At 63.1% G+C, this 216,831-nt stretch carries 203 protein-coding genes, 1 tRNA gene and 2 riboswitches; of the genes, 86 read left to right on the forward strand and 118 right to left on the reverse strand.

All coding sequences use genetic code 11. The features are described from left to right. Positions 1 to 107: 107 nt before the first annotated feature. On the reverse strand, positions 108 to 503 hold the full coding sequence (locus OKC44_RS11810) for a hypothetical protein (RefSeq protein WP_270812971.1): 396 nt from the start codon (positions 501 to 503) through the stop codon (positions 108 to 110). A 273-nt stretch (positions 504 to 776) separates the two neighbouring features. On the opposite strand from OKC44_RS11810, the gene OKC44_RS11815 reads away from it, so the two are divergent. Beyond that, complete coding sequence (locus OKC44_RS11815) at positions 777 to 2,174, forward strand: PepSY-associated TM helix domain-containing protein (protein ID WP_270812973.1); 1,398 nt, start codon at positions 777 to 779, stop codon at positions 2,172 to 2,174. 79 nt (positions 2,175 to 2,253) lie between these two features. On the opposite strand, the gene OKC44_RS11820 is transcribed toward OKC44_RS11815, so the two are convergent. Beyond that, complete coding sequence (locus OKC44_RS11820; protein WP_270812975.1) at positions 2,254 to 2,469, reverse strand: DUF6500 family protein; 216 nt, start codon at positions 2,467 to 2,469, stop codon at positions 2,254 to 2,256. A gap of 106 nt (positions 2,470 to 2,575) precedes the next feature. Further along, the gene (locus OKC44_RS11825; protein WP_026080210.1) at positions 2,576 to 3,481 is read right to left on the reverse strand and encodes a 1,4-dihydroxy-2-naphthoate polyprenyltransferase; all 906 of its coding nucleotides are present in this window, start codon (positions 3,479 to 3,481) and stop codon (positions 2,576 to 2,578) included. Between the two features lie 207 nt (positions 3,482 to 3,688). On the opposite strand from OKC44_RS11825, the gene OKC44_RS11830 reads away from it, so the two are divergent. From OKC44_RS11830 to OKC44_RS11860, 7 genes are all read left to right on the forward strand, one after another. After that, on the forward strand, positions 3,689 to 5,035 hold the full coding sequence (locus OKC44_RS11830) for an isochorismate synthase (RefSeq protein ID WP_270812980.1): 1,347 nt from the start codon (positions 3,689 to 3,691) through the stop codon (positions 5,033 to 5,035). Positions 5,036 to 5,069: 34 nt separating this feature from the next. Further along, positions 5,070 to 6,800, forward strand: coding sequence for a 2-succinyl-5-enolpyruvyl-6-hydroxy-3-cyclohexene-1-carboxylic-acid synthase (gene menD, locus OKC44_RS11835; protein ID WP_270812983.1), 1,731 nt, complete (start codon positions 5,070 to 5,072; stop codon positions 6,798 to 6,800). After that, positions 6,790 to 7,560, forward strand: coding sequence for a 2-succinyl-6-hydroxy-2,4-cyclohexadiene-1-carboxylate synthase (gene menH, locus OKC44_RS11840; protein ID WP_270812984.1), 771 nt, complete (start codon positions 6,790 to 6,792; stop codon positions 7,558 to 7,560). Before menD ends, menH begins: the two co-directional genes overlap by 11 nt. After that, positions 7,553 to 8,413 carry a 1,4-dihydroxy-2-naphthoyl-CoA synthase gene (gene menB / locus OKC44_RS11845; RefSeq protein ID WP_039215084.1) on the forward strand — a complete coding sequence of 287 codons (861 nt, stop codon included), beginning with the start codon at positions 7,553 to 7,555 and terminating at the stop codon, positions 8,411 to 8,413. The genes menH and menB overlap by 8 nt, the downstream gene beginning before the upstream one ends. Next, the gene (menC, locus tag OKC44_RS11850; RefSeq protein ID WP_270812987.1) at positions 8,413 to 9,342 is read left to right on the forward strand and encodes an o-succinylbenzoate synthase; all 930 of its coding nucleotides are present in this window, start codon (positions 8,413 to 8,415) and stop codon (positions 9,340 to 9,342) included. Before menB ends, menC begins: the two co-directional genes overlap by 1 nt. A gap of 10 nt (positions 9,343 to 9,352) precedes the next feature. Further along, a complete protein-coding gene (locus tag OKC44_RS11855; protein WP_270812988.1) occupies positions 9,353 to 10,759 on the forward strand; it encodes a 2-succinylbenzoate--CoA ligase in 1,407 nt (468 codons plus the stop codon). 301 nt (positions 10,760 to 11,060) lie between these two features. After that, positions 11,061 to 12,296 (forward strand): winged helix-turn-helix domain-containing protein, encoded by a 1,236-nt coding sequence (locus OKC44_RS11860; RefSeq protein WP_270812989.1) that lies wholly within the window; start codon positions 11,061 to 11,063, stop codon positions 12,294 to 12,296. Between the two features lie 2 nt (positions 12,297 to 12,298). On the opposite strand, the gene OKC44_RS11865 is transcribed toward OKC44_RS11860, so the two are convergent. The 6 genes from OKC44_RS11865 to OKC44_RS11890 all read right to left on the reverse strand — a co-directional run bounded on the left by OKC44_RS11865 (position 12,299) and on the right by OKC44_RS11890 (position 18,250). Beyond that, positions 12,299 to 12,838: a fimbrial protein gene (locus OKC44_RS11865; protein ID WP_101149851.1), complete on the reverse strand. Its 540-nt coding sequence runs from the start codon at positions 12,836 to 12,838 to the stop codon at positions 12,299 to 12,301. An 8-nt stretch (positions 12,839 to 12,846) separates the two neighbouring features. Beyond that, positions 12,847 to 13,872, reverse strand: a complete 1,026-nt coding sequence (locus OKC44_RS11870; RefSeq protein ID WP_041216178.1) for a fimbrial protein — start codon at positions 13,870 to 13,872, stop codon at positions 12,847 to 12,849. Positions 13,873 to 13,874: 2 nt separating this feature from the next. Continuing rightward, positions 13,875 to 14,606, reverse strand: a complete 732-nt coding sequence (locus tag OKC44_RS11875; protein WP_041216177.1) for a fimbrial biogenesis chaperone — start codon at positions 14,604 to 14,606, stop codon at positions 13,875 to 13,877. 10 nt (positions 14,607 to 14,616) lie between these two features. Beyond that, entirely contained in the window at positions 14,617 to 17,151 is a 2,535-nt protein-coding gene (locus tag OKC44_RS11880; protein WP_333563249.1) for a fimbria/pilus outer membrane usher protein, read from the reverse strand. Positions 17,152 to 17,218: 67 nt separating this feature from the next. Beyond that, entirely contained in the window at positions 17,219 to 17,608 is a 390-nt protein-coding gene (locus OKC44_RS11885; protein ID WP_045790756.1) for a hypothetical protein, read from the reverse strand. 99 nt (positions 17,609 to 17,707) lie between these two features. Next, the gene (locus tag OKC44_RS11890) at positions 17,708 to 18,250 is read right to left on the reverse strand and encodes a fimbrial protein (RefSeq protein WP_011704492.1); all 543 of its coding nucleotides are present in this window, start codon (positions 18,248 to 18,250) and stop codon (positions 17,708 to 17,710) included. A gap of 908 nt (positions 18,251 to 19,158) precedes the next feature. Further along, positions 19,159 to 19,244: riboswitch (cyclic di-GMP riboswitch) on the forward strand. A 93-nt stretch (positions 19,245 to 19,337) separates the two neighbouring features. Between OKC44_RS11890 and OKC44_RS11895 the strand changes: the two genes are divergently transcribed. The 3 genes from OKC44_RS11895 (at position 19,338) to OKC44_RS11905 (ending at position 24,068) form a co-directional block, all read left to right on the forward strand. Continuing rightward, positions 19,338 to 19,661: a fimbrial protein gene (locus OKC44_RS11895; protein ID WP_065479870.1), complete on the forward strand. Its 324-nt coding sequence runs from the start codon at positions 19,338 to 19,340 to the stop codon at positions 19,659 to 19,661. Between the two features lie 503 nt (positions 19,662 to 20,164). Beyond that, positions 20,165 to 22,912, forward strand: a complete 2,748-nt coding sequence (locus OKC44_RS11900) for a collagenase (RefSeq protein WP_270812999.1) — start codon at positions 20,165 to 20,167, stop codon at positions 22,910 to 22,912. A 166-nt stretch (positions 22,913 to 23,078) separates the two neighbouring features. Continuing rightward, positions 23,079 to 24,068 carry a SanA/YdcF family protein gene (locus OKC44_RS11905; RefSeq protein ID WP_270813001.1) on the forward strand — a complete coding sequence of 330 codons (990 nt, stop codon included), beginning with the start codon at positions 23,079 to 23,081 and terminating at the stop codon, positions 24,066 to 24,068. Positions 24,069 to 24,121: 53 nt separating this feature from the next. On the opposite strand, the gene OKC44_RS11910 is transcribed toward OKC44_RS11905, so the two are convergent. Further along, positions 24,122 to 24,736, reverse strand: coding sequence for a superoxide dismutase (locus tag OKC44_RS11910; protein ID WP_171280019.1), 615 nt, complete (start codon positions 24,734 to 24,736; stop codon positions 24,122 to 24,124). A gap of 21 nt (positions 24,737 to 24,757) precedes the next feature. After that, complete coding sequence (locus OKC44_RS11915; RefSeq protein WP_113994623.1) at positions 24,758 to 25,183, reverse strand: hypothetical protein; 426 nt, start codon at positions 25,181 to 25,183, stop codon at positions 24,758 to 24,760. 290 nt (positions 25,184 to 25,473) lie between these two features. Here OKC44_RS11915 and OKC44_RS11920 point away from each other — a divergent pair, with 290 nt between their 5' ends. Then, complete coding sequence (locus tag OKC44_RS11920) at positions 25,474 to 26,385, forward strand: lipase family alpha/beta hydrolase (RefSeq protein WP_162902041.1); 912 nt, start codon at positions 25,474 to 25,476, stop codon at positions 26,383 to 26,385. Beyond that, positions 26,382 to 27,137 (forward strand): lipase secretion chaperone, encoded by a 756-nt coding sequence (locus OKC44_RS11925; RefSeq protein WP_270813005.1) that lies wholly within the window; start codon positions 26,382 to 26,384, stop codon positions 27,135 to 27,137. The genes OKC44_RS11920 and OKC44_RS11925 overlap by 4 nt, the downstream gene beginning before the upstream one ends. 43 nt (positions 27,138 to 27,180) lie before the next feature. On the opposite strand, the gene OKC44_RS11930 is transcribed toward OKC44_RS11925, so the two are convergent. Genes OKC44_RS11930 through sgrR form a run of 3 tightly spaced genes read right to left on the reverse strand, consistent with a single transcriptional unit; the run spans position 27,181 to position 30,102 of the window. Further along, a complete protein-coding gene (locus OKC44_RS11930) occupies positions 27,181 to 27,894 on the reverse strand; it encodes a hypothetical protein (RefSeq protein ID WP_060390487.1) in 714 nt (237 codons plus the stop codon). A gap of 31 nt (positions 27,895 to 27,925) precedes the next feature. Further along, on the reverse strand, positions 27,926 to 28,321 hold the full coding sequence (locus OKC44_RS11935; protein ID WP_011704482.1) for an acyl-CoA thioesterase: 396 nt from the start codon (positions 28,319 to 28,321) through the stop codon (positions 27,926 to 27,928). A 35-nt stretch (positions 28,322 to 28,356) separates the two neighbouring features. Next, positions 28,357 to 30,102 carry an HTH-type transcriptional regulator SgrR gene (sgrR, locus tag OKC44_RS11940; RefSeq protein WP_270813008.1) on the reverse strand — a complete coding sequence of 582 codons (1,746 nt, stop codon included), beginning with the start codon at positions 30,100 to 30,102 and terminating at the stop codon, positions 28,357 to 28,359. A gap of 100 nt (positions 30,103 to 30,202) precedes the next feature. Between sgrR and OKC44_RS11945 the strand changes: the two genes are divergently transcribed. The 3 genes from OKC44_RS11945 (at position 30,203) to OKC44_RS11955 (ending at position 32,541) form a co-directional block, all read left to right on the forward strand. Continuing rightward, positions 30,203 to 30,379, forward strand: coding sequence for a hypothetical protein (locus OKC44_RS11945; protein ID WP_016349280.1), 177 nt, complete (start codon positions 30,203 to 30,205; stop codon positions 30,377 to 30,379). Positions 30,380 to 30,534: 155 nt separating this feature from the next. Further along, on the forward strand, positions 30,535 to 31,803 hold the full coding sequence (locus tag OKC44_RS11950; protein ID WP_252475373.1) for an O-acetylhomoserine aminocarboxypropyltransferase/cysteine synthase family protein: 1,269 nt from the start codon (positions 30,535 to 30,537) through the stop codon (positions 31,801 to 31,803). A 108-nt stretch (positions 31,804 to 31,911) separates the two neighbouring features. Then, entirely contained in the window at positions 31,912 to 32,541 is a 630-nt protein-coding gene (locus OKC44_RS11955; protein WP_270813011.1) for a glutathione S-transferase family protein, read from the forward strand. 76 nt (positions 32,542 to 32,617) lie between these two features. Here the strand turns inward: OKC44_RS11955 and OKC44_RS11960 are convergent, their stop codons facing one another. After that, complete coding sequence (locus OKC44_RS11960) at positions 32,618 to 33,793, reverse strand: iron-containing alcohol dehydrogenase (protein ID WP_270813013.1); 1,176 nt, start codon at positions 33,791 to 33,793, stop codon at positions 32,618 to 32,620. A gap of 210 nt (positions 33,794 to 34,003) precedes the next feature. Between OKC44_RS11960 and OKC44_RS11965 the strand changes: the two genes are divergently transcribed. Beyond that, entirely contained in the window at positions 34,004 to 34,585 is a 582-nt protein-coding gene (locus tag OKC44_RS11965) for a hypothetical protein (protein ID WP_011704476.1), read from the forward strand. Positions 34,586 to 34,783: 198 nt separating this feature from the next. Here OKC44_RS11965 and OKC44_RS11970 read toward each other — a convergent pair whose 3' ends face one another. Then, positions 34,784 to 35,236, reverse strand: coding sequence for a hypothetical protein (locus OKC44_RS11970; protein WP_270813015.1), 453 nt, complete (start codon positions 35,234 to 35,236; stop codon positions 34,784 to 34,786). Positions 35,237 to 35,701: 465 nt separating this feature from the next. Here OKC44_RS11970 and OKC44_RS11975 point away from each other — a divergent pair, with 465 nt between their 5' ends. Next, positions 35,702 to 37,174 (forward strand): C69 family dipeptidase, encoded by a 1,473-nt coding sequence (locus OKC44_RS11975; protein ID WP_270813017.1) that lies wholly within the window; start codon positions 35,702 to 35,704, stop codon positions 37,172 to 37,174. A 61-nt stretch (positions 37,175 to 37,235) separates the two neighbouring features. Here OKC44_RS11975 and OKC44_RS11980 read toward each other — a convergent pair whose 3' ends face one another. From OKC44_RS11980 to OKC44_RS11990, 3 genes are read right to left on the reverse strand one after another with little or no spacing between them, the layout of a single operon-like run. Further along, positions 37,236 to 37,982, reverse strand: a complete 747-nt coding sequence (locus OKC44_RS11980) for an SDR family oxidoreductase (protein ID WP_270813018.1) — start codon at positions 37,980 to 37,982, stop codon at positions 37,236 to 37,238. Positions 37,983 to 38,038: 56 nt separating this feature from the next. Further along, positions 38,039 to 38,284, reverse strand: coding sequence for a DUF3624 domain-containing protein (locus tag OKC44_RS11985; RefSeq protein ID WP_236766147.1), 246 nt, complete (start codon positions 38,282 to 38,284; stop codon positions 38,039 to 38,041). 13 nt (positions 38,285 to 38,297) lie between these two features. Continuing rightward, a complete protein-coding gene (locus tag OKC44_RS11990; RefSeq protein WP_024946079.1) occupies positions 38,298 to 38,756 on the reverse strand; it encodes a GNAT family N-acetyltransferase in 459 nt (152 codons plus the stop codon). Between the two features lie 186 nt (positions 38,757 to 38,942). On the opposite strand from OKC44_RS11990, the gene OKC44_RS11995 reads away from it, so the two are divergent. Both OKC44_RS11995 and OKC44_RS12000 read left to right on the forward strand, forming a co-directional pair. Further along, entirely contained in the window at positions 38,943 to 40,385 is a 1,443-nt protein-coding gene (locus OKC44_RS11995) for a RimK family protein (RefSeq protein ID WP_045790769.1), read from the forward strand. A 24-nt stretch (positions 40,386 to 40,409) separates the two neighbouring features. Next, on the forward strand, positions 40,410 to 40,943 hold the full coding sequence (locus OKC44_RS12000; protein ID WP_016349269.1) for an MgtC/SapB family protein: 534 nt from the start codon (positions 40,410 to 40,412) through the stop codon (positions 40,941 to 40,943). A 54-nt stretch (positions 40,944 to 40,997) separates the two neighbouring features. Here the strand turns inward: OKC44_RS12000 and OKC44_RS12005 are convergent, their stop codons facing one another. The 3 genes from OKC44_RS12005 to OKC44_RS12015 form a co-directional block, all read right to left on the reverse strand. Then, positions 40,998 to 42,617, reverse strand: coding sequence for an alpha-amylase family protein (locus OKC44_RS12005; protein ID WP_270813021.1), 1,620 nt, complete (start codon positions 42,615 to 42,617; stop codon positions 40,998 to 41,000). A 123-nt stretch (positions 42,618 to 42,740) separates the two neighbouring features. After that, positions 42,741 to 44,708 carry a TonB-dependent copper receptor gene (locus OKC44_RS12010; protein WP_270813023.1) on the reverse strand — a complete coding sequence of 656 codons (1,968 nt, stop codon included), beginning with the start codon at positions 44,706 to 44,708 and terminating at the stop codon, positions 42,741 to 42,743. Between the two features lie 245 nt (positions 44,709 to 44,953). Continuing rightward, complete coding sequence (locus OKC44_RS12015) at positions 44,954 to 45,211, reverse strand: DUF2442 domain-containing protein (RefSeq protein WP_011704466.1); 258 nt, start codon at positions 45,209 to 45,211, stop codon at positions 44,954 to 44,956. 259 nt (positions 45,212 to 45,470) lie between these two features. Between OKC44_RS12015 and OKC44_RS12020 the strand changes: the two genes are divergently transcribed. Continuing rightward, positions 45,471 to 47,435, forward strand: a complete 1,965-nt coding sequence (locus OKC44_RS12020) for an LTA synthase family protein (RefSeq protein WP_270813026.1) — start codon at positions 45,471 to 45,473, stop codon at positions 47,433 to 47,435. A 52-nt stretch (positions 47,436 to 47,487) separates the two neighbouring features. On the opposite strand, the gene OKC44_RS12025 is transcribed toward OKC44_RS12020, so the two are convergent. Beyond that, positions 47,488 to 47,958 (reverse strand): Lrp/AsnC family transcriptional regulator, encoded by a 471-nt coding sequence (locus OKC44_RS12025; RefSeq protein ID WP_011704464.1) that lies wholly within the window; start codon positions 47,956 to 47,958, stop codon positions 47,488 to 47,490. Positions 47,959 to 48,117: 159 nt separating this feature from the next. Here OKC44_RS12025 and OKC44_RS12030 point away from each other — a divergent pair, with 159 nt between their 5' ends. Then, on the forward strand, positions 48,118 to 48,636 hold the full coding sequence (locus OKC44_RS12030; RefSeq protein ID WP_270813028.1) for a cyclin-dependent kinase inhibitor 3 family protein: 519 nt from the start codon (positions 48,118 to 48,120) through the stop codon (positions 48,634 to 48,636). Between the two features lie 8 nt (positions 48,637 to 48,644). On the opposite strand, the gene metA is transcribed toward OKC44_RS12030, so the two are convergent. Further along, positions 48,645 to 49,598 carry a homoserine O-acetyltransferase MetA gene (metA, locus tag OKC44_RS12035; RefSeq protein WP_017408885.1) on the reverse strand — a complete coding sequence of 318 codons (954 nt, stop codon included), beginning with the start codon at positions 49,596 to 49,598 and terminating at the stop codon, positions 48,645 to 48,647. Between the two features lie 144 nt (positions 49,599 to 49,742). Between metA and OKC44_RS12040 the strand changes: the two genes are divergently transcribed. Further along, positions 49,743 to 50,981, forward strand: a complete 1,239-nt coding sequence (locus tag OKC44_RS12040) for an HD-GYP domain-containing protein (RefSeq protein ID WP_016349264.1) — start codon at positions 49,743 to 49,745, stop codon at positions 50,979 to 50,981. A 59-nt stretch (positions 50,982 to 51,040) separates the two neighbouring features. Continuing rightward, positions 51,041 to 52,198, forward strand: coding sequence for a competence/damage-inducible protein A (locus tag OKC44_RS12045; RefSeq protein WP_270813030.1), 1,158 nt, complete (start codon positions 51,041 to 51,043; stop codon positions 52,196 to 52,198). A gap of 35 nt (positions 52,199 to 52,233) precedes the next feature. On the opposite strand, the gene OKC44_RS12050 is transcribed toward OKC44_RS12045, so the two are convergent. Genes OKC44_RS12050 through OKC44_RS12060 form a run of 3 tightly spaced genes read right to left on the reverse strand, consistent with a single transcriptional unit; the run spans position 52,234 to position 55,221 of the window. Next, the gene (locus OKC44_RS12050; protein ID WP_270813032.1) at positions 52,234 to 53,328 is read right to left on the reverse strand and encodes an ABC transporter permease; all 1,095 of its coding nucleotides are present in this window, start codon (positions 53,326 to 53,328) and stop codon (positions 52,234 to 52,236) included. Then, positions 53,325 to 54,254 (reverse strand): ABC transporter ATP-binding protein, encoded by a 930-nt coding sequence (locus tag OKC44_RS12055; RefSeq protein ID WP_039212894.1) that lies wholly within the window; start codon positions 54,252 to 54,254, stop codon positions 53,325 to 53,327. Before OKC44_RS12055 ends, OKC44_RS12050 begins: the two co-directional genes overlap by 4 nt. Then, the gene (locus OKC44_RS12060) at positions 54,247 to 55,221 is read right to left on the reverse strand and encodes an HlyD family secretion protein (protein WP_106553485.1); all 975 of its coding nucleotides are present in this window, start codon (positions 55,219 to 55,221) and stop codon (positions 54,247 to 54,249) included. The genes OKC44_RS12055 and OKC44_RS12060 overlap by 8 nt, the downstream gene beginning before the upstream one ends. A gap of 285 nt (positions 55,222 to 55,506) precedes the next feature. Here OKC44_RS12060 and OKC44_RS12065 point away from each other — a divergent pair, with 285 nt between their 5' ends. From OKC44_RS12065 to OKC44_RS12075, 3 genes are all read left to right on the forward strand, one after another. Then, entirely contained in the window at positions 55,507 to 57,177 is a 1,671-nt protein-coding gene (locus tag OKC44_RS12065; protein WP_318841439.1) for a DUF342 domain-containing protein, read from the forward strand. 104 nt (positions 57,178 to 57,281) lie between these two features. Then, positions 57,282 to 58,091 (forward strand): sugar-phosphatase, encoded by an 810-nt coding sequence (gene yidA, locus OKC44_RS12070; protein ID WP_270813039.1) that lies wholly within the window; start codon positions 57,282 to 57,284, stop codon positions 58,089 to 58,091. A 361-nt stretch (positions 58,092 to 58,452) separates the two neighbouring features. Then, the gene (locus tag OKC44_RS12075; protein WP_130633164.1) at positions 58,453 to 59,223 is read left to right on the forward strand and encodes a gamma-glutamyl-gamma-aminobutyrate hydrolase family protein; all 771 of its coding nucleotides are present in this window, start codon (positions 58,453 to 58,455) and stop codon (positions 59,221 to 59,223) included. Positions 59,224 to 59,230: 7 nt separating this feature from the next. Here the strand turns inward: OKC44_RS12075 and OKC44_RS12080 are convergent, their stop codons facing one another. After that, positions 59,231 to 59,626 carry a hypothetical protein gene (locus OKC44_RS12080; protein WP_161785140.1) on the reverse strand — a complete coding sequence of 132 codons (396 nt, stop codon included), beginning with the start codon at positions 59,624 to 59,626 and terminating at the stop codon, positions 59,231 to 59,233. Positions 59,627 to 59,759: 133 nt separating this feature from the next. On the opposite strand from OKC44_RS12080, the gene OKC44_RS12085 reads away from it, so the two are divergent. Both OKC44_RS12085 and OKC44_RS12090 read left to right on the forward strand, forming a co-directional pair. Then, complete coding sequence (locus OKC44_RS12085) at positions 59,760 to 61,286, forward strand: mechanosensitive ion channel family protein (RefSeq protein ID WP_039212899.1); 1,527 nt, start codon at positions 59,760 to 59,762, stop codon at positions 61,284 to 61,286. Between the two features lie 41 nt (positions 61,287 to 61,327). After that, positions 61,328 to 61,729: an STY0301 family protein gene (locus OKC44_RS12090; protein WP_270813042.1), complete on the forward strand. Its 402-nt coding sequence runs from the start codon at positions 61,328 to 61,330 to the stop codon at positions 61,727 to 61,729. A gap of 97 nt (positions 61,730 to 61,826) precedes the next feature. Here the strand turns inward: OKC44_RS12090 and OKC44_RS12095 are convergent, their stop codons facing one another. The 6 genes from OKC44_RS12095 to lptM all read right to left on the reverse strand — a co-directional run bounded on the left by OKC44_RS12095 (position 61,827) and on the right by lptM (position 66,652). After that, complete coding sequence (locus OKC44_RS12095) at positions 61,827 to 62,537, reverse strand: HAD-IA family hydrolase (RefSeq protein ID WP_270813044.1); 711 nt, start codon at positions 62,535 to 62,537, stop codon at positions 61,827 to 61,829. 40 nt (positions 62,538 to 62,577) lie between these two features. Further along, a complete protein-coding gene (gene xerC, locus OKC44_RS12100) occupies positions 62,578 to 63,555 on the reverse strand; it encodes a tyrosine recombinase XerC (protein ID WP_270813045.1) in 978 nt (325 codons plus the stop codon). Then, the gene (locus tag OKC44_RS12105; RefSeq protein WP_016349251.1) at positions 63,548 to 64,228 is read right to left on the reverse strand and encodes a DUF484 family protein; all 681 of its coding nucleotides are present in this window, start codon (positions 64,226 to 64,228) and stop codon (positions 63,548 to 63,550) included. The genes xerC and OKC44_RS12105 overlap by 8 nt, the downstream gene beginning before the upstream one ends. 80 nt (positions 64,229 to 64,308) lie before the next feature. Continuing rightward, the gene (gene dapF, locus OKC44_RS12110; protein WP_011704447.1) at positions 64,309 to 65,139 is read right to left on the reverse strand and encodes a diaminopimelate epimerase; all 831 of its coding nucleotides are present in this window, start codon (positions 65,137 to 65,139) and stop codon (positions 64,309 to 64,311) included. Between the two features lie 65 nt (positions 65,140 to 65,204). Next, a complete protein-coding gene (gene lysA / locus OKC44_RS12115) occupies positions 65,205 to 66,455 on the reverse strand; it encodes a diaminopimelate decarboxylase (RefSeq protein WP_223951698.1) in 1,251 nt (416 codons plus the stop codon). A 20-nt stretch (positions 66,456 to 66,475) separates the two neighbouring features. Next, on the reverse strand, positions 66,476 to 66,652 hold the full coding sequence (gene lptM, locus OKC44_RS12120; protein ID WP_017408874.1) for an LPS translocon maturation chaperone LptM: 177 nt from the start codon (positions 66,650 to 66,652) through the stop codon (positions 66,476 to 66,478). Positions 66,653 to 66,725: 73 nt separating this feature from the next. On the opposite strand from lptM, the gene cyaY reads away from it, so the two are divergent. Both cyaY and OKC44_RS12130 read left to right on the forward strand, forming a co-directional pair. Continuing rightward, complete coding sequence (cyaY, locus tag OKC44_RS12125) at positions 66,726 to 67,040, forward strand: iron donor protein CyaY (RefSeq protein WP_011704445.1); 315 nt, start codon at positions 66,726 to 66,728, stop codon at positions 67,038 to 67,040. Between the two features lie 14 nt (positions 67,041 to 67,054). Beyond that, complete coding sequence (locus OKC44_RS12130; protein ID WP_270813047.1) at positions 67,055 to 67,708, forward strand: alpha/beta hydrolase; 654 nt, start codon at positions 67,055 to 67,057, stop codon at positions 67,706 to 67,708. Positions 67,709 to 67,831: 123 nt separating this feature from the next. Here OKC44_RS12130 and OKC44_RS12135 read toward each other — a convergent pair whose 3' ends face one another. Further along, a complete protein-coding gene (locus OKC44_RS12135; RefSeq protein ID WP_011704443.1) occupies positions 67,832 to 70,366 on the reverse strand; it encodes a class I adenylate cyclase in 2,535 nt (844 codons plus the stop codon). A gap of 323 nt (positions 70,367 to 70,689) precedes the next feature. On the opposite strand from OKC44_RS12135, the gene hemC reads away from it, so the two are divergent. Genes hemC through OKC44_RS12155 form a run of 4 tightly spaced genes read left to right on the forward strand, consistent with a single transcriptional unit; the run spans position 70,690 to position 74,594 of the window. After that, positions 70,690 to 71,619 (forward strand): hydroxymethylbilane synthase, encoded by a 930-nt coding sequence (hemC, locus tag OKC44_RS12140; RefSeq protein ID WP_016349245.1) that lies wholly within the window; start codon positions 70,690 to 70,692, stop codon positions 71,617 to 71,619. Continuing rightward, positions 71,616 to 72,350: a uroporphyrinogen-III synthase gene (locus OKC44_RS12145; protein ID WP_270813049.1), complete on the forward strand. Its 735-nt coding sequence runs from the start codon at positions 71,616 to 71,618 to the stop codon at positions 72,348 to 72,350. Before hemC ends, OKC44_RS12145 begins: the two co-directional genes overlap by 4 nt. Continuing rightward, entirely contained in the window at positions 72,347 to 73,420 is a 1,074-nt protein-coding gene (locus tag OKC44_RS12150) for a uroporphyrinogen-III C-methyltransferase (RefSeq protein WP_270813051.1), read from the forward strand. Before OKC44_RS12145 ends, OKC44_RS12150 begins: the two co-directional genes overlap by 4 nt. Positions 73,421 to 73,430: 10 nt before the next feature. Continuing rightward, the gene (locus OKC44_RS12155; protein ID WP_270813053.1) at positions 73,431 to 74,594 is read left to right on the forward strand and encodes a heme biosynthesis HemY N-terminal domain-containing protein; all 1,164 of its coding nucleotides are present in this window, start codon (positions 73,431 to 73,433) and stop codon (positions 74,592 to 74,594) included. Between the two features lie 153 nt (positions 74,595 to 74,747). Here OKC44_RS12155 and OKC44_RS12160 read toward each other — a convergent pair whose 3' ends face one another. Then, complete coding sequence (locus tag OKC44_RS12160; RefSeq protein ID WP_270813055.1) at positions 74,748 to 74,999, reverse strand: YkgJ family cysteine cluster protein; 252 nt, start codon at positions 74,997 to 74,999, stop codon at positions 74,748 to 74,750. 157 nt (positions 75,000 to 75,156) lie between these two features. After that, a complete protein-coding gene (gene glpX / locus OKC44_RS12165; RefSeq protein WP_016349240.1) occupies positions 75,157 to 76,167 on the reverse strand; it encodes a class II fructose-bisphosphatase in 1,011 nt (336 codons plus the stop codon). 220 nt (positions 76,168 to 76,387) lie between these two features. Between glpX and OKC44_RS12170 the strand changes: the two genes are divergently transcribed. The 7 genes from OKC44_RS12170 to OKC44_RS12200 all read left to right on the forward strand — a co-directional run bounded on the left by OKC44_RS12170 (position 76,388) and on the right by OKC44_RS12200 (position 83,913). Further along, complete coding sequence (locus tag OKC44_RS12170) at positions 76,388 to 77,452, forward strand: porin (RefSeq protein ID WP_270813056.1); 1,065 nt, start codon at positions 76,388 to 76,390, stop codon at positions 77,450 to 77,452. 117 nt (positions 77,453 to 77,569) lie between these two features. Beyond that, positions 77,570 to 78,481 (forward strand): ABC transporter substrate-binding protein, encoded by a 912-nt coding sequence (locus OKC44_RS12175; RefSeq protein ID WP_270813058.1) that lies wholly within the window; start codon positions 77,570 to 77,572, stop codon positions 78,479 to 78,481. Positions 78,482 to 78,709: 228 nt separating this feature from the next. Next, a complete protein-coding gene (locus OKC44_RS12180; protein ID WP_270813060.1) occupies positions 78,710 to 80,752 on the forward strand; it encodes a TonB-dependent receptor in 2,043 nt (680 codons plus the stop codon). Positions 80,753 to 80,816: 64 nt separating this feature from the next. Continuing rightward, positions 80,817 to 81,437 carry a PepSY-associated TM helix domain-containing protein gene (locus tag OKC44_RS12185; protein ID WP_270813062.1) on the forward strand — a complete coding sequence of 207 codons (621 nt, stop codon included), beginning with the start codon at positions 80,817 to 80,819 and terminating at the stop codon, positions 81,435 to 81,437. Between the two features lie 176 nt (positions 81,438 to 81,613). Then, a complete protein-coding gene (locus OKC44_RS12190; RefSeq protein ID WP_270813064.1) occupies positions 81,614 to 82,651 on the forward strand; it encodes an acyltransferase in 1,038 nt (345 codons plus the stop codon). Positions 82,652 to 82,780: 129 nt separating this feature from the next. Then, positions 82,781 to 83,353: a hypothetical protein gene (locus OKC44_RS12195; RefSeq protein WP_201886897.1), complete on the forward strand. Its 573-nt coding sequence runs from the start codon at positions 82,781 to 82,783 to the stop codon at positions 83,351 to 83,353. 125 nt (positions 83,354 to 83,478) lie between these two features. Then, the gene (locus tag OKC44_RS12200) at positions 83,479 to 83,913 is read left to right on the forward strand and encodes an N-acetyltransferase (protein ID WP_270813067.1); all 435 of its coding nucleotides are present in this window, start codon (positions 83,479 to 83,481) and stop codon (positions 83,911 to 83,913) included. Here OKC44_RS12200 and OKC44_RS12205 read toward each other — a convergent pair. Beyond that, entirely contained in the window at positions 83,910 to 84,275 is a 366-nt protein-coding gene (locus OKC44_RS12205) for a winged helix-turn-helix transcriptional regulator (protein ID WP_241871365.1), read from the reverse strand. The two genes, OKC44_RS12200 and OKC44_RS12205, sit on opposite strands and share 4 nt — an antisense overlap. Before the next feature lie 121 nt (positions 84,276 to 84,396). Between OKC44_RS12205 and OKC44_RS12210 the strand changes: the two genes are divergently transcribed. Beyond that, positions 84,397 to 84,702, forward strand: a complete 306-nt coding sequence (locus OKC44_RS12210) for a monooxygenase (protein ID WP_124252341.1) — start codon at positions 84,397 to 84,399, stop codon at positions 84,700 to 84,702. Here the strand turns inward: OKC44_RS12210 and OKC44_RS12215 are convergent. Together OKC44_RS12215 and OKC44_RS12220 are read right to left on the reverse strand one after the other, a co-directional pair. Beyond that, positions 84,683 to 85,237 carry a GNAT family N-acetyltransferase gene (locus OKC44_RS12215; RefSeq protein ID WP_442865720.1) on the reverse strand — a complete coding sequence of 185 codons (555 nt, stop codon included), beginning with the start codon at positions 85,235 to 85,237 and terminating at the stop codon, positions 84,683 to 84,685. The two genes, OKC44_RS12210 and OKC44_RS12215, sit on opposite strands and share 20 nt — an antisense overlap. Then, positions 85,234 to 85,854 (reverse strand): outer membrane beta-barrel protein, encoded by a 621-nt coding sequence (locus tag OKC44_RS12220; RefSeq protein ID WP_270813073.1) that lies wholly within the window; start codon positions 85,852 to 85,854, stop codon positions 85,234 to 85,236. Before OKC44_RS12220 ends, OKC44_RS12215 begins: the two co-directional genes overlap by 4 nt. 251 nt (positions 85,855 to 86,105) lie before the next feature. Here OKC44_RS12220 and OKC44_RS12225 point away from each other — a divergent pair, with 251 nt between their 5' ends. Then, positions 86,106 to 86,744: an exopolysaccharide biosynthesis protein gene (locus tag OKC44_RS12225; protein ID WP_016349228.1), complete on the forward strand. Its 639-nt coding sequence runs from the start codon at positions 86,106 to 86,108 to the stop codon at positions 86,742 to 86,744. A gap of 63 nt (positions 86,745 to 86,807) precedes the next feature. Here OKC44_RS12225 and OKC44_RS12230 read toward each other — a convergent pair whose 3' ends face one another. Both OKC44_RS12230 and OKC44_RS12235 read right to left on the reverse strand, forming a co-directional pair. Further along, positions 86,808 to 88,082, reverse strand: coding sequence for an amino acid permease (locus tag OKC44_RS12230; protein ID WP_029304453.1), 1,275 nt, complete (start codon positions 88,080 to 88,082; stop codon positions 86,808 to 86,810). 458 nt (positions 88,083 to 88,540) lie between these two features. Beyond that, positions 88,541 to 89,446, reverse strand: a complete 906-nt coding sequence (locus tag OKC44_RS12235) for a GGDEF domain-containing protein (RefSeq protein ID WP_168756163.1) — start codon at positions 89,444 to 89,446, stop codon at positions 88,541 to 88,543. Positions 89,447 to 89,780: 334 nt separating this feature from the next. Between OKC44_RS12235 and OKC44_RS12240 the strand changes: the two genes are divergently transcribed. The 3 genes from OKC44_RS12240 to OKC44_RS12250 all read left to right on the forward strand — a co-directional run bounded on the left by OKC44_RS12240 (position 89,781) and on the right by OKC44_RS12250 (position 91,136). After that, positions 89,781 to 90,098, forward strand: coding sequence for a DUF6968 family protein (locus tag OKC44_RS12240; protein ID WP_011704422.1), 318 nt, complete (start codon positions 89,781 to 89,783; stop codon positions 90,096 to 90,098). A 112-nt stretch (positions 90,099 to 90,210) separates the two neighbouring features. After that, positions 90,211 to 90,624, forward strand: a complete 414-nt coding sequence (locus OKC44_RS12245; RefSeq protein WP_270813078.1) for a GNAT family N-acetyltransferase — start codon at positions 90,211 to 90,213, stop codon at positions 90,622 to 90,624. Continuing rightward, positions 90,621 to 91,136, forward strand: coding sequence for a hypothetical protein (locus tag OKC44_RS12250; protein WP_270813080.1), 516 nt, complete (start codon positions 90,621 to 90,623; stop codon positions 91,134 to 91,136). Before OKC44_RS12245 ends, OKC44_RS12250 begins: the two co-directional genes overlap by 4 nt. Before the next feature lie 33 nt (positions 91,137 to 91,169). Here OKC44_RS12250 and OKC44_RS12255 read toward each other — a convergent pair whose 3' ends face one another. Then, entirely contained in the window at positions 91,170 to 91,751 is a 582-nt protein-coding gene (locus tag OKC44_RS12255) for a penicillin-binding protein activator LpoB (protein ID WP_270813082.1), read from the reverse strand. 348 nt (positions 91,752 to 92,099) lie between these two features. Here OKC44_RS12255 and OKC44_RS12260 point away from each other — a divergent pair, with 348 nt between their 5' ends. Beyond that, the gene (locus OKC44_RS12260; RefSeq protein WP_270813085.1) at positions 92,100 to 92,684 is read left to right on the forward strand and encodes a GNAT family N-acetyltransferase; all 585 of its coding nucleotides are present in this window, start codon (positions 92,100 to 92,102) and stop codon (positions 92,682 to 92,684) included. A gap of 37 nt (positions 92,685 to 92,721) precedes the next feature. Here the strand turns inward: OKC44_RS12260 and OKC44_RS12265 are convergent, their stop codons facing one another. From OKC44_RS12265 to aerA, 9 genes are all read right to left on the reverse strand, one after another. After that, positions 92,722 to 93,339 carry a hypothetical protein gene (locus OKC44_RS12265; RefSeq protein WP_270813087.1) on the reverse strand — a complete coding sequence of 206 codons (618 nt, stop codon included), beginning with the start codon at positions 93,337 to 93,339 and terminating at the stop codon, positions 92,722 to 92,724. Between the two features lie 188 nt (positions 93,340 to 93,527). Beyond that, the gene (locus OKC44_RS12270; protein WP_206819217.1) at positions 93,528 to 94,067 is read right to left on the reverse strand and encodes an REP-associated tyrosine transposase; all 540 of its coding nucleotides are present in this window, start codon (positions 94,065 to 94,067) and stop codon (positions 93,528 to 93,530) included. Positions 94,068 to 94,664: 597 nt separating this feature from the next. After that, positions 94,665 to 95,897, reverse strand: coding sequence for a 2-iminoacetate synthase ThiH (gene thiH / locus OKC44_RS12275; RefSeq protein WP_270813090.1), 1,233 nt, complete (start codon positions 95,895 to 95,897; stop codon positions 94,665 to 94,667). Then, positions 95,894 to 96,661, reverse strand: a complete 768-nt coding sequence (locus OKC44_RS12280; RefSeq protein WP_139710755.1) for a thiazole synthase — start codon at positions 96,659 to 96,661, stop codon at positions 95,894 to 95,896. The genes thiH and OKC44_RS12280 overlap by 4 nt, the downstream gene beginning before the upstream one ends. Positions 96,662 to 96,746: 85 nt before the next feature. Further along, on the reverse strand, positions 96,747 to 96,953 hold the full coding sequence (gene thiS, locus OKC44_RS12285) for a sulfur carrier protein ThiS (RefSeq protein ID WP_162498753.1): 207 nt from the start codon (positions 96,951 to 96,953) through the stop codon (positions 96,747 to 96,749). Then, complete coding sequence (locus OKC44_RS12290) at positions 96,950 to 97,726, reverse strand: HesA/MoeB/ThiF family protein (protein WP_270813092.1); 777 nt, start codon at positions 97,724 to 97,726, stop codon at positions 96,950 to 96,952. Before OKC44_RS12290 ends, thiS begins: the two co-directional genes overlap by 4 nt. Beyond that, positions 97,716 to 99,332 (reverse strand): thiamine phosphate synthase, encoded by a 1,617-nt coding sequence (thiE, locus tag OKC44_RS12295; protein WP_270813094.1) that lies wholly within the window; start codon positions 99,330 to 99,332, stop codon positions 97,716 to 97,718. Before thiE ends, OKC44_RS12290 begins: the two co-directional genes overlap by 11 nt. Then, positions 99,329 to 101,320 (reverse strand): phosphomethylpyrimidine synthase ThiC, encoded by a 1,992-nt coding sequence (thiC, locus tag OKC44_RS12300; RefSeq protein ID WP_270813096.1) that lies wholly within the window; start codon positions 101,318 to 101,320, stop codon positions 99,329 to 99,331. Before thiC ends, thiE begins: the two co-directional genes overlap by 4 nt. Before the next feature lie 277 nt (positions 101,321 to 101,597). Continuing rightward, a riboswitch (TPP riboswitch) is annotated at positions 101,598 to 101,711 on the reverse strand. A gap of 105 nt (positions 101,712 to 101,816) precedes the next feature. Further along, complete coding sequence (gene aerA, locus OKC44_RS12305) at positions 101,817 to 103,298, reverse strand: beta-barrel pore-forming toxin aerolysin (protein ID WP_270813099.1); 1,482 nt, start codon at positions 103,296 to 103,298, stop codon at positions 101,817 to 101,819. 619 nt (positions 103,299 to 103,917) lie between these two features. Between aerA and OKC44_RS12310 the strand changes: the two genes are divergently transcribed. Next, complete coding sequence (locus OKC44_RS12310) at positions 103,918 to 105,447, forward strand: aryl-sulfate sulfotransferase (protein WP_270813101.1); 1,530 nt, start codon at positions 103,918 to 103,920, stop codon at positions 105,445 to 105,447. Between the two features lie 32 nt (positions 105,448 to 105,479). On the opposite strand, the gene OKC44_RS12315 is transcribed toward OKC44_RS12310, so the two are convergent. Together OKC44_RS12315 and OKC44_RS12320 are read right to left on the reverse strand one after the other, a co-directional pair. Further along, entirely contained in the window at positions 105,480 to 105,953 is a 474-nt protein-coding gene (locus OKC44_RS12315) for a hypothetical protein (protein WP_039212930.1), read from the reverse strand. Positions 105,954 to 106,038: 85 nt separating this feature from the next. After that, a complete protein-coding gene (locus OKC44_RS12320) occupies positions 106,039 to 106,455 on the reverse strand; it encodes a hypothetical protein (protein ID WP_010635345.1) in 417 nt (138 codons plus the stop codon). Between the two features lie 90 nt (positions 106,456 to 106,545). Here OKC44_RS12320 and OKC44_RS12325 point away from each other — a divergent pair, with 90 nt between their 5' ends. Then, positions 106,546 to 107,214 carry a response regulator transcription factor gene (locus OKC44_RS12325; protein ID WP_193758768.1) on the forward strand — a complete coding sequence of 223 codons (669 nt, stop codon included), beginning with the start codon at positions 106,546 to 106,548 and terminating at the stop codon, positions 107,212 to 107,214. A gap of 43 nt (positions 107,215 to 107,257) precedes the next feature. After that, positions 107,258 to 108,469, forward strand: a complete 1,212-nt coding sequence (locus OKC44_RS12330; RefSeq protein ID WP_270813104.1) for a sensor histidine kinase — start codon at positions 107,258 to 107,260, stop codon at positions 108,467 to 108,469. A 74-nt stretch (positions 108,470 to 108,543) separates the two neighbouring features. Here OKC44_RS12330 and brnQ read toward each other — a convergent pair whose 3' ends face one another. From brnQ to metH, 3 genes are all read right to left on the reverse strand, one after another. After that, complete coding sequence (gene brnQ, locus OKC44_RS12335; protein WP_011704408.1) at positions 108,544 to 109,878, reverse strand: branched-chain amino acid transport system II carrier protein; 1,335 nt, start codon at positions 109,876 to 109,878, stop codon at positions 108,544 to 108,546. 388 nt (positions 109,879 to 110,266) lie between these two features. After that, positions 110,267 to 111,163, reverse strand: coding sequence for a 30S ribosomal protein S6--L-glutamate ligase (gene rimK / locus OKC44_RS12340; protein WP_016349212.1), 897 nt, complete (start codon positions 111,161 to 111,163; stop codon positions 110,267 to 110,269). A 239-nt stretch (positions 111,164 to 111,402) separates the two neighbouring features. Then, complete coding sequence (gene metH / locus OKC44_RS12345; protein ID WP_270813106.1) at positions 111,403 to 115,086, reverse strand: methionine synthase; 3,684 nt, start codon at positions 115,084 to 115,086, stop codon at positions 111,403 to 111,405. Between the two features lie 203 nt (positions 115,087 to 115,289). On the opposite strand from metH, the gene OKC44_RS12350 reads away from it, so the two are divergent. Both OKC44_RS12350 and OKC44_RS12355 read left to right on the forward strand, forming a co-directional pair. Beyond that, positions 115,290 to 116,567, forward strand: a complete 1,278-nt coding sequence (locus tag OKC44_RS12350; RefSeq protein ID WP_024945658.1) for a cation:proton antiporter — start codon at positions 115,290 to 115,292, stop codon at positions 116,565 to 116,567. A gap of 471 nt (positions 116,568 to 117,038) precedes the next feature. Further along, positions 117,039 to 117,215, forward strand: coding sequence for a hypothetical protein (locus OKC44_RS12355; RefSeq protein ID WP_017408838.1), 177 nt, complete (start codon positions 117,039 to 117,041; stop codon positions 117,213 to 117,215). Between the two features lie 120 nt (positions 117,216 to 117,335). On the opposite strand, the gene OKC44_RS12360 is transcribed toward OKC44_RS12355, so the two are convergent. After that, positions 117,336 to 117,857: a GNAT family N-acetyltransferase gene (locus OKC44_RS12360; protein WP_139707374.1), complete on the reverse strand. Its 522-nt coding sequence runs from the start codon at positions 117,855 to 117,857 to the stop codon at positions 117,336 to 117,338. 117 nt (positions 117,858 to 117,974) lie between these two features. Then, entirely contained in the window at positions 117,975 to 118,796 is an 822-nt protein-coding gene (locus OKC44_RS12365) for an HDOD domain-containing protein (RefSeq protein WP_270813108.1), read from the reverse strand. A gap of 173 nt (positions 118,797 to 118,969) precedes the next feature. Between OKC44_RS12365 and OKC44_RS12370 the strand changes: the two genes are divergently transcribed. Further along, positions 118,970 to 119,233, forward strand: coding sequence for a hypothetical protein (locus tag OKC44_RS12370; protein WP_005308154.1), 264 nt, complete (start codon positions 118,970 to 118,972; stop codon positions 119,231 to 119,233). 107 nt (positions 119,234 to 119,340) lie between these two features. Then, the gene (gene ypfJ, locus OKC44_RS12375; RefSeq protein ID WP_029301797.1) at positions 119,341 to 120,186 is read left to right on the forward strand and encodes a KPN_02809 family neutral zinc metallopeptidase; all 846 of its coding nucleotides are present in this window, start codon (positions 119,341 to 119,343) and stop codon (positions 120,184 to 120,186) included. 60 nt (positions 120,187 to 120,246) lie between these two features. Here the strand turns inward: ypfJ and aphA are convergent, their stop codons facing one another. Next, on the reverse strand, positions 120,247 to 120,957 hold the full coding sequence (gene aphA, locus OKC44_RS12380; RefSeq protein WP_270813109.1) for an acid phosphatase AphA: 711 nt from the start codon (positions 120,955 to 120,957) through the stop codon (positions 120,247 to 120,249). A 215-nt stretch (positions 120,958 to 121,172) separates the two neighbouring features. Between aphA and OKC44_RS12385 the strand changes: the two genes are divergently transcribed. Then, positions 121,173 to 121,592: a nuclear transport factor 2 family protein gene (locus OKC44_RS12385; RefSeq protein WP_219281225.1), complete on the forward strand. Its 420-nt coding sequence runs from the start codon at positions 121,173 to 121,175 to the stop codon at positions 121,590 to 121,592. Here OKC44_RS12385 and OKC44_RS12390 read toward each other — a convergent pair. Continuing rightward, the gene (locus OKC44_RS12390) at positions 121,558 to 122,250 is read right to left on the reverse strand and encodes an AraC family transcriptional regulator (protein ID WP_270813112.1); all 693 of its coding nucleotides are present in this window, start codon (positions 122,248 to 122,250) and stop codon (positions 121,558 to 121,560) included. The genes OKC44_RS12385 and OKC44_RS12390 overlap by 35 nt on opposite strands. 141 nt (positions 122,251 to 122,391) lie before the next feature. Between OKC44_RS12390 and OKC44_RS12395 the strand changes: the two genes are divergently transcribed. The 5 genes from OKC44_RS12395 to OKC44_RS12415 are packed head-to-tail and all read left to right on the forward strand — an operon-like array spanning position 122,392 to position 128,881. Continuing rightward, the gene (locus OKC44_RS12395) at positions 122,392 to 123,612 is read left to right on the forward strand and encodes a PAS domain-containing protein (protein WP_270813114.1); all 1,221 of its coding nucleotides are present in this window, start codon (positions 122,392 to 122,394) and stop codon (positions 123,610 to 123,612) included. 9 nt (positions 123,613 to 123,621) lie between these two features. Next, positions 123,622 to 123,996 (forward strand): sigma-B regulator RsbS, encoded by a 375-nt coding sequence (locus tag OKC44_RS12400; RefSeq protein ID WP_011704395.1) that lies wholly within the window; start codon positions 123,622 to 123,624, stop codon positions 123,994 to 123,996. A 6-nt stretch (positions 123,997 to 124,002) separates the two neighbouring features. Next, positions 124,003 to 125,073, forward strand: coding sequence for an ATP-binding SpoIIE family protein phosphatase (locus OKC44_RS12405; protein WP_270813116.1), 1,071 nt, complete (start codon positions 124,003 to 124,005; stop codon positions 125,071 to 125,073). Then, positions 125,074 to 127,740 (forward strand): response regulator, encoded by a 2,667-nt coding sequence (locus OKC44_RS12410; RefSeq protein ID WP_270813118.1) that lies wholly within the window; start codon positions 125,074 to 125,076, stop codon positions 127,738 to 127,740. Next, entirely contained in the window at positions 127,679 to 128,881 is a 1,203-nt protein-coding gene (locus OKC44_RS12415) for an HD-GYP domain-containing protein (protein ID WP_080602659.1), read from the forward strand. The genes OKC44_RS12410 and OKC44_RS12415 overlap by 62 nt, the downstream gene beginning before the upstream one ends. On the opposite strand, the gene OKC44_RS12420 is transcribed toward OKC44_RS12415, so the two are convergent. Continuing rightward, complete coding sequence (locus tag OKC44_RS12420; protein WP_118882061.1) at positions 128,878 to 129,549, reverse strand: ATP-binding protein; 672 nt, start codon at positions 129,547 to 129,549, stop codon at positions 128,878 to 128,880. The two genes, OKC44_RS12415 and OKC44_RS12420, sit on opposite strands and share 4 nt — an antisense overlap. A gap of 248 nt (positions 129,550 to 129,797) precedes the next feature. On the opposite strand from OKC44_RS12420, the gene OKC44_RS12425 reads away from it, so the two are divergent. The 7 genes from OKC44_RS12425 to OKC44_RS12455 all read left to right on the forward strand — a co-directional run bounded on the left by OKC44_RS12425 (position 129,798) and on the right by OKC44_RS12455 (position 136,875). After that, positions 129,798 to 131,114: an MFS transporter gene (locus OKC44_RS12425; RefSeq protein WP_011704390.1), complete on the forward strand. Its 1,317-nt coding sequence runs from the start codon at positions 129,798 to 129,800 to the stop codon at positions 131,112 to 131,114. Between the two features lie 135 nt (positions 131,115 to 131,249). Next, the gene (locus OKC44_RS12430) at positions 131,250 to 131,966 is read left to right on the forward strand and encodes a MarC family NAAT transporter (RefSeq protein ID WP_016349179.1); all 717 of its coding nucleotides are present in this window, start codon (positions 131,250 to 131,252) and stop codon (positions 131,964 to 131,966) included. A gap of 160 nt (positions 131,967 to 132,126) precedes the next feature. Beyond that, on the forward strand, positions 132,127 to 132,330 hold the full coding sequence (locus OKC44_RS12435) for a hypothetical protein (protein WP_005308127.1): 204 nt from the start codon (positions 132,127 to 132,129) through the stop codon (positions 132,328 to 132,330). Positions 132,331 to 132,594: 264 nt separating this feature from the next. Further along, a complete protein-coding gene (gene murQ / locus OKC44_RS12440; protein ID WP_241416920.1) occupies positions 132,595 to 133,491 on the forward strand; it encodes an N-acetylmuramic acid 6-phosphate etherase in 897 nt (298 codons plus the stop codon). 99 nt (positions 133,492 to 133,590) lie between these two features. Continuing rightward, on the forward strand, positions 133,591 to 135,045 hold the full coding sequence (gene murP, locus OKC44_RS12445; RefSeq protein ID WP_241416922.1) for a PTS N-acetylmuramic acid transporter subunit IIBC: 1,455 nt from the start codon (positions 133,591 to 133,593) through the stop codon (positions 135,043 to 135,045). A gap of 101 nt (positions 135,046 to 135,146) precedes the next feature. Further along, on the forward strand, positions 135,147 to 136,220 hold the full coding sequence (locus tag OKC44_RS12450; protein WP_270813124.1) for a porin: 1,074 nt from the start codon (positions 135,147 to 135,149) through the stop codon (positions 136,218 to 136,220). A 49-nt stretch (positions 136,221 to 136,269) separates the two neighbouring features. After that, the gene (locus tag OKC44_RS12455) at positions 136,270 to 136,875 is read left to right on the forward strand and encodes a DUF2057 domain-containing protein (RefSeq protein ID WP_270813125.1); all 606 of its coding nucleotides are present in this window, start codon (positions 136,270 to 136,272) and stop codon (positions 136,873 to 136,875) included. A gap of 87 nt (positions 136,876 to 136,962) precedes the next feature. On the opposite strand, the gene OKC44_RS12460 is transcribed toward OKC44_RS12455, so the two are convergent. The 27 genes from OKC44_RS12460 to mshI all read right to left on the reverse strand — a co-directional run bounded on the left by OKC44_RS12460 (position 136,963) and on the right by mshI (position 166,669). Further along, positions 136,963 to 137,823 carry an SIS domain-containing protein gene (locus OKC44_RS12460; RefSeq protein ID WP_011704383.1) on the reverse strand — a complete coding sequence of 287 codons (861 nt, stop codon included), beginning with the start codon at positions 137,821 to 137,823 and terminating at the stop codon, positions 136,963 to 136,965. 32 nt (positions 137,824 to 137,855) lie between these two features. Next, entirely contained in the window at positions 137,856 to 139,304 is a 1,449-nt protein-coding gene (gene tldD, locus OKC44_RS12465) for a metalloprotease TldD (RefSeq protein ID WP_270813126.1), read from the reverse strand. Between the two features lie 150 nt (positions 139,305 to 139,454). Beyond that, positions 139,455 to 140,276, reverse strand: coding sequence for a carbon-nitrogen hydrolase family protein (locus tag OKC44_RS12470; protein ID WP_270813127.1), 822 nt, complete (start codon positions 140,274 to 140,276; stop codon positions 139,455 to 139,457). A gap of 28 nt (positions 140,277 to 140,304) precedes the next feature. Further along, entirely contained in the window at positions 140,305 to 140,625 is a 321-nt protein-coding gene (locus OKC44_RS12475) for a Dabb family protein (protein ID WP_043125753.1), read from the reverse strand. A 34-nt stretch (positions 140,626 to 140,659) separates the two neighbouring features. Continuing rightward, a complete protein-coding gene (locus OKC44_RS12480; protein ID WP_270813129.1) occupies positions 140,660 to 144,559 on the reverse strand; it encodes a YhdP family protein in 3,900 nt (1,299 codons plus the stop codon). Further along, complete coding sequence (gene rng / locus OKC44_RS12485; RefSeq protein WP_011704378.1) at positions 144,560 to 146,029, reverse strand: ribonuclease G; 1,470 nt, start codon at positions 146,027 to 146,029, stop codon at positions 144,560 to 144,562. Positions 146,030 to 146,215: 186 nt separating this feature from the next. Continuing rightward, positions 146,216 to 146,803 carry a Maf family protein gene (locus OKC44_RS12490; RefSeq protein WP_011704377.1) on the reverse strand — a complete coding sequence of 196 codons (588 nt, stop codon included), beginning with the start codon at positions 146,801 to 146,803 and terminating at the stop codon, positions 146,216 to 146,218. A gap of 51 nt (positions 146,804 to 146,854) precedes the next feature. Further along, positions 146,855 to 147,340, reverse strand: coding sequence for a rod shape-determining protein MreD (gene mreD, locus OKC44_RS12495; protein ID WP_005308115.1), 486 nt, complete (start codon positions 147,338 to 147,340; stop codon positions 146,855 to 146,857). Continuing rightward, positions 147,340 to 148,245, reverse strand: a complete 906-nt coding sequence (gene mreC / locus OKC44_RS12500) for a rod shape-determining protein MreC (RefSeq protein ID WP_011704376.1) — start codon at positions 148,243 to 148,245, stop codon at positions 147,340 to 147,342. Before mreC ends, mreD begins: the two co-directional genes overlap by 1 nt. Before the next feature lie 42 nt (positions 148,246 to 148,287). Then, positions 148,288 to 149,328, reverse strand: coding sequence for a rod shape-determining protein (locus OKC44_RS12505; RefSeq protein ID WP_005308111.1), 1,041 nt, complete (start codon positions 149,326 to 149,328; stop codon positions 148,288 to 148,290). Between the two features lie 204 nt (positions 149,329 to 149,532). Further along, on the reverse strand, positions 149,533 to 153,177 hold the full coding sequence (locus tag OKC44_RS12510) for a DUF6701 domain-containing protein (RefSeq protein ID WP_270813215.1): 3,645 nt from the start codon (positions 153,175 to 153,177) through the stop codon (positions 149,533 to 149,535). Between the two features lie 2 nt (positions 153,178 to 153,179). Continuing rightward, positions 153,180 to 153,647, reverse strand: a complete 468-nt coding sequence (locus tag OKC44_RS12515; RefSeq protein ID WP_270813131.1) for an MSHA biogenesis protein MshP — start codon at positions 153,645 to 153,647, stop codon at positions 153,180 to 153,182. Beyond that, the gene (locus tag OKC44_RS12520; protein WP_270813132.1) at positions 153,637 to 154,458 is read right to left on the reverse strand and encodes a PilW family protein; all 822 of its coding nucleotides are present in this window, start codon (positions 154,456 to 154,458) and stop codon (positions 153,637 to 153,639) included. Before OKC44_RS12520 ends, OKC44_RS12515 begins: the two co-directional genes overlap by 11 nt. Next, entirely contained in the window at positions 154,458 to 155,018 is a 561-nt protein-coding gene (mshD, locus tag OKC44_RS12525) for an MSHA fimbrial minor subunit MshD (RefSeq protein WP_270813135.1), read from the reverse strand. The genes OKC44_RS12520 and mshD overlap by 1 nt, the downstream gene beginning before the upstream one ends. Continuing rightward, on the reverse strand, positions 155,005 to 155,496 hold the full coding sequence (gene mshC / locus OKC44_RS12530) for an MSHA fimbrial minor subunit MshC (RefSeq protein ID WP_270813216.1): 492 nt from the start codon (positions 155,494 to 155,496) through the stop codon (positions 155,005 to 155,007). Before mshC ends, mshD begins: the two co-directional genes overlap by 14 nt. A gap of 61 nt (positions 155,497 to 155,557) precedes the next feature. Continuing rightward, positions 155,558 to 155,992, reverse strand: coding sequence for a prepilin-type N-terminal cleavage/methylation domain-containing protein (locus OKC44_RS12535; protein WP_106553540.1), 435 nt, complete (start codon positions 155,990 to 155,992; stop codon positions 155,558 to 155,560). A gap of 14 nt (positions 155,993 to 156,006) precedes the next feature. Continuing rightward, entirely contained in the window at positions 156,007 to 156,678 is a 672-nt protein-coding gene (gene mshB / locus OKC44_RS12540) for an MSHA fimbrial major subunit MshB (RefSeq protein ID WP_017408812.1), read from the reverse strand. Positions 156,679 to 156,755: 77 nt separating this feature from the next. Further along, positions 156,756 to 157,217, reverse strand: a complete 462-nt coding sequence (locus tag OKC44_RS12545; RefSeq protein ID WP_270813141.1) for a hypothetical protein — start codon at positions 157,215 to 157,217, stop codon at positions 156,756 to 156,758. A 225-nt stretch (positions 157,218 to 157,442) separates the two neighbouring features. Continuing rightward, positions 157,443 to 158,663 carry an MSHA fimbrial biogenesis protein MshG gene (gene mshG, locus OKC44_RS12550; RefSeq protein ID WP_085734356.1) on the reverse strand — a complete coding sequence of 407 codons (1,221 nt, stop codon included), beginning with the start codon at positions 158,661 to 158,663 and terminating at the stop codon, positions 157,443 to 157,445. Between the two features lie 53 nt (positions 158,664 to 158,716). Beyond that, on the reverse strand, positions 158,717 to 160,426 hold the full coding sequence (gene mshE, locus OKC44_RS12555; protein ID WP_011704368.1) for an MSHA fimbrial ATPase MshE: 1,710 nt from the start codon (positions 160,424 to 160,426) through the stop codon (positions 158,717 to 158,719). A 32-nt stretch (positions 160,427 to 160,458) separates the two neighbouring features. Then, the gene (gene mshN, locus OKC44_RS12560) at positions 160,459 to 161,547 is read right to left on the reverse strand and encodes an MSHA fimbrial biogenesis protein MshN (protein WP_270813144.1); all 1,089 of its coding nucleotides are present in this window, start codon (positions 161,545 to 161,547) and stop codon (positions 160,459 to 160,461) included. After that, complete coding sequence (gene mshM, locus OKC44_RS12565; protein WP_270813146.1) at positions 161,544 to 162,434, reverse strand: MSHA fimbrial biogenesis protein MshM; 891 nt, start codon at positions 162,432 to 162,434, stop codon at positions 161,544 to 161,546. Before mshM ends, mshN begins: the two co-directional genes overlap by 4 nt. A gap of 77 nt (positions 162,435 to 162,511) precedes the next feature. Further along, a complete protein-coding gene (gene mshL / locus OKC44_RS12570) occupies positions 162,512 to 164,176 on the reverse strand; it encodes a pilus (MSHA type) biogenesis protein MshL (RefSeq protein WP_270813150.1) in 1,665 nt (554 codons plus the stop codon). Positions 164,177 to 164,246: 70 nt separating this feature from the next. Continuing rightward, positions 164,247 to 164,573: an MSHA fimbrial biogenesis protein MshK gene (mshK, locus tag OKC44_RS12575; RefSeq protein WP_016349155.1), complete on the reverse strand. Its 327-nt coding sequence runs from the start codon at positions 164,571 to 164,573 to the stop codon at positions 164,247 to 164,249. After that, positions 164,566 to 165,213 carry an MSHA fimbrial biogenesis protein MshJ gene (gene mshJ / locus OKC44_RS12580; RefSeq protein ID WP_011704364.1) on the reverse strand — a complete coding sequence of 216 codons (648 nt, stop codon included), beginning with the start codon at positions 165,211 to 165,213 and terminating at the stop codon, positions 164,566 to 164,568. Before mshJ ends, mshK begins: the two co-directional genes overlap by 8 nt. Further along, positions 165,213 to 165,806 carry an MSHA fimbrial biogenesis protein MshI1 gene (gene mshI1 / locus OKC44_RS12585; protein ID WP_045528781.1) on the reverse strand — a complete coding sequence of 198 codons (594 nt, stop codon included), beginning with the start codon at positions 165,804 to 165,806 and terminating at the stop codon, positions 165,213 to 165,215. The genes mshJ and mshI1 overlap by 1 nt, the downstream gene beginning before the upstream one ends. Then, positions 165,806 to 166,669 carry an MSHA fimbrial biogenesis protein MshI gene (gene mshI / locus OKC44_RS12590; protein ID WP_039212858.1) on the reverse strand — a complete coding sequence of 288 codons (864 nt, stop codon included), beginning with the start codon at positions 166,667 to 166,669 and terminating at the stop codon, positions 165,806 to 165,808. Before mshI ends, mshI1 begins: the two co-directional genes overlap by 1 nt. Positions 166,670 to 166,738: 69 nt before the next feature. On the opposite strand from mshI, the gene OKC44_RS12595 reads away from it, so the two are divergent. Beyond that, entirely contained in the window at positions 166,739 to 167,686 is a 948-nt protein-coding gene (locus OKC44_RS12595; protein WP_442865721.1) for a 1-aminocyclopropane-1-carboxylate deaminase/D-cysteine desulfhydrase, read from the forward strand. A gap of 74 nt (positions 167,687 to 167,760) precedes the next feature. Here OKC44_RS12595 and OKC44_RS12600 read toward each other — a convergent pair whose 3' ends face one another. Then, positions 167,761 to 169,689 (reverse strand): RNase E specificity factor CsrD, encoded by a 1,929-nt coding sequence (locus OKC44_RS12600; RefSeq protein ID WP_039212856.1) that lies wholly within the window; start codon positions 169,687 to 169,689, stop codon positions 167,761 to 167,763. A gap of 546 nt (positions 169,690 to 170,235) precedes the next feature. On the opposite strand from OKC44_RS12600, the gene OKC44_RS12605 reads away from it, so the two are divergent. Both OKC44_RS12605 and OKC44_RS12610 read left to right on the forward strand, forming a co-directional pair. Further along, positions 170,236 to 171,771 carry an EAL domain-containing protein gene (locus tag OKC44_RS12605; RefSeq protein ID WP_270813156.1) on the forward strand — a complete coding sequence of 512 codons (1,536 nt, stop codon included), beginning with the start codon at positions 170,236 to 170,238 and terminating at the stop codon, positions 171,769 to 171,771. A 161-nt stretch (positions 171,772 to 171,932) separates the two neighbouring features. Further along, positions 171,933 to 173,030, forward strand: a complete 1,098-nt coding sequence (locus OKC44_RS12610) for a calcium:proton antiporter (RefSeq protein ID WP_017408799.1) — start codon at positions 171,933 to 171,935, stop codon at positions 173,028 to 173,030. A gap of 72 nt (positions 173,031 to 173,102) precedes the next feature. Here the strand turns inward: OKC44_RS12610 and hutH are convergent, their stop codons facing one another. The 10 genes from hutH to ftsY form a co-directional block, all read right to left on the reverse strand. Further along, the gene (hutH, locus tag OKC44_RS12615; protein WP_168755959.1) at positions 173,103 to 174,635 is read right to left on the reverse strand and encodes a histidine ammonia-lyase; all 1,533 of its coding nucleotides are present in this window, start codon (positions 174,633 to 174,635) and stop codon (positions 173,103 to 173,105) included. Positions 174,636 to 174,639: 4 nt separating this feature from the next. After that, on the reverse strand, positions 174,640 to 176,349 hold the full coding sequence (gene hutU, locus OKC44_RS12620) for a urocanate hydratase (protein WP_223951074.1): 1,710 nt from the start codon (positions 176,347 to 176,349) through the stop codon (positions 174,640 to 174,642). Positions 176,350 to 176,403: 54 nt separating this feature from the next. Continuing rightward, positions 176,404 to 177,348: a formimidoylglutamase gene (gene hutG, locus OKC44_RS12625; protein ID WP_242796606.1), complete on the reverse strand. Its 945-nt coding sequence runs from the start codon at positions 177,346 to 177,348 to the stop codon at positions 176,404 to 176,406. Then, positions 177,341 to 178,576: an imidazolonepropionase gene (gene hutI, locus OKC44_RS12630; RefSeq protein ID WP_270813162.1), complete on the reverse strand. Its 1,236-nt coding sequence runs from the start codon at positions 178,574 to 178,576 to the stop codon at positions 177,341 to 177,343. The genes hutG and hutI overlap by 8 nt, the downstream gene beginning before the upstream one ends. Positions 178,577 to 178,731: 155 nt before the next feature. Further along, positions 178,732 to 179,436 (reverse strand): histidine utilization repressor, encoded by a 705-nt coding sequence (hutC, locus tag OKC44_RS12635; protein WP_270813164.1) that lies wholly within the window; start codon positions 179,434 to 179,436, stop codon positions 178,732 to 178,734. A gap of 11 nt (positions 179,437 to 179,447) precedes the next feature. Beyond that, a complete protein-coding gene (gene can / locus OKC44_RS12640; protein WP_005308055.1) occupies positions 179,448 to 180,107 on the reverse strand; it encodes a carbonate dehydratase in 660 nt (219 codons plus the stop codon). A 200-nt stretch (positions 180,108 to 180,307) separates the two neighbouring features. Then, entirely contained in the window at positions 180,308 to 181,162 is an 855-nt protein-coding gene (rpoH, locus tag OKC44_RS12645) for an RNA polymerase sigma factor RpoH (protein ID WP_016349143.1), read from the reverse strand. A 452-nt stretch (positions 181,163 to 181,614) separates the two neighbouring features. Beyond that, positions 181,615 to 182,568 carry a permease-like cell division protein FtsX gene (ftsX, locus tag OKC44_RS12650; protein WP_011704350.1) on the reverse strand — a complete coding sequence of 318 codons (954 nt, stop codon included), beginning with the start codon at positions 182,566 to 182,568 and terminating at the stop codon, positions 181,615 to 181,617. Further along, the gene (ftsE, locus tag OKC44_RS12655; protein ID WP_011704349.1) at positions 182,568 to 183,236 is read right to left on the reverse strand and encodes a cell division ATP-binding protein FtsE; all 669 of its coding nucleotides are present in this window, start codon (positions 183,234 to 183,236) and stop codon (positions 182,568 to 182,570) included. Before ftsE ends, ftsX begins: the two co-directional genes overlap by 1 nt. A 90-nt stretch (positions 183,237 to 183,326) precedes the next feature. Further along, complete coding sequence (gene ftsY, locus OKC44_RS12660; protein ID WP_270813166.1) at positions 183,327 to 185,267, reverse strand: signal recognition particle-docking protein FtsY; 1,941 nt, start codon at positions 185,265 to 185,267, stop codon at positions 183,327 to 183,329. Positions 185,268 to 185,377: 110 nt separating this feature from the next. Between ftsY and rsmD the strand changes: the two genes are divergently transcribed. Continuing rightward, on the forward strand, positions 185,378 to 186,007 hold the full coding sequence (gene rsmD, locus OKC44_RS12665; RefSeq protein WP_045790849.1) for a 16S rRNA (guanine(966)-N(2))-methyltransferase RsmD: 630 nt from the start codon (positions 185,378 to 185,380) through the stop codon (positions 186,005 to 186,007). A 111-nt stretch (positions 186,008 to 186,118) separates the two neighbouring features. Then, positions 186,119 to 186,430 carry a DUF1145 domain-containing protein gene (locus tag OKC44_RS12670; RefSeq protein WP_016349137.1) on the forward strand — a complete coding sequence of 104 codons (312 nt, stop codon included), beginning with the start codon at positions 186,119 to 186,121 and terminating at the stop codon, positions 186,428 to 186,430. 38 nt (positions 186,431 to 186,468) lie between these two features. Here OKC44_RS12670 and OKC44_RS12675 read toward each other — a convergent pair whose 3' ends face one another. Then, positions 186,469 to 186,834, reverse strand: a complete 366-nt coding sequence (locus tag OKC44_RS12675; protein ID WP_270813170.1) for a YijD family membrane protein — start codon at positions 186,832 to 186,834, stop codon at positions 186,469 to 186,471. Positions 186,835 to 186,854: 20 nt separating this feature from the next. After that, complete coding sequence (gene fabR / locus OKC44_RS12680; protein ID WP_005308043.1) at positions 186,855 to 187,475, reverse strand: HTH-type transcriptional repressor FabR; 621 nt, start codon at positions 187,473 to 187,475, stop codon at positions 186,855 to 186,857. A 149-nt stretch (positions 187,476 to 187,624) separates the two neighbouring features. Here fabR and OKC44_RS12685 point away from each other — a divergent pair, with 149 nt between their 5' ends. Continuing rightward, positions 187,625 to 188,743 carry a fatty acid desaturase gene (locus OKC44_RS12685; RefSeq protein WP_016349135.1) on the forward strand — a complete coding sequence of 373 codons (1,119 nt, stop codon included), beginning with the start codon at positions 187,625 to 187,627 and terminating at the stop codon, positions 188,741 to 188,743. 479 nt (positions 188,744 to 189,222) lie between these two features. On the opposite strand, the gene OKC44_RS12690 is transcribed toward OKC44_RS12685, so the two are convergent. Further along, positions 189,223 to 190,476, reverse strand: coding sequence for a phospholipase D family protein (locus tag OKC44_RS12690; RefSeq protein WP_270813173.1), 1,254 nt, complete (start codon positions 190,474 to 190,476; stop codon positions 189,223 to 189,225). Positions 190,477 to 190,553: 77 nt separating this feature from the next. On the opposite strand from OKC44_RS12690, the gene OKC44_RS12695 reads away from it, so the two are divergent. Next, positions 190,554 to 190,700, forward strand: coding sequence for a hypothetical protein (locus OKC44_RS12695; RefSeq protein WP_168755950.1), 147 nt, complete (start codon positions 190,554 to 190,556; stop codon positions 190,698 to 190,700). A 7-nt stretch (positions 190,701 to 190,707) separates the two neighbouring features. On the opposite strand, the gene OKC44_RS12700 is transcribed toward OKC44_RS12695, so the two are convergent. From OKC44_RS12700 to tatA, 3 genes are all read right to left on the reverse strand, one after another. Then, positions 190,708 to 192,132, reverse strand: coding sequence for a lytic transglycosylase F (locus OKC44_RS12700; RefSeq protein ID WP_045528755.1), 1,425 nt, complete (start codon positions 192,130 to 192,132; stop codon positions 190,708 to 190,710). A gap of 225 nt (positions 192,133 to 192,357) precedes the next feature. After that, complete coding sequence (locus OKC44_RS12705) at positions 192,358 to 192,660, reverse strand: DUF406 family protein (protein ID WP_017408789.1); 303 nt, start codon at positions 192,658 to 192,660, stop codon at positions 192,358 to 192,360. Positions 192,661 to 192,674: 14 nt separating this feature from the next. Then, on the reverse strand, positions 192,675 to 192,836 hold the full coding sequence (gene tatA / locus OKC44_RS12710) for a twin-arginine translocase TatA/TatE family subunit (protein WP_041217014.1): 162 nt from the start codon (positions 192,834 to 192,836) through the stop codon (positions 192,675 to 192,677). 274 nt (positions 192,837 to 193,110) lie between these two features. On the opposite strand from tatA, the gene OKC44_RS12715 reads away from it, so the two are divergent. Next, on the forward strand, positions 193,111 to 194,079 hold the full coding sequence (locus OKC44_RS12715) for a LysR family transcriptional regulator (protein WP_270813179.1): 969 nt from the start codon (positions 193,111 to 193,113) through the stop codon (positions 194,077 to 194,079). A 104-nt stretch (positions 194,080 to 194,183) separates the two neighbouring features. Here OKC44_RS12715 and OKC44_RS12720 read toward each other — a convergent pair whose 3' ends face one another. Together OKC44_RS12720 and OKC44_RS12725 are read right to left on the reverse strand one after the other, a co-directional pair. Continuing rightward, entirely contained in the window at positions 194,184 to 194,783 is a 600-nt protein-coding gene (locus OKC44_RS12720) for a YhgN family NAAT transporter (RefSeq protein WP_010635400.1), read from the reverse strand. A gap of 102 nt (positions 194,784 to 194,885) precedes the next feature. After that, on the reverse strand, positions 194,886 to 195,131 hold the full coding sequence (locus OKC44_RS12725; protein WP_024946227.1) for a YecH family metal-binding protein: 246 nt from the start codon (positions 195,129 to 195,131) through the stop codon (positions 194,886 to 194,888). A 208-nt stretch (positions 195,132 to 195,339) separates the two neighbouring features. Here OKC44_RS12725 and OKC44_RS12730 point away from each other — a divergent pair, with 208 nt between their 5' ends. Further along, entirely contained in the window at positions 195,340 to 196,623 is a 1,284-nt protein-coding gene (locus OKC44_RS12730) for a dicarboxylate/amino acid:cation symporter (RefSeq protein WP_270813180.1), read from the forward strand. 14 nt (positions 196,624 to 196,637) lie between these two features. Here the strand turns inward: OKC44_RS12730 and OKC44_RS12735 are convergent, their stop codons facing one another. Both OKC44_RS12735 and OKC44_RS12740 read right to left on the reverse strand, forming a co-directional pair. Beyond that, positions 196,638 to 196,952 carry a putative signal transducing protein gene (locus OKC44_RS12735; protein ID WP_011704337.1) on the reverse strand — a complete coding sequence of 105 codons (315 nt, stop codon included), beginning with the start codon at positions 196,950 to 196,952 and terminating at the stop codon, positions 196,638 to 196,640. A 56-nt stretch (positions 196,953 to 197,008) separates the two neighbouring features. Further along, on the reverse strand, positions 197,009 to 197,911 hold the full coding sequence (locus OKC44_RS12740; RefSeq protein WP_024946229.1) for a LysR family transcriptional regulator: 903 nt from the start codon (positions 197,909 to 197,911) through the stop codon (positions 197,009 to 197,011). A gap of 96 nt (positions 197,912 to 198,007) precedes the next feature. Between OKC44_RS12740 and OKC44_RS12745 the strand changes: the two genes are divergently transcribed. After that, on the forward strand, positions 198,008 to 199,060 hold the full coding sequence (locus OKC44_RS12745; RefSeq protein ID WP_270813182.1) for an HlyD family secretion protein: 1,053 nt from the start codon (positions 198,008 to 198,010) through the stop codon (positions 199,058 to 199,060). Continuing rightward, complete coding sequence (locus OKC44_RS12750) at positions 199,060 to 200,613, forward strand: DHA2 family efflux MFS transporter permease subunit (protein WP_270813185.1); 1,554 nt, start codon at positions 199,060 to 199,062, stop codon at positions 200,611 to 200,613. The genes OKC44_RS12745 and OKC44_RS12750 overlap by 1 nt, the downstream gene beginning before the upstream one ends. Before the next feature lie 90 nt (positions 200,614 to 200,703). Here the strand turns inward: OKC44_RS12750 and OKC44_RS12755 are convergent, their stop codons facing one another. Beyond that, positions 200,704 to 201,330, reverse strand: coding sequence for a lysoplasmalogenase (locus OKC44_RS12755; RefSeq protein ID WP_011704333.1), 627 nt, complete (start codon positions 201,328 to 201,330; stop codon positions 200,704 to 200,706). A 188-nt stretch (positions 201,331 to 201,518) separates the two neighbouring features. Here OKC44_RS12755 and OKC44_RS12760 point away from each other — a divergent pair, with 188 nt between their 5' ends. Both OKC44_RS12760 and OKC44_RS12765 read left to right on the forward strand, forming a co-directional pair. Further along, entirely contained in the window at positions 201,519 to 201,659 is a 141-nt protein-coding gene (locus OKC44_RS12760; protein WP_162489544.1) for a hypothetical protein, read from the forward strand. Positions 201,660 to 201,668: 9 nt separating this feature from the next. Further along, entirely contained in the window at positions 201,669 to 201,791 is a 123-nt protein-coding gene (locus OKC44_RS12765) for a hypothetical protein (protein WP_260094751.1), read from the forward strand. 59 nt (positions 201,792 to 201,850) lie between these two features. Here the strand turns inward: OKC44_RS12765 and OKC44_RS12770 are convergent, their stop codons facing one another. The 6 genes from OKC44_RS12770 to OKC44_RS12795 form a co-directional block, all read right to left on the reverse strand. Continuing rightward, complete coding sequence (locus tag OKC44_RS12770) at positions 201,851 to 204,403, reverse strand: TRAP transporter permease (protein WP_270813188.1); 2,553 nt, start codon at positions 204,401 to 204,403, stop codon at positions 201,851 to 201,853. A gap of 102 nt (positions 204,404 to 204,505) precedes the next feature. Continuing rightward, positions 204,506 to 205,477, reverse strand: coding sequence for a TAXI family TRAP transporter solute-binding subunit (locus OKC44_RS12775; RefSeq protein ID WP_167297631.1), 972 nt, complete (start codon positions 205,475 to 205,477; stop codon positions 204,506 to 204,508). Positions 205,478 to 205,892: 415 nt separating this feature from the next. After that, positions 205,893 to 208,046 (reverse strand): S9 family peptidase, encoded by a 2,154-nt coding sequence (locus OKC44_RS12780; RefSeq protein ID WP_270813190.1) that lies wholly within the window; start codon positions 208,044 to 208,046, stop codon positions 205,893 to 205,895. Positions 208,047 to 208,270: 224 nt separating this feature from the next. Further along, positions 208,271 to 208,702, reverse strand: coding sequence for a DUF411 domain-containing protein (locus OKC44_RS12785; protein ID WP_011704327.1), 432 nt, complete (start codon positions 208,700 to 208,702; stop codon positions 208,271 to 208,273). A 49-nt stretch (positions 208,703 to 208,751) separates the two neighbouring features. Then, on the reverse strand, positions 208,752 to 209,075 hold the full coding sequence (locus OKC44_RS12790) for a hypothetical protein (protein WP_011704326.1): 324 nt from the start codon (positions 209,073 to 209,075) through the stop codon (positions 208,752 to 208,754). Between the two features lie 87 nt (positions 209,076 to 209,162). Further along, the gene (locus OKC44_RS12795; RefSeq protein ID WP_029304386.1) at positions 209,163 to 209,885 is read right to left on the reverse strand and encodes an SDR family oxidoreductase; all 723 of its coding nucleotides are present in this window, start codon (positions 209,883 to 209,885) and stop codon (positions 209,163 to 209,165) included. Positions 209,886 to 210,028: 143 nt separating this feature from the next. Here OKC44_RS12795 and OKC44_RS12800 point away from each other — a divergent pair, with 143 nt between their 5' ends. From OKC44_RS12800 to OKC44_RS12820, 5 genes are all read left to right on the forward strand, one after another. Beyond that, the gene (locus OKC44_RS12800; RefSeq protein ID WP_016349119.1) at positions 210,029 to 210,871 is read left to right on the forward strand and encodes a LysR family transcriptional regulator; all 843 of its coding nucleotides are present in this window, start codon (positions 210,029 to 210,031) and stop codon (positions 210,869 to 210,871) included. Positions 210,872 to 210,949: 78 nt separating this feature from the next. After that, positions 210,950 to 211,549, forward strand: coding sequence for a glutathione-regulated potassium-efflux system oxidoreductase KefF (gene kefF / locus OKC44_RS12805; protein WP_016349118.1), 600 nt, complete (start codon positions 210,950 to 210,952; stop codon positions 211,547 to 211,549). A gap of 70 nt (positions 211,550 to 211,619) precedes the next feature. Continuing rightward, the gene (locus OKC44_RS12810; protein ID WP_270813194.1) at positions 211,620 to 213,470 is read left to right on the forward strand and encodes a monovalent cation:proton antiporter-2 (CPA2) family protein; all 1,851 of its coding nucleotides are present in this window, start codon (positions 211,620 to 211,622) and stop codon (positions 213,468 to 213,470) included. Further along, positions 213,467 to 213,853, forward strand: a complete 387-nt coding sequence (locus OKC44_RS12815; protein ID WP_016349116.1) for a SirB2 family protein — start codon at positions 213,467 to 213,469, stop codon at positions 213,851 to 213,853. The genes OKC44_RS12810 and OKC44_RS12815 overlap by 4 nt, the downstream gene beginning before the upstream one ends. 303 nt (positions 213,854 to 214,156) lie before the next feature. After that, complete coding sequence (locus OKC44_RS12820; protein ID WP_005308002.1) at positions 214,157 to 215,143, forward strand: helix-turn-helix transcriptional regulator; 987 nt, start codon at positions 214,157 to 214,159, stop codon at positions 215,141 to 215,143. Between the two features lie 1,443 nt (positions 215,144 to 216,586). On the opposite strand, the gene OKC44_RS12825 is transcribed toward OKC44_RS12820, so the two are convergent. Beyond that, positions 216,587 to 216,663 (reverse strand) — tRNA-Asp (locus OKC44_RS12825). Between the last annotated feature and the right edge of the window lie 168 nt (positions 216,664 to 216,831).

A 216,831-nucleotide genomic window follows, 5' to 3' on the forward strand; every position in this document is an offset into this window, starting at 1 on the left:
TGATATGCCGTGAATTTGAAATGGGCGAGCCCGACTGCGTCGACGAGCGGGACAAGTGGTTTATCAAGCTCAATTGAGCTGCGGGTAATGATCAGCCTGCCGTGCCGTCAGACCAGCCCGGCCAGTTGCCGTTCCAGCCACTGCAGCGCCTCGTCGGTCTGCTCGAAGTAGCGGACGCCCTGAAACGGCAAACCGCTGAACACCTGATCCGCCAGATACTGCTTGAAGCTGCCCGCCAGCACCACCGCCAGAAAGGCGCAACCGTTGCTGGCGCACCAGCCGAACTGGTGGCGAAAGCGGGCCAGCACCTCGGGGCCCGCCGCCTCGAACTCGGTCGCCACTTCGACAATGCCCCAGGGCGCGTCGCGCAGGCTGGCGATCTGCTGGCTGAACTGGGCCTCATAGGCCATGGCCCCCGCCAGATTGAAAGGGCCGCTCGGGCGGCAGATCAGCACCTGACCGCGTCGCTGCATCTCGAAATGGCCGTGTGGTTGCAACTTCACGTCTGCCTCCTTCCCTGGATTTTCGTCGCGCAAGCACCCTTTTATGTTGCAACAAGGTAAGGATTTCTCTGCAAAAAGTCCATTCTGCCAGGCGCGAGCCTGGATGGGTTGCATCACCGGTTGACCCACTGGCGGCCTGCTCAGCACGCCCGTGCCCACCGCCTCGACCAGCCCTCATGTTCTGTTGCAGTTAACAAAACGTTGCTGCTATCATCCGCGCCGCCACCAACATTCCACCAACTGAAACGTTAACTCACGGCGCAAGGAACAGAGATGAAAAATCGGGACGCGAACCACTATCAGCGCATCTGGCGCTGGCACTTCTATGCGGGTCTCTTCGTCGCCCCCTTCCTGATCCTGCTCTCGCTGACCGGGATCGTCTATCTGTTCAAGCCCCAGCTCGACAACCTGATGTACCCCGAGCTGATGAAGGTCGCCCCCGTCAGCCAGCCGCTCAGCGCCGATCAGCTGCTGGTCAAAGCGATGGTGGCCATGCCGGACGCCAGTCTGAGCAAGTACCTGCCACCGGTCAGCCCGGAGGCCAGCGCCCAGTTCATCGTCCGCCAGGGCGGTAGCGAGCTGACCCTGTTCCTCGATCCCGCCAGCGGCGCCCTGCTCGGCACCCTGGACAACAAGTGGAATCTGCAGGCGGTGGCGCGCGCCCTGCACGCCGATCTGCTGCTCGGCACCATAGGGGATCGGTTGATCGAGCTGGCCGCCGGCTGGGGAATCGTGCTGCTCATCAGCGGGCTCTATCTGTGGTGGCCACGCAAGGGGCCAGGGGTTGGCGGCATCCTGTGGCCGCGCTGGAGCCAGCGCGGCCGGCTCTGGTGGCGCGACCTGCACGCCGTGGTTGGTTTCTGGGGGGCCGGTTTCCTGCTGCTGCTGCTCTTGAGCGGCATGACCTGGACCGGTTTCTGGGGCGATCAGTTTGCCGCCGTCTGGAACCGCTTCCCTGCCGCCATGTGGAACGAGGTGCCCAAGTCGGCACCCCTGGCCCGCAGCCTCAACCATGCCCATCAACAGACAGTCCCCTGGGCGGTCGAGAACACCCCCATCCCCAGCTCGGCCGAGCCCAAGGCCCACGACCACAGCGCCATGGGTCACGGCGGCGAGCATGACGGCATGGTGATGGCGGAGCACCGCATTCCGCTGCAACAGGTGGTGGAGATCGCCGCTGCGCGCCAGGTCACGCCGGGCTACAGCATCACGCCACCGGCCGGGGCGAGCGGCGTCTACACCATCGCCATCTCTGCCGATGATCCGCGCAACGATGCCACCCTGCACATCGATCAATACAGTGGCAAGGTATTGGCCGACGTGCGCTGGCAAGACTACGGCCCGGTCGCCAAGACGGTGGAAACCGGCGTCATGCTGCACATGGGCAAGCTCTACGGCTGGCCGCACCAGCTGGCCATGCTGCTCATCTGCCTGCTGGTGTTGCTGAGCTCGGTGAGCGGGCTCTGGATCTGGTGGAGCCGCCGCCCCAGTGGTCGCCTCGCCGCCCCGCCCTTGCCGGCCAGCCTGCCCCCCATGCGCGGCGCCATTGCCCTGCTGATCCTGCTCGGTATCTGCTTCCCGCTGGTGGGGGGCTCCATGCTGGTGATCTGGCTGCTGGACAGCCTGCTCTTCGCCCGCCGTCGGGCGCCCCGGCTGGCTCGGGTCGGCTAGCTACCGGCGCCGTGCGCCGCACCAAGCTGCCACTCAAGGAGGGCTCCCACACGGGAGCCCTCCTTGTTTCAGCGCGCCTTTACGCTTGCTCCACCAGCTGGAGGATCTTCGTCGCCTTCTCGAAGTGATCGAGGCGCTGGGTCTGGATCCACCAGGTCGCCGCCTCCATCAGCAACTTGGGGTCATCGTTGCGGTTGGCAAAAAACGCATAGAAGGAGACGCCGACAGCCTCCCCCTTCTGCGCGATTTTCTGATGGCACACCTGAATGATTTTCTGTTTGAGCGAGTCGCGCATGGCGGCGTTCCGGCCTGATGAGTGATTGGGCGGCCAGCATACCTCAACCAACAAAAAGGGCCCCCGTCCGGGAGCCCTTTTGCCTAGCCGATCACATGACACCCAGTCAGGAGAGCGCCAGCCCGATGGAGAGCAGCAGGCTGAACAGGAAGGCGCTGATGGCGGTCTTCTTGAGCGCGCCGGTCAGCACCTCGCCATCGAAACTCTGGCGCAGGGTCTTGGCGGCATCGGTGAGCGGCTTCATGGCCGGCAGGAAGATCCAGGGCCAGAAACTGGCGGGCTGGGTCAGCAGGAAGGCGATGGTGGTCAGCAACGCCGCCCCCAGCAGTACCCAGTGGTAGGCGATGGCCCGGTTGCGACCGAGCCGCACCGCCAGGGTGATCTTGCCGCTGACCGCGTCGGTCTCGATGTCGCGCACGTTGTTGATGTTGAGCACCGCGGTGGCCAGCAGGCCGCAGGCGGTGGCCGGCAGCAGCAGATCCCACTGCAGGGTCTTGGTGAACAGGTAGTAGGAGCCGAGCACCCCCAGCAGGCCGAAGAACAGGAACACCGAGATGTCGCCGAAGCCGCGATAGCCGTAAGGCGTCTTGCCCACCGTGTAGGTGATGGCGGCGACGATGGCGGCGCCGCCGAGCAGCACGAAGGTAAGGATCTGCAGCCACTGATCACCAAAAGCGCAGCCCAGCAGGGCGAGGCCGCTGACCACCGCGGCCAGCGCGGTCAGCGCCATGGCCACGCACATCTGCCGGCGGGTGATGAGGCCGGAGACCACGGCGCGCTGGGGACCGATCCGTTCGCCATTGTCCGCCCCGGATACCGCATCCCCATAATCGTTGGCCAGATTGGAGAGGATCTGCAGCAGAATGGCGGTCAGCAGGGAGAGCGCCATGATGGTACCGTCGAAGGCGCCGCGGCTGGCCGCAAGCCCGGAACCCAGCAAAATGGAGGAGCACGCCAGCGGCAACGTTCGCAAACGCGCCGCCAGCAACCAAATAGATAAGGTATTTGTCATATTGTGATGGCCAAACAATCAGATATTGATCGTGTTAAGGGTTATCGAACCGGATTTCGGTATACTTGGCCCCTCGGGAGGTAGCTCCCCGGGCGATTTACATGGACGAATGGGCAGATAATATATAGGAATAATCGCTCCTTTGGCATAAACCAACGGCATCCTTCTGCAGGATGGACCGTCACTATCGGCTCATAGACGAAATCCATGTTGGCTCAGACCCATATCAAGCAACAACTGGACGCCCTGCGTCACGGCAATGCCAGCGGCTTTGTGCGGCTGCGCGTGGCAATCGAGGTCGGCTCCTTTCTGGGCTGGCTCGCGGCGCAGACCCTCTATCCCCGTATCTATTGGCATGCCAGAGGACACGACCGTCCCGAATACGTGGCGCTGGGCTGCCTGCGCGAGCTGACCGAGCCTCAGGCGATCCGCCAGGTCTGCGAACACACCAGCCAGCCCCATGACGACAGCCCCCGCTACTATGGCGGGCTGGCGTTCGACCCGACCCAGCCCGGCTGGCAGGGCTTCGGCCCCTGCCGCTTCGTGCTGCCCCGCATCGAGCTGGTGCGCCGTGGCGAGTGCGTCACCCTCTGCCTCAACCTCTGGTTGCCGGAGCAGACCGGCAGCGAGGCCTTCGAGGTCGAACTGCAGGCCGCTGCCGCTGCCCTCGACGCCCTTCTGCCGGAGGCGCCTCTGCCACCGCTGACCCGTCATTCATGGCAACGGGAAGACTGCCCGAGCCAGCCACAGTGGCAGACCCTGGTCGAGCAGGTCACCGCCCCCGAGTTCCAGACCCACACCCCCAAGGTGGTGCTGTCGCGCCAGAGCCGGCTCACCCATGACGGTGCAACGCTCACGGCCGACCCGCAGGCCGTCGCTCCCTGGTCGCTGTTGGCCAGCTGGGCACAGCACGGCCAGGACTGCTTTCACTTCGGCTTCCAGTTTTCGCCCGAGCAGAGCTTCATCGCCTGCTCCCCCGAGCGGCTCTATCGCCGTGAACAGCAGCACCTCTTCACCGAGGCGCTGGCGGGCACCATCCGCCGCTCCGGCGACGAAGCAACCGACGCGGCGCTGGCCGCCGAGCTGCTGGCCGACAGCAAGAACCGCCTGGAAAACCGGCTGGTGCATGCCGACATCCTCAGCCGGCTGGCGCCGCTCACCACAGATGCCACCCTGACCGAGCCGCGCATTCTCAAACTGCGGCTGCTGCAGCACCTCAAGTGCGACATCGAAGCCGAGCTCAAGCCCGGCGTCTGCGACTGGCAACTGCTGGAGGCGCTGCACCCCACCCCCGCGGTGGGCGGCGCCCCGCGCGAGGCGGCGCTGGCCTTCATCCGCGAGCGCGAGCCCTATGATCGCGGCTGGTATGCCGGCGCCTGCGGCATGCTGAGCCGGGAGACCTCGGAGTTCTCGGTCGCCATCCGCAGCGCCCGCATCACGGCGCAGGCCGTCACCCTGTTTGCCGGCGCCGGTATCGTCGCAGGTTCCGAGCCTGCCGCCGAGTGGGCCGAACTCGACAACAAGATCGCCAACGTGCTCTCCCTGCTGGGATAGCGTTTTCTCATCGTTTCCTCACTGCGAGAGCCTCATGTCCGCGCGCCAAGAGTTTGCCAGCCACCATGCCACCTTCAACCACGTCTGGTCTTCCCTCTTGCTGGAGGAGCTCTTTCGCCTCGGCGTGCGCGACATCGCGCTGGCCTCCGGCTCGCGCTCGGCGCCGCTCACCATGGCAGCCGCCGCCCACCCCGGCTTTCGCCGCCATCTGCACTTTGACGAGCGCGGCCTCGGCTTCATGGCGCTGGGGCTGGCCAAGGGCAGCGGTCGCCCAGTCGCGGTGATCATGACCTCGGGCACCGCGGTGGCCAACCTCTGGCCGGCGGTGGCCGAGGCGCAGCTCACCGGCGTGCAGCTCATCATCCTCTCTGCCGACAGGCCGCCCGAGCTCATCGACAACGGCGCCAACCAGGCCATCGACCAGCAGGGGATCTTCGGCCGCTACCCCGTCTATCAGCAAAACCTGCCGAGCCCCACCGCCACCATCCCGGCCGCCTTCGTGCTGAGCTCGGTGGATCAGGCGCTGGCCCAGCAGGCGCGCACACCGGGGCCGGTGCACTTCAACTGCATGTACCCGGAGCCGCTCTATCCGGGCGACGCCTATCTGGACTTCTCCGCCTACCTGGCCCCCCTCGGCGACTGGCTCCGTTCGTCCGAGCCCTGGAGCCCCTGGCAACTGGCGCAGGCCCCCTGCCCGTGCCAGCCCGACTGGGGCGAGCTGCAGGGCAAGCGCGGCCTCATCGTCGCCGGCCGCATTCAGGATCCGGTTCAAGCCAAGGCGGTTGCCGCGCTGGCCGAGCGGCTCGGCTGGCCCCTGCTGGCAGACCTGCAGAGCCAGCTGCGCTTCGATGGCCGCAACCTGGTGCACGCCGATCTCGCCCTGCAACACAGTGGCTTCGTGGCCGAGCTGGCCCGGGCCGAGGTGCTGTTGCAATTTGGCGCCCGCCTCATCTCCAAGCGGCTCGGCCAGTTCATCAAGCAGCAGCCCTGGCTGGCATACTGGCTCATCGACCCGCAGCCAGCCCGGCTCGACCCGGACTACCGGCTGCGCCGCCGCCTGCTGTGCGAACCCGGCGCCTTTGCCGCCGCCCATCCGGTGGCGCACCCGCACCTGCCCTGGCACCGGCTGGCGGAGCGCCAGCAGTCCGTCAGCCAGCAGGTGCGCAGCGCCTGCGAGCGTTTCTCCGAGCTGGGGGTGTGCCATCGCCTGAACCAGCTGATCAGGGGTCAGCTGTTTGTCGGCAACAGCATGCCGGCCAGGTTGATGGACATGCTCGGCGAGGCGGGCAAGGGCCCCAGCCGGGTGATGACCAATCGTGGCGCCTCCGGCATCGACGGCCTCATCGCCACCGCCTACGGCTTCGCGCAATCGGTCCAGCCAGGCAGCAATGAGCCCACCACCCTGCTGCTCGGCGATCTCAGCGCCCTGCACGACCTCAACAGCCTGGCACTGCTTGGCAAATCGAGCCGGCCGCTGGTGGTGATCCTGCTCAACAACGACGGCGGCAGCATCTTTCGCATGCTGCCGGTGCCGACCCAGGACGCACTGCTGGAGACCTACTACTGCCTGCCCCACGGCCTGCACTTCGAGCACGCCGCCGCCATGTTCGGCCTCCACTACCGGGCGCCGGCCACCCTCGCCGAATTTGAACGGGATTACGCCGCCGCGCTGGAAAAGGGGGTAACGCTGATTGAAATCAAGGTCCCCAGCAGCGAAGTCGCCGAGGATCTGAAGGCACTGGGAAGCGCGATCCGTGGCAGCTAGTGCCGACCAGCCGACGCTGGTGCTGCTGCACGGCCTGCTCGGCGATGCCAACGACTGGCAACCCGTGCAAACGGCCCTGGCCGGCCTCCCCAGCCTGGCGCTGGATCTGCCGGGCCACGGCAGCAACCAGGCAGTGCGGGTAGCGGGGTTCGAGCAGACCCATCGCTGGCTGTGCGACGAGCTGGCCGCGCGCGGCATCGGCCGCTACCAACTGGTGGGCTATTCGCTGGGTGGGCGGCTCGCCCTCTATCACGCCAGCCAGGCGCCGGTTGGACTGCAGGCCCTGCTGCTGGAGAACTGCCATCCCGGTCTGCCACCGGCAGAGCGGCCCGCCCGCCTCGCCCACGATGAGGGCTGGGCCCGGCGCTTCGAGCAGGAGCCCCTGGCGGCCGTGCTGGCCGACTGGTATCGGCAGGGGGTGTTCGCCGATCTGGGCGAGGATGCCCGCGCCCGTCAGATAGCCCGTCGCCTTGGCAACGACGGCAAGGCCGTGGCCGCCATGCTGCGCGCCACCTCTCTGGGTCAGCAGCCGGATCTCGGCCCCTGGCTGGCGCAAGGTGCGCTGCCGGTCACCTACGTGAGCGGCAAACGGGATCACAAATTCCATCAGCTGGCTTGCCTCATGGCAAGTCAGCATCGCAAAATCAACCACTTGGAGCTGGATGGCGGCCACAATCTGCATGCCCACCAGCCTGAGACTTTTGCCCGGCTCCTCGCGGAGTGGGTCAACCAACAACAAGAAGAGAAGCGTCATGATTGAAGCAATGACTGAAGCGGAACTCTATGCCCCCGTCGAGTGGCGTGATTGCTCCGCCGGTTACGAGGATATCCTCTATCACAAGTCCGACGATGGCATTGCCAAGATCACCATCAACCGCCCCCAGGTACGCAACGCCTTCCGCCCCCGCACCGTCAAAGAGATGCTGCAGGCGCTGGCCGATGCTCGCTACGACGATCAGGTCGGCACCATCATCCTGACCGGCTTTGGCGAGAAGGCCTTCTGCGCCGGCGGTGACCAGAAGATCCGTGGCGACTACGGTGGCTATCGCGATGACGAGGGGACCCATCACCTCAACGTGCTCGACTTCCAGCGCGACATCCGCACCTGCCCGAAACCGGTGGTTGCCATGGTGGCCGGCTATGCGGTCGGTGGCGGCCACGTGCTGCACATGATGTGCGATCTGACCATCGCCGCCGACAACGCCCAGTTCGGCCAGACCGGTCCGAAAGTGGGCTCCTTCGACGGCGGCTGGGGTGCCTCCTACATGGCCCGCATCGTCGGTCAGAAGAAAGCCCGCGAGATCTGGTTCCTCTGCCGCATGTACGATGCCAAGCAAGCCCTCGACATGGGGCTGGTCAACACCGTCGTGCCGCTAGCGGAGCTGGAGCGTGAAACCGTGCGCTGGTGCCGCGAGATGCTGCAGAACAGCCCGATGGCGCTGCGCTGCCTGAAGGCCGCCCTCAACGCCGACTGCGACGGCCAAGCCGGCTTGCAGGAGCTGGCGGGGAATGCCACCATGCTGTTCTACATGACCGAAGAGGGTCAGGAAGGGCGCAACGCGTTCAACGAGAAACGCCGTCCCGACTTCTCCAAATACAAGCGGAATCCCTGATGACACTCGCTCTCTATCGCTACCAACTGCCTTTTACCCAGCCCCTGACCTTTCACGGCAAGGTGGAGGTGGCGCGAGAGGGCCTGTTGGTCCGCGTTGACGACGGCTGGGGGGAAATCGCCCCCCTGCCCGGCTTCTCCCGCGAAAGCCTGGCCGAGGCGCAAGCCGAAGCCATCGCCTGTCTGGAGCGGCTGGCGGCGGGGCAGGAGATCGCCCCGCAGCTCCCTTCGGTACAATTCGGGCTGGACTGCGCCCGCCGCTGCTGGCCTGCCCAGACCACCCCGCTGCCGGAGCCTTATCCACTTATTCAGGGCTCCCCCCAGGAGCTGCTCAAGCACTGGAAGAACTGGCTGCACAAGACCCCCAGCAAGGCCAAGCTGAAAGTGGCCCGCTACCCCATGCGCGACGAGCTGGCGTTGATCCGCCTGCTGTGCGACCGCATCCCTACCCTCAAGCTGGTGCTGGACGCCAACCAGGGCTGGACCCGCGAGGAGGCCTGGGCCTTCTGCGGCCATCTGGATCCAAACCGGATCGAATACCTGGAAGACCCCTGCGCCGACTTTGCCGACATCGCCTTCGTGGCCAATCGCACCGGCATGCCGGTGGCCATCGACGAGCTGCTGGCCCAGGGCAAGCCGTGGGAGCCCATCCCCCAGCTGCGCGCCCTGGTGCTCAAGCCCACCCTGCTCGGCTCCCTGGCCCACTGCGAGGCGCTGGTCGCCCGCGCTCGCGAGCTGCGCCTCAAGGTGATCGTCTCCTCCTGCTTCGAATCCGGCCTCGGCCTGAACCAGCTGTTCCATCTGGCGGGCGAATGGGCGCCGGATCAGGCCCCCGGCCTGGATACCAAACGCTGGCTGGCCGCCGATCTGCTGGATGCGGCCGGCAAACCCGACCTGAGCCTGCTGGAGCCCCTGTTTCACCGTGATTGAAGGGGCCTGCATGCCACCGCTATCTGACCATCATCACCCTCTGCAACCCTGCCCGGTGCGTCACTGGGCGAGGTCCGCCCCGGACCGCATCGCCATTCACGCCGCCGACCCGCTCACCTACCAACAGCTGGATGCCAGACTCAACGGCCTGTGCCGGCAGCTGGCGCTGGCGGGCCTGCAGGCCGGTGATCGCCTCGCCGCCGTGGTGCGCGGCGCCCTGCCCGACCTGTTGCTGGCCTGGGCCTGTGTGCGCAGCGGCATCGTCTTCTGTCCGCTCAACCCTGCCTTTCCCTTGGCGCGGCAAGCGGAGCTGGCGGCCCTGCTCGCCGTCAGGGCCTGCTGGTCGGCAGGCGAGATCCCGGCCGGCAACTGGCAGCCACTGCGGCTCGACTTCACCCATGAGCTGGTGGTGGACGAGGGCGACTGCATGCTGGAGCCTGCCCGGCTCAACAACATGATCCTCACCTCGGGTTCCAGCGGCACGCCCAAGGCCGTGGTACACCGGCTGGCCAATCATCTGGCCTCGGCGCGGGGTTCGGCCGCCGTGATCCTGCTCGATGCCGAGTGTGGCTGGCTGCTCTCCCTGCCGCTGTTTCATGTCGGCGGTTACGCCATCCTGTTCCGGGTCTTTCTGGCGGGTGCTGCCCTGGTGCTGGACGATCGCAGCCGCCCGCTCAGGGAGCGGCTCGAGCAGCAACCCATCACCCATCTCTCCCTGGTGCCGACCCAGCTCTGGCGCCTGCTGGCAGAGGGCTTCGATCCCGCCAGAACCCGGCTGCGCGAGCTGCTGCTCGGCGGCGCCGCCATTCCCCAGCCCCTGGTGAACCGGCTGAGCGCCATGGGGCTGGTACCCAAGGTGAGTTACGGCCTCTCCGAGATGGGCAGCCAGGTCTGCACCGGTCGGCCATCCACCGCTGGCGTGGTGGGCAAGGCGCTGCCGGGACGGGAGGTCTGCATCCAGCAGGGGGAAATCTGCGTGCGCGGCGACACCCTGTTTGCCGGCTATTTCAACGCAGGCGGGCTGGAGCGGCCGCTCGATGAGGCAGGTTGGTTCCACACCCGCGACAAGGGGCATTTCACCGAGGATGGCGAACTGGTGGTGGAGGGGCGGCTCGACAACCTCTTCATCTCCGGGGGCGAAAACATCCAGCCCGAGACCATAGAGCAGCGACTGGTGGATCACCCCGCCGTGGCACAGGCGCTGGTGGTGCCGGTACCGAGCGATGAGTGGGGGCAAAGGCCGGCCGCCTTCATCGACTGGCATGGCGAGCCGGTGCCCCCTGCCGAGCTGGCGGTCTGGATCCGGCAGGCTCTGCCCGGTTTCATGGTGCCGGACCAGTGGCACCCCTGGCCCGATCTGGGTGGTCACCTCAAGCCACAGCGCAGGCAATATCAGAATATTCTTAAGACGCAATAATCACTCCTGCGACAGGACTTGGCATGCAGGAGTCATCCAAATACGCACATTATTCGAAAGAAAATGCTGGCGGAGTCAAAATCCCCCTCACAGGCCCAAGTAAGTGAGAACGATTACATAAATGGCTATTTTTTTGCACGTTTTTTGAACTGAATTAATTACCTGTAGTACCATATCCGCCATCATGCATTGCAATGGAAAGGTAACCGTTTGATAGTTAAAGGTATTGTCAATTTTGCATTATTTGAACAAAGACTGCATGGTGGTAAAATGCTCTCCTTGGCAGTAAGGCGAGTCACACATGAGTAACAAAAATTATAAAATTGCAGAGGAGATATTTTTCTCCGCGGCAATATTCCGACTCTCTAAGGGAGAAAAGGACATCAAGCTCAGCAACAAAGAAGCCGAGCTGCTCGAAATGCTGTGTGATGAGGCAGGCAGTGTCATTCCAAGAAGCAAACTGCAAGATGCCTTGTGGCCAAACCAGGACAATACCGATACCAACCTGAACCGGCAGATCCTCTCATTGAGAAGAAAGCTGGAATCATTCGGCTTGATGGATGCGATCGATACCATTCCACGCGTGGGATATATCTTTTGTGCCCCTATTGAGGCCGCAGGAGAGACCGAAGAAGCTGCACCAAATGAAGAAACTCAAGCGGCGAATCCTTCTCATTCGCCTCAGGCCAGACGGCAATATACTCGCCGCAAATATGACCGCTATTTCAGCCCAAAGCGTATTCTGCTGTTTGCTCTGCTGCTGGTCTCACTGACTTCGCTGGCCATCGTCATCTATAACTATGCGACGGCAAATACGCTGCGTACCATCAATCTCAGCCAGATTTCCCTCTATATGACCAGCGAGACGGAAAAAGCGCTGAATGTGAAAATCGATTCGCTGGCCCCCTTGATACAGCGTATTTCACGCAAGGCGGATGAACAGGTTTCCATTCTGGTCGGTAAAGAAGCTATCAGCTATTTCTCCATCGACAATAACAGCAGGAAATTATCCGAGAATGTGTTTCTGCTGCGCAGCGGTCATCCAGTGGCGGAAGAAGTGCAATGTGTGATCACCACCATGACCCAGCAGGGAGACAATGTTTCCCACAACTATTACAACAATTCAGATACCACAGTCCGTTATCACAGCAATTGCCAGGCGCCGGACAACTGGGTGGAGATGACCAGAAAGAGCAAATTCATTGTCACCATGAACAGGGAAATAGTGGTGGCAACCGTGATCGCCACCGACAATCAGGGCAAAACACTGTTCAATCTGGATTCCGTCGGGGATCTGGAGCGGGATGATGGCGATATTTCGGTCGAGGTGAAAAATACCATCGTCAATTTCATTGATCAGCAGGCACTGACCAGCAATGGCATGGTAGCAACCCTGGTAGCGGCGCTGACACCACCCAAACAAACGGCACAATTTGTTCAGTTGCCGGGCGGCATTTACCTATCCAATTATCTGGGTGGCGTCATCACCTGGCCCAGCCTCGGCAATTCAAAGGTCATCCAGCGCAATGACCTCTGAGTTTATTCATAAGCAACGATGAAGTTGGCAACGGCAGAATAGTCACCGGGCTGGATGTTCTTGGCCGCCAGCGCGTCCGGGTGCCCTTCCACCCGGGCAAAGAATTGCAGCTCATTGTCTGCGCTGCCGCCCAGCAAATAACCGCGGGAGGGTGTGCCCAGATCCAGGGGTGTCTGGGTCACGTCATACAAGCGGATGCCGGCGCCCTTGGCAATACCCGCGGTAAAGGCCAGCCCGCCGCTGAGCTGGGCATCCTTCGAGCCGGTAAAGGTCACCTTGGCCATGCGGAAAATCCCCGGCTTGCAGTTGGTCAGGCGGATGGAGAAAGGCACCTGCTCCCCGGCCCCGTTGGCATAGAGCTGCTTGACATCGACCACCCCCATCTCGACCTCCTGCTCAAGGGATTCGGGAGAGACCACACAGGGCTGGTCGATGATACGACCATGGAGATTGAGCTCTCCACCAAGAAGTTCAAGGTCATCAGCCGCTGCATTGACCCACAGCGGGAAAATCAGCAACCCCAAACAGCCTAAGCGCAACATATCGACTCCTACTGGAATGAGGCAACAATGGTACCGGTTGCATAGAAATCACCGGCAGCGACTTCAGCACCGGCTGGACTTATCGGGGCGGCAATAAACCCCCAGTCACCGATATTTCCCTGCATGGATACTGGATACCAGTCATTCAGATTCAGTGTCGAGCCATCCAGCTGTTTGAATTTGATGCCAAGATTATTGATAACATCACCACCTTTATATCCATCTCGAGTGGTTCTGAGATAACTCTGGCTAAATGATGTGGGTTTACCAGAAATGGCGAGGTTTATTTTCAATGGCTTATCCTTATCAAATTCCCCACCACTGCACACGAAGTTAAGTGGTACTGTTTTTTCAAAATTGTTGCCATCCAACCCTGTGCCAGGTAAATCACCGAATTCGACCTCAATCGTCTGCCCTCCATTGATAGTGCACTTTTCTGGCACATACAGCACGGAGGATTTGATAACGATCCTGGACATGACTTCATTATTGAAACCGACATCTGTTTTACCCAGACGTCCAAACATTTCGACTATTTCATGGTCAGCAATGTGCACACCATTGATAATGGGCTTGCGAACGCGGAATGTTACCTTTCCCTTGCTACCACTGCGAAAGCCAAAGGTTGCAGAACCATTTCGTTTACGGCACGTGAACTGCCCTCTGTTGGACTCCTCATTAAAAGGCGCATTCACATATTCCTTGCGATTCCCTTCAATCCAGATATCAACCTTGAGATCGAGAAACTCATTTAATTTAACGTACCCACCACCGACACTGGGCAGTCCGGCACTCATGACCGCTTTGTAATAAAATGGCTGGTTAATAATATCTTGATCAGGACATATGGCCGTACCATTATATGTTCCGGCCAGATCCCAACCAAACTCCTTCAGAGCCCCAGTCTGGTTGGCAATATCTTCCTTGGTCAGCTCAATGTCATAGGTCTTGGTATCGGCCCTAACTTCACCGTTAATAGCCAGCGCCGGCATGGACAAGAACATGATACCAAGTACACCCGTACGCAATATCATCTTCATTTCTCCTTCACTGCTTTACAGGCATTGCCTGTGCACTGGTATTTGATATCCATATATCCGCCGTAGTCATTGACATAGCTGATCACAAATTCATTGCCCAGTGCTTCCGGGATGGTGACCGTCTGCTCTGACTTGGGGGCAACCATAAAGGCCGAAAAGCCCTTCATCGCGGTTCTCCCTTTGCCCTGCGGATGGCCGAGACCCACGTAGGTGATGTAGTAAGGAGTCGGGTTGTTGACCTTGAGGGCCTTGCCCTGCTTGGTGATCAGCACCTGATCCTGCCAGATGGCTCCGCGCTCGGGCAGGATGGCCTCGGGGCGGTAAAACAGCTTGATCTTGGACTGCACGGCAATCTGCATCACGTTGCTCTTCTCGCTCTTGGGCGGGATCTCGCGCAGATTGAAGTAGTAGATGGACTCGCGATCCTTGGGCAGGCTGTCGATGGCCGGCACGCTGGCGATCCGCACGATGGACTTCTGGTTGGCGTCCACCCGCTGTACCGGTGGCAGCACCGCGAAGGGAGACGCGATCTTCTGACCCTGGGCATCTTCAATCCAGGACTGCGCCAGGTAGGGCAGCTTCTGGTTCTCGTTCTTGATGTTGAGGCTGATGGACTTGGCACCGCCCGGATAGACGACACGAGTACGGTCCAGCACGATGGCAGCGCTGACGTTGAGCGAGGTCATGCCCAGCACGGCCAGACAGGTATAAGAGAGCAGCTTTTTCATCGGTATCCCATTACTTGCAAGTGAGAGTCTTCATCGACAGATCGGTTACTTGTTGCGGCGCCACTATCTTGCACTGGCGGGCGCCGCCCCAGGAGAGTTCAAACGCTTCATTCGGTTTCACCCCGGTCAGATAGACCAGGCCATCTTCATCCACCACCGAGAGTACCCGGCCGGAATCCTTGACGACGGTGGCACCAAACGGCGGCACTGAACCATCGGGCAATTTGACGTTGGCCAGCAGCTTGAACCCTTCGGCCATTTCGAAGGCATTATACCCAATTGCGCCCTCGGTCAGGGTCCCCTGCTTGATGGCGTTCATCGCATCGATATCATCGCTCAGCTGATCCACGTCCACCCGGGTGTCGCTCTTGCGATAGTCGGTCATGTCGCTGATCACCGCGACGCCAAAGCGGTTGGTCACGGCGCGGCCATTGTTGAAGGAGACGCCGGAGGTCTTGTCGGTATCCACCATCATGCGGGTACCGCCACGACGGGTCGCCTGGTGCAGGGCCGCACCGTGCTGGGTCGCCGTCAGACCGCCACGCAGGCTAGCGCCGACCGAGGTGTATTCGCTCTGCACGCTGTAGGCATTGAGGCTGACCGCTCCGATGTCGCTGTTGTGGTTGTAGTAGCCCCGCGCCACGGCGTGGCCGTTGCTCTGCACGCCCGCCCCCAGCTGATAGGTATCGTCAGGCCGGCTGTAATCCTGATAGGTGGCCAGATGGGTGACCTTGCCATTGGAGGACTGCACGCTGTATCCCGCGCTCTTTCTGTCCCCGATCGGCATGCTCAGGGTCAGCATGACGCTCTTGTCATCCTCGTAGTTCTCGGTCTTGGTCTTGTAGGCAGACACATAGACGGAGACATCTTTGAAGCTGCCGATGTTCACGTTCTTGTTGATGGTGAGGCCGTAGCGATCCTCGGCATCGTGCTCCCAATAAGTTCTGTGGGTGTAGTCCAGATAGACTGTCAGCGCCTTGGCCGCATCCTCCGCCCAGAAGGTCTTGTTGGCGGTGATGGTGTAGAGCTCCTTGTCACCCCAGGTGTTGTAGTCATCGCTCGAGGTCGTCTCGTTCTTCTCCAGCCGCTCCTTGTTGCTCAGGAACTGCGACATGGTCATGAAGTTGTGCTGGGAGAAGCGATAACCGGCGAAGGTGATCGAGCTGTTGTATTCATCAAACTGCTTGGCGTAGTTCACCCGCACCGACTGGCCAATCTTGGTCGACAGGCCCGGCAGCTTGGCAATGGACTGGGTCAGGTCGGCCGAGATGGCGCCGAAGGCATAGAGATCGCGACCGATACCCAGCCCCATGGAGTTGTATTCACCCGCAACCAGGCTACCACCGTACAGCGACCAGGAGTTGGCCACCCCCCAGGAGAAATCTCCGGTCACAAAGGCCGGACCGTGCACATCATGAACCGAATCAGTCTGTTCGGAAGGGGCACCGACCGCCAGGTTGTATCGGACGTAGCCGGGGCGAGTCAGATAGGGGACGGTCGCGGTGTCGACCTGGAACGAGTTGACGCTGCCATCCTGCTCCTCTACCCGCACGTCGAGGCGGCCGCGTACCGAGCTGTCCAGCCCCTGAATGCGAAACGGACCGGCCGGCACGTTGGTCTCATAGAGGATGCGGCCGGACTGGGAGATGGTGACCTTGGCGTTGGTCTTGGCGATCCCGCTCACTTCCGGCGCATAGCCCTGCAGGCTCGGCGGCAGCATGCGCTCGTCATTGGCCAGGTTGACGCCGGTATAGCGGAAGCCGTCGATCAGTTGGGAGTTGAGCTGCTGCTCGCCCACCGTCAGCTTGGCGGCCATGTGTGGCAGCGGACGATAGGCATAGATGCGGTTCAGCTCGGAAGTGGTGCGCTCGTTGTCACCCCAGTAGGCATTGGCCTGGTAGTCGCCCCGCAGGCGCCAGGCGCCATAGTTGAACCCCAGGGTACCGTAGCTGCTGATGTTGCGGTTGGAGTAACCATCCCCTTCGTTGACCTGGGCGTTGATGTTGTAATCCAGCATCATCCCCGGGATCCCTTCATCCCACTGTTCGGGCGGAATCCAGTTGGGATCGCTGTACTTCATCCACGCCTGCGGCACGGCGATGCGCAGCAAGCCGTTACCTATGTCGTTCGCGATCACCACGCCGTCCAGCGCCAGCAGGTTGGCACACTGGCCATCGTGCCAGGTATCGATCTTGGCGATGGCCTCGTCGGTCAGCGCCAGCTTGGGGATCACCTCTTGCGGCAGGCAGGCCACCCCACCCTTTCCCTTGCCGGTATCGGTCTCGTAGAAAGGGATCTTCTGCAGGGGCAGCTTGTTCTTGTTGACCTCGATCTCGAGGTAGTAGTCGCCGGGCAGGATGTAACCTTCATCGGCAAACTGGGAGAGGTCGATCTTGGTCCGTTCGTCCAGATCGAGCGCATCAATATTAAACTCCGTTTCTGCCCATGCGTGATTTGCCACCGCCATCAGGCCGGGCACGCATAGCATGAAAACCATTTTTGAATAATGTTTTTTTCTCACAGAGTCTGATGTTGAAACGCTCATATTTTCACTCTAGGAATTGCATAACGGTCTCACGTAATGAGGTATCTACACTAAGCAATTGGCTTGCTTACATATAATTGAGTTCAAACAGCGTCGTACTGTTCGGAAAAAACAGCTGACTGCTGATGAGCCCCAAATTGAATTCCAGATCACTGTTGACGATATCCGAAACAATAAAGCGTTCGCCGGATACCTTGTGATATTGGCCGTTGTTGAGAATGCCCAGCTCATCGCTCATGGCACCGCGCACGGACATGGAAATAAAAGGCAGTGATGCCTCCGTCGCCCCTTCAACCTGACAGCCGCTGATTTTCAGCGTGCCCGGTTGCTGAGCCTGCAGCGGAATGCTGCGCAGCACCTCCAGCGTACAGCCCGATTCGGCCAGTCCATCCGTGAGTTCATTGGCGTGGACTGACCCCGCCATCATCACCAGCTGCAGCACCATGGCTGCCATCATTGAAGTTTTCATGATCAAGGTTCGATGTGAGGAGACAGAATGTGTGAGGTTGTGGTGGTTCGCACCACCACAACCCTGATCACACGTTAAGGCACTCTATTACTCGTAGGAGAGAGTAAAGTTGGTCACTGCAGTGAAAGCGCCGGCTTTCAGCGGGTTGGCGGTCTGATCGGCATAACCTTTCAGCACGGCGCTGAAGGGCAGCTCGTTGTCACCGTTGACCAGGCCGAAGGCGGCAGTCGGAGTACCCAGTACGATCGGGGCACCACCCGGAGCGGTCATCTTGATACCGGCACCCGCGGCGTCACCACCACCGATAACCAGCAGGCTGGAATCTACCGGGTCTTTGGCACCGCTGAAGGTTACCTTGACGGCATCTTCCTTGTCGGAGATTTCACAGTTCAGCAGCTTGATGCTGAACGGCTTGGAGTTGGATTCGCCACCGCTGGCCAGCTCTTTGGTGCTGATCTGACCCATTTCAACTACCTGGTCAACAGACTCAGGAGCAACGGAGCAAGGAGCGTTGATGATTTCACCATTGAAGGTGACTTTGCCTGAACCAGCGCCACCGGCAGCAACAGCGGAGCCGCACAGCAACATGGAACCAACACCCATAGCAACCAGAATCTTGTTAGCTTTCATTCGTTTATACCTACATTAACGTGTGTTGTACTGCATCACTCCAATCATGCTGGAGTCATGATCTTCAGTGATGCCGCGATATACTGCACAGCAACTGCTGGTGCTCAACCTCTCATTAAGCCGGTGAGGGGTCATGCCAATAATCAGCTGTGCCTTTTAAGGTCTATTTAAATAAGCAAAAGCAGCACACCGCATCAGGGGCAGTTCCCGCTACACCTCAACTGCACAACTACATACATCCTTGTCGTCTGTGCAGAAAGCCGTGTTCCGCTTTTGCTTGATGGACAAATTAACGACTCATATGATGCACATCAAATACATTTTGATTTTTATAAATTCAGTTATAAACACTTATAAAACAATTACTTAAAATCAAACCAGAACATTGGCGAACTCCATGAAATAAATAACGCTCATATAGCAAACACCGATTGCATAATTTGAAATCGGATATTTTTAATCACTTAACAGCCATTAACATAAACCCAACAAAAATAATATTTTGGCAGTATTTTAGATGATTCTAAAAATACCCATAAAGCAATAGTTAAAACGGTTCACTCATATAGCCAGGTAATCAGGTAATCAGGTAATCAGGTAATCAGGTAATCAGGTAATCATTTTAACCCATTAGACTTGGGGAAAAGCTGATATATCTGCTGTTGCCACCATCCAGTGTGGCCTTTATTTTAATTCACCGGATGCCAGTCATGTATGTTCACCACAGAATAAAACTTCGTCGAGAAGCAGTAGCCAATAGTGATGAACAAGATTGGATATATACCGCCTAATATGAGCCAGACCATATATTTCCTGTCACGGTCATATATATAATTTTATTTGTGACTGATATCCCACACTTTTTTATGACGATTGATTTCTCAAAGTGGGGTGTTATCATCTAAACATAGAGTAAAGGGCAAACCGGTCGAAAGGTCGGGACGCAAAGCCACCGGTCTAAGGGTTCATAACCTAAGACAGCGGAGCTGCCATCTGAGAAGAGCGATGTCATCAGTTGTATCTGTGTCATTCTCTTTGATTGCGTTGCCCTTTTCGTACAACGACATGTGACGAAAAGGACATAAAAATGAACACTTCCACCGCTTCCGTTCGCAACAGCGCCATCCGTTTCGCTTCTTCTGCCGCCGCAGCCATGCTGCTGGGTGCTGCCTTGCTGCCTGCCACAGCCTCCGCCGCCGACGGCACCATCACCTTCACCGGTACCATCTACGAAGCTCCCTGCGACTTCGCCGACAACAGCGTGACCTGCTATTCCGGCACTCAGCGCCAGACCCTGGATCTGGCCAGCCTGCAGCAAGCCGGCAGCCTCAATACCATCAGCAGCACCATGCAGTACAAGCTGTCTGCTGGCAGCAGCAACATGGCCATCGTCACCGTCAGCTACCTCTGATCGGGTCGTTCCTGCCATCTGCCCGGGGTTGTTCATTACCTCGGGCGGATCTGTTCGCCTTTTGCAGGATGAGCCCCCACAGCCTCCCCTAGGTTGCATCGTTAATCACTGCTCTCCATCCACCAATCCCCCTCCCGTTTTCCTCGGTTGCCATGCCGACTGCCGCCCGGCGCCTTTTCACTGCGATACTCACTGCAACACTCGGCTTTCTACACAGGCAGATCAGCACTTTCCCTGCTTGATCCCCAGCTTGCTACTGTCGCATTCCCGCTTGGCGGGAGAATCTCAAACGAGACGTTGATCACAGTTGCCGGCCTCAGACTGAGATCCCCCCCAGATGGCAGATGAGTCCTTGCTATCAACCAGGCCCCCAATGGGGCTCACTTTGTTTTGATTTAATCTAAATAAATGATTTATATGGCCTGACTGGTGGGTTGATATCCCTTTGGGGCTGACTAGATTGCTCGCGTCAATCACGCAGACAATCAAACAAAGGGATAAAAATGAACAATCTGGGTACCAGGTTGCTGCTGCTGGCAGCACCGGGCCTGTTTGCCACTTCGGCGCTGGCCAACTACTCCCCCTCCGACTGGCAACAGTATCAACTCAAAGGTGAATCCAGCCGTCAGCTGGGGGATCGTCTCACCGAAGTGACCTACGAGCTGAGCGCCCGCAGCGGCAGCGCCCCCTATCAGCAGCTGAGGGTGTATCGCCGCTTCGACTGGAGCGATGCCAACCTGGCCGCGCTGGCAGAACAGCAGTGCGGCGAGCCGCAACTAAAGATCGAGCAGTGCTGGCAGATCCGCTACCTCAGCTGTGAAGAGGTGGTGCCGGCCGGCAAGGCCGTTCCGGCCAGCAGCTATGACTATGGCTACGGCATGAAGCAGGGCCGCTGGGAGCCGCTGGCAGGCACCCCGACCGCGCCGCGTCAAGATCGTCTGCCGCTGGCGGAGCGGGTCATCCTGGGTCACAGCGAGCAGGAGCTGGATCGCTGCGAGCTCAATGCCGAAGGTCGCTGCGCCGAGCAGGCATGGCAGTACCAGCCGCAAAACTGGCAGCAATTGAAGGTGCTGGAAGAGACCCCCAATGAACGGGATGGCCGCCTCGAGCAGATCTTCTTCCGCCTGCAGCCCATCGCGGGCAGCCAGGCCGCCAAGCAGGTGAGCGAGCTGCACGTCTGGCGCCAGTACACCTGGTTGCTGGAACAGGCCAAGACCCAGCAGGAGTGCGATGAACCCCAGACCCGTCAGGAAGGGGACAAGACCATCAGCTACCGGGTGTGCCGCCAGACCCTGCCCGCCGGCAGCGAAGTGCAGGTGGTCTTGAAGGACACCGGCTATCAATACCCGGTGGGGGGCAGCGAATGGCAGACCCTGCCGGAAACAACCGAGTGGCAGGAGAGCCGGGTGCTCAACCGTCCCATCGTGCTGGCCAGCAAGGAAGAGCAACTCGACTGTCGCCGTGCCGACGGCCGCGCCTGTTCCGAGCCGGATCTGCCGGGCACCGAGCTGCTGGACGCCGAAGCGGCCAAGATAGTGCAGGATGCCAGTGGCCAGCCCGCACCAGTCTGGCAGGAGAACTATGGTCACGATGACACCAAGCTGCTGGCCGTGTCGCGCGGCATCCAGAGCCTGCTGGCGGCCAATCAGCCGGCCCATCCGGCCATGAAGCTGCTGCTGGAATATGTTCGTGCCCACAACTACCACAACTACGGCAAGCACAAGGAAGACGGCCCGGCCGCCGCCGAGGCGCTGGCCGAGGCATTGACGGCGCTGGGCGCCCACCCGCTGCTCTTCCCGGAGCAGGCCAGCGACGAGGTAGGTGCCGTCATGGGTGCCTGGAGCATCGCCCTGCACGGTCAGTTCAAGAGCCCGGCAGTGCAGAGCCGCTTTGGCACCCTGCTCGGCGAGTTCAACCAGATGCTGGCCTACAGCACCCGCCATGCCAGCGAGATCAACGGTCAGCACGCCTGGGCAACCGGCCTGTTCGATCTGCTCAACTTCCTCGACTTCGCCAGCGACTACAGCGATCCCTTCGCCAACGACTTCCGCCAGCAGGATGGCGAGCTGCGCAAGCAGCTGCACGCCCTCGGCATGAGTGAATTCGCGTTGTGGAAGGGACGGGATGGCGCCGATCTGTTCCTGCTCAACAATGTGCTGGATGCCTACACCCGCCTCTACCGGGTCGCCCGCTACACCCGTCCGGACGAGCTCGACGGCTACCGCAAGCAGCTGGATGACTCCGTCATCGCACTGGTTCGCCACCACGACCTGATCCCCGGTGGCCAGCAGAGCCAGGATCTGCTGGAAGACATGTCGCTGACCCTCTCCACCTACTACCTGACCTACACGGACCGCACCAGCGAAGCCTGCATCAGCGGTAACTTCGCCGGGCTCTGCACCCCTGTCCGGGTAGAGGACGTGCTGCCGTTCGAGCACACCTGCTCGCCGACCCTGCGCCTGCGGGCCCAGGATCTGACCATGGATCAGGCCGAGGGGATCTGCCGTGAACTGGGTGCCGAAGAGCAGCAGTTCCACCAGCAGATGGAAACCGGCTGGCAGCCGGTGGCGGACGATAATAACGAGGCGCTGGAACTGGTGGTCTTCAACTCCTCCGCCGACTGGAAACGCTATGGCAGTGCCCTGTTCGGCGGCGTCTCCACCGACAACGGCGGCATCTACCTCGAAGGGGATCCGGCTCGCCCCGGCAACCAGGCCCGCTTCTTCGCCTACGAGGCGGAGTGGAAGCGCCCAGCGTTCCAGGTGTGGAACCTGCGCCACGAGTACGTGCACTACCTGGACGGCCGCTTCAACCAGTACGGCAGCTTCGGCCACTACCCGCTCAACCGCACCACCTGGTGGTCGGAAGGGCTGGCGGAGTTCGTCGCCCACGGTCAGTGCTTCGCCCGCGGTCTGGACAACGTCGCCGGCCGCCCGGCAAACGACCGTCCGGCCCTGGCCGACATCCTGCACCTGGATTACGACAAGGGTGGCGAGATGGTCTACTCCTGGTCCTACACGGTGCACCGCTTCCTGAACGAAACCGGCCGCGGCGCCAGCTGGCTGGCCATGGCCCAGGCCCTGCGCAACCCGGATCAGCAGCAGGCCATGAGCGCCTTCGAAGCCGAGCTGGACCAGCTGATTGCCAATGACAGCGAGGCCTACCAGCAGTGGCTCGGCCGCGAGCTGCTGCCCTGGTGGGAAGCCAACAAGGACTCCGACGAGTGCAAGGCCAACGACTCCTCCCACTGAGGACGAGACGGCTATGACAAGGGGCGGCCATGGCCGCCCCTGCTTATGAACGATTTTAATCGGCTCAGGATCAAGCAGTTAGCCGACCTCTCCCTGCGACAACCTCTGCCCGAGTGACGTCTTCGGCGGTCATCAAGCCTGACGTACGGCGGCAACTTGTAATAGAATGACCCTCTGTCACCTCTTACTTCAGACCCGAACCGCACCGCGCATGAAGAAGTTTGCCAAGATCCTGCTCGCCTGCCTCTGCCTGTTGCTGGCCTCCGTCGCCACACTGCTGGGCTACAGCGAGTGGACCGTCTCGGACGCCCGTCACTACACCTACGACGACGTCAATGCGGTGCCCTACAACCGGGTCGCCCTGGTGCTCGGCACCTCCAAGTACCTGATTGGCGGCAGCCCGAACCACTACTTCAAGTACCGGATCAAGGCCGCCGCCGAGCTCTACAACAACGGCAAGGTGGACTACATCCTGGTCTCCGGCGACAACGCCACCGTGCAGTACAACGAGCCGCGCCAGATGCGGCGGGCCCTGATCCAGGCCGGCATCCCCGCCAACGCCATCTACAGCGACTACGCCGGCTTTCGGACCCTGGACTCCATCGTGCGGGCCAAGGAGGTGTTCGGCCAGGCCCACTTCACCGTGGTCTCGCAGGCCTTTCACAACGAGCGAGCCATCTTCATCGCCCGCCATTTCGGCATCGAGGCGGTCGGCTTCAACGCCGTGGATCCCAGCGCCTATCAGGGCATCAAGACCCGGGTGCGCGAGGTGTTCGCCCGCCTGATGGGGCTGCTCGACCTCTACGTGCTGGACAAGGGCCCCAAGTTCCTCGGCGAGCCCATCGTCATCGGCGGCCCGGTCCCCTGCCAGGCGTTGAGCACTATAGGGGCAAGCCAGCCCTGCCTGCCCATTGCACCGCCCCCTCATAAGCCGAAGGCCAAGCCGGCAGCGGCAGTGAGCGCTGCAACCGCCACCAGTGCAGTTGCACCGAGCGAGGCAACACCTGTGGATAACCCGGCTGCAGCCAGTGCAGCAACACCAACCAGCGGTGCCCAGACCACCAGCACCGCCGTGCCGAGCGAGGCAACGCCCGTGGATAATCCGGCTGCCGCCAGCGCAGCGCCGCCAACCAGCAGCGCGCCGCTCCCTCAATAGCAGAGACCCGCCAACAGGCGGGTCTCTTTCATTGGGCTCGGTATTTCCAGCGATCAGGCCAGCGCCGCCACGTAACGCCGTGCCACCTCGTTCCAGTCGATCACCTTGTAAAACGCGGCTATGTAGTCGGGACGCTTGTTCTGGTACTTGAGGTAGTAGGCGTGTTCCCACACATCCAGCCCCAAAATGGGCACCAGCCCATCCTGCAGGGGGCTGTCCTGGTTGGCGCTGCTCACTACCTGCAGCTTGCCGCTCCGATCGACCACCAGCCAGGCCCAGCCGCTGCCAAAACGGCTCAGCGCCGCCTGGGTAAAGGCCTGCTTGAAGGCCTCCAGTCCGCCCAGATCCCGCTCGATCGCTGCAGCCAGCTCGCCGGCCGGCTCGCCACCACCCTGCGGACTCATCACCTGCCAGAACAGGCTGTGGTTGGCGTGACCGCCGCCGTGATTGCGCACGGCGCCCTGTACCTTGGCAGGCAGGCTGTCGAAGCGGGCAAGCAGCTCCTCCACCGGCAGCGCCGCCAGCTCGGGGAGATCGGCCAGGGCGGCATTGAGGTTGTTGATGTAGGTCTGATGGTGACGGCTGTGATGGATCTCCATGGTCAGCGCATCGATGTGGGGTTCCAGCGCGTCATAGGCATAGGCAAGGGCTGGCAGGGTATGGCTCATGGTCACCTCTGTTTATTGTGATTAATGCAGTTGGCGGGCGGACCCGGTCTGGCACAGGCACTGACCGAGGCAGCGGCGGATGCCGTCGTGGTTGCCGTGTTTGCGCAGGAAGGCGAGCAGCTCGGCATGGGTGCTACGGGTGTGGCGCAGGGCCGCATCCCGCAGAGGATCGGGGCTGGCCGGTGACTGGCTGGTGGCAAGCAGGCAGTCGTGGATGTGGCACAGCAGGTCGGCAGCCCGCTCCGGCCGCGCCATGGCGACCAGCAGATCCGCCAGATTGTGGTGGGCCACCACCAGCGCGGCGACCGCCTCGTCCACGTCATGCCAGCCGGCAAACTGCTGGCGGGCCAGCCACAGCGCCTGCTGATAGCAGGAGAGCGCCTTGCCGTGCTCACCGGCATCGAAGTGGCGATTGCCGCTCATGGTCTGCACCTTCCAGTGCACCATGCTGCTGTCGCTCTCCTCCGTCCCCACCCATCCTCTTACCCAGCTCGCCGCCATGATCCTCAACACCGCAAATGATAATAATTATTATTTAACTTATGTGAGCGGCGAACACAAGGGATAGTTGTGCCGGCACCGCCAACAGCCCTGCCCATATGGGTAGGGCTTTTTTGAATCTGTCTGTTTGGTGATCATTTGCACAGATGCAAACGTCCCGCTCCGTCATGCTGGTCGGTACTGGCATGAGGCCGGTGGTTGCCGCTGCGGCAACCTTATTCACAAGGATGGACAAGATGAAAAAATGGCTATTGGTGCTGCTGTGCGCCCTGCCCATGCTGGGCCAGGCGGCAGGTTATACCCAGACCCGCTACCCCATAGTGCTGGTGCACGGTCTGTTCGGCTTCGACAAGCTGCTCGGGGTCGACTACTTCTACGGCATCCCCCAGGCGCTGACCCGGGATGGCGCCAGGGTCTATGTGGCCCAGGTCTCCGCCACCCAGAGCTCGGAACTGCGCGGCGAGCAATTGCTCAAACAGGTGCAGCAGGTGCTCGCCATTACCGGGGCGGAGAAGGTGAACCTCATCGGCCACTCCCACGGCGGCCCCACCATTCGCTACGTCGCCTCGGTCGCCCCCGAGCTGGTTGCCTCCGCCACCAGCGTGGGCGGGGTCAACTACGGCTCGGAGATCGCCGATCTGGTGCGCGCCAACGTGGCACCGGGCTCGGTGGCCGAGAAGCTGGCGGTGGCTGCCGCCTCCGCCCTGTCCGGGGTCATCTCGCTGCTCTCCGGGGGCAGCCAGCTGCCGCAGGATCCCCTCGCCGCCCTCGACGCCCTCACCAGCGCCGGCGCCCAGCGCTTCAACCAGCGCTACCCGGAGGGGCTGCCCAGCCAGTACTGCGGCGAAGGGCCCATGCAGGCCGCCAACGGGGTCTACTACTTCTCCTGGAGCGGGCGCGGCACCATGACCAACATCCTGGATCCGGTGGATCCGGCGCTGGCGCTGACCGGCAGCTTCTTCAGCGAACCCAACGATGGCCTGGTTGGGGTGTGCAGCAGCCACCTCGGCAAGGTGATCGGCACCGACTACCGGATGAACCACCTGGACGAGGTGAACCAGTCGTTTGGCATTCGCCACCTGTTTGAGACCGACCCGGTCAGCCTCTATCGCCAGCACGCCAACCGCCTGCAGAGACTGGGGTTATGAACAAGACGTGGCTGATGGCCGCTCCGCTGGGCGCGGCCCTGCTGCTGGGGGGCTGGCAGCTGTGGCCCGCTCCGAACTCCACCTCGGCCTCTCCCCCGGTGGACGAGGCCGGGTCGAACTCCCCCCTGCCCAGGCAGGCTGCCCCCTCGCCCGATGAGAGCTCGCTGCAGGCCCGCTATGAAGCCTTTCTCGCCGCCGAGGGCAGCCTGACGGTGCCGACCGATCCGGGCCTGGCCAGCCTGCAGGTGCTGTTCGACGAGCGCGAGCAGTTGCGCCAGCAGAGCTTCACCCCGGCCGAGCAGGAGCAGCTGTTTGCCGAAGATCGGCTGATGGAGCAGTGGACCCTGCGCCGCAAGGCGCTGGCGGAGGCTGGTGATGCCGACAAGCCGCTGCTGGCGAGCGAGCTCGAGCTCTGGCTGGCGGAGCAGCCCCAGTGGTTTCGGGAGGCGGAGGCCAACAGCCGCCTGCTCGGCGACCTGCAGAGTCTGGAGCGGCTGCCGGCGGCCGAGCGCGACACCGTGCTGCGTGAGCAGTTGGGGCCGGAAGCGGCGGACCGGCTGCATCAGCTGACAGAAAGCCAGCAGGGGTTCGAGCAGCAGCTGGCCGGCTATCTGGCCGAGATCAAGCCCCTGCCCGCCGAGCGCCGAGCCGAACAGCAGCCGGAGATCCTGGCGCGCTGGTTCGAGCCCGACCAGTGGCGACGGGTGGAAGCCCTCACCCGGCTCAGGCTGGGCGAATCGTCACCGCAATGAAAAGGGGCCCATATCTGGGCCCCTTGCTTTGCTACTGCCGCGCTTACTGCGGCTTGTTGGCGCCCGGCAGCGGCTGCCAGGTGAGGCGGGTCACCTGGGGTCCCTGCACCTCGCACTTGAGGCTCAGATCCTGCCACCCCTTCTCCTGGCGCAGGGAGACTTCCCCCTCGATGCCCTCGGCGCGGGTCTTGAGCTTGGCCTGCTCGAAGGTCACCTTGTCACCCCCGGCCAGCGTCATCAACTTGCCGTTGCAGAGCCAGTGGGCCAGCTCCGCTCCCTTGAGCTTGACGCCCCCCTTGGCCGCCTTCTGTTCGGCGGCGCTCGGTGCAAACAGCTGACCCAGCTCGGCCGCCCGTTTAGTGAGCCAGACTTCCCGCTGCTGCATGCTCATCTTGCTGACGAACTCGGCGGGCTGGCCCTTCTCGTCCAGCCACTGGGTCAGCTTGCCGCCATCGTCAAAGGCGAACTGGGCGGCGGGCTCCTTCACCCCGAACAGCTTGCCGCCCTTGAAGTAGTAGCGGCTCTCCCCTTCCAGCTTGCCCTGCTCGTTCATGATGGGCACGGCGATGATGACGGGAGCGCCATCCACCCAGGCCTTGATGTCGACGCCATCGTGGCTGAACAGACGGGTATCGAGGGCGCTCTCGGCCCCCTTTTCCATCAGGGAGAACTGCTCGGCGAGGGAGGCCGCCACGGAAGGCAGGGAGCAGAGCCCCAGTCCCAAGCCGAGGCTCAGGGCGATCACGGTATTGCGCATAAGTGTCCTGTGATTGGCCGGTGGGCCAAGGTTAGCTTTCTATCAGCCAGGCCCGCAGCCCCTCCCGGTGGCGATCGCTCAGGGGAATGGACTGGCGGGACTGGTAGTCAAAATGGATCAGGGTGGTTTCGGCGGTCACCGCCAGCTCGTCCCCCTGCCAGGCTTCCTGCCAGAGCGTGAAGGAGCTGGAGCCGATGCGGCGGACCCCGGTTTTGATCAATACCTGCTGGCCGTAGAACAGCTCCCGTTTGAACTGCACCGTGTAGCCCGCGATGATCAGATGCCAGTTGTGCACATCCAGCTCGGGGGAGAAGATGCGAAACAGCGGGTCGCGGGCCGATTCAAACCAGACCGCCGGCACCGTGTTGTTGATGTGGCCGAGGGCATCTGTCTCTTGAAAACGGGGTTGGATCTGCATTTCCAGCATGGATATCGACTCCTTGTCGTTGGACCGCGCTCAGGCTAACGCGGCCCGCCTTTGGACTCAAGCTCCCCCGTCGTATCGCCGCCGCCGACGGCCAGCTCCGGGCGCAGCCAGGCGCTGCGAAAATCGAACCAGCCGAGCGCCGTCATCCGTACCCCGTGCACGCCGACCCGGCTCTCCAGCTCCAGCCAGTGGTGAAACAGCGGTACGAACCAGCCCTGCTGCTGCACGCTTGCCAGCAGGGCGCGCGGCCCCGGCTCCTCACCGCTGGCACGCCACTGCGTCAGCCCCTGCCACAGACGCTGCTGACTGCCCCACACCTTGCGCAGCAGCGGGGTGCCCTGTAACCAGGCGTAGGGGGCGAAGGCGTGTTCGTGCTCCAGGTTGAGGGTGCCGAGCCAGAGGTCCACGTCCTCGTCCGCCCCGCTCACCCAGCGGCCGTAATCCAGGGTGCGCACCTCCAGCCGGATCCCCTGCTCTGCCAGCAGGCTGCTCATGGCGTTGGCGCACTCGTTGAACTCCAGGTGCTGGTTGAAGCAGGCCAGCACCAGCTGGCGTGGCAGTTGCTTAGGCGTCGGCAGCGGGGCCGGCTGGGCCTCGCGCCAGTGGGGCAAGAGCCCGAGCGCGCTGGTCCAGCCCCGCTGCAGTTCGGGGGCAACCCGCGCCATCAGGGCGATGGGGTTGAGCAGGCCGGCCAGCCACTGGCGCAGGGCGGGATCCTGCAAGGGTGCGGATCTGTCGTCCTGCAGCAGGAAGTAGCAGCCGGATTCCAGCTCGGACTCGCCGCGCATGGTGCCGAGCTCGGGGCTGTCGCGCCCCAGCTTCAGGTGGCTCTCCAGCCGATCCGCCAGCTCCGGCAGCATCCAGATGTCGATCTCGTCGAGCAGGGCGCGCAGGCCGAAGTAGTCGTCGAATGCCTCGAGGCACAGTTGCAGCGGGTCGTTGGCGGTCACCCGGTAGGGGCCGGTGCCCACCGGTTGCAGGGCAAAGCCCGCCTCCCCCTTGAGCTCACGTGGCAGGATGGCCGCCACCGGCTCGGCCAGCAGCTGGGGCAGCAGCTGGGGCAGCAGAGGATCCGGGCTGTCGAGATGAAGATCCAGGGTGCGCGGCCAGGGGCTCTCCAGCCGCGCCAGATGGGCGAACAGCGGGCGATCGCGCAGGGCCAGCAGGCTCTCCACCACGTCCTCCACCACCAGCTCGCGGCCGTGGTGAAAACGCACCGCCGGCCTCAGGTAGAAGCGCCAGTGGCAGGGGCCCAGACACTCCCAGTGGTGGGCCAGATCCCCCTCGATTTCCCCATTTTCCTCATTTCGCCGGGTGAGGCCGTTGAAGATCTGGCGGCTCAGGTGGATTTCGGAGCGGCGCAGCGGGCCGGTGGGCAGCAGGCGCGGCAGCGGCCGGTAGTAGGGCACCCGCAGGATCTGGCGCCCTTCCCGGGTGGCCTGGCCGAGCTGCTCGATCAGCAGCGGGGTGAGCAGATCGAGGCGATCTTCGGCCAGCCGCACCGCCTGCGCCAGCTGGCCCTGGCTCAGCAGATCCCGCAGCCGGCGCCGGGTCAGGCTCTCCTGGTTGTCGAGCAGGGTGAGCCGGGAGCGCCGCCCCCGCCCGGCCTCCGCAGCCCAGCCGAGCCAGCCCTGATCCTGCATGCGGCGCAGCAGCAGGCGGGCGTTGCGCGGGGTGCAGCAGAGCAGATCCGCCACCTCGGCGAGACTGATCTCCTGCTCGTCACAGCCAAGCTGCTGGGCGAGCCGTTGGAATTGCTGGTAAAGGCGGCTGGTGGGCATAAAAGAGGAAATCCTGTTGCTAAAAGTCATCAGTTTTTACTTCCGCATTTTAGCTCAATACTGCTGGCGAACGTGAGAACCACAGCACAGGAGCACCATCATGAGCCACGCCAACCCCATCAAACCGAACCGGATCCAGCAGATCCTGCGCCGTTACTTCAAGCGGATCCTGCCCAGGCCGCTGACCCTGATCGAGGATCCCATGAGCCAGCTCAACCGCCTGATGCAGTGGGACATGCAGCAGATCGACGATCGGGAGTATCGCCGCCGCCTCTGAGCCTCCTCTCTCGGATCGCACAAGGAGGGGCGCAGTTCGCCAGCGGGCGTAATTGCTTTGCCGGATTGGGTGGTTTACATCGGCGCTGGGCCTGATAGATTGGACGTCTATCCATCTATAACTGCTACCCAGCAACATCCAACAAGGAGTGTGTGATGAAAGATGCGACCCTGGCCCTGCACCACGGCTTTGCCAGCGACCCCACCACCAAGGCCGTTGCCGTGCCCATCTACCAGACGGTGGCCTACGAGTTCGAGAGCGCCCAGCACGGGGCGGATCTGTTCAATCTGGCGGTGCCAGGCAACATCTACACCCGCATCATGAACCCCACCAACGATGTGCTGGAGCAGCGGATGGCCGCGCTGGAAGGGGGCATTGCCGGTCTGGTGGTCTCGGCGGGTTCCGCCGCCATCACCTACGCCATCCAGGCGCTGACCGCCGCCGGGGACAACATCGTCTCCACCCCCCAGCTCTATGGCGGCACTTACACCCTGTTCGCCCACATGCTGCCGAGCTTCGGGGTAGAGGTACGCTTCGCCAAGGATGACAGCGCCGAGGCCATCGCCGCCCTCATCGACGACAAAACCAAGGCGGTCTACTGCGAGAGCATCGGCAACCCGGCCGGCAACATCGTCGATCTGGCGGCCTTCGCCAAGGTGGCCCACGCCCGCGGCGTGCCGCTCATCGTCGACAACACGGTCGCCACCCCGGTGCTGTGCAAACCCATCGAGCACGGCGCCGATATCGTGGTGCACAGCCTGACCAAATATGTCGGCGGCCACGGCAACTCGCTGGGGGGCGTCATCGTCGACTCGGGCAAGTTCCCCTGGGCGGATCACGCCGAGCGCTTCCCCCAGCTGACCAAACCCGAACCTTCATATCACGGGGTGGTCTACACCGAGGCGTTCGGCCCGGCCGCCTTTATCGGGCGGGTGCGCACCGTGCCGCTGCGCAATACCGGCGCCGCGCTGGCGCCGATGAACGCCTTCCTGCTGCTGCAGGGGCTGGAGACCCTGAGCCTGCGCATGGAGCGCCACGTCGACAACGCCCTGCGGGTGGCCCACCACCTCAAGCATCACCCCAAGGTGGCCTGGGTCAGCTACGCCGGTCTGCCGGGTCACCCCCACTACCTGCTGGCGGAGAAATACATGGCCGGTCGCCCCTCGGCCATCCTCTCGTTCGGTCTGAAGGACGGCTACGAGGCGGGGGTGCGTTTCTACGATGCACTCAAGATCTTCAAGCGGCTGGTCAATATCGGCGATGCCAAGTCGCTGGCCTGCCACCCGGCCTCCACCACCCATCGCCAGTTGAGCGAGGAAGAGCAGGCCAAGGCCGGCGTGAAACCTGAGATGATCCGGCTGTCGGTGGGGATCGAAGCCATCGAGGACATACTGGCGGATCTGGATCAGGCGCTGGAGTCCTGAGTCAGTCAACGCAGGAGCGGGCATCAAGCCCGCTCTTTTTTCGCCAGCGGTGAACCCGCCACCGCGCCGCTGCGTATCACCGCCTTCCGTCACTGCGTCGAGGTTTCCATGATAGTCCTGCACCACCTGAATAAATCCCGCTCCCAACGCATCATCTGGCTGCTCGAAGAGCTGGGCCTGCCCTATGAGATCAAAGCCTACCAGCGTGATGCCACCACTTTTCTGGCACCGCCCGAGCTCAAGGCCATCCACCCCCTCGGCAAGTCGCCGGTCATCGAGTTCGACGGCCGGGTGCTGGCGGAATCCGGTGCCATCACAGAGTACCTGATCGCCCGCCACGCCCCGGAACGGCTGGCACCGGCCACCGACAGCCCGGACTATGCCGAATATCTGCAGTGGCTCCACTTCGCCGAGAGCTCCGGCATTCTGCCGCTGCTGCTGGACATGTTCGTGCGCAAGGACGGCAGTCCGATGCGCTTCCTGCCGGACTACGCCAAGGCGGAGTGTGCCAAGGTGCTGGGCTATCTCAACGATGTATTGGCAAGCCGCCGCTACCTGGTGGCCGATCGCCTCACCGGCGCCGACATCCTGAACTCCTTCCTGGTGGATCTGCTGGCACAGAGCGGCCAGCTGGCCCAGTTCCCGCATCTGCAGGCCTACTGGCAGCGCCTCAACACTCACCCGGCCCGCCAGAAGGCGGCAGCCCTGGAGCGCGAACTGGACCGCAGCGCCGGATAAACGGCCGCGCCCGGCGACACCATGCAAAACGCCCCGATGATCGGGGCGTTCTCTTTTCAGCTCGGCGGCCAGATGCTCAGAGCGCGTGAGAGAGGATCCGCGCTACCTTGTCCGGGTCTATGTCCTGCTGCTCCCCGAGGGCGGTCAGGCCGAAGCGCTTTAGGTTGGAGCAGATGCCGGGGATGCAGCTCTCGCTCAGGCCGTAGTCGGAGAGGCGGGTGCCCACCCCCATCTGCTGGAAGAACTGCTCGGTGCGGATGATCGCCTCCTCGATGCGCAGCGCCTTGTCCTCCCGGCTGGAGTGCCATACCCGCTCGGCGAACTGGGCCAGCTTCTCCTGCTTCTGGGCCGATTGCTCCCGCAGCAGGGAGGGCAGCACCACCGCCAGACTCTGGGCATGATCCAGCCCGTGCAAGGCGGTGAGCTGGTGACCGATGGCGTGGGTGGACCAATCCTGCGGCACGCCGCGACCGATGAGGCCGTTGAGCGCCAGGCTGGCCGCCCACATCAGATTGGCGCGCACCTGGTAGTTGGTGGGCTCCGTCAGCGCGCGCGGGCCGTTGTCCACCAGCACCTGCAGCAGGCCTTCCGCCAACCGGTCCTGCACCTCGCCCCCCACCGGGAAGGTGAGGTACTGTTCGATGATGTGGACGAAGGCGTCCACCACCCCGTTGCCCACCTGGCGCGGCGGCAGGCTGTAGGTGGTCGTGGGATCCAGCACCGCAAACACCGGCTGCACCAGCGGGTTCATGAAGGAGAGCTTGGCCTCCCCGCGGCTCACCACGGCAGCCGGGTTGCTCTCCGAGCCGGTGGCCGGCAGGGTCAGCACACAGCCCAGCGGCAGCGCCGCCTTGATGGGGGCCTTGTGCAGCAGGATCTCCCAGGGATCCGCCCCCTCGAAGCAGGCCGCGGCGGCCACGAACTTGCTGCCATCCACCACGGAACCACCGCCGACCGCCAGCAGGAAGTCGATGCGCTCGCGCTTGACCAGGGCCACCGCCTCCATCAGCTGATCGTACTGGGGGTTGGCGCCGATGCCGGGAAACTCCAGCCACTCCCGTCCCGCCAGCGCCTGGGTCAACTGCTCATAGACCCCGTTCTGTTTGATGCTGCCGCCGCCATAGAGCACCAGCAGGCGGCTGCCGGCCGGGATCAGCTCCGGCAGCTTGGCGATCTGGCCTTCACCGAAACAGACGCGGGTAGGATTGGCATATTGGAAGTTGTACACGGCAGAGCCCTCGGTTGAATGCATGCAGGGGAATTGTGCGCCTGCGGCTCCGGCAGGTCAAAAAACGGGAGCCGGCTATCAGATTGCGCAGTGGGGGGCGAGTCGCCGTAAGGAAGTCGTGCGGCGCTGCCCCTGTTTCTTTGCCGCTCTGCTATGGTCTCTCTGGGAACCGGGTGCGCAACCCTCAACGCCCGCTCCCGCCCTCTTCACTCTTTTGCTCATAAGGTCTGACACATGAAACTCAAGCATGCATGGATTGCCGGTTTGCTTTCCCTCTCAACCTGTCTGGCGCAGGCTGCCGAGGTGGCAACCGAAGTCGCCACGGCCCCTGGCAAGGCCAACCTGGTGGAGGCCGTCTCGGCCCAGGCCACGGTCACCGCCATCGACATGGCCAGCCGCAAGGTCAGCCTGAAAAATGCCGCCGGCGAGGCGTTCGACATCGTCGCCGGTGAGCAGGTCACCAACTTGGCCAACCTCAAGGTGGGTGACGTGGTGGCGCTCCGCTACCTGCAGATGCTGGATCTGGAGCTGCTCAAGGGCACCGCCGGGGTGAGAAAACGCATCGTGGAAGTGGCGGCCGGCAAGGCCGAGGCAGGCGAGAAGCCGGGCGCCGGGATCGGCAAAAAGGTCACTCTCTATGGCGACGTCATCGCGGTCGACAAGGGGCAGCAGACCATCACGGTGAAGGGGGTGGATCACACCCTGGTGCTCAAGGTGCACAACCCGGCCCAGTTTGCGCTGATCGCCAAGGGCGACCAGATCAAGGCCGTGCAGACCCAGGCGGTGGGGATCGGCATTCTGCCCGAAAAGAAATAGCGACGGCCTGAGCCGATGCAGCGGCCGGACGCCGTCCGGTCACCAAGGGAGTGGCAGCCGCCCTCCCTTTTTTGCTGCCGTGGTGGCGGCGCAGAGCGGCCCGTGCTGCGCCGCATCGGCAACCCGCTCATGGTGCCCGGACAGGGGCAAGTGATTGCCCCCACCGACCATGGATTGCCGTTCGAGTCATCCCGCCGCTCAGGCGCTCTTGGTCTCTTCCTTGCTGCTGCTCTTCTTGCCGGTGAGGCGGTCCATCGCATCCTGCAACATGGCGTCCCGCTGTTCGCTCAGCGGCTTGCTCTGCTCCGCCCGTTCTTCGGCAGTCAGCTGCTTGTTGTCGGCAATCGTCTTGAGCTTCTCTTCTATCTCGTTGAACTTCTTGCGATCAAAGCCGAGCGCCTTGTCCACCAGCTGCTGCATCACGCCGCCCTTGTCGGAGCCGATATCGAGCGCCGACGGCAGCTTGCTGTTCTTGGCCAGGTGTTCATAGGTCAGCGCCTGCTGGGCCTGGCCAGTGATCCGCTGGGAGGAGAGGTTGACCAGATCTTCCCAGCCGCCACCCTGACCGCTGTCGGCACTGCTGAGGGTGGCGAGGGCGCGGTTGTTGGAGGCGCTCTGGGCAAGCTGCTGGCTGTAGGGTTTGATATCCATGGGGGCTCCAGTCTGCATGCCGATCCGGCATGACGAGGTCGCTGATTCGATGGCATGAGGCGCCAGGCCCCATCATTGGCAATAAAACCAGCAAGTTGCAGGCCAACTTGCCAGATTGGTGCAGATCCAAGCTCGTACGGGCTCGCGAGCCTCCCGGCGGTCATTTCGACGTCAGAATCATGACGCTGCGCTGCCCAATCGGCAGCTTCTGGTGCATATCGCTGCCTTTTTCACGCTTTACCAGACAAAGCAAAGGAACGACTCATAGATCACAAAACAAACAACCAGCGAGGCATACAATTTCGGCGCACAAAACGACCAGCAAGCAGTGTTATGGATGAAATGTTTGCGTCATCGACCATGAGCAGCACGATCCCCCGGCAGCGTATCGGCGGCCGATCGCACTGCGGCAGACCTGCATCCCACCGCCTGGCTTTCACTCACAGTTACGCTTCGGGCAATCCCATGAAAAAACACACCTTGAGTCTTCTCTCCGCCACCCTGCTCACCCTGCTTGGCACCAGTGCCGACGCCTGTACCGGCCTTATCGTCGGCAAGGGCGCCAGTGCCGATGGCAGCGTGATGATCGCCAGAAACGAGGATTTTGGCGTCAACAACTGGAACAAGTACCTGGCCTTCCGGCCCGCCCAGCAAAACGAGGGCAAGGTCTGGAAACTGGGCAACGGGCTGGAAGTGCCGATGCCAAAGGCCTTCTTCGCCTACTCCGCCATCCGCGACTGGGATGCCACAACCAGCGACCCGGCAGGCAAGTATTACGAGGAGCGCGGCATCAACGAGTTCAACGTCGCCATCTCGGCCACCACCAGCGCCGAGGTCAACGACAAGGCCCAGAAAGCCGATCCGCTGATCGAGAAGGGGGTCATCGAGGCCATCATCCCGACCCTGATCCTGCCGCAGGCCAAAACGGCCAAAGAGGGGGTCGCACTGCTCGGCCGCTATGTGGAGCAATATGGCGCCGGGGAAGGCAACAGCCTCTATCTGGCGGATGTGAACGAGGCCTGGCTGATGGAGATCGGCTCCGGCCACCACTGGATCGCGGTGCGGGTGCCGGACGACAGCTACGCTATGGTGGCCAACGGCCTGCGCATCCACGGCGTCAATCTCGACGGTGCCGATGTGCTGCACTCGCCCAAGCTGCTGGAGTTCGTGCAGCAGCACAAACTGCTGGATAACGCCGATCCGAAAGAGTTCAACTTCGCCAAGGCATTCGGGGTCATCGCCGACCCCTACAACGTGGATCGGGAGTGGCTCGGCCAGAAGATGCTGACCGCCAGCCACCCGCAGCCGACCCGGCAGGCGCAATATCCGCTGTTCATGAAGCCGGATGCTCCCATCGCCGTACCGGACGTGGCCAGGCTGCTGAGCGCCACCTATGAGGGTACGCCGCTGGCCGGCAAGGCGGAGCGGCCGATCCGCATCGACAGGCAGCTCGAATCCCACGTCATCCAGCTGCGCAAGGAGATGCCCAAAGAGCTGCAGGGATTGATCTGGCAGAGCTACGGCGTGCTGGCAGAATCCGTGATGGTGCCGCTCTACAACACCCTGGAGTCCTACCCCCTGCCCTATCGCACCGGCAGCGACAGCTACTCCGATGATTCCGCCTACTGGCAATTCCGCAGCCTGACCGCGCTGGCCAGCGCCGATCCGGACAAGTACCTGCCGCTGCTGCGCGGCGTCTGGAGCAAGGAGAGCAGCAAGCTCTACCAGGAGGTGGCCCTGCTCGACAAGAGCCTGAAGCAGGCCTATGCCAGCGACAAGGCTACCGCCATCGGGCTGGCCGCCGACTACTCCTATGGCCAGCTGGAGCAGACCTATCAGATGGCCAAAGAGCTGCGCTACAAGCTGATGACGGATCTCACCAAGCGCACCGAGCAGAAGTACTCGCCCGAGGAGTTCAAGAAGATCATGAGCCTGTAATCGGCTCGCCAACGCAAAGAGGCTCCCTTGGGAGCCTCTTTTATTTCGTCAGCTGCCGCCATCAGCGACGGCTGATATTGAGCGGGCCGAAGGTCTGCGCCACCGGCATGATCTCGATGCTGTTGATGTTGACGTGGGCCGGCTGCTGGCTGATCCAGAGCACGGTATTGGCGATGTCTTCCGGCTGGATCGCCTGCACCCCCTGATAGACGGTGGCCGCCTTGGCATCGTCACCGTGGAAGCGCACGTTGGAGAACTCGGTACCGCCGCACAGGCCCGGCTCCACGTTGGTGACGCGGATGGCGGTGCCCGCCAGATCGGCGCGCAGGTTGAGACTGAACTGCTTCACGAACGCCTTGGTGGCGCCGTAGACGTTGCCGCCCGGGTAGGGGTAGGTGCCGGCGATGGAGCCAATGTTGATGACGTGGCCGCGATTGCGCGCCACCATGCCCGGCAGCAGCAGGCGGGTGAGCAGGGTCAGGCCACTGATGTTGGTGGCGATCATCTGCTCCCAGTCTTCCAGATCCGCCTTGTGGGCCGGCTCCAGCCCCAGCGCCAGCCCGGCGTTGTTGACCAGCAGATCCACCTCGCGCCACTCGGCCGGCAGCCCGTCGATGGCGGCGCGGGTGGCCGCCTTGTCCTGCACGTCGAACACCAGCGGCAGGAACTGCGCACCCAGCTCGTCGGCCAGCGCAGCCAGCCGCTCGGCGCGCCGACCCGTGCCTATCACTTGGTAGCCCGCGTTCACCAGCTGACGGCTGATGGACTCACCAAACCCGGACGAGGCGCCCGTTACCATTGCTATCATCTGAACCTCCATATCTACAGCGCTATTGTTATTTATCTGTTTGAAATCAATCTGATTCATTCATCGCTCAATTCACGTCCGGTCGCCCTGCGCCAGACAAACACCAGCAGGTGGAGCAAAAACAGGCCCGATCCCCCCAGCGCGAACAGCAGACCGGTGAGGGCGTTGACCGAGGTGTCGGCGCCACACCACCACCAGACCAGCCAGCCGATCAGACCGATGACAAAGGTCTGGCCGGCGCAGACCGGGCAGCGCCCCAGCTTGGCCTTGATGGCGGTGGCGAGGCAGTTGTCGCAGCTCATCCCCTCTCCTCTCTCAGGCCTGCTTCAGCGCCAGCACCAGCCGGTGGGCGTGCTGACCGTGGCCATAATAGTCCGGCAGCTTCTGTCTGGGCCGAAAACCCAGCTCGCGATAGAGGGCCTGCGCCTCTTCATTGGCATCGCCGACCTCCAGCCGGATCGCCCCCCAGCCGGCCTCTTTGCCTTCCTGGATCACCTGCTCCAGCAAGCGGCGGGCCCAGCCTTGCCGGCGGATGGTCCAGCGGATGGCGAGGGTCTGGATGATCAGCCGATCCCAGCCCCTGTGCTCCAGCAGGCAGAGGTAACCCATCAGCTGCTCCTGCTGGTCCAGCACCAGCAGGGTACGCCCCTTGGCGTGGGTCAGCAGATAGTGCCAGCGGCTGCGGCCAAAGGCGACTTCGGGGGGAAAACAGTAGCGTTCCAGCTTAACGATGGCGCCCAGATCATCGGTCCGGGCCGCGCGCACGGTCAACACGGGGAGTCCTTGTTCGGTTATTTATCTTCATCACCAAAAATGCGACTTGTATCACAAGTTACCAAGGCGGCATATTAGGCACTGTAACCTCTTGTTTCCCCTCGCGCCATTGTCGTGCTTGTCGGTGCATCGAAGCCCACTGGGGATCCTGCCGTTCAAGGCAGTTTCATCTGTGGAGCCGAAAAAATGAGTACCTACGTCATCGTCGAAGAGCCGGGCGACTGGCCTTGCCATGCCGATTATCTGCTGACCGCCCGCACCTACCTGCAACACGGGGTGCCCACCACCGGCGGCCGCCCCCGCATCATCAACCTCTGCCGCAATCTGGAGCACCTCAGCGCCGGCTACTACTGCTCGCTGCTGGCCCAGGCGCGCGGCCACCACTGCCTGCCGGGTTTGCAGGCCATCAGCCAGCTGCAACCCCAGCAGCCACCGGCCAAGCTGTGGCGAAAATTGCAGGGGTGGCTGGCCCAGCAGAGCGAAGACCGAATCCGGGTGCGCGCCATCTTCGGCCAGTGCGAACAGAGCGAGCTGGCGGGGCTGGCCCGCTACTACTACGGCCTGAGCCAGCTGCCGCTGCAGGAGCTGACCCTCAAGCGCGGCCGCCACGGCTGGTCGGTACGCCAGCAGCAGAGCCTGTCGCCGCTGGCGCTGAGCCCGAGCGAGAAGGCGCTGATGCTGCACCACGCCCAGGCGCTGGTGGGCACCGGTGACGAGGAGCAGGCGGCGCCGCTCTACCAGCTCGCCATCCTGGTCGACCCCAACGACGGTCGCGCCAGCAGCGATGCGCTGGCGCTGGATCGCTTCATCCAGGCGGCGGCCGCGCAGGGGATCCGGGCCGAGATCCTGGCACCGTCGGCCATCGAGCGGCTGCCGGAGTTCGATACCCTCTGGCTGCGCTCCGAGACGGCGGTCGGCCACTACACCTTCGAATTTGCCCGCCGCGCCGAGCAACTCAAGATGCCGGTGATCGACAGCTCCCGCGCCATCCTCGCCTGCAGCAACAAGCTCTACCTCTACGAGCTGATGGTGCGCAGCGGCGTGCCCATGCCACCCACCATGGTGGTGACCCGCCGCGGCCGCCACCACGTGGATGAACTGGTGCAGCGGCTCGGCCTGCCGCTGATGGTAAAGGTGCCCGACGGGGCGCAGGGGCGCGATCTGGCCATGGCCAGCGACGAGCAGCAACTGGCTCGCCTGCTGGATGAGGGGTTGGCCCGCTCCGCCCTGCTGCTGGTGCAGAGCCGGATCCCCGCCGAGTTCGACTGGCGCATCGGCTTTCTCGACGGCTCGCCGCTGTTTGCCTGCCGCCGTTTCCGCCCCGAGCCTGGCAACCGCATCCGCCGCCGCAAGCACCCCCTCGACATGAGCCGCATCGAGGCACTGCCGCTCAACGAGGTGCCGGAACGGGTGCTGCAGACCGCCCGCCGCGCCGTCCATCAGCTCGGCAACGGCCTGTTCGGGGTCGACCTGCGCCAGCAGGGGCGTGACTGCGTGCTGCTGGAAATCATCGACAATCCCTGGATACGTGGCGATATTGAGGACAGAGAGGCAAAGGACCTCTACGAGCGCCTCGCCCGGGCCTTCCGCCAGCGGCTGGAAAACCGGGGGCAGAGCGCGGCCGGATAACAAGTATCGATAGCAGAGGTGGATATGATGACGACTGATTGGTGGGACATTGCGCCCCTTGGCTGGGAGAACATCCTGGTCTGTCTGGTGTGTGGCACCCTGGTGGGGCTGGAGCGGCAGCTGCGCGGCAAGCCGGTCGGCATCCGCACCTCCTCGCTCATCATCCTCGGCACCTACTGCTTTCTCGCCATCGGTGCCGCCGTCAGCCCCCAGAGCGCCGATCAGGCGCGGGTGCTGGGCCAGCTCATCACCGGCATCGGCTTTCTCGGCGCCGGGGTGATGATGACCCGGGATGGCCAGGTACTGGGGGTCACCTCCGCCGCCACCGTCTGGATGCTGGCCGCCCTCGGCGCCCTCATCGGCATGCAGATGCTGCACCAGGCGCTACTGCTCACCGGCGTTACCCTCTCCATCCTGGTGGGGGTGGACTACCTGGAGACCAGCTTCAAGAGCCTGCGCCGCGGGGTGCACAACCGGCTGGAGAGCTGGCGGCACGGCAATGGTCACGCGCAGGCCGCCCCCCATCAGGACGAGCTCGGCAGCGGCATCGAAAAGTAACTTCCCCCACGAAAAAGGGCTCCATCACGGAGCCCTTTTTGTTACCAACCTCGCTTAGCGCACCAGCAGGAAGCGACCGCTCAGCGGCGGCAAGTCCACCGTCACGCTGCTGCCGCCGATGGCCAGGCTCTCGCCGCTTTGCAGATCCACCAGGGCGCTGGCACTGCGCAGCTTGCCGACCGGCACCGCGTAGCTCTGGGGCGTGCTTGAGACGTTGAGCAGGTAGACTACTTGCTCCGCCGCCGTCTGCTTGATGTCGCCATAGACGCTGCCCTCGGCTACCAGCTTGACCCGCTCCCCCTGATAGAGGGCGGGGTGGGCGGCACGCAGGGCCAGCAGCTGACTGAGCCACTGTTTCAGATCGCTCTGCTCGCTGCTCGGCACGAAGCCGGTGGCACCCGGCACCTTGCCATCGCTGCGGGCCACGTGATCGTCACAGAGCCCCTGCGCCGCGCAGTCGCCACTCACCTGCTTGGCAAAGCCCGGCACTTCGTCGCCAAACTCCTCGCCGTAGTAGAGGGTGATGGGGCCGGAGCGGGCCGCCAGGAAGCTGAAAGCCGCCTTGTGGCGCTGCCAGTAGTCCGCTGGATTGAAGTTGCCGCGCTCCAGCAGATCGCCGAAGCGCACCAGATCGTGGTTGCCCAGCATCAGGTTGGGCATGGCGTGATTCGGGTAGTTCTCCACCTTGTTCCAGCTGGCGTCGAGCACGCTGGCCCCCTGCCCGCCCTTGCCGGACTCCTCCACCGCCAGCGCCTGCACCAGGCCGTAGCGCAGCGGGAAGTCGAACGCCGAGGAGAACGCCGGGTTGTCGCTCGGCCCATACGCCTGGGCGCGGATCTCGTCGGCGCCCTTCCACACCTCGCCCACCATGTAGCCGAGGGTGCCCCACTGCTGGCCGGCTGTCTTGCGCGCCGCGCTGGCCCGCTCCACTTCGCTGCGAATGGCGCGCCAGTCGTCGAGGCCGAGCTGATAAGCCTGATCGAGGCGCCAGCCGTCGATGCCGTACTGCTCGACCCAGTAGCGGGCCACCTCCTTGAAGTAGGCGAGGCTCTGGGGCTGGCTGTAATCCACCAGCTGGCCGGGATAACCGGCCCCGCCGCTCTTGAGGGCGGGCAGCCGTCCTTCGGGAGAAGGCTTGCTCACCCCCACCTTGTTGACGTGGCCGAACACCCCGTCGAGGAAGACGTAGAGGCCGCGCTGATGCGCTCCGTCCACCAGCTGCTTGAGCTGGACGTTGCTGCCGAAGTTGGGATCCACGTTGAAGAAGTCGCAGGCGAAGTAGCCGGTGGCATCCAGCTTGTCGTCACCGCCTTGCCCCGCGCAGGAGTCGAACACCGGGGTCAGCCAGATGGCGTTGACGTTGAGGCTCTTGATGTGGTCCAGGCTGTCGATGATCCCCTGCAGATCGCCGTTGTGCTGGGAGGGGCCGTAGCCGACGCCGTAGTTGGCGCTGCCGTCGCCATCGACGAACGACTCCACCATCACCTGATAGGTGCGCAGATTGCAGGCCGGCTGATCATTGCCGTAGCAGGCGCGGCTGGCGGTGGCCGGCGGCGGGTTGGTGACCGGGGGCTGCTGGGGCTCGCTGGAGCCGCTCCCGCCTCCACTGCCGCAAGCCGTCAATAACAGGGCGGCCCCGATGAGGCCGCCATGGCGCAACGTTCCTTGTTTCATTGTTATGTTCCCGCTGTGGTGGTATTGGCGCCCAAAGCGCCACACTGGGGCCATGATAGCGGCCCCGCCCGCACGGGTCTGTGACTGAAAACGTTACCTGGCTCAGTCGGTTGGCGCGCCGACCTAGAGCACACCGGCAGAGGCGAAACGGTAACTGACCGAGAGCCAGTAGGCGCGACCCGGCTCCGGAATCCGCCCCACCTGCTCGTAGCCCAGCCCGGCCTGACTGGCGTGCACCGACTTGGAGAGGTGCTCGTAGTAGAAGGTGTCGAACAGGTTGTCGACCCCAGCCGACAGCTGCCAGCCCGGCTGGAACTGCCAGGCGGCGCTCAGGTTCATGGTGAAGAAGCCCGGCGTCTCCCCCTGATCCTGCCCGGCTACGGTGCCGGAACCCACATCGACCCGATCCTGCGCGGCCACGGCGCGACCCAGCAGGGTCAGGTTCCACGCCTCGGCCGGCTGCCAGCCCAGCGCCAGCTTGCCATCGAGCGGCGGCATCTGGGCCAGCGGTTGGTTGTCGCTTTGGTTTTCGCCATAGACCACCGCCAGACCGCCGTCGAGGCGCCACTGCTCGGCAAACTGCCAGCGCCCTTCCAGCTCGCCACCGCGGGTCTGGGCGTCGATGTTGCGCACCTTGTTCGACTTGTTGTTATAGAGCAGGTAGTCCTGAATGTCGGCGCTAAAGAGGGAGAGGGTCAGATCCAGTTCGCGGCTGCGCAGGGCCAGCCCCGCATCCCACTGGCGGCTGCGTTCCGGGTTGAGGGTGAAGGGCACGCTGTCCTTGCTGCGCTCCCAGTAGTCCGGCGCCCGTTTTGCCTGGCCCCAGGCCAGGTAGCTCGACCAGGCCGGCGACCACTGGTATTCGTAGCGGCCAAAGCCGCTGTCCAGGGTCAGGGTATCGCTGTAGAGGGTCTGATCCCCCGCGCCGTAACGGGTGGTCTCGACCATGTCCTGCCGGTAACCCCCCTTGTAGCTGTGAGCCCCCTGCTGACGGCCCAGCTCGGCGAAGCCGCCCTGCTGCTCGAAGCGCAGGGTGCGCTGGCGCGGCTGGCTGGCGTAATCCACCCCGCTGCGGGCCCTGTGCTGATCCCGGTTGGCATCGAGCCCGGCGGTCAGCAGCCAGTCGGCCGGCAGGGCGATGTCGTTGGCCCAGCGCCCGCCGGTGTTGCGCCGGTCCGGGTTGGAGAGCATCTTCATGCCGCTGTTCGGACGCAGGCTGAAGTTGTCCATGATGTGGTCGATGTCGTTGTCCCACAGGGTCAGCTCGCTGCGCTGCCAGTGGCGGCTGATCTGCTCTTGCCTGAGCTTGAGGCCGAAGGATTCGCGGTCGAACATGGGGCCGTCCATGGTGCGATCCGCATAGGCGGCGCGGGCGTTGCTGCGCTCGGCGGTGAGCTCCAGCCAGGTGTGCTCACTGGGCGTCCAGCCAAGCTGGGCGGTGCCGTTCTCGCGCCGGTAGAAAGAGCGCACCTTGTCGCCGTGGCCGTCGCGATAGTCATCGCTGTCGGAGTGGGTGAACTGGCCGCGCAGATAGCCCTGCGGCGCCCCCACTGTGGCATCCAGCATCTGGTCGTCGCGCCCAAAGCTGCCATAGAGCGCCGATGCCTCGGCCTTGACGCCGGGGGCAGTGAACTCTGGCCTGTCCCGCTCGAACAGCACAGTACCCGCTAGGGTCGCCCCCTGTTCGAGGGATTGCGGTCCCTTCAGCACCCGGATCCGGTCGAAAGATTGAGGAAAAACATAGGCGGTGGGCGGGTCCATCCGGCCGCCGCAGCCACCGGCCAGCATGCCGCCATCCATCTGCACGTTGAGGCGGGACATGCCCATCCCCCGCAGCACGGGATCGCCGCCCAGGCCCCCCTTGCGCACCATGCTCATGCCGGTAACGTTTTTGAGGTAACCGGCACCGTCAGCCGCCGGCATGGGGGAGCCCGGCTTCTTGGGATCCAGGGTCACCTCCAGGGTGCTAGCGGGGCGACTGGCGACCACCACCATGGGCTCCAGTTGCTGGACAGGCTCTTGGCCGGCGGCGCCGTGACAGGCAAAACCGCCCACCAGCAGGGCCAGCGGGGTGCGCATATGACAAGCCATACTCTTTCCTTATCTCTTTGTTTATTTTGTTTTTTTAATTTCCGCCAACAAACCATTCAGTTGCTGGAAGGTTTGCCGTCAGGCTGCAAAAAAGGCCTGCGGCGCGGCGGCAGCAAGCCCTCTTAAGCGAAGCCAAGCTAGGGTTGGCAAAATGTTGCGCAGGTTTTACCCAAATTGGGTGAGGAAGGCAAACGCTCAAACATTCCTGTTACAGGAATCTTGGGATGGCTCACAAAAACAGGGGGTTAGCTGAACGCTTCCCGCTCGTCGATGGGCTTGATCAGGTGATAGACCTCGTGGGCCGACAGGATGCAGCCGGCGGGCCACTCCAGCTGGTGGTGGCGATTGATGAAGACCCGGGCGCAGCGCCGCTCCGAATCCAGCGCCGCAAACAGCGGCTGGGTGCGCCAGGGGGTCAGGTCCAGCGCCCCCGTGGTACCGTCCGAGAGCACCACGAACAGGCTCCATCCTTGCAAATATTCCACATCGATAAAGACCGGCATCCCTTCGGCTCCGATTGAGAAAATTCGGCGCCATTATAGATAAGCCCCCCGCACCGCTTTGCCAGAAAGATCACAGTTTTTCCAGCCGTTTATGCTGTCTTCGATCCCTGCGCGCCCTCACATAAAAATCATAAATCGTGCCAAAACATCCTTTTAAACAGCACCTACACGCAACCTTTCCCCGGGCCCGCTGTCATAACCCTGCAATATAAAAACAATGCGCCCGTGGACGGGTGCAAACAGGCTTGTAGGAACAACAATGACCACTATCAGACGATGGCTGGGACCGTTTTGGCCCATCGCCGTTTTTTCATTGATCGCGCTCGTCTCTCTCTCCATCAGCCGGCTCGCGCTCGGCCTCTGGCAACTGGAGCGGGTTGACGCCGTCGCCGGCTGGCAGGAGATGCTGCTGCAGGGGCTGCGGGTCGACTTCGCCACCCTCTGCTGGCTGTGGGGCGTGCCCGCCGTGTTCACCCTGCTGCTGGCCGGCCCCCATGCCGTGGGCCGTGTCTGGCTGCAGTTCATCCGGGTCTGGCTGACCCTGGGGCTCTGGCTGCTGCTCTTCCTGGAGATCTCCACCCCCTCCTTCGTGACCGAGTACGGGGTGCGGCCCAACCGCCTCTACATCGAATACCTCATCTATCCCAAAGAGGTGTTCGCCATGCTGTGGGCCGGCCGCAAGGGCGAGCTGCTGCTGGCACTGCTGTTCAGCGGCGCCGTGCTGGCGGGCGGCTGGTGGCTGAGCGGCCGCTTGCTGCGCGGCATCAGCTTCCCGCGCTGGTACTGGCGGCCCGCCTTCGCCCTGCTGATCCTCGCCATCGGTTTTCTCGGTGCCCGCTCCAGCCTGGGTCACCGTGCCCTCAACCCGGCCATGGTGGCGTTTGCCAGCGATCCGCTGGTCAATGCGCTCACCGTCAACTCCTCCTACTCCCTGTTCTTCGCCATCAAGCAGATGCGGGCCGAGGAGGATGCCGGCCAGTTCTACGGCGAGCTGCCCCGTCAGCGCATTCTGGATCTGGTTCGCCAGGAGAGCGGCCGCGAATCCCATGAATTCAGCTCCGACACCCTGCCCAGCCAGACCTTCAACGAGGCCAGCTACGGCGGCAAGCCAAAGAACCTGGTGATCCTGTTGCAGGAGAGCCTGGGCGCCCAGTTCGTCGGCTCCCTCGGCGGCCTGCCGCTCACCCCCAACATCGATGCCTTGTCGAAAGAGGGTTGGGCGTTCGAGCAGCTCTACGCCACCGGCACCCGCTCGGTGCGCGGCATCGAGGCGGTGCTGACCGGCTTCACGCCGACCCCGGCCCAGGCCGTGGTCAAGCTCGGCCGCAGCCAGACCAACTTCTTCACCATCGCCGATCTGCTCAAGCAGCGGGGCTACGACACCAGCTTCATCTACGGCGGCGAGAGCCACTTCGACAACATGCGCAGCTTCTTCCTCGGCAACGGCTTCACCACCATCGTCGAGCAGAAGGACTTCAAGAACCCGGTGTTCGAGGGCTCCTGGGGCGCCTCTGACGAAGATCTGATGGCCAAGGCCGACGAGACCTTCCGGGCGCTCAGCAAGCAGGGCAAACCCTTCTTCAGCCTGGTGTTCAGCTCGAGCAACCACGATCCGTTCGAGTTTCCCGACGATCGCATCGCCCTCTATGAGCAGCCCAAGCAGACCCGCAACAACGCCGCCAAGTACGCGGACTACGCCATCGGCGAGTTCTTCAAGAAGGCGAAGCAGTCGGACTACTGGAAGGACACCCTGTTCCTGGTCATCGCCGATCACGACAGCCGGGTCAGCGGCGCCAGCCTGGTGCCCATCCCCCGCTTCCACATTCCGGGAGTCATAGTGGGTGACGGCATAGCGCCGAGACAGGATCCGCGCATCGTCAGCCAGATCGACATGGCGCCGACCCTGCTCTCCCTGATGGGGATCAGCGCCGACTACCCCATGCTCGGCAAGGATCTGACCCGCATGCCCGCCGACTGGCCGGGCCGCGCCATCATGCAGTACGACAAGAACTTCGCCCTGATGCGCGGCAAGGACGTGGTGATCCTGCAGCCGGAGCGAGCGCCGGAAGGCTTCATCTATGAGGATGCGACAGAGACGCTCACCCCGGCGCCGCAGCCGGCCACCATGAAGGATGCGGCCCTCGGCCTGGCGCTGTGGGGCAGCCTCGCCTACCAGCAGGGGCTTTACCGGACGGCGCCGGATACCCGCACCGTGCTGAACTGAGCGCAATAAAACAAAACCCGCCGATTGGCGGGTTTTTTGTAGGAGGCGGGCGTCAGGTGTTGAGGAAGCAGGGCAGCGAACGGCTGAACTTGTGCTCGAACACCAGCGAGGTCTCCAGGTGCACCACCTCTTCGCGGGAGGTGAAGTGATCGAACACGAAGTTGCGCAGGTGCTCGGTGTCGGCGACGCACAGATGCACCAGGAAGTCATCCTTGCCGCCCATGTGGAACAGGCTGATCACCTCGGGCAGGGCCAGGATGGCGTCGCGAAACGCATCGATGATCTGGCGGCTGTGGCGGGCCAACTGCAGCGATACCATGGCCTGGATATGACCGCCGAGGGCCTGGTAATCCACCTCGCAGTGGGCGCCCTTGAGCACCCCGTCCTGCTGCAGCTTGCGTACCCGTTCCAGACAGGTGGACGGTGCCACCCCGACCAGCGCGGCCAGATCCTTGTTGGTCATGCCCGCATCGCGAAACAGATGGGCCAGGATATCCAAATCCAGTTGATCCAGGTTTCTCATCTTTACTCCTTGAACCGCTCAATTTTTTAGACTCTGCCCGTAAACCGGGCCGAACACAACGCAGATTGACATCGGGGCCGCGCCCCCTATGCTTTGGCGCACTCAAAAACCGGGTCAGGCCCGGCTTGCCTCGCCGTTGCTGGCGTCATAAGGATCTTTATGCACCCGTCTCACCCCTTCTGGAGCCAGGAAGTCCCCCGCGTCGATGGCCAGCTGCTGCTGACCCCCTGCCCCGGCACCCAGCAGGTGGCGCTGCCGCTGGCACTGGGCCAGCTCAAGCTGGCCGGGGCGCACGGCGTGCTGACCCTGATGACCGACGCCGAACTGGCCCGGCTTGAACTCGGCACGCTTGGCCAGCAGATCGAGGCCGCCGGCATGCGCTGGTTCCAGCTGCCCATCGAGGACGATCAGGCTCCCGATGCCGCCTTCGAGGCCGCCTGGCGGCAGGCTCTGCCAGCCCTGATCGGACTGCTGCGGGACGGCAAGCACCTGGTCATCCACTGCAAGGGCGGCAGCGGCCGCACCGGGCTGGTGGCGGCGGCCCTGCTGATGAGCCTGGGCCAGCCCCAGCAGGAGGCGATGGCCGCCATCCGGGCCCATCGGCCCAAGGCCTTCACCCTGGCCTGCCACCGCCAATGGCTCGACGGGCTGGCGGCGCGGCTGGCCGAGGGCGACTGAGCCAGTCCCTACCTCGACGGCGAGTTCTGCTGATAGGTAAACACCTTGCCGATATCCTCGACGCGATAGCTGGTGAGCTGATAGACGTAGTAGTTGAGCCAGTTTGAAAACAGCAGGTGGCCGTGGCTGCGCCAGCTGGCGCGCGGGGTCCGGGTCGGGTCGTTGTCCGGGTAGTAGTTGACCGGAATGACGGGCGCAAGCCCGGCCGCCAGATCCCGCTGGTATTCGCCATCCAGGGTCAGCGCATCGTATTCCGGATGACCGGTGACAAACACCTGACGACAATCCTTGGTGGCCGCCAGATAGACGCCGGCCTCTGCCGATTCGGCAAAGATCTGCAGATCGGTGTGGGCGCGGATGAGATCCCCGTCGAACGCCGCATAGCGGGAGTGAGGCGCCACGAACTCGTCGTCGAAGCCGCGCAGCAGCGGTTCGTGCTCGTCGAGCCGGTGATGGCGATAGACCCCGGACAGCTTCTCGCCGTGGGTCTGCTTCTCCATGCCGTACAGGGCTTTCAGCGCCGCCTGCACCGCCCAGCAGAGGAACAGGGTGGAGGTGACATGCTGATGGGACCACTCGATGATCTCGACGATGCGCGGCCAGTAGACCACCTCCTCGAACTCCACCAGCCCGAGCGGCGCCCCGGTGATGATCATGCCGTCGTAGTTGTTGCCGCGTACCTGTTCGAAGTCGTGATAGAAGTTTTCCAGGTGCGCCTGGGGCGTGTTCTTCGACTCCCGATCGTCGATGCGCAGCAGATCCACGTCCACCTGCAACGGCGAGTTGGAGAGCATCCGCATCAGCTGGATCTCGGTTTCAATCTTCTTGGGCATCAGGTTGAGGATCAACACCCGCAGCGGGCGGATGTTCTGGGTGACGGCCCTGGATTCCGTCATCACGAAGATGTTCTCCTGCCCCAGCACTTCGGCGGCGGGTAACTGATCCGGGATCTTGATCGGCATGCTTACTCCCTGTACTGCATCGGTAAATATGTCTGGACATCCAGAAGCCTATAATAAAGCACCCACCCTGTCATCAGATACCTTTTGTATTCACCCCCACCTTTGACTAGCATACGGCTCAGTGTGTCTCTCGCATCCAAGACAATGACAGGTATCAAGATTTCAGTAGACCGGCTGCAAGTCGGCAATTACGTTTCTCTGCCACTTGGCTGGCGCGAACACCCCTTCCTGTTTTCCAGCTTCAAACTCAAGAATGAAGAGGAGATCGAGCTCATTCGCCGGCTCGGTCTCAAGCTCGTCACCATCATCCCCGACAAGAGCGATGCCCCGCCCAAGCCGCTGAACCAGATCCAGGCCCAGCCGGTAGAGGCGCCGGATACCTCCCAGCGTCAGGCCGAAATGCAGTTGGAGAAGGAGCGCCGCATCGAGCAGCTGCAGCAGTATCGCCGCGATCTGCAGCAGTGCGAGAAGCAGTTCCAGCAGTCGCTGGCCCAGGTGCGCAACGTGATGAGCAAGATCCAGTCCCGCCCCCTCAACGCCATCGGCGAGGCGCAGGAGCTGATCAACGCCATGACCGAGCAGCTGCTGTCGGTGGACGAGATGGTGCTGCACCTGGTCTCCGACAGCGAGGACGGCAACAACCTCTACTTCCACTCCCTCAACGTCAGCGTGCTCAGCATGCTGCTGGCCAAGGAGTGCAACATGTCGGCCGACGAGATCCGCCAGGTCGGCATGGGGGCTCTGTTCCACGACATCGGCAAGCTGAAGATCCCGAGCCAGATCCTGCGCAAGACCGAGCCACTCACCAAGCCGGAGCAGAACCTGATGGCCCAGCACCCGCGCTACGGGCTGGATCTGCTCAATCTGGCCAAGGATTTCCCGGCCGAGGCGAAGGGCATAGTGCTGCACCACCACGAATACCTGGACGGCAGCGGGCCGGAGGGGCTCAAGAAGGGGCAGCTCGACCCGCTCACCCAGATTGTGTCGCTGATCAACGAGTACGATAACCTCTGCCACATGCAGGCCAAGGTCCCCTACTCTGCCCTGAGCGGCCTCTACAAGCAGCGCAAGGCCCAGTTCAATCCCGAGTACCTCAGCATGCTGATCCGGCTGATGGGGATCTACCCGCCCGGCAGCGTGGTGCAGCTCTCCAACGGCCAGGTGGGGCTGGTGATGTCGGTCAACGCCTCCCGCCTGCTCTACCCTTCGGTGCTGGTGTACGATCCGCGCATCCCGCGCCAGGAGGCGGCCATCATCGACCTGCAGCAGGCCGAGCTCTCCATCGCCAAGGTGATCCATCCCAAGCGGCTGCCGCCGGCGGTGTTTGAGTACCTCAACCCGCGCACCCGCATCAGCTACTACTTCGAACACACCAAGCCCTGATCGACCCGGCCACTCGGTGGCCGTCCCCCAGTCCAGCCGTCAGCCCCGAGGAGCCCGCCATGCGCATCGAAATCATCAGCACCGGAGACGAAATAGTGACGGGCCTGGTGGTGGACACCAACGCCGCCTGGCTCAGCGCCCTGCTGCTGGAGCAGGGCTGGCAGGTGCGCCGCCGCGTCACCGTGGGGGACAACCTCAAGGACTTGAAGACCGTGCTGGCAGAGAGCGCCAGCCGCGCCGAGGTGGTGCTGGTGTGCGGCGGCCTGGGCCCCACCGCCGACGATCTCACCGCCCAGGCGGCGGCCGAGGCCTTCAGCCAGCCGCTCACCCTGTTTCCCGACTGGCTCGCCACCATCGAAGCGCGCTACGCCAGCCGCGGCAGGCCCATGCCCGCCAGCAACGCCAAGCAGGCCTGGCTGCCGCAGGGGTGCGAGATCCTCGACAATCCGGTCGGCACCGCCTGCGGCTTTGTGGTCACCCACACAGGCCACCAGGGCCCAAGCCGGCTCTTCTTCACCCCGGGCGTGCCGTTCGAATTCAAGCAGATGGTGCACGAGCAGATCATGCCGCGCCTCAAGGCGCTGGCCGGCGAGCAGACCGACACCGAACTGCGCCGTTTTTATACCTTCGGCGTCTCGGAGTCGGCCCTCAGCGACATGCTGGATGCCGCCCCCTGGCCCGCTGGCATCGAGCTCGGCTACCGCTCCTCCATGCCGCTCATCGAGCTGAAGCTTATCGGCCACGGCGCCAGCACGGCGGACATGGACGCCGCCGAGGCGCGGCTGCTTGCGGCCATCGAGCCCTGGCTGGTAGGACGGGGCGATGAGGAGCCGGCGCGGCAGATCCTGGATCTGCTGGGAGATAAACCGCTGACGCTGCTGGAGGGGGAGAGCCGGGGCACCCTGCTGGCCATGTGCCACCCGCATCCGGCCCTGACGGCCAGCTTCAGCCACGCCCTGGCCAGCGAGCTGGCGCAGCTGGCGGCGCCCGCAGCCCCCCTCAGCCTGACCATAGGCCGCGCAGGCCCGGACGGCGTGCCGTTGCTGCTCTGCGTCGACGGGCAACTGCACGGCCAGACCCTCAAGGTCAGCCACCCGGATCCCGACAGCGGCCGCCGGATCCTCGCCTTCGCCGCCCTCGACATGCTGCGCCGCCAGCTGCAGGGGCTGCCGGTGCTCGGTGACTACCGCACCCTGGCCCGCACCGCCAGCCGCTGACAACCAGCAGCCAGGTTCTCACCCCTCGCGGGGCATCAATCCAGACTCTTCTTGAAGCGATGGGCGGCCAGGGTTAACACCAGCAGGGTGAACCCCGCCAGCCATAGCACGTCGGGCAGCAGCTCGGCGAGCTCGCCACCGCGCAGCACTATGCCCCGGATCAGCCGCATGAAGTGGGTGGCCGGCAGCACCTCGGCAATCCACTGGGCCGGCAGCGGCATCCCCTCGTAGGGGAACATGAAGCCCGACAGCAGGATGGAGGGCAGCAGAATGAACACCGTCATCTGCATCGCCTGCAGCTGGGTCTGCGCCAGGGTGGAGATGAGCAGCCCCAGGGTCAGGCTGGCGGCGATAAACAACAGGGTCGCCAGCAGCACCTGGCTCAGGGCCCCGTTGATGGGCACGTCGAAGATGAAGTGGCCGAGCCCGAGGATGATGGCCACCTGGATCAGCCCCACCCCGATATAGGGCAGGATCTTGCCCAGCATCAGCTCCATCGAGCCAACCGGGGTGGTGATGAGCAGCTCCAGATTGCCGCGCTCCCGTTCACGCACGATGGCCGCCGAGGTGAACATGATCATGGTCATGGTGAGGATCACCCCGAGCAGGCCGGGCACTATGTTGACCGCCGAACGGCGCGCCGGGTTGAAGTAGAGCACGGTCTCGAAGGTAGAGGGGGCCGACTTGAGGTCGGGTTTCAGGTCGGAGAGCGGCATGTTGCGAAGGCCGAGCAGGGCCCCGGCGATCATGGTGTCCGAGCCATCCACCAGCCACTGCCCCGCCGTCTCGCCGGCGCTGAGCCGGCGGCTCAGATCGGCGGGCAGCACCAGCACGGCGCGCACCTCGCCCCGGGTCAGCGCCGCCTCGGCCTGCTGCACCCCGACGTATTGCTGCTTGATGTGCACCACCTGGCTCGCCTTCACCGCCTCCACCAGCAGCCGGCCCGGCACGCTCTGGCTCATCTCCACCAGCCCCACCGGGATCTGGCGCACGTCGGTGTTGATGGCGTAACCGAACAGCAGCAGCTGGATCAACGGGATCATCACCACCATGCCAAACGTGAGCCTGTCCCGTGCCAGCTGCCTGAGTTCTTTCTGGGTGATGGCCCAGAGCCGTCGCAGACTGTTCATGCCCTCGGCTCCTGACCGGTACAGCTGACGAACACATCCTCCAGACTGGGTCTGACCAGCGCCAGGCTGGCACCGGCCAACGCCGGGCAGGCCTGCTGCAACCAGGCCACCGGCTCCGCCAGCTCCTTGTCCACCAGCACCCGCAAGCGCTGGCCGAGCTGGGCGGCGGAGCGCACCGGCGCCAGCTGTACCAGCTGCTGTTTGAGCAGCCGCAGATCGGCGGCCAGCACCTCCACCACCCGGGTGCTCATGGCATCCATCAGCGCCTGCGGCGCCCCCTGGGCCCTTACCCGGCCCGCCTCCATGATGGCGAGCTGATGGCAGCGCTCCGCCTCGTCCATGTAGTGGGTGGTCACCAGTATGGTGGTGCCCCCTTCGCTCAGATCGAACAGCTTCTCCCAGAAATCACGCCGGTTCTGCGGATCCACCGCCGAGGTGGGTTCGTCCAGCAGCAGCAACGCCGGCCGGTGGATCACCGCCGCCGCCAGCGCCAGCCGCTGCTTCTGGCCGCCGCTCATGGCGCCGGCCCGCTGCCGGGCCAGCGGCGCCAGCTCATAGGTGGCCAGCAGCTCGTGCAGGCGGGCAGCCAGCGTCGCGCCCCCCATGCCGTGGATCCGGCCCATGAACTCCAGGTTCTCCCAGGCGGTCAGCTCGTCATAGAGGGAGAATTTCTGGGTCATGTAACCGATCCGCCGGCGCAGGGTCTCGGCCTCGCGAGGGATGTGCAGCCCCAGTACCTCCACCTCCCCCGCCGAGGGGGTGAGCAGGCCGGTCAGCATGCGCAGGGTGGTGGATTTGCCGCAGCCGTTGGGGCCGAGAAAGCCGTGGATCTGCCCCTTGGGCACGCAGAGATCCAGCCCGTCCACCGCCAGAAAATCGCCGAAACGGCGGCTCACCCCCAGCGCCCGGATCGCCAGCTCACTCATGGCCCTCTCCCCCCGCGGCGGGTTCGGCCTGTAGCGGCAGGCCGCTAGGCAGCTCCTGCGCCCCCTCCGGCAGATCGATCTCGGCCAGATAGACCAGCCGGGCCCTGTCCTGCTCGTTGAGGGCGTAGTAGGGGGTAAAGGCGGGCTCTTTCGAGATCCAGCGCAGCCGGCCGGTAAAGGGCTCCGCCACCCCGTCCACCTGCACCCGCACCGGCTGGCCGACCCGGTAACCGGCGAGGGAGGGCTCGGGCACATAGACCCGGGCGTAAGGCGCCTCGTCCGCCTGGATGGCGGCCAGCACGGCGCCGACCGCGACGCGCTCGCCGAGGTGATAGGGCAGGCTGTTGAGCCGGCCGCTGCGGGTGGCGACGATGGAGAGGTCCGCCAGCTCCCGCTCGGCCAGCGCCACCTCGGCGGTGGCGGCCAGCAGGGCGGCCTGCGCTTCGTCGATATCTTCGCGCCGCACCCCGCGTGCCAGCTTGTCGAGCTGCTGGCGGGCACCGTCCTGCTCGGCCAGGGCGCTGTCGCGCTGGGCGCGGGCCTTGTCGAGATCCGCCGGGCTCACCAGCTTGCGGCGTACCAGCCGGTCGATCCGCTCAAAGTTGCGCTCGCTCTCCCTGACGTTGGCCTGCGCCTTGTCGAGGCTGGCGCGGGCGGCAGCGATGTCTTCCGGCCGCTCGCCATTGGTCAGCCGGGCGAGGGCGGCCCGCGCCTGAGCCTGTTGGGCCCTGGCACGGGCCAGTACCGCCTGCTGACGCCGGTCATCGAGCCGGACCAGCAGGGTCCCCTCTTCCACCCGGCTGCCCTCCGCCACCGGCAGGGCGCGGATGATCTCGCCGGCGGTGGCGGTCAGCAGCACCCGGTCTCGTTCCAGGGTGCCGAGGGCCGTGGTGGATGCCTGTGGCTGACAGGCGCTAAGCAGGCCCGTCAGGGCCAGGGGCAGCAGACAATGACGCAAGGTCGACACTCCTCTCACGGTGGCGGATCCGCCCGGGGGCACTCCCTTCACCCGCCGGACGGCAGCCGGTAGCGGCTGGCAGACGGGCTCATGGTGCCGTCAGCATACTCCCTGTTACTTTTCATTTCCTCGTCCCAGTTCACCCATTTGTGCTTAGCTCATTGACCAAAAAGGAGAAATGTCTGGATACTGCAGACCAGCACCATGTTGATGATTCGCATTTTTAACAAAATGCCGATTAACTGAAAACAAGCAGCCGTTCCAATTGGGATGCGGACGAAGGAAGGGATCCGGGTGTTAAGCAAAGAGTGGTTACTGTTGTCAGCCGATATGGAATACGCCTGCCTGCGCATCGCGCCCGGGCTGACCAACCCCATCTCGGAGAGCGATATCCAGACGCTGCTGCTGGCCTCCAACTGCCGCCGCTATCAACCGTTGACGGAGGGGATCAAGCAGGCCATCAGCCTGCTCAACACCCTGCTGAGCAACCCGACCGCCCCCCTGCCCGGCAATCCGGTGCCCATCGCCCAGCGCCACGATGCCAGCGTCCTGCTGGTGGTGGAAAAGGACCGGATGAGCGCCACCGCCCAGATCACCGCCGACTGGGGCGGCAAATACCTCACCAGCGAACAGCTGGAGCAGGCGATCCAGAGCAGCGAGATCAGTCAGGGGGTGCAGGCACCGCTCATCGCTGCCGCCGTGCTGGCCGCCAAGGAGGCGACGCCAGGCACCCTGCTCAGGTTGCCGGTGGCGCAGGGCAAGGCCGCCGTCAACGGTCAGGACACCCGTTTCGAACGACTGGTGGAGACCCCGGCTGAGCGCATTCTCAAGCCTCAGGAGCTGGATCACGGCCGGGTCGACATGCGCGACCTCGGCACCATTCTCACCGTCAAGGCCGGCGCCCAGCTGATGCGCCGCCACCCCGCTACCCAGGGGGTGCCGGGTTTCACCGTCACCGGCCAGGAGCTGCCCGCCAAACATGGCAAGGACAGCCCCATGGTGGCCGGCGAGGGCACCTTCCTCTCACCGGATGACCCCGATCTGCTGCTGGCCAGCCGCCCCGGCCTGCCGCGCCAGGAGAAGAACGGCATGAAGGTGGACGACGTGCTGAGCGTCAAGCAGGTGGATATCCGCCACGGCCACGTCATCTTCGAAGGGGCGCTGATCGTGGCGGGCGACGTCACCCCGGGCATGAAGATAAAGACCAGCGGCGACGTGGTGATCGGCGGCTTCGTCGAGGGGGGCTACATCGAATCGAGCGGCACCATCACGGTGCGCAACGGCATCATAGGGCGCAAGAGCGAACAGAGTGACGAGTTCCTCTGTCACCTCAACGCCCAGGGCGAGATCCACGCCAGCTACGCCCAGTACGCCAAGCTGGAGGCCGGCGGCGACATCCACATCCTGACCCAGCTCAGCCACTGCTACAGCCGCAGCGGCCAGGATCTCAAGGTGGGTGACAGCGGCATGCGCAAGGGCCACCTGCTGGGGGGCATCAGCATCGCCAACCGCCTCATCATGGCGCCGATCCTGGGAGCCTCGGCCCACAACCAGACCCGCCTGCAGATCCTCGGCGGCTACTTCACCCACAAGGAGCAGGAGCAGGCGCTGCGCCAGCGCAAGCAGGAGTGCCGGGAGCAGCTGGACAAGCTGCAGGAGCTGCTGCTCAAGCTGCTGCAACTGCCGAGCGACAAGCGCAATCCCCAGACCCTGCAGAAGATCAAGCTGATCCGGACCCAGCGCCTCGAGGAGAGCAAGCTGCTGGATGAACAGCTGGAAGCGGCCCAGGAGGAGCTGCAGAAGCTGATGGCGGAGATGGACATCATCGCCACCCAGCACGCCTTCCCCGGGGTTGAGGTGGAGATGGCCCACCACCACTACCGGGTCGACATCGAGCACGGCCCCATCCACTTCGCCATCCGTGAAGATCAGCTGCAGCTGACCCCCTACGAACCCCACAAGTGACGCAAGAGTGACCCGTCAGTCGTGATCCGGACGGCGAATTTCGCTACACTCGGCCTCCCATTGGCCCCATAGTGCGGGCCAGCCAGACCGCAGGATAGTGAGAGATGTACAAGCTGATCGCATTGGATATGGATGGCACCCTGTTGAACTCCCAGGGCCAGATTTCCCCCCGCACCCACGCGGCCATTGCCGCCGCCCGTGCCAAGGGCGTCACCGTCGTGCTGGCCTCGGGCCGGCCGCTGGAGGGGATGAGCCGCTATCTGGTGGAACTCGGCCTCACCGGTCAGGATGACTACGTCATCTGCTACAACGGTGCCCTGGTGCAGCAGGTGGCCGATCAGCGCATCATCCGCAGCCAGCTGCTCACCGGCAGCGATGCCAGCGCCCTCGCCGCCCTGGCCGACGAACTGGGCGTCAACGTGCACGGTTTCTCGGTGAGCCGGGGGCTCATCAGCCCCAGGGTCAGCCCCTACACCGAGCACGAATCCCGCCTCATCGACATGCCCATCAAGCTGCTGGACTTCGCCACCCTGCCCGCCGACGAGCAGATCCTCAAGGTGATGATGATCGATCCCGAGCCGCTGCTCTCCCCCGCCATCGCCAAGCTGCCGGCCGAGCTCTACCAGCGCTATACCGTGGTGCGCAGCGCCCCCTACTTCCTCGAGTTCATGAACAAGCAGAGCAACAAGGGGACCGGCGTCGCCGCCCTGGCCGAGCACCTGGGGCTGGATGCCTCCCAGGTCATCGCGGTGGGGGATGCGGGCAACGATCACCACATGATCGAGTACGCCGGGCTGGGGGTGGCTATGGGCAATGCCACCGACGATATCAAGGCGCTGGCCCAGCACACCACGGGGCGCAACGATGAAGACGGGGTCGCCCAGGTGATCGAGCGTTTCATCCTGAACGCCTGACGCGACCAGGGGCCTGCGGGCCCCTTCTGCTATCCGGCCGCCAACGCGGCATGTTTAATATATCCACCACAACAACGCCCTTCTCTCTCCCCGCTATCGCTACAGCCCCCTTTTAATGGGACTCAAGCCAGTCGAGCGCAGAAGATATTTAACATCTTGGCATCATTTCGTTTGACATATTGAACGGCCTTGGCAGACTGGGATCAGGATCCAGGCTGTCGTTGCCCAGGCTGACCGACGATTCTGGCTGTGCAACGCACCTCCGATCCCACGACCATGCCTTGAGGCATGCCCTTGCCCCGCTGACGACGGCAAGGGCCTGCCCAAGGCGCAGGACAGCTAAGGACAGCCAAGGTGAATCATGACTCGCAGCCCCCACACCCCGCGTAAACCCGTCGTACTGATGACCACGGGCGCCCAGCCCCGCAATGGCCACGCCTATCAGGTGATGACCCACAAATACATCAAGCCGCTGGTAGAGATCAGCGGTTGCGTGCCGCTGCTGGTGCCCACCTGCTGCGGCACCGAGGATCTGGCGCAATATCTGGATCTGGCGGATGGCGTCTATCTGAGCGGCGCCGGCTCCAACATAGATCCCGCCCTCTACGGCCAGGAGAACCTCACCCCGGAGAAGCAGCAAGACAGGGACAGGGATCTGTTCGATATCCCGCTGGTGCGCGCCGCCCTCGACCGCGGCCTGCCGATCCTCGGGATCTGCCGCGGCATGCAGGAGATCAACGTGGCGCTGGGGGGAGACATCCACCAGAAGGTCTACAGCGAGCCGGGGTATGACGATCATCGGGAAGACGCTGACGATCCGGTGGACGATCAATATGGCGAGAGCCATCAGGTCGAACTGGTGCCGGGCAGCTGGCTGGCGGAGCTGATGGGACAGCCGTCGATCCCGGTCAACTCGCTGCACGGCCAGGGGATCAAGACGCTGGCCAAGGGGCTGGAGCCGCTGGCCCATGCCGAAGACGGGCTGATCGAGGCGATCCACGCCCCCACGCTCTCCCCCTTCCTGCTGGCGGTGCAGTGGCACCCGGAGTGGAAGGCGAGCGAGAACCCTCACTCCATCAAGATCTTCGAGGCCTTTGGCGACGCCTGCCGGGCCCGTCTGAGCGGCGTCTGACAGCCGGCTAGTCGCCGAACCCGCGCGCCTTGAGCTTGGGCAGCGCACCGCGATCCGGGCGCAGGGTTCGGCATACCTCCAGCCCCTTCAGCCCGCGCTGGATGTGATCCGGCGTGTGGCCAAACACCATGCCGTTGCTGCGATAGAGGGCGTTGTCGTCCAGCTCGAACAGCTCGCCGCCGATCAACAGCTGCTCGCGGCCGTTGACCGTCTTGCCGCGCTTGAGCGGCAGCATCATGTCGCTCAGCACCTCGCCGGTGGCGCAGCCCTCGCGCCAGCGCGCCTCGTCAGCGAAGGGGGTGATGGCGATCTCGCGCCAGGAGCCATCGCGAAACTCGACCCGATACTTGTCGGCCAGCTGATCACAGCCCGTCAGCAACCAGGCCCCGGCAATCCAGACCATCTTGTTCAGCGTGCGCACTCGTACCACTCCCTCGTCAGACCGGCGCCCAGCATAAATAAATTGCCCCCGCCCCGCACCCATTTAGCGGGTTGAAACCAACTATGCTGGAAATAACCAATGATAAGGGGCTGCTATGTTTAGCGATAACCTCGTTGCGCTACCTACCCTGCTGTGGATTGGCGAACACCCGTTCTGGACCCTGTTGACCCTGTTCTTGCTCTTCACCCATTTCCTGCGCAGCCCCGGCCGTCGGCGGGAGCTGGTGAGCGAGCTCGGTTTCGTGATGATAAGCCTGGTGGTGATCCTGCTGATCCAGTTCGAAGGGGGCTGGTTTCGTCTGCCGCTGCCCCACCACTGGCTGGTGGAGATCTCCAGCCTGCTGGCCGGGCTGGTGCTGGTGAAGATCTGGGGGATCCTGCTGTTCCAGTTTCTGCTGCCCCTGTGCCAGATCCGCATCCCGCGCATCATCGCCGACATCGTCATCACGGTCGGCTACATCGGCTGGTGCCTGTTCCGCCTCTACGCCTCCGGCATGGCCCTCGGCGAGATCGTCACCACCTCCGCCGTCATCACCGCCGTCATCGCCTTCTCCATGCAGGACACCCTGGGCAACCTGCTGGCCGGCGTATCCATTCAGCTCGACAACTCCATCGCCATCGGTGACTGGCTGCAGGTGGAAACCACCCAGGGCCGGGTGGTGGAGATCAACTGGCGCGCCACCACCATCGAGACCCGCAACTGGGAAACCGTGGTGATCCCCAACAGCCACCTGCTCAAGCAGCGCTTCACCGTGCTCGGACGGCGGCAGAACGCCCCCCTGCAGTGGCGCCGCTGGGTCTGGTTCGACATCACCCTGGATACCCTGCCGACCCAGATCATCGCCCTGGTGGAACAGTCCCTGCGGGAGACCCGCATCCGCCACGTCTCCGCCAGCCCGCAGCCGGACTGCCTGCTGATGAACGTGGAAAACGGCATTGCCCGCTACGCGGTGCGCTACTGGCTCACCGATCTGGCGGTGGACGATCCCACCGACTCGGCGGTGCGCACCCTGATTGATGCCGCCCTGCGCCGCAACGACCGGCGCCTCACCCCCCCCATCTTCAACGTCTTCATGACCACGGATCAGGATCACAAGGATCAGCGCCACAAGCGGCATACCGCCGAGCGCACCGACACCCTGCGCCGCCTGCCGCTGTTCGCCATGCTGCAGGAGGAGGAGCTGCTGCGACTGGCGGATCAGGTCAAGTTCGCTCCCTTCGTCAACGGCGATCGGATGCTGAGCCAGGGGGAGGTCTCCGGCTGGCTGTTCGTGCTGGTGAAGGGGGATGCCCAGATGCTGGTGGAGGTGGAAGGGCGCGAGCTGCCGCTCGGCACCCTCAATGCCGGCGACTTCTTCGGCGAGCTGAGCCTGCTCACCGGCGAGCCTAGCCCGTTCACGGTGCGGGCCCTGGGGACCGTCGAAACCTATCGCATCAATCAGGCCATGTTCCAGGAGCTGGTGGCCCAGCGTGGCTCCCTGCTCGAGCCGCTCTACAAGGTGCTGAGCGCCCGTCAGCAAGAGCAGCAGGAGCTGCTGGCGCGGGAGGCGGAAGCCATGAAGCAGATCACCCCGCCACGGGATCTGCTGGACAAACTGATGGCGCTGTTTGGCGGTCGATGACGTAGCATGGCGGCTCAGGCTTTCTACCAGAGATGCATTTCATGCTGTTGACCGCACTGGCCCTGAGCGCCACCCTGCAATTTGACTGCCCCGCCACCATTGAAACCCGCCAGCAGCTGCTGGGGGCCAGCCCGGGGTGGCAGGCCGTCACCCGCAACGATCAAGGGGAACAACACCAGCCCCTCAGCCACCGGCTGGACAACCTGGCCCTGTTCGACGGCGACCCCGATGAGCGAGCCCAGCTCAAGCCGAACAACGGCGACAGCGACGCGCTGCACTACTGGAGTTTGGATCGCCGCAACCCTCGCCCCTTCTATCTGGTCTGCCACTATCGGGAGACCGCCATCACCCTGCAGCAGGCGCTGCCCGCCGGCATCAGCTACTGCCGGGTCAACCAGCCCGAGCCTTACGATCTACGCGGATTGATCTGCCGCAACGAGTGACCACTCCGGCATGACCCAACGATGGCTGCTGCCTGCGGAGCATGATCGGCCGACAGGGAATGCATGTCGGCCGGAGCTGGTGGGAGTGGAGGCCTGATCAGAGCAGCAGTTCGGCCAGCTCGCCCAGCGTCGTCAGCTCCACGTCCGGCAGCAGTTGCAGCTGTCGCCAGGATTGGCCGCGCTCGTTGAGCCAGGCGGCCTTGAAGCCGTGCAGCCGGGCCCCCAGCACATCTGTCTCAGGATGGTCCCCCACGTGCAGGATCTGGCCGGGCGCCAGCTTGAGAGCCCTCTGCGCCTCTACGAACATGTCCGGCGCCGGCTTCATCCTGCTGCCGAGGCCAGCCTTGCAGACCAGGGTGAAGTAATCCGCGAGACCAGCCCGGGTCAGGTCCAGATTGCCGTTGGTGATGACCACCAGCGGGTAGCGCTCGGCCAGCCGGGCCAGCAGGGCGTGGGTCTGGTCGCTCACCTCGATCTTCGAGCGCTCGGCCAGAAAGCCGGCGAACACCGACGCTGCCTCACGCTCCGCCAACCCTTGTGCCATCCCCCCCGCCATCAGCGCGGCCTGAATGCCGTGCCGGCGCGCCAGACTGACGTCGTGGCGCAGTGCCGGCTGTTCCAGCAGCAGGTTGTGCTTGAGCGCCTGCCAGCGCGGCTTGTCCAGCATGGCGGTGGCCAGGTATTCGCTGCGCAGGTGGCTCAGCATCCACTGCTCGGCCCGCTCGATGGCCGGGCCGTTGTCATAGAGGGTATCGTCGAGGTCAAACGAGATGGCGGCCACCGGCTGCCAGCGGCGATAGAACTGCATGGTATCTCCTCTTGTCGAGGCCGGGCGGGCCCGGCCCTCCTCATTCGTCGTCCGGAGTGGCGGGATCCCGCTTCGCCCTTGGATGGGCGCTGTCATACACCTTGGCCAGATGCTGGAAGTCGAGGTGGGTGTAGATCTGGGTGGTGGAGAGATCAGCGTGCCCCAGCAGCTCCTGCACCGCCCGCAGATCGCCGGAGGACTCCAGCATGTGGGTGGCAAAGCTGTGGCGCAGCTTGTGGGGATGGACGTGGGCGTTGAGCGCCTGCTTGTTGCCCCAGCCATCGAGCCGCTCCTGCACCGAGCGGGCCGACAGCCGCTGCTTGCGCTTGGAGACGAACAGCGCCTCCAGCTCGTCGCCGGCCAGCAGGGGGCGCAGCTTGAGCCATTTTTGCAGCCACTCCACCGCCATCCGCCCCACCGGCAGCACCCGCTCTCGCGAGCCCTTGCCGGTCACCCTGAGCTGGCGCTCGTCGAGCTTCACGTCCGCCAGATTGAGCCCCACCAGCTCGGCGAGTCGCAGGCCGGAGGAGTACATCAGCTCCATGATGGCGCGATCCCGCACCGCCAGCGGATCCTGCTCATCGGTGATGTTGAGCAGCTGGTACATCTCGTCCACATCCAGGTTCTTGGGCAGCGGCCGCCCCTGCTTGGGGGTGACGATGCCGCGCGCCGGATTGGCCACCAGTCGCCCCTGACGCACCTGCCAGTCGCAGAAGCTGCGCAGGGCGGAGACCTTGGTGGCCAGCGAACGGGGGGCGAGCCCCGCCTTGTGCATCCGGGTCACCAGACTGCGTACCTGACTCGCCTCGAGCCGGGCCCAGTCGTCGACCCCGAGCTTCACCAGCTCGGCGGTCATGGCTTCCAGATGGGCCTGGTAGTTGCTGCGGGTATGCGGGCTGAGCTGACGCTCGACCCGCAGGTATTCGATGAAGGCGGCCAGCTCGTCGGCCAGCGCAGCCGGCAGGGGCTCGGCGGCTAGTGGCGCCTTGGCGGGGGATCTGGCCGGCGTCTTAGCCACGCGCCAGCTCGGGCAGACGCAGCTGCAGCAGGCGGCCGAGCTGGCCCAGCAGCAGGGTGTCGTTGTGGGGGGTGAAGTGGCTCGGATCCGAGCTGGCGAAGGCCAGCACGCCGAGATCGCCGAGCCGCATCAGGGCCACCGAGTTGACCAGCACGTCGTGACCGAACAGCGCCTGCTTCTCGCTCTGGTTGAGCCGGCCAAAGTAGTAATCCTGGCCCGGCAGGCGCTGGCCCAGCAGCTGCTCGAGCTGTCGGCCCTCCGCCATGAACTTCTGCTCGGGGCCGCTCAACTGGAATTTTTTCGGGCTGAGCCAGAGCCGCAGGCCGGTCAGCCGCAGCCGCTGCACGAACGCCTTGCCCATCACCGCGCTCACCTCGAACAGGCTCTGACAGCCGTACAGCTCGCCGTAGAGATCGGCATAGACCCGGAAGATCCGCTCGTTCTCGCTGGCGATCCCCATCAGCTCGGTGATCTCCTGCTCCAGCTGTTCGATGCGCTCGCGCTGTCTGTCCAGCTGGCGCTCCACCAGCGAGACAGTGCCCTTGCGTTCGTGAGGAATGCGGATCCGGTCCAGCATGGCCGCGTGGCGCTGGAAAAACTCGGGATAACGGGCCAGGTACTCCAGCACTGTGGCTTCATCCACCAGTGGTTCCTGCCGTTTGAGTTCGCTCATAACTTGGTTGGTCCATCCGAAAAAGGGGCACAAGGCCCCGACATTAGTGCTTGGCAGAGCGGGGGCCTCCCCGCCCGTGCCTATAACTCTATCTGACCGTCAAATACGTGCTCAGCCGGCCCGGTCATGTAGACCGGCTGACCCGGCCCCTTCCAGGCGATGGTCAGCTTGCCCCCCGGCAGGGTGACGGTGACCCGCTCCTTGAGCTTGCCCTGGCTGATGCCCACCACCACGGCGGCGCAGGCGCCGGTCCCGCAGGCCAGAGTCTCGCCCACCCCGCGTTCGAACACCCGCAGCTTGATCTCGCTGGCGTTGACCATCTCCATGAAGCCGACGTTGACCCGCTCGGGAAAGCGCTCGTGTCGCTCCATGATGGGACCCAGGGTCGCCACCGGCGCATCGGCCACCGAGGGCACCTCGATGACGCAGTGAGGATTGCCCATGGAGACGGCCCCGCACATCACAGTATGCTCCTGGGCCCGCAGCAGGTAGGTTTTTTCCGCCTTCTGGGCCCGGAACGGGATCTTGCCCGGCTCGAACTGGGGCACCCCCATGTTGACCGTGACCTGGTTCTCCCCTTCCAGCTGCAGCACGATACGGCCGCGCGCCGTGCTGACCGCGATGCGATCCCGGTTGATCAGCCCCTTGAGGCGCACGAAACGGGCGAAACAGCGGGCACCGTTGCCGCACTGCTCCACCTCGCTGCCATCGGCATTGAAGATGCGGTAGTGAAAGTCGAGCTCGGGATCATAGGGCGGCTCCACCAGCAGCAGCTGGTCGAAGCCGATGCCGAAGTGGCGATCCGCCAGCTTCTTGATGACCTCATTGCTGAAAAACACCTTCTGGGTGACGCCATCCACCACCATGAAGTCGTTCCCCAGCCCGTGCATCTTGGAAAAATCTATCAACATCGTGCGTTCCTGTACCCTTGTTCACGCTCTCACCTGGAGGAACGCTTAGAGAAATCCATTAACAATCAGGGCAGTAAATGCTCACCGCGCCAGAGATCGGCCAACTGCTCGCGCTCTCTGATGAGGAACGACTGCGCTCCGTCCACCAGCACTTCGGCGGCGCGGGGACGGGTGTTGTAGTTGGAGGACATGGTAAAGCCGTAGGCACCGGCGGAACGCACCGCCAGCAAGGAGCCCTCGGCGATCGCCAGGGTGCGCTCCTTGCCGAGGAAGTCACCGGTCTCACAGACCGGGCCGACCACGTCGTACAGCGCCGGCTCGTGGGCCGTGCGGCTGTCCACCTCGATGATGTTCATCCAGGCGCCGTAGAGCGAGGGACGCAGCAGATCGTTCATGCCGGCGTCGATCAGCGCGAAGTTGCGGGTCTCGCCCGGCTTGAGGTACTCCACCCGGGTCAGCAGCACGCCGGCGTTGGCGACGATGGCGCGGCCCGGTTCGAACAACAGGGTCAGATCCCGGCCCGCCAGCTTCTGCTTGAGCGCCTCGGCATATTCGCTGGGATGGGGCGGCTGCTCGGCGCCATAGTTGACCCCCAGGCCACCGCCCACGTCCAGGTGGTGAATGTGGATGCCTTCCGCCGCCAGGCCGTCGATCAGCCGCAGCAGCTTGTCGGCCGCCTCCATGAACGGATTCAATTCCGTGAGTTGCGAGCCGATATGGCAATCAACCCCGACGATCTGGATGTTGGCCATGGCCGCCGCCTTGCGGTAGATGGCGGGCGCCTGCTCGATGGGAATGCCGAACTTGTTCTGCTTGAGGCCGGTGGAGATATAGGGATGAGTACCGGCGTCGATGTCCGGGTTGACCCGCACCGACACCCGGGCCTTCTTGCCCATGCCGCCCGCCACCCGGTTCAGACGCTCCAGCTCGGCTTCCGACTCCAGGTTGAAACAGAGGATCTCTTTATCCAGCGCGAGGCGCATCTCGGCTTCGCTCTTGGCCACCCCGGAGAAGACCACCTTGGCCGGATCGCCGCCTGCCGCCAGCACCCGCGACAGCTCGCCGCCGGAGACGATGTCAAAGCCTGAGCCAAGGCGCGCCAGCAGGTTGAGCAGCGCCAGGTTGGAGTTGGCCTTGACCGCATAGCAGATGAGATGGGGGATGTCGCCCGCCGCCTTGTCGAAGGCGTGCCAGTGGCGTTCAAGGGTGGCGCGGGAGTAGACGTACAGCGGGGTGCCGTACTGCTCGGCAAGTTGTTGCAGCGAGGTGTGTTCGGCCTGAAGCTGGCCGTCGGCGTCGTAGTTAAAGTGATCCAAGGGGGCGGTTCCTTCCTAAATTATTGCGGCGCGGCCTCTGGGGCAGCCTCGGCGGTCGCAGGCGTCTGTGCTTGCGGTGTACTCTGGGTCTGGGGCTGCTCGGGGGGCGGCATGTAGAGCGGTCCCGTCAGGCCACACGCGGCCAAACCAAGAGACAGAAGAGTGGCAAGCAGACACTTGGTAAGCTGGGTAATCATAATGGTTCGCTGCGAAAAAATTTTTGGCCCTCTATAATCGCACTCACATTGTTAAAAGCAACAGGATAAACCGATGAAGGATCACGAGTATCACGCCCTGACCGACGCCTTTTTCCAATATGTGGAGGACACCGTCGACGCAGGATATCCGGATATTGACTGTGAGCGTGCCGGTGGGGTCTTGACCCTGTCGTTCGAGAACAAGACCAAGGTCATCATCAACAAGCAGGAGCCCCTGCACCAGATCTGGGTCGCCACCCGCGAAAACGGCTTCCACTTCGAGCTGCAAGGGGAAAGCTGGATCGACAACCGCTTCGGTCACGAGCTCAAGACGCTGCTGAGCAAGGCCTGCACCACCCAGGCGGGCGAACCCGTCCAGTTCCCATGATGGTGCAGCCCGCCATGATCGATCTGCATCCTGAAGGCGCCCGTCACGCGGTGATCTGGCTGCACGGGCTGGGGGATTCCGGCGCCGGCCTCGCCCCGCTGGTGGATGCGCTGGCGCTGCCCGCCGACTTGCCGGTGCGTCATCTGCAGCCCGATGCGCCGGAGCGCGCCATCACCATCAACATGGGCTACAAGATGCGCGGCTGGTACGACATCAAGAGCTTCGACAACCCGGCGGATCGCGCCGTGGAGTCCCACGTCAGGGAGTCCGCGGCCCGCATCGCCGCGCTGATCGAGCAGCTGGTGGCGGAGGGCTTCGCCCCCGAGCGCATCGTGCTGGCCGGCTTCTCCCAGGGGGGCGTGATTGCCTCCTTCGCCGCCCTGCGCCTGCCGCAGCAACTGGCAGGTCTGCTCTGCATGTCCACCTACCTGGCGGCCCCCGACGCCCTGCTCGGCGAGATGAGCGAGGCTGCCCGCAGCCTGCCCATCTGCTACATGCACGGCATCTATGACGACGTGGTGAACCTCTCCATGGGCTGGGACGCCAAGAACCGGCTGGAGGCGGCCGGGCTCTCCCTCGAGTGGCACGAGTACCCGATGCGCCACGAGATCTGCCGCCCGCAACTCGACGACATCCGTCAGTGGCTGCTGGCCCACCTCACGGGCTGAGCCAACCGCGGATAGCCAAACGGCCTGCAGATGCAGGCCGTTTTCATTCTATATGAGCGATGATCCTGTGCAGCAGGGGGCCGAGACCAGGGCGCTTGCGCGCACGCCGGACCAGCCCCTGCACTACCCCGCGCCTGCGGCGGAGCCGAGCTCGCGCCCCTGACCACCATCGCGCAGCTGACCCTGGCTGCGGTAGGGGATCACCTCCAGCTCGCCATTGATCTGCACTATCTCGTAGTACTGGGGCAGGTTGAAGTTGCTGAACTGGCCCGCGTCGCTGAAGCGCTCGTGGCTGGAGGTATAGAAGCGGTTCACCCCCTGCACCAGCTCATCCTTGTTGCCGGCGAAATGCTGGTAGATCTCCACCCGGTTCGCCTCGTCCAGGATATAGATGTTGGTGCCCGCATCCCGGGTATCGAAGAAGAACTGCACCAACCCCTCGCTGGCGTAAGCGTCGACGATGCCGGGCAGATGCTGGCTGTGGGTCTTGTCGAGCCGCAGCGGCAGGTGATCCAGCTTGTTGTGGGAGATGTGGCGATAGAAGTCGACCGCGTTCTCCAGCTTCTTGACCGACACCCCGCGCCGCTCGAAGAAGATGCCGTACTTCTCCTTGCCGAGCGCCAGCGTCTTGACCAGCTGCTGCTTGTCACGGGCCAGACGCAGCTCGATGCATTCGGCCACCAGCTGCTGGAAGCGGGTACGCACCAGAGAGCGGAAGTGCTGGCTGTAGCAGAACACCTCGATCATCTCGGGGGCGGCGGCATCCTGGTGCATCTTGCCGAGGATGGTGGTGAGAGCATCCACCACCGCCTCATCCCCCTGGAAGTGCAGGGTCCGGATCTCGCTCCAGGAGTTGCGATAGACCAGGTCCACCGAACCCACCAGACACTCCTGGTTGCGGCCGAACGAGAAGACGTCGGCGGCGTTGGCATCGAATTCGATCACCTGGCCCACCCAGTGACTGGTCGGGTCCGTCTCCAGGTTGAGGAAGATGGAGAGCTGACGGATCTCGCACGGCCGGCTGAGGGCCAGGTTGGTGGCGCGGGGATACTTGACCGGGAAGGTGCCGGACAGATCGCGACAGAACTGGTGCAGGTTGTCGATGTGCAGATCCGAGCCCTGGTTGAACAGGTGCACTCGCGACTGCGGCGTCAACAGACCGTTGAAGTAGGCCCAGGAGACCAGCTTGCTGATGTAGCCGTTATATTCGAGCGGCGCCCGGCCGATGATGTCCGCCGGCTCCAGCGAATGTTTGTAGAGATACCAGCCGGCGCGATTCAAGCGGCCGTGCGGCACCTGCACGAAGCTGAGATCCGGCTCGCTCAAGTCCGGCGCAATCTTGAGGTTGATGCGCTGTACCTTGCCCGGCAGGCTCTCGAACGCGGCATAGAGCTTGCGCGACAGGATGCCGATGTCTTCCGGGTTGATGGACTCGCTGATGTTGTTGCGCCGGGCGAACTGGATCAGGTTGCGGTAACTCTGCATCAGGGCTTCCAGCAGTTCGGCGTGAGCCACCTTGACGTCCTCGACCTTCCACTCCTGGCGGTGATCCAGATGGTGCAACCGCTCCTGACTCCAGCCCCAGTAGGAGACCAGCTGGGTCATCTGCTCGCGGCGCCAGGCCGGGGAGTGCTCCTCCTTCGGATGGCTGAGACCGTCACACACCTTCAGATAGAAGCAGCGGCGCACCAGATCGAGCCGCTGCATGTCGCCGATGGACTTGAGGTAGTTGGTCACCTTGTCCAGCATCAGGCAGTAGTTGTCGAGCCGGTAGTGCATCCCCTCGTTGTGCTGGAACCAGTCGCGGCTGGTTACCGACAGCAGGCGGGTGTTGGGATACTCGTGGGAGTAGGCCTCCATCAACACCGACTTGAGCACCGCCTTGTAGGGGGAGTCGATGCCCTTGTAGAGCTGCCAGAGGGCGGAGCCAAAGTACTCCTCGGCCGGAATGCGGTTGAAGCCACCGAGATCGAGCCAGTCATCCTGGCTCAGCTTGCCGTGGGCAAACAGGCCGTTGACGTAGTCGTCGTAGTGGTCGTCATACTCGCTGGGTACCAGATACCAGAGCAACCGCTTGCCGGCGATCAGCATGGCGCTGCGGTAGAACTCGTCGAGCAGCAGCAGGTGCTGGGCGCTGCCGCAGCTCTCACCCTGCATCTGGGCATCGTTGCGCTGGCGGAACTTGTCCTCGGGGATCAGGAAGAAGTTGAGATCGACCCCACGCTGCTCGGCCCACTTGGAGAGTTGCTGACACTTGAGATCCAGCAGCTCGAGCCGCTCCTGCGACAAACCGGCCACGTGGCAGACCCAGATGTCGAGATCCGAGTGGCAGCACTGACCGATGGACGAGGTGCTGCCCATGGAGTAGAGCCCCTGGATCGACTTGTCATGGGTGGTGAGGCCGTTCAGGCAGTTGGCGTTCTGGCACAGATCCTCGATGAAGGCCTGCTGGGCGTCATTGGCGGTAAAACTCCAGATGCCGTGCGGCACATCCCCCGCCACATAACCGGGCAACAGGGGGTGATTGAAGTGCAGCATGACGGGTAGCAGCTGAAAAACCTGCTGCCCGTAGCGACTCATGAGACCTAGCGCCCGTTGCGTCTTGAGACGATTGAGTTCGTCGTAGCGCGCCACCAGCGTGTCGAGTTTTACCAGCAATGCCCTGCCTATAACGAGGTAAGAAATGACGCACCAAAACGGGGAGACGTCAAAAAAGTGTGATCATGTTAACAATGCAAACAGCGGTGGTAAACAAGCCCGCACACAATCGCCGGATTATTTATGACAAGTCACTAAACAGTATCATTGGAAAGCAATAAAAATCTGTAATTTCAACAAATTAACTGGCAAGCCAGACTTAATAAAAATCATTTTCAGCGGCCGTTTTTGAGCTTGAGCCCGCTTTTGCGGGCTGCGCCATGAAAGCCCCTGCAAAGGGTGGTAAGATCGTTTTCCTTCTAAAGATGAAACAACTGATTGATATGGCAGCCCGAACCCTGAAAATTGCCACTCGCAAGAGCCCCTTGGCCCTGTGGCAGGCCAACTTCGTCAAAGACCGGCTGGAAGCCCTGTACCCCGAGTTGCAGGTCGAGCTGGTGCCCATGAGCACTCAGGGTGACAAGATCCTGGATACCCCTCTCGCCAAGGTGGGCGGCAAGGGGTTGTTCGTCAAGGAGCTGGAAACCGCCATGCTGGAGGGACGGGCCGACATCGCCGTGCACTCCATGAAAGACGTGCCGGTGGAGTTCCCCGAGGGGCTCGGCCTGCACACCATCTGCGAGCGCGAAGATCCGCGCGATGCATTTGTTTCCAACCGCTTCGGCCAGATTGATGAGCTGCCGCAGGGAGCCGTGGTCGGCACCTCCAGCCTGCGTCGTCAGTGCCAGCTGCGTGCGGCACGCCCGGATCTGGTGATCCGCGACCTGCGCGGCAACGTCAACACCCGTCTCGCCAAGCTGGACGCCGGTGAATACGACGCCATCATCCTCGCCGCCGCCGGCCTGAAACGGCTGGAGATGGCGCACCGCATCACCGCCTTCATCGAGCCGGAACAGAGCCTGCCCGCCAACGGTCAGGGTGCAGTCGGCATCGAATGCCGCCTCGACGATCACGAGCTGCACGCCCTGCTGGCCCCGCTCGAACACCCCGAGACCCGCATCCGGGTGCTGACCGAGCGCGCCATGAACCGCGCCCTGCAGGGGGGCTGTCAGGTACCTATCGGGGCCTACGCCCTGGTGCAGGGGGAAGAAGTGTGGCTGCGCGGCCTGGTGGGCAGCCCGGATGGCAGCCGCGTCATCCGCGACGAGATCCGCGGCCCGCTGGCCGACGGCGAGGCCCTTGGCCACACCCTGGCCCAGCGTCTGCTGGCCGATGGCGCCGATGTCATCCTGGCCGAGGTCTACCGGGCATGATCCCGCTGGTGGTGCGCCCGGCCGCCCAGGCCACCGAGCTGGCGGCACTGCTGCGCCAGCACGGCCACGCACCGCTCTGCTGCCCGCTGCTGGAAACCGTGGCGGGCAGCGAACTGCACCGCCTGCCCGAACTGCTGCCCCAGGCCGACATCGTCATCGCCGTCAGCGTGCATGCGGTTCATTTCACTCATCATTTTCTGTTGCAAACTGGTCAGACCTGGCCAAATATTGACTACTTTGCGGTCGGCCAGGCCAGCGCGGATGCCTTCGCTGAGGTGGGCATCCAGGCCTTGAGCCCGGACGATCCGCGCAGCGAAGGGCTGCTGGCCCTGCCCGGCCTGCAACAGGTGAACGGCAAGCAGGTGCTGATCCTGCGCGGCAATGGCGGCCGGGATCTCATCGCCCGGACGCTGGCCTCACGCGGCGCACTGGTGCACTATTGTGCGGCCTATGAGCGCCACTACCCCGCACTGGACGGGGACGCATTGACTCGCCACTGGCAGGCGGCCGGGCTCGACAGCCTGCTCGTCACCAGCGGCGAACTGCTGCAGCGGCTGCTGGAACTGGTCCCGGACCAACAGCTGCCCTGGCTGCACGACCGCCTGCTGGTGGTGCCCAGCCCGCGGGTGGCCGAGATGGCCGCGGCGGCGGGCTTTACCCATATCACGATTGCCCAGGGTGCATCCAACCAGGCCCTGACGGCCGCTCTGGAACTGAGGAAGATGGAATGACTGAACAGCAAGAAGTCCAGCCGAGTGCCGCGGCCTCCGTGGCCGACAACAAGCAATCCGGCCAGAAGGTCAACAACAAGAAGGGCAGCTCGGGTGCTGTGGTCGGCGGCATCGCCATCCTGCTGGCCCTCGGCCTGACCGGCGGCCTCTATCTGCACGGCCACAAGAGTGCCGTGGCCCAGCAGGGCGAGCTGAACCAGCTCAAGCTGCAACTGGCCGAGGCCATGAACAAGCTTGACCAGAGCAACAGCAAGGATGGCGAGCAGCTGGCCGCCCTCGGCAAGCAGCAGCAACTGCTGCAGGACGAGCTCAAAGGGTTGCAGACCCGGGTGCTGGATCTCAACGACAAGCGCCCCAATGACTGGATGCTGGCCGAATCCGAATATCTGGTGCGGATGGCCGGTCGCAAGCTGTGGCTGGAACACGACCTCGTCTCCGCCATCACACTGCTCGGCAATGCCGACGAGCGCATCAAGGCGCTCAACGATCCCAGCCTGATGCCCATCCGCAAGGCGCTGGCCGAAGACATAGCCCAGCTCAAGGGGATGCCGCGCATCGACCGCGAAGGGCTGACCCTGAAGCTGGCCGCCCTCTCCGATCAGATCGAGCTGCTGCCGCTCTCCACCGTCAGCATGCCGGAAGCCAAGAGCGAGCCCGATCAGGCCGTCAGCACCAACCCGGACGAGTGGGAAAGCAATCTCAAGAAGAACTGGGTCAAGTTCACCGAGAACTTCATCACAATCCGCCGTCGTGACGGCGCGGTGGAGGCCCTGCTCTCCCCGCAGCAGGAGATCTTCCTGCGCGAGAACCTCAAGACCAAGCTGCTGCAGGCCCAGCTCGCCGTCTACCGCGAGCAGCAGGCTCTCTATGACGACAGCCTGGACAAGGCCCAGCGCTGGCTGACCCAGTATTTCGACACCGACAACAGCGCCACCCACTACATGCAGTCCGAGCTGGACAAGCTCAAGGGGGAGCAGATCCAGTTCAACTATCCGGATCGCTTCAAGACCCAGGCCATGCTGGAAGAGGTGCTGACCGAGCGCCTGCAGCGCATTCTGGCCAGCAACTGAGGAGGGCACCATGATTCGTCTGATTGTACTGGTGGCCGCCATGGTGGCGGGACTCATCTTAGGCCCGCAGGCCTCCGGCAACAAGGGCTATGTGCTGATCTCGCTGGGCAACTACACGGTTGAATCCTCGGTCACCAGCGCGGTGATCCTGGCGGTGCTGTTCTACGGTGCCCTGCTCATCGTCGAGTGGCTGCTGGGCCGGGTATTCGGCCTGCGCCGCAAGACGCTGGGCTGGTACGGCTCGCGCCGGCGCCGCAAGGCCAACCAGCAGACCGTGGCCGCCACCCTGGCCATGGCCGAGGGGCACTACAGCCAGGCCGAGAAGCTGATGCTCAAGGGCGCCAGCAACAGCGACACCCCGCTGCTCAACTACCTGAGCGCCGCCAAGGCGGCCCAGGCCCGTGGCGATGACGTGCGCCGGGACCAATACCTGCAAAAGGCGCAGGAGGAGAACCCCAAGGCCGAGCTGGCGCTGACCCTGACCCAGACCCAGCTGCAGATCGAGCAGGGCCAGTACGACACCGCGCTGGCCATGCTGGAATCCGTCTACGCCCTCAACCCGCGCCACCCCATGGTGCTGGACCAGCTGCGTCAGGTGCACCTGGCCCGCGAGGACTGGGCTGCCCTCATCGACCTCATCCCGGTGCTGCACAAGGTGGGCAAGCTGACCCCCAAACAGGAAGAGGATCTGCTGCAGCAAGCCTGGCGTGGTCGCCTCGACGCCGCCAGCGGCGCCCTCGAGACCCTGCGCCCGATCTGGCAGGAGCTGCCGCGCAAGCTGCGCCAGGATCCGGATCTGCTGGCCGCCTATGGCGATCGCCTACGCCAGCTGGGGGCCGACAATGAGGCCGCCGAGCTGTGGCTGGATGCGCTGCGCAAGCAGGTCTCGCCCCAGCTGCTGACCCGCCTGCCCAAACTCAAGCTCGACAGCTACCAGCCGATGTTGACCCTGCTGCAGAAGATCCAGGATCAACCTGGCGTCGATGCGGCGCTGGCCCAGGTCTACCTGCTGGCCGGTCAGCTGGACGACGCCCAGCGCCTGCTGGAGCAGGAGGTCGCAAAAGCGCCGAACGCCGCCGTCTACCACGCCCTCGGTCAGGTGATGGACAAGCGCCGCCTCACCAACAAGGCCAACGAGTACTACCGCCAGGCATTGCAGCTGGCCGACGTCTGACGCCCGTTCGTCGCGAAATAAAAAGAGGCCGCAGTTGCGGCCTCTTTTTATTGGGATTGTTCCGAATGGCTGCTCTCCCTTCTCCCCTCGTGGGAGAAGGGTCGGGGATGAGGGGGAACCAGCCCCCCCTCACCCTGCGGGAGAGGGTCAGCCTCAGGCCGTCAGTCGCTCCAGTTCACCGATGAGCCAGATGGCCTCCTCCCGGTGATAGCCGCACACGTCCTGCATGGGACGAAAGCCGCCACACACCGCCGGGCGCTCGGGCTGGCCGAAGATCTTGCAGCCCAGCCGCGCATTGAGCTGCACGCAGGGCACGCCGGCCGGTTTGCCGTCGGGCATGCCGGGAATGGCACTGCTGATACTGGGGGCGATGCAGCAGGCACCGCAACCTTGACGACATTCCATGTAATGCTTTCCTCGGCAGGGCGAACCAGTTTAGCAAAGGGCAGGGATTTTCCTCACTGTTATCCCGGCCCCGCCATGAAATAGTCCCCTTGCAAGCAGACAACAAAAAGCCCGACAGCGTCGGGCTTTGGTCGTTCAGCAACAGCCATCTTCCTGCTTACAGGATGATGTCGCGCACCACGCTGTCTTTGCGATCCAGGAAGTGAATCGACTTGATGCGGCGGATGGTCCGCGATTTGCCACGGATCAGCAGGGTCTCGGTGGTCGCCATGACGCCATCGCTGGTGATGCCATCCAGCAGATCACCCTTGGTGATGCCGGTGGCCGAGAAGATGACGTTGTCATTCTTGGCCAGGTCTTCCAGCTTGAGCACCTTGCTCACGTCGATGCCGAGCGCCTCGCAGCGGGCAATTTCCTGCTCGCCCAGCGCACGCACTTCCGGGCTGTCGCCCTTGACCTGATGACGGGGCACCAGGCGGGCCTGCATGTCACCGTCCAGCGCACGGATCACCGCCGCCGAGATCACCCCTTCCGGCGCGCCACCGATGCCATACAGCATGTCCACTTCGCTGTCCGGCAGACAGGTGAGGATGGAGGCAGCAACGTCGCCGTCAGGAATGGCGAACACCCGCACACCCAGCCCCTGCATCTCCTTGATCGCCTTGTCGTGACGCGGCTTGGCCAGGGTGATCACGGTCAGGCGGGAGAGCGGCTTGCCAAGCGCCTTGGCCACGGCCTTGAGGTTCAGCTCGAGGGCCTGATCGAGGTCGATGGCCCCCTTGGCCTTGGGACCCACGATCAGTTTTTCCATGTACATGTCGGGGGCCTTGAGGAAGGAGCCCTTGTCGCCGACGGCCAGCACGGCCAGGGCATTGGCCTGACCCATGGCGGTCATGCGAGTACCCTCGATGGGATCGACCGCGATGTCCACCGCGTCGCCCAGACCCGTGCCCACCTTCTCGCCGATGTAGAGCATGGGGGCTTCGTCAATTTCACCCTCGCCGATCACAATCTCACCATCGATCTGGATCTGATTGAGGATATGGCGCATGGCCGCAACGGCCGCCCCATCGGCGATATTCTTGTCACCACGTCCGAGCCACTTGTAGCCAGCCAGTGCAGCCGCTTCCGTCACTCGGGAAAACTCGATTGCCAGTTCACGTCTCATCGCATATCCAACCTTTGGAGCTCGAAAACGGGCGGCATTCTACCACAAGGGCAAACCTTTGCGCGCAAAAGTGGCGGTTCGTCACACAAAACACGGCCCTTTCACCAATTTGACATCAAACCGCCACCGACACTTCACGAGAGTGTCACCCCGCTGTCATCCCCCCTGCCTAGCATGGCCCCCGTCTTTTACAACAAAGCTTGCAACACAAGGGATTAAGATGAAAAAGCTGACTGTAGTGGCACTGGCTCTCACCGCGGCCTTCCAGGCTCACGCCGTTGAAGTTTACAAGAATGACACCACCACCCTGGATCTGTACGGCCGCATCTACGCCGGCCAGTTCTTCGGTGACAAGAAGGAAGGGGTCGACAGCACCCATCCGAACGGCACCCAGGAGTACAGCGACAAGCAGGGCGCCAACCAGTTCGTCCGCTTCGGCGCCAAGGTCGACAGCCAGATCAACAGCCAACTGAAGGCGCTGGCCCAGTACGAAGTGCAGATGTACATCAACGACAGCGAGAAGACCATCAGCGAGAACTCCGACAACCTGCGCACCCGTCTGGCGTTCGCCGGTGTTGGCGCCGACTGGGGCAACATCACCTTCGGTCGCCAGAAAGGGGCCCCTGGCCTCCTGGCTGACTGGACCGACGTTTCTCTCTCCGACGGTTACGGCAACGACGCGCTGGGTGCCAAGACCGACACCTTCGCCACCAACCGTGCCGGTTCCGTGCTGAAGTACTCCGGTCTGTTCAACGGCTTCCAGGTAGACACCAGCTACAAGTTCGACGGCGGTGACACCGAAGAGACCACCAGCAAGGACAGCGATGCCGCCTACGGCGCCGCCGTGGCCTACACCTTCCCGTTCAACCTGGCGCTGGGCACTGCCTACAACGTGGGGATCCGCGACAAGAACGGGGAAGAGGATGCCAAGCTGTGGCTGCTCTCCGCCAAGTACGACAACAAGGCCGTCTACGCCGCCCTGAGCTATGCGGACGGCACCGACTTCCTGGCCACCGGCAAGGATCACACCGGCTGGGAAGGGGCGCTGGGCTACAACTTCGAGAACGGCTTCGGCCTGATGGCGCTGTGGAACAAGCAGAAGGTAGAGCAGGACGGCAAGGCCGACTATGACTCCATCGACTACTACACCCTGGGCGCCCAGTACAAGTTCAACAAGAACCTGCGCGTCATCGGCGAGTACCGCATCAACAACCTCGACAGCAAAGAGAGCGGCAAGCTCAACGTCAAGGATGACTTCCAGCTGGCGGCCCGCTACGACTTCTAAGTCGGGCCCCTCTGCACTGCGCGCGCCGGCTGATGCCGGCGCGCTCTTTTGCATCCGCGTCGGCGTGCCCTGCTCCCCATGATCTAGGCTCAACAGAACCACGACGAGGAGATCATCATGCCGCTACGCCTGCTCATCTGCTGCTGCCTGCTCTGCGCCCTGCCCGTCCAGGCGCTGACCATCGCCATGGTGCTGTGGCGCGGCGAGACCGATGCCGAGCGCGGCTTTCGCGACGAGCTGAACCGGCTCGGTCATCACCCCACCTTCGTTACCTTCAACGCCAATCAGGACAGAACCGTGCTGGCTACCCTGCTGCGCCAGCAACTGCTGCCCTCCCTCGCCGACTACGACTACATCTACTGCTTCGGCACCACCGCCACGGCCATGGTCAAGAGCCTGGTGGGCAACCGCAAGCCGTTGATTTTCAGCATAGTGTCCGACCCCGTCGGGGCCGGCTTCCTGTCCGACGACAAGACGGAAAACCAGATGGTGGCCGGCACCAGCAACATGGTGCCGATGGCGCTGCAGCTCGCCAACGCCCGCCGCTATCTGCCCGCCGGCAAGGGGTTGCTGCTGCCGTTCAACCCGCGCGAACAGAACACCCTGCTGACCGGCGAGCTGCTGCTGCGCGAAGCCCGTCGCTACCAGTGGGAGCTCACCACCTGGCGCATCGCGCCGGACAAGCGGCGGCTGGCCAGCGAACTCAAGCGGCTACAGCACGACGCCAAAGAGAGCATCGTGTTTCTCGCCGCCGACAGCTACCTGCTCTCCATCGCCCCCGAACTGCTGGCCGCCCTCAACGAGGCGGGCATCCCCACCATCTGCAGCGCCGAGCTCTATGTCGAGCACGGCTGCACCGTCGGCACCATCAGCAGCTATCGGGCCCTCGGCCAGATGGCGGCCAACATCATCCACCGCAACCTGCAGAGCACCCCGCTGCAGGATATCCCGCTGCAGACCGACCCGGCGCCGCGGCTGGTACTGGGCAAGCAGCTGGCCGAGATCGCCCCCTCCGCCGCCGACCACTGAGCCCCTCATCCCCCTTCTTCCCTCCTCCCATCACCTTGCCGACAGGGCGCCCTGTCGGCGCTGGCGAGCCATCCGATACCCAGGCCCATCGCCAAAACATGTTTCTATTGCACAGCTAATGAAAATCAATATCATTATCATCCTCCCGAATGGGAGAAAACAAAATAATTACAAATAAATCAATAAGTTCAGACCATCAGGTCGCTTCTTCAAGAGTCAACACGCAACATGCACACACCTCACCACCCGCGCACTCTGCTGAGTGTCGCCCTGCTGGCCCTGAGCGCCGGCGCATACGCCGAAGACGAGACCATGACAGTGGTCGGCAAACGCAGCCAACATGAAGAGGTCGCCACCGCGACCCGCACCAACACCCCGGCCAAGCTGGTGCCGCAGGCCATCGACAGCGTCAAGGCGAGCGAGCTGACCGCCTTCGGCCAGCCCACCCTGAGCGAGGCCCTGACCGGCATCCCCGGCGTCAACGCCAGCGGAGACACCCGCTTCGATGGGGTCAACATCCGCGGCTTCAGCGCCAACAACGACTTCTATCTGGACGGTTTTCGCGACGACATGCAGTACACCCGCGACCTTGGCAACACCGAGCGGGTCGAAGTGCTCAAGGGGCCGGCGGCGGTGCTCTACGGCCGTGGCAGCACCGGCGGCATCGTCAACCGGGTCAGCAAGAAGCCGCAGAAGGGGCTGGAGTCCAGCGTCAGCGCCCAGGTCGGCAGCTTCGACAGCCGCCGGCTGGCCGCCGACCTCAACGGCGAAGCGGGTGAGCAGGTGCAGGTGCGCCTCAACCTGGCTCAGGAGGACAAAGAGAGCTTTCGCAACGGCGTGACCAGCAAGCGCACCCTGCTGGCCCCCTCCGTCAACTGGGAGATCAGCGACAAGCTGAACTGGCTGCTGCAGTACGAGCGCAACGAGCACGACCGCACTCCGGATCGCGGCATCCCCGGCGTCAACGGCCGGCCGGCCGACGTGCCGAAGGAGTATGTCTACAGCGATACCCGCCGCGACTTCATCGACGACGTGGCCCAGTCCACCCGTTCGCGCCTCACCTGGGACATCAATGATCAGTGGCAGCTGCGCCAGCAGCTGGGCTACACCAGCCTCGACAGCCAGTTCGACAACACCTATGTCACCAGCGTGAAGGGGGATCAGGTGACCCGCTCCCGCTGGCAGCAGGATCTCAAGGCCAACAGCCTGATCAGCAACACCGAGGCCGAAGGCCAGCTGCAGACCGGCCCCGTCGAGCACCGACTGCTGGTGGGCTTCGAGCAGAACTGGCAGGAGCGCACCCCCAAGCTCTACCAGAACGCCACCGCGATCCCGGCCGGCAACCTCTATGATCCGGGCGCCCTGCCCACCTACGACGGCGCCATGAAGCTCTCCAGCGACGCCAACCACAAGGTGCGTGGCTACGGCCTCTATGTGCAGGATCAGCTCAGCCTGGGCGACTGGCACCTGCTGGCGGGTCTGCGCCGCGATGACTTCACCGTCACCAGCCGCCGCAACGACCTCAACAAGGAGGAGACCGTCTCGGTCACCAGCCTGAGCCCCCGTCTGGGGCTGGTGTGGAACCCGATCGAGGAGCACGCCTTCTACGCCTCCTACAGCAAGACCTTCACCCCGGTGGGCGGGGAGCTTATCGGCATCACCCCGGGCGACAAGAACAACAACCAGGATCCCCAGCACACCCGGCTGTACGAGGGCGGCGTGAAGAGCGACTGGCTGGATGGCCGGCTGGCGACCACCCTCTCCATTTACCGGCTGGAGATGTACAACAAGCGCAGCAAGGATCCGCTGGATCCCACCAAGGTGATCCTCACCGGCCTGCAACGCACCGAGGGCATAGAGCTGAGCGCCCGCGCCCAGCTGACCGACGAGCTCTACCTGCGCGGCGGCATCGCCATCCAGGATGCCGAGCAGGTCAAGGCGGACGCCGATCTGCAAGGCAAGCGGCCGATGAACGTCTCCCGCCAGAACGGCGAGCTGTTCGCCGGCTATCAGAGCGGCAAGCAGGGTTGGTTCGGCGAGACCGGGGTGACCGCGGTGGGCGATCGCTTCGCCGACAACGCCAACACCACCACCCTGCCCGGTTACGCCCGCTTCGACGCCCGTGCCGGCTACCGCTGGCAGCAGTGGGAAACCCAGCTGAGCGTGGAGAACCTGACCGATCACGACTACTTCGTCAGCGCCACCAGCGCCTCCCAGATCATGCCGGGCACACCCCGTCAGCTGCATCTGAGCGCCGCCTACCGCTTCTGATCCCGCCTTATCCCGATCCCTCTGGCCAGCTTCCGCTGGCCAGATTTTTATGAAGCACCGAGCGATGAAACGCAGAAAACTCCCCCTGCACAACAACAAGTGGGTGCGCCGCATCCACGCCTGGGCCGGCTTTGCCACCCTCACCCTGATGCTGCTCTACGGTCTCACCGGCCTCTGGCTGCAACACAGGGCCGTGCTGCCGCTGCCCGGCCCCCACACCGAGAAATCTAGCGAAGAGATAGTGCTGAGCGCGCCGCTGAGCAGCCCGGATGAGCTGAAAAGCCTGCTGCAACAACGCTATGCAGCAGGATTCGAGGAGGGGCGCGTCCAGCTCACCCCGCCCCAGATCCTGCCCACCCCAGACGGCCCGCTCACCCTGCCGGCCCGCTGGGAGATGCGCGGCGTGACCCTCAGCCAGAGCGTGGCTGCCAGCTATGTGGCGGGCACATTGCTGGTGCGCACCGAACTGCAGCAGGCCAACTTCGCCGCCAGCCTCAACCGGCTGCACCGTGGCATGGGCACCGGCCTGCCGTGGCAGCTGGTGGGGGATCTGGCGGCGCTGGCCATGCTGCTGCTGGCCCTCACCAGCCTGCTGATGTGGAACAAGCTGCACGGCCCGGCCGCGCGCGGCATCGGCCTGCTGCTGCTGGGCGCCCTGGTCACCGTGCTGGTGGCCCTGCTCTAGCGCGTTTACCGACGGCAAAACGGGATCTGTCTCTCGGTGGCGGTAACCTTGCCCGCACCTCGGGTAACAAAGGGTAACCGGCCGCCGATGGGGGTCACAGTTGCCGGCCTGGCGGCTGGATGAGGATCGCCTGCGGCTGCTAGGGTGCGCCCTCAACCCAAGCGGCAAGAGGCAGCATGCGCATCTCCAGCATCGAATGCGGACGGGTGGTGGCCATCATGGCTGTGATGGCCATTCACCTCTCCCCCTTCAGCAACCCCTTCGACCCCACCCTGTGGGACGGCTCTCTCTACTTCTGGCTCGGGGGCGTCATCAACCAGCTCTGCCGCTTCGCGGTGCCGCTGTTCTTCCTCTGCGCCGGCTACTTTCTGCAACCCGCCCTCGCCGCAGGCCACCCCCTGACGGTGGCGCTGCGCTACTGCCGCCCGCTGCTGGGGCTCTGGCTGGCGTGGAGCCTGCTCTACGTGCTGATACCGTTCAACCCGCTCGCGGCAATGAGCGAGGGCTACCTGCCGGCCATGGCGAGCCAGTGGCAGATGCAGCTGGGGGATCCGCTCAACGTCTGGTGGGTGGGCGGCATGATCCACCTCTGGTTCCTGCCCGCCCTGATACTGGCGGTGCTGATCCTGGCGCTCTGCCAGCAGCAGGGCCTGCCCCGGCTGGCCCTGCTGCTGGGCGTTCTGCTCTACGGGCTGGCCCTGCTCGGCGGCTCCTATGGCCCGCCGCTGCTGGGGGGCGAGTGGGCCCTGCTGACCCGCAACGGCCCCTTCTTCTCGCTGCTGTTTGTGGCCCTTGGCGCCGAGCTGCGCCTGCGCGCCTGGCAGCCGGATGCCAGGCGCTGCGCCCTGTTGATGATGGCGGGGATGGTGCTCTACGCCCTCGAGGCCGCAGGGCTGCTGCACTTTGCCGCCGTGCCCCTCAACCGCCACGACTTCCTGCTCGGCTCCCTGCCCTGGGCGCTGGGGCTGTTCGGCCTGCTGCTGGCCAACCCGGGCTGGGGCCGGGGCAGCTGGCTCGAGCGCCAGGCCCCCAAGGTGCTGGGCCTCTACTGCCTGCACATGATGCTGGTGGTGTGGCTGATGATCTTCGGCCCGCAGGGCAAGCAGGTGTGGTGGGAGCTGCTGAAGGTGCCGGCGCTGCTGGCGCTCTCCCTGCTCGGCTACCGGCTGCTGGCACAGGGGGCGGCCAGTCGCTGGCTGCTGCGGGCCCGCTGAGGGGAACAGGGGATGGGAGGGAGGCCGATCCCTCCCCACTCAAGGCTGAATGGTGGGTTCAATTTTTATTCATCGCAGATAGATAAACTCCGGGACTCCTTAAACGCGACACCCAGGAGTCACGACCGTATGAAGTTGCTCACCAAGACGCTGTTCACCAAGCAATCCGGCCTTGTCCTCGTTCTGCTCGCCGCCAGCGGCTCCCTCAGCGCCGCCCAAATCACCAACAACAACATCACCGAAGCCGAGATCAAGGCCGCGCAGGATGCCTGGGGCAAGGCCCTGATCCAGATCAGCGACGACTACCGCAGCGGCGGCATCGACAAGGCCAGAGCCACCGCCACCGCCGTGCTCGACGGCGCCTACGGCTACCACCATGGCCCCGTGCTGTTCAAGCCGACCCTGGCCGGCGGCGAACAGACTTTCCGCATCAATCAGGAAGGGGCGCTGGCCTACTTCGTCGGCAACAATAAGGCCTATCCCGCCGACACCGGCTTCGCCCTCAAAAACTGGCAGAGCTACAACTACGACAACGCCGCCGTCTACATCAACGGCGACATGGCCCTCACCATGGGCAAGGTGCACCTGACCGACCGAGACAACAAGCAGACCACGGTCGACAAGACCTGGGGCTTCAAGAAGGGGGACGACGGCAAGGTACGCATCGTGCTGCACCACTCCTCCCTCCCCTACGCCGGCTAACGGCAACAGGCGACCTGCGGGTCGCCTGTTTTGTTATGGGGGTAGCAGTTTGGCCACTCGCCGGGTGACGACGGGGCCTGTGCTGTTACCATGCCCCGCTTGTAACGCATCCAGACGAGACACCCATGCAGATCCGCCCCTTCACCCCGGCCGACACCGAGGCCGTCCTCGCCATCTGGCTGGAGGCCTCCCTGCAGGCCCACCACTTCATCGAGCCCGCCTACTGGCACGCCAACCTGGCGCCGATGCGGGAGATCTATCTGCCCGCCGCCGACAGCCAGCTGCTCTGCCTGGGTGAACAGGTGCTGGGCTTCTACTCCCTGCACCAGGGCTCCCTGGCCGCCCTCTTCGTGGCCCCCGCGCGGCAGGGGCAAGGGCTGGGCAAGGCCCTGCTCGAGCACGCCAAACAGCAGTTGCCAACCCTGCGGCTGCAGGTCTATCAGCAGAACCGGGCCGCGTGCGACTTCTATCGCGCGCAAGGATTTCAGGTGGCGGCCGAGGGCGTGGATCCCCACACCGGCTGCGCCGAGTGGCTGATGGTCTGGCCGGCGCGGGATTAACTGGGCTCGCCGAGATGGGGTTCGTCGCGGGCCGCCCCCGCTTCGCTCTGTGCCAGCAGATCGCCGTGGCTCAACGCGAAGTCGTGCATCTGCTGAAGCAAAGGGAGCAGGGCAACACCGAGCGGGCTCAGGCTGTACTCCACCCGGGGCGGCACGTCGGGGTAGAGAGTACGGATGACAACGCCGTCGCTCTCCAGCTCCTTGAGCTGGGCGGTGAGCACCTTCTGGCTCACCTCGGGCAGGCTGCGGCGCAGGTCGCCAAAGCGCAGGGTCTGCGCGCGCAGATGAAACAGGATGGCCGGTTTCCATTTGCCGGCCAGCAGGCGCAGCACCCGGTATGCGGGACAGGGCAGTGAGGACAAGGGATGGCTCGCGAGTGGTTACTTTGCGGTAACTATGCCACGAAAATGTGCCTTCTTGCAGCCAAGATGCCGGCTTCCTATGATGCGGGCTTAGTCATTCAACGCCCACGAGAGGTTCACTATGCCCAGCCTGCTGCAGATCCATTTCAACTTCCCCGCCGAGATGATGGGGCCGGCCCTCACCGCCGCGGCCATGCCGCTGGCCGAATCCATCACCAAGGAGCCCGGCTTCATCTCCAAGATCTGGACCGAAAACCCGCGCACCGGCGAGGCGGGCGGCATCTATCTGTTCGAGGATGAGGCGAGCGCCCTCGCCTACGCCACCATGCACGAGCAGCGGGTGCTCGCCATGGGCGCCAGCGCGGTGCAGTTCAAGCTGTTCGACGTCAACGAGCCGCTCAGCCGCCTCACCCGCGGTCTGGTGTGATCCCCTCACCCAGCAACAAGCGGTAGCAGCTATCCTGCTGCCAGACAAAGCCCAGCCGCCGAAACAGCCGCTGGCTGGGCAGATTGTCCGGCTCGATATCCGCCACTAGGGTGGCGATGCCGAGCTGGCGGGCATAGGCGATCAGGGCCGTCAGCGCCTCTGCCATCCATCCCTCTCCCCAGTGGCTGCTAGCCAGCATGCAACCCACCTCTGCCTGGCGCAAACCTGCCTCGCTCGCAAAGCTGTGCAGGCCGCAGGTGCCGATCAGGCGCTCGCTGTCGCGCGCCACCAGCCCCCACTCCAGCGATTCGCCGGCGGCCAGCAACCGCGCGACGCTCGCCAGCATCTGCGCCACTGTGGCGAGGCTCGGGAAAGGCGGCTCGCCAACGAAACGCATGACCTCGGAGTCCCCGTAGATGGCGAACAGATCGGCACTGTCCCCGGCATCCAATGCCCGCAGCAGCAGCCGCGGGGTCGACAGCGAGGGCAGTGTATGAGGCAGAGGGAGCACGGCGTCGCGGTACAAGGGGCTCAAAACCGCAGGGTCAGGCCGATATTGGCCTGCCACTGGGTCACCAGCTCGCCGCGCACCTTGAACACGCACTGGTCAGGGTTGCAGAGAAACTGGCTGTTGTCGTTGACCAGCGAGCCGTAACCGCGCACCTCGGCCCGCAGTGCCAGATGCTCGGTCAGGCGCGGCTGCCCCCCGAGTGCCAGCGACATGGAGGGGGCGACGTCGCTGTCGTAGGCGGCAAAGCGGGTCGCCCCGATCCCGGCGCCGATGTAGGGGGCCATCAGGTTGTCCGACAGGGTGAGCGCCCCGGCGAAGTGGAGGGTATCCACCGTCAAGCGATCCGGCTGATCGGGGGAGAGGCGGGTGGACTGGTGGCTGTAGAGCAGCTCTATCATGCCGGGGTCATCCACCTCCTTGCTGATGAACAGGCCCCAGCTGCCGGAGCGCTCCCCCTGCAAGGACTCCAGCCGGGTGGCGACGGGGGTCGGTTTGGGGTCGTCATTGGCCTCGAAGTTGATGGCCGAGCTGTAGCCGAAGAACGGCGTCACCTGCCAGCCGAGGGCGGCCTCCCCCTCGGCGCTCCAGGCCTGCCCCAGTGGCAACAACAGCCCCATCATCATGATCCCTGCTCGTTTCATCACGGCTCCTCCGTGCGCTGCATCAGTGCCCGTCAAGCATATCAGAGCCCACTGGCCCCTATCCTAAACCCGGCCTGTATCAAGCGATTTTCAGCGGGGAGATCACACTCTGTCGCCACCACCGGTGGCCTGCCGAACAGACGGCACATCAGCGCCTGCGGTTATTCATCCCGGATTAACCTGTGCCACGTATGCTGGCGCGCAATCGGCTCATGGTGAGCCGGTTCAACTCACCAGAAGGACATCAGGGAATGGTTGCCGCGCAACTCAACGACCCCCAGAACAAGCTCTCCGATACCCTGCGGGCCACCGCCCACGCCATCGAGGAGAGCCATATCAGCCTGCGCCAGATGCTGGCCCTGGTCGGCGAACAGGGCATGCTGCTGTTTTGCGTGCTGCTCACCGTGCCCTTCCTGCTGCCGGTCTCCATCCCCGGCGTCAGCACCCCGTTTGGCCTGCTGATCCTGTTCATCGGCATCGGCATCACCCTCAACCGGGTGCCCTGGCTGCCCGCCATCCTGATGGAGCGCCGCTTCGCCGCCGAGCAGCTTAAGCCGACCCTGCACAAGGGGGCGGATCTGCTGGCCCGCATCGATCGCTTCATCCGCCCGCGCCTGCTGCTGTTGACCGGCAGCAGTACCATCAACCGCTGCAACGGCCTGCTGATCATGCTGGCGGCCCTGCTGCTGATGCTGCCACTCGGGGCCATCCCCTTCACCAACGCCATGCCGGCCTGGGCCATCCTGCTGCTGGCCATCGGCATGCTGCAGCGCGACGGCCTGTTCGTCGCCAGCGGCTACCTGCTGGTGAGCGCCACCCTGGTCTGGTTCAGCGCCCTGGCCATCGGCTTGCTGATGGCCGGCCAGAGCGTCTCCACCCTGCTCGGCTAACGGCAACACCAAGAAAAAGGGCGACCCATGGGTCGCCCTTTTTGACTTGTGCGGGATCCGCCGTCACAGCAGATCGTAGATAAGGGCCGAGATGGCCAGCAGCCCGATCACCAGCACGAAGAGGGTACTCGCCCCGCGATAACGCTTGAGGGCGGGCAGACGATAGATGGAACAGGCCGGCAGCAGGAACAGGATCACCGCGATGAGCGGCCCGCTCACCTTCTCGATGATCTCCAGCACGTTCGGGTTGAGGTAGGTAATCACCCCGGTCACCACGAACAGGATGACCGACGAGACCCGCGCTATGGTCGCTTCACGCAGCGACAGCCCCAGCCCCTGACAGGCACCGTTCACCATGCTCACCGTCCCCTCGCTCACCCCCATGGAGGTGCCGAGGAAGGATTTGGACATGGCCAGAATGGCGATGAGCGGCCCCACGTAGGCGATCAGCGGATTGGAGAACTTGTTCGCCAGCGCCGACAGCACCGAAATATTGTCGATGCGGGCCTGCGCCATCTCGGCCTGACTCAGGCTCATCACGCAGCTCACCACGAAGAACAGCACGCTACCGCAAATCAGCAGGCTGCTGCACTTGATGATCCGCTTGGCGCGCTGGTCGGCGCTCGCCTGACAGCGCTTCTTCTGCGCCGCGCTGAAGGAGGAGATGATGGGCGCGTGGCTGAAGGAGAACACCATCACCGGCACGATCAGCCAGAGGGATTTCCAAAATGCCGGGTCACGCCAGTCCACCCCCTGACTCTCGCTGAAGTAGGAGAGGCTCCACTGGGGCAGCAGATAGATGGAGAGGCCGATGAGGAAGGCAACCATGGGCAGGGCCAGCACGCTGATGGCCGACACCACCATCTGCTTGCCTGCCAGCAGCACCAGGTGCAGACCCAGCATCACCCCCAGCACCAGCAGGCCGCGCGGGATCTCGGCATTGCCCAGCTGGTGCACCACAAAGCTCTGGATCGCGTTGGTGATGGAGATGCTGTAGACCAGAATGATGGGGTAGAAGGCCATCAGGTAGACCAGCATCAGCAGCTTGCCTGCCCGCGCACCGAAGTGCTCCTCCACCACGTGGGTAATATCCCCTTCCCGGTGGGAGCTGGATAATACAAAACGACTCAATGCCCGATGGGAATAATAAGAAAGCGGAAATGCCATCAATAATATAAATAGCAAAATAACCGGCGAATTACTGCCAACGGTAATTGGGAGAAACAGTGTACCGGCACCGACCGCAGTGGCATATAAGCCCATGGTCCATACCGAATCACTTTTCTCCCATTTCAACTTTGATGCGGGATTACTCTTTTCAGCAATAGCAACACTCATTGCGATATACACCTTATTAATCTGTCATCTTTTATTTTATTGGCCCGTGTAATTAGGCTGGTGATATGCAGCGGCATATCGACCGGATCGTAGAAAAAACAAGCCCGCCTGCGATCAACATGATCACCAAGAGAAAACGGGGATGCCACGCTACCATCGTTGAAATCGCCATAAAGGTCAAGGTTAATAATTCATGACTGTTTGAATCGGATTGTTTCAAAAGGAAATAAGATGTGTCATTTCGGCCTCAAGATAATCAATTCAGCTCCGTCTGGTAACATAACGACAAAACCTCGATGAGTTGTTCAACAACTTGAATAAGGCCAGAGAGTGGCCCGTTAATATTAACAGCATCAGCCTATAAATATCAGTTAATTATGCAGCGAACAGTACCCGCAGCGCCCGATATATCCATGCCGGGCTGGCCGCCATATATAAGAGGGTCACCTGCCCCGGTTTTACCCTTGTTCGCCGGTTGCCGCCGGGCAGTGGGCGACCCGGTTGCGCCCCGCCCGCTTGGCCCGATAGAGCCACTCGTCGGCGCGGGCCAGCGCCTGATTGATCTCCTCCCCCGGCCGCACCAGGGTGGTGCCCAGGCTGACGGTAAAGGCCGCCGGATCTGCCGGCAGCGCCGCCACGGCCGCCCGGATCCGCTCCGCCAGCGCCAGCAGATCCGGCTCGCTCATGCCGGGCAGCAGGATCAGGAACTCCTCGCCGCCGCTGCGCACGAACAGATCGTCCGCCCGCAGCTGGGCGGCCACGCAAGCGCAGAAACGCTGCAGCGCCCGATCACCCTGCTGATGGCCGAAGCGATCGTTGATCTGCTTGAAGTGGTCGATATCCAGCATCACCAGGGCGCAGGGAGCTTCCCCCGCCCGCCGCTGCCGGCAGTGCTCGAAGAAATAGCGGCGGTTGTAGAGGCCGGTCAGCTGGTCGGTTTCGCTCTGCAGCTTGAGCCGCTGCTGCAACTCGTACTGGCGGGTGATGTTGCGGGTCACCCAGGCCACCGCCCGCTTGCCGTCGTAGCGGGAGGGCAGCGGCGCAATCTTGCCCTCGAAGTGCTGCATCCCCTGCGGCCCGACCGAGGCGTCGATCCCCTCCACCTCCACCGCCGCCAGTTCGTACTCCACCACCTGCACCTGGCCCGAATCCAGCGCCAGGGTCACCTGCTCCATCACCCAGCGGGTCATGGCGGCGGGCAGCACATCGGCCAGCCGCTTGCCCGTCAGCGGGTTGCCATCCTGGTAGGATTGCTGCTCCACCCCGCCGATGTATTCGATGTAGTAGCCATCCTCGCTCAGGATGAAAACGGGGTCGGGCAGCTGGGCCATCACTTCATATAGTTGCTTGACCGAAAGAGCCATGCGGTTTCCTTGGATCCGGGGGACGAGAGGCGCACACCGGGCTGGCGCCTGCCCCAATTATCGTGCCGGGAATGGCGCCGAGCCAGCGAGGGATCCCGCCATTCATGGATGCGCATCAAGCAATGCGGGAAAATAGCGCTTGCCCCGCCCCTCTTCGCTCAAAAGAGCAGCGACGCCCGGATATTCACCCTACCTCACAGACAGTCGCTGCGCCCGTTGTCTGCGACGCCCGCATCCATTAGGCTGACCTTCCTGAGTCTGCCACTGACGGCAGACTCACCGACCATCAGCCACCGGCCAGACAGGCGCCGGCCCCCGGAAAAGGATCGTCCAGATGAAGAGAGCCATAGTGAAAGCCCGCTTCGATGCCATCAGCATCGAGGGAGAACAGCTGACCGTGAAGATTGCCATCCGCGCCCCCGAGCCGGACCCCAAGTCCGCCGGCGGTGACTGGCGCTGCAAGGTGAAGCTGGACGGCCTTGGCAACAAGACCTTCATCTATGGCGTCGATGCCCTGCAGGCCCTCAGCCTCGCCCTCAAGTTCGTGGAGAGCGAGCTGCGCGCCTTCACCGATGCGGGCTGGCACTTCTACCTGCCCGGCTGCCCCGATCACCCGGTCGACATGGCCGCCTGCTACTTCCCGCAGCTGTGACGCCAGGTTGCCCGTCCGTCTGGCTGATCGCCATTGAGGTCGGGCAACCACTTGACCACATTGAGTCTGAACAGTTATGGATAGAGGCCCTTTACCCGGCGCTGGAGAGACCATGCACCTGACCCCACCTCAACCCCCTGCCGAGCAGGATATCGACGCGCTGCGCATCGGCCTGTCGGGCTACAACATCAGCAAGGCCGGCACCCACCTGCGCGAGCACATCGCCAGTTTTATCAAGGATGAAGATGGCAAGGTGCACGGCGGCATCACCGCCGACCTCAAGTGGGGTTGGCTGCACGTGGACTGGCTCTGGATTGACGAGCGCATCCGCCAGGATGGCTGGGGCGGCCGCCTGCTCGCCACCATGGAGCAGTACGCCCGCAGCAAGGGCATCAGCAACTTTCATCTGGAAACCACCAGCTTCCAGGCGCTGCCCTTCTATCAGAAGCAGGGTTATCAGGTCTTTGGCGAGCTGCCGGACATGCCGCCCGGGCATACCACCTATTTTCTGAAAAAGCAGGTATGAGACCGCTGTCGCCACTCACCACCAAGGGCAAGGGCAAGGCCAAACCCAAGCTCCTCAGCCCGGCCTTGGGTGCACTGTGTCTGTTGCTGACCACAAGCCAGAACGCCATGGCCCTGTCGTTGCACGATCTGGATCCGGCGTTTGCGCGTTGTGAGGCAAGCAAGGCCCGCCACAAACCCGCGTTGCCTCCCAAGAAGGATCGCTTCTGGTTGCTGGAAAGAGGGCAGCAGGTGACGGTGCTTGTCTACCTGCATGAGAAGAGCATAGAGCGCTGCACCGCAGCAGAGGTAGAGGCGCTGGCGATCAAGGAGTTTCATCAGGCAGTCGCCGGAGACCGCGCCTTGCTCGATGCCCTGATCAAGGCAAGAGCCACGACGCTCACGCCGGCTCAGCAGGCACAGTTACAACAAGTAGGACAGACAGAGCTGGGCAGGCTGGCCAAGCTGACAGGCTTTGCACACCCTTTCTCGCTGCTCGATTACCTCAACCTGCTGGCCCCGCCCAAAGCGTGAAGGGCTGACAAACCTGTCAGCCCTTCGGCATCCTCAGTGGCTGGCGGAGCGACTGCCGCTCCAGAGCAGCTCACCGCTGCGCAGCTCCATCAGGGTCATCGACAGCCGATAGCGGCTGCCCTCGGCCACCAGATCCCCGTACAGCATGTAGCCGGCGCCGGTCTGACGACCGAGCCGCACCAGGGAAGCCGGGTTCATCCTGCCCTGCTGATACTCAAGCTGACCGGTGATGGCCGCCACCTGACCTGGGTCGACAAAGCGAAAACCGCTCTTGCTCTGGATGCGCTTGCTCATGGCCGCCGCCATGGCGCGGGTATCCACCGGCTCGCCGGTGCCGTTCTGGGGCGGAGTAAGCAGCAGCACCGGCTGACCGGTTTGCGCCAGCTCCCGCACCTCGGGAGCCTGCACAAAGGCATCGGCCATGGCCAGCGCCAGCCCGGTTGGCGCCACCGGTTTGGGCAGCGGTGCCCCGGCATCCGGCTTGGTCACCGGCTTGTCCGGCTGGCTCACTGGCTGGTCCGGTTCACTGACAGGAGCCTGAGTGCCACCGTAGGGATTGACCGTACAACCGCCCAGCAGCAGGGCACCCACCATCAACAAGGAACGCAGCTTCATCTTTTCTCTCCGCCAAAAGTCCGTAAACGGGCATCAACCACCACCCGCATGGCGGAGCCCCTGCCCCGCATCTTCCTTATGCTAGAGACAAACCCCGGCGGGGTCGATGCGCCCACCGCCACCGGGCGACAGAGACTGGCGAAGCGGAGGGCACAAAAGGGTGGCAAGGCTCCACCCGATTCCGTTAGGGTAAGTTTGCTCAAGGTTCAACAGGATCGTGTTGTCCCCCATCTCCTAAGGTGATCGAAGGCTTTTCTCAGGACGACACCCGGTTTGGCCAGTCACCAAACAGCCCCTCGGGAGGGCACCGTTACTCTCTGACAATTCTCTGACAATGCAGGACAGCCAATGACATTCCAGCCCCTTGCCAACGCCAAACTCGTTATTCGTCCCTTCAAGCCGGGCGACGCCGACGAGTTTGTCCGCGCAGCCCACGAATCCATCGAGACGGTCGGCAAATGGATGAGCTGGTGCTCATACTCATTTACTCGGAAAAGCGCACTGGAATGGTTTGCCACCTGCGATCAGGATCGCGAGGCGGGACGCGCCTACGACATGGGCCTCTTCTGCGCCGCCACCGGCCAGCTCTTGGGTGGCGCCGGTATCAACCAGCTGTCACCCCATCATCGCTACGGCAATATCGGTTACTGGGTACGCCAATCCCACCAAGGACAAGGTATCGCCCGGCAGGCGGTCGCCCTGCTGCGTGAATTTGGCTTTGAACGGTTGGGGCTATTTCGGCTGGAGATCGTGATGGGGGTTGGTAACAGCGCCAGTGAAGCCGTTGCCATCGCCGCCGGGGCCACCTTTGAGTGCCGGGCAAGGAATCGTATATTTCTACATGGCCAGCCTATGGATGCGCATATATATTCCCTTGTTCCTGCTAACGTCTATGACTATAAGTATTCTGCCAATTTGTCTGTCTCAACATGATATTAACACGAGTATTATTCTCAACTTTAATTACGGTCTACCTAACACTACTTTCTGTAATTTTTTTAAGAAGGTGCTCTAGGCTTGTACATAAAAGAGAATCAATACCTTTTAATTCCATTGTATATGAAGAAAGCTGTTTCTGATAAGCTATTACGTAGTGTTCATTTATTGGTGAGGGTTCTATTAAATTACTACGGCAGGCATTTTCATAGGTCGTCATTAGCTCCCAGTATATAGAGTACGAGTCTAATATACTCTTGGCCATGGTGTATGCAAAAATAATATCAGACCTTAACTCATGATCTCGCACTTTACCAATCAACGCACTATTACTGTGGTAAACAGAGAAGTAGTAATGTTCAGTCCTGTACTTGATAGGCAAAAATTCACCATCTGGCGTGTTACGCAACGTTATTCCTACCGTTTCATTATAACGGCGAAACAGACTTTCAATTTCATCATGTATTGACCATATGAAGCCAGTTAATAGCGCGTCTTCTGCGTCTTTGGCTAGCTTTCGCTGATGTTCATTCGCGATATTCGTGGCATTGATCGTTGCATTTCGTGTCATCAATCCACCAATAACAGCACCTACAAGGGAGCTAACGGTTGTCAACAGTATTCCTGCACTGTCAGTTAAGTTAATATCCATTAATCACGCCTCAAAATTAAAACGCTATTTTACAACAAGCCTACAATGATTAAAATAAAATCTCACAGCATATGCTTACGGCTTTCATAATTAGTATAATAAACTAAATACGGGAACGGCTCTATCATCATATCAGCGGTACAATACGCTCCGTTTATTGCACCCTACATTAACCAAATTAATACCAATTATTGATCGCCGTGTGGTATATCATATTCTGACGTGGTGGCATCTCCCCAAGACAATGGATACCTACCCTGTTGAACCCAACGATAGAAAGTGGAATATGGCCAGTCTTTCGGGGTTGTTACCAATCCATGTTTGACGGGGTTGATATGGATGTAATCGAGATGATGATTGAAATCTTCCTGATCGCGGATCAGGTGCTCCCAATAACGTCGCTGCCAAATGCCCCGTTCACCGCGACGCCAGCGAGATTCTGAACGAGCCTCAGAATTGGGGAGCCCTCGTGAAAACTTGCTTTTTATTTGGCGCCAGCGCAACGGAAAATTGATATCTCCTTCCGGCAACTCCAACAGTGCATGTAGATGCTCGGGCAAGACAACCCATCCGTGGATCCGGAATGGGTGGCGCTCTTGCACCTCCCTGACAGCTGACCTCAGCAGATCAATCTGCTCGACCAGTAGATGGTTGTTCTGACGTTCAGCCAGCACGACCGTAAAAAACCAGGTTCCCCCCGGCTGCCATGCCCGTTTGTAATTCGCCATGTATTGCCCAACCCACAATCAACCATGTTGTTAAATGTGGTTCAAACGAAGCAAAACGTAGGGTGCAATGAACGAAGTGAATTGCACCTCTCATCACAATAGCGGTGCAATGCGCTCCGCTTATTGCACCCTACGACTACTCCCCGAGGTTATGGCGGGCACGGTTTTGGTTCCCCCTCCAATCCGCCAAGGGGAAGGGGCAAGGTCAGGAGCACCATCAGGGATGATGGCGCAGACGCAGCCGGCACAGGGATGTGCCGTCTGCGGCGATCCGTCCGACCTTGCACCTGACCCGAGGGAAACCGCGTAGCGGTCGGATTGGCGGGGTGGCCGCTCGATTGGTGACTTTTCTTTGGCCACGCAAAGAAAAGTTACTCGCCCAAGCCCGAAGGGCGGGCGAAACCCCGTCGAGGCCAGCGGCCTCGCATCCTGCACGGCGTAGCCGAGCCATCCATCATCACCTAAAACTGCAAAGCGGACGATTACGCCTACCGGCTAATCGACCCTACTATTGCACGGCGCAGCCGTGCCCCCTCGCCACAGGCACGGAGTCTGGCTGGACGCCGGGATGCTAGCGGCAAAGGGGCATGGCCGCCCCTATCTCCCCAAAAACGGCTCCCAATCCTTAAACACCGGCTGCAACCCGGCCTGCCGCACGGCGGCGGCCACTTCCCCCACCGGGCGGTCGTCGTGGATGGCGAACTGCTCCAGCTCCTCTTTATCCCCTTCTGCATAGCCCCCCGGCTGGGTGCGCGACTCGGCCGACATCTGGGTGATGCCAAGGCGTACCGCGCCGTTGCGAAAGGTGGCGGACTCACGGGTGGAGAGCGACAGGTCCAGCGTCGGCGAGAAGAGGCGCCAGGCGCAGATAAGCTGGGCCAGCTGGCGATCCGACATGACCACGGCAGGCTCCAGCCCCCCGGTGCAGGGGCGCAGACGCGGGAAGGAGAGCGAGTAGCGACTCTGCCAGTGGTGACGCTCAAGCCAGCTCAGATGCTCGGCGACAAAGTAGCTGTCGGCGCGCCAGTCCGAGGAGAGACCGATCAGCGCCCCCAGCCCTATCTTGTCGATCCCAGCGCGGCCCAGCCGATCCGGTGTGGCGAGGCGCCATGCGATGTCCCGCTTGTTGCCGCGCAGATGGTGGCGGGCGTAAGTGGGGGCGTGGTAGGTCTCCTGATAGACCATGACGGCATCGAGGCCGAGGCTCTTCAGCTCGGCATAGTCGGCCTGCGAGAGGGGTTGTACCTCCATCCCCACCGTGCTGAAGTGGCGGCGGATGATGGGCATCACCTCGCGAAAATAGGCGAGCCCCACCTTGTGCTCGTGCTCGCCGGTCACCAGCAGCACGCTGTCGAAACCGCGCGCCTTGATGGCGAGACACTCGCGCTCTATCTCCTCGCTATTCAAGGTTTTGCGCTTGAGGCGGTTGCTCATGGAGAAGCCACAGTAGGTGCAGTCGTTGGCGCAAAGGTTTGACAGATAGAGCGGCACATAGAAGCCGATGGTGTTGCCAAAACGCTGGCGGGTCAGCCGCTCGGCCTCGGCTGCCATCTGCGGCAGGTACGCCTCGGCAGCCGGCGAGATCAGCGCCATAAAATCGCTCAGAGTGCGGCGGGGGGCGCTCAAGGCGCGTGCTACATCGGCGGCGGTCTTGGCGCGGATCTGCATGCCGATATCGTCCCACTCCAGCTCCTGCCAACGGTCGAGAAAGGAGGGAGCGGCATCCTGTGATTCCAGATCCCTCCCCCCCGTAGCCCTCCCCCCCAGCCCCTCTCCCAGAGGGAGAGGGGAGGAAGAATCTCCCCCAGTGATAGCAAATCCCTGACTCATAACGCCCCCAGAAAATCGGTGAGCGGGCTGGAGGCTTGCGCCTGCAGGGCGCGGGCGCCGAGACCCGCCTCATAGGCACTGCGGCCGGCAGTGCAGGCAAGCGCAAAGGCGCGGCCCATGGCGACAGGGTCGCCGCTCACCGCGATGGCGGTGTTGACCAGCACGGCATCGGCACCCAGCTCAAAGGCGGCGGCGGCGTGGCTCGGCGCACCGATCCCCGCATCCACCACCACAGGCACATTGGCCTGCTCGACGATGATGGAGAGGAACTCCCGGGTCACCAGCCCCTGATTGGAACCGATGGGCGCGCCCAGCGGCATCACGGCGGCGCAGCCTACCTCTTCCAGCCGCTTGCAGAGCACGGGGTCGGCGCCGCAGTAGGGCAGCACCACAAAGCCCTCTTTCACCAGCTGCTCGGCGGCTTTCAGCGTCTCGATAGGATCGGGCAGCAGATAGCGGGGGTCTGGGTGGATCTCCAGCTTCAGCCAGTTGGTCCCCAGCGCCTCGCGGGCGAGGTGGGCGGCAAACACCGCCTCGGCGGCGGTCTTGGCGCCGGAGGTGTTGGGCAGCAGCTTGACCCCGAGTTGCAGCAAGGGGCTCAGGATATCGTCGTGGGCCTTGCCCGGTTCGAGCCGCTTGATGGCCATGGTGACCAGCTGGGAGCCACTCGCCGCTATGGCGGCGGCCATCAGATCCGGGCGGGCAAACTTGCCGGTGCCGGTAAAGAGGCGCGAAGAGAAGGTGTGATCGGCAATCTTAAGCATGTCAGCCTCCTGCCACTGCGATAAGAAGAGATGAGGCCCCGCCGCAAGGCAGAGCGCTCGAAGATGGGACTGTGAGCATCATGGATCAGCCTCCCGCAATGGCGGTAAAGAGGTGAAGTTCGTCCCCGTCATTGAGACGAGTCTCGGCCCAGCGGCCACGGGGCAGCACGGCGCCGTTAAGGGCCACCGCCACGCCTTGGGGATTGACCCCCTGCACGGCCAGCAAGTCGGCCACGCTCTGCCCTGCCGCCAGCGACTGGGCTTTATCGTTGAGTCGAATGGTCAAGGTCATGGGGTGATCTCCTTATCGTGTGTCGGGCATCGGCGCTGCCCGCAAACCGGGCAATCGGGGTCAGGGGCCAGAGTGAGGGTCTGCCACTGATGGGTCAACGCATCGAAACGGCGCAATGTGCCAGCGACCGGACTTGGCAAACCGAGCAGCAGTTTCAGTGCCTCCAGCGCCTGCAAGGAGCCCATCACCCCCACCAGCGGGCCGGTGACGCCACTGGTCTCGCAGCTCTGGGAGAGCTTGGTATCCAGCGGATAGAGGCAGGCGTAACAGGCGTGCTCCGAGCTGGTACGCGCCATCAGCTGCCCCTGCCAGCCCACTGCGGCGGCACAGATCCAGGGCTTGCCCTGCTCCACGCAGGCGGCGTTGATGGCCTGGCGGGTGGCGAGGTTGTCGCAGCAGTCGATCACCAGATCTACCTCGGCCACAAACTCCGGCAGGCTGGCGGCATCGAGCCGCTGGTTGATGGCAATCAGCTCCACCAGCGGGTTGTGGGCGGCCAAGCGCTCGCGGGCCAGCTCCGCCTTGGAGTGGTTGACTGCCTCGCTATCGAACAGGATCTGGCGCGGCAGGTTGCTGGAATCGACCGTATCGCCATCGGTCAGCCAGAGAGTGCCCACACCAGCTCCGGCGAGATAGAGGGCAAGCGGCGAGCCGAGCCCGCCGAGGCCCACGATCAGCACAGATTTATCCTTGAGCCGCGCCTGACCGGCCTCCCCCACTTCCGCCAGCATCAGCTGGCGGCCGTATCGCAAATACTCAGCATCAGAGAGCATGGGCCGCCTCCTGCATGTCGGTCATGATCTGCGCCGAGTGCGGCTCATCCCCCGCCCCCACGGCGGCGAGCAAGCGCTCGGTCGCCCCCTGCCAGTCGTCGCTGGCAGTGATGGCCGAGACCAGCGCGATACTGCCGACCCCGCTTGCCTTGACCGCCGCCACCCGCTCCTCGCTGATACCGCCGATGGCCACCGTCGGCCACTCCGCCATCAGGGCGCGGTAGCGATGCAGCCGCACCAGCCCCTGCGGGCGCGAAGGCATCGCCTTGGTGTTGGTCGGGAAGATATGGCCCAGCGCGATATAGGAGGGGGCCAGCTCGCGGGCCCGCATCAGCTCGAAGTAGCCGTGGGTGGAGATGCCAAGGCGCAGCCCCGCCGCCTGAATGGCGGCGAGATCGGCGGTCTCCATGTCCTCCTGCCCCAGATGCACGCCCCAGGCACCCGCCTCGATGGCCTGCTGCCAGTAGTCGTTGATAAAGAGCCGCGCCCCATGGCGGCGACCGAGCGCTACCGCATCACAAATGGCCGGTGCTACCTGAGCGGCGGGCAGATTCTTGATCCGCAGCTGGATGGTCTTGACCCCCTGCCCCAGCAGGCGGCGCAGCCACTTGACCGAGTCCACCACCGGATAGAGACCGAGGTTGGGTTCGGTCGGCGCGAAGGGACCATCCGGCAGACGGGCGCTGCTCGCTTCATAAAGCCCGAAACGACGGTCGAGCGGTGATCCTGCCAGCACGGCGCGGGGGAAGTGGGCAAGATCGGCGGGCCAGCCGAGATGGGCGATGGGGCCCGGGCCTGCGCCCACCCCCTGCGCCGCCGCCAACCCCTGTTGCAGGTAGGCGCGAGCGAGGGTGATGGCGTCCTCCACCGGATAATCCTGCGCTACCACGGCGGCGATGGCGCTGGCGTAGCAGCAGCCGGTGCCGTGGCCATGGCGGGTATCGAGGCGCGGCGCCGCGAGCCAGAATTCGCGGGTCTCATCCTGGTAGTAGTCCAGACACAGCTCCCCGCTCCACTCAAGATGACCCCCCTTCACCAGCACAGCGCAGGCGCCCAATTCACGCAGACGGCGGGCGGCGAGGCGCACCAGCTCGGGGCTGCTGACCGGCAGCCCGGTCAGGGCCTCCAGCTCGGGGCCGTTGGGGGTGATGAGCGACAGACGTGGCAGCAGCTGTTCGCGCACCGCCGCCAGCATATTGGGCTCCGCCATCGGGGTGCCGGTGCTGGCGATGGCCACCGGATCGTAGACCACGAAAGGGGGCTCGATGGCTGCCAGCCGGCGGGCCAGCACCTCGACGTGAAGCCGGGTCGGCAATAGGCCAATCTTGATGGCGGCGGGCGGCAGATCGACGTTAAGGGCGTCGATCTGGGCGGTGAAAGTCTGCATCAACACGGGGTCGACCATCTTCACCGCCACCGAGTTCTGGGCAGTGATGGCTGAGATGACCGAACAGCCGTGCACGCCGAGGTCGTGCAAGGTGTGCAAGTCGGCCTGAATGCCGGCACCGCCGCCGGAGTCTGAACCCGCTATGGTCCAGACCACAGGTCGCGAGTCCGTCACTGGCGACAGGTCGGCGGGGCTGACAGCCCCGCTTGCGCTGCTCACGCCTCCTCCCCTGCGGCCTGTTTCAGTGCCGCCGCCTGATGGTAGATCTCGCCGCCAGTCTCCTTGAAAGTCTCCGCCATGCGGGCCATGCCGCTCTCCACCTGAGCCACCACCTGCTCCTGCTGGCCATCCATGCCGACCAGCTTGATTTCGACTGCCTCCAGTTTCGCCGCGTAGTCGCGCACGTCCTGAGTGATCTTCATGGAGCAGAACTTGGGCCCGCACATGGAGCAGAAGTGGGCCACCTTGCCGGACTCCTGCGGCAGGGTCTCGTCGTGGTAGGCGCGGGCAGTGTCGGGATCCAGCGCCAGATTGAACTGATCCTCCCAGCGAAACTCGAAGCGCGCCTTGGACATGGCGTTGTCGCGGATCTGGGCGCCCGGGTGACCCTTGGCCAGATCGGCGGCGTGGGCGGCGATCTTGTAGGTGATGAGCCCCTGCTTCACATCCTCCTTGTTGGGCAGACCCAGATGCTCCTTGGGGGTCACGTAGCAGAGCATGGCGCAGCCGTACCAGCCGATCATGGCGGCGCCGATGCCGGAGGTGAAGTGATCGTACCCCGGCGCGATGTCGGTGGTGAGCGGGCCCAGGGTGTAGAACGGCGCCTCGTGACAGTGCTCCAGCTGCTCGGTCATGTTGCGCTCGATCATGTGCATCGGCACGTGACCCGGCCCCTCGATCATCACCTGCACGTCATACTCCCAGGCGATCTTGGTGAGCTCACCCAGGGTGCGCAGCTCGGCGAACTGGGCCTCGTCGTTGGCGTCATAGACGGAACCCGGACGCAGACCATCGCCCAGCGACAGGGCCACATCATAGGCGGCGCAGATCTCGCAGATTTCGCGAAAGTGCTGGTAAAGGAAGTTCTCCTTGTGGTGGGAGAGGCACCACTTGGCCATGATGCTGCCGCCGCGCGAGACGATGCCGGTAAGGCGTTTGGCGGTCATCGGCACGAAGCGCAGCAAGACGCCGGCGTGGATGGTGAAGTAGTCCACCCCCTGCTCGGCCTGCTCCAGCAGGGTGTCGCGGAACAGCTCCCAGGTGAGGTCTTCGGCGATGCCGTTGGTCTTCTCCAGCGCCTGATAGATGGGCACGGTACCGATGGGTACCGGGCTGTTGCGCAGGATCCACTCGCGGGTCTCGTGGATATAGCGACCGGTGGAGAGATCCATCACGGTGTCGGCGCCCCAACGGGTCGACCAGACCAGCTTCTCCACCTCCTCTTCGATGCTGGAGGTGACCGCCGAGTTGCCGATGTTGGCGTTGATCTTCACCAGGAAATTGCGGCCGATGATCATCGGCTCTGCTTCCGGGTGGTTGATGTTGCTGGGGATGATGGCGCGACCGGCGGCCACCTCATCGCGCACAAACTCGGGGGTAATGTTCTGGGGCAAACGGGCACCGAAATCGCGGCCCGGATGCTGGGTGCGCAGGAGCTCGGAGCGCACCCGCTCGCGCCCCATGTTCTCGCGAATGGCGATAAATTCCATCTCGGGGGTGACGATACCGGCACGGGCGTAGTGGAGCTGGGTCACCCGGCGACCCGGCTTGGCACGGCGCGGCTTTGGCAAGTGCTCGAAGCGCAGGTGATCCAGCCCCTCATCGGCCAGCCGCTCCTGAGTGAAGGTGGAGCTGAGCCCAGGCAGCTCGTCGGTGTCACCCCGCTCCAGCACCCAGTTCTCCCGCAGGCGCGGCAGGCCGCGGCGCACGTCTATGGCGACCCCCTCCTCCCCGTAACGGCCAGAAGTGTCATAGACCGGCACCGGCTCGTTGGGCTCGAACCGGGGATCTTCTTTGGTGCCACCGACGAAGGTGTCGGCCAGCTGGATCTCCCGCAGGGGCACACGGATATCGGCGCGGGAGCCTTCAATAAAGATGCGGCGGGAGTTGGGGTGAGCCATCCCCTTGAGGCTGTCGATAAAAGCCTGGGCGCTGGAGCGCTGCTCGCGGCGGCTGGATTTGGCGGTATCAGATACAGAAGTAGACATAGCAAAACTCACATTAACTGGTTGAAGTTATGGGTATTTGCTTGTCTGGAGTTCGAGGAGAAGATGAACTTGCGGCGGGGTGTGCTCGGGGGAGTGAGTCGGGCATGGATCTTCCCTGCTCTGCCATCCCGGTGTTTCCCTAGTCTGGAAACCCGGCGCCCTATGGACAACCGGACGGGACAGCCTCCCCCTCTGTGCGCCTGAACCATCGCGGGCGGAACCCTTGATGGGTGGGGCTCTGCTCCTGCTGAGCGAGGGTGTGCCCCGGCGCGGTAACCCGCAAGTTACCCTTGTTTCCCTTCGCAGGTCTTAACCTGATCAGGTTCCACGGATCCCGAATTAACGGTCTCAGCTTAGCGTCGTTCGACGGTCAGCACTCCGACAAGATGGCGCCAGTATAAGTGGGGAAATGGAAAGTACAAGCCTTTAACAAGCCTGACCAGTACAAACAACAACCGGGCCAGAGGCCCGGTTCTATTACCGCAACACGCAGTTGTTATTGATTGGCAGCGGGTGTCACGCTGAGGCTGACGTTGCTGAAGCCAAGCCCGGAGAGCTCTTGCGCATCGAGCGGGATCTCCAGCCTCAGGCCCTGGCCTGCGCCGTCCACGCTGCGGGTACGACGCACCTTGCTGTCTGCCGCGAGCGGCACCGGAGCACCGATCTCGATGTTGCCGGCAAACTGGCTCTCGGCACTGAAATCGCCGGTGATCCCCGCCCGCACCGGGCGCAGCACTCTGGCCAGGTTGTTCTGCATGGTAGACAGGCCGTTCTGCTGGATGGTCCAGTTCCAGTCCCACCACTTCACTTCACCCGGGATGTAACGCTTGTCCCACTGGTAGCGAATGCTGCTCGCCTTGTCCTTGTACGGCCCGATGACGAAAGTGTGGTTCCAGTTCGGGCGGTTGTCCGGATGGGTATACCAGGCATTGCCGCCCCAGCGCAGGAAGCCACTCAGGGTCAGGTCATAGCTGACATCGGCCTTGAATTCATAGGGATAGGAGATGTCAGCCTTGTAGAGCTCGATCTTCACCGGGATCTTGGAGCGGGCCGGCACCGTCGGCCGCACAGATTGCGACAGGGAGGTGGTGGTAGAGCCCCCGTTCTGGGAGGCCCAGGACTGGTTGGCCGCAATCTCGATGGAGAGTTCGGTTTCCCCTACCAGTGGCCACTTGAACTTGTTCTTGGTGGTCACCTTCTCGCTCAGGCCATAGGTATTGGTCTTGGACCAGTTGGTGGCGGTATCGTAACGCAGGGTGACATCATAGCCGGATTGCGGGGTGTCGCTGTCGTTGATCGCCCAGCCCACCACCGTCTTGACCAGCTGGCGATCAGACTGGGTCACGTCACCATGTTTGAAGCTGTCAGGGTCCAGGTTGTACGCAAAGTTGCTGACCTTGATGGCCGTCTTCTCGCCACAACGATACCCCTCGCAACCGCCGTCATTGTTGCCACGGATCACCCAGCCATCGCCATCACGGGTCACGTCCATGTCTTCACCGACATATTGGCTGTGATTGCCGCCCACCCAGGCATAACCAAGATAATGCGCCAGATAGCTGGTTGGCTTGATGAAATTCGCGCTGTCGTGTACCAGTCGCCACTGCACGTCCACCTCGTCACCGTCTGGAATATCCAGGGCTGACAAGGTTGGTATTTCTCCGGTGACAGGATTGACTGGGTAACACCAGGTAGTGGACGCCGAACCCGGTTTAATTTCACCGTTATAACCCGGCCCCATTATTACCCAGCCATTGGCCAGACCGCTTATTTGCCACTGCCCCATCATATTGACAATATTGCTTTTAACGCTCTGGGCTTCCTCTCGAGTAATAGGGCGATACTTGTCGCCACAAACTTCCTGGCCCAGTGAGAACAGGCGTAGCTGGTCTGGGTAGACGGGCTCTGCCGCATAGGCCTGTGCCATCAGCAGGCCGGATATGATCAATGACAAGCCAGTGACTTTTAGTTTTTGCATAGCAACCCCAATATATTGAACATTGACATACATTCACCAGCGCTTATATATCGGCAGGTGACATGTGAGTACGACAATATCAGTCACATTGGCTTCAATATGCGATCCAGACCACATTTCAATGCATGTATAATATTAATAAAACAATAAGTTGAGGACTTCCAATATTAACAGAAATGATATCAGAGCATTCACTTTATTATTTTATTCGTCATTTATTCATCCCCATAAATATACGTAAAAATGATATTCCTAAATTAGGAATATCGATACAATGGTATTAGACGGAGTGATCCTTATTCCAGTTCATCCTTCGGACTGGCGATCAGGACCCAGCCACCCGACCTGCTTCCTCACGCCTGAGTTACAGATCGGTGGGATTTGTCGGCAAACTGCTCTTGAGTGCAGATGATACAGAGAGGATCGAGATCTTCTGCGTCACCGGCCCCACCACTCTGGCCTGCCACCAATGTAACGGTTCAGGTTTTCCGGATTGACGCTCTCAGCCCGGTGTCGCTAGACGGCTAGAGATGGCGCCTGCATGTAAGGCCCACTTTCCAACCCAACCATGGATTTTTCACTACAATGGATGCAGTTCATTAACACAAGGATGATGTTTATGATGATGAAGCACGTATTCCTGTTAAGCCTCGTCTGCACCGGACTATATGGTTGCAATGGTAGTGGTGGCAGCAGCAAAACACTGGCGGAACAACTTGATTATGATCCAACGACACAAGTCATCGAAGATGATATTCATGCTTCCGTATTTATCTCCGCCTTGGATCTGACAGGCCTGGATACAAGTAAAATAAAAAACATCTCGTTTAATATAAAAACAAAAGAGGGTAATCATGCCAAGTCGGTCTCCGCAACCTATGACTGGAACTACCTGTCAAACAACAGCCTATATGACACGACAAGTAACAGGATACAAATTCCTGTATTTGGTCTTTATAGCAACTACCTCAATGAACTGACGATAAACATACAATTCACTGATAGCAGTACTTACTCATTTAAGAAGACAATCGCAACGGCAGCCTATGTAGACAGCATAGGAATTTATGACAACGTAGGTATCAGCATCAAGCCGAGTACAACACCGACCTATAGCTACTTTTATCTAAAGGGGTCAAAAAAATCTCCCATCATCATGGATATAGATGGTGAGGTCCGTTGGGATGCTGACATAAAAAGAGCTTCAGGATCATCTATTTTTTTGAACAATATCTTCCTGACTGGCAGTACAAAAAACAAAGCCGTCGATACATTATCCCTCTATGGAAAAATGGATTCATTTACTGTTGATGGAACGGCCATGGGTAGTGATGCCTATTTCCACCATAATATTGATCAAGGAAAAACAGGTGTGTTGATTGAGCTGGATGGCACGACTAGCGGAGCATTGAAAATAGAGTCATATTTAAGTGAAATAGATAGCAAGGGCAAAATAATCAAAGAATGGGATCTGGGGAAAATCTTTTCTGAGTACATGTTGCAAGAGGGAGACGACCCCAGCAACTTTGTCAGAGATGGCGTGGACTGGTTCCACATGAATGCGGCCATCTACAACCCTGCCGATGATACTCTGGTAATCTCCAGCCGGGAGAATTTTGTCGTCAAACTAGACTACACCACCGGCAAGCTGATCTGGTTGCTGGGAGACGAGACCAAACACTGGTACTCCTACCCTTCCCTGCAAAAGATCGCACTGTCACTCTCCTCCGGGCAAACCCCGATAGGGCAGCATGCCGTCTCCATAACCAAAGCAGGAGAGTTGATGTTATTCAATAATGGATTCAGGAGCCTCAACAACCCTACCGGCACCCCAACCGGTATAGATCTAACCACCAGTCAGACGGCCATCTTTGCGATCGACAATCCAAACAAGACGGCTCAGGTAGCTTGGAGTTTTGACGATGGCATCTATTCAGATGTCTGCTCCAGCATTTATGAAGACAAGCTGGCTGCCCAAGGCGATTTTCTCATCAACTATGCGGCAGCTGACAACCGAACCAGGGTTGTCATTCAGGGGATAAACAAGAACAAACAGAAACTGTTCGAGTTTACCTATCCGAGCCCGGCTCCCTGTGCCACCTCCTGGAACGCCATCCAGATCCCCCTCGAAAACATCCACTTCCAATAAATGGCGGAGCAGCGCCCCCGTGGCGCTGCTTTTTATTCATCTTCCGGATTGGCGATCAGGATCTCGGTCAGGCGGCCCTGCTGGTTACGACTGAGCACCAGCTTGCGGCCCGGTTGCAGGTCGGCCGGGCTGCCGTTCAGCCAGCGGGTGTCGTCATCGAAGGCCAGCACGCCGAGCCCCTGCAGCCGCAGGGCGCGGCCCGTAACCGCCAGCAAGGAGGCTTCGGCCCGGCGCCACTGGCTGGTCGGCAAGAATCCGGCGATGGCGTCGGCCATGCCGATCCGCTCGGCGACTCCGTCACGACTGAGGATGGCCAGACGCATGCCGGGTCTGAGCTCATCGTTGCCTGCCACCCCGCTCAGCGCGGCGTTGCCGAGTTCGAGTTCGGCGCCCTGAAACTGCAGGCGCAGGCCATCGTTGTGTTCCAGCTCCACCAGCCAGAGCTCGCCATCGGCGGCCAAGGCGCAGAGCGGCAGTGTCAGCAGCAGGAGGGAAGTGCGTGTCATAGCAAAAGGCCCATGGTCAAACCGTGCGAGGTTTAACTATGGACCCAGCTGTACCATTTTTCCGCCAGCACCACGCTGGCCTGGCTCAGTCATCCTCGCGGCAGCGGCTCAGGCGCATGCCGTCAAACTTGCACTCCAGCTCCAGCCAGCGTCCTTCGAACGGGGCCAGGCTGTCGTCCGAGGTGACATAACCCCAGATCCGCCCCTGCTCCACCGGCCCTTCCAGATCCATCTCGTCATCCTCCTCCAGCTTCTCGACCTCCCGGATCAGCCGTAGCTCACCCTCGACCACCCCTTCCAGGTCGACCCAGGTACCGCCGAGATCGTCCTCTCTCAGCCCGTCCTTGAAGCGGGTCTGTTCGTCGAGCACAAAGGGAATGCCGTTGACCATCAGCTGGCCCAGCTGCCAGGTGGTGCGGCCGGTCAATTTGAACTCCGCCGACTGCGCAGCGCCGAATGGCAGCAAGATCAGCAGCAGGAGAGTGCAGAGAGACTTCTTCATCGGGGATCCTCGGGGTTACACTGCCACACAGGATGCCTTATCCGGTGTGAGATGACCGTGAAATGCCGGTCAAGACCAGGAGATCAAAGCATGAAAATACTGGTGGTGGAAGACAATCCCCAGGTCGCGGAAACCATCATGGATTATCTGGAGCTGGCGGGCCACCGGCTGGACTGCGCCTATCACGGCCAGGCGGCCCTGCAGTTGCTGGCCGAGCAGCGCTTCGACGTCATCATCATGGACGTCATGATGCCGCGTCTCGACGGCCTCAGTACGGTGGCCCGCCTGCGGGAGCAGGGGATCCCGACCCCAGTGCTGTTTCTCACCGCCCGCGACAGCCTGGACGACAAGCTGGCGGGCTTCAAGGCCGGCGGGGACGACTATCTGGTCAAGCCGTTCGCCATGGAGGAACTGGAAGTGCGGCTGCAGGCGCTGGCCCTGCGCGGTCCCCGCAGCGACATGGGGGCGCTGTGCGTGGGCGAGCTGACTCTGGATCCCGCCAGCGGCCGCGCCACCCGGGCCGGGATCGAGCTCAAGCTCGGCAAGATCCCGTTCCAGATCCTCACCCTGCTGGCCCGCCGGGCTCCCGCTCTGGTTACTCGCCAGGAGGTGCTCGACACCGTCTGGGGCGACGAGGAGCCCGACTCCGACGCCCTGCGCAGCCACATCTATGCCCTGCGCAACGCCCTCGACAAGCCCTTCCCCGCTCCCATGCTGGAAACCCTGCACGGCCAGGGCTATCGGCTGGTGACCCCATGATGAGCCGCCAGCGCTGCCTGAACCTGCCTGCCGGGAGGCCGTCATGAGCCTGCCCAGCTTGCGCCGTCGCCTGATCCTCACCCTGAGCGGCGCCGGCCTGCTGCTGCTGGTCATCATCAGCCTGCTGATGGTGGTGGCCGAGGACAAGATGGAGGAGCTGAGCCTGCGCCACTGGCTGGAGGCCGAGGTGACCCGCTACAGCGACGACTGGCTGCGGCTCGGCATGGCGGCCCCCGCCCCCAGCCCGCGCCAGTTCTCCAGCTACTGGACCGAGGCCGGCCGCCTGCCGGTCTGGCTCAAGCCCTACCAGCGCCCGGGCTTCTACGAACACGTGCTGGGGGACGAGGACAAGCACTTCCTGGTGCGGCCCCATCCGTCCGGTAAGGGGCTGCTCTACCTGGTGTTCAACGACGATGCCGACGACTACCTGGATCCTTACGAGGATCAGCTGCACCTGGCGACCCGGCTGATCGGGCTGGCCCTGCTGCTCGGTTGCATCGGCTTCGGCATCTGGCTGGTGCGCCACATCACCCGGCCGCTGCAGCGGCTGCAGCAGCGGGTCGCCCACCTCACCCCGGATCAGGCCGACTTCGTGCCCGACGCCCCCTGGCAGGAGCTCAGAGACATCGAGCTGGCGCTGCTGGCTGGCAAGCAGGAGGTGGCCGCCGTGTTTGCCCGCGAGCAGGAGTTCAGCCGCTTCGCCAGTCACGAGCTGCGCACCCCCAACATGGTGATCCAGGGCTCGGCCGCCCTGCTCGGCAAGGTGAGCGATCTGCCCGCACCCGCCGCCCGTGCCACCACCCGCATTCGCGCCGCCGCCGACGAGATGGCGCTGCTCACCGAAACCTTTCTGCTGCTGGGTCGCAAGGAGCCGGTGGAGCGCCCGCCCCAGCAGGTGGCGCCGCTCATTCGCCAGGAGCTGGGCCGCCTCGCCCCGCTGCTGCAGCGGGAGGAGCTGGATATCCGGTTGCAGCTGGACGATGAGAGCGAGGCGCTGGCCCCCCTCTCCCTGCTCGCCATTGCGCTCGGCAACCTGCTGAAGAATGCCCTCAGCTACGCCGATGGACACATCGACATCGAGCTGGCCGGCCCCGTACTCACCATCAGTAACCCCACCGCCGCCGCGCCGGACCAGATCCTCGGTTACGGCTGCGGCCTCACCATCATCCAGCGCATCTGCGAGAAGCTGGGCTGGCAGATAGAGACCCGGCTGGAGGGCGGCATCTTCAGTGCCAGACTGGCGATGCGGGAGTAAAAACAACAAGGCGCCCGAGGGCGCCTTGTTCATTGTTTCAATCACCAAAACCGGCCAAAAGGCCGGTTTTGCATTCAGGCCGCGCTCTTGCTGACAGACGCCACCTGTGGACGACCCTGCAGGCGATCCCAGAGGGCCGCCAGCAGCAGGGCACACAGCGAGGGCGGCAGCCAGGCCAGCCCCTGCTCATTCAGGGGCAGGGCGAGGCTCCAGGCCGGCAGCAGGCCGGCAAGGGCCGAGGCCTTGAGCCCGTCGATCAGGCCGAACAGCAGGCTGATCAGCATGACAGGCCCCACCACGCGGGTGCCGTTGCCCCACCAGCGCAGGGTGAAGCTCAGCACCACCAGCACGATGCAGGGGGGATAGATGGCGGTCAGCACCGGCACCGAGAGCTGGATCAGGTGGCTCAGCCCCAGGTTCGAAACCAGCATGGAGAAGCCGCCCAGCAGCAGCACCAGAGTGCGGTAGGAGAGCGGCAGGTACTGGGCGAAGAACTCGGCGCAGGCACAGGTCAGGCCGACGGCCGTCACCAGACAGGCGATGAAGATGAGCAGTGCCAGGAAGCCGCTGCCCATGTTGCCGAAGGTGTGCTGGACGTAGGCGTGCAGGATCTCGGCGCCATTCTGGGCATGGGGCACCAGTTCACCGCTCACCGAGCCCAGGCGGAACAGGCTGAGGTAGACCAGCGTCAAGCCCATCCCGGCGATGAGGCCGGCCAGTACGGTGTAACGGGTCAGCAACTTGGCGCTGCTCACCCCGCGCGAGCGGGCCGCATTGACGATGACGATGCCAAACACCATGGCACCCAAGGTGTCCATGGTGAGGTAGCCATTGACGAAACCGTTGGAGAAAGGCTGATGCTGGTAGCTTTCGACGGCAGGGATGGCAGAACCGGCAGGCCACAGCAAAACGGCGAGGCCCAGCGCCGCCAGCGCCAGGATCTTGATCGGCGCCAGCACGTGGCCCACGGTGTCGAGCAGCCGGCCCGGATAGAGAGAGATGCCGATCACCAGGCTGAAGTAGACCAGGCTGTAGATCAGCAGGGCCGAGCCATCGTCGCCAAACAGCGGCGCCAGCCCCACCTCGTAGGAGACGGTCGCCGTACGCGGGGTGGCAAACAGCGGTCCCACGGCCAGATAGCAGACGGTGGCCAGCAGCAGCCCGGCCTTGCGGCCGATGGGCGCACTCAGGGCATCCACACCGCCCCCGACCTTGGCCAGCGCCACCACGGTGAGCACCGGCAGGCCGACTGCCGTCAGCAGGAAGCCGGCGGCGGCGCCCCACACCTGTTCACCGGCCTGCAACCCCACCATGGGCGGGAAGATGATGTTGCCGGCACCGACGAAGAGCGCGAAGGTCATGAAACCCAACGCGACTATGTCTCTGGATGTTAATTTTTGGTTATTCATGCTGCGTAATCTGCCTATGACAATGTCAAATCATGACGGAAGTCGGCACGAATGGTTTATTCGTGCAAAAAATCCGCAGATAGTTTTATTAAATTTTTATGTTTCGCGACCTGCGAAGGGCGACAAGTAGAGCGTTTGTGCCAACTGGAGGCAAGTGCGGCACGGCAATCCAGTCACTTCATCCAGAAAATAATTAAGCAATGGTGTTTGATATTGGTGTGGTGCAATTTTGCAACAGATGATAACGCCGCAACCAGCGTCATTTGTTACCTGTCTTGCCGTTCGCGGCACCCGCAGGTTCAAGCCACCCTCCCAGCCGAGCGATGAGCACAAAAACAACAGGGCGCCCGAAGGCGCCCTGTGTGATGGAGTGGCGGCAAGCCCGGCGTCACTCCGCCGGCTTGTGCTTGCGACTCGCCTTGAGCTCGAGAAACTCGATGATCTTGCCGGCCACGTCCTTGCCGGAGGCCGCTTCCACCCCTTGCAGACCGGGGGAGGAGTTCACCTCCAGCACCAGCGGGCCGCGGGCACTGCGCAGGATATCCACCCCGGCCACGTCCAGCCCCATGATCTTGGCGGCCTGTACCGCGGTGGCCCGCTCTTCCGGGCTTATCTTGATCGCCTCGGCGGTGCCGCCCCGATGCAGGTTGGAGCGAAACTCCCCCGGCTGGGCCTGGCGGCGCATGGCGGCCACCACCTTGCCGTTGACCACCAGACAGCGGATATCGGCGCCGTTGGCCTCGCGGATGTACTCCTGCACCAGGATGTTGTTGTTGGTCTGGATGAAGGCCTCGATCACGCTCTCGGCCGCTTTCTGGGTCTCGCACAGCACCACGCCGATCCCCTGGGTTCCCTCCAGCAGCTTCACCACCAGCGGCGCGCCGCCCACCATGGTGATGAGGTCGGGCACGTCGTGGGTGCTGTGGGCATAGCCGGTCACCGGCAGGCCGATGCCGTGGCGGGAGAGCAGCTGCATGGCCCGTAACTTGTCGCGGGAGCGGGAGATGGCCACCGAGCTGTTGAGCGCCATGGTATTCATCATCTCGAACTGGCGCAGCACGGCGGTGCCGTAGAAGGTGATGCTGGCCCCGATGCGCGGGATCACCGCATCATAGCTCTCCAGTTCCCGTCCTTCGTAGTGGATGGAGGGGTTGTGGGAGGCGATGTTCATGTAACAGCGCAGGGTGTCGAGCACCTCGACCTGATGACCGCGTGCCTGCGCCACCTCGACCAGACGGCGGGTGGAGTAGTTGTTGGGCTCACGGGATAAAATGGCGATCTTCATGACAATTCCGCTAGAAGGCAGTGCCTGGGCAGGATGGGGCGGGAGAGTATAAGGTGCCACAGCGCCAAGACAACGCCAATTGTTTCTCCTGACAACAAGACAAACCACACAGAAACCTGCGCTGTCATCCCACCGTCACCAGATTGTCAAACGGCGGCACCAGACTGGTCTGTCCCCCAGTACAGGATGCCGCCGTTGTTCATCTAGGATCAATCGGGATTGACCCGGTTGCCACCCCTTTAATGCAGGTTCGGCCCCAGCCAGCGCTCGGCTTCTGCCAGCGTCATCCCCTTGCGCTGGGCATAATCTTCCACCTGATCCTGCTGGATCTGCGCCACCGCGAAGTACTTGCTGTCGGGGTGGGAGAAGTACCAGCCCGACACCGCCGCCCCCGGCCACATGGCGTAGGATTCGGTGAGCTTCATGCCGATGGCCTGCTCCACCCCCAATAGTTCCCAGATGCTGCCCTTCTCGGTGTGCTCCGGGCAGGCCGGGTAGCCCGGCGCCGGGCGGATGCCACGATAGTTCTCGCGGATCAGCTCCTCGTTGCTGAGCGCTTCGTTGGGGGCATAGCCCCAGTGCACTTTGCGCACCTGCTCGTGCAGGTACTCGGCGAAGGCCTCGGCCAGGCGATCGCACACCGCCTGAATGAGGATGGCGTTGTAGTCGTCGTGCTCTGCCTTGTAGGCCTTGGCGATGGCCTCCTCGCCGATGCCGCCGGTCACCGCGAAGGCACCGACCCAGTCGGGCTTGCCGCTCTCCTTCGGCGCCACATAGTCTGCCAGACAGTAGTTGGGGAAGCCCTGCTTCTCGCTCTGCTGACGCAGATGGTGCAGCACCTTGCGCACCTCGCTGCGCGACTCGTCGGTATAGACCTCGATGCTGTCGCCCACGGCGTTGGCGGGGAACAGGCCGATGATGCCGGCACAGCGCACGCTCCGATCTTTTTCCAGCTGATCCAGCATGGCATTGGCGTCGGCGTAGAGGCGCGTGGCCTCCTCCCCCACCACCTCATCTTCCAGGATGCGGGGGAACTTGCCCGCCAGCTCCCAGCTCAGGAAGAACGGCGTCCAGTCGATGTAGGGGCGCAGCACCGAGACCGGCACATCCTCGAAGGTCTGCACGCCGAGTTCCCGGGGCTTGGGTGGCTGATAGCCAACCCAGTCCAGCTGATGACGGTTGGCACGGGCGTGGGCCAGACTGACCGGCTTGGAACGCGGTTGCTTGCGGGCGTGCTGCTCGCGGGCAATCTCGTACTCCTTGTCGATGCGGGCCACGAAGGCGGGCTTGAGCTCCGGGCTCAGCAGACTCTGGGCCACCCCCACCGCGCGCGACGCATTGGAGACATAAACCACCGGCTCGGAGTAGTTCTGCTCGATCTTCACCGCGGTGTGGGCCTTGGAGGTGGTGGCGCCACCGATGAGCAGCGGCAGCTTGAAGCCCTGGCGCTCCATCTCTTTCGCCACGTGTACCATCTCGTCCAGCGACGGGGTGATCAGGCCCGACAACCCGATGATGTCGGCATTGACCTCCCGCGCCGTCTTGAGGATCGTCTCGCAGGAGACCATGACCCCGAGATCGACGATCTCGTAGTTGTTGCACTGCAGCACCACCCCGACGATGTTCTTGCCGATGTCGTGCACGTCCCCCTTCACGGTAGCCATCACGATTTTGCCGTTGCTGGCACCGCCGGACTTCTCCGCCTCGATATAGGGCTGCAGGTAGGCGACCGCCCGCTTCATCACCCGTGCCGACTTGACCACCTGGGGCAGGAACATCTTGCCGGCGCCGAACAGATCGCCCACCACGTTCATGCCGTCCATCAGCGGCCCCTCGATCACGTGCAGCGGCTTCTCGGCCTGGCTGCGCGCTTCCTCGGTATCCTCCTCGATGAAATCGGTGATCCCCTTGACCAGCGCATGCTCCAGCCGCTTGCCCACCGGCCAGCTGCGCCACGCCTGATCCCGTGGATCCTCGGCCTGGGCACCGCCACCGCGATAGCGCTCGGCGATGGCCAACAGCGCCTCGGTGGCGTCCGGATTGAGGTTCAGCACCACCGCCTCGACCTTCTCTTTCAGCTCGGCGGGGATGTCTTCGTAGATGGCGAGCTGACCGGCGTTGACGATCCCCATGTCCATGCCGTTCTGGATGGCGTGATAGAGGAACACCGCGTGGATCGCCTCGCGCACCGGCTCGTTGCCGCGAAACGAAAACGAAACGTTGGAGACGCCGCCGGAGATCATGGCGTGGGGCAGGTTCTGCTTGATGTCCTTCACCGCCTCGATGAAGTCCACCGCGTAGTTGTTGTGCTCGTCGATGCCAGTCGCCACCGCGAAGATGTTGGGGTCGAAGATGATGTCTTCCGGCGGGAAGCCCACCCGATCCACCAGAATGCGGTAGGCGCGCTGGCAGATCTCGAACTTGCGGGCACGGGTATCGGCCTGGCCCACCTCGTCGAACGCCATCACGATGACGGCAGCACCGTAGCGGCGCAGCAATCTGGCCTGCTGGATGAACTTCTCCTCCCCCTCCTTCATGGAGATGGAGTTGACCACCGGCTTGCCCTGCACGCACTTGAGGCCGGCCTCCAGCACCTCCCACTTGGAGGAGTCGATCATCACCGGCACCCGGGCGATGTCCGGCTCGCCGGCAATCAGGTTCAAGAAGCGCACCATGGCCGCCTCGGCGTCCAGCATCCCCTCGTCCATGTTGATGTCGATGATCTGGGCGCCGCTCTCCACCTGCTGCTTGGCGACGTCGAGGGCCTCGTCGTAGAGCCCCTCCTTGATCAGCCGCTTGAACTTGGCCGAGCCGGTGACGTTGGTGCGCTCCCCCACGTTCACGAACATGGATTCGGGGGTGATGATGAGGGGCTCGAGGCCCGACAGGCGGCAGGCTACCGGCAGCTCGGGCAGGGCGCGCGGCTTGATGCCCGCCACGGCGTCCGCCATGGCGCGAATATGGGTCGGGGTGGTGCCGCAGCAGCCGCCCACCAGGTTGAGAAAGCCGCTCTGGGCCCACTCGCGGATATGCTCGGCCATCTCGACGGCATCGAGGTCGTACTCGCCGAACGCATTGGGCAGCCCGGCATTGGGGTGGGCGCTGACATGGGTCTCGCTGATGCGCGACAGCTCCTCCACGTACTGGCGCAGCTCATCCGGCCCGAGCGCGCAGTTGAGACCGAACGAAACGGGTTTGACGTGGCGCAGCGAGTGATAGAAGGCTTCGGTGGTCTGGCCGGAAAGGGTACGGCCGGAGGCATCCGTGATGGTGCCGGAGATCATCACTGGCAGGCTGTAGCCCAGCGCCTCGAACACCCCTTCCACCGCGAAGGCGGCGGCCTTGGCGTTGAGGGTATCGAAGATGGTCTCGATCAGAATGATGTCGGCACCGCCCTCGATCAGGGCGTGGGTCGATTCGGTGTAGGCGGCCACCAGCTGGTCATAGGTGACGTTGCGCTTGCCGGGATCGTTCACGTCCGGCGAGATGGAGGCGGTGCGGTTGGTCGGGCCCAAGACCCCGGCCACGAAGCGCGGCTTGTGGGGCTCTTTCGCCGTCCACTCGTCTGCCACCGCGCGCGCCAGCCGGGCAGCCTCGCGGTTGATCTCGGCCGAGAACGCTTCCATCTCGTAGTCGGCCATAGCGATGCGGGTGGCGTTGAAGGTGTTGGTCTCGAGGATGTCGGCGCCGGCGGCGCAGTACTGCTCGTGGATCTCGCGAATCACGGCGGGACGGGTCAGCACCAGCAGGTCATTGTTGCCCTTGATGTCGGTGTGCCAGTCGGCGAAGCGCGCGCCGCGATAATCGGCCTCACCGAGCTTGTAGCCCTGGATCATGGTGCCCATGGCGCCATCGATGATCAGGATCCGCTCCTTGAGACAGGCTTCCAGTTTGTTTGTCACATCCGACTTTTTGTTCGACACCGCTCGTTCCTCTTACATCCATGCAACTGCGTAAACAGCATCCTAACAGCAAACAAATCAAATGGAAATCTAGCCGTCTATCTGTCTATATCAGCGACCTATATACTCATAAATAGGTAATGAGTAACATGTGACCCAAGAGTACCCTATGCCCGTCCTCAATCCGGACACGTGCTTGCTGTTTACTAAAGAGAAAAATAACTATGAGCGTCTACTACACACTCTGCTTCCTGGCAGCGTTGGCGATCTTTATCGCCTTTGCCAATCAGTATGTTGTGAAGATCCAGACCACCATCGCCATCACCGCGGGCTCCATGCTGATCTCCGCGCTGCTGGTGCTGTTCGGTAAGCTGGGCTGGTTCAATCTGGAACCCCTGGCCGTCAAGACCATGGAGAGCATCGACTTCCAGAATTTCCTGCTGAAGGGGATCCTGGGCTTCCTGCTGTTCGCCGGCGGTCTCGGGATCAATCTGAAAGCCCTGCGCAGCCAGAAGTGGGAGATCACCATTCTCTCCATCGTGGCGACCCTGCTCTCCACCTTCATGGTCGGCTACGGCTTCTGGTTCATCGCCAAGCTGCTGGGCTGGGAGCTGCCGCTGGTCTATTGCATGCTGTTCGGTGCCCTGATCTCCCCCACCGACCCCATCGCCGTACTGGCCATCGTCAAGAAGATGAAGGCGCCGCCCCAGATCGCCATCCAGATCGAAGGGGAGTCGCTGTTCAACGACGGTGTCGGTCTGGTGATCTTCGCCACCGTGTTCGCCGTGGCGTTCGGCGGCGTCGAGCCCACCTTCGGCAGCGTGGCCGGCCTGTTCCTGCATGAGGCCCTCGGCGGCATCCTGTTCGGCGCCGTGCTGGGCCTCATCGCCCACGTGATGATCAGCGCCACCGACGATGGTTCGCTGGAGCTGCTGTTGACCCTCTGCATCCCCACCGCCGGCTTCGCCTTCGCCAACATGATCGGCGTCTCCGGCGCCCTGGCCATGGTGGTGACCGGCATCATGATCGGCAACTGGACCCGTCACTCCGGCTTCTCCGAGCAGAGCAGCCATCACCTGGATCACTTCTGGGAGTTGATGGACCAGTTCCTCAACGCCCTGCTGTTCCTGCTGATCGGTCTGGCGCTGGTGCTGCTGGATCTGGCCTGGCGTGACTGGATCCTGCTGGTCATCGCGGTACCGCTCTGCCTCGCCTCCCGCTTCATCAGCGTGTCGCTGCCCTACATGGCTTTCCGCCGCTATCGCAGCTACAACAAGTTCTCGGTGCGGATCCTCACCTGGGGAGGCCTGCGCGGCGGTCTGGCCATGGCCATGGCGCTGGCGCTCCCCTCCGGCGTCATGATGCTGCCGGAACACGGCGTCGACCTGCGGGAAGTGATCCTGGTGATGACCTACTCGGTGGTGATGTTCTCCATCGTGGTACAAGGCATGACCATCACTCCGATGATCACCGCCGCCAAGAAGGCCAGCGGCCACTATTGAGTCACCGGCTGACGTCACCTGGTGACGAAAAAGGGCTCCCTCGGGAGCCCCTTTTGTGGCCGACAGACGACCCTCAAGGAAAAACTGCAAATAATTGTTTGCTTTTTACTCATGTCGAGGAGAGAATGCGCGCCGGCTAGTTAATCAGCCCTGATTATGTTTACCCTGAAATGCTTCACCTCACGATGAATCCTGCCAGTACCCGCATAACCTTCTTCTGATTTACTCGCCTTGAGAACCGTTCAGGCTGTCTGCCTGCGTTGCCCGGCTCTCACGGTGCAGACCCGATCTGCCCACTCCCAAGTAGCATCATGCATCCGCGTGGTCCTTGGCGCATTCCTTGAAAGTGCAGACGCCCCTGAACCGGGCTGGGTATTCCTGCGCGCTCGTCCGCAATCGTGCTGACCGCGCCCATTGACCTGACATTTGCCAATACAAGGAGCAAACACCTAATTGATATAGAGAAATACCATGATGAAAGCAGTACAAACACACAAACCCCTGCGTCGCAGCAAACCCATCAACCTGCCCGTGCAAGAGCACGATGACGACGGGTTCCTGATCCAGTTCAGCACCCGCTTCAGCGGCGGTTTTGCCATCTCCTGTGACGGCATCGCTGGCGAGTTTTCCATCGAAGACCTCAACTGATCCTGCCTGCCCAACGGCAGCGCCCGATGCAGACAGGCCGCAACTCACGGCGGCCTCTTTGTCTCACTCCCGCAAATTTTCCCTGCATCACCTAGCCAGCATCCGCACTCTTGGCCGCTCTCAGACCCGGCAGGCCTGCGCTCCTTCCGCTTCCAGCAGCAGACACTCATCCGCATCCTCGGCCAGTTTGACCAGCCTGCTCTGCACCAGCCCCAGCTTGGCCAGCAGCGCCACCGAACGCTCGTTGCCCGGGGTGACGATGGCGACCACCCGCTTGATGCCGAGCCGCTCCCGACCATCCTGCAGCGCCGCCTGCGCCGCTTCGATGCCATAACCCTGACCGCGATAGGCGGGCAGGAAAGCGTAGCCGATGTCTTCACAAGGCAGGGTATCGCGCTTGATCAAGCCGCAGATGCCGAGCTTGGCGCCGTCGCTGCGCCGGGCCACCAGATAGAGGCCGTGACCGTGGCGGGCATAGCTGACCGCCGGCCCCTGCTGGATGTAGTTTTCGGCATCCTGCAGAGTGCGGATGCCCCGATCGCCGATGTAGCGGTGAAAGTCGGGGTCGTTGAGCAGTTCGACAATGAAGGGGGCATCGGCAATGGTCAGTTCGCGCAGTTCCAGGCGCTCGGAGAGGATCATGACAAGGGCTCGCATAGAAGAGACAGGCCCCAAGACTGCCCCCGCCACCGGCTATTGGCAAGGCCGCCACCATGAAAAAGGGCCGCAGTGCGGCCCTGGTCAATGAAATCAGCCGTGTCAGGCCGCCAGCAGCCCGGCGTAACCATTGCCCTGCTCGCGCAGCGCCACGAACACCGCCGCGCAGTCGGGCCAGGAGAGACCGACCCGCTCGGCCACCTGGGCGGGCCACTCGGGCGGCGCCTCGTCCCCCACGTCGGACTGCGCAGCTAGGGCGATGGCCAGATGGATGAGGGCAGCCTCGACAGAGAACTCCTTGGCCAGCAAGGGGTTGTAGTGATACTCCACCGCATGGCAGATGCTCAACGGGAATTGCCAGCGCCTGGCCATCTCGGCCCCGGTCTGGGCATAGTTGAAGCCGACTACCAGCTCCTCGGCCTTGGCGCGCCCCTTGCTGGGCTCCAGATCCTTGATGTGGTTCACCATGTTCTCCGGCAGCCCCACGTGCATGATGAGCCGCCCCATGTCGTAGAGCAGGGCGCAGGTGAACACCTCCTCCCCCTTCATGCCCTTGAGCTTGGCCAGCCGTCTGGCCAGTTCGGCCACGTCGAATACCTTGCCCCAGAAATGTTTGAGATCGATGCCGGGCACCGCATTGATGGAGCCGGTCAGGCCGCAGGCGAGCACCATGTTGCGCACCACGTCGACCCCGAGCCGCACCACGGCCTCGTTGACGGTGGCGACCTGGCGACTGCCGCCAAACTTGGCGGAGTTGGCCAGCCGCAGCAGCTTGGCGGAGATCACCGGATCCTTGTTGATCTTCTTGGCAATCAGCAGGATATCCGGCTCTTTCTCGTTGAAGGTCTGCACCAGTTCGCGCATGACTTCCGGCACGTTGGGCAGGTTCTGGGGCTTGGATAACAGCGAGTCTATGGTGGGCATATTGATATCCGTCCATGCGATTTTATGATGGTTGTTGTTTGCCGACAGCAAACCCACATTAATTATGGGTAACAAAAACCGCCCCTACCGAAATGTTTTTATCGAAATATTTCAATGCGTTAATAGCTATCTCGCTATACTGGCATCCTTTATGACATGACGAGGCACAGCACATGAGCGAACCCACCGAGTTCTTCGACGAACAAACCCTGCTGGAGATGGTCGACAACCAGCTGAGCGACGGCCACCCGCTGCAGGTCAAGGCGACCCTGATGCGGCTGGTGATGAAGGGCACGCCCCGTGAAGAGGCGCTGCAATATATCGCCTGTGCCCTGGGGGCCGAACTGATGGCGATGGAAGCGGATCAGGGCCCCTTCAACCTCGAGCGTTACGGCCAGTTTCTGGACTCCCTGCCCGAGATGCCCTGGGCCGAATAAACGCCCACTCCCGCCGCCGGCGACCCAGTCGCCGGCCGGCCCCCGTTAGGCAAGCCACCCCGCCAGCCATTATCATTACTGCCACCGGACAGCAGGGGAGCAAGCATATGCGCTGGCAAGATCGCCGTGAGAGCAACAATGTGGAAGACAGGCGCCAGCAGGGCGGCGGGGGCGGCATCCCCATCGGCGGCAAGGGGCGTCTGATCCTGCTGGTGGTGGTCATGGTGGCCGGCTACTACGGGGTGGACCTCTCCCCCCTGCTCAGCGAGCCGACCACCCAGAGCCAGCCCCAGCGTCAGGAGATGTCTCAGCCGGCCAAGGATCCCCTCGCCAGGTTCACCTCGGTGATGCTCGCCTCCACCGAAGATGCCTGGGGCGAAATCTTCCAGCAGAGCGGCAGCCGCTATCAGGCACCCAAACTGGTACTCTATCGCGGCGCAACCCGTACCGGCTGCGGCCAGGGCCAGTCGGTGATGGGCCCCTTCTACTGCCCGGCGGATCGCACCGTCTACATCGATCTCTCCTTCTATCAGGAGATGCGCGACAAGCTGGGGGCCGACGGCGACTTCGCCCAGGGCTACGTGGTGGCACACGAGGTGGGCCACCACGTGCAGAACCTGCTCGGCATCGAGCGCAAGATGCGTGAGCAACAGCAGGGGTTGAGCCGGGCCGAGCAGAACAAGCTGTCGGTCAAACTCGAGTTGCAGGCTGACTGCTTTGCCGGCGTCTGGGGCCACTACATGCAGCGAGAGCAGGTGCTGGAGCATGGAGATCTGGAAGAGGCGCTCAACGCCGCCCAGGCCATCGGCGACGACCGTCTGCAGCAGCAGAGCCAGGGCCGGGTGATCCCGGACAGCTTCACCCACGGCAGCTCGGCCCAGCGCTACGCCTGGTTCAAGCGCGGCTTCGACAGCGGCAAGCCCGCCAGCTGCAATACCTTCGCCGCCCGCTAGACGCCCAAAAGAAGGGCCGGATCCTTATAGGATCCGGCCCTTTTTCCATTCATGGGGACGTCAGTACTGGGAGTTGACGATCACCTCCTCCCCCAACGCCCCAGCCAGCGGCAGTGGCCGGTAGGTGGAGTTGGCCGAGCGCAGCAGCCGGATGCCGCGAATGCCGAGCTCCTGCGCCGCCTTGATGTCGCCATCGGCATCGCCGTAGAAGATCTTCATCTGCTTCTCCTTGAGCCACTGCACCTTGGTGTTCTGGCCCGGCTGATCGCCGGCGAAGATCACCGGGTTGAGCTGGTCGGCCGGAATGTTCATGGTCTGCTGCAGGGTCTGGCTGACGGTTTCGGTCTTGGTGGCCGAACGGCCGGTGACGAAGTAGATGTGATCGCCGCGTTGGAGGTGCATGGCGATGAGCGCCTTGCCCACCTCCTTCGGCACACTGAACGCGTCCCAGCCGTTGTTCATCTTCTCCCAGAAGGCCGGGTTCTTCAGGTAGCTCTCGTCATTGGGGGAGAACTCCTGCTTGCCGCGATAGAACCCCGGGCTGGAGAAGAGCAGGGTGTCGTCGATGTCGAAACCTACCGCCATCGGCGGCAACCCATCCAGGCTCCTGGCAATCTGCGTCACCGACACCCAGTGAATGGGGGCCTGCTGGGCCAGGGTCACCGCAGTGACACCGGCGGGGCTGACCGGGGCTTCGACCGCCACGGCGGGCAGGGTCAGGCTGGCGGCGACCAAGGAGGCAAGCAGGGCAAAACGGGGAGATAAGGACATGATACGGCTCGTGACATGAAGGAAACAGGGGGCCGATCCTGCCCCATGCCGGCCTCGGAAACCGTGAAACCCGCCACAAAACAGGGCCAAGTGGCACGCATCACCACGGCAAGCCCCCATCTTGGCGCAATCGCCAAACAGGATGGCGTGGGCACCAAGGCCGGAGCCGACGATGCGCCCCATACTGGCCACTCCCATCCACTCAGGAGCCCATCATGGATTACAAGCAACGGCTGCAAGCCTGCCTCAACCGGGTCATCTGCGACCCCGATTTCACCCCGGCCGAGCTCGATCACTGGTTCTGCCCGGACTATGTCCAGCTGGTGGATGACCAGCGGCTGGATCGCGCCGCCTTCGAGCAACACCTGCTGGTCCTGCGCCAAAGCCTGGCCCGCTGCGAGATCCACTTTGTCTCGCTGCTGGCCGAGGGAAACCGGGTCCACTCCCTGCATCGGGTGCGGGCCTGGCGTCACGACGGCACACGGATCGAGTGCAAGGTGAGCGCCCTGTTCACCTTTCAGGGCGAACGCCTGAGTCACACCGATGAGCTGACCTGCCTGCTGGCGGGGGAGCCAACCGACCGGGATCTCGGCTCCCGCCTCACGGCTCCGCCGGCTCCCGCAAGAAGCGATTGAAGGCGTGAGAAAAAGCGCTGAAATCCCCGTAACCCAGTTCGAGGGCTATCCGCGACAGCGGCTGGCCCTGTTGCTGCAACTGGCGGGCCCGTCCCATCACCACCTGTTGCCGCCATTGCCGAAAGCTGCAGCCCAGCTGCTGGCTGAACAGCCGGTTGAGGGTACGCACCGAGGCACCTGAATCGGCCGCCAGCTCCGCCAACCCGTATTCGATGGAAGGGTGCCTGCAGACCCGCTCCAACACCCGCAGCAGCCGCACGTCCAGCGCCGCGCTCAGCATGAATCCGGCCGCCACCGGCGCCTGTCGCAGCTCGGCCGCCAATACCGTCAGATAGGCATCCCTGAGCCCCGGCTCCGCCATGTCCGCCAGCCGCTCGAACAGGCCGGCCAGCAGCGGGCTCACTTGGTGGGTCGTCAGCTCGCTTCCCCCATCCAGGTCATCCAGATAGATCAGACTGAGCCGGGAGTGACGCAGCACCCTGAACTCATGGGCCAGCCCGGCCGGGATCAGGCAGAGCTGGCCCGCCACCAGCAGCACGCCTGCCGCCTCACTGCTGATCACGCCACCACCCTGATGCAGATAGCAAAACTGTGAGCCACCGTGACAGTGGAGGGCGGTGAGCGCGCCTTGCGGGTAGTCGCGATACAAGAGGTTCATGACGAACTTCCCAGGCCCAAGGCCCACCCACCAGCAGGCTCTTTCGGCACTTCTTGTCCCCCGCTCTCGTCCCGGTGGGCTATAACTGCTGTACGCCTTCTAATGACATTCAAATCAATTGCACCATTTATTGGAGATGCCATGGACGTGCACACCGCCGCTGCCCATTCGAATACAGTCACTCCCGCTTCACCCCAGGCCAGACTGGAGGCCGTCGACCAGCTGATGGCACGGCTCGAGCTCGCGCCAGACGGCTTGATCCTGGATGCCAACCCCCGTTTTCTCGCCATCATGGAATATCAGCTGGCCGAGCTCAAGGGTCAGCACTACAGCATGCTGCTCCCCGCACAGGCGGAAGAATCCGCCGACGAGGCTGCCCGTTGGCAGGCGCTGCGGACGGGACAGGCACAGGAGGGAGAGTTTCACCGGCTCGATCGGCAAGGACGGGACATATGGCTGCGAGGCAGTTGCAGCCCCCAGCTGGATGAACAGGGCGCGCTGGTCCAGGTCATCGAATACACCATGGATCTGACCGAGCAGAAGCAGCTGAACGCCAACTTCGAGGGGCAGCTCAACGCCCTGAGCCGGGTCATGGGCAAGGTGGAGTTTTCACTGGATGGCATCATCCTCGATGCCAATGCCCGTTTCCTAGAAACGGTGGGCTATCAGCTGGAGGAGCTGAAGGGCCAGCACCACCGGCTGCTGGTCGATCCTGACTACGCCCAGTCGGCCGACTATCGCAGCTTCTGGGAAACCCTGCGCCGGGGTGAATTCCTGGCGGGAGAGTTCTGCCGACTCGGCAAACAGGGGGAAGAGATCTGGATCCAGGGCTCCTACAACCCGGTGCTGGATCTCACCGGCAAGCCCAGCAAGATCGTCAAGTTTGCCACCGACATCACGGCCCAGGTGGCGCAGCATCGCCAGCTCAAGCGCGCCATGGAGGAGGCCGAAGAAGCCGCCAGGGTGCGCGAGGAACTACACAAGTCGCTGCAGGAGATGTCGACCCCGGTCACCCCCATCTGGGACGGGATCCTGCTGCTGCCGCTGGTGGGGATCATCGATTCCATGCGCACCGCCGACGTGATGAACAAGTCGCTCACCAAGATTGCCGAGACGCGGGCCCGGGTCTTCGTACTGGACATCGCCGGGGTCGCCACCGTGGATACCGGCGTCGCCAACCAGCTGATCAAGATCACCAAGGCGACCCAGTTCATGGGGTGCGAGGCCATCATCTCTGGCGTCTCGCCGGCCATCGCCCGCACCATGGTGGAGCTGGGGGTCTCTGTCGGCGACATCCGTACCACGGCGACCCTGCGGGATGCCTTCGAGATCGCCCTCAAGCGGGTTGGATCCACCCTCTAGGAGAGATGCATGCTGCTCAACAATGATCTGGGCATCGCCGACGTGGCCGACTGCATCGTGGTCAGCATGCGCCCCGACCTCGGTGACGAGGGCATGCAGCAACTGATGCAGGCCCTCTCCCAGCGGCTGATGCTGGGCCGCCAGCACGCGGTACTGCTCGACTTCTCCGGGGTCATGCTGCTCGATCACCACGAATTCAGGCAGGTTCGCAAACTGGCCGAGGTGTGCCGCCTGCTCGGTGCCGTCTGCCTGCTGGTGGGACTCAATGCGGGGATCGCCGCCTTTCTGGCGCTGGCCGATGCCGAGCCCGGGCCGCTGCGCTGCTTTCTCGACATGGACGATGCCTTCGCCCATGTTCGCACGACGCTCAAGGATGAGGAGTAGCGCATCATGCAGTTGGAACAGAGCGTGCAAGAGGCCAGCTACCCGCTGCGCCACGACATCGACCTGCACCTGACAGTGATGGCGGTACGCCGCCTCCCCTTCATCGCCAACCTGTCCGAGGTGGACCGTGCCATGCTCTCCACCGTGGTCTCCGAGCTTGGCAGCAACATCCTGAAATACGCCGAACGGGGGGAGATCACCCTCACCCTCCATCATCCCAGAGGGCGCCCCTGCATCGACATCGTCGCCCGCGATCAGGGCCCCGGCATTGGGGACGTGCATCAGGCCATGCAGGATCACTACAGCACCTCGGGTACCCTGGGCCTGGGCCTGCCCGGCGTGCGCCGCATGATGTCAGAGCTCACCATCAGCACCCCGCCGGAAGGGGGGACTCTGGTGCAGGCCCGCAAGTGGCTGGGCGCGGCGCCTCTGGTATCCAGGCCAATCGCCCCCCTCGCCTGTGCCGGCCAGCTGCACGCCGGCCTGCAACTAACATGGGCCAGCGAGAACCGCCCCTGCTATCCGGAACGGGTCTCCGGCGATCTGGCCTTCATCCGGCCGGGGCCGGAGGGGGTATCGCTGATCCTGATCGACGTGAGCGGCCACGGCACCTCGGCCAACAAACTGGTACAGGTGCTGGAGGCGGCGCTGCAGCAAACCCGCGAGCAGGAACCGGCCCGCCTGTTGCAACTGTTGCACCAGCACTGCATCGGTACCCGGGGCGCCGCCGCCGGCGTGGCCTTGGTCAACGGCGAACGGGGTGAGCTGAGCTATGCCGGCATCGGCAATACCCGCATCTGCCTGCGTGGCCGCGAGCCCTGGCGCGGCATCTCCCGCGATGGGGTGCTGGGAGAACGCTTTCCCACCCCCTTGCTGCAACGCCAGCCACTCGTCGCGGGGGACGTGGTGATGCTCTATTCGGACGGTATCAGCGAATCCCTCAACCTGCGCGACGGTGCGCTGGATCTGGCCGCCGAACCCGCCCAGCTGGCACGCCAGGTGATCGCCCACAGTGGCCGCAGCACCGACGATGCCAGTTGCATCGTGCTGCGGGTACAGGCGGGGGAGGAGAACTAGATGCGGCAACTGATCGGCGAAACCTTGCTGTCAGGCCCGGCGGCGGCACTCACCGCCCGGCGCAAGGTGATCCAGGTACTCACCTGCCTCGACAGAAGCCCCACCTTCGTGGCACCGCTGGCAGGCGCCACCTCCGAGCTGGTACGCCAGCTGGTGGCGAACGCTGAGCCGCTGCAACTGCAGGTGTGGCTGGAGCCGCACGCGCAGGAGTTGTGGCTCTCGCTCTCGGCTGATGCCCCCTTCTCCCCCGAGCCGGACGGCCGCCATTCACGTGGCATCCGGCTGGTAGCGCACGCGGACAACGCCATCGCCCTGGTCTACCGCCTGCCCCGCTGGCCCGATGAACCGCTGCTGCAACAGATGCAGCGGCAGTTCGCCGAACCGACCCGGGACGAGCTGTTTGCGGTAATGCAGGCCAAGAACCAGGAGCTGGAAGTGGCCTATGAGCTGGCGGAGGGCGCGACCCGGGCCAAGAGCGATTTTCTCGCCAACATGAGCCACGAGATCCGCACCCCCATGAACGCCATCCTCGGCATGTCCCATCTCGCCCTGCAGACCCGGCTCGATCCGCAGCAGTTCGACTACGTCAGCAAGATCCAGCGTTCGGCCCAGCATCTGCTCGGCATCATCAACGACATCCTCGACTTCTCCAAGATCGAAGCCGGCAAACTGGATCTGGAGCGGATCGAGTTCGATCTCGACCATGTGCTGGAGAATCTGGCCACCCTGGTGGGCGAAAAGGCGGAGGCCAAGGGCATAGAGCTGCTGTTCGAGGTCGATCACCAGCTCGATACCCTGCTCTATGGCGATCCCCTTCGCCTCGGCCAGATCCTGATCAACTACGCCAACAACGCGGTCAAATTCACCGAGCAGGGGGAGATCCTGGTCAAGGTCAGCTGCCTGGAGAAACAACCTCAGGAGGTGTTGCTGCACTGTTCGGTACAGGACACCGGGATCGGCATGAGTCAGGAGCAGCAGCAGCGGCTGTTCCAGTCATTCCAGCAGGCGGACAGCTCCACCACCCGCAAGTACGGCGGCACCGGCCTCGGCCTCGCCATCTCCCGCAAGCTGGCGGAGCTGATGGGCGGCGAGGTGGGGGTACAGAGCGAACCGGGCCAGGGCAGCACCTTCTGGTTTACCGCCCGACTCGGCCGGGGCAGGCGCAGATCCCGCTATCTGCCGAGCCTGGATCTGCGCGGGCGCCGCATGCTGGTGGCCGACGACAGTGCCAGCGCCCGCACCATCATGGCCGCCCTGCTGCGCAGCATGAGCTTTGTGGTGGACACCGCCGAATCGGGCCAGCAGGCACTGCAGATGATCGCCGGCGCCGAGCAGGAGGGGCAGCCCTACGAAGTGGTATTGCTGGACTGGCACATGCCGGGGCTGGATGGCATCGAGACCGGTCGCCGCCTCATCGCCCGCGGCATGGGCCAGCGTCCCTACCGGGTCATGGTGACCGGCTACGGACGGGAGGAGGTCTTTCGCCAGGCCGATACTGCCGGCTTTGATCGGGTGCTGGTCAAGCCGGTATGCGCCTCCGTGCTGTTTGACACCGTCATCGGCCTGTTTGGCCAGCAAGCAAGCCCCCTCACCTTCAAGCCACCACAGGCGACCCATCACTACCGCTTCGACGGGCTCAGGATCCTGCTGGCGGAAGACAACGAGCTCAATCAGCAGGTGGCGCTGGAGTTGCTGCGGGCGGTCGGTGCCGATGTCAGCATCGCCGGCAATGGCGCCATCGCGCTGGAGATGGTGGCCCAGACCCACTACGACCTGATCCTGATGGACATGCAGATGCCGGTGATGGATGGCCTGGCCGCCACCCGGCTGTTGCGCGAGCGGGAAGACGTCGGACAACACACCCCGATCCTGGCGATGACGGCCAACGTCATGGCCGGTGATCGCGAACGCTGCCTCGCGGCCGGGATGGACGATCACATCGCCAAGCCCATCGACCCCGACAGGCTGTATGCGGCCCTGCAGCGCTGGGCCACCTCCTTCAGCCGCGAGGTCAGCAGCAGACTCACTGCCTCGCGCGCATCCCCCGCCACCGCTTTGCTGCCACAGCTGCGGGCGCTCGGCCTCAACGCCGAAACCGCCCTGCAACGCTTGATGCACAACTGGGAGTGGTATCGGGATCTGCTGCAACGTTTCGCCCGCCAGGGTAGCCAGCCGATGGAAAGCCTGCTGGCCGCCCTGCAGGCGAATGACCGGGAAGAAGCGCATCGACAGGCCCATACCCTCAAGGGCATAACCGCAACGCTGGGGGCCGGGTCGCTGCAGGAGGTCTCGGCCCGGCTGGAGAGCGCCCTCGCCCGGGGAGACGACGCCGCCAGCCTGCTGCCGCTGGCCGAACTGGGGCTGCAACAGCAGCAGCAACTGGCCGCCGGCCTGCTGACGCTGCTGCCGGCCCCTGCCGCCCCCGGCTTGCCGGAAGCAACCCCCGCCGAGCTGGCGCCCCTGCTGCACCAGCTGACCGGGCTGCTGCTGGAAGACGATGCGGAAGCCTTCATCCTGTTCCAGCGCAATCAGGCCAGGCTCGCCCCCCTGCTGGGCGAGGCGGCACCGGCCATGCACGATGCCATGACCCGTTTTCGCTTCGCCGATGCCCTGGCACATCTGCAACAAGTCCGGGCCCTCAGACCCGATCTGTTCAACCAAGAGTGAGGCCACCATCATGCTCAACTTGCTGGATCCCGATACCAAACCCACCCTGCTGGTGGTCGATGACACACCGGAAAACCTCTCCCTGCTCAGCGCCCTGCTCAGCCCCCACTACCGGGTCAAGGTCGCCATCAGCGGCCAGCGGGCGCTGGAGATCCTCTCGGCCGGCACCCGGGTGGACCTGATCCTGCTCGACGTGGTAATGCCCCAGATGGATGGCTATCAGGTGATGCAGGCACTGCAGGAGATGCCGCAGGCGCGGGAAATCCCGGTGATCTTCCTGACCGCCAAGGTGGAAGAGAGTGCAGAGGCGCACGGCCTGGCGCTGGGGGCCGTCGACTACATCCACAAGCCGATCACCCCCGCCATCGTGCTGGCGCGGGTCAGAAACCACCTGGAGCTGAAAGCGGCGCGGGATCTGCTGCACGACCAGAACGCCTTCCTAGAGCAGGAGGTGGAGCGCCGTACCCGGGAGAACGAACTGATCCAGAACATCACCATCCATTCCCTCGCCTCGCTTGCCGAAACCCGCGACAACGAGACCGGCAACCATATCCTGCGCACCCAGCACTATGTGCGGCTGCTGGCGGAGACCCTCTGCGAGCACCCCCGCTTTCGTGCCGAGCTGACCCCCAAGACCATCGATCTGCTGTTCAAATCAGCCCCGCTGCACGACATCGGCAAGGTTGGCGTGCCGGACCGGATCCTGCTCAAACCCGGCAAGCTGGATGCGGACGAGTTTGCCCAGATGAAGCACCACTCCATTCTCGGCAAGGAGGCCATCGTCCACGCCGAGGAGGCGCTGGGCGTGGAGGTGGAGTTTCTGCGGCTGGCCAAGGAGATCGCCTGCTACCACCACGAAAAGTGGGACGGCACCGGCTACCCCTATGGCCTGATCGGTGACGAGATCCCCCTCTCGGCCCGCTTGATGGCGCTGGCCGACGTGTACGACGCCCTCATCAGCAAGCGCTGCTACAAGGCCGCCATGTCCCACCAGGAAGTGGTGCCCATCATACTGGCGGGGCGGGGCAATCACTTTGACCCCGACATCACCGACGCCTTTGCCCGCATCCACCAGCAGTTCCACGAGATCGCCCTGCGCTACAACGACGACAAGGGCGAGCGGGAGTCCAACCGCGACTAGGCGGTGGCGGGCAGCAGGTCGGTGAAGACGAAGCCGTCCCGCTCCACCGTCTCCCCCACCCGGATGGCCAGCGGCCGCTGGAACATGGGGCCGTCCCAGGCCAGGGTATGAAACTCGCCGTTCTCGCCGCAGGGGTCCACTCCGGCGGGCAGGGCCGCCAGCAAGGCCGCGTCAAACTCATGCCCGCCGAGGGTGGCGGGCAGCTTGCGCGGATCCAGAGTGCTGATCCTGGCCCTGAGCCCTGCCGCCATCATCTCGCCAGCCAGCTCGTCGGTCTTGCTGCCCCACAGCGGAAACAGCGGCGTGATCCCCGTCCCCGCCAGCTGTTGCCCCCGATAGGCGCGCACATCCTCGAGGAAGAGATCGCCAAACGCCATGTGGCGGATCCCCTGCGCCACCACGTCCGCGATGAAGTCAGTCATGATGCGGGCGTAATCTTCATTGCTGCAGGGCCAGGGCAGGTCGATGGTGGTCAGCGGCAAGCCCACGCACTCGGCCTGTGCCAGCAGCAACTGCTTGCGCACCCCGTGCATGGCCACCCGTTCGAACGCCTGGTTGAGGGTGGTGAACAGCCCCACCACCTCGATGGCCGGATCCTGCCGCAGTGCGTGCAGCGCCCAGGCGCTGTCCTTGCCGCTGCTCCAGGAGAGCAGCACCTTGGTCTTCATATGATTTCTCCAGCTATCTTGAGGTCGGAGCCGGCAAGGCGCCGGCCATCGTCCCGATTATTCGCCCCGGCAGACGAGCCCGGCGCTTGAGCGTGTCGCTCCGTCTCGCTGCACCAAAAAGCTGCAAGACAGTGTTGCGAATTGTGCGATTTACATCACGGGATGCAAAAGCATACCCTCGGTAATGAGCGTGTCCCCTGCAAGGATGGGGGAACAATAACTAAAAAAACGATGGGAAACATAAGGATATGACGACAGTCACACCAGCTTACGACCACAGCCGTCCCCTCAACCGACAGGATTACAAGACCCTGAGCCTGGCCGCCCTCGGCGGCGCCCTCGAGTTTTACGACTTTATCATCTTCGTCTTCTTCGCCGTGGTGATCGGCGAGCTGTTCTTCCCGGCCGACATTCCCGAGTGGCTGCGCCAGTTCCAGACCTTCGGCATCTTCGCCGCCGGCTATCTGGCCCGCCCGCTGGGCGGCATCATCATGGCCCACTTCGGCGATCTCATCGGCCGCAAGCGGATGTTCACCCTCAGCATACTGTTGATGGCGCTGCCGACCCTGCTGATCGGTCTGCTACCCACCTACGCCACCCTCGGCATCGCCGCCCCCCTGCTGTTGCTGCTGTTGCGGATCCTGCAGGGGGCCGCCATCGGCGGTGAAGTACCCGGTGCCTGGGTGTTCGTGGCAGAACACGTGCCCGCCCGCCGGGTCGGTGTCGCCTGCGGCACCCTCACCGCCGGGTTGACGGCCGGCATCCTGCTCGGCTCCCTGGTGGCCACCGCCATCAACCGCGGCATGAGCCCGAGCGAGGTGAGCGACTGGGGCTGGCGGCTGGCCTTCGTGCTCGGCGGAGCGTTCGGCATCGTCGCCATGTACCTGCGCCGCTGGCTGCACGAGACCCCGGTCTTTGCCGAGATGCAGGCCAACAAGGCGCTGGCGGAAGAGCTGCCGCTCAAGACGGTGCTGCGCAGCCACAAGGGCAGCGTCGTGGTCTCCATGCTGCTCACCTGGCTGCTCTCCGCCGGCATAGTGGTGGTGATCCTGATGACCCCCACCTACCTGCAGAAGGTGCATGGCATCAGCCCGGCCGATGCGCTGACCGCCAACTCGCTGGCCATTCTGGCGCTCACCTTCGGCTGCATCGTCTATGGCCGGCTGATCGACGCCCTCGGCAGCGGTCCCACCTTCATGCTGGGCTCATTGCTGCTGGCCGGCGCCAGCTACGCCTTCTATCACGGGCTGGCAACCGACACCAGCCAGCTGGTGCCGCTCTATGCGCTGGCCGGTTTCTCGGTGGGGATCGTCGGTGCCGTGCCCTACGTCATGGTCAACGCCTTCCCGGCGGTGGTGCGCTTCTCCGGGCTGTCGTTCTCCTACAACGTGGCCTACGCCATCTTCGGCGGCCTGACGCCCATGCTGGTCACGCTCTGGATGAAGGAGGACGTGCTGGCCCCCTCCCACTACGTAGTCAGCCTGGCTGCGCTCGGCTTCGTGCTCGGCCTGCTGCTCTGGCTGCAGCAGCGCAGCCAGCGCCAGAGCGCGCCACAGGCAGCCTGAATCATCCCGAGCCCCGCCCAGTGCGGGGCTTTTTTCATATGGCTGGTGTTCAGCCCGGCCGACATAAGATAGCCTCCCTCTCGGGCCCCTCGACGGCCCGGGACACTCCTCCACCCTAGTCATCCGAGGTTCATGATGTTCTTTCAGGTCGTATTTCTCGCCTTGCTGGCGCTGCTGCCCATGGTCAACCCGCCCACCACGGCCACCCTGTTGCTGGGGCTGAGCAAGGGCATGTCGCGCGAGCACGTGCGCCGCCAGATCAACCTGGCCGCCATCTATCTGTTCTGTACCCTCTGCGTCAGCTTCTTCATCGGCTCCTCCATCCTGGATCTGTTCGGGATCTCCATTCCCGGCCTGCGCCTGGCCGGCGGCCTCATCATCGCCTTCATCGGCTTTCGCATGCTGTTCCCGGCACCGAGCCAGGCGGCCGGGGTCGACATCAACCAGAGCATCGCCTTCGTGCCGCTCACCATGCCCAGCATGTGCGGGCCGGGCACCATGGCGCTGGTGATCAGCGGCGCCGCCCAGATCGCCGAGCTGCCGGACGAATACAACCGCTTCACCATCTATGCCGCCATGGTCACCGCCTTCGCCCTGATGAGCCTGCTCAGCTGGGGGGTGCTCAAGCTGGCGGATCCGGTCTGCAAGATCCTCGGCGCCACCGGCATCGATGCCATGACCCGGATCATGGGCTTCTTGCTGGTCTGCATGGGTATGCAGTTCTGCATCAACGGCATCAAGGAAGTGGCGCAGGATCCGGTGTTCCACGGTGCGCCGGCGGCACAAACGGCACCCGCGTTGCCACACGTATCCGGCGCCCTTGATCAATTGCCGGACCCGCGCCAGCCCTGACTGAAAACGGTGTCATAAAAGCGCAGGAATCGTCGCTGATCTTGCGCCTGATCATGTTGTTGACACATAAATGAGTTAGTGTGTTTTTCATACAGATTCAATTCAGAGAGTGCTTGGTAGGTTTATGGATGGACACCCACTCACTTCAGGAGATGTGCAAATGGAAAAGATGCTGACCGAGATTGGAAGCTACAGCCTGTTTCATGAATATCTGAACGTGGTCGGTGCCGCCAGCCCCGCTCTGACCCGGATCAAGAGCCGGTGGGAGTACAAGCAGAGCGATCGTCTGGTTGCCCAGATCAGGGTCGATCAACAAGGCAACGCGCGCTTCTTCATCGACGCCCGCGCCATTTCGGTCAACTGACCGAGCCCCGTATCTGCAGCCCCGGCCCTTGCCGGGGCTTTTTATTGGCTGGCGCTCACCCCCTCCTCGGCGCAATCAGCACCACCCAGCTCCCCCCATGGATGTCACCGTGTAGGAATTTTCATAACTTAAAAACAAAAATAAATGGAATAATTAATTATGCGACATTGATCTCATCATAGAAATCAAAAATCGATAATCATGCCTGTCATCAAGAGGGATGTTTTACGCCGGGAGTGGCGATGACCTTAAGCAGAGGAAACGATGACCATTGACCTATCAAGCATGATTACCGAGACCCGCAACCCGGCCAGCGTCGAGATCGACCAGTTGCCGACCCTGGAGATGCTGCGCGTCATCAATCAGGAGGATCAGCAGGTTGCGCTGGCGGTCAGCCAGTTGCTGCCCGAGATCACCCGGGCGGTCGATGCCATCGCGGCAGCGTTCGGCAAGGGAGGCCGGCTGGTCTACATCGGCGCCGGCACCTCGGGCCGGCTCGGCATCCTGGATGCCAGCGAGTGCCCGCCGACCTACGGCGTCTCTGCCGAGCAGGTGGTCGGCCTGATTGCCGGCGGCCACAAGGCCATCTTGCAGGCGGTCGAGAACGCCGAAGATGACGCCGAACTCGGTTCCCAGGATCTGAAAAACATCCAGTTCTGTGCCAACGACGTGCTGGTGGGCATCGCCGCCAGCGGCAGAACCCCCTATGTGCTGGGTGCCATGGCCCACGCCAGAGCGGTGGGCGCCACGGTCTGCAGCATCAGCTGCAACCCGGGCAGCCCGCTGGCCCAGGCGGCCGACATCAGCATGGTGGCGGTGGTCGGCCCCGAGATCGTCACCGGATCCTCCCGCATGAAGGCGGGTACCGCGCAGAAACTGATCCTCAACATGCTCTCCACCGGCGCCATGATCCGCACCGGCAAGGTCTACGGCAACCTGATGGTGGACGTGGAAGCCACCAACGCCAAGCTGGTGGAGCGGCAAAAACGCATCGTGATGGAGGCCACCGACTGCGAGCGCGCCGTGGCGGAGCGGGCGCTGGCACAGGCGGACAACCACTGCAAGACCGCCATCGTGATGATCCTGGCCGGACTCACGGCCGACGAAGCCCGCACCCGCCTGCAAAGCAGCAATGGCTTCATCAGCCAGTGCACCCACTGATCGGCCAACCGCACATTGGCCGGGCCAGGGACGGCAATACCACAACAAGAACGGGGTGCCCAGGCACCCTCATGACACAACAGACTGACTGGGTTCTTTATGGCAAAAATAACTGACTCCATGGTTGGCCAGCTCATCCAGGCCATCGGTGGCCGCGACAACATCACCCACTGCGGCCACTGCATGACCCGGCTGCGGCTAAGCCTGGCCGACAGCCTGCATGCCGACCGGGATACCATCAAACGCATCGCCGGCGTGATGGGGGTCATCGAGAGCGACGACCAGTTCCAGATCGTGCTGGGGCCGGGCAAGGCCCAGACCGCCTGCGAGCTGATGAACGGCATGTTGAGCGCAGGGCTCGGCGCACTGGAGGCGCCAACCGCCCAATCCGCCGATCTGGGCGAGATCGCCGCCGCCAAGAAACAGGCGCTGAAGCAGAAACAGACCAGTGCAGCCCACCGCTTCCTGGCCAAGTTTGCCACCATCTTCACTCCGCTGATCCCCGGCTTCATCGCCGCCGGCCTGCTGCTCGGCTTCGCCACCCTGATCGAGCAGACCCTGCTGCTGGAAGGCCAGCAGGCGGGCGGCATGCTGGCCGAATTCGTCGGCTACATGAAGCTGTTCAGCAAGGGCTTGTTCAGCTTCCTCAGCATCCTCATCGGCTACAACGCCCAGAAGGCGTTCGGCGGCTCCGGGGTCAATGGTGCCATCCTCGCCTCGCTGTTCGTGATGGGCTATGACCCGCAGGCCACCAGCGGCATCTATGCCGGGGTCAGCGACTTCTTCGGCCACCAGATAGATCCGCGCGGCAACATCATCGGGGTGCTGATCGCCTGCATCATCGGCGCCTCGGTGGAGCGTCAGGTACGCCGCTTCATACCCGACAGCCTCGACATGATCCTCACCTCCGGCATCACCTTGCTGATCATGGGGGCCGTCACCTTCGTCCTGATCATGCCCCTCGGCGTCCAGCTCTACAACGGCATGTCCTGGCTCTTCATCCACCTCAACGGCAATCCGTTCGGCACCGCCATCCTGGCCGGCCTGTTCCTCATCTCGGTGATGTTCGGCATCCACCAGGGGTTCGTGCCCGTCTACTTCGCGCTGATGGATGCCCAGGGCTTCAACTCCCTGTTCCCCATCCTGGCGCTGGCAGGGGCCGGCCAGGTCGGCGCCGCCCTGGCGCTCTACAGCCGCGCCGGCAAGGACTCCCTGCTGCGCACCCAGGTCAAGGGCACCATCATTCCCGGCATCCTGGGGGTCGGCGAGCCGCTCATCTACGGCGTCACCCTGCCGCGGGTCAAACCCTTCATCACCGCCTGCTGCGGCGGCGCCCTCGGCGGCTTCCTGGTCGGCCTCATCTCCTGGCTGGGCCTGCCGGTCGGTCTCAATACCGTGTTCGGCCCCTCCGGCATCGTCGCACTGCCGCTGATGACCTCTGCCCAGGGGATCTTCCCCGGCATGCTGGTCTACGCCGCCGGCCTCGCCGTCGCCTACCTCGGCGGCTACCTCATCACCCTGATGTTCGGCTGCAAGAACGTCGATCTGAGTTAATCCCCCCTCCGGATTCATCACCAAGGTCTGGCCCCGAGCAATCGGGGTCACGGCCAAACTCACCCCGGCTCTGGCACAGAGCCCACACAGGAAAGACAACAATGAAACAGTCCATGCTTGCCCTGGCCATTCCTGCCCTGCTTGCCGTCGGTACGGCGCAGGCCGCCGTCATCTATCAGGCCGATGACGGCTCCAACGTCGATCTCTACGGTCGCCTCGGCTTCAACATCTCGGACAAGAAGAGCGGCAACGATCAGGGCGATTTCGACGGCCGCATCGGCTTCACCGCCCGCCAGACCGTCAACGAGCAGGTGGCCGTGATCGGCATGGCCCAGTACCAGGTCAACGCCGCCGAATACGCCAACAACGTGCAGAAGAACAGCAGCGATCTCACCGCCCGTTACGTCTGGGCCGGGCTCGATGGCGGCCAGTGGGGCAAGCTGACCGGTGGCCGGGTCTCCTCCGGGCTCATCATGTTCACCGACATCGGCGACGTGTTTGCCGCCTCCGATGTCTCCATGGCGCGCCAGGCCAGCAAGGTGGACTCCACCGCGGTACAGGTGTTCCGTCAGGACGGCACCCTGCAATACCAGAACACCCTCGGCAATCTGGACTTGTCGCTGGCCTACATCCTCGGCAACGGCACCTCGGATCTCGACTACGGCTACAACGGCGCCCTGCGCTACACCTTCGATCTCGGGGCGGCGGGCAAGCTGGCGCCGGTCATCGCCTACCAGCAGAGCAAGGCGGCCCAGACCGGGGCCAGCAAGGTCGACCCCAATGCCGACGAGTACCGCTTCAGCGGCATCGGCACCCGCTACACCCTGGGCCCGCTGATTCTGGGGGCCCTCTATGCCAAGGATCAGGTGAGCTATCGCAACGGCCAGGCGGACAGCGAAGACAAGGTGTGGGAGCTGACCGCCGTCTACGACATCAACCAGAAGTGGGCCGCCCGCGCCGGCTACCGCCACCTCGACAACGACGGGGGAGACGGCATGAGCCTGCGCGACACCACCCTGGAGCTGCAGTACAAGCTCACTCCGCGCTCCTCCCTCTACAGCGCCTACGTGTTCCGAGGCGGTGAAGACGGGCTGGCCGGCAGCACGGTCACCAGTTTTGGCGGCAGCAGCAACAGCGAGGATTTCTACCACCTCGGCCTGCGCTACGAGTTCTGATCCCCTGCCGGCCAGTCGGCCGGCTTTTTGCTTTCTGCTGGAGCACCCCATGATCCGCCTCCCACTGCTCACCACCCTGCTGCTGTTGCTGGCCTTGCCGACCCAGGCCGCCCGGCTGGAGCTGGCAGACAACCTTACCCTGCTGGCCTCATCCCGGGGCAAGGCCTCCCCCTTCGAGCGCGCCCTCACGCTACCCGCCGGTGAGACCCGGCTGCTGGTGCGCTTCGACAGCCCACTCGATCCCGGCTCCACCAACGAGAGCCAGGGTCGCGTCCGCTCCGCCCCGCTGCTGCTGACCCTGACCCTGCCGGCCAGCGGCACCCTGCGGCTGGTCACCCCGCCACTGCCCACGCCGCAGGCCATTCGCCGCTTTGCGGCCAGCCCGGCACTGCAGCTGGCGACCGCTGACGGTACCCGCCCCTTGCTGGCCACCGCCCTGCCGCGCAGCCAGGACAGCCTGCTGACCAACTATCAGGCGCTGCTGGCCCGTTACGACGGGTCGGCCAGCGCAGCCACCGCCCTGCCAGCCGTCACGCCCATGCTGCCCGCAGCCACCTCGGGCGCCGTGCCCGTCGACCCTGAACTGCAACGGCGCTACCTCACCGCCGACGAGGCCCAGCGCAAGGCTTTCCTGCGCTGGGCCCTCGCCCTCTGAGCCGGCACTGGCCCATAAAAAAACCACCCGCAGGCGGGTGGTTTTTTCTCTCGGCAGGTCTCGGCGTCCGTTGCAGCCGGGCCCGCGTCACTCCTTGTTGAGCCGGTCGATGGCACCGCGAGTGCCGTCGATCAGCGCCCAAGCCTCGTCGCGGCGCTGCACCAGGCCGAGGAACAGGATGTCGGTGATGGTGTTCTGGGCAGTGCGCGACGAGATGGAGGAGATGCGCAGCTCGTTCTCGTCGGCCACCGTGTCCAGCACCATGTCGGCCATCTGCCGCAGAGGGGTGTTGCGAAACGAGGTGACCGCGATCAGGGTGGCGCCGTTGCGCTTGGCCAGCTCGGCCGCCGCCAGCACATCCCGGCTGGCACCGGAATAGGAGACCACCAGCTGCACGTCCCCCGGTCCCAGGGTCTGGGCGATGGAGATCTGCACGTGGCTGTCCTGGGCGAACAGGGTGGTGACCCCGATCTTGAGCAGCTTGTACCAGAGATCCTTGGCGGTCAGCGCCGAGCCGCCGATCCCCACCAGCTGGACCCGGCCAGCCTGGTTGATGACGTCCAGCACCCGCGCCAAAGTGGCGTTGTCGAGCGCCTGGGTGGTCTCCACGATGGAGTTGATCTTCTCCTGGGCCAGCTTCTTGGCCATGGTCTCCAGATCGTCGTCGCGGCCGATGCCGTTGTAGAGATCCCCTACGTTGTCGGTCTTGATGGCGTGCTTGCGCCCCAGATCTTCGCTGACCGCCAGCTTGAAGGCGGTGAAGCCCTTGAACCCGATCTTCTGGGTGAACTTCACTATGCTCGACTGGCTGACGTCAGCCTGCTGGGCCAGCTCCTGGGAGGAGAAGTGGGTCACCTGCTCCGGGCAAGCCAGGATGTAATCGGCGATCTTGAGCTCGCTGGGGGAGAGCTGACTGCGGATATTGGAAATTTTCGACAGGGTAAGCATGGGTTCTCTCTGCTGCTTGTTCTGCGGCGCCCTTACTGGGTGCCGCCCACGGTGAGCTGATCCAGCTTGAGGGTGGGCTGGCCGACACCGACCGGCACGCTCTGCCCCTCCTTGCCACAGACCCCGACCCCGCGATCCAGCGCGAGATCCTTGCCCACCATGGAAACCTGGCTCATTGCCTCGGGGCCGTTGCCGATCAGGGTCGCCCCCTTGATGGGCGCGGTGATCTTGCCATCCTCGATGAGGTAGGCCTCGGAGGCGGAGAAGACGAACTTGCCGGAGGTGATGTCCACCTGACCGCCGCCGAAGTTGGGGGCATAGATCCCCTTCTTCACCGAGGCGATGATCTCGGCCGGATCATACTGACCCGCCAGCATGTAGGTGTTGGTCATGCGTGGCATCGGCAGGGCGGCGTAGGATTCGCGGCGGCCGTTGCCGGTGAGCGGCACGCCCATCAGGCGGGCGTTCTGCTTGTCCTGCAGGTAACCCTTGAGGATGCCGTTCTCGATCAGCACGTTGTAACCGCCCGGCGTCCCCTCGTCGTCGATGGAGACGGATCCACGCCGACCCGGCAGGGTGCCGTCGTCGACGATGGTGCAGTGCTTGGAAGCCACCTGCTCACCGATACGGCCGGCAAAGGCAGAGGAGCCCTTGCGGTTGAAATCCCCCTCCAGACCGTGGCCCACCGCCTCGTGCAGCAGCACGCCGGGCCAGCCGGCGCCGAGCACCACCGGCATGGTGCCGGCCGGCGCATCGATGGCGTCGAGGTTCACCAGCGCCTGGCGCACCGCCTCGCGCACATAGCCAAACGCCCGGCTCTCCAGCCCGTCCAGCTCGAGGAAGTAGTCGTAACCGAAGCGGCCACCGCCACCGACACTGCCGCGTTCACGACGATCGCCCTTCTCGGCGATGACGGTCACCGAGAGGCGCACCAGCGGGCGCACGTCGGCGGCCAGGGTGCCGTCGGTGGCGGCTACCAGCACCTCTTCATAGACGCCGCTGATGGAGGCCATCACCTGATTGATGGCGGGATCCAGACTTCTGGCGAACTTGTCCATCTGCTCCAGCAGGGCGATCTTCTGCTGCTTGTCGAGGGTCTGCAGCGGATCCAGCGCCGGGTAGAGCAGGTTTGCTTCGGTGCGAGCCCACGCCTTCACCTTGCCCTGCGCACCGGCAGCCGCGATGCCACGGGCGGCGGTCACCGACTGTTGCAGTGCCAGCAGGCTCAGCTCGTCCGAGTAGGCGAAACCGGTCTTCTCGCCGCTGACGGCGCGCACCCCCACCCCCTGATCGATGTTGTAGCTGCCATCCTTGACGATGCCGTCCTCCAGCATCCAGGACTCGTGCCAGCTGCGCTGGAAATAGAGGTCGCCGAACTCCACCTGATGGCTCATCAGGCTGCCGAGCAGCTGCTGCAGCCGCCCTTCGTCGAGGTCGTGGGGGGCCAACAGGGAGGCACTAACCTGGCTCAATAGACTCAATCTTTCTCTCCACTCTCGATGCGAGATGTCGTAACGGTTAAATCCCAGACCGTGGGTTCGATTGGCGAAACGTCAGCGGACGTCCAACCCACCATCGGGTTTGCAAGCGTCCGACTCCCCCGCCACAGGGCGAATCGAACCTGCACAGGTTCATAGCAGACGGGCATGGCCCAGCACCGGCATGGTGCGTTGCAGTTCGTCGACAAGACCGGGGTCCAGCGGCGCCAGCACGGTGCCGCGCCCGCTGTCCAGGCTGGCCAGCACTCGACCCCAGGGGTCGATCACCATGCTGTGGCCCCAGGTCTGGCGCCCCGTCTCGTGGGTACCGCCCTGATTGGCGGCCACCAGGTAACACTGGTTCTCGATGGCGCGGGCCCGCAGCAGCGGCTCCCAGTGCGCCTCGCCGGTCACGGCGGTGAAGGCAGCAGGCACCAGCAGCACGCGGGCGCCGGCGCGGGCCAGCCGGCGGTACAGCTCGGGAAAGCGCAGATCATAACAGATCGAGAGGCCGAGGGGACCAAACGGGGAGTCCACCAGCACAGGCTCCTCGCCGGGGCTGAAGGTTTCCGACTCCCGGTAGCGGCCGTGATTGTCCGCCACGTCCACGTCGAACAGGTGGATCTTGTGGTAGTGGCCCTTGCGCTCGCCGCTGGGGTCGAACACCAGGGTACTGGTGTGAATATGGTCGGAACCGGCGATGGTGGTCGGCATGGCTCCCGCCACCAGCCATATGCCGTAGTCACGAGCCCACTCGGCCAGCTGCTGCTGGATCGGCGCTGCTCCGCTCAGATCGGGACCTATGGTCTCGGCACCGTCCAGATAACCCTGCCGCTCGCCAAACAGGGCGAAATTCTCCGGCAGCAGTACCAGCAGCGGCCGTTCACTCGGCAGCAGGGCCAGCTCGGCGGCAATCTGCTCCCGGTTATCCTGCCAGCAACGGCCCGATACCAGCTGTATTGCGGCTAACCACATGAGGCGCTCCTTGTCGTTGTTGCCACCGTCAGATGCTGACCGCATCGCCGGCCTGCAGGGTGTAATCCAGCACTATGATACGTTCCAGCACCGGGCGGAAGATGGCCTTGAGAGCATCGTGATCCGGGTGGGGCAGATAGCGCTGGCGGGCCGCTTCGTCGGCAAAGGTCATCAGCACGCTGTGGGTGAAGCCCTCGGCCCGCCCTTCCGGGCTGTCATCCCGCCCCCACTCTACCGCCAGCACGCCGCTGACCTGATGGGGGATGGCGAGAAAGGCGGCGCGCACCGCGTCTATCTGTGCGGGCAGGGTGCCCGGCTTGAAGGCGATCAGCAGGATATGTCGGATCATGGCTCACTCCTTGTGATGGTGCCGGGCCGCTCGTTCAGCGCTGGGCGGGCCCCGCGTGTTTGGGGGTCAGCAGGAAGGGGGTCACCTCCTGCGTCGGCAGGTTGGGGGCCACCGCGTCGACCGCCTCCTTCTGCTGCTGGTTGAGCTTGATGCGGGCCCGATCCCGTCCCGCCTCGATCAGCTTGGGATCGTCGATCGGGCCGGAGACCCGGAAATCGATGCGGGTGACCACGTCCACCACCGGCTCCAGCAGTTTGGAGAGCGCCAGCACATAGAGCCCGGTGATCGGGGTCAGCGAGAAAGCGGCCACCACCGGCAGGGTACCACCCAGATTGGGGGAGAAGCTCAGCTCGTAGTCGAGCCGCCAGCGCACCAGATCGGCGATGCCCTCGCCGCGCAGGTTGCCGGCAGCCCCCTTCATGTAGAAGTCGCGGTTGTCCACCACTCCCTGCTTGATCTTGGCGGAGGCCGACATGGACTCGAAGTAGAAGCCCTTGTCGAACACGTCGCGAAAATCGAGGCGCAGCTTGCGCAGCAATGAATCCAGGCTGAGCAGGGAGAGCAGTCGCGCCCCCTTGTCGTTGACCTCGCGCAGGGTGCCACCTCCCAGCTGGTAGTCTGCAGTGCCGCTCAGGGTCGGCACGTTCGGCCGGTAGGGTACATCGCGCCAGCTCAGATCCAGCGCCATCTTGCCGGGCGCATCGCCGATGGGCGAGGTATAGCCGAGCCGCTTGAGCAGCAGCTCGCTGTTGTTGCTGCTGATGTGGGCGCGGGCGCGGGTCTGCATGCCGTCCGCCCCGGCCAGCCACTCGGCGCTGCCGTTCAGCTGGCTGCCCGCCAGCCGCATCTCCAGCCCCTTGAGGCTCAGCTTGTCGGCCCCCGGGATCAGCTCCCCCTTCACCTCCCCCAGCGGCAACTCGCCGAAGCGGCAGTCCACGCAGCTGAAGGTGAGCCAGGGAATGGCATCCATGATGGCTCTGTCCTGTCTGGCATCGGGATCCGGACTCAGATCCGAACTCTTGCCGGACCAGTGGATGCGGGCAAATTTGGCGTCGATGGGCTGACGCTCAGACACCGGCAGGCGCACCACCCCCATCACGTCCGGGCTGTCGATCATCACCTCGGTGGCCTGATTGACCGGCCCCACGGTGAAGTGCACCGCCTTGAGGTTGGCGCTGCCGATGTCGGCGCGGGCCAGGCGGCCGTCCACCCACCACTCCTGCGGCAAGAAGGAGGGGCCCACCACCGCATTGCCGCTCGGCGCCGTGCTGGCCGGCAGCCACTGCTTGAGACGGGCCAGCCAGCCGGCCACGTCGGCCTGCTGCTGGTTGATGGCGAGCAGCATGGGCCGGTCGCGCATCACCCGGGCGCCGGGCTGCCCCACGTCCACCCGTACCCGGCTGAGGTAGGGCACGCCGTCGCCGTACACCAGCCGGCTCTGCATATCCACGTCGGCCCCCAGCACGGCGCGGATGTCGGCACTGCCATCGCGGCCACGGGCGGTCACCTTGAGCGGCAGCCGGCTGCCGGCCGCCTTGGCGAGCGGGGCGGGCAGATCCAGCCCCATGCCCTGCAGGTTGGAGTCGAGCGCCAGCTGGAAGCTGAACGGCTGATCGCTCGGCAGGGTCAGCCCCAGGCTGCCGGCCCAGTTGCCGCGTCCCTTGAGGATGTCCAGCGCCGGGATGTCCTGACGCTGGCGGCGGCTGTCCCACTGCCCCTTAAACTTGAGATCGACCTGATAGCGATTGGGCTGCTGGCGGCCCTGATAGTCGAGGGTGAGCGGCTGGTTCCACAGGCTCGCCTTGAGGTTGCTGAAGCGGGTCTGCTCGTTGTCATACTCGAGTCGTCCCTGCACCTGCTCCAGCGGCAGATCCAGGCTGGTGACCCGCACCTTGTTGTTGCTGAACAGGGCATCGCCGCTGGCCTTGACCTCGCTCTCGCCATCCAGCGGAATATCCAGCTTCACCGAGCCCTTTATGGGGCCGCGGATCTCCACCTCGCGCAGCGCCTGGCCGACCGAGCCGCCGAGCGGCGAGTCCTGCAGGTAGTCGCTGATGGCCTTGCCCTCGCCCTCAACCTTGGCGTCCACGTAGAGGTGGGCACCCGGATAGAGGTCCGGGATCCAGGCGTGCACCGAGTCGGAGCTGGCCTTGCCGAGCTGGGTGGCGCGGCTGTTCATGTCGAGGCTGGCGTTCTGGAACAGCAGATCGATCTGCAGGTCGGTAAGCGGTTGCCAACCGGGGAAGAATTCGTAGGAAGCCTGCTGCAGCGGCACTGCCACCTGGAAGATGCCCTCGCCCTTGCGGTAGGGGAAGTCGCGGAATTCGCCATACCAGAGCAGGTCAGCCCCCTTGGCCTTGCCCCCCTTGATGGCCCCGCTCAGGTAATCCACCAGGCTCTTGTCCATCACCTGCAGCGGATAGTAACGATCGGCGTTGGCCGCATTCTTGACGTCGATGCGACCGGTCAGGGCGAGGAAGGGGTGCTCGAACAGATCGAGCCGAAAGCGGCTGGCGAGGCTCAAGTCCGGGTTGTCCAGCACCAGATCCTGGCCATAGAGCACCCAGCCCTGCGGCACCTGCCACCAGTCGAGCCGCGCCGAGAAGCTGTCGATGGGGATCGGCTCCTTGAAGTGGCGGGCCGGGTCTATGGCATCGTTTGCCAATTGCAGCCGGGCGCTACCGCCGGTCGGGGTGAGCCAGAACTCGCCGTTGAGGTCGCGCACGCCAGGCACGTCGTGCCAGGCGTTGACCCGGATGTGGGACAGCTGGCCACTGACGGAGAGCCCCTGCCAGCCGGCATCCGCCTGCAGGATCAGATCCTGGATCTTGCCGGTCGGGCGGGTGCGCTTGAGGGTCTCGGTCAGCTCGGGATAGATCCCCGACACCAGCTGGCTCAGGTTGGCGATCTGGTCCAGATCGATGGCCGGCACATAACCCTGGATGCGATCGCCGACCCGCTCGAGCTGCAACCGGCTGTGCAGCCAGGGCTTGCCGTCGAGCTTGAAGGTGACGTCGTGGCTGGCAAACTGCCACTCCTTGCCGTCCCGGCGCAGCTGGATCTTGCCCCCCTGCAGCCCTAGCCGGTGCAGGTCACCCTGTTTTTCATCCTGCCAGATCAGATAGTTGTCGCCAAACGACAGCAGTGAATCCCCCAGCTGACCGGCCTTGAACTCGCTCCAGAGCTGGAAGTCGAGCTGGCCGCTCACCTTGGGCTCCCCTGAGTGGGTGCGGGCCAGCATGGGGCTGATGTCGAGCTGGCGGGCCCCCAGATAGAGCTGGCCCTTGAGCCGATCGAGCCGCACCTGCGGGGCATCCACGTCGACGATGAGATCGAGGGTGCTCTCGCCCACCCCGTTGATGAGATAAGCCTTGCCGACCCCCTGATGGCGCTTGCCGCGGTTCTGCCAGCGCAGCTGGGCGATGTCGAGGGCGCGCACCTCCCCCAGCGCCGTGGTGAGGCTGAGGCGGGTGTCGTGAATATCGAAGGTGGAGAGCTGGGTCAGCAGAAAGCGCAGCAGGGCCTGCTGCTGGTCGCTGCCGTTGCCGGTTTCCGGCTCCGCAGGCTGGCCCAGATCCAGCGCGATGTCGCCATCGCTCAGGATCAACTGGCCAAACACCGGCTTGAGTTCGTTGAGGGAGCGCCAGAAGTCGAGGTGGGCCCACACCTTGCCAAGACGCAGGGCGAAGCGACCCGAATTCGGCGCGATCACCAGTTGCTGCAGTTCGAGGGCCGGGCCACGCCGGGTCCAGTCCAGCCCGATGCGATCGACGCTGGCCTCCAGCTTGCTATCGGCCAGCAGGGTATTGAGCAGCGCCTGTCGGTGCTGATTGAGCAAGGGGCCGCCAAAGCGCACCAGGCTGACCAGGATGGCCAGCAGCACGAAGAAGACCCCGAGGGCCAACCAGCCCCGACTCAGCCAGCGATAGACCAATTACATCATCACCACGTCGAACTGCTCCTGCCCGCAGAGCGGCTCGCTCACCACCCTGACCTGCTTACCGATGAACACTTCCAGTTCGGCCAGACTGTGAGACTCCTCACCCCGCAGGTAGTCGGCCACCGCCGGGGCGGCGTAGACGGTGAACTGATCCGCATCGTAGGCCCGGTTGACCCGGATGATCTCCCGCAGGATCTCGAAGCAGACCGACTCCACCGTCTTGACCCGACCGCGCCCCTTGCACTCGGGACATTCGGAGCAGAGCACGTGCTCCAGGCTCTCGCGGGTGCGCTTGCGGGTCATCTCCACCAGACCGAGCTGGGAGAAGCCGTTGACGTTGGTCTTGGCACGGTCCTTCGACAGCGCCTGCTCCAGGCTGTGCAGCACCCGCCGGCGGTGATCCTCCGACTGCATGTCGATGAAGTCGATGATGATGATGCCGCCGAGGTTGCGCAGGCGCAGGTGGCGGGCGATGGCCGCCGTCGCCTCGACGTTGGTGTTGAAGATGGTCTCTTCCAGGTTGCGATGACCGACGAAGGCCCCGGTGTTGATGTCCACCGTGGTCATGGCTTCGGTCTGGTCGATGATGAGGTAGCCGCCGGATTTGAGCTCCACCTTGCGCTCCAGCGCCCGCTGGATCTCGTTCTCCACGTCGTAGAGATCGAAGATGGGCGACTCGCCGGAGTAGTACTCCAGCTTGTTGGCAAGCTCGGGCACGTACTCCTCGGTGAAGCGCTTGAGCTGATCGAAGCTCTGGCGCGAGTCGACCCGGATCTTGTCGAGTTCGGCCCCGACGAAGTCGCGCACCACCCGAAAGGCCAGGCTGGGATCCTCGTAGAGGATCTTGCAGGGCGGGTACTTCTGCTTGCGCTCCAGGATCTTGCGCCACAGGCGCTTCAAGAAAGCGGCATCCTGCTCCAGCTCCTGCTCGCCCACCCCTTCGGCGGCGGTACGGATGATGTAGCCACCCAGCTCGTCCACATAGCCAGCCACGGTGCGCTTGAGGCGCTCGCGCTCCGCCTCGGACTCGATGCGCTGGGAAACGCCGACGTGGGCACTGCCCGGCATGAACACCAGATAGCGGGACGGCAGGGTGATGTCGGTGGTGAGGCGGGCGCCCTTGGTACCCAGCGGATCTTTCACCACCTGCACCATGATGTCCTGCCCCTGGCGCACCAGCTCGGCGATGTTGCCGGCCTGGAACTGCTCTTTCTCCTTCACCGCCACGCACTCGGTGTGCGGCACTATGTCGGAGGCGTGCAGGAAGGCCGCCTTGTCCATGCCGATATCGACGAAAGCCGCCTGCATGCCGGGCAGCACCCGGCTGATTTTGCCTTTGTAGATGTTGCCCACGATGCCACGCTTGGCCTGACGCTCCACGTGCACTTCCTGCAGCAGACCGTTTTCGACCAGGGCAACCCGGGTTTCGGAGGGGGTGACGTTTACCAGCAGTTCTACCGACATAAGTTACCTTGCCTTTCTAGTTTTAAATTCTGGCAGCCAAACCGGCACGAGCCCGGTGAGTAACGCAGTAAGAAACAGCCGGTGCATGTCACCGACCTATGCCTTGCCTGTGATGGCTTCAAATTCTGATCGCCCTGTTGCGAGCGGTTCGTGGAACCGGCCCTGCGCAACAAGGCAGCGGTTGGATTACCGGGACTGTTCCAGATGATGCTTGATCAGCAGATCTGTTTCCAGCAGGGGCAGGCCGACCACGGCGCTGTAGCTCCCCTCGATACGGCTGACGAACTTGCCGGCAATGCCCTGGATAGCATAGGCACCGGCCTTGTCGCAGGGCTCACCGGTACGCCAGTAAGCCTCGATCTCGGCCTCGTCCAGCTTGCGAAACGCCACGTTGGTGGTGACCAGCCGCACGTCGCAGCGCTCCGGGGTGGCCAGCGCCACCGCCGTCATCACCTGATGCACTTTGCCGGAGAGCGCCTCCAGCATGTCCTTGGCGTCGAGCAGATCGGACGGCTTCTCCAGCACCCGGTCACCCAGCACCACTATGGTGTCGGCGCCCAGCACCGGCAGCGCCGTGGGCGCGGCGGCCACGCCGGCCGTTGCCTTGTCGCGGGCCAGCCGGCAGACATAGTCCTGGGGCTTCTCGCCCTCTTCCCGCTGTTCCGGCACATCCAGCTTGAGTACCTCGAAGCGGTAGCCCAGCTGGGTCAGCAGTTCGTGACGGCGGGGCGAGCCCGAGGCGAGATAGAGTTGCAGTTCGTTGTGCTTGTTCATAATCACTTCGCGAGCCAGGATACGGTTACAATGAGTTGTTTTTACTCATATTCACTTGATATTGAAGCGCCGGCGCACCTTGCGCAAGACCAGGAAAACCCAGGGCCATATTAGCATCGTGCTCAGGGTCGACCAAAAGTAGGCGAAATTGAGGCTGGCGCGGCTGAACAGGTGCTCGGCCCAGAAGATGGTCACCTTGCCCACCAGCGAAAGGCAGCCAATGATCAGCGCCTGTTGCCAAAGGGAGAAGTTGCGGATCTTCTGGAACTGGAACGCCGCCAGATAGGTGGTGATGGCCATCGCCATGGCCCGCACGCCGAGGGTGCTGCCGAGCAGCACATCCAGCAGCAGGCCCGCCACCCAGGCGGTGCCGACGTTGGTCCGGTGTGGCAGCGCCAGCGCCCAGTAGATGAGCACCATGGCGAGCCAGTCCGGCCGGAAGGGTTCGAGTTGGAAAGGAAGCGGCAGGATCGACAGACTAAGGGCCAGCAGGATCGAGATCCAGATCCAGATCCTGCCGCTGGCGGGTTGCAACATCAGCGCGTCGCTCCCGCAGCCGAAGGCGCCGCAGCCGGGGCTGCCGCAGGGGTCGGCGCCTCTTCATCGTCATGCACTTCCGGTTTCTTGTCGGTCCACAGCAGCAGCAGATAGCGCAAGCGGTCCAGCGCCACCAGCGGCTTGGCCTCGACCTGGGCGAAGGGCTTGCCCTCCACGTAGTCGGAGCGGGTCACAGTCGCCACCGGATAACCTTCCGGGAAGCGGCCGCCGAGGCCCGAGGTGACCAGCAGATCGCCGACCTGCACGTCGGTGTTGCGCGGCAGGTTGCGCAGCTCCAGCTTGTCGAGCTCGCCGCTGCCGGAGGCAATGGCGCGCAAGTCATTGCGCAGCACCCGCACCGGGATGCCGTGGCTGGAGTCGGTGATCAGCAGGACGCGGCTGGTGGTGGAACCCACGTGCAGCACCTGACCGATCACCCCCTGATCGTTGATCACCGGCTGGCCGTTGTAGACACCGTCCAGCGCCCCCTTGTTGATCAGCACCTGATGGCTGAAGGGGTCGGAATCCACCGACAGCAGCTCGGCCACCATCTTGCGGGACTCCTTGTGTACCGGCGAACCCAGCAGCTCGCGCAGACGCTGGTTCTCGTGCTCCAGATGATCCATCTTGAGCAGGCGCGAGCGCAGGGTGAACAGCTGTTGTTCCTGCTGCTTGGTCTGCTCGATGAGGCCGGCCCGGGTCTGCACCTGGGTCGACATGGTGTCGAGCATGATACCCGGCGCATTGGCCATGTATTGCAGCGGGCTGACGAGCGAACTGAGGTAGACGCGGACGTGGCTGAACACACCGAAGCGGGAGTCCGCTACGATGGCAGCAATGGAGATGATGACGGCGAGAAACAACCGTAACTGAAGCGAAGGGCCTCTACCAAAAATGGGTTTCATGGGTCGTCAAAAAAGAGCCGGCACGCTGGCCGGCTTTGGGTCTTATTCGTAGTGGAACAGATCGCCACCGTGCATATCGATCAGCTCCAGTGCCTTGCCGCCACCACGGGCCACGCAAGTCAGCGGATCTTCGGCAACCACCACCGGGATACCGGTCTCTTCCATCAGCAGACGGTCGATATCTTTCAGCAGAGCACCACCACCGGTCAGCACCATGCCACGCTCGGAGATGTCGGAGGCCAGCTCGGGCGGAGACTGCTCCAGCGCCACCATGACGGCAGAGACGATGCCGGACAGCGGCTCTTGCAGCGCTTCCAGGATCTCGTTGGAGTTGAGGGTGAAGCTGCGCGGCACACCTTCAGCCAGGTTGCGACCACGCACTTCGATCTCGCGCACCTCTTCGCCCGGATAGGCGGAGCCGATCTCGTGCTTGATGCGCTCGGCGGTGGCTTCCCCGATCAGGCTGCCGTAGTTGCGACGTACGTAACTGATGATGGCTTCGTCGAACTTGTCGCCGCCGATACGGACGGACTGGGAGTAAACCACACCGTTCAGGGAGATGATGGCCACTTCGGTGGTACCACCACCGATATCGACCACCATGGAACCGGTCGCTTCGGAGACCGGCAGGCCGGCACCGATGGCGGCAGCCATGGGTTCATCGATCAGGTAGACCTCGCGGGCACCGGCACCCAGAGCGGATTCCTTGATGGCGCGACGTTCCACCTGGGTGGAGCCACACGGCACGCACACCAGCACACGCGGGCTGGGGCGGAAATAGTTGTTGTCGTGAACCTGCTTGATGAAGTGCTGCAGCATCTTCTCGGTCACGTAGAAGTCGGCGATCACGCCGTCTTTCATCGGGCGAATGGCGGAGATGTTACCAGGGGTACGACCCAGCATCTGCTTGGCGGCATGACCGACGGCAGCGACCGATTTGGCGTTCCCGCGCTCTTGGCGAATGGCGACAACTGAGGGTTCGTTAAGGACGATCCCTTGATCTTTTACATAGATCAGGGTGTTGGCAGTTCCCAAGTCGATCGACAGATCGTTGGAAAAGACGCCTCTGAGCTTTTTGAACATGGCTACGGGAAATCCTAAGAATTTGGAGGTGCAGAAAACCGGCTAACTTTACCAATGCCCACCCCAATCGGCAAGCGCTCAAACTGTCGCCAACCCATCAGGCGCGACAAAAATGCGAGTCATCACTCACCCGCACAAGCCGACAAACGCTAATAAACAAGGGGATAGGGGGGCGAAGTTGACAGATCCGCCCCAACTCCCCGCTCAGTGCATCACTTCGCGCCGATAAATAATTCTGTCATTACCCCGGCTGGAGCCGAAAATGGCCTCACCTTGCAGGGTGGCCGGATCAGACAACCAGAGCGGTTGTGACGGCTGTTTGCTCAAATCAACCCGGTAGGGAATGCGCACCGAGATATCCGGCCTGGCGAACTGGAACAGAATCTCACCATCGGTTGCCTGTGCAGAAGCCCCGCCCGGTGCCGAATTTCCCAACCCCAGCCGGATCTTGCGATTGTTCCCCAGACTCAGGTCGCGGCTGGTCGCATCAAAGACATGGCTCGGATTGAGAAAAGTGAAGCCCTGATTGGCCAGAGAGAACTGGGTGCACTGGTCCAGCTTGTTCAACTGCCAGTTGCCCGCCTCGTAATACTGCAGCTGGAGAGGCACGGCCAGCGGCGCAGAGGCAAGACCCGCACCCGTCCCCGCCAGCAGGCGACCGAAATAGACCTGCATCGGCACGCTGTCGATCAGCCGGGCATTACAACTGCCGCCGCTACAATTGCCGGCCACCGCATCGTTGAAATCGGGGCTGGCAATCAAGGTTCTGTCGCCATCGTTGTCCCGCATATAGAGGCCAAACAGCAGCGACTTGTAGGGGCCATCCGGCTGGGTATCGGAGAGGCGAACAAATTCACTGCTGCCGGCCGCCAACGCCGCCCGGCCATTGAGCCATGGCAGCGACGGTAGGCTGCGCAACCGGTTAGCGAGTGACTTGCCATCCTTGTTGTTGGCAACCGAGAGATAGGCACTGCCCTTGGCAAACGAACCCGTATAGTTCTGGGTCTGGCCACCCGACACGTTGCGGGCCAGCACATCCAGCGCAACCCCGAAGGGCTGGCCCATATAGGAGAAGACATTGCAGGCCGGCACTATGTCCCCGCTGGCCAGATTGAAGTCGGCGGGAATAAAACGGCCCACCGGCTGGCTCTGGGCGGGCGGGATGGTATAGGTGAAATAAGCATTGGCCGGCGGGGTGGCCGTCATCCTGAACACCCCCACCTCGCTCACCGTCTGGGTGACGCTGTTGAGGCTGTTGCTCGCGGGAACATGGTTATAGGTAGCAGTTCCCACCGCTGCATTGGTGCCGGGGTTTGGCGCCATCAGGGTGCTGCCCAGAGCAATATTGGACAGGACAAAGTTGGGCGTGGTCTGGTTCCCGGCACAAATATCCCCATCGTTGGCCGATTCCCAGGCCATGGCCTTGATATCTACCTGGAAGGTGTCTCCCGCCTTCTTGAACACCGGGCAACTGCTGTCCCCTGCCGCGCAGACGCCTTGCGGGGGCGTAATGCACAAGCCGACCGGACGCGCCACAAACTGATCCGAACCGAGCATCACCAGCCCCGCCTCACTGCCCGTACCGTCGTAGCGGGCATCCAGCTGAACCTTGCCGGCATCTGGATACTTGACCGTGATGGTCGACTGCCCTTGGGCATCGAAGTTGAGGGAAAACGCGGTGGCATTGCCTTGACTGGAGCCGATCAGAGTGTTGTTGACGCTCATTCCGCTGTTGAAGCTATTGCTGGTCGGCAAAACGTAGCTGCTCCAGAACTTGACGCTCTTGCTCTGATTGGCAAAACCCGGCACGCACTGCTTGGTCACGTCGCTCTTCTTGACCGCCTTGATGGCTACTGTCTGCGGCTGGTTCGAGTAGGTATCCGGCACATCGAAGAAGAAACCGCTATCGGCAAAATTCAGGGTACAGGCAGCCGCACTGGGTGTCCCGGCGCCAGCCTTGCACAAGGTTGTGCTGAACGGCTTGGTAGCCGGAACCGAACCGGATACCCCTATGGTGACCGCAGTGGCGGTGTTGTTGCGCAGCTGAACAGTCGTGGAACCGCCACTGAAGGTCACCGTATTGCCGCCAACCCAGCCATTGCTGCTGGAAACCGGCTCCAGACTCAGGGTCGCGGTCACAGGGTCGGTGATCAGAGTGGTACAAGCCGCATCGGCGCATGCCTTGACCGTCACCGTCTCCGGATTGCAGGTCAGCGCCTGACCCGAGTGATCGAGCTGGAAGTGGTCGATCTGCACCCCCACCGGGTTGGAGCGCAGGGCGCAGATCCGCACGTTGTCTATCTCGTGGAAGTTGGTCACCGAACCGGTGGAGCCGGTCAGGGAGAGCAGGAAATTGGCCGGCACCGCCGCCTGACCGGTCTGGCTCGTCATGTTGATGGGGCCAACCATGGTGCTGTAGCCCGAGCCGGTATCCCGCTCGACGGTGGCCAGCGAGTTGCCTGCGGAGCGGGAGTCGACCGTGATGCGATATCGATGGGGGCGATTGCTATTGGTTCCGCTGTCGACGGGCGGATTCAGGTTGCTGGCCGTCCCCGTCAGATAGCGATAGCCCGAGGTGCCCGACCCCGAACCACGGATGGAGACCGCCTGCGGCCGCGACCCCAGGTTGGTACTTCCCCCCTCGTTGGCATAGTTGCCGTACTCGTCGAGCCCCACCCCGAGCCAACCGCCGGCAAAGCCGCTGATCCCTGTCTTGTAGCCATAGCCCAGCGGGCCGCCAAACGCCCCCGGTTGCGGCGTCAGGGTGGCATCCGAAAGCACCACCGCCATGCCGTCCGCCCCGCTCGTGCCGGAAGTCTTGTAGGCGTATTGATCGAATTCGACCGTCACCAGGTTGCCGGCCCCCGGGAAGAGGCGCTGGAAGGTGGCCGAAGTGGCCTGATCAGTAATGTTCTGGGTGAGGCGCAGACGGCCGTTCTGTACCGATGGCAGGGTGCTGTTGTTACGCTGGGCCACCACCCAGCTGTCCGGGTTGATCTGGGCGCTGTCGAAGCCATCGGCAAAACAGGTCAGCATGGGTGGCAGCACCGCCGTATTGATGCTGGATTGGGCATCCATCTTCAGGTAGCCGGCCGTCACCTTGCCATAGACGGTGGCATTGTTGTTCATGTTGAGCAGCCCGTCGGTATAGAGATAACCATAAAACGTGGTGCTGTTGTCGATCACCATGTTGTTGTAGTTCACCCAGATGAGGCTGCCCTGGTTGTTGGCGTTGATACTGACCGTGTTGACCAGCTTCACGTCCTGGTTAACGAAGATCCGGGTGGTCCCACTGCCGGAGAGACGGATGGTGCCGTTGTCCAGGTTCAGGCGGTCGATAAAATAATCCCCCTCGCCCAGCACCAGGGTCGCGTTGTTGCGCACCGTCAGCGTTTTGAACTGATAGGTGCTGCGGCTGGGGAAAGTCATGGTGCAGCTTTCCACCGTCATGGTGTCATAAGCCGCGCTGGAAGCACTCTGTGAGCCGGACGAGCAGGTCTGGGTCGTATTGGCATTATTGGAGGGGAAGGCGTTGTTGCCGTTCAGCGCCAGCCCGCGAATGTCACTGCCAGTGACGGTACAGACCTTGTAGCCGCCAGCACCATCGTCGCAGCGCCGCGTGTTGTTCTGATCCGGCTGGATGGAGCAGAAGTTGAGTGGCAGCCCGCCGCTACCATTGATCTTGGCGTTGTTGAGCTGGATCAGCTGGTATCCGTTGATCTGGTGGCAGGCATCGTTGTTGTTGCCATGATGGCCCTGCACCACGGCCGGGAAGAGCGAGCCGGTATCGATGGGATCGAACGCCCAGACCTGGCTAGTGAAGAGGGTCAACGCCCACAACCATTTCATCATCAGCCTCCGTCATATGCTTCGACCATCAGGGTGCGGCTCACCCTAAAGTCTGGACTAGCGCCATCAAGATTGTCGTTGCCACAGCTGCCGACGCTCTCGAGCCGATAACCGGTGCTCGTCACGCCGTTATAGGTAGTGGTCACGGTGCGGCACTGCACCACCGCCTGACAGTCGACCAGCCCCGGATTGCCGGTAAAGCTGATCGTTCTGCTCGACTCACACACCGCAGGTGGCTGAGGTTGGGCGGCCGTCCGGTTGGGGAACAGCCGATAGAGCGCCACTTCCAACCCGCTCTGGGCCGCCAGCAAGGCACGCACGCTGCGTACCTCCACCGTATTCTTCTCGCTGCTGTCGAGCAAAAAACGCCCCATGGCCGCCGCCAACATGGCCATCACCACGATCACGAACAGGGCGATCATCAGGGCACTGCCCCCCATCTTCTTGCTCTGGTGCCGCTCAGGGAACATTGAATACCCCCAGCTTGTGGTCGAAGGTGACAACTTCTCCTTTGCGCTCGAACACCAGCCGCAGACCAAATTCTCCTTCGGCGTTGAAGGCCGAGACCTCCCGATAGAAGTTGCCGGCACGGAGCGACTCGGCCATCAGCACACCCGCTGCAACAGGGGTATCGATCGCGGCGCTGGATCGCGTCATCGTGCTGCCTTCCACGCAGTAGCGTACCTGCTGATTGGCAAAATAGACCCGGCTGCCGGGCGAGATCCCGGCCAGGGTCTCACCACTGGTATAGCGAACGGTCTGCGCCCCCGATACCGGTGCCAGCACCTCGGTGACCCTGGCGACACAGCGGCCATATTCACAGCCATTGACCAGTGAGCCGGCCGCTGACGTCGGCATCGGGAAGACCACCATCAGGTCCCCCGCCTTGACCGCATTGGCATCCGGACTCATGGGATCGACGGCCGAGGCAGGGGTCGCCATCACCAGCTCCAGGGTGGATGTGCTGCCGGACTGGGCCCGGTTGAGTGCAAGATAGCGGCTGGAGGTGCTGATGGGCCAGAAACGCAGGCAGGGACCGCTGTCATCCCAGCTGCCATCCAGGGCTTCAATTCGCTCGGAGCCCGGCAATGCATCGCGCACCTCGCGGTTGAGCCGCTCCATGGCGAAGCGGGCATCGCTCATCAGCTGCTCGCGGCTACTGGCATCGCCATAGACCTGGGTGCCGATGCCGATGAACTGGCTGGCGAAGGTGGCCATGATCCCCAGCAGCAGGATCACCATCACCAGTTCAATCAGGGTAAAACCGCCCGCCGGCCGCATCAGTAGTTGCCCCGATAGAAGGAGAAGTCGAGCACGCTCTCGTCAGGCAGGCGCACCTGCAGATCGATGCGCTTGCCCACCGAACAAGGGGCAGTACAGGTCTTGAAGTTGCCATCGCTGAAGTCGACCGGGCTCACCGCAATCCGGACTTGATAGTTGCGATACTCGTCGCTGGCGATGATGCCGCCGCTCTGGGTGTAGAAGCTGGCATCTTTCCAGCTGCCAGCAGTATCGAAATCGTCCACGTCGTTGAACATGTAGGGGACAGGTTCACCGTCCGGGCCATAGTGGGTCGAGCAGGCCTGAATGGTGACGCCGGCCACTACTTCACCGCAGCGATAGCGGCCACCGTTGTGATCCGACTGTTCATCGAACGATGTTTGCTGGATCTCGCCCGCCAGACGCTGGGCCAGCTGGGCGGCCCGCACCTGCTGCACCGGATCCACCGCCTGGGGAGCCTGATTGATCAACAGCCCCAAGATGCCGGTCAGCGCCACCGCCAGCAGCACTATGCCGACGATCAGCTCGATCAGGGTAAAACCGCGCTCAGGGGCTCTCATGGATATAGCCCTCGGACTCTATCTTGAGGCGGCCGGTTTCCCGGCCATCGCTCACCAGCAGGGTACAACCCGTGGCACAGCTGCCGAGCGGCCTGCCCATCTGATCAAAACGGATCACGAAACTGCTGGCGTTATTGAGAGAGACCGCCATACCGGCGGAAGGGGTCACAAGACGGCCACGGGTGCGCTGATTGTCACTCCAACCGGTCATGGGGCCGGGAGCCGGGCATGCCGCACCAGTCGCCGCCAGCGTGATATGGGCAAAACGGGAAGCCTCCACCACCAGCTGGGTACAGCGGTCGGCGGGTTCATGCATGTTGATGGTCTGCACCAGCCGCAGCCGGGTCAGCAGCTCATCACGAAGGGTTTGAGTTTCAAAGCCGCCTTTGCCCAGCAATTTGGGCACGGCAAAGGCGGCCAGAATCCCCAGCAACAGGATCACGATAACCAGTTCAATCAGGGTAAAGCCCTTGGTTATGGGCATGCCTGTTCTCATTAAGGGCATAGAGAAAGCGAGGCCGAAGCCTCGCTCAGGGTGATCACTTACCACATCCGGAAATATCGACAGTGAATGGTGCAGTTAACGAAGTTGCTTCGTTATATACAACTTGGCAATTTGCACTGCTACCAGCATCAGCAGGTTTGAAAGTGCCTTTAGGGGAAGATACCTCACTCCAACCGTCCAGGGTGACCGCATTTGCAACTGTTGCGGCTGTTGGATAACCGAACTTTGCCTCAACGGTAGTACCCGCAACAGACACCGCAGAAGAAGAAGTTTCAATACCTTGAATTGCTGCCTTGCTATAGATCATTTGAGCAGCACTTTGCAGCGATGCCTTTACGCCCTGGGCAGCAGACTGACGCGCATCATCCTGCAAATTCAGAAACTTGGGAGCAGCGGTCACTGCCAGGATACCCAGAATGATGATCACGATGACCAGTTCGATCAGGGTAAAACCCGCCTGTTTTTTCATATTACTTTCCTCTGTCAATTGATATTGGTGGTCACCTGACCGGAAGCCGGACGGTAACTGAAACTCATGAATGCATCAGTACTGCCTTGCGGATCCTGATACTTGCCATCACTACCCTTACTCAAACTATTGACCAGATAGTAGCGGCAGACCGAGTCCAGGCCGTTATTGGTCACACTGACATAGTATTTCAGGTCATTGCCGCTACCACGCACCTCGCTGAAGCTGGCGGTAGCCTTGGGCGGATTCTGCAGCAGACCCTCCCAAATCTTGAGACAGCGCGGGGCCGTCAGGTTGGCCGGATCCACGTCGATGCCGCCACCGGCCGAGGTATCCATGGGATAGCCGGGCGACAGCTCGCCGTTGCTGACCTGGGTGTCGGTCGGCGTGGTCAGATAAAAGCGTGAACCGTCATAGAGCACTGTGTTGAGGCTGTCCTGCTTGGCGCGCCCTTCGGCCTCCCATTGAGCCCGCACCAGCGACACGCCGGTGGCAAACCCGCCGGAGACCCCCTCCACGCTGGCTTTCTTGGCTTCGTCCGTGACATCGAGAAAACGGGGCAAGGCGGTGACCGCCAGGATCCCCAGGATGACGATGACGATCACCAGCTCGATCAACGAGAAACCCGCTGCCCGATGGGGACTCGCCACACCGGAATATCTTGGTACCAGTCGCGTTGTTGTCATGGACCCTCCGTAATAACCCGCATTATTTCATGCAGATATAAAAAAATCATTTAGCTGAATCGCAAAACAAGCCTCATTCAGGGCTTTTGGAGCACTCTGCCGTCAGAAAATTGATAAATCAGCCAATTATTCTCCCAGCCGAACTGGCACCCTTCACCATCCAGGCTCGCCAAGGCCTGCACCGGCGGCTGGGTAGACACCGCCGTACCGATGAGTTGCTCCCACAGCCAGCGGCAGTTTTCCGACGGCGTCATCATTGTGCCGGCACCCAGTGGCCAGCCACGTTCATCAAACTGCCAGGCCATTCCATCGGCATGCAGCACGGCGGGACGCCGCTGATCGAGCCAGAGCCCATGCAACCTTTGTGCGCGCTCGGCAAATTGCTCCCCCAGCAGGGTCAGGCTGACGGCCAGCGCCTCCTCCCGGTGGACAAGATAGCTTCGGGCCAGGGTCGCCACCATGATCAGCAACAGGATCCCCACGGCCAGCCGCCGATAGCTCCCCAGCCAGTGCTCATCCTGTTGTGACTGTCGACTCACCCATCTCGCTCCACTCTCTGCCGCTTACCCATACCGCCCGCCTCATTGCCCGGTTACTTGCCACGCACGGCCCACATCATGCCCCGCCTCAGTGATGGTAAAGATACCGGCTTACTTGCCACGCACGGCCCCCATCATGTCCCGCCTCAGTGACGGTAAAGATACCGGTTACTTGCCGCGCACGGCCCACATCATGCCCCGCCTCAGTGACGGTAAAGATACCGGTTACTTGCCGCGCACGGCCCGCATCATGTCCCACATGGGCGTGAAGATGCCCAGCGCCAGGATCAATACCATGACCGCCACGATCCCGATCAGGATCGGCTCGATCCGGGCGGTAAGGCTCTTGAGGTCATAATCCACCTCCCGCTCGTAATACTCTGCTGCCTCGTGCAGCAGATCATCCACCTGGCCGGTCTCTTCCCCCACCGCGATCATCTGCATCACCAGCGGGGTGAACAGGCCGCTGCTACCAGCGGTGCGCAGCAGGCTCTCGCCCCGCTCGATGCCGGCCCGCATGTCGCGGATCCGGCCCGCCATCCAGGCGTTGTCCACCGCATCGGCCACCAGGCTCAGCGCCGTGTTGAGCGGCACCCCGGCCTTGAGCATCATGGAGAAGCTGCGGGCAAAGCGGGCCAGCAGGGAGCGCTCTATGATGGTGCCGACGATCGGCAACTTGAGCTGCCATCTGTGCCAGGTCAGCTTGCCCTTGACCGTGCTCACCCAGCGCCGCCAGCCAAACACCATGGCCAGCAACACGCCGAGCATCACCCACCAGTAGTGCACGAAGAAGTGGGAGGTGGCGAGCAGGATCCGGGTCGCCAGCGGCAGCTCGACGCCAAACTTGGCGAACATGCCGGCAAAGACCGGGATCACCATGATGTTGAGGATCACCATGGCGATGCCGATGGCAATCAGCACGAAGCTGGGGTAGCGCATGGCGGTCTTGATCCGCTTGCGGGTTTCCAGCTCCAGCTCGAAATAGTTGGCAAGCTGCAAGAACGCCTCTTCCAGCTGACCCGTGTTCTCCCCCACGTGGATGATGGCCACGAACAGGCTGCTGAACACCCTGGGATGGGCCTGCATCGAGCTCGACAGCGGCCGGCCGTTGCCCAGATCCTCTCCCAGCGCGTGCAGCGCCCGCTTGAGCGGCTTGCTGTGGGCACTCTCCTCCAGCCCGGCGATGGCGCGCAGGATGGGGATGCCGGCCCGGGTCAAGGCATACATCTGGCGGCTGAACACCACCAGCTCGTCCAGCCGCACGCCCCGCTCCAGCAAGAGCGACCAGTCGAGGGCGGCCGCCTTCGTCTTGCCGGGCTTCAACTCGGTCGGCATCACACCGCGGCGCATCAGCTGCTCGGCAGCAGCCATCTCGGTGGCCGCGTCCACCACCCCGCTGACGGCATTGCCCTGGCTGTCGCGCCCCTTGTAGGCGAAGCTGCTCATGGGGTGCCTCGCGCCAGCCGGCCGCGTTCACTGCCGATGAAGTTGGTCATCACTTACCCCAGGTCCTCCGCCAACCGCAGCACCTCGTCCACCGAGGTGATCCCCTGGCGGGCGTAATCGAGCGCGGTCAGCGCCAGCGGCCGGTAGTGCGGGTGCTGGCGGGCCGCCTTGGCAAACCCTTCGGCGTCGTTGCGGCGCAGGGAGTCCATCATGGGCTGATCCAGCTCCAGCAGCTCGTACACCCCGATCCGGCCGGCATAGCCGGTGAAGTTGCAGCTCTGGCAGCCGCGCCCCTTGTGATAGACGTGCTGGCCCGGCGCCTCGCCGGAGAGCACGGTCAGCCAGGTGGCCTGGCCTTCATCCGGCGCCTTCTCCTCGACGCAATGCTCGCACACCCGCCGCACCAGCCGCTGGGCCACTACCGCCCGCAGCGCGCTCGCCACCAGATAGCCGGGAGCCCCCATGTCGATGAGGCGCAGGGCGCTGGTCACCGCATCGTTGGTGTGCAGCGTGGTCAGCACCAGGTGACCTGTGATGGCGCCGCGCAAGCCGATCTCCACCGTTTCGTTGTCCCGCATCTCGCCCACCAGCAAGATGTCCGGATCCTGACGCAGGGTGGAGCGCAGCACGTGGGAGAAGGTGAGCCCGATCTTGGGGTTGACCTGGACCTGGTTGACCCTGGGCAGCCGGTATTCCACCGGATCTTCCACCGTGATGATCTTCTGGCTGGCCTGGTTGAGCTCGGAGAGGGCACCGTAGAGGGTGGTGGTCTTGCCGCTGCCGGTCGGCCCCGTCACCAGGATCATGCCGTGGGGACGCTTGAGCTGGCGCCGGAAGCGGGTCAGGATCTCCGGCGGCATGCCAGTCTCGGTCAGCGACAGGATGCCGGAGGATTGGTCCAGCAGCCGCATCACCACGGATTCGCCGTACTGCACCGGCATGGTCGACATCCGCACATCCACGTCGCGGCCGCGCACCTTCATGTTGAAGCGGCCATCCTGCGGCAGCCGCTTCTCGGAGATATCGAGGCCGGCCACCAGCTTGAGGCGCAGTACCAGCGCCTGGGCGATACGCACCTCGCTCAGGATGTTCTCGTGCAGGATCCCGTCGATGCGCTGGCGAATGCGCAGCACCTTCTCGTCCGGCTCGATGTGAATATCGGAGGCTCCCACCTGCACCGCATCCTCGAACAGGGAGCGCAGCAGCTTGGCCACCGTCGCCTCCCCCTCGTCACCGGCCCCCAGATTGCTGGAGCCCAGCTCGAAGCCGGCGTCCTGATACTCCTCATGCAACTGTTCGGCGAAGCTCTCGATCTCACGGGTGCGGCGATAGAGGCGGTCGAAATACTCCAGCAGCTGACCTTCCCGCGCCACCGCCAGCCCCATCTCCCGCGGGCGCAGCAGCGCCGCGATGGCGTCGAGGGCGCTCAAGTCGGCCGGATCCGACATGGCCACCGTCACCTTGTTGTCGGTGAGGTTGACCGCCAGCGCGCGATAGCGGCGCGCCTGCACTTCCGGCAGCAGCGGCACCGCCGACGCATCTATGGTGAGGTTGTTGAGATCGAAGAAGGGCACATCCAGCTGACGGGCGAGGAACTGCAGCAGTTGCACCTCGCTGATGAAGCCGAGATCGATCAGGGTGGTGCCCAGCTTGCGGCCGGTCTGACGCTGCTGCTGCAGGGCGAGCTGCAGCTGATCATCCGAGATGATCTGCTCTTGTACCAGCAGGTCGCCGAGGCGCATTTTCAGTCTGGGTTGTGCCATGCAAACTCCAAAAAAGTGATCCCGGCCGCCCGTCAGGGGGCAAGCTGGGCAATCCGCTGTTCGAGCCAGCTGGTCGAAGCCTCGCCCAGATTGCCGTGCAACTGGGCATTGCGATAGGCATCCAACGCCCGCTGGCTGTGGCCCTGGCCATCTTCGGCCACCCCGAGCCCGAGCCACCAGCGACCCTGATCCGGCTGCTGGCGCAACAATTTCACGTAAAGATCCGCCGCCTCGGCATGCTGACCCAGCTCCTGGCTGAGCCCGGCCCAGGTGGCGTAATAATCCAGATTGCTGGCCAGATCCGGTCGATGGCCGGTCAGCCAGCCGAGCGCCTTGAGCTGATCGCCGCCGCTGATGGCGAGCCGCGCCAGCAGCAACCGAAAATCGGCCTGTTCGGGATCGAATCTGAGCCCCTCTTCCAGCAACTGGCTCGCCTCACTCAGCCGCCCCTCGCCGTACAGCAGGCCCGCCAGCTGCTCGCGCGCCCCCTGATTGCGGGGATCGTGGGCCAGCACCTGATAGTAGTTGTCCTGGGCATCGCGCAGCTGCCCCTTGGCCATGGCGGTGGTGGCCTTGCGCTCGGCCAGGGTGGCCAGTTCAGCCTCGGAAAGATTGACCGTCTCTATCTTGAGCACGCCGGGTTTGCGCGGCGCGGCCGCGGGGGCCTCCTGCTCCGCCGCGAGCTCGGCATAGAGATCGGGTTGCAGCTCCTCGTCGCTCGGCCCCTCCTCATCGATGGTGGCCATATCGGCATCATCGGCTGCACTCTCCTGCGGCTCGGTGGTAGGCGGGGCAGCAAGGTGGCGCGGGGTTGGCAGCGCCACCACCTGATCCACCGGCTCCTGTTCTGCACTGGCCGGCACCGCTGCGGGAACCGCACGGGCGATGGCGTCCGGTTTGGGCTCGCCGGCCGCCTGCAGCTGGCGGGCTTCGACGACCCGCTGGCTCTGCTGCCAGTAGATCCAGGTGCGCCAGCCCAGAATGCCGAGGGCCAGCCCGCAGATCAGGGTCAGCAGCAGCATCCACCAGCCCTGCTGGCGCACGGGCGGCACATAGACGGCCCCCTCGCTCCCCTGCTGGCGCTGTTCCAGATCCTTGAGCATCTGATTGATCACGCTCATTGCCAGACTCCATAGGCGAGGGCGCAGCCCAGCAGCAGCACGAGTGGCCACCAGCGCCGCGGCACGAAGCGGTGGGCATCGTCGGTGTCGCGCACGGCCAGCCGCACCAGCCGGCTGTCGATCTGGCGCGCTCCCTGGCCGTAGGCCAGCATCAGGCACTTCTGCGCCAGTATGTTGATGAGTCGCGGAATGCCGCGCGAGGCGCGCCACAGCTGGCGCAGCGCCCGTCCGCCAAACAGCGGGGCCCCGCGATAACCGGAAATCTGCAATCTGTGCTCCAGGTAGGCCCGGGTTTCATCGAAACGCAGCGGCCGTAGGCAGTAGGAGAAACCGATCCGCTGGCGCAGCTGGCGCAGATGGGGCTTAGCCAGCCTGGCATCCAGCTCCGGCTGGCCAAACAGCACGATCTGCAGCAGCTTGCTCGATTCGGTCTCCAGATTGCCAAACAGCCGGATCGCCTCCAGCGTCTCGTCTGGCAGCGCCTGCGCCTCGTCGATCAGCACCACCACCCGGCTCCCCTGCTGGTGCAAGGCGATGAGGTGGCGATGGATGCGATCGGTCAGATCCAGCTCGCTCTGATCCCGCACCGCCAGTCCCAGCTCCAGTGCCAGGGCGATGCGCAGCTCGGCCGGGTTGAGATGGGGATTGGGCAACCAGGCCAGACGCACCGACCGCTCCTCGGAGCCCAGCTCGCTCAGCAGTTTGCGGCAGAGCAGGGTCTTGCCTGTGCCGACCTCGCCGGTCACCTTGATGAAGCCCTCCCCCTGCGCCAGCGCCCAGTTGAGCACCTGCAGCGCCTCCTCGTGCGGGGGCAGCCCGTAATAGAAACCGGTGTTGGGGGTGAGGCCGAAGGGAGCCTCCTGCAAACCGAAGTGGTTCAGGTACATGGGCAATCACCTGCCATCTCTGCCCGGGAGCCCGTGATGGCCCCCGGCACGTGATCAAACCAGTCCAAGATCATGACTCAGCCCTTGGGCGGATACCATTTGTCGAGCAGCTCGGAGGAGCGCTGCAGTTCGTTCTGCCAGGTGTCCTTCTCCACCACGGTCGGCTTGAGCAGGATCACCAGCTCCACCTTCTTGGTACTTTCCCGGCGATTGGTGAAAGCCTCGCCGACCCAGGGAATGTCCCCCAGCAGCGGCACCTTGCTGACGATCTCCTGCTTGTCGGTCTTCATCAGGCCGCCGATGACGATGATGTCGCCATTGTTGGCCTGCACCACGGTATCGGACTCGCGGATCGAGCTCTTGGCCAGCGGCAGGATCAAGGGGTCCGCCGTGCCGACATCGATGGTTTTCTTCTGCTCTTCGGTGTCGATGACGGAGGGGTGGATATGCAGCAGCACCTTGCCCTCTTCGTCGATCTGCGGCGTCACGTCCAGCGCGATACCGGAGAAGAAGGGAGTCAGCTCTACATTGGGCGTGACTATCGGTGCCGATGTGCCTGAGGTTGTGGTCGTGGTGGAGGCGTTGGTGACGAAATACTCGTCGGTCCCTACCTTGATCACCGCCTTCTGGTTGTTGGTCGCCGTCACCCGCGGGCTGGAGAGGGTATTCACGTCCCCCTGTGTCTTGAGCAGGTTCACCGCCACGTTGAAGTTGCCGTCGGAAATCTTGAAGCCGGCCCCGCCACCCAGGGCACTGAAGATCTGGTTCGGGGTGTTTGCAATCGTGCTCGGTGTCAGCGAACCACCGCCGGTAATGCCCTTGTTGCCATCCCAGCTGGCGGAGAGACCGCTCCAGTCCACCCCCTGCTCGTAACCCTCGTTGAGGGCCACCTCCAGGATCCGCGCCTCCAGCACCACCTGGCGCTTCAAGTGGCTCTCTGACTGATTGAGGAACTCGCGCACCGCCTTGAGCTCCTTCGGATAGGCCCGGATAGTCACCAGGCCCGCCTGCGGGCTGGTGATGACGGCGCGGCCATCACCGCTGCCGATCAGGGTCTGCAGGGTGTCGCGCAGATCGGTCCAGTAGTCGCTGTTGGTGTCGGTCTCGATGCGGGTGCCGTTGCTGTCGCTGTTCGAGCTGCCGTTGGAAGAGCGGTTGCTGGTACTGTTGTTGTTAGCGTTATCGAAGTTGTTGTTATTACTGCTGTTGTTGTCGTTAGAGGCCACCCCGCCGGTGCTGACCGAGGTACGGGAGAGACCGCGCCGGGACATCATCAGGTAGTTGACCGGGATGGTCTCGGTGCGCAGCCCGGCCGGGTAGACGTGGAACACGTTGCCCTTGCGCTGCACGTCGAAGCCGTACATGTCGCCCACCACCGCCAGCACTTCGGTCAGGGTCACGTCCTTGAGCTCGACCGAGATCTGGCCGGCCACCCCGGGGTGCACCGCCACGCTGTAGCGGGAGCCCTTGAACAGGGAGCCGAAAAACTCCACCGCATCCACGTCGTGGGCGGCAATGCGCAGCCGCGGTTCCGGCATGCTGATGGCCTGGGGCGGACGATTGAGCTGCAGCAGTTCGCTCTGTACCGACTTGGGTACGCTGGTCAGCGCCCCGCCCTTGTTCTGTTCGGTCATGGCATGCCTGAGTACGTCCTTGGCCTGCACGGGTTCGGGGTGCCGGTAGCTGGTACAGCCTGCCGTCAGCACGGCGGCGGAGATCAGGCAGAGATGATGTTTTTTCATGTAATAAGTGCACCCTGACTTGCAATTAAACTCGACAAACCTGGCTCCGCCCATCCCGGGTGGAGCGCGTTCAGATCCGGACCTTGCTGGCAAACAGGGTCAGCGACTGGCGCTTGCCCCCCTTCTCCAGCACCACGGCATCTGCACCTATGGCCACCACGCGATAACCGTCGACCTGCTGGCCGACCCGATAACTGCTGCCGTTGAGCACCGCCAGTGCCGGGCCGTTGCCCAGCATGATGCTCTGCAGCCTGGGCAGACCGGCCTCGCGCTGGCCGGTTGCACTGGCGCCGCTGGTCGCGCCGCTCAAAGGGGCGGTGGGGTCCTGCAACAACTCGGGCTGCGCCTGGGCCAGCAGACTGAACAGACACGCCCACAGGGGAAACCATCTAGCCACGGATAAACTCCTTGCTGGTGCTGAGGGTGTAGATCTCCATCTCCACCACCGCCTTGGGATACTCCTGCACCTGGTAGTCAAACTGCTTCCAGTAGAAGTGGCGCGGCAGCCCCTCCAGCGCCTTGAGATACTGATACACATCGAAATAGCCGCCCTCCAGCTTGAGCCGGATGCCGTGCTTGAACAGGTTGATGCGCTGCTCGCCCGCCATCAGCGGCTCCGGCGTCAGCGACGTGAGTGCCACCATGTGCAGATTGGCGGAGCGCGACAGCAGGGCCTCCAGCACGGCCGGCATCTCGTGGGCCTGGATCAGATCCACCGTCTGGGCCTTCAGTTCGGCGTCCAGCTTGCCCAACTCGCCATCCAGCTGCGCCAGCTGGGTACGCACATGCAGATCCGGATCCCGCGCCAGTTTGGCCTGCTTGCCCTGGTTCTCGAGGTCCATGATCTCCAGATCCCGCTGGGCAGTGCTCAGCGCCAGCCGCTCCTGCTCCAGCCGCACCGCGGCCCCATCCAGCCAGCCATAAATGGCAACGGCGCCAACCACGACCACCCCGGTCAGCAGGATCAGGACTCGCTCGCGCTGGCTGAGGGCGGCGATCTTGTCGGCCCAGGCCTGCCACTGCTCTTTCAGGCTCATCAGGGCTTCTCCCGCTCGATGCCGCTGAGCTGGAAGGCCAGCCGGCCCTCCTTGTCACGGCTTAACGTCAGCTCACCAAACTGCTTGCCCGCCAGCGACGGGGTCTGCTTGAAACGGTTGACCCAGGCCGGCACATCCTGGCTGCGCCCGGCGAAGCCGGACAGGTTGACGTAGCCGTCGGCGATCTCGATTCGCTGCAAGGAGAGCTGCGGATCGCGGATGCGGGACAGATCGGCCATCAGCCCGGCATAGCCCTGGGATTTTTGCAGCGCCAGGCTGCCCAACTGCCGCATCAAGCCCTGCTTGGCGGTCAGCTCCTCCTGCTTGGTGACAAGCTGCTGTTGCAGCAGGCCATCGGCCTGATGGCGGGCAAGCTCGGCATCCAGCCGCTGCGCCTCGCCGCGCTTGATCTCCAGTGCAGCCCGCACCTGCACCAGCTCGCGCTCGACAGCGTGTTGCTGCCAGGCGATGACGCCGGCGGCGCACAGCAGCAACAGCACGCTGCCGCCCCATACCAGCGCCATCTGGTTGAGGCTGGCCCACTGCCGTCTGGGCCGAAACTCGGCGCCGTAAAGGTTGATCTGGCGTTTCATCAGGCATCCTCCCCCAGAGCAGCTGCATAAGCCGAGAGATATTCCACGCCGGAGAGGATCGCCTTGTTGGCCATGGCGGAGACGGCAAAGCCGAAGGTCTGCTCCATGTGGCGCACCAGGGTACCGATGAAAGGCGAGGCGATGGCGAGCTGCATCTGGCCGAGTTCCGGCAGCTTGAGCTGGCCAACCAAGTAATCGAGGGAACGCTGGATCTCCAGCGCCAGCGAATCGAGCAGCATGGCGTCAGGCTCATGCTCGCCGGTGAGGGCGCCGAAACCCCGCAACTGGCGGGAGAAGCAGAGCCCCCCCTGATGGAACACCAGCAGTTGCAGATCCTGCCCCTTCGGCTGCCACAGCAGCATGCGCACCGTCTGATCCGGCTCGTACAGCGCGGTCATCGCCAGCTCGTCGCTGACGATGGCGTCCAGGCTGGCGATGCCGTTGACCGCATCCGCCAGCTGCTGCACCCGCGCCTTGGGCACACAGATCACGTTGATGCGCGGCCGGCCCGCCGGCGGGGTGGGCAGATCCACATAATCCATGGCGAGCTGCAGCACGGATTCGCTGACATAATCCTTGATCGCCCAGGGCAGGGCACCGGCCATTTCGGCATCGGGGACGGCGGGCTTGTCGATCTGAACCTGTTGATAAAGGCTGGCCGCGAGGGCGACTCGCACCTTAGACTTGGCGAGGCCGTGGCGGCTGAACAGCTCGGCCATGGCCTGGGGCCACTCTTGCGGGCCATTGATGGCGCGGGTGGCGAAGATGGGCGGGTTGCCGAGCGAAGCCAGCATGATCCGATCGCTGGCCAGCAGGAGTCCTACCTGACGGCTGGGGGTCGAACGTCTGAAAAGTTGTTTCATTGAAACCCGCACCTGGCTGCCCAAAACGGATTAAACCTTAGCATAAACAGAGCATTAGCCTCCAGATAAATGACCGATTACTCATTGTCACCCCACTCGTCCCCGATGGCGCAGCCGCCCCTGCCGCCCGCCCTGTTGCCCTCGCCGCTGCAAGCTGTCTCGCACCCGCTGTTGAGCGTCTATGGAGTCCAGCTCTGGTGCAAACGGGACGATCTGATCCACCCCGCCATCTCGGGCAACAAGTGGCGCAAGCTCAAGTACCACCTGTTGCATGCCAAGGAGCAGGGCAAACGCCATCTGCTCTCGTTTGGCGGCGCCTACTCCAACCACATCCATGCCCTGGCGGCAGCGGGGTGCCAATCTGGCCTGCGTACTACCGGCATCATACGCGGGGAGCCGGAAGCCGTCAGCAACTGCACTCTGAGCGCAGCAAAAGGCTGGGGCATGGATCTCGTTTTTGTCGACCGCCAAAGCTACCGGCGGCGGCAGGATCCCGCCTGGCTGGCCCAATTCGAAAATGAAGAGACCCTGATAGTGCCGGAAGGGGGCAGCAGCCCGCTGGCCATTCCCGGGGTGGCCGAGCTGGTCGATGAAGTGCCCTTCTCGCCGGATCTCTGGGTGCTGCCCTGCGCCAGCGGCGGCACCCTGGCCGGGCTCATCGCCGGCAAGCGGGCACCGCAGCAGATCCTCGCCATCGCGGTACTCAAGGGGGGGAGCTTCATTGCCGACGAGGTGCGCCGACTCCATCCCGCCGCCGCCGACACGCCCGGCTGGCGGATCGCGCTGGATCACCACGACGGCGGCTATGCCAAATTCAGTCCGGCACTCTGGCAATGGGTGCAGGCCTTCAGCGCCGAGACGGGCCTGCCGCTGGAGCCCATCTACAGCGGCAAGGCCATGTGGGGGCTGTTTCGCGAGCTGGCGGCAGGCCGCATCCCGCGCGGCAGCAAGATCGTCTTCATCCACACCGGTGGCATGCAGGGGCTGGCGGGGCTGAGGGAGCAGGGGCGCCTGTGACGGCGTGCCGGGCGCAATACCGGCGCTGAACCACAAAAAGAGAGGGTCGCCCAGGCGATCCTCTCTTGCATCCATCAGGCGCCGGCCGGCTCCAGCACCAGCCGCTCCGGCTCGGCGAACCAGGGGCCCTGCCCGGCGTGCACCCCGAGGTGGCGCAGCATCTTCCACTCGTCGCCGCTCTCCACCCCCACGGCGATGACCCGGGTGCGGGTGTTGGCACAGCCTCCCACCAGGCTGCGCACCGCCATCTGGTTGACCTGGCGGGTATGGATCTCGCGCACCAGGCTGGGGTGCAGCTTGAGGAAGTTGATCTCGAACTCCTTGATGTACTGGGTGCTCACCACATCCTGGCCGGCGTGATCGATGGCCAGCTGGCAGCCCAGCATGCGCAGCGCCCGCAGCGGCCGCTTGAGCGCCTCGTAGTGGCGGGTGACCTGAGCCTCGGAGAGTTGCAGGATCAAGCGCTCGTTGGTGCTGCGCGGCAGCTGGAACAGGTCGAAGAACAGCCAGCGCTGGAACTCCCGGTGCAGCAGGCTCTGGGCGCAGAGGGTCAGGCTGATGGGGCAGCTCTGTTCGGAGCGCTGGCGCAGCAGGCCGAGGGTCTGCTCCGCCACCAACCGATCCAGCGGCAGCAACAGCCCCGCCTTCTCCGCCATCGGCATGAAGACGCCGGCCTGCAGCTCCCGCCCCTGCTCGTCGTGGATCCGGATCAGCAGATCCTGCTGCAATACCACCTGATCCCGCTCCTGCTGCACCGGTTGCACATAAAAATCGATGCCGTGCTCTTCGATGCGCCGGCCGATCAGGGTGCGCCAGCGCACCGTGCCCTTGCTGCTCTGCTCCTCGTCCAGCTGTTTCTCGTAGAGGAACCAGCCGGTGTGGCCCTGCAGCCGCGCGCTCTTGAGCGCCAGCTCCGCCTCCTCCTGCACCTTGAGCAGGGAATCCTCGGCCTGATAGCAGACGGCGCCGAGATAGACGGCGGTATCTGGATTGACCGCCTCGGGCCAGTGCAGTCGCTGCAGGCTCTTGTGCAGCTGGCCGGCGCCATCCACCATCTCGCTTTCCGACATGTTGGGCAGCAGCACGGCAAACACCTGGCCGGCATAGCGGGCCTGCAGGGCACCGTTGTGCTTGCGCACGAAGGCGGCGATGGAGGCGCTCGCCTCCATCAGCAGATCCTGGCTCTGGCGGCCGTTCAGCTCGGGATCCAGCTCCTCCAGGCCGGCCAGCTCGATCAGCAGCACGCCACCGCTCATCACGCTCGCCTCCATGATGGCGCTCTCCAGCCGGTTGTCGAAGAACAGCCGGTTGCCGATGCCAGTCATCTTGTCGACGAAGGCGTTGCTGCGGATGAAGTTGTCGAAGCGGCTACGCTCCTTGCGGGCATCCGCCAGCTCGGCCAGCAGATAGTCGAGGGCCTGGCTGGCCGGCTGCGGCCACTCATCGGCCGGATCGTGGGCCAGCTTGGTGAGCTTGTTGTCGAGGATCAGCTGGGCGCGCTCGGCCAGCAGCTCGGCACCCCGCAACTGCAGCCGCAGCCAGCGAATGGAGTACCAGAGGCCGAACACCACGATGAAGACGCCGAGGGAGATGCCGGACATCGCCTTGATGGAGTACTCGAACTCCTTGAACGGCCGCTCCAGCTTGAAGTCGGCCTGCATGCCCGGCTGATGGGGCATGGGCTGATGATAGGGGATCAGCAGGCTCTCGTCGGTCGGCTGCTGCACGTCGCGAAACCAGTAGATCCGCTGCTTGTCCTGGCGGATCTCCAGCTCCACCACGTGGGCCGAGCGCAGCAGGGTCGGCAGCCAGCGGGTGAGATCCTGATGATCGTCGGCCACCTCCAGCTGCTTGTCGATGATCTCGACCAGCGAGTTGACCTTCTTCTGCTGCATCTCCATGCCCAGCTCACGGAAGCTGAACACCCCGCCAAGCAGCACCATGGCCATGGCCGCAATGACACACAGGGTAATAAACGAGACAAGCTGAGTGGTCAGTTTCATGTGCCTTTCCGTATGCCCGACAACATCCATGTGGCTTCATCGTATCAGCCAACCTCGAAGCGCGCCTATGGACGAAGATCCCGCTTCTGGAATTAAGCGGGCGAGCATACCCAAACCGGTACGAGAACACCAAGCCCCGGGCGGGGTGACGGCCAAAAAATGACGGATGACGGAAAGAAACGGGAGGTAACTCAGCGCATTGGCTGAACAGCGGGCAGAAAAATGGTCCCACAAAGGGGACCAAAAGAAACACTCATATCAAAACTAACACTCTGTGCTACTGACAAAAAAACAGATACAGGAGTATTGAACACACGGTGAGTCAAACCGCACGGCTACTCTAGCCACTTCAGATAAGCTGGACAATTGTCATTTATGACAGGTCAGCGATTGAATCTTCAGCAGTCCATTTTATAAAACCATTATTTATCAGCAGATTATAAATCTGCTGCACAAGTGTGATCGCCTCCGCTCAAATCGATGCAGCTAATGCACTATGATGATGCCTCTCATATGCATCCCATTCGTTCATCAGGCAGGTATCCCTTGCGACCCATCTCCCCCCTCTGGCTCACCCTGTTGCTGTTCTGCCTGCCCCTGCTGGCCAGCCTGCCCCTCAGCCAGCTGCTCGGCAGCCCGCTGGCCCACCAGCTGCTGCAGGAGAAGAAGACGGAGATCGAAGCCGCCCTGGCGGAACGCCATCGGGCGCTGGACGAGAGCATCCGCAGCCAGCTGACCCAGTTTCGCTTCGACTGCGGCGAGCAGGACATGGCGCTGCTGCGGGATCCCCGCTTTTACAACAGCCACATCCGCATCCAGGGGATCATGCTCGCCACCGGTGGCGGCTGCTCCAGCCTGGGGGTGGAGCTGCCCTTCACCCCGGCCGAACTGCCGCCCTACCCCAGCCAGGAGCAGTTCGGGATCGCCGCCACCATGGCCCGCTTTCACACCGAGCAGGAGCTGGTCGCCTACTACCGCACCGGCGGCAACATCGTCTACTGGGTGCTGAGCAACAGCTGGAGCCACGCCCTGCTGCAGTACCCCTGCCGCAACTGCTTCTATCTGGAGTTCAGCCAGCAGCAGCCGGGAGTCGCCAGCCCGATCTTCCCTCGCGGCGACAGCGCCATCAAGCAGGAAACCGGCAGCCAGAGCCTCAGCCTCAGTTTCCTCGATCCCAATGAGCAGATCCGGCAAACCCTGTGGGCGGGCGAAGCGCTCGAGCGCTACGCCCAGCAGCAGGCCCGCCACTACGGGCTCTGGGGCGGCGCGGCGGTCGGCGCCCTGCTGGTCGCCGCCTACTGGGGGCTGCGCAACTACCGGCGCTCACTCAAGGGGTTGCTGCAAGCCGGGCTGGCACGACGGGAGTTCGTGCCCTTCTATCAACCCGTGGTCGACAGCCGCAGCCAGCAGGTGGTGGGCTTCGAGGCGCTGCTGCGCTGGCAGCGGGGCGGCGGCCTGATCCCGCCCGGTGCCTTCATCGACTATGCAGAGGAGCAGCAGCTGATCCTGCCGATGACCAGCCAATTGCTGGAGAAGGTGATCGCGGATCTGCCCAGACTCGCCCCCGGCCAGTGGGTCAGCGTCAACATAGTGGCCGCCCACCTCGAGCACCCGCACCTGCGCAACCTGCTGCTGCTGCACGGCTGGCCCTCCCCCTCCCAGCTCACCTTCGAGCTGACCGAGCGCAAGCCCATCACCGACATCGAGACCGCGATCACCGAGATCGGCGCCCTGCAGCAGCAGGGTTACCACTTCAAGCTGGATGACTTCGGCACCGGTTATGGCGGCTTCGCCTATCTGCAGCGGCTCGGCATCCGCCAGATCAAGATCGACAAGATGTTCGTCGACACCATAGGCACCGATGACCTCAAACGCAGCGTACTGGATGCCACCATCGCCTTCGGCCGTGAATCGGGCATGGAGATGATCGCCGAAGGGGTCGAGCGTCAGTCTCAAGTGGATTACCTGGGCCAACGCGGCGTGCACCTGATCCAGGGCTATGTCTATGCACAGCCCATGGCGCTGACCAAGCTGAAGATCTGGCTGCTGGCCTGGTATCAGAACCACACGGGCGAGCGATGAGCCACACTGCCGAGGCAGGTCGATCATATCTTGCAACAAAATGATTTTCCCTTGAGCGGACAACTCCCTTTATCATGAACAGGCGCGCTACCTTGCGTGGCGCCGCCACCCTGTTCCTTACCCGTCGGCTCACGCCGCCCTGATGATGAGAACCATTGCCTATGAAGTCATTTATCCGGCAAGAGATTGCCCTGCCCGTTGGCCTGCTCACCCTGCTCTTTTTCAAGACGCTCGGCAGCGACCTGCTGACAGAGGCCACTCCGCTCGGGATTTATCTTCCTGTCTCGGCGGTACTGCTTGCCATCGTCACCTGGGCCATCTTCTCGGTGGTGCGCCACTCGGATGCCCTTGCCATCAAGCTTGGCGAGCCTTTTGGCACCCTGATCCTCACCCTGTCGGTCATCTCGCTGGAAGTGGTGATGATCTCCTCGGTCATGCTGACCGGCGAACCCAATCCGGTGATGGCCCGCGACACCATGTTTGCCGTGGTAATGCTGGTGACCAACGGCCTAGTGGGCTTCACCCTGCTGTTCGGCGGCTGGCGCTACCACACCCAGAGCTTCAATCTGGACGGGGTCAAATCCTATCTGGTGGCCATCATTCCGCTGGCGCTGCTCTGCCTGGTGCTGCCCAACTTCACCGAAGGGGGCAACATCGGCAGCATGTCGAGCGCCATGTCCTGGATGCTCATCATCATCTCGGTGCTGCTCTACGGCGTCTTCCTGCTGATCCAGACCCGCAGCCACAGCCACTTCTTCATCGACAGCGATCACGAGGATTACGAAGAGCACCACGGCCCGCTGCAGAGCAACGTCTACCACACCCTGTTGCTGCTCGCCTATCTGGTGGTGGTGATCCTGCTGGCCAAGACCCTCGCTATTCCCATCAACCACGGGGTCAAGGTACTGGCGGCGCCGCCGGCGCTGGGCGGCTTCATCGTCGCCTGTATCGTGCTGGCCCCCGAAGCGGTCGGCGCCATCAAGGCGGCCTTCAACAACCAGCTGCAGCGGGCCATGAACCTCTACTTCGGCTCTGTGCTGGCTACCATCGCCCTCACCGTGCCTGCGGTGCTGTTCATCGGCGCCATGCTGGGGCAGGAGGTGCGCCTGGGCCTCTCCGCCGCCGACATGGTGCTGCTGTTCACCACCCTCATGGTGTGCAAGGTGACCTTCAGCAGCGGCCGCACCAATGTGCTGCACGGGGCCACTCACCTGGTGCTGTTCGTGGTGTACCTGTTCCTGATGTTCGAGCACGAATAACCGCGTTCAAGCAACGTCAGAAACGCAAAGACCGCCCGATGGGCGGTCTTTTGTTATGGGCGGGATGGCCACTTACAGGCTCGGCAACACGCTAGCCGGGAGCAGGTCGTTGTAGCTGGCGCGGCCCAGCAGGGCGGCGGCCGCCTCGATGTCCGGCGCGAAGTACCTGTCCTTGTCGTAGAAGCTGACCTCTTCCCGCAGCCGGCCCTTGGCCAGCTCGATGAGCTCGGTGCTGCGCAGGGGGGCACGAAAATCCAGCCCTTGCGCTGCCGCCAGCAGTTCCACCGCCAAAATGCCGCGGGTGTTCTCGGCCATGTCCGCCAGTCGACGGCCGGCGAAGGTGGCCATGGAGACGTGATCCTCCTGGTTGGCAGACGTCGGCAGGCTGTCCACCGAGGCCGGATGGGCCAGCGTCTTGTTCTCGGAGGCGAGCGCCGCCGAGGTGACCTGAGCGATCATGAAACCGGAGTTGACGCCGCCGTTGTTGACCAGGAAGGCCGGCAAACCGGACATGCGCGAGTCGATCAGCAGCGCCATGCGCCGCTCGGACAGCGACCCGATCTCGGCGATGGCCAGCGCCAGGTTGTCGGCGGCGAAGGCCACGGGTTCTGCGTGGAAGTTGCCGCCGGAGAGAATGTCTTCATCCTCGGCAAACACCAACGGGTTGTCGGAGACCGCGTTGGCCTCGCACACCAGCACCTCGGCCGCCTGGCGGATCTGGGTCAGGCAGGCACCCATCACCTGCGGCTGGCAGCGCAGGGAGTAGGGATCCTGCACCTTCTCGCAATTGTGATGGGACATGCCGATCTCGCTGCCATCCACCAGCAGGTGGCGATAGCAGGCGGCCGCGTCGATCTGGCCACGCTGACCACGCACCGCATGGATGCGGGCATCGAACGGCCGGCGGCTGCCAAGGGCGGCCTCCACGCTCATGGCACCGATGGTGATGGCGCCGGCGTAGAGATCCTCGGCGTGGAACAAGCCTTCCAGCGCGAAGGCGGTGCTCGCCTGGGTGCCGTTGAGCAGGGCCAGCCCCTCTTTCGGTGCCAGCGCGATGGGCTCGAGCCCGGCAATCTTCAGGGCCGTGGCGGCATCGATCAGCTCGCCAGCGTGGCGGGCCTTGCCCTCCCCGATCAGCAGACAGCTCATGTGGGCCAGCGGCGCCAGATCGCCGGAGGCACCGACGGAGCCCTTCTTCGGCACCACCGGATAGACTTCGGCGTTGATCAGCTGCATCAGGGCCTCCAGCACCACCAGCCGAATGCCGGAGAAGCCGCGCGCCAGCGAGTTGAGCTTGAGCACCATCATCAGCCGCACGGTGGCGTCATCCATGTACTCGCCAATCCCTGCCGCATGAGAGAGCACGATGGAGCGCTGCAACTCGTCCAGCTGCTCCACCGGAATGCGGGTGTTGGCCAGCAAGCCAAAGCCGGTGTTGATGCCGTACACCACCCGGTTTTGCTCGATCACCTTGGTGACCACGGCGGCGGAGGCGTGGATCCCCGCCAGAGCGGCGGGATCCAGTGAAACGTGTACCGGCTCGCGGCTGACGCGGCGCAGGGTGGCAAGATCCAGCTCGCCCGGGGTAATAGTCAATTCAAACATGGTGTTACACCTTTCCTTTGACACCGTTGGCGCCGTCAATCATCGGCAGATCCAGTTTCGCCTCGTGGGCGCAGTTGATGGCAATCTCGTAGCCGGCGTCGGCGTGACGCATCACCCCGGTGGCCGGGTCGTTGCGCAGCACCCGACCGACCCGCTTGGCGGCGTCATCGGAGCCATCACAGACGATCACTACGCCGGAGTGCTGGGAGAAGCCCATGCCGACCCCGCCGCCGTGGTGCAGGGAGACCCAGGTCGCGCCGCCGGCGGTGTTGAGCAGGGCGTTGAGCAGCGGCCAGTCGGAGACGGCATCGGAGCCATCCATCATCGACTCGGTCTCGCGGTTCGGGCTCGCCACCGAGCCGGAGTCCAGGTGATCGCGGCCGATGACGATGGGGGCTTTCAGCTCGCCATTCTTGACCATCTCGTTGAAGGCCAGGCCGAGGCGTACCCGATCCTTGACCCCGACCCAGCAGATCCGCGCCGGCAGGCCCTGGAAGGCGATGCGCTCGCGAGCCATGTCGAGCCAGTTGTGCAGGTGAGGATCATCGGGGATCAACTCCTTCACCTTCTGGTCGGTCTTGTAGATATCTTCCGGATCGCCGGAGAGCGCCACCCAGCGGAACGGGCCAATGCCCTCGCAGAACAGCGGGCGAATGTAGGCCGGGACGAAGCCGGGGAAGTCAAAGGCGTTTTTCACCCCCTCCTCCAGCGCCATCTGGCGGATGTTGTTGCCGTAATCCAGGGTGGCGGCACCGCGGGCTTGCAGGGTCAGCATGGCTTCCACCTGACGGGCCATGGAGTGGCGGGCGGCCTGGTTCACTTCCTGGGGCGCGGATTTTTGCAGCGCGCGCCACTGGGCCACGCTCCAGCCCTGCGGCAAGTAGCCGTGCACCGGGTCGTGGGCGGAGGTCTGGTCGGTCACCACGTCCGGGGTGATGCCACGGGCCACCAGCTCGGCGAACACGTCGGCAGCGTTGCCGAGCAGGCCGACGGAGACGGCGCTGCCGCTCTGTTTGGCCTCTTCGATCATGGCCAGCGCCTCATCCAGGCTGTGGGCCTTCTTGTCGACGTAACGGGTACGCAGACGAAAATCGATGCGGGTCTCGTCGCACTCCACCGCGATCATCGAGAAGCCGGCCATGGTGGCCGCCAGCGGCTGGGCGCCGCCCATGCCACCGAGACCGCCGGTCAGGATCCAGCGCCCCTTGGGCTCGCCGTTGAAGTGCTGGTTGGCCACCGCGAAGAAGGTTTCGTAGGTGCCCTGGACTATCCCCTGAGTGCCTATGTAGATCCAGGAACCGGCGGTCATCTGGCCGTACATCATCAGGCCCTTCTTATCGAGCTCGTTGAAGTGCTCCCAGTTGGCCCAGTGCGGCACCAGGTTGGAGTTGGCGATCAGCACCCGGGGCGCGTCCTTGTGGGTCTGGAACACCCCGACCGGCTTGCCGGACTGCACCAGCAGAGTCTGATCCTCCTCCAGCCGGGTCAGCACCTCGACGATCTTGTCGAAGCAGGCCCAGTTGCGGGCGGCGCGGCCGATGCCGCCATACACCACCAGCGACTGGGGATGTTCGGCCACCTCGGGATCCAGGTTGTTCATCAACATCCGCAGCGGCGCTTCGGTGAGCCAGCTCTTGGCGGTCAGCGTGGTGCCGCGCGGGGCGCGGATCACGCGATTGGGATCGTGACGGGGATCCTGGTGTTGCTGGGACATATACACTCCTTGTTTATCGATGCAGCAGGGTGGCGGCCGGCCCGTGGCAGGCCGCTACTTGGTTAACTGATGGACCAGCCGGGCGGCCACACGGGCACTGCGGTTGTCCTGATCCAGACTCGGGTTGTATTCGGCCAGATCGGCGAGCCTGAGCTTGCCGCTGGCCCGGATATGGGCGATAAGCGGCTCGATGACCGCCAGCTCCACGCCGCGGGCGGCGGGGGCGCTCACTCCCGGCATCACGGCCGCCGGCAGCACGTCGAGATCGATGGTCAGATAGAGGTGATCGCAGCGGGCGATAAAGGCATCCAGCCCGCTGAGCAAGGCCGGCAGCTCGGCCGGCGTCATCGCCTCGTCCAGCTCGTGCCACACCCCCAGCGCCTCGGCGCGGGCGAACAGCGCCTTGGTATTGGCGGTCTCGGCCACCCCGAGGCAGGCGTAGGTAAACGGCGTGCCCTGGGCGGCACACTGCTCGGCAATCTGGAAGAAGGGGGTGCCGGAGCTCGCCTGCTCCAGCTTCATGCGCAGGTCAAAGTGGGCGTCGAAGTTGATGATGCCGATCCGGCCACGGCCGGCCAGATGCAAGTTGAGGCCGCTCCAGCTGCCAAAGGCCACCTCGTGGCCACCGCCCAGCACCAGCGGGAAGTGCCCCTCATCCAGCAAGCGGGCCACCCGTTCGGCCAGGCGGTCGTGAGCGGCATCGAGATCGCCATCCTTACAGTGCACGTCACCGCTGTCATAGACGGGCCGACCCAGATGCCAGGCAGTGTTGGCCAGCAGCTTGCGCACCGCCAGCGGCGCACCGGCGGCCCCTACCCGCCCCTTGTTGCGGCGCACCCCCTCGTCACAGGCAAAGCCCACCAGGGCAACGCCTGGAGCGGCGCGGCCTGCTTGTGGCCAGGGTTGTACCTTGTCGTGCCAGCGCAAGGCCAGCTCGCCATCTTCCGGATCCTGGCGCCCCTGCCAGACCGACATGTCGACCGGGTTGAACTTATCCATGGAGCGTCTCCTCGCCGTTGATCACCCGGCTCACCAGCTGATCGACGCCGATGAGGTAGCTGAGCTCGGCCGGATGGCCGCAGTTCCAGACCAGAAAGTCCGCCAGCATGCCGACCCTGAGCTGCCCCAACTGCTCCTGCTCGCCAAGCGCGCGGGCGGCGTGGCGGGTCACCCCGGCCATGGCCTCCACCGGGGTCAGGCCGAACAGGGTACAGGCCATGTTCATGGCCATCCGCAGCGAGACGATGGGGGCCGTGCCAGGGTTGATGTCGGAGGAGACCGCCATCGGCACCCCCGCCTTGCGCAGGGCGGCGACCGGCGGCAGCTTGGTCTCCTTGAGGAAATAGAAGGCGGTGGGCAGCAGGGTGGCCACCACGCCGCGATGGGCCAGCGCCTGGATCCCTTCCGGATCCAGGTACTCCAGGTGATCCACCGAGAGGGCGCCGAAGTTGGCGGCCAGCGTGCTGCCACCCAGGTTGGAGAGCTGATCCATGTGCCCTTTCACCGCCAGGCCGTATTGATCCGCCGCCAGATAGACCTGCTCGGTCTGGGCCAGCGAGAAGCCGATGTGTTCACAGAAGACGTCCACCGCATCGGCCAGGCCCGCCTCGGCGGCAGCCGGGATGATCTCCTGGCAGATGGTCTCGACCCAGGAGTCGGGATCGTCTCGATACTCCGACGGCACCGCATGGGCCGCCAGCAGGGTGGTCTTGACCCGGATCGGCAGCGCCTCCCCCAGTCGGCGGGCAACCCGCAGCATCTTGAGCTCGTCTTCCAGGGTGAGGCCGTAGCCGGACTTGATCTCCACCGTGGTGACCCCTTCCCGGATCAGGGATTTCACCCTCGGCAGCGCCAGCTCAAACAGCTGATCCTCACTGGCGGCGCGGGTGGCGCGCACCGTGCTGATGATGCCGCCGCCTTTGCGGGCGATCTCTGCATAGGGCACCCCTTTCTGGCGCAGTTCGAACTCTTCGGCACGGCTGCCGGCGAAGATGAGGTGGGTGTGGCAATCGATGAGGCCGGGGGTGACCAGCTTGCCCTTCATGTCCTGCCAATGGGCGGGATAGGGGCCTTTGAGATCCTGCATCGGCACCAGGGCGTGGATCCGCCCCTCGTGAACGCCGAGGGCATGGGGCTCCAGCAGACCGTAGTCGGCCAGATCGGAGCGCAGGGTGGCGGGTGTCACGTTGAGCCAGACCCGCTCGCAGTTCAACAGTTCCTTGTTCATACCGACCTCTAAATGTATATACATTAACTTATATCCGATCTCTGACGGGAAAGAAAGGATCAAGTTCACATCTTGATAACAGCGTGTTCATTAGAGCTTAAACACAAAAAAGCCCGCCAGAGGCGGGCTTTTTCAAAAATGATATGTATATACAATTAGCTAAGGCTGGTCTTGGAGCTCAACTTGTAACGGGAGCCAGGCGACAGCAAACGGGCATAGGAGACCAGATAACCGTCGGACCAGGTACGCCGATGCAGCAGCAGGCAGGGGGTGTCGACCCGCACCTGCAACACGCCGGCCTCGCCGGCGCTTGGCAGCACCGCCTCCACCACGTGCTCCATCTCGGAGAGAGGGCAGACCTCCATCAGATAGCGGTTGGGGGTCTGGCTGGCAAAATCCTGCTCACCGTACTGTGGCAACCGCTCGGCATCGACGAAGCGCTCTTCCAGTTGCAGCGGCTCGCCATCGGCCTGATGGACGATGAGACTGTGGAAGATGGGGGCGCCGACTCGCAGGCCCAGCTGCACCGCCACCTTCTCGTCGGCGGCCTGGCGCTGCAGCCGGATCACCCGGCCACTGTACTCGCTGCCCCGCTCGGCGATCTCGTCGGCGATGTTGCGAATGGCCAGCAGCGGCGATTCGGTACGCCTGTCCGCCACGAAGCTGCCGGAGCCGGCGGTGCGCACCAGCCACCCCTCGGCCACCAGTTCGCGCAGCGCCTTGTTGACCGTCATCCGGCTCACGGCGAACTGCTCGCACAGGGCGGCCTCGGTCGGGATCCGATCGCCCGCCTGATAGTGGCGTTCGCGGATCCCGTCCAGGATGTGCTGCTTGATCTGCAGATAGAGGGCCGGTGCCAACGGGATGCTCCTCAGCGACGGCGGTGGGGCGGACGCATGTCCGGCCAGGCGCGATAGACGTCCGGGATCTGCTCGGGCCCGCTGATGCAGAGATCGAGATCGTGCAGCAGACCGTCCTTGATGCCGTAGATCCAGCCGTGTACCGCCAGCTCCTGCCCCTTGCGCCAGGCGTTCTGGATGATGGTGGTATGACAGACGTTGGCCACCTGCTCGGCCACGTTCAGCTCGCACAGGTAGTCGAAGCGCTCGTGCTCATCCTCGATGGCATCCAGCTGCTCGCGATACTTGAAGTAGACATCCTTGATGTTGCGCAGCCAGTTGTCGATGAGCCCCAGCTCCTGGTTCTGCATCGCCGCCTTGACGCCACCACAGCCATAGTGGCCGCAGACGATGATGTGCTTCACCTTGAGCACCTCGACCGCGTATTGCAGCACCGAGAGGCAGTTGAAGTCGGTGTGTACCACCAGGTTGGCGACGTTGCGGTGGACGAACACGTCCCCCGGCAGCAGCCCCATCAGCTGGTTGGCGGGTACCCGGCTGTCGGAGCAGCCGATCCAGAGGTATTCGGGGGCCTGCTGGGCGGAGAGGGTAGCAAAGAATTCGGGATCCTCGGCCTTGATCCGTTCCGCCCACTCGCGGTTGTTGGTAAACAAGTCGTTCAAGAGTTTCACTATCTGCTCTCCCTACTGTGGCAGTGGCGGCAACATACCATATACAAGGGTAACCAAGGCAAGGCCGACCAGATCCCCGTCAAACAAAAACAGGGCCATCAGGCCCTGTTTTTATGAGAGGAAGCATCAGGCTTCCATGGCATCTTTCAGCTTCTTGAGAGCATTTTTCTCAAGTTGACGGACCCGCTCGGCGCACAGGCTTATGCTTCCATCGCATCCTTCAGCTTCTTGAGGGCGTTTTTCTCAAGCTGACGCACCCGCTCGGCGGAGACGCCGTAGGTATCGGCCAGCTCCTGCAGGGTGGTCTTGCTGTCATCGTCGAGCCAGCGGGCACGGATGATGTGCTGACTGCGCTCGTCCAGGGTAGCCAGGGCCGAGCTCAGGCGACGGGTCGCGTGATCGTCCCAGTTGTCGTTCTCGATGGTCGCGGCCAGATCGGAGGATTTGTCCTCCAGATAGTGGACCGGTGCAAAACCACCCTCTTCTTCGTCATCGCCGACCAGATCGAACGCCTGATCGTAGTTGCTCATGCGCGCTTCCATCTCGGTAACGTCGGCGGCGGAGACGCCGAGGTCGGCAGCCACGGCCTGTACCTCTTCGTGGTTCAGCCAGCCCAGACGTTTCTTGGATTTGCGCAGATTGAAGAACAGCTTGCGCTGGGCCTTGGTGGTCGCCACCTTGACCATGCGCCAGTTGCGCAGCACGTATTCGTGAATTTCGGCCTTGATCCAGTGCACGGCAAAGGAGACCAGGCGCACGCCGACACTCGGGTCGAAGCGCTTGACCGCCTTCATCAGACCGATGTTGCCTTCCTGCACCAGGTCGGCCTGGGGCAGACCGTAGCCGGCATAACTCTTGGCGACATGAACGACAAAGCGCAGGTGCGACATAACGAGCTGACGGGCAGCCTCGAGATCGCCACCCTGCTGCAAACGCTCAGCCAGTTCACGCTCTTCCTCTGCGCTCAGCACCGGAATCGAGTTTACTGCCTGGATATAGCCTTCCAGACTACCTTGCGGAATCAGAGCCATAGTGCGCTGCAATGAAGTTCCCATGTTCTACCTCTTACTTTTCAATCGAATCAGTCTAACACCCTGAGAGGGCCTGTCTACTGACCGGACGCCATTCTGCGGCCTGCATCAAACATGCTGAACATGTTTGAACCGGGGTTATCTTAGGCCGGCAGGATGAATCATGAATGAACAGTCAAAAAAAGGGGGTCACAATAAAGGACCCCCGAAAAGTAGCATGCTAAGTCCATTGTTGCGGAGCTCGCAACCTTCACATGCTTGCCAAGTCAGACGAGCAAGGCATAGGGGCCACACCCGTATAAATTCTTCAGCATTTGTAGACTGCTTATAAATCAGAAGGTTCACAGGATCCAGAGAAGATCCCGAAGATCGGCAATGTTCAGATTACTCCCAGAACGGCGGCCGTGCCAGAAACGGCCACTCTTTTACTTGATCCAGGTCGCAAAATCCAGCGCTTTAAAAAGCTGATAAATTAATCAGGACGGTTCGATGTCGCGAATGTGACGATGGACCGAAAACCAGGAGGCGATCAGCCCCAGCAAGGCACCCAGCAGGATCAGGTTGATCCCGTCCACCGCCCCCATCCCCACCAGCCGGAAGTTGCTGTTGTAGAGGCCGGCCAGCTCCTTCACCACCCCCTCGCTCCAGATCACCATCACCTCGGTCAACCACCAGGCCAGCATGCCACCGATGACCCCGAACCAGATGCCGGTATAAAGGAAGGGGCGATGGATGAAGGCATCGGTCGCCCCCACCAGCTTGAGCACCTCGATCTCGGAGCGCTGGTTGAGAATATTCAGCCTGAGCGTGTTGCCGACGATCAGCAGCACGGCGGAGAGCAGCAGCACGGCGATGCCGGTGATGGTGTGGCGCAGCAGGTTCATGATCCCCTGCAACCGGGTCAGCCACTGCAGATCCAGCTTGCCCTGTTCCACCCCGTCTTCGTTGTTGAGCTTGTTGAGCAGCTCGGCCGCCCCTTCCGGATTCTGCCAGCGCGGATCCGGGATCACGCTCAGCACCGGCGGCAGCGGGTTGCTGTCGAGGTAGTCGAGCGCATCGCCAAACCCGGAGATCTCGCGAAACTCCTTGAGCGCCTCATCCCGGCTCATGTAGGTGACCGACTCCACCTCCGGGTAGAGCAGGATCCGCTGTTTCATGTCGAGGATGTTCTGCTCGGGCAGATCCTTGCGCAGATAGAGGGAGATCTGGGAGCTGGTCTGCCAGCTGCCCTCTACCACCTCGGCGTTTTTCAGCAGCACGTGGAAGCAGGAGGGCAACGCCAGGCTGACCCCCAGCACCGCCAGCGTCATCAGCGAGGCGAGCGGGTTGCGCCACAGTTCCCCCAGGCTGGAAAAAGCCTGCCGGGCGTGGTCGACCCAGTACATCATGAAGCGCCGTAGCGGTGGCTGTTTATGACGAACGATAGCCATCAGAGCTCCTCCCCTGCCGAATACATGCGACCCGCCTTGAGGGTCAGGGTGCGATAACGCATGCGGGCGATCAGCCCCAGATCGTGGGTGGCAATCAGCACGGAGACGCCGAAGCGGTTGAACTCCTCGAACAGTCGCATGATGTCCATGGAGAGCTGGGGATCCAGGTTGCCGGTCGGTTCATCCGCCAGCAGCAGCGGCGGCTTGTTGACGATGGCGCGGGCGATGCCGACCCGCTGCTGCTCACCGCCGGAGAGCATGCGCGGCTGGTAGCGTTCCTTGCCGAGCAGCCCCACCTTGTCGAGCGCCGCCGCCACCCGTTTGTTGATGTCCGCATGGCTGTAGCCGTCGATCACCAGCGGCAGCGCCACGTTGTCGAACACGGTGCGGTCCATCAGCAGCCGGTGATCCTGGAAGATCATGCCGATCTGGCGGCGCACGTAGGGGATCTCCCCCCGCTTGATATGGCTGACGTCGTCGCCATGAAAGAAAACACGGCCGTCGGTGGGCCGTTCCATCACGCTGATGAGCTTGAGGAGGGTACTCTTGCCTGCACCCGAGTGCCCGGTCAGGAAGGCCATCTCCCCCTTGCGCAGGTGAAAACTGACCTTCTGCAGCGCCTGATGGCCGCCGCTGTAGACCTTGCTGACCTTGTCAAAACGGATCATAACGGTTCCCTGACAGTGACCAACCCCGACCTGGGTCGGGGCTGGGGGCGCACGACTCGCGGCGCCCGAGCTTGCTCATCGCGAAGGAGATCACTCCTCGCGACTGAAAAGCGCCTCGATGAAGTCGTTGGCGACGAACGGACGCAGATCGTCGATCCCCTCGCCCACCCCGATATAACGGATCGGGATCTGGAACTTGTCGGCTACCGCGAAGATGACGCCGCCCTTGGCCGTGCCGTCCAGCTTGGTGAGGGTGATGCCGGTCAGGCCCACCGCCTCGCTGAACAGCTTGGCCTGGCTCAGGGCGTTCTGGCCGGTGCCTGCATCCAGAGTCAGCATGATCTCGTGGGGCGCCGCATCGTCCAGCTTCTTCATCACCCGCACCACCTTCTTGAGCTCTTCCATCAGGTTGCTCTTGTTCTGCAGGCGGCCGGCGGTGTCGGCGATCAATACGTCGGCGCCGCGGGAGCGGGCAGCCTCGATGGCGTCATAAATGACGGAGGCAGAATCCGCCCCGGTGTGCTGGGCAATGACCGGAATGTTGTTGCGCTGGCCCCACACCTGCAGCTGCTCGACGGCGGCGGCACGGAAGGTATCGCCGGCGGCCAGCATCACGCTCTTTCCCTCGGCCTGGAACTGCTTGGCCAGCTTGCCGATGGTGGTGGTCTTGCCGACGCCGTTCACGCCTACCATCAGGATCACGTAAGGCTTCTTGCTGGTGTCGATCACCAGCGGCTGCTCGACCTTGGCCAGCATCTCGCCCATGTCCTGCTTGAGCAGGCCGTAGAGCGCCTCGGCATCCTTGAGCTGCTTGCGATCCGCGTGCTGCACCAACCCTTCGATGATGCGGCTGGTGGTATCGACACCGAGATCGGCGGTCAGCAGCTGGGTCTCCAGCTCCTCGAACAGCTCGTCGTCGATCTTCTTGCCACGGAACAGGCCGAAGAAACCGGAGCCGATATTCTCCCGGGTGCGCACCAGACTGCGCTTGAGGCGGGTGAAGAAGCCCTCCCGCTGCGGCTTCTCCTGGGTGTCGTCGTCCACCTTGGCGGCCAGCGGCAGGGCGGCCAGGGCAGCGGCCTCAGCCTCCATCTCGGCGACCAGGCGCAGATCTTCCGCTCGCTGGGCCTCTTTGGCGAGACGGACTTCCTCGGCAGCCTGCGCTTCGGCGGCAATACGGGCCTCTTCTGCAGCCTGAGCTTCGGCAGCAAGACGTGCTTCTTCCGCAGCGCGGGCTTCGGCAGCAAGACGGGCCTCTTCTGCGGCGCGGGCCTCTGCGGCAAGACGAGCCTCTTCTGCAGCGCGGGCCTCGGCAGCAAGACGGGCCTCTTCTGCAGCACGGGCTTCGGCAGCAATGCGAGCCTCTTCCGCGACGCGGGCTTCGGCAGCAACACGAGCCTCTTCTGCTGCAGCGCGAGCCTCGGTGGCAAGACGCGCTTCTTCTGCGGTACAGGCCTCGGCAGCAATACGAGCCTCTTCTGCGGCGCGGGCCTCGGCGGCAATGCGAGTCTCTTCTGCGGCGCGGGCTTCGGCAGCAATGCGAGCCTCTTCTGCGGCGCGAGCCTCAGCGGCAAGACGAGCCTCTTGCGCAGCCTGAGCTTCAGCAGCAATACGGGCCTCTTCTGCGGCGCGGGCTTCGGCAGCAATACGAACTTCTTGCGCAGCCTTGAGCTCGGCAGCAACACGGGCAGCCTCTTGCGCCTGCGCTTTCGCAGCGGCACGCTCCTCTTCGGCCAGCAGGGCTTCATTGACGATCACCGGCTCCAGATCGGAGGCACACTCCTCCACTACCAGCGGACCATGGTCGTCCAGTTCGGCAGGTGGGCAGCAATCGTCGTGCAAAACGGAATTCTGTGCGCTGGCGGGCACTTCAGCCGCCACGGCTGGCGTAGGATCGGAAACGGGAGCGGGGGCAGCAGCGACCTCGGGCTCAGCGGTAATCGGGGTGGCTTGCGGTGTCTGTGGTTGGACAGCCTCAGCCTCTTCTTTCTTGCGGCCGAAACCCAGCCAGGAAAACAAACCTTTTGCCATCTAAAAATACTCACATCAAAGGCTGACTGCTAAGATAGCCGTCCCTCGGCGGGTCGGCATAAAAATGAACCGCCTTATACTACCACTTTATTTTCTGACGACGAAACGCGATGCCCAGAGTGAAATCCAGCCGTAACGGCCCGAGCAAGAGCCCAGCCCCGCAGGGGAAATCGGGCTTTGTAAGAATCATCAGCGGTCAGTGGCGAGGCCGCAAACTGCCGGTCAGGGATGTGGAAGGACTCAGACCCACCACGGATCGCGTCAAGGAGACCATCTTCAACTGGCTGGCCCCGCATGTCCGTGGCACCCGCTGTCTGGATCTGTTCGCCGGCAGCGGCGGCCTGGGGCTGGAGGCGCTGTCGCGCTATGCCGAGCAGGTCACCCTGATCGAGATGGACAAGGGCGCCGCCGACCAGATCAAGAAGAACCTGACCACCCTCGGCAGCAGCCAGGGCCAGGTGATCCAGTCCGATGCCGTCAGCTGGCTGCAGGGGCCGGCTACGCCGTTCGATCTGGTGTTTCTCGATCCCCCCTTTCGCCGCGAGCTACTGCCTCAGGTCTGCGAGCTGCTTGAGCTGCGCGGCTGGCTGGCGCCGGACGCCCTCATCTATCTGGAGCGGGAGAAGGAGATGGCCGATCTGCCGCTGCCGGCCAGCTGGCAACTACTCAAGGACAAACAGGCAGGCCAGGTCTGCTATCAGCTCTATCTGCGGGACACCAAGCATGACGCTGCAGTTTAAAGGGAGGAGATGGGCGCGGTGCCCCTCCCCGTCAATTTGGACAACGGCTCAAGGACAAGCAGGCCGATCAAATCCAAGTCTGCTATCAACTCTATCTGCGGGAGGTAAACGATGAAGCGGGTGTTTAATCTGTTGGCGATGGGCCTCATCCTGTTCTTCTGGTTCGGCGTGCTGGTCAGCCTGATTGCCCCGCTGCCGGGCAAGCTCAACGGCTTTCTGCCGGTGTGCGGCGTGATCGTGGCCCTGATGCACTGGGTGCAGGCCAGCATGGTCAAGGCGGCCTGCAAGCCCTACTTCGCGGTGAGCCGGCTTGAGTTCACCCAGGTGCTAGTGTTCGGGGTGTTCGGCATGGTGGAGATCCGCGCCAGGCTGCAGGCCATCGTCGATGCCAAACAGCGCGGCACAGACAACAAAGCCGGGTGATCCCGGCTCTGTCATGGTGGTTCAGGAAGGAGTGCTGGTCACTCCTTCTCTTTTTTCCCCACGCTGATGCCGAGCTTGATGGAGAGCACCGCCAGCAGCAGCAACATCATGATGAGCGAGAAGAAGTTGCTGCCAAGCTCGGGGTACTGCACCTTGACCAGCGTCGAGTGGCCGAACACGCCAATGAAGAAGCAGAGCAGCATGCAAACGGGTGTGTTGCCCTCCAGCGAGACATGACGGTAGTGCTGGTAGAGCTGATAGGCAGCCAGCACCAGGGCGATCATCGGGAAGAAAGAGAAGGGCACCACCGACTCCGACAAGACCGTCAGGGAGGCATCACCACAGATGCCGATGAGCAGGGCCAGCAGCAGGGGTTTCTTCGGGATCGGGTTCTGATCATGCATGGAGCTGTCCATCCTTTGACTTAAGAGAGAGGTTCACGGCGCTTCTGGTTCTGGACCTCGGCGCCCATGGCGATCATGCGTAGCTGACGGATGGTGCGATCGGACAGGGCCCGGCACTCCTCGCTGGTCATGTCGAGGGCATCGGCACCGGCGCTGAAGACGATGGTCACCATGGCTTCGGCCTGGATGTAGGCCTCTTCCCGCGGCGCTCCCGTGGTGGCCTCGAGGTAATCGGTCAGCTCGGCGATGAAGTGCTGGATCTCCCGCGCCACCGCCTGCCGGAATGCCGCCGAGGTGCCGGAGCGCTCGCGCAGCAGCAGCCGGAAGATGTTCGGGTTGTTCTCGACGAACTCCATGAAGGTCTGCACCGAGGTGCTGATGACGCTGCCGCCCCCGGCGATGCGCTGGCGCGCCTGGCGCATCAGCTGGCGCAGGGTCAGGCCGCCTTCATCCACCAGGGTCAGCCCCAGCTCCTCCATGTCGCGAAAGTGACGATAGAAGGAAGTGGGCGCTATGCCGGCCTCCCGTGCCACTTCCCGCAGGCTGAGGTTGGAAAAACTGCGGTTGGCGCACAGTTGGCTGAACGCCGCCTCGATCAGAGTACGCCGGGTTTTTTCTTTTTGTTGCGCGCGAATACCCACGAAAACAGTCACCTTCAGGTTATCGAGGCCAAATGATAACCCGAAGGCTGCGCCAGGATCAGGTTTGTCTCCTACTTTTTTACCATTGACCCGAATTCTGGCTGCATGGAGAATGGCGCACAGCTGTTCGCTGAAAGGAACCGAGTGAGATGGAACGCCCCCCGATCATCATGACCAACACCCTGCTGTTTGCCCTCTCCGGGCTGACCGCACTGATCGCCGTGCCCTGGTACGGCATGACCCATGGCTATGACCTCTGGCAGTGGGGCAGCTTCCTGCTGCTGTTCTGCTATTGCGGCATCTCCATTACCGCCGGCTACCACCGGCTCTGGTCCCACAAGGCCTACAAGGCACACCCGATCCTGCAGTGGATCTTCGCCATCGGCGGTGCCCTCGCCCTGCAAAACTCGGCCCTGCACTGGTCTTCCGACCATCGCCGCCACCATCGCCACGTGGATGACAACCAGCAGGATCCCTACAGTGCAGGACGCGGTTTCTGGTACTCCCACATCGGCTGGATGCTGCGCGAATACCAGGGCGACACCTATCACGACTACAGCAATGTGCGGGATCTGCAGAACAATCCCATCGTCGTTTTCCAGCACAAGCACTATCTGGCGCTGACCCTGGCCACCAACATCGGCATCCCGCTGCTGCTGGGGCTCGTCCACGGCGATCTGCTCGGTATGTTGCTGCTGGCCGGGGTGCTGCGCATGGTGATGACTCATCACACCACCTTCTTCATCAACTCGCTGGCCCACATCTGGGGCAGCCAGCCCTTCACCGACCGCAACAGCGCACGGGACAACGGCATCCTGGCCTTCTTCACCTTCGGCGAGGGTTACCACAACTTTCATCACCTGTTCGAGAACGACTATCGCAACGGTATCCACTGGTGGCAGTTCGATCCCACCAAATGGCTGATCCGCAGCGCCTCCTGGTGCGGGCTGACCCGGGATCTGCGCGCCTGTCCGGAAGAGCGGATCGAACAGGCCAGGCTGGAGATGCAGCTGAAACGGGCCCAGGCCAAGCTGCGCAAGCAGGATGACAGGGAGCTGTGGCAGGCCCTGCTGCAGGAGGAGTACGACAAGCTGAACCAGCAGTTGCAGCACTACTACGCCAGCCGCAAACGCCTGCTGGAGCAGCGCAAGCGCAAGGCACTGGCCCGCTACGACCAACTGAAGCTGCAGCTGGAGTATCGCAACCTGCACGATGCCTTCATCGCCGCCAAACGCAACTGGAGCCGACTGCTGGCAGGCATCGCCTGACTCTGGATCGTCGGGTTGAGCAAAGAAAAAGACCGCCAATCGGCGGTCTTTTTCTGGGCGCGGCTCAGCCAGCGAGCCATAAAAAATGGGGTGACACTCGCATGTCACCCCCTCGCAAATAGCATGTTCCATATTGGAATCCGGTCCTGTCGGGTGCTGCCCCTGTTTCCTGAGTTTCCGCTACCCATCTGAAGCAGGCGCCTGCTGGAGCAATCCAGTTGGCCAGTTCCCTTCACGACCCTCTTCCGCACGGCGGCAAGCCACCGTGTTGTCCTTGCAGTTGAAATATTACGCAGATAAATAAAATAAAAAACCGTTTTATGCGCCCGTGTATGCAAGCTGCAGCCGTTCATGGAACTTCGGTCAGAAAACAATTCGATTAAAAACAATACGATAAACCAGTTCATCGCCATAGGATGGCAAACGTTATCCTCGAAGGCGCACAAGGCTTTGCGAGATCTCGCACACGCTCGGCCCGCTCACAACCAGCGCTGCAACGGCAACCAGTCACTGACCCTCGCCAGCAGGCGGCGCAGGGTGGAGGGCGGGGCCGCCACCGAGTGGGAAGAGCGTTGCTGCCAGGTCGCCAGCCACAGCTGCAACTCGGCGCACAGCGCAGGACAGGCCAGATGCAGCACCAGCTCGGTGTTGAGCAGCAGGGAGCGCGGATCCAGATTGAAGCTGCCGAGCAGCGCCTCCTCCTCCCCCACCAGGATCAGCTTGGCGTGCAGACTGAGCGACTCCCCCTCCAGCTCCGACAGCGCGATACCCTGCCGTATCAGCCAGGGACGGTGACGGCGATAGGCGCCGTACACCAGCGGCACATCCGTGCTGGCCAGGGAGTTGGTCAGGATGTCAATGTTCACCCCCGCCTGCCGCTGCTGCCTGAGCCGGCGGCGCAGTCCCCGGGTCAGGATGAGATAAGGGGTGACCAGACTCAGCGTGCCTTGGTTGTCGGCCAGCTTGCGCCAGAGCAGGCGTGCGGTGGTGGGTCGAGACACCAGCCCCTTGCCGGGTCGATCAAACCACACTTCTGCCCGCCCGGCATGCCAGCGCAGGGGGACGGGTTCGGAATCGAACAGGCTGACTGGCAGATCGTAGACGGCCGCCACCTGCGGCTCGTTCATCGTCAGCAGAAAGTCGTTCACCACCTGCACCTCGGCCCGTTGCAGCGGGCGCCGCAGCAGCCGGCGGATCGGATGGCTCCAGCGGCTGCGCCAGAATTGATCGAACCCCTGCTCGGCCTGCTGGCAGAGCGGGCCGCGGCAGGCGAGATCCAGATCGACGAACTGGGGCGCCCCACCGAGCCCGAAGTAACGGTCCCCGATGTTGCGACCGCCGATCACCGCCTGACTGCCATCCACCAGCAGCAGCTTGTTGTGCATGCGGTGATTGATGCGGCGAAAGCTGAGCAGCCCTTCCAGCAGCAGGGTCAGTGGCCGCCAGCCACGCAACCAGAAGGGATTGAACAGGCGCACCTCGATGCCCGGCTGGTGGGCCACCATCTCCAGGAAACGGTTGTCGCCGGCATAGAGGTCATCGATGAGCAGCTGCACCCGCACTCCGCGCCGGGCGGCATGCAGCAGCTCCGCCAGCAACAGCTTGCCGCTGCTGTCCTCCTCCCAGCTGTAGTACTGGGCCTGGATCCGGCTTCTGGCACCGCGGATCAGCTGGCAGCGCAGTTTGAGTGCCAGCTCGGGCTGGTCTATCAGGGCAAATTCAGCGGGGATCATGGCGTCATCCGCCTGTCATGAGGAAATGGCATAACGCTGGCTAAGGGCCTCGTAGCAACAGGATGAAGGAATTTACCATGGAACTCACGGATCGCCCCGCCATCAGTCACAGACCGCAGGCCAGTGAGCCGGATCCCTCGCCGAGCGGCCAGCTGGCCCCCTGGTATCTGCAGCATAAGGATCAGGCCTGGCAGCCCTTTGCCCCGCCCGCCCAACCACACTAGCAGGACGTCAGGGCTGGGCCACCGCCTCGATGGCGGCCGCCTTGCCCTCCAGCTGGGGCAGGCTGAAGCGGTAGGCCACATAGTACTTGTAGATGGTGCTGACATAGTTGATGGGCCCCTGGCCCACCTCGTTGGCCACCAGCTGCTCCACGTTGCCGAACCAGACATTCGGATCCAGCCCGGCGGCCTCGGCCTTGGCCCTGAGCGCCTGCACCCGGTTCGGGCCGGCATTGTAGGCCGCCAGCGCAAACAGGTGGCGGTTGAGCACATCCAGCTTGGGATCATTGAAATAGGTGTCGAGGATCAGCCGCATATAGCGGCAAGCCGCCTCCACATTGCCCTCCAGGCTGGCAAGCCGGGCGCCGCGAATGCCCACCTCGCCGCCGGTGCTCGGCAACAGCTGCATGATCCCCACCGCCCCCCGTTCGGAGCGGATGTTGGCATTGAGCCCAGACTCCTTGTAGGCCAGCGCCGCCAGCATCAGCCAGTCCAGCCGGTACTTGTCGGCCTGCTGCTCCAGCACCTTGCGGATGGTCGACAACCTGCCCAGCGGATCCGGCGCCAGTATGTTGCTCATCTGGTCGTTGCGCGCCAGCAGACGGCGCAGAGCCATGTCGCTGTAAAGGGTGCGCTTGCCGGCATCGGCCAGATAGTCGTTGACGGCCTTGAGCAGCTCGGGACTGTTGTTGCGCAGGGCCCAGGCGCTGCGACCGTTGTCCCGCAGCGGGATCAGCTTGTGGGCCCGCAACCCGCTGATCATGCCGAGCCAGATCCGCCCCTTGAAGCTGTCGGTCACGGTGAGCGGTATGATGCCGGCCGCCACCATCTCCAGCAGATCCCCGTCCTGCAGATATTCAGGCACCGTCTCGATATAGATGGGCGGCAGCCCCAACTCGCGAAACAGCCAGTTGAGCTGGCGCAGGCTTTCGTAATAACTGGAGCTGGCCCGCACCCAGACCCGCCGGCCGGAGAGCTGGGTAATGCGGTTGAAGGTCGGCAGGCTGTGCTGGCTCACCACCCACTCTTCGATGGGAGCGATCACCGGGTTGGAGAAGGTCACCTGTTCGCGCCGGGTCGGCGTCACCGTCATGTTGGCGGCCACCAGATCCCCCCGCCCTTCGGTGAGGTAGTCCAGCAGCTTGTCCTGACGCACCGGGATGTAGATGATCTTGAGCTTGATCTTCTCTTTGGCCAGGTAGGTCTGATTCAGCCAGCGCTCGAACCCCTGCAGCTGGTTGACCAGGATGCCGTGCTGAGCCCCCTTGTCGAAGAAGAAGAAGCCCCGCTCATAGACCACCAGGGCCCTGAGCTCTTTCTTTTGCAATATGCTGGCGAGATCCCCGGGCTGGGGCAGCCGTTGCGGCTTGAGATCCGCCGCCAGCAGCGGCAGCGCACACAGAGCGAGCAGGCCCCAAAGCCAGCGCCGTCTCATGATGAGAGCGCCTGCGGTTGCTTCGCAGCGAGCGGGATCCCGTCAAACGGGTGGCGAACAAGGGTGGGGAAAATGGCGAAGAGCCAGCGCTGAACCATGATGAGATCGCCTTCTGTTGGCCGACTCGCGTCGGGCAAAACCGTCTGTGGGATAACTAACTATAGAACGCGGACCCACAGCAGAAGGGTCAACACGGCAGGCAAGCCTGCCGTGTCATCAGCAGGCTCAGATAGAGCGGGCACGCATCTCGAAAATGAGTTTTTCGGCGGTGCAGGTGAATTGCAGGCGGGCTTTCAGGATCACGCCGTTGGCGCCCTGACTCAGTTCGCTGCTGCTCTTGGCTTCGGCAGTGACCTGCTTGGCCAGCGCCTCGTAGGCGGCCAGCTTGGCACGAGCGTCGGCTTCTGCAGCGGCCTCGATCACCAGCTCCATCACATCGTCACCTTCGCCGATGATGGTACCAATTTCGGCGAAGCAGCCGCAGCTGTCACAGGTCTCGTTCAATTCCACTTTCTCTTCTACGGACATCATTCAACTCCCACTTATTTCGGCTGTGATTCATCGTCACGCAAGGCTTTGCGAAAATCCTTGATGGCGGTGCCCAGATCCTCTCCGGCACTCGCCAGGCGTTTGCTGCCAAACACCACGACGACTACCACGAGCAGGATCAACAAATGCCAGATATGAATTCCACCGAGTCCCATAGGGATACTCCTGACTGATAGATACCGATTGTTTGTATCAAAAGAAGGCGCAAAGATTGTTGGGCAAAATCAAGACAGGTGCAAGTTTGCAAATAAATCACTCAAAAAAATACGGCGACCCAGGGTCGCCGTATTGCTTGATGCTACTTGTCCCCTCAACCACTACATCCTGTACCAGCCGCCATCGAAGGCGAGAGACGTTTCGAGCATAAATTCGCCTAGATATGAAAACAAATGGTATAAATTCATCTAAGAATTGAAGAGGATTCATATCATGTTGCTGGAACAGTTGGGGCGCATCGACCTCAATCTATTGATTATCCTGCAAGTATTGCTGGAAGAGCGAAACGGCAGCCGGGCGGCCCGTCGGCTGCACCTGAGCCAGTCTGCCGTCAGCAAGGCGCTCGGCCGGCTGCGGGAAACCTTCGACGACCCCCTGTTCGTGCGCTCGGCCTACGGGCTGGAACCCACCGCCCGCGCCCTCAGCCTGCAGCAGCAACTGCAGCCCATCCTGCTGTCGCTCGACAACCTGATCCAGCCACCGGATTTTGACCCGACCACCACCGAGCGGGAGTTCGTCATCGCCAGCATGGACAGCGCCTTCACCCTGTTCGCCCCGCTCTACCTGAGCGAGCTGAAACGACAGGCCCCCGGCATCCGGCTGCGCTACGAGGAGTGGACCGAGAACAGCCTGACCGAGATGAGCCAGGGCCAGGTGGACATCGCCTTCACGGTGCGGGAGAACTGCATCAACTCGGACTTTCGGCTCGACACCCTGCCCAACACCATCTGCCAGCGGCTGCTCGCCATCGACGATCTGACCTGCCTGGTGCAGCACGACCACCCCGCCCTGCACGAACCGGAGTGGGATCTCACCCGCTACCTGGCCTATCCCCACGTGCAGACCTATTGCGAGGGGCGCGATCGCTGGATGCTGGATCACAAGCTGGCGGAGCAGGATCTCTATCGCCGCATCGAGGCGACCGTGCCCTCCTTCGAGGCGGCGCTGCGAATGGGCATGCACTCGGACATGATAGTGACCCTCTCCCGGCTCTACGCTCGCCACGCCACCCAGGTCTATCCGCTGGTGCCGCTGCCGCTGCCCATCGCCCTCGACAGCATCTCCCACCTGCTGATCTGGCATCAGCGTCACGAGGAGGATCCAGGCCACCGCTGGCTGCGGGAAACCCTTCTGACCCTCATCATGGGCAAGCTGGAGCCCACTGCTGCCGAACCGTCCTGATTGTCGGCACCGGACCGCAAGACCCTGACGGTCACCACGCCGGATCACAGGCAAAAAACGGGGCTCGTCGAGCCCCGTGTCTTTTCTGTTGGCATGCCGGCCGGTCAGTTCTGACCGGTCACCGCCAGGTAGTGGTGCACCCCGTCGAGCAGCATCTGCACCGAGATCATCACCAGCAGCATGCCCATCAGACGCTCCACCGCGGTGAGTCCTCGCTCACCCAGCAGCTTGTTGAATACCTCGTAGAACATCAGGATCACCGCGCTGGCGCCCCAGGCCATCAATAGCGCCAGCGACCAGTCCGCCATCCGGGTCGGCTCCTGGTTGGCCAGCAGCAGCAAGGACGCCAGGATCGAGGGGCCGGCAATCATGGGGATGGCCATGGGCACCAGGAAGGGCTCTTCACCCGCAGCCAGCCCGGTTACTCCGCCCTCACTCGGGAAGATCATCTTGATGGCGATAAGGAACAGGATGATGCCGCCGGCGATGCTGACCGCCTCCTGCCGCAGGTTGAGGAAATTGAGGATCTGCTGGCCGACGAACAGGAAGGCCATCATGATAACCAGTGAAAACAGCAGCTCCCGCATCATCACCTTGCGGCGCCGCTTGGGATCGATATGACGCAGGATCGACAGGAAGACCGGCAGGTTACCCAGCGGATCCATGATCAGAAACAACATGACGGCAGCGGAGAAAGTGTCCATACAACGCCCAGGCTAAGCCTTCAACAAAAGGAGGGGAAAGAGGGCGAAATATAACAAAGGCGGCGGGATTCGGCGAGCGCGGCGGGCGCTCGCCGGCAGGGATCAACCGTGGTTGCAAATCTTGTCGGCGTGAGTCTGGAAACCCTGCTCCGATTCGATGAACTTGCCGCGCTTGGCCAGGAAGTCGATCAGGGCCTCGGCATCCATCTCGCTGGCACTACAGGTGTGGAAACGGGCATCGGCACCGAAGCGCTCATCAATGGCCTGCTTGAGGCTGGCCCGGGTAAACTGGCCGCCTTGCGCCAGCATCATCTCCATCACTTCGTGACCGTGTACCGATTGAGTCATTGCAAACCTCTTGAATAGACATATTTGATGCCTATTAAATCCTGCCCCACCGCCGACGACCTTGATATAGGCCAACAAATTGCCGATTTCCCTGCGTCTGTACTGGTGATGGCCGCGGCTTTGTCGATAATGTGGCAACCTGAGCAGGGGATGGCTACACTAACGCCCCTTTTTGCCACCGCAGACCGAATATAAGGACATTGGCGTCATGCTGTTCCATGGACTGGCTTTCAAGCCCTGGCGGATCTGGACCCGCCGCCCGCTCTGGTTGAAGACCCTGCTCGGCATGCTGACGGGGATCGGGCTCGGCGCCGGTTTCAGCGAGCAGGCATTGCTGCTCAAGCCCATCGGCGTGCTGTTCGTCAACACCATCCAGATGCTGATGGTGCCCCTCATCTTCTGTTCGGTCATCGCCGGCCTCACCTCGCTGCTCAAGGGCAAGACCCTCGATCGGATCGCCGGCAAGGCCATCGGCCTCTACCTTTGTTCCACCGCGGTCGCCATCTGCATCGGTCTGATGATGGGCTGGTTGCTGGAACCCGGCATGGGCGCCAACATGGGGCCCTATGAGCGGGTCGGCATGGCGGAATCCCCCACCCTGGCCAGCGTGCTGAGCCACCTGGTGCCGCGCAACCCGGTGCAAGCCATGGTGGACGGCAAGATCCTGCAGGTGATCGTGTTCGCGGTGGCCCTCGCCCTCGCCCTCAACGCCACCGGTCGGCGCGGTCGCCCCGCCATCCTGTTCTTCACCTCGCTGGCGGAGGGGATGTTCAAGCTGACCCAGATGGTGATGGCGCTGGCCCCTTACGGTGTCTGCGCCCTGATGGCCTGGATGACCGGCAAGTACGGCATGAGCCTGCTGCTGCCGCAGCTCAAGGTGATCGGCGCCGTCTACCTCGGCTGCCTGCTGCACGTGCTCGGCGTCTACAGCAGCCTGCTGATCCTGCTGGCCCGCCTCAATCCGCTGCACTACTTCAAGAGCATCGTCGATGCCCAGGCGGTGGCCTTCACCAGCAGCTCCAGCAACAGCACCCTGCCCATCAGCCTGGCCTGCGCCGAGCGCCGGCTCGGGGTCTCTCCCGCCATCACCGCTAAGGTGCTGCCCATCGGCGCCACCATCAACATGGACGGCACCGCGCTCTATCAGGGGGTAACGGCCCTGTTCGTGGCCCAGGCCTTCGGGGTGGATCTGCACATGGTGGATTACCTGACCATCATCAGCATCGCGACCCTGGCCAGCATCGGCACGGCGGGCACGCCGGGCACCGGCCTGATGCTGCTGACGCTGACGCTGACCGCGGTGGGACTGCCGCTGGAAGGAGTGGCACTGATCGCCGGGATCGACCGGATCCTCGACATGGCGCGCACCACGGTCAACGTCTCCGGCGATATTCTGGTATCCGTGTTGATTGCCCGCAGCGAGCGGGAGCTGGATCTGGCGACCTATCACGACGCCAGCGCGGGCGAGGACATCGACTTCACCCTGCGCTGAGGCAGGGCGCGCGATTAATTTTCGTGGGGATCGTGGTGGCAGCGCCAGCAGACATCGAAGTTGGCGCCGTTCTCCTCCCCGCATTGACCGCACAGCCAGCCGTTGCCCTGGCGCTGCTGATAGCGCTCGATGACCCGCCCTGCCTTGCTGCGATCCTGTTCGCGCACCATCAGGGTCACCTGCAGCAGGTCCACCGGCAGTTCGCCCAGGGCGCCCGACAGCGCCTCGCCATTGAGCCGCACCGGCACCCCCTCCACTTCCAGCGCCCCTTTCAGGGCATGGGCCTCCAGCGAATGGGAAGCCCGATACAGATTGATCCAGTGATCCATGTCTTCCCCCTCAGATCCACTCACGATGCCGTGACCACGGCACCGCCTCTGACCAGCTACAGCAGGGTATCTATGCCGTAGTCGGCCCCCTTGGCCACGATGAAGTCGATGAACACCCGCAATTTTCGCGGCATCAGCCGCCGCTCCGGAAACAGCAGGTAAATCGGCACCCTGGGCTGCTGCCACTCGGGCAGCACGGACACCAGGGTCCCGCTCGCCAGCTCCTCATGGCAGAGCATGGCGGGCAGGGAGGCGAGCCCCAGCCCGGCCTTCGCCGCCTCTCTGGCACAGGTTATATTATTAACCCGAAAGCGGGAGGGAGGGTCAACCAGCACCTCTCTGTCATCCCGCTCAAAGCACCAGTGCGACGCCAGAAACCCGCTGGTCACCGCCACCCGCTCATGATGCACCAGATCCTCGGGATGGGTGATGGCGGGGCTGCGCGCCAGGTACGCCGGGCTGGCACAGATCAGGCGGGCGTTGCTCCACAGCCGCCGCGCCGCCAGGTTCGAATCGCTCATGTCGCCGATCCGCACGATCGCATCCAGCCCCTCGTTGATGGGATCCACGATGCGGTTGGTCAGCTCCAGCTCCACCTGCAGACCGGGATAGGCCTGCAGAAACTCCGCCACCAGCCTGCCCACCACCAGCTGCCCCGCTTCGATGGGCACCGCCAGCTTGAGGGTGCCGGTCACCTCCTGCTGGCTGGCGCTCACCATCAGCTCGGCCTGAGCCAGCTCGTCCACCGCCTTGCTGCAGCGCAGATAGTACTGCTCGCCGGCCTCGGTCAGGGTGAGCTGGCGGGTCGAACGGTAGAGCAGCCGCACACCGAGGCGCTGCTCCAGCTCGGCGATGCGCCGGCTCACCGTCGCCTTGGTCATGCCCAGCTCCTGGGCGGCCGCCGTGAAGGAACCCTTGTCGACGATCCGCACTAGAATCAATGCAGCGTTCAGATCCATTGTTGCACCAGTGAAACTGTATATCTCATAAATGGATACTAATCGAAACAGTCGGCCAGTGTTAGCCTGCCTCTCTTAAGTTCAGGAATCCCCCACATGAGTCAACACAAGAAGATCCCCCTGCTGGCAGCCATGATCCTGGCCCTGCTCGGCCTGTTGTTTGCCGGTTACTGGTATCTGCACGGCCGCTATTTCGAGAGCACCGACAACGCCTACCTGCAGAGCGAGGTCACCGGCATCGGCTCCAAGCTGTCCGGCTACATCAGCGAAGTACTGGTGACCGACAACCAGCCGGTGAAGACCGGCCAGCTCATCGCCCGCCTCGACGATCGGGAGTACAAGACCAAGGTGGCCGAGGCCGAAGCCGACCTGCGCCTCAATCAGGCGACGGCGGAAAATCTCGCCGCCACCCGCACCCAGCAGCTGAGCCTCATTCGCCAGGCCGAAGCCAAGGTCAGCTCGGCCAATGCCGAACAGGTTCGGGCCCAGCAACAGGTGCGCCGCGTCAGCCAGCTCAACCAGCGCCACTACAGCTCCCAGGACAGCCTGGATGAGGTGCGGGCCGGCCTGCAGGTCAACCAGGCCCAGGAGCAGGAGGCCAAAGCGGCCCTGCAGGCCGCCCGCGAGCGGCTGCTGGTACTGGATGCCGAGGCCAAACAGAACCAGGCCAAGCTGGCATTGAGTGCCGCCCAGCTGGAGCAGGCCAAGCTGGAGCTGGCCTATACCGAGCTGCGGGCACCGGCCGACGGCATCATCGGCAAGCGCAGTCTGCGGGCGGGGCTCTACGTCCAGTCCGGCATGCAGGTGGCCAGTCTGGTGCCACTGCAGCAGGTGTGGGTCGAGGCCAACTTCAAGGAGACCCAGCTGCTCCACATGCAGCCCGGCCAGAAAGTAGAGGTGATCCTGGATGCCTATCCGGATCAGCCGGTCGAGGGGATCATCGATAGCCTGGCCCCCGCCACCGGCGCCAAGTTCGCCCTGCTGCCGCCGGAGAACGCCACCGGCAACTTCACCAAGATCGTGCAACGGGTGCCGGTCAAGATCCGCATTCCGGAGCCGGGGCCGCTGGCGGGCAAGCTGCTGCCGGGCCTCTCCACCGAGGTGATCGTCGACACCCGCAGCCCTGATCCTATGGTCGCGGCCCACTGATGGAACCCATCCCGCGTCGCAACTGGATCGCGGTCATGGGGGGCCTCATCGGCGCCTTCATGGCCATCCTCGACATCCAGATCACCAACGCCTCCCTGAAGGACATTCAGGGGGCCCTGTCGGCCACCTTGAGCGAAAGCTCCTGGATCTCCACCTCCTATCTGGTGGCGGAGATGATCGCCATTCCGCTGAGCGGCTGGCTGAGCCGGGGGCTGAGCGTGCGGCGCTACCTGTTGTGGACCACCGGCGCCTTCATCGTCGCCTCCGTGCTCTGCTCATTCAGCTGGAACCTCACCAGCATGATCGTCTTTCGGGCGCTGCAGGGCTTCACCGGCGGGGCGCTGATCCCGATGGCCTTCTCCCTCATCGTCAGCCTGCTGCCGCTGCACAAGCGGGCCACCGGCATGGCGTTGTTCGGCCTGTGCGCCACCTTCGCCCCCGCCATCGGGCCGACCCTGGGTGGCTGGCTGACCGAGCAGATGTCCTGGCACTACATCTTCTACATGAACGTGCCGCCGGGACTGCTGGTGATGGCCATGCTGGCCCACGGGCTGGACAAGAAACCGGTGGACTGGGAGGTGATCAAGCGGGTGGATCTCATCGGCATCGTCACCATGGCGGTGGGACTGGGCCTGTTGGAAGTGGTGCTGGAAGAGGGCAACCGGGAGGACTGGTTCGGTTCCAGCTTCATCGTCCGGCTCACCGTCATCTCGGTGGTGGCGCTGGTGTTTTTCGTCATCAGCCAGCTGCTGCGGCGCCATCCGCTGGTCAACCTGCGGCTGCTGCACAACCCGCGCTTCGCGCTGGCCTGCTTCGCCTATCTGGTGCTCGGCATGGCGCTGATGGGTTCCATCTATGTGCTGCCGCTCTACATGACCCAGATCCACAACTACAACGCGCTGGAAATCGGTGAGGTGCTGATGTGGATGGGGCTGCCGCAGTTGCTGGTACTGCCGCTGGTGCCCAGACTGACCCACAAGATAGATCCGCGCTATCTGGTGAGCTTCGGCTTTCTGGTGTTCGCCGTCAGCTGCTTCATGAACATGAACATGAGTGCCGACTACGCCGGGCCTCAGCTGATCCAGTCGCTCATCGTGCGGGCATTGGGCCAGCCCTTCATCATGGTACCGCTCTCCCTGGTGGCGACCGCCAGCCTGACCCACGACGAGATCCCCTCCTCCTCGACCCTGCTCAACGTGCTGCGCAACCTGGGCGGCGCCTTCGGCATCGCCATCATCGCCACCCTGATCGACAACGACACCCGCATCCACGTCAGCCAGATCAGCAGCACCCTGGCCGCCAGCAGCATAGAGGGGCAGAGCTACCTGCTGCAGCTGGCCCAGACCATGATGGCACAGGGCTCCGGCCCCGAGCTGGCCCGTCAGCAGGCCCAGGCCATGCTGTCGAACACCATCAGCCGGGAGGCGGCCATCATGGCCTACAACCAGGTGTTCTTCGTGATGGGCATCTTCCTGCTGCTCGCCAGCAGCCTGATGCTGCTGCTCAAGCAGCCCGCCCCCAGGGCAGCGGATGCCGAACCGCTCGAGGCGTGAAAAACGGTAGAAATGGCATAGCAAAACGGGCCTGAGGGCCCGTTTTTTTGTCTGCACACGCCCCTTGGCGAGGGGACAACTCAGCCACAGTCACCCCGCCAGCGAGGCGGCAATCAGAAACTGGGCGGCGAAGTAGCTGGTCATCACCCAGGCGGTGGCATGGGGGAAGGGACGGCGGAAACGGTCCAGCGCCAGCATGCTGTCGGAGAACAGGAACATCAGCGCCCCCACCAGGGCGGCGGCACTGCCGGCGGTGAGAGAGGCATGCCAGGCGCCGGCGGCAACCCAGGCCATGCCGATGATCACCAGCATGTAGCAGAACACGGGCACCTTCATCTCCCCGAGCTTGCCCCACAGCAGGCCGAACACCATGCCGGCCACCAGCAGCAACAGCAGGCCATCCACCAGATTCAGCACCAGCGGCCCCTGGGCGAAGCCGACGATGTAGCAGAGGTGCGCGACAAAAAACGCCGCCAGCCCCTGGATGAAGCGGTCGCTCGGCAACATCAGCAGCACGTCACCGGCCAGCGACAGGCAAAGACCGAGCAGGATCCAGGCGTGGGAACCGTCGTGGTCATAGCTCTGATAGCCGAAGGCCAGCGCTATGATGAGCAGCATGGTCAACGGCTTGCTGATGTAGAACTGACGGGAGTCTGAGCCATAGGCCGCACGAATGTGCCACCAGCCCGATGCGATGATCAAGAAACTCAATAACATGCCCTGCTCCTCACGTGTTGCTCGCAGTCATACGGCAACATCTTCTTGCTGACAAGCAGAGTAACAAATTCCCCCGCCCAGTGGCAGAGGCGCTCAGCAAACGAGCAGTCTACGCCTAAAGTCTAATTGTCCCACCCACCCTGTTCGGGCATAAGGGACGGGTCCGGAGGATCACCATGGAAGACGCAATGAAAAACTATCTGCCCGCTATCGATATCATGATGTGCCACCTTGGCATCAGCTTCGAGCAAGCTTGCGAACAGCTGGGCCTGAGTCCGGTGGAACAACAGACCCTGAGCCTGCTGCAGGAGCAGGATCCGCAGGAATAATCCCTCCCGGTGATGGATATCATGATGTGCCACCTTGGCATCAGCTCCGAGCAAGCCTGCGAGCTGCTTGGCCTGAGCCAGGTGGGACAACAGACCCTGAACCTGCTGCAGGAGCAGGATCCGCAAGAATAAGCCCCCCAGCGGGGAGCATGAAAACGGCGCCATGATGGCGCCGTTTTTATTGACCCTGGTTATGCTCGCACCACCCGGCGCCGCTGCAGCCAGACGATCAACGCAAACAGCAGGAAGCCGGGCAGCCACATCAGCTCCTTGCGCCAGCGCTCGGTGGGGGCCTTGACCATCAGGATCTCCTGATCAAACTCCATGCCGGCTGCCGCTGCCGGACTGCCGAAGGTGACGCTGTCGATCAGGGTCTTGCCATCCTGCTCATAGAGCGCGAGCCCCAGGCTGGCGAGGCGGGCTGCCCCGTCCTCCCCTGCCGGCACTGCCAGCAGCACGGTCGACTGACGCAGCTTGCCCACTGCATCCTCACCCTGGATCCGCAGCCGCAGGGTGCTCTCCGCCTCCACCTCGCCCAGGGTCTGGGCCAGCTGGGCCGGCGGCGTCTCGCGATAGGGATCGTGCACCATGTCCATCCAGAAACCGGGGCGGAACAGGGTGAAGGCCACCAGCAACAGCAGCACGCTTTCGTACCAGCGACTCTTCACCAGGAAATGACCCTGGGTGGCGGCGGCGAAGATCAGCATGGCAACGGTGGCCACCATGAAGATCAGCACCCCGTGGGCAAAGTCCACGTCGATCAGCAGCAGGTCGGTGTTGAAGATGAACAGGAACGGCAGCGCCGCGGTGCGCAGGCTGTAGTAGAAGGCAGTGATGCCGGTCTTGATGGGATCGCCCTTGGAGACGGCCGCCGCCGCGAACGAGGCGAGCCCCACCGGCGGCGTCACGTCGGCCATGATGCCGAAGTAGAACACGAACAGATGCACCGCGATGAGCGGCACGATCAGTCCGTTCTGCTGCCCGAGCGTCACCACCACCGGCGCCAGCAGGCTGGAGACCACTATGTAGTTGGCGGTGGTGGGCAGCCCCATGCCGAGGATCAGACTCAGCAGGGCGGTCAGCAGCAACATCAGCAGCAGGTTGCCCATGGAGAGCATCTCCACCAGATCCGCCAGCACCAGACCAACCCCGGTCTGGGAGACGGCACCGACGATGATCCCCGCCGTGGCGGTGGCGATGCCGATGCCGATCATGTTGCGGGCGCCGGCCACCAAGCCCTCTCGCAGATCGATCAAGCCGTCCTGCAGGGAGCCGTAATCGTGCCGGCCATCGCTGCGCAGCCAGTTGAGCAGCGGCCGCTGGGTCAGCAGTATGATCACCAGCATGACGGTGCCCCAGAAGGCCGACAGCCCAGGCGAGAGGCGCTCCACCATCAGGCACCACACCAGTACCACCACCGGCAGCAGGAAGTGCAGGCCGGAGAGCAGCACGGTACGGGTGTTGGGCAGCTCGGTCAGCGGCTTGTCCGGATCTTCTGCCGCCAGCGGCTCATTGCTGGCGGCAATCTTCAGCAGCCCCAGATAGGTGGCGGCCAGCAGCAGGGCGATACCCGGCAGGGCATAGTCGCCCAGCGCCGGCTTGAGCCAGCCCAGGCCGTAGTAGACCGCCATCGACAGCCCGCTGATGAGGGCGGCGCCAAAGGCAAAGCCGGTCAACCGGCGCAGCCAGGGCTTGGGCTGATGATCGCCGATGGGCTGCATGCCGAGCTTGAGCGCCTCCAGATGGACGATGTAGAGCAGCGCTATGTAGGAGATGGTCGCCGGCAGGAAGGCGTGCTTGATGATCTCGACGTAGGGAATGCCCACGTACTCCACCATCAGGAAGGCGGCAGCCCCCATCACCGGCGGCATGATCTGGCCGTTGACCGAGGAGGCCACTTCCACTGCCCCCGCCTTCTCCGAGCTGAACCCCACCTTCTTCATCATGGGAATGGTAAAGGTGCCAGTGGTCACCACGTTGGCGATGGAGGAACCGGAGATGAGGCCGGTCAGGCCGGAGGCCACCACCGCCGCCTTGGCCGGGCCGCCGCGCAGGTGACCCAGCAGGCTGAAGGCGAGCTGGATGAAGTAGTGGCCGGCACCGGCCCGCTCCAGCAGGGCACCGAACAGCACGAACAGGAACACGAAGCTGGTGGAGACGCCGAGGGCGATGCCGAACACCCCCTCGGTAGTGATCCACTGGTGGTTGGCCAGCGCGGTGAAGCTCACCCCACGGTGGGCCAGCAGGCCCGGCATCCAGGGCCCCGCCAGGCTGTAGGCGAGAAATACCAGGGCGATCACCGCCAGGGCCGGCCCCAAGGCGCGGCGGGCGGCTTCCAGCAACAGCGGGATGCCGATGCAGGCGGTCACCAGATCGGCAGTGGTGAGGTTGCCCGGCCGCTGGGCCAGCGCCTCGTACATCACGCACAGGTAGGAAGCGGCGCCGGCGGCCACCAGCCCGAGCGCCAGATCGCCGAGCGGCACCCGGTCGCGCGGCGAGCGGCGAAAGGCCGGGAACACCAGATAGGCCAGCAGCAGGGCGAAGGTGAGGTGAATGGCACGGGTCTCGGTGTCATTGAGTACGCCGAAGCCCAGCATGAAGGGCAGCGGCGAGGCGATCCAGAGCTGGAACAGCGACCAGGCGAGCGCCAGGGTGGTGATGCACCCACCCATGATGCCGAGCGGCAGACGCGCCCCCACATCCTGGGCGATCAGTTCCTCGGTAGAGAGTTGTTTATCTTGCATAGGGGTTAACTTGTGCCAACGAGTACAACGACACGACACCCGCTGCCACGGGCTGCGGCAGGCGGGTGTCGAAGAGAGTGACAGCGGCCCTTGGGCCCGCTATCAGAGCCAGCCGCGCTCTTTGTAGTAGCGGGCAGCCCCTTCATGCAGCGGGGCGGAGAGACCCACCTTGATCATGTCGGCCTCTTTCAGGTCGGCGAAGGCCGGATGCAGGCGCTTGAAACGATCCAGGTTGTCGAACACGGATTTGACCAGCTGATAGACCACTTCCGGATCGGCCTTGGCACTGGTGGAGAGCACCGCCTTTCCGCCGATGGACGGGGTCGGCTGGTCGCTGCCCTTGTAGATGCCGCCCGGGATCTCGGCCTTGCTGTAGTAGCTCTTCTCGGCCAGCAGCTTGTCGATGTCGGCGCCGGTGACCGGGACCAGCACGGCGTCGGTGGTGGTGGAAGCTTCCTGGATAGCGCCGTTGGGATGACCGACGAAGTAGCTCATGGCGTCGATGTTGTTGTCGCCCAATGCCGAGGCCTGCTCGGCCGGCTTGAGCTCGGAGACCAGGCCGAAGTCGCCCTTCTTCCAGCCCTTCACCGCCATGATCTCTTCAAAGGTGTCGCGCTGGCCGGAACCCGGGTTGCCGATGTTGACCCGCTTGCCCTTGAGATCGTCGAAGCCGGCGATCTTGGCGTCCTTGCGGGCCAGGATGGTGAACACCTCGCTCTGCAGGGAGAAGACGGCGCGCATGTCGTCCATGGCACCCTCGGCCTGGAACGGCGGCAGCCCCTTCATCGCCTTGTACTGATGGTCGGACTGCATGATGCCGAAGTTGAATTCACCGCTGCGGATGCCGTTGACGTTGGCCACACCGCCACCGCTGGCCGGGGCGTTGCACTTGATCTGGTGATCGGCGGCGCCGCGATTGAGGAAGCGGCAGATGGACTGGCCCGCCACGTAGTAGACGCCGGTCTGACCGCCTGTGCCTATGGTCACGAAGCGCTCCTGCGCCTGCAGCGGACCACCAAACGAGACACCGACCAGGGCAGCCGACAAGGCACACGCCAGGGATAATCCTTTCATGTTGTTCATCCTTTTTGATTGATTCAGCTCGCCCGTTCCACGGGCGAATGCCGGACAAACCACCGTTCTGCGTCGGCGGTTGCCCATGACCTCGATATGAGGAAGCGGGTGAACGGCGAACGTTCCCCAAAAAGCCACCAGCATCCTGTGGTGAGACAGTCGGCTTCATGCCAACCGAAGATAATTGGCCCCAAGGGGGCCAATTAAAGAGTCATAACGGCTTCGATTAAGCACACGGCGCCAACATAAATCAAACAAAAACACAAAATGATGGATATGAATGACGAGAAATTTGAAGCCGATCATTAATTTGCTGATCAGAGATTAATTGGATGTGCTACCGGTCGGCAGACAGAATGGGATGAGGGAGATTCTTTTGCAGCCCTTGACTGGCAAGGGCTGCAACTGTGGTGACTTATGCTTGTGGCTTGGCCAAATCCAGAATAAACGCGAACTCCAGCGCGATATCCTCGTAGGCTTTGAAGCGACCCGACTTGCCGCCGTGGCCGGCGTCCATGTCGGTGCTCAGCAACAACTTGTTATCATCCGTCTTCAGCTCGCGCAGCTTGGCGACCCACTTGGCCGGCTCCCAGTACTGCACCTGGGAGTCGTGCAGCCCGGTGGTCACCAGCAGATTGGGATAGGCCTGCGCCTTGACCTGATCGTAGGGGCTGTAGGCCTTCATGTAGTCGTAGTAGCGCTTCTGGTTCGGGTTGCCCCACTCGTCGTACTCCCCGGTGGTGAGGGGAATGGACTCGTCCAGCATGGTGGTGACCACGTCGACGAACGGCACCTGGGCCACCACGCCGCGATAGAGCTGGGGCGCCTGATTGATGACGGCCCCCATCAGCAGGCCGCCGGCGCTGCCGCCCATGGCGTAGACCTGATCCTTGGCGCCGTAGCCCTGCGCCACCAGCGCCTCGGTCACGTCGATGAAGTCGTTGAAGGTGTTCTGCTTTTTCAGCAGCTTGCCATCTTCGTACCAGTGGCGCCCCAGCTCCTCGCCGCCACGAATGTGGGCAATGGCGTAGACGAAGCCGCGGTCCAGCAGGCTCAACCGGGCGCTGCTGAAGTCCGGGTCCATGCTGGCACCGTAGGAGCCGTAGCCGTAGACCAGCAGCGGATTGGTGTGCGCACCGGCCCCCTCTTGCTTGAACTTGTCCTTGCGATAGACCAGCGACACCGGCACGGCCACGCCGTCACGGGCGGTGATCCAGAGCCGCTCGCTGGCATACTGGTCAGCCTTGAAGCCCGCCACCGGCTGCTGCTTGAGCAGGGTGCGCTTGCCGCTGTTCAGATCGAGCTCGTAGGTGGACGAGGGGGTGGTCATGGAGGAGTAGCCATAACGCAGGGCGCTGGTATCCGGCTCCGGATTGTAGGCGAGCCAGGTGACATAGGCCGGATCGTCGAAGGCGATCTCCTTCTGCTCGCCGCTCTGCCAGTTGACCTGACGCAGTCGGGTCAGCCCCTGACTGCGCTCCTCCAGCACCAGCCACTCCTTGAACAGGGCATAGCTCTCCAGCAGCACGTCCGGATTGGGGGCGATCACCGCCTTCCAGCGATCCACCGGGCTCTCCTTGGTCTCGTAGAGGCCGAAGTTCTTGCCGTCCTTGTTGGAGCGCACATAGAAGCGGCCGCGGTAGTGATCCAGGCTGTATTCGTGATCCACCTGGCGCGGCAGGAACAGCCGCGGCGCCTGGGTCGGCACGTTGGCATCGATGAGGCGCGCCTCGCCTGAGGTGGTGCTGGAGAGGGCGATGACGATGAAATCTTCCGAGGTGGTGGCGTAGAGGCTCACATAGAAGGAGTCGTCCTTCTCCTCATAGACCAGCTGATCCTTGGCCGGATCCGTGCCCAGCTCGTGGCGATAGACCTGGTAGGGCAGCAGCGTCTTGGGGTGCTTGCGCACGTAGAACACCGTCTTGCTGTCGTTGGCCCACACCAGATTGCCGGAGGTGTTCGGAAGCAACTCGGCGGCCCATTTGCCGCTCTCCAGATCGAGGAACTGGATCTGGTACTGACGGCGGGAGAGAAAATCTTCCGCCACCGCCAGCCAGCGATTGTTGCGGCTCACCTCGAGCGCCCCCAGGGCGTAGAACTCGTGGCCTTCAGCGCGCTGGTTGCCGTCCAGCAGCAGGCTCGCAGCCTCTTCACCCAGCTTGTTGCGCGAATAGATGGCGTACTCCTTGCCCGGCTCGTAGCGGGTCTGGTAGCGATAGCCGTTCTTCACGTAGGGCACCGACTCGTCCTGCTGCGGAATGCGGGCCACCATCTCCTGATAGAGCTGGTCGCGCAGCGGCTTGATCGGTTTGAGCATGGCGTCGGTGTAGGCGTTTTCGGCCTCGAGATAGGCCAGCACCTCGGGTTTCTGGCGCTCGTCATCGCGCAGCCAGTAGTAGTTGTCGACCCGGGTATCCCCGTGTTTCTTGATGGCGTGAGGGTGTTTGGCGGCCACGGGAGGCTGGATCAGGGTGTCGCTTGTGGGCATGGCGGACTCATCATTGGCATATGAACAGGGAACGGCGGCCAGACAAGCCAGCAGCAGAAGCCCTCGGGAAAAGGTGAACATGTCGCATCCTTTGCGCTGTAAAAGGGTTGGCGGACCTGAGCCTTGGCTCCTTGGACAGGGGATCAATCTGCCCCTTGTCGCCTTCAGTTGCAAGTTCTCCCGCGCCCTGATGTAAAAGGGCCGCCATCTCGCGATGGCGGCCCCCATACCTGACCGTGAGCGACACGGGCTCGCTCAGGTGTGCCTCACATGATGGAAGTGTGTCTGCTCACGGCCAGTTTTCATCAGCCGGGGTAGCTCGACCAGACCTTGGTCGCGCCCTCGTTGCTGATGCTCAGCACCTGATAGGGCTGACCCGGAATATCCATGCCTGGCGCACTCTGGGGCATGCCCGGAATGGTCAGGCCGCGGATCGCCGGTTTTTCCTTGAGCAGCTTCTGCACGTCGGCGGCGGGTACATGCCCCTCCACCACATAGCCGTTCACCACCCCGGTGTGGCAGGAAGCCAGCTGCGGAGTGATGCCGTACTGCTGCTTGACCGGTTCAAGCTGCTCGGTTTCGACGACCTTGACCTCAAAGCCGTTCTCCTCCATGTGCTTGATCCAGGTCTTGCAGCAGCCGCAATACTGGGACTTGTAGACGGTCATCTGCTCGGTTGCCAGAGCAGAAAAACTGACGGTACCGGCCAGCACGGCCAATAACAGGGACTTGTACATAACTCACCTCGGATAAGAAGAAATGCCCAAAAAAGCAGGGGGACTCGACTCAACCGAGATGACGGGGCGGACGCTCCAGCCGGTCGGTCGGAACATCCGGCATGAACTGGGAGGGGGAGATGAAATCCGGGGTATCGGGTTCCAGCATGGCAACCGTCAGGCTGTCGCCGGTGAGTACCGTCATGGCGAGCGCCGAGGTGAAGCTGCCGCAGGGCATGGCCTTCTCCAGGGTACGTTCGCTCTGGCTGCAATGAGGCGTCAGGGTACAGAGATCAGTCGCTGCCCGGCTGCCAAACGACATCAGCACCATCAGCAGACTCCACAGGGGGAGCCAGCGGCGGGCGCGAGCGAGTTGGCGACGGGTCAGAACCATGAGACGACTCATTGATGAAAGGTAGCCTATGGTAACCCTTGGCCCAGGGGGAGGGTCAAGCCCTCCCCCGCTTCCAGTCAGCCGCCATCAAGGTTGCTGACGGGTCGCCGCCAGCACGATCTCGCGCACGCAGACATTGGCCGGCTGGCTCCATGCATAGAGCACGGCGTCGGCGATCACCTCAGGCGCAATGACGCCCCCCATCTGATCCTTCCAGTCGTGGTAGCCGGCCTTGATGCTCTCGTCCGTGGTGTGGCTGAGCAGCTCGGTCTCCACCGCGCCCGGGGCTATGGTCACCATCCGCACGCCGACGTCGGCCACCTCTTCCCGGATGTTCTCGGTCAGGGCGTGCACGGCGAACTTGGTGGCGCAGTAGGCAGCATGGTTCGGGAAAGTCTTGCGACCGGCGATGGAGCTGATGTTGATGATGGTGCCGCTGCGGCGGGCCTTCATGCCGGCCAGCACGGCGTGAACACCGTTCAACACCCCCATCACGTTGATGTTGAGCATCTGCTGCCACTCGGCCGGGTCCTGCACGTCGGCCTGTCCCAGCAGCATGACGCCGGCGTTGTTGACCAAGCAGCCGACCGGGCCGAATTGTGCCTCGGCCTGCTGGATGGCGGCCTTCATGGCGGCGGTGTCGGTCACATCGACCCCGATGCAAAGAGTATCGGGCAGCGCCAGCGCCTGCATGGGCTCGACCCGGCGGGCCAGCAGCAGCAGCGGATGGCCGGCGGCGGAGAAGGCGCGGGCGATGGCGGCACCGATCCCGGCGGAGGCACCGGTGATCACGACGAGAGGCTTGGACATGATGTTTTCCTTCTGATTCAAGAGTCGGTTTGAGCAAACAAGCGGCTGGCCAGCACGGAACGGGATCACTATAGTCACTGCATCCATCAGTGATAAATATTGTTTTCCGCTGGTTATCATCTGAAAAAACTATGGTTGGGCTTATGCTGGATCTGAGACTGCTGCGCTTCTTCATCGCCATCTATGAAGAGAAGAACATCACGGCGGCGGCCGAACGCTGCCACGTCAGCCAGCCTTCCCTCTCGGCGGGGCTGCGCCAGCTGGAAGAGACCCTGGGTGACAGCCTGTTCATCCGGGGCAAGAAGGGGGTGGCGGCCAGGGATCAGGCCCATTACCTCTATCCCCACGCGGTCAAGCTGGTGGAAGAGGCGCGCCGGCTGCCGGCGCTGTTTCGCCAGAAGGCGACGCGTGCGCGGCTCAACATGGCCATCATGCCGGACCTGAGCCGGCGGCGGGTGGCGGGATTGCTGCAGCAGGTGCAGGCTGTGCTGCCCGAGCTGGATCTCACCCTCTCCGATTACGGGACGCCTGCCGACTGTCGGCTGACCCTGGATGCCCTGCGCCGCGAAGACGAGATCTTCCTGCCGCTGTGGGAGGAGGATTATGTCTTGTGCGTGCGAAGCGACCATCCCCTCGCAAGCCGCCAGCAACTCGAGTTGGCCGAGCTGCAACATTATGATTTTATTGAGTGCCCTCCCTGCGAAGCCCATCAGCAAACCATAGGCCTGCTGGCCTGTGACCGGCTCACCCTCAATCTGGTGGCCAAGGCCGAGAGCAAGGGGCTGGTGATGGCGCTGGTGCTGGCCGGGGTCGGCATCAGCTTTCTGCCGGACGGGCTGGTGGAAGACGAAGCGGGTCTGTGCACCGTGCCGGTGCGCGGGCCACGGATGTTCCGGCGCATCGGCCTCTGCTATCCCGCCCACCAGACCCTCAATCCGGCGCTGCGCGAGCTGATCCCGGAACTGGCGAGCCATGGCGCTTCTTGATAACGTCGCTGCTCAATGCATCATTTTTTTCGCCGGTCGCTTGCACCGGTATTTGGCCCCTCTTCAGATCAGGAACCCATGAAACGCATTCTGGTTATCTTTTCACACCCGGCGCTGCAGAGCTCCCGGGCCAACAAGCAGCTGCTGCAGGCCATCGACGGCCTGGAGGGCGTCACCCTGCACGACCTTTACCAGCACTACCCCAACATGTTCATCAACGTGAAGCGGGAGCAGGCCCTGCTGTCTGAACACGACATCATCGTGTTCCAGCACCCCTTCTACTGGTACTCCTGCCCCGCCATCATGAAGGAGTGGATGGATCTGGTGCTGGAATATGGCTACGCCTACGGCCCGGAAGCCCACGCCCTCAACGGCAAGCAGTGGCTGTCGGCCATCACCACCGGCGGTGCCCCCGAATCTTATTGCAGCGAGGGCTACAACCAACGCCCGCTGCTCGACTTTCTGCTGCCATTCCGGCAGACGGCCCAGTTGTGCGGCATGAGCTGGCTGCCGCCGTTCGTGCTGCACTCCTTTCACAAGATCCGGGATCAGGAGGCGCTGCGCCGCTGTGGCCAGGACTATCGCCAGCTGCTGTGTGCCCTGCGCGACGAACAGCTGACCCCGGCCCAGCTTGCCGGCAGCCCCTATCTGCGCGATCTGCTGGAGGTACTCTCATGACCCGCTCTCGATCCGGGCGACAGCCCGGCCTGCCGACATCGGCCTCCACCACTGTGCGGAGGATCCGCTGATGGGACATGGTTTGCTGTTCGATGCCTTCATCTACCTCTCCGCCGCGGTGATCGCGGTGCCGCTGGCCAAGCGCTGGGGGCTGGGATCCGTGCTCGGTTACCTGCTGGCGGGCATCATCATAGGCCCTTTCCTGCTGGGGCTGGTGGGTGAACAGAAGGATGTGATGCACTTCGCCGAGTTCGGGGTAGTGCTGATGCTGTTTCTGGTCGGGCTGGAGCTCAGGCCGGCGCTGCTGTGGCAGTTGAAGGGACCGATCCTCGGCACCGGCGGGCTGCAGGTGTTGCTGACCACGGCCGCCCTGACCGGCGTGGCCCACCTCATCGGCCTGCCCTGGCAGCAGGGGCTGGCCATCGGCCTCATCCTGGCGCTCTCCTCCACCGCCATCGTGCTGCAGAGCCTGCAGGAGCGCAAACTGATGCAGAGCGAAAGCGGCCGCTCCGCCTTCGCCGTGCTGCTGTTCCAGGACATCGCCGTCATCCCCATCCTGGCGATCCTGCCGCTGCTGGCCATCGCGCCGGTAGCCAGCAGCTCGGAGCTGGCCGGCTGGCAACACGGCCTGCTGGTGGTGGCTGCCATCTCCGGCATAGTGCTGGGTGGTCATTACCTGATGCGACCGGTGTTTCGCGCCATCGCCCAGTCCCACATGCGGGAGATCTTCGTCGCCGCCGCCCTGTTGCTGGTGATCGCCATCGCCGTGCTGATGGAGTCGGTCGGCCTCTCCCCCGCCCTCGGCTCCTTCCTCGCCGGCGTGGTGCTGGCGGATAGCGAATATCGCCACGAGCTGGAAGCGGACATAGAGCCGTTCAAGGGGCTGCTGCTCGGCCTCTTCTTCATGTCCGTCGGCGCCGGTATCAACTTCGGGCTGTTTGCCGAGCACCCGCTGCTGATCCCGGCCCTGGTAGTTGGTCTGATGGTGCTCAAGTGGCTGGTGCTGATGGCGCTCGGCTTTGCCATTCGCATCTCGCCGAGTCAGCGCTGGACCTTCGGGCTGGCGCTGGCCCAGGGCGGCGAGTTCGCCTTCGTGCTGTTCTCGTTCGCCGCCCAGAACAAGGTGCTGCCGGGGGATACCATCGCCCTGCTGACGCTGGTGGTGGCGCTCTCCATGGCGCTGACGCCGCTGCTGCTGATCCTCAACGATCGGGTGATCCAGCCCTGGTTCGACTATCGCAACCAGAGTGAATTGCCGCAGCACGAGCAGCCGGAGCTGGTGGAGCACCCGGTCATCATCGCCGGCTTCGGCCGTTTCGGTCAGATCGTGGGCCGCCTGCTGCACGGCCACGGCATCGGTACCACCATCCTCGAGCAGGATGCCAGCCAGATCGAGATGCTGCGCAAGTATGGCTATCAGGTGTTCTATGGCGATGCCAGCCGGCTTGACCTGCTGCACGCCGCCGGCGCCCACAAGGCCAAGCTGCTGGTGCTCTCCATCAACGATCCGGCCACATCACTCGAAGTGATTGAAATGGTGAAGAAACACTTCCCGCACCTTAAGATACTGGCGCGAGCCCAGGATCGTCCCCACGCTCACGAGATCCTGCGCCAGGGCGTGGGCAGCGTGTACCGGGAAACCCTGGGTTCTGCCGTGGATCTGGGGGTAGAAGCCCTGACCCAGCTCGGCTTTCGGGCCAACCAGGCCTGGCGGGCCGGCCAGACCTTCAAGCAGCACGACAACTGGCTGCTGCGGGAACAGGTCAACTACCTGGACGACGAACACACCTATATCAACAAGAGCCTGCAATACCGGGACATCCTCTCCGATCTGCTGCAAGACGATCAGGAAGGACAGGAGCGCATTCACGCTCACAACTGGAACAGCGGTCTGCCCGACAACGACAAGGAAGCAATATGATTGCCTATTACCCCATGCTCAAACACCTGCACATGACGCTGGCGCTGGTCAGCGTGCTGCTGTTCCTCTATCGCTGGCTGCTGGCCCTGGGTGGCAGTGCCCGCCTGCAGCAGAAGTGGCTGAAGATCCTGCCCCATGTCAACGACACCTTCCTGTTGCTGTTCGGGGTGCTGCTGGCGGTGACCCTGCAGATGAGCCCGGGCCAACAACCCTGGCTGATGGCCAAGCTGATCGCTCTGGTGGTTTACATCGGCCTCGGCGTCATGGCGCTCAAGCGCCCTGCGCGCAGCCAGAAGCTGGTGGCCGGCCTCGCTGCCCTGGCGGTATTTGGCTACATGGTGGGCGCCGCCATCACCAAATCCGCCTTGTCCTGGCTGGCCTGATCCAGCCAAAAAGTACCTGCCTGGTGGAGGGGAGCCATCCCCTCCACATCATATTCTGCGTTTCCCCGTCATTTCTGTTTTTTCCTCTCCCTTAAATCCGTAAGACAGCACTTTCATTTGGTGAATTTTCATCATTTTTAAGCCTCGATTGCTGCCCAAAATAAGGGTAATTATGTTTATTATCATGTAGTTAGTTTGGTTTGTATGAAAATGGCGACAGTTGTCGCAGCAAAACTTGCGACATAGACTGTCGCAAGGCATGGCTAGGATACACTCAACGCTAAACCAGTGAAGGCATGCACCATGAGTAAGAAGCTGTTACGACAACTGACCTTGGCGCGTTGCATCCCGCACCGCCCTTACAAGCTGACCGCCAGCCAACTCCAGGTAAAACTGGAAGAAGAAGGCATCCACGTCAGTCTGCGTACCGTGCAACGGGACCTGGAAGAGATGTCCGGCATGGGGTTGTTCGATCTCACCTCGGATGAACGCAGCAAACCACACGGCTGGTGCTTCGAGCGCCATGGCCTCAACGATTTTGCCAACATCATGCCGCTCTCCTTGGCAGTGGCGCTGAAAACCTGGAGCGATCAGGCCAGCCAGCTGTTGCCGGCCAGCGTACTGACCGAACTGAACCCCTTGGTCGACAAGGCCAGCCAGGTGATCCGCGATAGCCAGAGCGAACTGGCCGAACGCTGGCTCGAGAGCGTGCATCAGTCACCACGTCCGTTTGCCGGCAACCCGGAGATCCGCCGCAGCACGCTGATCCGCGATGCATTGTGGCGCGGTCGCAAGTTCAGTGCCGAGATCCAGCGTGTCATCAAGGAGCGCACAGTATGGCTCTGCTACGACCGCATCAATCCGCTCGGCATCCTGAACCAGGCGGAAGGGCCGACGCTGCTCTGCACCCTGTCCGAGCTGGATCCCAAGGTCTACGGCATCCCATTCGATCACATCAAGAACGTGGAGCTGACCAACTTCAGCGCGACCCAGCCGAAGGATTTCAACATCCAGAAACTGATCCGCGATCAGGGCTATCAGGATGTTAGCGGACCGATCCGCTTCGTCGGTCGCATCGATGCCAACTGCCCGACCCTGGTCGACGGACAGATCCCCGGCCACAATCCGCGCATGACCCGCTATGACAAGCGCAGCGTGGTGGTGGAAACCGAGGTACAGGACACCCCCGAGTTCCGTACCTGGCTCAACAACATGAGCGGGAACCTGGAAGTGCTGGCGCCTGAATCCTTGCGCAAGGCATATCCGACACCGGGTAGCCGCGTCAGCTGACCACCTCAGAAAAAAGCCGGGCCAAGCCCGGCTTTTTGTATTCTTTTTGAGCATATTTATTCAACTAATTTTTAAGTCTTGCCCACCGAATTGAGCCTGTTTGTACCATCGTTTTCGCCCCGTTTTTGCGTGTAAGAGATCCGCCATGGCAGCTGTAAGAGGCCACTGTGTCGAACCGTACGCGAAGCCATCTTTGAATCCACATGCTTTCCCATGAAACAAACTAATACCATGATTTGTATGGCTTTATTTCTATAGCATTGGTCATTAATCCGTTATCGCCACGCCAACAACGCCGGATCCTCCCTTGTGCCGCCCCCTGGTTCCCTTAATATGGGTCTCACAAGGACGGAGCTGGTTCGGCAGGATGCGGAAACAGCGCATAAGCAGGGAATAAACCACAGGGTGTGGGCAAGGAACACCTCAGGATGAGGCCGGTAACCAGGACGGTTATCAAACGGATTACAGGACACCACGGGACGTGGTTGCGGACACCTCGGGATGAGGCAGAGCAAACAGGATGATTGCTCTTCAGGAAGTATATGGACCTCGCAGGAAGCGAGCAGGACAGCTTCAGGATGAAGCGAGACAACCCGGATGGTTGTCTGTCAGGATGACGCAAGGAACACCACGGGATGTGGTAACGGACACCTCCAGGATGGAGAGAGTGCAGCAATCAGGAGCGATTGCCAGGCTAGGATGGCCACAGGACACCTCAACGGATTGGGAAGGGGATATTCCGAAGGATCAGGATAAAGTCAGGGATTGCAGGGAGCGTTGCAGTTCATGGACTGGACTAGATGACTTGAGGGGACGGCAGCCGCCGTCCCCTTTTCTTTATGTGCCTTTTGTACCAGAACGATCAATGACATGGGGCTCTACTCGCTGTCACAGCACATCCTGTGTGCTCTAGAGCCCCCCTCAATCTGGGCGCCCATTGTCAGCCAGAATCCCCCTCTTTCACCTCATACACTTCGTGAACGCTGCTCTGGGTTAGTGCTGCAGCAGGCAAGTAACCACCCGCAAAGCTCCCCTCCATTCGCTCAGGGCTTCTTAAAAGTGCTTCAACCAAGGAAGCTCCCAGTATAAAGCTGGCTCATTGCCAGCGACTACATACCCGCTAGAAACACAGGGTGGAATGGACCCATCCCGACATGACCACCGTCTGGCTCTGCGTGTTTTACTAAGTCGCGTGAGGGAAAAAGAGGCAATTCGGGAAAAGTTAAACGAAAAAAAGCCCAGTCGTTAGACTGGGCTTCTTAAGTAGTGGCGGAGCGGACGGGGAGACGGACAGAGTCCGGCTCAAGCACAAAGGACAACAGACAGGGACCGAGTTGCCAGTGGCAAGTCGCAGCCCTGTCAGTTGTCCTTTGTTTCCTTATTTCATTCGCCAAAACCATATAGCAAAAAGGCCTTCCCTGATGGGAAGGCCTTTCAAATTAGTGGCGGAGCGGACGGGACTCGAACCCGCGACCCCCGGCGTGACAGGCCGGTATTCTAACCGACTGAACTACCGCTCCGCTGTCTGGTTAGCTTTTTGCTAAATTGTCTGCCGCTTCATTGAGGTGTCATCCTCGCAGCCAACGTCGTGATGTGCACGGCGCTGTTTAATTGGGTGCCTGGCAGTGTCCTACTCTCGCATGGCGAATGCCACACTACCATCGGCGCTACCGCGTTTCACTTCTGAG

Source organism: Aeromonas sp. S41-2, from assembly GCF_027705845.1.
Classification (GTDB): domain Bacteria; phylum Pseudomonadota; class Gammaproteobacteria; order Enterobacterales; family Aeromonadaceae; genus Aeromonas; species Aeromonas hydrophila.

Bases quoted from the DNA above. Each gene is read 5' to 3' on its own strand.
- OKC44_RS11815 (WP_270812973.1), top strand. From the start codon at position 777: ATGAAAAATCGGGACGCGAACCACTATCAGCGCATCTGGCGCTGGCAC.
- OKC44_RS11820 (WP_270812975.1), bottom strand. From the start codon at position 2,469: ATGCGCGACTCGCTCAAACAGAAAATCATTCAGGTGTGCCATCAGAAA.
- OKC44_RS11825 (WP_026080210.1), bottom strand. From the start codon at position 3,481: ATGACAAATACCTTATCTATTTGGTTGCTGGCGGCGCGTTTGCGAACG.
- OKC44_RS11830 (WP_270812980.1), top strand. From the start codon at position 3,689: ATGTTGGCTCAGACCCATATCAAGCAACAACTGGACGCCCTGCGTCAC.
- menD (WP_270812983.1), top strand. From the start codon at position 5,070: ATGTCCGCGCGCCAAGAGTTTGCCAGCCACCATGCCACCTTCAACCAC.
- menB (WP_039215084.1), top strand. From the start codon at position 7,553: ATGATTGAAGCAATGACTGAAGCGGAACTCTATGCCCCCGTCGAGTGG.
- menC (WP_270812987.1), top strand. From the start codon at position 8,413: ATGACACTCGCTCTCTATCGCTACCAACTGCCTTTTACCCAGCCCCTG.
- OKC44_RS11855 (WP_270812988.1), top strand. From the start codon at position 9,353: ATGCCACCGCTATCTGACCATCATCACCCTCTGCAACCCTGCCCGGTG.
- OKC44_RS11860 (WP_270812989.1), top strand. From the start codon at position 11,061: ATGAGTAACAAAAATTATAAAATTGCAGAGGAGATATTTTTCTCCGCG.
- OKC44_RS11865 (WP_101149851.1), bottom strand. From the start codon at position 12,838: ATGTTGCGCTTAGGCTGTTTGGGGTTGCTGATTTTCCCGCTGTGGGTC.
- OKC44_RS11870 (WP_041216178.1), bottom strand. From the start codon at position 13,872: ATGATATTGCGTACGGGTGTACTTGGTATCATGTTCTTGTCCATGCCG.
- OKC44_RS11875 (WP_041216177.1), bottom strand. From the start codon at position 14,606: ATGAAAAAGCTGCTCTCTTATACCTGTCTGGCCGTGCTGGGCATGACC.
- OKC44_RS11880 (WP_333563249.1), bottom strand. From the start codon at position 17,151: ATGAGCGTTTCAACATCAGACTCTGTGAGAAAAAAACATTATTCAAAA.
- OKC44_RS11885 (WP_045790756.1), bottom strand. From the start codon at position 17,608: ATGATGGCAGCCATGGTGCTGCAGCTGGTGATGATGGCGGGGTCAGTC.
- OKC44_RS11890 (WP_011704492.1), bottom strand. From the start codon at position 18,250: ATGAAAGCTAACAAGATTCTGGTTGCTATGGGTGTTGGTTCCATGTTG.
- OKC44_RS11895 (WP_065479870.1), top strand. From the start codon at position 19,338: ATGAACACTTCCACCGCTTCCGTTCGCAACAGCGCCATCCGTTTCGCT.
- OKC44_RS11900 (WP_270812999.1), top strand. From the start codon at position 20,165: ATGAACAATCTGGGTACCAGGTTGCTGCTGCTGGCAGCACCGGGCCTG.
- OKC44_RS11905 (WP_270813001.1), top strand. From the start codon at position 23,079: ATGACCCTCTGTCACCTCTTACTTCAGACCCGAACCGCACCGCGCATG.
- OKC44_RS11910 (WP_171280019.1), bottom strand. From the start codon at position 24,736: ATGAGCCATACCCTGCCAGCCCTTGCCTATGCCTATGACGCGCTGGAA.
- OKC44_RS11915 (WP_113994623.1), bottom strand. From the start codon at position 25,183: ATGGTGCACTGGAAGGTGCAGACCATGAGCGGCAATCGCCACTTCGAT.
- OKC44_RS11920 (WP_162902041.1), top strand. From the start codon at position 25,474: ATGAAAAAATGGCTATTGGTGCTGCTGTGCGCCCTGCCCATGCTGGGC.
- OKC44_RS11925 (WP_270813005.1), top strand. From the start codon at position 26,382: ATGAACAAGACGTGGCTGATGGCCGCTCCGCTGGGCGCGGCCCTGCTG.
- OKC44_RS11930 (WP_060390487.1), bottom strand. From the start codon at position 27,894: ATGCGCAATACCGTGATCGCCCTGAGCCTCGGCTTGGGACTGGGGCTC.
- OKC44_RS11935 (WP_011704482.1), bottom strand. From the start codon at position 28,321: ATGCTGGAAATGCAGATCCAACCCCGTTTTCAAGAGACAGATGCCCTC.
- sgrR (WP_270813008.1), bottom strand. From the start codon at position 30,102: ATGCCCACCAGCCGCCTTTACCAGCAATTCCAACGGCTCGCCCAGCAG.
- OKC44_RS11945 (WP_016349280.1), top strand. From the start codon at position 30,203: ATGAGCCACGCCAACCCCATCAAACCGAACCGGATCCAGCAGATCCTG.
- OKC44_RS11950 (WP_252475373.1), top strand. From the start codon at position 30,535: ATGAAAGATGCGACCCTGGCCCTGCACCACGGCTTTGCCAGCGACCCC.
- OKC44_RS11955 (WP_270813011.1), top strand. From the start codon at position 31,912: ATGATAGTCCTGCACCACCTGAATAAATCCCGCTCCCAACGCATCATC.
- OKC44_RS11960 (WP_270813013.1), bottom strand. From the start codon at position 33,793: ATGCATTCAACCGAGGGCTCTGCCGTGTACAACTTCCAATATGCCAAT.
- OKC44_RS11965 (WP_011704476.1), top strand. From the start codon at position 34,004: ATGAAACTCAAGCATGCATGGATTGCCGGTTTGCTTTCCCTCTCAACC.
- OKC44_RS11970 (WP_270813015.1), bottom strand. From the start codon at position 35,236: ATGGATATCAAACCCTACAGCCAGCAGCTTGCCCAGAGCGCCTCCAAC.
- OKC44_RS11975 (WP_270813017.1), top strand. From the start codon at position 35,702: ATGAAAAAACACACCTTGAGTCTTCTCTCCGCCACCCTGCTCACCCTG.
- OKC44_RS11980 (WP_270813018.1), bottom strand. From the start codon at position 37,982: ATGATAGCAATGGTAACGGGCGCCTCGTCCGGGTTTGGTGAGTCCATC.
- OKC44_RS11985 (WP_236766147.1), bottom strand. From the start codon at position 38,284: ATGAGCTGCGACAACTGCCTCGCCACCGCCATCAAGGCCAAGCTGGGG.
- OKC44_RS11995 (WP_045790769.1), top strand. From the start codon at position 38,943: ATGAGTACCTACGTCATCGTCGAAGAGCCGGGCGACTGGCCTTGCCAT.
- OKC44_RS12000 (WP_016349269.1), top strand. From the start codon at position 40,410: ATGATGACGACTGATTGGTGGGACATTGCGCCCCTTGGCTGGGAGAAC.
- OKC44_RS12005 (WP_270813021.1), bottom strand. From the start codon at position 42,617: ATGAAACAAGGAACGTTGCGCCATGGCGGCCTCATCGGGGCCGCCCTG.
- OKC44_RS12010 (WP_270813023.1), bottom strand. From the start codon at position 44,708: ATGGCTTGTCATATGCGCACCCCGCTGGCCCTGCTGGTGGGCGGTTTT.
- OKC44_RS12015 (WP_011704466.1), bottom strand. From the start codon at position 45,211: ATGCCGGTCTTTATCGATGTGGAATATTTGCAAGGATGGAGCCTGTTC.
- OKC44_RS12020 (WP_270813026.1), top strand. From the start codon at position 45,471: ATGACCACTATCAGACGATGGCTGGGACCGTTTTGGCCCATCGCCGTT.
- OKC44_RS12025 (WP_011704464.1), bottom strand. From the start codon at position 47,958: ATGAGAAACCTGGATCAACTGGATTTGGATATCCTGGCCCATCTGTTT.
- OKC44_RS12030 (WP_270813028.1), top strand. From the start codon at position 48,118: ATGCACCCGTCTCACCCCTTCTGGAGCCAGGAAGTCCCCCGCGTCGAT.
- metA (WP_017408885.1), bottom strand. From the start codon at position 49,598: ATGCCGATCAAGATCCCGGATCAGTTACCCGCCGCCGAAGTGCTGGGG.
- OKC44_RS12040 (WP_016349264.1), top strand. From the start codon at position 49,743: ATGACAGGTATCAAGATTTCAGTAGACCGGCTGCAAGTCGGCAATTAC.
- OKC44_RS12045 (WP_270813030.1), top strand. From the start codon at position 51,041: ATGCGCATCGAAATCATCAGCACCGGAGACGAAATAGTGACGGGCCTG.
- OKC44_RS12050 (WP_270813032.1), bottom strand. From the start codon at position 53,328: ATGAACAGTCTGCGACGGCTCTGGGCCATCACCCAGAAAGAACTCAGG.
- OKC44_RS12055 (WP_039212894.1), bottom strand. From the start codon at position 54,254: ATGAGTGAGCTGGCGATCCGGGCGCTGGGGGTGAGCCGCCGTTTCGGC.
- yidA (WP_270813039.1), top strand. From the start codon at position 57,282: ATGTACAAGCTGATCGCATTGGATATGGATGGCACCCTGTTGAACTCC.
- OKC44_RS12075 (WP_130633164.1), top strand. From the start codon at position 58,453: ATGACTCGCAGCCCCCACACCCCGCGTAAACCCGTCGTACTGATGACC.
- OKC44_RS12080 (WP_161785140.1), bottom strand. From the start codon at position 59,626: ATGGTCTGGATTGCCGGGGCCTGGTTGCTGACGGGCTGTGATCAGCTG.
- OKC44_RS12085 (WP_039212899.1), top strand. From the start codon at position 59,760: ATGTTTAGCGATAACCTCGTTGCGCTACCTACCCTGCTGTGGATTGGC.
- OKC44_RS12090 (WP_270813042.1), top strand. From the start codon at position 61,328: ATGCTGTTGACCGCACTGGCCCTGAGCGCCACCCTGCAATTTGACTGC.
- OKC44_RS12095 (WP_270813044.1), bottom strand. From the start codon at position 62,537: ATGCAGTTCTATCGCCGCTGGCAGCCGGTGGCCGCCATCTCGTTTGAC.
- OKC44_RS12105 (WP_016349251.1), bottom strand. From the start codon at position 64,228: ATGAGCGAACTCAAACGGCAGGAACCACTGGTGGATGAAGCCACAGTG.
- dapF (WP_011704447.1), bottom strand. From the start codon at position 65,139: ATGTTGATAGATTTTTCCAAGATGCACGGGCTGGGGAACGACTTCATG.
- lptM (WP_017408874.1), bottom strand. From the start codon at position 66,652: ATGATTACCCAGCTTACCAAGTGTCTGCTTGCCACTCTTCTGTCTCTT.
- cyaY (WP_011704445.1), top strand. From the start codon at position 66,726: ATGAAGGATCACGAGTATCACGCCCTGACCGACGCCTTTTTCCAATAT.
- OKC44_RS12130 (WP_270813047.1), top strand. From the start codon at position 67,055: ATGATCGATCTGCATCCTGAAGGCGCCCGTCACGCGGTGATCTGGCTG.
- hemC (WP_016349245.1), top strand. From the start codon at position 70,690: ATGGCAGCCCGAACCCTGAAAATTGCCACTCGCAAGAGCCCCTTGGCC.
- OKC44_RS12145 (WP_270813049.1), top strand. From the start codon at position 71,616: ATGATCCCGCTGGTGGTGCGCCCGGCCGCCCAGGCCACCGAGCTGGCG.
- OKC44_RS12150 (WP_270813051.1), top strand. From the start codon at position 72,347: ATGACTGAACAGCAAGAAGTCCAGCCGAGTGCCGCGGCCTCCGTGGCC.
- OKC44_RS12155 (WP_270813053.1), top strand. From the start codon at position 73,431: ATGATTCGTCTGATTGTACTGGTGGCCGCCATGGTGGCGGGACTCATC.
- OKC44_RS12160 (WP_270813055.1), bottom strand. From the start codon at position 74,999: ATGGAATGTCGTCAAGGTTGCGGTGCCTGCTGCATCGCCCCCAGTATC.
- glpX (WP_016349240.1), bottom strand. From the start codon at position 76,167: ATGAGACGTGAACTGGCAATCGAGTTTTCCCGAGTGACGGAAGCGGCT.
- OKC44_RS12170 (WP_270813056.1), top strand. From the start codon at position 76,388: ATGAAAAAGCTGACTGTAGTGGCACTGGCTCTCACCGCGGCCTTCCAG.
- OKC44_RS12175 (WP_270813058.1), top strand. From the start codon at position 77,570: ATGCCGCTACGCCTGCTCATCTGCTGCTGCCTGCTCTGCGCCCTGCCC.
- OKC44_RS12180 (WP_270813060.1), top strand. From the start codon at position 78,710: ATGCACACACCTCACCACCCGCGCACTCTGCTGAGTGTCGCCCTGCTG.
- OKC44_RS12185 (WP_270813062.1), top strand. From the start codon at position 80,817: ATGAAACGCAGAAAACTCCCCCTGCACAACAACAAGTGGGTGCGCCGC.
- OKC44_RS12190 (WP_270813064.1), top strand. From the start codon at position 81,614: ATGCGCATCTCCAGCATCGAATGCGGACGGGTGGTGGCCATCATGGCT.
- OKC44_RS12195 (WP_201886897.1), top strand. From the start codon at position 82,781: ATGAAGTTGCTCACCAAGACGCTGTTCACCAAGCAATCCGGCCTTGTC.
- OKC44_RS12200 (WP_270813067.1), top strand. From the start codon at position 83,479: ATGCAGATCCGCCCCTTCACCCCGGCCGACACCGAGGCCGTCCTCGCC.
- OKC44_RS12210 (WP_124252341.1), top strand. From the start codon at position 84,397: ATGCCCAGCCTGCTGCAGATCCATTTCAACTTCCCCGCCGAGATGATG.
- OKC44_RS12220 (WP_270813073.1), bottom strand. From the start codon at position 85,854: ATGAAACGAGCAGGGATCATGATGATGGGGCTGTTGTTGCCACTGGGG.
- OKC44_RS12225 (WP_016349228.1), top strand. From the start codon at position 86,106: ATGGTTGCCGCGCAACTCAACGACCCCCAGAACAAGCTCTCCGATACC.
- OKC44_RS12230 (WP_029304453.1), bottom strand. From the start codon at position 88,082: ATGAGTGTTGCTATTGCTGAAAAGAGTAATCCCGCATCAAAGTTGAAA.
- OKC44_RS12235 (WP_168756163.1), bottom strand. From the start codon at position 89,446: ATGGCTCTTTCGGTCAAGCAACTATATGAAGTGATGGCCCAGCTGCCC.
- OKC44_RS12240 (WP_011704422.1), top strand. From the start codon at position 89,781: ATGAAGAGAGCCATAGTGAAAGCCCGCTTCGATGCCATCAGCATCGAG.
- OKC44_RS12245 (WP_270813078.1), top strand. From the start codon at position 90,211: ATGCACCTGACCCCACCTCAACCCCCTGCCGAGCAGGATATCGACGCG.
- OKC44_RS12250 (WP_270813080.1), top strand. From the start codon at position 90,621: ATGAGACCGCTGTCGCCACTCACCACCAAGGGCAAGGGCAAGGCCAAA.
- OKC44_RS12255 (WP_270813082.1), bottom strand. From the start codon at position 91,751: ATGAAGCTGCGTTCCTTGTTGATGGTGGGTGCCCTGCTGCTGGGCGGT.
- OKC44_RS12260 (WP_270813085.1), top strand. From the start codon at position 92,100: ATGACATTCCAGCCCCTTGCCAACGCCAAACTCGTTATTCGTCCCTTC.
- OKC44_RS12265 (WP_270813087.1), bottom strand. From the start codon at position 93,339: ATGGATATTAACTTAACTGACAGTGCAGGAATACTGTTGACAACCGTT.
- OKC44_RS12270 (WP_206819217.1), bottom strand. From the start codon at position 94,067: ATGGCGAATTACAAACGGGCATGGCAGCCGGGGGGAACCTGGTTTTTT.
- thiH (WP_270813090.1), bottom strand. From the start codon at position 95,897: ATGAGTCAGGGATTTGCTATCACTGGGGGAGATTCTTCCTCCCCTCTC.
- OKC44_RS12280 (WP_139710755.1), bottom strand. From the start codon at position 96,661: ATGCTTAAGATTGCCGATCACACCTTCTCTTCGCGCCTCTTTACCGGC.
- thiS (WP_162498753.1), bottom strand. From the start codon at position 96,953: ATGACCTTGACCATTCGACTCAACGATAAAGCCCAGTCGCTGGCGGCA.
- OKC44_RS12290 (WP_270813092.1), bottom strand. From the start codon at position 97,726: ATGCTCTCTGATGCTGAGTATTTGCGATACGGCCGCCAGCTGATGCTG.
- thiC (WP_270813096.1), bottom strand. From the start codon at position 101,320: ATGTCTACTTCTGTATCTGATACCGCCAAATCCAGCCGCCGCGAGCAG.
- aerA (WP_270813099.1), bottom strand. From the start codon at position 103,298: ATGCAAAAACTAAAAGTCACTGGCTTGTCATTGATCATATCCGGCCTG.
- OKC44_RS12310 (WP_270813101.1), top strand. From the start codon at position 103,918: ATGATGATGAAGCACGTATTCCTGTTAAGCCTCGTCTGCACCGGACTA.
- OKC44_RS12315 (WP_039212930.1), bottom strand. From the start codon at position 105,953: ATGACACGCACTTCCCTCCTGCTGCTGACACTGCCGCTCTGCGCCTTG.
- OKC44_RS12320 (WP_010635345.1), bottom strand. From the start codon at position 106,455: ATGAAGAAGTCTCTCTGCACTCTCCTGCTGCTGATCTTGCTGCCATTC.
- OKC44_RS12325 (WP_193758768.1), top strand. From the start codon at position 106,546: ATGAAAATACTGGTGGTGGAAGACAATCCCCAGGTCGCGGAAACCATC.
- OKC44_RS12330 (WP_270813104.1), top strand. From the start codon at position 107,258: ATGAGCCTGCCCAGCTTGCGCCGTCGCCTGATCCTCACCCTGAGCGGC.
- brnQ (WP_011704408.1), bottom strand. From the start codon at position 109,878: ATGAATAACCAAAAATTAACATCCAGAGACATAGTCGCGTTGGGTTTC.
- rimK (WP_016349212.1), bottom strand. From the start codon at position 111,163: ATGAAGATCGCCATTTTATCCCGTGAGCCCAACAACTACTCCACCCGC.
- OKC44_RS12350 (WP_024945658.1), top strand. From the start codon at position 115,290: ATGAGCGTCTACTACACACTCTGCTTCCTGGCAGCGTTGGCGATCTTT.
- OKC44_RS12355 (WP_017408838.1), top strand. From the start codon at position 117,039: ATGATGAAAGCAGTACAAACACACAAACCCCTGCGTCGCAGCAAACCC.
- OKC44_RS12360 (WP_139707374.1), bottom strand. From the start codon at position 117,857: ATGATCCTCTCCGAGCGCCTGGAACTGCGCGAACTGACCATTGCCGAT.
- OKC44_RS12365 (WP_270813108.1), bottom strand. From the start codon at position 118,796: ATGCCCACCATAGACTCGCTGTTATCCAAGCCCCAGAACCTGCCCAAC.
- OKC44_RS12370 (WP_005308154.1), top strand. From the start codon at position 118,970: ATGAGCGAACCCACCGAGTTCTTCGACGAACAAACCCTGCTGGAGATG.
- ypfJ (WP_029301797.1), top strand. From the start codon at position 119,341: ATGCGCTGGCAAGATCGCCGTGAGAGCAACAATGTGGAAGACAGGCGC.
- aphA (WP_270813109.1), bottom strand. From the start codon at position 120,957: ATGTCCTTATCTCCCCGTTTTGCCCTGCTTGCCTCCTTGGTCGCCGCC.
- OKC44_RS12385 (WP_219281225.1), top strand. From the start codon at position 121,173: ATGGATTACAAGCAACGGCTGCAAGCCTGCCTCAACCGGGTCATCTGC.
- OKC44_RS12390 (WP_270813112.1), bottom strand. From the start codon at position 122,250: ATGAACCTCTTGTATCGCGACTACCCGCAAGGCGCGCTCACCGCCCTC.
- OKC44_RS12395 (WP_270813114.1), top strand. From the start codon at position 122,392: ATGGACGTGCACACCGCCGCTGCCCATTCGAATACAGTCACTCCCGCT.
- OKC44_RS12400 (WP_011704395.1), top strand. From the start codon at position 123,622: ATGCTGCTCAACAATGATCTGGGCATCGCCGACGTGGCCGACTGCATC.
- OKC44_RS12405 (WP_270813116.1), top strand. From the start codon at position 124,003: ATGCAGTTGGAACAGAGCGTGCAAGAGGCCAGCTACCCGCTGCGCCAC.
- OKC44_RS12410 (WP_270813118.1), top strand. From the start codon at position 125,074: ATGCGGCAACTGATCGGCGAAACCTTGCTGTCAGGCCCGGCGGCGGCA.
- OKC44_RS12415 (WP_080602659.1), top strand. From the start codon at position 127,679: ATGCCCTGGCACATCTGCAACAAGTCCGGGCCCTCAGACCCGATCTGT.
- OKC44_RS12420 (WP_118882061.1), bottom strand. From the start codon at position 129,549: ATGAAGACCAAGGTGCTGCTCTCCTGGAGCAGCGGCAAGGACAGCGCC.
- OKC44_RS12425 (WP_011704390.1), top strand. From the start codon at position 129,798: ATGACGACAGTCACACCAGCTTACGACCACAGCCGTCCCCTCAACCGA.
- OKC44_RS12430 (WP_016349179.1), top strand. From the start codon at position 131,250: ATGTTCTTTCAGGTCGTATTTCTCGCCTTGCTGGCGCTGCTGCCCATG.
- OKC44_RS12435 (WP_005308127.1), top strand. From the start codon at position 132,127: ATGGAAAAGATGCTGACCGAGATTGGAAGCTACAGCCTGTTTCATGAA.
- murQ (WP_241416920.1), top strand. From the start codon at position 132,595: ATGACCATTGACCTATCAAGCATGATTACCGAGACCCGCAACCCGGCC.
- murP (WP_241416922.1), top strand. From the start codon at position 133,591: ATGGCAAAAATAACTGACTCCATGGTTGGCCAGCTCATCCAGGCCATC.
- OKC44_RS12450 (WP_270813124.1), top strand. From the start codon at position 135,147: ATGAAACAGTCCATGCTTGCCCTGGCCATTCCTGCCCTGCTTGCCGTC.
- OKC44_RS12455 (WP_270813125.1), top strand. From the start codon at position 136,270: ATGATCCGCCTCCCACTGCTCACCACCCTGCTGCTGTTGCTGGCCTTG.
- OKC44_RS12460 (WP_011704383.1), bottom strand. From the start codon at position 137,823: ATGCTTACCCTGTCGAAAATTTCCAATATCCGCAGTCAGCTCTCCCCC.
- OKC44_RS12470 (WP_270813127.1), bottom strand. From the start codon at position 140,276: ATGTGGTTAGCCGCAATACAGCTGGTATCGGGCCGTTGCTGGCAGGAT.
- OKC44_RS12475 (WP_043125753.1), bottom strand. From the start codon at position 140,625: ATGATCCGACATATCCTGCTGATCGCCTTCAAGCCGGGCACCCTGCCC.
- rng (WP_011704378.1), bottom strand. From the start codon at position 146,029: ATGTCGGTAGAACTGCTGGTAAACGTCACCCCCTCCGAAACCCGGGTT.
- OKC44_RS12490 (WP_011704377.1), bottom strand. From the start codon at position 146,803: ATGAACAAGCACAACGAACTGCAACTCTATCTCGCCTCGGGCTCGCCC.
- mreD (WP_005308115.1), bottom strand. From the start codon at position 147,340: ATGTTGCAACCCGCCAGCGGCAGGATCTGGATCTGGATCTCGATCCTG.
- mreC (WP_011704376.1), bottom strand. From the start codon at position 148,245: ATGAAACCCATTTTTGGTAGAGGCCCTTCGCTTCAGTTACGGTTGTTT.
- OKC44_RS12505 (WP_005308111.1), bottom strand. From the start codon at position 149,328: ATGTTCAAAAAGCTCAGAGGCGTCTTTTCCAACGATCTGTCGATCGAC.
- OKC44_RS12510 (WP_270813215.1), bottom strand. From the start codon at position 153,177: ATGAAATGGTTGTGGGCGTTGACCCTCTTCACTAGCCAGGTCTGGGCG.
- OKC44_RS12515 (WP_270813131.1), bottom strand. From the start codon at position 153,647: ATGTTCCCTGAGCGGCACCAGAGCAAGAAGATGGGGGGCAGTGCCCTG.
- OKC44_RS12520 (WP_270813132.1), bottom strand. From the start codon at position 154,458: ATGCGGCCGGCGGGCGGTTTTACCCTGATTGAACTGGTGATGGTGATC.
- mshD (WP_270813135.1), bottom strand. From the start codon at position 155,018: ATGAGAGCCCCTGAGCGCGGTTTTACCCTGATCGAGCTGATCGTCGGC.
- OKC44_RS12535 (WP_106553540.1), bottom strand. From the start codon at position 155,992: ATGAAAAAACAGGCGGGTTTTACCCTGATCGAACTGGTCATCGTGATC.
- mshB (WP_017408812.1), bottom strand. From the start codon at position 156,678: ATGACAACAACGCGACTGGTACCAAGATATTCCGGTGTGGCGAGTCCC.
- mshG (WP_085734356.1), bottom strand. From the start codon at position 158,663: ATGAGCAGCTTCGCCTACAAGGGGCGCGACAGCCAGGGCAATGCCGTC.
- mshE (WP_011704368.1), bottom strand. From the start codon at position 160,426: ATGGCACAACCCAGACTGAAAATGCGCCTCGGCGACCTGCTGGTACAA.
- mshN (WP_270813144.1), bottom strand. From the start codon at position 161,547: ATGAGCGTGATCAATCAGATGCTCAAGGATCTGGAACAGCGCCAGCAG.
- mshM (WP_270813146.1), bottom strand. From the start codon at position 162,434: ATGTACCTGAACCACTTCGGTTTGCAGGAGGCTCCCTTCGGCCTCACC.
- mshL (WP_270813150.1), bottom strand. From the start codon at position 164,176: ATGAAAAAACATCATCTCTGCCTGATCTCCGCCGCCGTGCTGACGGCA.
- mshJ (WP_011704364.1), bottom strand. From the start codon at position 165,213: ATGAGCCTGAAAGAGCAGTGGCAGGCCTGGGCCGACAAGATCGCCGCC.
- mshI1 (WP_045528781.1), bottom strand. From the start codon at position 165,806: ATGAAACGCCAGATCAACCTTTACGGCGCCGAGTTTCGGCCCAGACGG.
- mshI (WP_039212858.1), bottom strand. From the start codon at position 166,669: ATGAAACAACTTTTCAGACGTTCGACCCCCAGCCGTCAGGTAGGACTC.
- OKC44_RS12595 (WP_442865721.1), top strand. From the start codon at position 166,739: ATGACCGATTACTCATTGTCACCCCACTCGTCCCCGATGGCGCAGCCG.
- OKC44_RS12600 (WP_039212856.1), bottom strand. From the start codon at position 169,689: ATGAAACTGACCACTCAGCTTGTCTCGTTTATTACCCTGTGTGTCATT.
- OKC44_RS12610 (WP_017408799.1), top strand. From the start codon at position 171,933: ATGAAGTCATTTATCCGGCAAGAGATTGCCCTGCCCGTTGGCCTGCTC.
- hutH (WP_168755959.1), bottom strand. From the start codon at position 174,635: ATGTTTGAATTGACTATTACCCCGGGCGAGCTGGATCTTGCCACCCTG.
- hutU (WP_223951074.1), bottom strand. From the start codon at position 176,349: ATGTCCCAGCAACACCAGGATCCCCGTCACGATCCCAATCGCGTGATC.
- hutG (WP_242796606.1), bottom strand. From the start codon at position 177,348: ATGGATAAGTTCAACCCGGTCGACATGTCGGTCTGGCAGGGGCGCCAG.
- hutI (WP_270813162.1), bottom strand. From the start codon at position 178,576: ATGAACAAGGAACTGTTGAACTGCGAGCGGGTCTGGCTCAACGTGACA.
- rpoH (WP_016349143.1), bottom strand. From the start codon at position 181,162: ATGGGAACTTCATTGCAGCGCACTATGGCTCTGATTCCGCAAGGTAGT.
- ftsX (WP_011704350.1), bottom strand. From the start codon at position 182,568: ATGGCTATCGTTCGTCATAAACAGCCACCGCTACGGCGCTTCATGATG.
- ftsE (WP_011704349.1), bottom strand. From the start codon at position 183,236: ATGATCCGTTTTGACAAGGTCAGCAAGGTCTACAGCGGCGGCCATCAG.
- ftsY (WP_270813166.1), bottom strand. From the start codon at position 185,267: ATGGCAAAAGGTTTGTTTTCCTGGCTGGGTTTCGGCCGCAAGAAAGAA.
- rsmD (WP_045790849.1), top strand. From the start codon at position 185,378: ATGCCCAGAGTGAAATCCAGCCGTAACGGCCCGAGCAAGAGCCCAGCC.
- OKC44_RS12670 (WP_016349137.1), top strand. From the start codon at position 186,119: ATGAAGCGGGTGTTTAATCTGTTGGCGATGGGCCTCATCCTGTTCTTC.
- OKC44_RS12675 (WP_270813170.1), bottom strand. From the start codon at position 186,834: ATGCATGATCAGAACCCGATCCCGAAGAAACCCCTGCTGCTGGCCCTG.
- OKC44_RS12685 (WP_016349135.1), top strand. From the start codon at position 187,625: ATGGAACGCCCCCCGATCATCATGACCAACACCCTGCTGTTTGCCCTC.
- OKC44_RS12690 (WP_270813173.1), bottom strand. From the start codon at position 190,476: ATGATCCCCGCTGAATTTGCCCTGATAGACCAGCCCGAGCTGGCACTC.
- OKC44_RS12695 (WP_168755950.1), top strand. From the start codon at position 190,554: ATGGAACTCACGGATCGCCCCGCCATCAGTCACAGACCGCAGGCCAGT.
- OKC44_RS12700 (WP_045528755.1), bottom strand. From the start codon at position 192,132: ATGAGACGGCGCTGGCTTTGGGGCCTGCTCGCTCTGTGTGCGCTGCCG.
- OKC44_RS12705 (WP_017408789.1), bottom strand. From the start codon at position 192,660: ATGTCCGTAGAAGAGAAAGTGGAATTGAACGAGACCTGTGACAGCTGC.
- tatA (WP_041217014.1), bottom strand. From the start codon at position 192,836: ATGGGACTCGGTGGAATTCATATCTGGCATTTGTTGATCCTGCTCGTG.
- OKC44_RS12715 (WP_270813179.1), top strand. From the start codon at position 193,111: ATGTTGCTGGAACAGTTGGGGCGCATCGACCTCAATCTATTGATTATC.
- OKC44_RS12720 (WP_010635400.1), bottom strand. From the start codon at position 194,783: ATGGACACTTTCTCCGCTGCCGTCATGTTGTTTCTGATCATGGATCCG.
- OKC44_RS12725 (WP_024946227.1), bottom strand. From the start codon at position 195,131: ATGACTCAATCGGTACACGGTCACGAAGTGATGGAGATGATGCTGGCG.
- OKC44_RS12730 (WP_270813180.1), top strand. From the start codon at position 195,340: ATGCTGTTCCATGGACTGGCTTTCAAGCCCTGGCGGATCTGGACCCGC.
- OKC44_RS12735 (WP_011704337.1), bottom strand. From the start codon at position 196,952: ATGGATCACTGGATCAATCTGTATCGGGCTTCCCATTCGCTGGAGGCC.
- OKC44_RS12740 (WP_024946229.1), bottom strand. From the start codon at position 197,911: ATGGATCTGAACGCTGCATTGATTCTAGTGCGGATCGTCGACAAGGGT.
- OKC44_RS12745 (WP_270813182.1), top strand. From the start codon at position 198,008: ATGAGTCAACACAAGAAGATCCCCCTGCTGGCAGCCATGATCCTGGCC.
- OKC44_RS12750 (WP_270813185.1), top strand. From the start codon at position 199,060: ATGGAACCCATCCCGCGTCGCAACTGGATCGCGGTCATGGGGGGCCTC.
- OKC44_RS12755 (WP_011704333.1), bottom strand. From the start codon at position 201,330: ATGTTATTGAGTTTCTTGATCATCGCATCGGGCTGGTGGCACATTCGT.
- OKC44_RS12760 (WP_162489544.1), top strand. From the start codon at position 201,519: ATGAAAAACTATCTGCCCGCTATCGATATCATGATGTGCCACCTTGGC.
- OKC44_RS12770 (WP_270813188.1), bottom strand. From the start codon at position 204,403: ATGCAAGATAAACAACTCTCTACCGAGGAACTGATCGCCCAGGATGTG.
- OKC44_RS12775 (WP_167297631.1), bottom strand. From the start codon at position 205,477: ATGAAAGGATTATCCCTGGCGTGTGCCTTGTCGGCTGCCCTGGTCGGT.
- OKC44_RS12780 (WP_270813190.1), bottom strand. From the start codon at position 208,046: ATGTTCACCTTTTCCCGAGGGCTTCTGCTGCTGGCTTGTCTGGCCGCC.
- OKC44_RS12785 (WP_011704327.1), bottom strand. From the start codon at position 208,702: ATGTACAAGTCCCTGTTATTGGCCGTGCTGGCCGGTACCGTCAGTTTT.
- OKC44_RS12790 (WP_011704326.1), bottom strand. From the start codon at position 209,075: ATGGTTCTGACCCGTCGCCAACTCGCTCGCGCCCGCCGCTGGCTCCCC.
- OKC44_RS12795 (WP_029304386.1), bottom strand. From the start codon at position 209,885: ATGTCCAAGCCTCTCGTCGTGATCACCGGTGCCTCCGCCGGGATCGGT.
- OKC44_RS12800 (WP_016349119.1), top strand. From the start codon at position 210,029: ATGCTGGATCTGAGACTGCTGCGCTTCTTCATCGCCATCTATGAAGAG.
- kefF (WP_016349118.1), top strand. From the start codon at position 210,950: ATGAAACGCATTCTGGTTATCTTTTCACACCCGGCGCTGCAGAGCTCC.
- OKC44_RS12810 (WP_270813194.1), top strand. From the start codon at position 211,620: ATGGGACATGGTTTGCTGTTCGATGCCTTCATCTACCTCTCCGCCGCG.
- OKC44_RS12815 (WP_016349116.1), top strand. From the start codon at position 213,467: ATGATTGCCTATTACCCCATGCTCAAACACCTGCACATGACGCTGGCG.
- OKC44_RS12820 (WP_005308002.1), top strand. From the start codon at position 214,157: ATGAGTAAGAAGCTGTTACGACAACTGACCTTGGCGCGTTGCATCCCG.